Raw genomic sequence first — 227957 nt, 5'->3', positions numbered from 1 at the left:
GGCGTACACCGCCACCACCGGGTGCAGGCCGCCCATCGCCAGCCCGGCCGCCGAGGTCACGGCGTGCTGCTCGGCGATGCCCACGTCGAACACCCGGTCCGGGTACGCCTCGGCGAACGCGGCCAGGCCGACCGGGTGCAGCATGGCGGCGGTGATGCCGACCACGTCGGGGCGCTCGGCGCCGATCCGCACCATCTCGTCGCTGAACACGCTGGTCCAGGAGACCCCGCCGCTCTTGGCGACGGACTTGCCGGTGGCCGGGTCGAACGCCCCGCCGCCGTGCATGCAGTCCTCTTCGTTGTTCTCGGCGGGCGCGTAGCCGTAGCCCTTGCGGGTGATGCAGTGCACGATCACCGGGGCGCCGAAGCCGCGGGCGCGGCGCAGCGCGTGCTCGACCGCCTCGGTGTCGTGCCCGTCGATCGGGCCGACGTACTTGAGGCCGAGGTCCTCGAACATCGCCTGCGGCTGGAAGACGTCCTTGAGGCCCTTCTTGACGCCGTGCAGGGCCTCGTAGGCGACCGGGCCGACCACCGGGGCCCGCGGCACGGTCTTCTTGATCATGTCCAGGGCGCGCTCGTAGCCGCGGCTGACCCGCAGGTCGGCCAGGTGGCTGGCCAGCCCGCCGATGGTCGGCGAGTAGGACCGGCCGTTGTCGTTCACCACGATGATCACCGGGCGGTCCGGGCCGCCGGCGATGTTGTTCAGCGCCTCCCAGCACATCCCGCCGGTCAGCGCGCCGTCGCCGACCACCGCGACCACCGCGCGGTCGTGCTCGCCGCGCAGCGCGAACGCCTTGGCCAGCCCGTCGGCGTACGACAGGGCGGTGGAGGCGTGCGAGTTCTCAATGACGTCGTGCTCGGACTCGGCCTGGCTGGGGTAGCCCGACAGCCCGCCGCGCCGGCGCAGCCGGGAGAAGTCGTGCCGGCCGGTCAGCAGCTTGTGCACGTACGCCTGGTGGCCGGTGTCGAACAGGATCTTGTCGCGGGGCGAGTCGAACACCCGGTGCAGCGCGATGGTCAGCTCGACGGCGCCGAGGTTGGGGCCGAGGTGGCCGCCGGTCCGGGAGACCGCCTCGACCAGGAAGTCGCGGATCTCGACGGCCAGCCGGGGCAGCTCCGCGGAGTCCAGTCGTTTGAGGTCGTCGGGTCCGGTGATCGACTCAAGAACTCCCACGCCGTCATCCCCTTCACCAGGCGGTCGCCCACCGCCCCCGGATCTTGCCTACGAGCCACCGAGTTTAATCCCGGTTTGCGCGCCGCACGCCGGTCCGCGGTCTGAAACCATCGGCCGGGACAGGCGTAGCGCACTCACGGATGGGGGATCCCACGCTCATGGCCACCGAGGAGATCGTTCTGCTCAATCCGGCCGGAGAGGCGATCGGCACGGCGCCGAAGGCCGCCAGCCACCATCAGGACACCCCTTACCACCTGGCGTTCTCCTGCTACGTCACCGACGGCGCCGGGCGGGTGCTGATCACCCGGCGGGCGCTGGACAAGGCGACGTTCCCGGGCGTGTGGACCAACACCTGCTGCGGCCACCCGGCCCCCGGGGAGGGGCTGCGCGAGGCGGTGACGCGGCGGCTCGGCGACGAGCTGGGGCTGACGGTGACGGATCTGACGCTGGTGCTGCCGGAGTTCGACTACCGGGCGACCGCTCCCGACGGGGTGGTGGAGCACGAACGGTGCCCGGTCGTCCGGGCCCGCTGGGCCGGCGGGGAGCCGCGGCCGAACCCGGACGAGGTCGCCGACGCCCAGTGGCGGACCTGGGAGGAGTGCCTGAAGCTGGCCGACGATCCGGACGCCTCGCCGTGGTACCGGATGCAGATGGCGCAGCTGGCCCCGCTGGGCGCGCCGGAGCAGTGGCCGGCGGCCGACCCGTCCCGGCTGCCGCCCGCCCTGTCCTGGTAGGGGCCGGTACGCGGCGGTTCCCCGTGCGCGGTGCGGCGGACGTTACTAGACTCGCGGTTCACTAAGCCGCCATGATCGTGCCGTCTCGTCACACCGCACAGGATGGGGACCGATGCGCATCATCCGACTCGCCGCGACGGGCACCGCCTGCGGGGCCGCGGCGCTGACCCTGCTGGCCCCGACCGTGCCGGCCCGGGCGCAGGCCGCACCGGCCGCGCCGAAGGCCACCACCACGTTCCCCGAGGGCTTCCGGCCGGGCTACAACCTGGTGATCGAGGTGACCGGCTGCGAGCAGGCGCCGACCTCGCGCGGGCTGCGCAACGAGATCTTCGCCGAGGACCCCGGGTTCCAGAAGGCCGAGGACGGCGACGGCTGGACGGCGATCGGCGGCACCCGCAGGGACCTGCAGGCGGGCCGGACGTACCGGACGGAGTTCCGGTGCGGAGGGCTCGGCGGGGAGACGTTCCCGCTGCAGATCACCGTTCCCGGGTCGGCCGGCGGCGGACCGGGCGGCGGGGCCACCGGCTCCCCCTCGCCGGGGGGCGGCTTCGAGTTCGGGTTCGACAAGGTGAAGCTGTCGACGCGCAAGGTGGTCGCGGGCGGGACGATGGGCTTCACGGTGACCTGCCCGACCACCGTCACCGCGGAGTCGGCGGCGTTCGCCGAGGCGCCGGAGTTCACCAGGAAGGGGCAGGTCTCCAAGGGGACGGCGACGTTCGCCCAGACGCTGCCGTCCATCGTGAAGATCAAGGTCACCTGCGCCGGGCACGGGCATGTGGAGTACAGCACCGAGCCCGCCGAGGAGGCGCTGGGCGAGGGCGGCCCGAAGATCCCGGTCGGCGCGCCCAACACCGGCGGCGGCGTCGCGGAGCGGGGACCGGGCGCGGTGGCGTACGGCGGTGCGGCCGCGGTGCTGCTGGCCGCCGCCGGCACCGGAGTGCTGACGCTGCGGCGGCGGCGCGCCGCGGGTTCGGTGGAGAAGGACTGACGTGCGGCCCGGACGTCGCGCCGTCCACGGGGCGGCCGTCGCGCTGGCGGCGGCCCTGGCGACCGGATGCGGCGGCGCCGAGCCCGCCGCCGCCCCTCCCCCGCGGAGCGTGCCGACGTGGAACGGCTCGGCGGGCCCGGCGGCGCCACTGCCGGTGCGGCTGACGTACGCCGGGCCGATGCGCCGGTCGGTGCCGGTGTCGATCCGGATCCCCAAGCTCGGGGTGTCGGCGCCGGTCTCGCAACTGGGGCTGCGCCCGGACGGCAGGGTCGAGGAGCCGCCGCTGAGCCGGCCGAACCTGGCGGGCTGGTACAAGGAGGGCCCGTCCCCCGGGGAGGCCGGGCCGTCGGTGCTCCTGGGGCATGTGGACGCCAACCGGCGGCCCGCGGTGTTCCACCGGCTCACCGAGTTGTATCCGGGCGATCTGGTCGAGGTGACGCGGCGGGACGGAACGGTCGCCAGATTCGCCGTGGTGCAGATGGCGCGGGTGTCCAAGAGCCGCTTCCCCGGCGAGCTGATCTACGCCGAGGACATCGACTATCCGGCGTTGCGGCTGGTCACCTGCGGGGGCTCGTTCGACGCGCGGACCGGGCACTACACCGAGAACGTCATCGCCTTCACCCGGCTGGTGAAATGACCGGGCGTTCATGGTTGCCCCGTCCAGCCAAATGTGAGAAAGATTTCTTCTCCGGTCCTGACTGACTCGTTCACCGTGGTCAGGGCGGCGCTTCACATCGCCGGAGGGCCACGTTCGGCTACCGTCCGCCGGGCGGGCGTGGCGACGAGCCAGGTAATCGGCTACAAATCGGACGGTCGGCCGGTGTCGCCGGACCGGCCCCCTCAGCGATCCCCGGAGGTACCCCGCGTGCAGGCGATCAGCGTTCGGCAGCCCTGGGCCTTTGCCATCGCGCGAGGCGGCAAGACCGTCTACAACCATCCCCTGCCGACCGCCTACCGCGGCCCGCTGCTCATCCACGCCTCCATGCGGGTGGACCTGGGCTCCTGCGACTCCCCGCTGATCCGGTCGGCGGGCTGGGACCCCCGCGACCCGCTGGCCACCCTCGGCGCCGTGATCGCCCTGGCCGACCTGTCCGGCGTCTGCAGCCGGGCGGTCCAGGGCGGGGACTGCGACTGCGGCCCCTGGGCCGAGCCGTCCGCCCACCACTGGAGGCTGGCGAACGTGCGGGCGCTCCCCCGCCCCATCGTCGCCCTCGGCCGGATGGAGCCCTGGGAGCCCCGTCCGTCCCTGGTCGCCAAGGTGCACCAGATGCTGGCCACCACCGCCGCCGAACAGGGGCACTGAGCCCGCCGGAACGCCGACCGCGCCGCAGGGCCGGGCCATGCCCTCCTGATCTAATGGTTAGAAAGCTATTGACTCATTAGATCGTGTCTCGTTAGAACGGAGGTCGTCCCATCGACCTCCGGAGGCATGCGCCATGACGTTCCCGGTCATCGCCCGCACGGTCCACCGTCACCTCGACGTCGACGGCGTGCGGGTCTTCTACCGCGAGTCCGTGCCCGAACGGGACGACGCGCCGGTGGCGCTGCTGCTGCACGGGTTCCCCTCGGCCTCGCACCAGTTCCGCCGGCTCGTCGACGCGCTCGGCGCCCGGCACCGGCTGATCGCCCCGGACTATCCCGGGTTCGGGCACACCGAGGTCCCGGACGGCTTCGAGTACCGCTTCGACCGGCTGGCCGACGTGGTCGAGGGCTTCGTGGAACGGCTCGGCCTGACCCGGTTCGTGATGTACGTGTTCGACTTCGGCGCTCCGGTGGGCTTCCGGCTGGCCGAGCGGCGGCCCGAACGGATCGCCGGCCTGATCGTCCAGAACGGCAACGCCTACTCCGAGGGGCTGTCGGAGGGGGCCCGCGACTTCATCGCCCTGCGGCCCGAGGTCCCCGGCGCCGAGCGGACCGTCCGCGAGCTGATGACCCTGCAGGGCACCCGGAGCCAGTACGAGACCGGGGTGGGCGACCCGGAGCTGGTCGCGCCGGACGGATGGACGCTGGACCAGCACTTCCTGGACCTGCCGGGCCGCAAGGAGGCGCAGGTGGCGCTGGCCTTCGACTACCGCGCCAACGTCGAGCGGTACGAGCGGTGGCAGGCGTGGCTGCGCGAGCACCGGCCCCCGGCGCTGATCGTGTGGGGCCGGCACGACCCCTTCTTCCCCGAGCCCGGCGGCCGCGCCTACCTGCGGGACCTGCCGGACGCCGAGCTGCACCTGTTCGACACCGGCCACTTCGCGCTGGAGGAGAAGCTGCCGGAGATCGCCCCGCTCATCGACGGCTTCCTGGACCGCGTCTGGCGTTAGGCCCCGGCCGCCTCAGCCCTCGTCGGTGGCCGCCTCCCGGAGGCGGGCGAACTCCTCCGCGATGCGGCCCAGCGGCCAGCTCGCGTTCAGGCCGCTGGGGTTGGGCAGGACCCACACCCGCGCGGGGCCGATCGTCTCCGGCCGCGGTCCGATCTGCGCCTTCGGCATCCCGAACGCCGTCCGGTAGGCGGTCACCCCGGCCACCGCGAGGAACCGCGGCCGGTGCCGTTCCACCAGCTCGACCAGCCGCCGCCCGCCCTCGCGCAGCTCCTCGGCGGTCAGCTCGTCGGCCCGCGCGGTGGTCCGCGCCGCCAGGTTGGTGATGCCGAGCCCGTACGACGGCAGCAGCCATTCCTCCGCCGGCGTCAGCAGCCGGTCGGTGAACCCCGACCGGTACAGCGCGGGCCAGAACCGGTTGCCGGGCCGCGCGAAGTGGAAGCCCGTGGCCCCCGAGTACAGCCCCGGGTTGATCCCGCAGAACAGCACCCGCAACGGCGTCCCGTCCACCGGCAGCACGTCCTGGATCACCCGGTCCCGGGCCGCCTCCAGTTCCGCCTTCGTCGGCCTTTTCATCCCGTCCCGCCCTGTCCGCCCGTTCCTGTGCGACGGGCGGACAGGGTAGCGGAGTCAGCGGGACAGGGTGCGGTAGCGGTGCGCGGACAGCGGCAGGAAGACCGCGGTCAGCAGCAGCGGCCAGGCGAGGGCCAGGAGCAGGGCGTGGTCGGCGGGCCAGGAGCCGGCGACATGGCCCGGGCTGCCGAACAGGTCGCGGGTGGCGGTGACGGTGGCCGACAGGGGGTTCCACTCGGCCAGGGCGCCCAGCCAGCCGGGCATGGTGGCGGGGTCGACGAAGGCGCTGGACAGGAAGCCGATCGGCCACACCAGGATCTGCACGGCGACCAGCATCTCCGGCCCCTTGGCGACCAGGCCCAGGTAGATGCCGATCCACAGCAGGGCGAAGCGGAGCAGGAGCAGCAGGCCGACGGCGGCCAGGGCACCGGCCGCGCCCTCGTGCCAGCGCCAGCCGACCGCCAGGCCGGTGGCGATCATGACGACCAGCGCCAGGCACGAGTTCAGCATGTCGGCGGCGCCGCGGCCGAGCACCACGGCCGCCGACGACATCGGCAGCGAGCGGAAGCGGTCGGTGATGCCCCGGGAGGCGTCGGCGGCGATGGCGCTGAAGGTGGTCTCCACCCCGAACGTCATCGTCATGGCGAACATCCCGGGCATCAGGAACTCCCGGTAGCTCCCCCCGCCCGGCACCGCCATCTGGCCGCCGAACAGGTAGCCGAACATCAGCACCAGCAGCACCGGGAACGCCAGCGACATGACCAGCTGCTCGGGGCTGCGCGCCCAGTGCGCCAGGGCGCGGCGGGTGAGGATCCAGCCGTCGGTCAGCGCCCAGCGCAGCCGGGACAGCGGGCCGGTGGGCGGGGCCGGGATCGCGTACGTCATGCGGGCTCCTCGGTGCGGTCGGCGGTCAGGTGCAGGAAGACCTCGTCGAGGGTGGGGCGGCGGATCGCGATGTCCTCGACGGCGATGCCCGCGGCGTCCAGCGCGCGGACGGCCTCGGTGAGGACGGCGACCCGCTCGGCGGCCGGGACGCCGAGCCGGCGGGTGTCGGCATCGGCGGTGACCTGCGCGCCCGTCAGCCGGTGCAGCAGCCCGGCGGCGGCGGTCAGGTCGGCCGGGTCGCGCACGACGACGTCGAGGCGGTCGGCGCCGAGCCGTGACTTCAGCTCGTCGGGGGTTCCCTCGGCGACGACCCGGCCGTGGTCGATCACCGAGATCCGGTCGGCCAGCCGGTCGGCCTCCTCCAGGTACTGGGTGGTGAGCAGGACGGTGGTGCCGGTGTCGGCGAGCGCGCGGACCGCCGCCCAGACCTCGCTGCGGCCGCGCGGGTCCAGCCCGGTGGTGGGCTCGTCGAGGAACAGCACCGCGGGCTCCATGATCATCCCGGCGGCGAGGTCGAGCCGCCGCCGCATCCCGCCGGAGTAGGCGCCGGCCGGCTTGTCGCCGGTGTCCTGGAGGCCGAACCGTTCCAGCAGTTCGGCCGCCCGGCGCCGGGCCCGCCGGGCGGGCAGGTGGTACAGGCGGGCGAACATCTCCAGGTTCTGCCGCCCGCTGAGCAGTTCGTCCACGGCGGCGTGCTGGCCCACCAGCCCGATCCGGTGCCGGACCTGCGCGGCCCGGCGGGTCACGTCGTGCCCGGCGACCTCGGCCCGCCCGCCGTCGAGGGCCAGCAGGGTGGCCAGGATCCGCACGCAGGTGGTCTTGCCCGCGCCGTTGGGTCCGAGCAGCCCGTGCACGGTGCCGGCCGGCACGGCGAGGTCCAGCCCGTCCAGTGCGGTGGTCCCCCCGCCGTACCGCTTGCGCACGCCCTCGGCGCGCACCGCGAGATCGGCCATCGACCCTCCTTCTCTATACGCCGTACGGAGTTGGCCGATCGAATATATGTACGCCGTACGGAGTTGTCAATCCGTACGGCGTATGGAGTTTTCCGTCCCGGCGCGGCGGCACAATGGCGGGGTGACGACCGAGTACAGCGGCGGCGGCGATCCCGTCCGCAGCCTGGAACTGCTGTGGGACGTGCGGGAACGGCCCCGGCGCGGGCCCCGGCCCAGGCTGACCGCGCGGCGGGTGGCCGAGGCCGCGATCGAGCTGGCCGACGCCGAGGGCCTGGCCGCGCTGTCCATGCGCCGCGTCGCCGAGCACCTCGGCGTCTCCCCCATGTCGATCTACACGTACGTGCCGGGGAAGGCCGAGCTGCTGGACCTCATGCTCGACACCGTCCAGGCCGAGATCCCGCTGCTGGACCGGCTGCCCGGGGACTGGCGCGCCCGGATCGAGCACTGGGCGCGCGAGAGCCTGGCCTCCTACCACCGCCACCCGTGGGTGCTCCAGGTCGCCACCAGCCGCCCCCCCATGGGCCCGAACGAGATGACCTGGAGCGAGTCCGCGCTGCGCGCCCTGGCCGAGACCGGCCTGCCCGACCGCGAGCTGGTCGCGGTGGTCGCCGCCGTGGGCGACTACGTCCGGGGCGCCGCCCGCACCGCCGTCGACGCCGCACGGGCCGAGCAGCGCACCGGCCGCAGCGAGGCCGAGCACTACCGGGACCGCGAGCCCCTGCTGGAGAAGCTGATCACCGCCGACCGCTTCCCCACCATGACCCGGCTGCACTACTCCGGCGTGTTCGACGACCTCATCGACTCCTTCGAGTTCGGCCTCCAGCGCCTGCTGGACGGTCTGGCCGCCTACATCGAACGGCACGCCGGATAGCGGAACGGGCCGCCTCCCCGGTCGGGAGACGGCCCGTTCTGCGGGCGGTCGCGCCTACTTGCGCAGCAGGTTGCGCAGCACGTACTGCATGATGCCGCCGTTGCGGTAGTAGTCGGCCTCGCCCGGGGTGTCGATGCGGACGATCGCCTGGAACTCCCTGCCGTCGGCGCGGACGGTCACCTCACGCGGGGTGGAGCCCTCGTTGATCTTCTCGATGCCGATGATGTCGAAGGTCTCGGTGCCGGTCAGGCCCAGCGACTCGGCCGACTCGCCCTCCTTGAACTGCAGCGGCAGCACGCCCATGCCGATCAGGTTGGAGCGGTGGATCCGCTCGTAGGACTCGGCGAGGACGGCGCGGACGCCCAGCAGCGCGGTGCCCTTGGCGGCCCAGTCGCGGGAGGAGCCGGAGCCGTACTCCTTGCCCGCGATGACCACCAGCGGGATGTTCTGCGCGGCGTAGTTCTGCGCGGCGTCGTAGATGAACGCCTGCGGCGCGCCCTCCTGGGTGAAGTCGCGGGTGTAGCCGCCCTCGACCCCGTCCAGGAGCTGGTTGCGCAGCCGGATGTTGGCGAACGTGCCGCGGATCATCACCTCGTGGTTGCCGCGGCGGGAGCCGTAGGAGTTGAAGTCCTTCGGCTCGACGCCGTGCTCCTGCAGGTACTGCGCGGCCGGGGTGCCGACCTTGATGGCGCCGGCCGGGGAGATGTGGTCGGTGGTGACCGAGTCGCCCAGCTTGGCCAGCACCCGCGCGCCGTGGATGTCGCGCACCGGCTCCGGCTCCATGCCCATGCCGTCGAAGTACGGGGCCTTGCGGACGTAGGTGGACTCGGGGTCCCACTCGAAGGTGTCGCCGGTCGGGATCGGCAGCTCCTGCCAGCGCGGCCCGCCCTCGAAGACGTTGGCGTAGTCGCGCAGGAACATGTCCTGGCCGATGGAGCTCTCGACGATCTCGGCGACCTCCTCCTGCGACGGCCAGATGTCGCGCAGGTAGACCGGCCGCCCGTCGGAGCCCTCGCCGATCGGGTCGTTGAGGATGTCGATGTCCATGGTCCCGGCCAGCGCGTAGGCGACCACCAGCGGCGGCGAGGCCAGGTAGTTCATCTTGACGTCGGGGTTGATCCGGCCCTCGAAGTTGCGGTTGCCCGACAGCACCGACACCACGGTCAGGTCGTTGTCGTTGATCGCCTTGGAGATCTCCTCCGGCAGCGGGCCGGAGTTGCCGATGCAGGTGGTGCAGCCGTAGCCGACCAGGTTGTAGCCGAGCTTGTCCAGGTACGGGGTGAGGCCGGCGCGCTCGTAGTAGCCGGTGACGACCTGGGAGCCGGGGGCCATCGAGGTCTTCACCCAGGGCTTGCGGGACAGGCCCTTCTCCACCGCCTTCTTGGCCAGCAGCGCGGCGCCGACCATGACGTACGGGTTGGAGGTGTTGGTGCAGGAGGTGATCGCGGCGATCACCACGGCGCCGTGGTCCAGCTCGAAGGTGGTGCCGTCCTCGAGGGTGACCGGGACCTTCTTGTGCGGGCGGCCGCCGCCGTCGGTCCCGTGCTCGCGGGGCTTGTCGCCGTTGCCGTCGTGGGCGATGGCCGGGGAGTCCGAGGCCGGGAACGACTCGGCGGACGCCTCGTCGGCCGGGCCCTGGATGCTGGAGACGTAGTTGCGGACGTCGCGCCGCCAGGTCTGCTTGGCCTCCGACAGCGCGATGCGGTCCTGCGGGCGCTTGGGGCCGGCGATCGACGGGACGACCGTCGACAGGTCCAGCTCCAGGTGCTCGGAGAAGTCCGGCTCGGCGGCCGGGTCCAGCCACAGGCCCTGCTCCTTGGCGTACGCCTCGACCAGCGCGATCTGCTCCTCGGTGCGGCCGGTCAGCCGCAGGTAGGAGATGGTCTCGCCGTCGATCGGGAAGATCGCGCAGGTGGAGCCGAACTCGGGGCTCATGTTGCCGATGGTGGCCCGGTCGGCCAGCGGCAGCGCCGCCACGCCCTCGCCGTAGAACTCCACGAACTTGCCGACCACGCCGTGCTGCCGCAGCATCTCGGTGATGGTGAGCACCAGGTCGGTGGCGGTGGTGCCGGCGGGCAGCCGGCCGGTCAGCTTGAAGCCGACCACCCGCGGGATCAGCATCGAGATCGGCTGGCCGAGCATCGCGGCCTCGGCCTCGATGCCGCCGACGCCCCAGCCCAGGACGCCGATGCCGTTCTCCATGGTGGTGTGGGAGTCGGTGCCCACGCAGGTGTCGGGGTAGGCCACCCCGTCACGCGCGAAGACCACGCGGGCCAGGTGCTCGATGTTGACCTGGTGGACGATGCCGGTGCCCGGCGGGACGACCTTGAACTCGTCGAAGGCGGTCTGGCCCCAGCGCAGGAACTGGTAGCGCTCGCGGTTGCGCTCGTACTCGCGCTCCACGTTCCGCTCGAACGCGTCGGCGCGGCCGAAGTAGTCGACGATCACCGAGTGGTCGATGACCATCTCGGCGGGGGCCAGCGGGTTGATCCGGGACGGGTCGCCGCCCAGGTCGCGCACCGCCTCGCGCATGGTGGCCAGGTCCACCACGCAGGGCACGCCGGTGAAGTCCTGCATGATCACCCGGGCGGGGGTGAACTGGATCTCCCGGCTGGGCTGCGCGCTCGGGTCCCAGCCGGCCAGCGCGCGGATGTGGTCGGCGGTGACGTTGGCGCCGTCCTCGGTGCGCAGCAGGTTCTCCAGCAGCACCTTCAGGCTGTACGGGAGACGGGCCGAACCTTCGACGGCGTCCAGCCGGTAGATCTCGTACGACTTGTCGCCCACCCGCAACGTGTTGCGGGCGCCGAAGCTGTTCGCGGACACGACTCCTCCTCCATCACGCCCCGGGCCCGGTCGCGGGCCGCGCGCGGCGATCCATCCGATATTCGGCGCGTTGACGTCTACGCAGGCCGCTGCCGGCACAGTCCGGCGCGGTGGTGTTCCCCCCCAGAATCCTGCCCTAGCCGCGGCCGCCGCCGGGACTCAGGTGAGCCTAACTTCCGCAGCTTTTCTCTCGACGTCAAGCTAGTTCCCAATTTATCTCGACATCGAGGTATCCGCACCTTCGGGAACACCTCTTCCCAGCGATGCGTTACCGATATATCGTTGTTGTATCGCGACTGGTCTGAGAAAGATCGACAAGGAGAGTGAGACCATGCGTACCGGAAACTTCGATCCGCGCTGGGCGGCCGCCGCGGCGGCGCTCGGCGCCAAGGCCGCCCAGTTCGCGGGCGGACACCACGGCCACGGCAGGCGCATGCACGGCGGCGGCGGCTTCGGCTGGGGCCTCGGCTTCGGCCCCGAGCACTGGGGCGGCCCCGGCCCGTGGGGCCCGCGCGGTCCCCGCGGCAGGCGTGGCGGACGGCGCGGCGGACGGGCCCGCAAGGGCGACGTGCGGGCGGCGATCCTGGCGCTGCTGGCCGAGGAGCCGCGCAACGGCTACCAGATCATCCAGGAGATCGCCCAGCGCAGCGACGGGGCCTGGAAGCCCAGCCCCGGCGCGGTCTACCCGGCGCTGCAGCAGCTCGCCGACGAGGGCCTGGTGATCTCGGAGGAGAGCGGGGGCCGCAAGACGTTCTCCCTCACCGACGAGGGCCGCGCCTACGTGGAGGCCCACGCCGACGAGCTGTCCGAGCCCTGGGCGGCGATGGCCCCCGAGTTCGGCGAGGGCGTTCCCGACCTGTTCAGGCAGGCCGCCCAGACCGGCGCCGCCGTGATGCAGGTGGTGCACACCGGCTCCCCCGAACAGATCGCCCAGGCCCGGGAGATCCTCGCCGAGGCCCGCCGCAAGCTGTACCACCTCCTCGCCGACGACACCGCCGCCGAGGAGTGACCGGCGATGGACCTGCGGATCGGCGACGCCGAACGCGACGCGGTGACGGCGGCCCTCCACGAGCACTTCGCGGCGGGCCGCCTCACCCGTGACGAGCTCGACGAACGCCTGGAGGCCGCCCTGACCGCCAGGACCGAGGGGGACCTGCGGGAGATCGTCAGGGACCTCCCCGGCCCCAGCGGCCTCCCCCGGCCGGCCCCGGCGCCCGCGTGGCATCCCCACCACGGTCACCCGGCGTTCCGGCACGGCCGCCGCCCGCGGCACCGCCACGGCCCTCCGCCGGTGGTGCCGATCCTGTTCCTGCTGTTCCTCGTCGGGACGTTCACCGCCGGCCCGGCCACAGGCGCGGTGCTGGCCCTCAAGGCCGCCGCCGTCCTCTGGCTCTTCGGCGCCCTGTTCGCCTTCCTGCACCTCCGCCGCCACTGGCGGCGGGTCCGGCACTGATCCGGCCGGGCGGCCCGACCATCGGGAGCCCGGCCGCACCCGCAGCCGCCTGATCCGGCAGGCCCCGTCACCATGTGACCGGATGCGCCGCCCAGGGTGCCGGGCCCGGACCTTCAGGTCAGTCGGCGGCCAGAACGGTGAAGTCGTCCGCCCCCGTGTCCGGGAAACGGAACCCGCGCAGGAAGAGCCGGGCGTCTCCGGGACGCCAGAGGGCCACCGCGTCGCCGACCTCGTCGAAACGACCGGCCAGCACCAGCCGCCCGTCGGCGGTCCAGGCCATCCCCGAGCGCTTGAGCGAGGCGTGGACCGGCATGGACGGCGTCCGCCGCCACCGTTTGGCCGCCAGGTCGAGCGCCCAGACGTCCATCCGCTGCCGTGGGCCGGGCCAGGCCGGGTGGTCGAACGACACCGCCACGGAACGGCCGTCCGGCGCGACCAGTCCGTGGGAGGGGCCGCCGATCGAGGTGGGCCTCGGCACGGACGTGCGCTCTCCCGTACCGGTGTCGGTCAGGGTGAGCGTGGTGCGGTCGTCACTGAGCACCCGGTCGCCCACCACCGCGAGGATCCGGTGCGCGCGGAAGACCTCGCCTCCCCCGCCGGCCGGCTCGATGACCTCAGAGCCCTCTTCTTCCAGCGCACCCCAGTGCAGTCCCAGCGCAGTGTCCGCCACGAGCACGCGGTCGCAGGGGACGGGGCGGGCCGCGGCCCGGGTGCTCCCGTCCAGGCCCAGCCGCGCCAGCGTGCACCGTGAGCCCTGGTGGTCGTTCACCCAGACGCCGCGCCCGTCGAGGGCCGGAACGGCGTGGACGCCCGCGCCGATCCGCCGCACGCGTCCCGAGCCGCCGTCCATGACGAAGAGACCGGGGGCCGCACAGCCGGGACAGCCGGCCTGCAACAGCACGCCCCCGTCGACCCCCTGGACGGACACCGTCCCTCCCCGCGGCGCTCCGGGCAGCGGCCGAAGGTCACCGCGGTCCACGTCCACGATCACCGGCGGATCGGCCGCGACGAGAAGCCGCAGGCCGGTCGCTCCGGAGAGCGGCGCGCCCTGCAACCGGCGCGTCGGCTCCTGCGGCGTGTCCGCCGTTCCACGCGGCACGACCCCGGGCGTCGAGGCGGTCTCACGGGCCACCGGCGCCGTGCCGCCGCTGCATCCGGCGGCGAGCAGCAGCGCCGCCACCGCGGCGGTCCCGGCCCGTACGCGCATCCGCCGCACCTCCACACCGTCGTCGGCACCGGCCAGCATCGTCGGGCCGCGAAGCCCCGGCAAGTCCCCTGGCCGGGCGTGGCCATGGGGCGCCCCGCGCAAAGTCCTCGGCAAGTCCTCCGGCCGGGCGTGGTCGTGGGACGACCCGGGCGTGAGGGTGGTGGTATGGCCGCTGACAGCACCGAACAGTTCGAGTTAGGGCAGGATGCCGCCGAGGCCTACCAGCGGTATCTGGTGCCGGTGTTCTACGCGCCCTGTGCGGAACGGCTGTTCGGCCTGGTGCCGCCGCGGCGGGGACGCGTCCTGGACGTCGCCTGCGGCACGGGCGTGGTGGCGTTGGCGGTGGCGCGCCGGGGCGGAGCCGGCACACACGTCACCGGGGTGGACCCCGACGAGGCGATGCTGGCCGTGGCCCGGTTCCTCACCGGGCACGTGGGGGCGCCCGGGCCCATCGAATGGCTGCAGGCGCCCGCCGAGGAGCTGCCCTTGGAGGATCGGGCGTTCGACCTCGTGTACTGCCAGCAGGGCCTGCAGTTCTTCTCCGACAAGATCGCCGGGATCGCCCAGATGCGGCGCGTCCTGCGGCCGGGCGGGGCGGCCGGCGTCGCCGTGTGGCGCGGCCCCGAGCACCACACCCCGTTCCACGAGGTCGCGGCGGTCTGGGACGAGTACCTGCAGGACGGGCTCGGGGAGACGATGCGCGTCCCGTTCTCCGGCCCCCAGGGCTCGGAACTGCGCGCGCTGTTCCAGAACGCCGACTTCACCGACGTACATCTGCGCATCGCCATCATCCCCGTGCGGTTCGCCTCCCCCGAGGCGTTCCTGCACGAGACGTCCCTGGCCACCCCCGCCCGGCCCGCCTACATGGCCGCCGAACGCCCCACCGTCGAGGCCATGAGGGAGCGCATCCGGCAGCGCCTCACCTGGGCCACCGACGACGAGGGCGTCACCTTCCCCCTGCAGGCCTGGCTGCTGACGGCCACCGCCGCCTGACGCCGGACGGCCGTCCTCACCGCAGGGCCGCGGCGGCGCGCGCCAGGTCCTCGATCCGGGCCCAGTCCCCCGCGCGGACGGCGTCGTCGGGGGTGAGCCAGGTGCCGCCCACGCAGCCGACGTTGGGGAGGGACAGGTAGTCCCCGGCCGTGTCGAGGGTGATGCCGCCGGTGGGGCAGAAGCGGACCTGCGGGAGAGGCCCGGCCAGGGCCTTGAGATAGGCGGGGCCGCCGGCGGCCTTGGCGGGGAAGAACTTCATGGCGGTGACGCCGTGCTCCAGCAGGGCCATGGCCTCCGAGGCCGTGGCGACGCCCGCCAGGAACGGCAGGCCGGTGTCGGTCATGGCCGCGCGGAGGCGGTCGGTGCAGCCGGGGCTGACCAGGAAGCGGGCGCCCGCCCCGGCGGCCTCGGCGGCCTGCCGCGGCGTCACCACGGTGCCGGCGCCGACGACGGCGCCCTCGACCTCGGCGGCGATCCGCTTGATGGCGTCCAGGGCGGCGGGGGTGCGCAGGGTGACCTCGATGGCGGGCAGGCCGCCCGCCACCAGGGCGCGCGCCACGGGGACCGCGTCGGCGGCGTCGTGCAGGACGACGACGGGGACGACGGGGCACAGGTCGAGCAGGTCGGTCGCGTTCACACGAGCTCCAGGGAGGCCAGCCGGGCCGCGGCGCCGGCCAGGGCCGGGGTCGGGGCGACGATCAGGGCGGTCGGGATGGCCCGCAGGTAGGACTCCACCGGCGGCTTGTTCTCGAAGCGGCGGCGGAAGTCGCTGCGGCGCAGCACGTCCCAGATGCGCGGCAGGATCCCGCCGCCGATGTAGACGCCGGCGCGGGCGCCGAACGTCAGCGCGACGTTGCCGGCGAACGAGCCCAGCAGGGAGCAGAACGTCTCCAGCGTCTCGTAGCACAGCGGGTCGGTGCGGCGGGCGCAGATCTGCGCGGTCGACAGCGGCTCCACCGGGACGCCGTGCAGCCGGGCGACCAGCTCGTACAGCCGGGTCAGGCCCTCGCCGGACAGCAGGTGCTCGGCCTCGGCGGTGCCGCGTTCCTCGCGCAGCATCGTCACGATCCGGTGCTCGCGTTCGGTGGCCGCGGGCAGGTCCACATGGCCGCCCTCGCCGGGCACCGCCACCAGCCGGTCCCCCGCCCGGATCAGCCCGGCCACGCCCAGCCCGGTGCCCGGTCCGACCACCGCTGCGGGGGCGTCGCCGGAGGGCGCGGCGTCGCCCAGCGGGCGCAGGTCGCCGGGGCCCAGCGTGGGCAGCGCCAGCGCCAGCGCCTCGAAGTCGTTCATCAGCTCGATGTGGTCCAGTCCCAGGTCGGCGCGGACCTCGGCGGCGTTGCCCGCCCAGTGCGCGTTGGTGAGCCGGTAGTCGCCGTTCTCGGCGGTCGGCCCGGCGATGGCGACGCAGGCGGCGGCGGGCCGCACGTCCCCGGCGTGGCGGGCCAGATAGGTGGCGGCGGCCTCGGCGAGCCCGGCGTGGTCGCGGACGGCCAGCACGTGCACCCGGCCGGGCGCCGCGCCCGGCGAGGTGACCAGCCCGAACCGGGCGTTGGTGCCGCCGACGTCGGCGACCAGCCAGGGCCGCTGCGGCGACGGGGAGGCGGTCATGACGCGAACACCGCCGCTCCCCGCTCGGCCGGGCCGACCGCCCGGCGGAACGCCGCGAACAGCTCCCGGCCGGTGCCGTACTGCTCCTCGGCGGGCGGCGCGGCGGGCTCGCGGGCGGCGAACTCCTCGTCCGGCACCAGCACCCGCAGCTGCCCGGCGTCGGCGTCCAGCCGGATCACGTCGCCGTCGCGGACCCGGGCCAGCGGCCCGCCCGCGGCGGCCTCCGGGGACAGGTGGATGGCGGCCGGGACCGCCCCCGAGGCTCCGGACATCCGCCCGTCGGTGACCAGCGCGACCCTGTGCCCGCGGTCCTGCAGGACGGCCAGCGGCGGGGTGAGCTTGTGCAGCTCCGGCATCCCGTTGGCGCGCGGCCCCTGGAAGCGGACGACGGCGACGATGTCACGGTTCAGCTCGCCGGCCTCGAACGCGGCCTGCAGCGCCTGCTGGGAGTCGAAGACCCGGGCGGGGGCCTCGACGACGCGGTGCTCGGGGGCGACCGCCGAGACCTTCACCACCGCCCGGCCGAGGTTGCCGGTGACGGTGTGCAGGCCGCCGTGCGAGTCGAACGGGTCGGCGACCGGCCGCAGCACCTCGCGGTCGCCGGACTCGGCGGGCCCGGGACGCCAGGTCAGCCCGTCCGGCCCCAGCTCGGGAACGGCCCGGTAGTCGGCCAGGGTCTTGCCGCCGACCACCCGGGCGTCGGCGTGCAGCAGCCCGGCGTCCAGCAGCTCCCCGATGAGGAACGCGGTGCCGCCCGCGGCGTGGAAGTGGTTCACGTCGGCGGTGCCGTTGGGGTACAGCCGGGTCAGCAGCGGCGTCACCGTGGACAGCTCGTCGAAGTCGTCCCAGGTCAGCTCGATGCCCGCGGCGGCGGCCATGGCGACCAGGTGCAGGGTGTGGTTGGTGGAGCCGCCGGTGGCCAGCAGCGCGACCACGCCGTTGACGAACGCCCGTTCGTCCAGCAGCTCGCCGATCGGGGTGTGGCCGCCGCCGAGGGCGGTCAGCTCCAGCACCCGGCGGCCGGCCTCGGCGGTGAGGGCCTCGCGCAGCGCGGTGCCCGGCGGGACGAAGCTGGCGCCGGGCAGGTGCAGGCCCATCACCTCCATCAGCAGCTGGTTGGAGTTGGCGGTGCCGTAGAAGGTGCAGGTGCCCGGCGAGTGGTAGGAGGCGGCCTCGGCCTCCAGCAGCTCGGCGCGGCCCACCTTGCCCTCGGCGTAGAGCTTGCGGACCTTGGCCTTGCGCGCGTTGGGCAGCCCGGAGCCCATCGGCCCGGCGGGCACCAGGATCACCGGCAGGTGCCCGAACGACAGCGCGCCGATCACCAGCCCGGGGACGATCTTGTCGCAGACCCCCAGCAGCAGGGCCCCGTCGAACATGTCGTGGGACAGCGCGACGGCGGTGGCCATGGCGACCACGTCCCGGCTGAACAGCGACAGCTCCATGCCGGCGCGGCCCTGGGTGATGCCGTCGCACATGGCCGGGACGCCCCCGGCGAACTGGGCGGTGCCGCCCGCCTCGCCGATCGCCCTCTTGAGGATCGCCGGGTAGTCCTGCAGCGGCTGGTGCGCCGACAGCATGTCGTTGTAGGCCGACACGATCGCGATGTTGGGCGTGACGTCGCCGCGCAGCCGCAGCTTGTCGGCGGGGGCGCAGGCGGCGAAGCCGTGCGCGAGGTTGGCGCAGCCCAGCGCGGTCCGGGCGGGCCCGGCGCGCACCGCGTCCCGGACGCGTTCGAGGTAGGCGGCGCGGCGGTCCGCGCTGCGCCGGGCGATGCGGTCGGTGACCCGTGCGACGACGGGGTCGAGGCCTGGCGACATTCGGACTCCGGGGGGGAGGAGGGGCCGGAAAGACGACGAGACGGAAAACTACCGAGCCATAGGGAACTTCTACAAGCATCCTTATGAACGCCGGGTGACAAAAGTCGGCGACCATGCGCGGGTCGACACACGAAACCGCTCATGGTTCACTGTCCCAGTGCCCAGACGCCCCTCGACCAGCGGAGACCTGCTCCGCCTCATCCGCGAGGAGGGCGTCGCCACCCGCGCCGAGCTGGCCCGCCTGACCGGGCTGTCGCGGCCGGCGGTCACCCTGCGGGTCACCGAGCTGATCGCGCACGGGCTGGTCGTCGAGCGTCCCGGCGAGCTGTCGTCCGGCGGCCGTCCGCCGGCCCGGCTGGAGTTCAACGCGGCGGGCGGCGCCGTCCTGGTGGCCAACCTCGGCCGGCGCCGGGGCCAGCTCGCGGTGTGCGACCTGGGCGGCCGGATCCTGGTGCAGTCCGCCCCCGACCTGCCCACCGGCCGGGACACCGCGGTGCTGGCGGCCGGGCTGCTGGACCACTGGGACGAGCTGCTGGGCAAGGCGGGCCTGCCGCGCACCGCCGTGCGCGGGGTGGGCGTGGGCAGCCCGGACACCGCCGAGCCCGCCCCCGAGCACGCCCCCGGACCCGGCCGGCGGCCCTGGCTGGGCGGCGTGGACCTCGGGGCGATCGTGGCCGAGCGGTTCCCGGTCCCGGTGCACGTCGACAACGACGTGAACGTGGCGGCGCTCGGCGAGTACCAGGCCCGCTACCGGGACCGGATCGACGACATGCTGTTCGTGAAGGTGTCCACCGGCATCGGCGCGGGCCTGATCGCCGGCGGCCGGATCCAGCGCGGGGCGCTGGGGGCGGCCGGGGAGATCGGGCACATCCCGGTGCGCGACGGCGAGGGTGCGCCGTGCCGCTGCGGCAACACCGACTGCGTGGAGGCGGTCGCGGGCGGGGCCGCCCTGCTGGCCCGCACCGGCGCGGCCGACCTGGGCGAGCTGGCGATGCGCGCCGGAGCCGGGGACGCGGCGGTGGTGGCGCTGGTCCGGGAGGCCGGCCGGCGGATCGGCGAGGTGATCGCCGCCGCCGTCAACCTGCTCAACCCGGCCGTGGTGGTGCTGGGCGGCGACCTCACCGGCGGGGTCGAGCCGCTGATCGCCGGGGTCCGCGAGGTGGTCTACCAGCGGGCGACCGCGCTGGCCACCCGCCAGTTGCGGATCGAGCCCAGCATGCTGGGCGACGTCGCGGGCCTGATGGGCTGCGCCGCCATGGTCTGCGACCACATCCTGTCCCCCGCCGCCGTGGACGCCGCCCTGTCGGCCACCCCCTGACGGTCGGACGGACCGCTCCTCGTACACGGTGCGGATCCGCCCGTCCCGGACGGTGAAGACGAGCGCCGTCGCGGGAAGCCGCTCCCACGGCTCGCAGTGACACGCTGCGCGACGAGCCGCGGCCCGATCACGCCGGAGGCGACCCGGCGCCCGGACGACGCGCTGGAGCCGGCCGGGCACCAAGGGTGGCCGAGCGGCGGTCCCCAGGTCACGGATTGAACACTCCGTGAGCACAAACCCGACGTTTTGCTCAACAGCACACGAAAACAAAGCGTACGGTTACTCATCCCGGCGCGTAGTACCCCGCCCTTGTGACGGAGGACACTCGCCCGGCGATACATGTCCACCCCCTCGCGCTCACGAAAGGACACGAGCGCCCCATGACGATTGATCAGGCTCCGCGCACGGCCGGCAAGAGCCCTTCCGGCGGCGAGCCGCGGCCCCGGGGCCTTCTCGCACCGATCCTGCTCGGGCTGGGGGTCTTCCTGCTGACGCTGGCGCTCGCGCTGCGTTTCTTCGTGGCCGACCGGGTGCTGGTCGCCCCGGCGAACCTCTACCAGAAGGTCACCCTGCAGGCGACCGGCGCCTCCTACTTCGACCGGGCGGCCGTTCAGGATCGGACCGGCGCGACGCTGACGCTCACCAGCACGGTGCGCGGCGACGTCAAGGCCGCCGACGGGGACACCGTCGTGTGGGACGCCTTCCTGGTGCTGGAGGACATCCCCAACGGCAACGAGGTGAACATCACCCAGCAGCGGCTGGCGTTCGACCGCAAGAGCGGCGAGCTGAAGGCATGCTGCGGCACCCACGTGGCCAACGACACCTCGATCAAGCCGTCCGGGCTGGGCCTGTTCTGGCCGGTCGGCGCGGTGGAGCAGAAGACCTACCAGGTGTTCGACCCGTACACCAAGCGGGCCTGGCCGGCCAAGTACGAGGGCACCGAGACGATCCAGGGCGTCAAGGCGTACAAGTTCGTGCAGTCCATCCCGGACAGCGTCATCGGCACCGAGCCGGAGGTCCCGACCACCCTGCTCGGCATCGCGGGTCCCAACCGGACCGTGCCGGCCGACCGCTACCAGCGGGCCACCGTCACCTACTGGGTCGACCCGCGCAGCGGCGTCAGCGTCCACCGCGAGCAGCAGATCGTGCAGACGCTGCGCGGCAAGGACGGCAACGGCACCAAGGTCGTCGCCGACTTCACGCTGAAGATGACCCCGCAGAGCCAGAAGACCATGGTCGACAAGGCCAACGACACCGCCCCCAAGGTGTCGCTGTTCCGCGTGATCGGGCCGCTCGCGGCGCTGCTCCTGGGCCTGGTGCTGCTGGGCGCCGGGGCCGCGGTGATGATGCGCCGCCGGGGGACGCGTCACGCCGCATAGAAACCACCCTGCGCAAGGGCCGTCGCGGAATCCCGCGGCGGCCCTTGCGTATGCCCGGGGACCCGGCGGCGGGACGGGCGGGGACGTCCCCGCCGCCGGGCGCTCAGCGGGTCACCGGCCGACGTGGAAGGCGACCGCGCCCTTGGCGGGAACGGTCAGGGTCGCCCGCCCGCCGGTGACGGTGACCTTGGTGGCGCAGTCGTCGATCACGTTGCAGTACGCGCCGTCCGGCAGGCCGGTGGAGTACTGCGCGGTGTGCGCGCCGCCGGTGTTGTTGATGGCGACGAACGCCCTGTCGCCCCGGCCGAAGCCGATGACGTTGGAGGACGGGGACTGCCAGTGGGTCACCCCGGCGTTCCCGGCCGCGTGCCGCCAGCCGACCATGCCGACGACGGCCGGATCGCGGTCCAGGCAGTGCCAGCCGCGGAGGCAGTCGGTGTCGGTGACGAAGCCGCCGGAGTTGGGCGGGGCCTGCTCGGGGTCGCCGAACTCGAAGCCCGCGTACACCGTCGGGGTGGTGTGCTTCCAGGCGAGCTGGAACACGTTGGCGATCCGGGCGGTCGCCCCGTCCTTGTAGGACAGGTGACGGCCGTTGCGCTCGGTGTCGTGGTTGGTGACGAACGAGACCGAGTTGGCCGCCGGCAGCAGGCCCCAGCTCGGGCCGAACGACGACAGCCAGGCGATGTCGCCCTGGAAGGCGGTCTTGATCTTGTCGGCGTAGGTGAAGTCCAGCACGTCGCCGGTGCTGAAGTAGTCCTGCGGGCGGGGCGGCTCGCCGGGGAACACCTCGTGGAAGACGTACGGCCGCGCACCGGAGACGGTCTCGCGCAGCCGGCCGAAGATCGCCCGCAGGTCCTCGTTGGGGATGTGCTTGGCGGCGTCGATCCGGAAGCCGTCCACGCCCAGGGCGATCTGGGCGTTCAGATAGCCGGCGATCCGGTCGCGCACGCCGTCGCTCCCGGTCTTCAGGTCGGGCAGCGACAGCAGTTCGCAGTTCTGGACCTCCCACAGGTCGCTCCAGTTCGCGATGGCCCGGTCGCAGACGTCGACGTTGTAGTCGGCCCGGTCGTACATCGGCGGGTCGTACTTGTCGGTGAGGACGGTGCCCGCGTAGCCCGTCCCGGTCTGCGCCCCGGTGTGGTTGATCACCGCGTCGGTGTAGACCTTGATCCCGGCGCCGTGGCAGGCGCGCACCATGGCGGCGAACTCGGCCTCGGTGCCGAACCGCCCGGTGAGCCGGTAGCTGTAGGGCTGGTAGACGTCCCACCACACGCCGGTGGGGTGCCTGAGCGACTCGGCGGGCGGGGCGACCCACACCGCGCCGTATCCGGCGGGATCGAGGACGCCGGTGCACTCGGCCGCCACCGACCGCCAGTTCCACGACCACAGGTTGGCGATCACGTCGCCGTTCGGGATCCCGGTGTCGACGGCGCGGACGGGGGCGGGGGCGGTCGCCGCGGCGGCCGGGGGGACGGCCGGGGCGGCGGTGACGGCCGCGGCGGCCAGCAGCGCCGGGGGCGCGCAGGCGGCCAGGGCGCGGCGGAACCTTCCTGTCATGGGCGTTCTCCTTCGAGAGCGGGGTGCGGAGGAGATCCCGGGCCCGGGGTTGCCGCGACGGTACGTCTTGTCGCAAGTTTCTGCAAGGTTTCTGCAAGGGGGTTGCGACGCCCGCCGTACGCCCGGGCCGGGTCCGCCCGGCGACCCCCGGATCACCCTCCCGCTCCCCTCCGCCACCACCAGGGGTTGTGATCGAGGTAACAGTCCGGCCACAATCCTTCTGCAAGTTTCTGCAAGATCTTTACGGCCTTGCAGTCCCTTGTTAGCGTCCTCGCACCCACCCCGGACAAGCACCCGGACAAGGAGGACCCATGCGGCGCACCCCCCTGGTCGGCCTGTTCGCCGGCCTTGCGCTCGCGCTGACGGCGTGCGGCTCGGGCGACGGCGGCTCGACCACCGCCGCCGACGGCGAGCTGACCGGACGCGGCCCGATCACCCTGGTGTCGGGCAAGGACCGCTCCGGCAACATGCAGAAGATGGTCGCCGGCTGGAACGCCGCCCACCCCAAGGAGCCGGTCCGGATCATCGAGCTGCCCGACGAGCCCAACGACCAGCGTCAGCAGCTGATCCAGAACGCCACCACCAAGTCCGACGCCTACACCGTGCTCAGCCTGGACGTGGTGTGGACCGCCGAGTTCGCGGCCAACCGCTGGCTGACCGAGCTGCCCAAGGACAAGCTGGACACCAGCAAACTGCTGCCCGCCACGGTGAAGACCGGCGAGTACCGCGGCCGGCTGTTCGCCATGCCGGTCAACTCCGACGCCGGCCTGCTGTACTACCGCACCGACCTGCTCAAGAAGGCCGGGATCGACGAGCCGCCCACCACCTGGGCGCAGATGTGGGAGGCCTGCGACAAGGTCAGGGCGCTGCCGGAGGGCGAGGACGTCGACTGCTACCTCACCGAGGTCGGCAAGACCGAGGGCCTGACCGTCTCGGCCGCCGAGGCGGTCAACAGCGCGGGCGGTGTCTTCTTCGACGCCTCCGGCCAGCCCGCCGTCAACACCCCGCAGGCCAGGGCCGGGATGGACTTCCTGGTCAACGCCATCAAGGACGGCCGGATGCCCCGGGCGGCGCTGACGCTGGACGGCGAGGGCGGACGCCGCCACTTCCAGTCCGGCAAGCTGCTGTTCCACCGCCAGTGGCCGTACCAGTACGAGCTGGCCAACGCCGACGACGGGTCCTCCAAGGTGGCGGGCAAGTTCGCGGTGGCGCCGATCCCCGGCCCGAACGGGCCCGGCGCGGCCAACCTCGGCGGGCACAACTACGCGATCTCCGCGTTCGCCAAGAACAAGGCCACCGCGCTGGACTTCATCAAGTACATGACCGACCCCGCGCAGCAGAAGGCCGACTCGCTGGCGACCTCCAAGGCCCCCACCGTGGCCGCGCTGTACGACGACCCCGAGCTGATCGAGAAGTACCCGTACCTGCCGGCCCTCAAGGAGGCCATCCAGAAGGCCCAGTCCCGGCCCGTCGTGGTCCGCTACGGCGACGTCACCGCGGCGATCCAGTCCGCGTTCTACGACGCCCTCGGCGGCAAGACCCCGCCCGACCGGGCCCTGACCGACCTGCAGTCCAAGCTCGCCGGGCTCGCCACCCCCTGACCCGGCCCGGCGCGGCGCGCCGTGCCGCCGGGCACGGCGCGCCGCCTTGGAGGACTCATGGCCACCACTGTCGAGAACAGACCGGACGCCCGGACGCCGGCGGCCGCCGCGTCCCGGCGGCGCCGCTCGCCCGAGCGGCGCGACCGCCGGCTGGCCGCCCTGCTGCTGTCGCCGACGATGCTGGTGCTGGCGCTGGTCGTCGGCTACCCGGTGCTCGCCGGCTTCCGCGAGTCGCTGTTCACCCGCGGGCAGGAACTGGACGCCGACGGCTTCGTCATCGAGGGCGAGCGGTTCGTCGGCCTGGACAACTACACGGCGATCTTCACCGGCGACCGCGCCGACGCGTTCTGGAACGCCTTCTTCAACACCACCTTCTTCACCTTCACCACGGTGCTGCTGGAGACCGCGATCGGCGTGGCGATGGCGCTGATCATGCACCAGGCGTTCCGCGGCCGGGCGATCGTGCGGGCCGGCATCCTGGTGCCGTGGGCGATCCCCACCGCGATCTCCGGGCTGCTGTGGCGGTGGATCTTCCAGCACGACGGCGCGGCCAACGCGGTGCTGCGGCAGGAGATCCTGTGGACCGCCGACGGTTTCGCCGCCAAGGGCGCGGTCATCATCGCCGAGGTGTGGAAGACCTCCCCGTTCATCGGACTGCTGGTGCTGGCCGGGCTGCAGCTGATCCCGCGCGAGGTGCACGAGGCGGCGCGGGTGGACGGCGCCTCGGCCTGGCAGCGGTTCTGGCAGATCACGCTGCCGCTGGTCAAGCCGGCGCTGCTGGTCGCGGTGCTGTTCCGGATGCTGGACGTGCTGCGGATGTTCGACCTGCCGGCGGTGCTGATCGGCGTCAACAAGGACTCGGTGGAGACGCTGACGATGATCTCCTGGTTCGAGGCCAGCAACCTGCGGTACGGGTCGGCCGCGGCCTACGCCACGGTGCTGTTCGCCTACATCGCCGTGCTGGCGTACCTGTTCGTCAGGCTGCTGGGCGCCGACATCATCGGCGAGGCCCGGCAGGCCGTCGGGAAGCGCGGGAGGGCGCGGGCATGACCGTCCGGCTGCGCAGGGCCCTGCCCTATCTCGGGATCGCCCTGGTCACCGTGTACTGCCTGGCGCCGTTCTACTGGATGGTGGTCTCGGCGTTCCGGCGGCCGCAGGACCAGTTCGACACCACGATCGTCCCGGCGCGCTGGTCGGTGGACAACTTCACCGCCGTGTTCGGCGCCGACAACGGCTTCGGCCGGGCGCTGCTCAACAGCCTGATCGTGGCGGGCACGACCACCGTGCTGACGCTGGTCGTGGGGGTCTTCACCGCCTACGCGCTGGCCCGGCTGACGTTCCCGTTCAAGAACGCGGTGCTGGGGATCATCATCGCCACCACCATGTTCCCCGGAATCTCCCAGCTGGTTCCGCTGCTCAAGCTGTTCACCGACATAGGCTGGATCAACACCTACCAGGCGATGATCCTGCCCAGCCTGGGGTTCGCGCTGCCGCTGACGGTGTGGATGCTCACCGCGTTCTTCCGCCAGCTGCCGTTCGAGCTCGAGCAGGCGGCGATGGTGGACGGCTGTACCCGCGGCCAGGCGTTCCGCAAGATCATCGTGCCGCTGGCCGCGCCGGGAGTGTTCACTACCGCCATCATCACCTTCATCGCGGCGTGGAACGAGTTCATCATCGCCCTGTCGGTGGTCAACGCCAAGGAGATGGAGACCGCCACGGTCGCCATCGCCAAGTTCACCGGCATCAGCGGGCACGACCAGCCGTTCGGCACGCAGATGGCGGCCGGGGTGATCGTCACCGTGCCGCTGGTCGTGGTGGTGCTGATCTTCCAGCGGCGGATCGTCGCCGGCCTGACCGCCGGCGGCGTCAAGTGACCGTAGCGAACCCGAGCAAAGGACATCGATGACGCAGCACATGGTCGACGTCTCCGCTCCCGCGACCGGGCCGGGCGCCCGGTGGTGGCGGGACGCGGTGATCTACCAGGTCTACGTCCGCAGCTTCGCCGACAGCGACGGCGACGGGATCGGCGACCTGCCCGGAATCCGCAGCAGACTGCCCTACCTGGCCGAACTCGGCGTGGACGCGGTGTGGATCACGCCGTTCTACCCCTCGCCGATGGCCGACTTCGGCTACGACGTGGCCGACTACCGGGGCGTGGACCCGATCTTCGGATCGCTGGACGACGCCCGGGCGCTGCTGCGGGACGCGCACGACCTGGGCCTGCGGATCATCGTGGACCTGGTCCCCAACCACACCTCCGACCGGCATCCCTGGTTCGTCGAGGCGCTGGCGGCCGGGCCGGGCAGCCCGGCCCGCGACCGCTACATCTTCCGCGACGGCCGCGGCCCGGACGGGTCGCTGCCGCCCAACGACTGGGAGTCGGTGTTCGGCGGGCCGGCCTGGACGCGCGTTCCGGACGGGCAGTGGTACCTGCACCTGTTCGCCACCGAGCAGCCCGACCTGAACTGGGACAACCCCGAGGTCCGCGCCGAGTTCGAGGACATCCTGCGGTTCTGGCTGGACCTGGGGGTGGACGGGTTCCGCATCGACGTGGCGCACGGCATGGTCAAGGCCGAGGGCCTGCCCGACGTCGGCTGGCAGGGGCAGGTCACCATGCTGGGCCGCAACATCCTGCCGTACTTCGACCAGGACGGGGTGCACGAGATCCACCGGTCCTGGCGGCGGCTGCTGGACTCCTACCCGGGCGAGCGGATCGGGGTGGCCGAGGCGTGGGCGCCGACCCCCGAGCGGCTGGCCTGCTACGTACGGCCGGACGAGCTGCACCAGGCGTTCAACTTCCACTACCTGGTCGCCGACTGGGACCACCGCGCCAAGCGCGAGGTGATCGAGGAGTCGCTGCGCACCGCCGGGCTGGTCGGCGCGCCCACCACCTGGGTGCTGTCCAACCACGACGTCAAGCGGCACGTCACCCGGTACGGCGGCGGCGACCTGGGGCTGCGGCGGGCCCGCGCCGCCGCGCTGCTGATGCTGGCGCTGCCCGGCTCGGCCTACATCTACCAGGGCGAGGAGCTGGGCCTGGCCGAGGTGCTGGACCTGCCGGACGAGTACCGGCTGGACCCGCAGCGCGCCCGCGACCCCGAGGAGGGCCGCGACGGCTGCCGGGTGCCGATCCCCTGGTCGGGGGACGAGCCGCCGTTCGGGTTCGGCCCGGGCCGCACGAGCTGGCTGCCGATGCCCGAGCACTGGCGCGAGCTGACCGTGGAGCGCCAGTCGGCCGACCCGGACTCGATGCTGGCGCTGTACCGGCGGGCGCTGGCGATCCGGCGCGAGCACCCGGCGCTGGGCGACGGGCCGCTGCGCTGGCTGGCCGGGCCGCCCGGGACGCTGGTGTTCGCCCGCGAGGCCACCGCGCAGGACGGCGTGGAACGGTCGCTGGTGTGCGCGGTGAACATGGGCGACCGCACCGTCCGGGTGCCGGCGTTCGGGCCGGTGCTGCTGGCCAGCGGGCCGGTCCGGACTGAGGGGGAATGCCTCGTCCTGCCCCCCGATACCGCCGTATGGTGGAACGGTGCGGGAGCCGACTCCGCAGGGGGAGACTGATCTATGGCCGTGATGCGCCTGGCCGACATCGCCGCACACGCCGGGGTGAGCGAGGCGACCGTCAGCCGGGTGCTCAACGGCAAGCCGGGGGTCGCCCCGGCCACCCGCCAGGCCGTGCTCACCGCCCTGGACGTGCTCGGCTACGAGCGCCCGGCCCGGCTGCGCCAGCAGCGGGCCGGGCTGATCGGGCTGATCGTGCCGGAGCTGACCAACCCGATCTTCCCGGCGTTCGCCCAGGTCATCGAGAACGCGCTGGCGCTGGCCGGCTACACGGCGGTGCTGTGCACGCAGACCCCCGGCGGGATCACCGAGGACGACTACACCGAGCTGCTGCTGGAGCGCGGCGTGTCGGGGATCATCTTCGTCAGCGGGCTGCACGCCGACTCCCGCTCCGACCGCGCCCGCTACCTGCGGCTGGTCAACCGGGGCCTGCCGATCGTGCTGATCAACGGCTACCGGCCGGACATCAGCGCGCCGTTCATCTCCAACGACGACATCGCCTCGCTGCGGATGGCGGTGGGCCATCTGGCCTCGCTGGGGCACCGGCGGATCGGGCTGGCGGTCGGGCAGGAGCGGTTCGTGCCGTCCATCCGCAAGACCGAGGGCTTCCGCCGGGGCATGGCCGAGCACCTGGGCGTCACCGACGTCGACGATCTGATCGTCAACACGCTGTTCACCGTGGAGGGCGGGCAGGCCGCCGCGCAGGAGCTGATCGACCGGGGCTGCACGGCGATCTGCTGCGGCAGCGACATCATCGCCATCGGGGCGATCCGGGGGGTGCGGCAGCGCCATCTGCGGGTGCCCGAGGACGTGTCGGTGGTGGGGTTCGACGACTCCCCGATGACCGCCTACCTGGACCCGCCGCTGACCACGGTCCGCCAGCCGGTCCGGGAGATGGGGCTGGCCGCGGTGGGCAGCCTGCTGGAGGAGATCGGCGGCGCCAGGGCCCCGCGGACCGAGCTGCTCTACCGGCCCGAGCTGGTGGTCCGCGGGTCGACGGCGCCGGCGCCGGCCGAGCTGTCGGCCGTCGCCGACGTCTGACGCGCGACTCCCGCGGGCGCCTCGGAGCCCGCGGGAGCACTCTGTGCGCGGTTCAGCGCAGCGGCGGAACGGCCCGCTGCGCCAGGCCGAGCGCGTAGTCCGGCCACCACTGACCGGCGGGCGGATCGACGACCCCGTACTCGGGGTCCTCGGGCCCGGCGGTGCCGCGGGTGCACTGGCCGTCGGACTCGCCGGGCCGCTTCACCCACAGGAACGCGTCGACCAGCCGGTTGCCGGTGCGGGTGCCCGGGCGTACGCCGAGCCCCCGGCCGGGCGGGTTGCACCACTCCTGCGGATCGGTGTACTTGCCCGCCGGGGCCGTCCAGTGGCCCTGCCCGTTCCGGCTGGTGTCCAGGACGAACGGGGTCAGGCCGCGGGCGTCGTCGGGCACGGCGGCCAGGTCGGCGTCGGAGCACGCGGCGGCCCCGGTCCGCTTGCGCAGCCACAGGCACTTGGACACCCGGGTGCCGTACTCGACCAGCTCGGCGTCGGCGCGGTAGTTGGAGACGTTGAGCACGAACCCGTCGGCCTTGGCGACGCCGCCGCGCATCAGCCGGCTGACGATGCCGAGCTGGGCGCGCGGCTCGCCGTATCCGGCGTCGTAGTCGTTCAGCGCCTGCCACGCCGAGTGCCCGGCGTCCACGTACACGCCGGTGCGCGGCAGCCGGGAGAACGTGGTGATGGCGTGGTCGATCTCCCGGAACCGCTGCTCGACCAGGCTCATGTCCTCCGGCCGCCCGGTGCTGCCGCCGCCGCCCTCGTTGCACCAGGGCTCGCTGGACAGCAGCGCCAGGCCGTCCGGCTCGACGACGACCACGGCCCGCCCGCCGCCGATGCCGCGGGCGAACGCGTCGATCCATTCCTTGTAGGCCTGCTCGCTGGGCGCTCCCCCGGCCGAGTACTGCGAGCAGTCGCGGCCCGGGACGTAGTAGGCGACCAGGACGGGGACGGCGTTCTGCTTGCGGGCCTGCCGCATGGTGGCCCGGACCTCGCGTTCGACCTCCTCGGGGGTGCCCTTGGTGAACCAGACGGCCTGTGGGATCTTCGCCATGGCCCGCATGAGCGCGGCGTCCTCGGTGCGGCCCTCGGCGGCCCACTGGTCGGCCTGCCGTCCGGCGTTGGTGTCCGGCTCCACGTAGAACCGGACCCTGCCGTCGAGCGGGTTGCCGTCGCTGTGCGCGTGCGCGGCCGGGACCTGGCCCGTGACCGAGACCGTGACCGCCGTGCAGGCGGCCAGCACCGTGACACAGGCGCGCAGGCGTGTGCTCCTCACGTGGTGCTCCCTTCGCGGGGGTGGATGGGAGCGCTCCCACCTGGGAGCTTCCCGGCAAGGCGGAAAGGTTGTCAAGCCCCGGCAGGGTGGACAATCCACCGTCCACTGGATGTACTTGTGGTTCACATCACAGCTCGGGGGCCGGTCGACGAAGGAAACACCAGATGTCCGAAGTGGTGCTGGAGGCGGTCAGCAAGGTCTATCCGGGGGGTCAGCGGGCGGTCGCCGAACTGTCGCTGACCGTTCCCGACGGGGAGTTCCTGGTGCTGCTCGGCCCCTCCGGCTGCGGGAAGTCCACCACGCTGCGCATGGTGGCCGGCCTGGAGGAGGTCACCGGCGGGACGATCTGGCTGGACGGCCGCCCGGCCAACGAGCTGACCCCGCGCGAGCGCAACGTGGCCATGGTGTTCCAGAACGGCGCGCTGTACCCGCACCGCTCGGTGCGCGGCAACATCGGCTTCCCGCTGCAGATGGCCAAGGCCGATCCGGCCGAGTCCGCCGAGCGGGTCACCGAGATGGCCCGGGCGCTGGGCCTGGAGCAGATGCTGGACCGGCTGCCCGGCACGCTGTCGGGCGGGCAGCGCCAGCGGGTGGCCATGGGGCGGGCCATCATCCGCGAGCCCTCGCTGTTCCTGATGGACGAGCCGCTGTCCAACCTGGACGCCGCGCTGCGCAACGACCTGCGGCTGGAGATCGGCGGGCTGGTGCGCGGGCTGGGCGTGACCACCCTGTACGTCACCCACGACCAGGTCGAGGCGCTGACCCTGGCCGACCGGATCGCGGTGATGAACGAGGGGTTCCTGGAGGACGTGGGCACCCCCACCCAGATCTACGAGAACCCGGCCACCGCGTTCGTGGCGGCGTTCCTGGGCGCGCCCCCGATCAACCTGCTGTCGGCCACCGTGGAGGCGGTGGCCGGCGAGGGGGTGAAGCTGCATCTGGGCCGGCAGCGGCTGGTGCTCCCGTGGACCGACCCGCGGGCCCAGTACCTGGCCTCGCACCACGCCGACGAGGTCGTGGTGGGCATCCGGTCCGACGCGCTGCGGCCCACCGGCGACCCCCATCTGGGCGCGGTGCTGTCCGGGCATCTGCGCACGCTGGAGTTCCACGGGCACGAGTGGCTGGCGCACATCGACGCGGGCGTGACCGTGGTGGATCCGGCGACGGTGAGCCGGCGGCGCGAGCCGGAGCCGGTGGGGGCGGTCCCCCGGCCGGCCGGGATGGCGGGCCGGGCGCTGTCGCTGCTGCGCGGCGGGGCGGGACGGCGCGTTCCGGCCGAGCGGCCCGCCCCGCACGTGGGCGCGCACCGCCGGGCCGAGCTGCTGACCCGGCTGCACTCGCGGGACGGGTACACGCCGGGGATGGACGTCCACCTCGCCGTGGACCTGGACCGGGTGCTGGTCTTCGGCAAGGACGGCCGCCGGGTGGACCCGGTCTCCCGCTGAACCCGGCCACGACCCCTGTGACCTGGGGCGTTCACCGCAGCGGCGGAGGCGGCGCAGCGGATCCGCCCGGCCCGTTCAGGTAACGGTTGCATTTCGGGAGATTGACAGTGACCCAGCTCACCGTCTTTCCTGTGGGAGCGCTCCCACACCGGTTCGGCGGCCGACCCGCCGGCTTGACGAGGAAAGACCTGAGAGGGGTCCGCAATGGGTTCTCCGAGACGTTCGCGGAGAGGGCGCGGGCTCGCCGCGCTCGCCGCGGTGCTGACCGGCGTCATGGTCGCCGGCACCGCCTGCGGCGGTGACGACGACGGCGGCGCCGACGGCAAGATCACGCTGACCGTCGACACCTTCGGCGAGTTCGGATACGAGGAGCTGTTCAAGCAGTACGAGGCCCAGCACCCGAACATCAAGATCCGCTCGCGCAAGGTCTCCGACCTGGACACCTACAAGCCGCAGCTGCAGCGGTGGATCGGCACCGGCAGCGGCGCCGGCGACGTGGTGGCCATCGAGGAGGGCCTGCTGCCCACCTACATGCAGCAGGCGAACAAGTTCGTCAACCTCTTCGACCACGGGGGCGCGGCGCTCAAGGAGAACTTCCTGGACTGGAAGTGGCAGATGGGCCTGACGCCGGACGGCAAGCAGCTGATGGCGCTGGGCACCGACATCGGCCCGCTCGGCATGTGCTACCGCAAGGACCTGTTCGCCAAGGCCGGTCTGCCCACCGAGCGCGACGAGGTCACCAAGCTCTGGCCGACCTGGGACGACTTCCTCAAGCGCGGCCAGGAGTTCCAGGGCAAGGTCTCCGGCACCAAGTGGCTGGACGGCCCGCAGGCGCTGCTGCGGGTGACCGTGCTGCAGGAGGCCGGCAAGGGCCCCGGCTACAGCTACTTCGACAAGAGCAACAACTTCGTCGTCGACTCCAACCCGGCCGTCAAGACCGCGTTCGACACGGTGCTGAAGTTCCAGCAGGCGAAGCTGACCGCCAACATGCAGATCTTCACCCCGCCGTGGCAGACCGGCCTCAAGCGCGACGCGTTCGCCACCGTGCCGTGCCCGGCCTGGATGCTCGGCGGCATCGAGGAGTACTCCGGAGACTACGGCAAGGGCAAGTGGGACGTGGCCGGCATCCCCGGCGGCGCCGGATACTGGGGCGGCTCCTGGCTGGCGGTGCCCAAGCAGACCAAGCACCCCAAGGAGGCCGCCGAGCTGGCCAAGTTCCTGACCAGCCCGCAGGGCCAGCTGGGGGCGTTCAAGTCCGCCAACACCTTCCCGTCCTCGCCGAAGCTCTACTCCGACCCGGCGGTCGCGCAGGCGTCCAACCCGTACTTCAACAACGCGCCGGTCGGCAAGATCTTCGGTGACGCGGCCTCCCAGGTGAAGCCGGTCCACCTCGGGCCCAAGAACGAGGACGTCCGGCAGGAGCTGGAGAACGTCCTGGTCGCGGTCGGCGAGGGCAAGACCCAGCCCGGCCAGGCCTGGACCGAGGGCGTCGACAAGGCCCGCGGGGTCTCCGACTAGTCACGCCGCGCTCCCCCGCCCGGCCGCGCGACCGGGGGCCCGGGCGGGGGAGCCCTCCTCGACCCCTGAAAGGACATCCCATGGGTCTGGACGTACGCCCGGCGCCCACCCGGCGGCGGGCGAAGGCCGGCGCCTCCGCCCCGCCCCCCGACCGGGGCGTGCGGGCCCGGCTGTCCCGCCTGGACATCAAGATCTCGCCCTACCTGCTGATCTCGCCGTTCTACCTCGTGTTCGCGGTGTTCGGCGCGTTCCCGCTGCTGTTCACGCTGTGGATGTCGCTGCGCGACCGGGAGCTGGCCAGCGGCAAGGACGAGTTCATCGGGCTGCGCAACTACACCGAGCTGCTGGGCGACTCGGCGTTCCTGAACGCGGTGGTCAACACCCTCGGCATGTTCGTCATCGCCACCGTGCCGCAGTTGCTGCTGGCGCTGCTGCTGGCCAACGCGCTGAACCGGCGGCTGCGCGGCAGCACGCTGTTCCGGGTGGGCATGATGATGCCGCTGATCACCTCCACGGTGGCGGTGGCGGTGGTCTTCACCCAGCTGTTCGACACCGACTTCGGGCTGGTCAACTGGCTGCTGGGGCTGGTCGGGGTGGACCCGATCGCCTGGCAGTCCGACCGCTGGTGGTCGTGGGTGGCCATCTCGGTGATGGTCGACTGGCGGTGGACCGGCTACAACGCGCTGATCTACCTGGCCGCCATGCAGGCCATCCCCAAGGACCTGTACGAGGCCGCGGCCATCGACGGGGCGTCGCGGCGCCGCCAGTTCTGGCAGATCACCGTGCCGATGCTGCGGCCCACCATCCTGTTCACCGCGATCGTGTCCACCATCGGCGGGCTGCAGCTGTTCACCGAGCCGGTGCTGTTCGACAACGGCGACACCGACGGCGGCTCCACCGGCCAGTTCCAGACGGTGGCCATGTACATGTTCGACTCGGCGTTCTCCAACGACGACTACGGCTACGGCGCCGCGGTGGCCTGGATGATCTTCCTGCTGATCATCGTGTTCTCGCTGGTCAACTTCATGTTCATCCGCCGGATGGGAGGCGTGCGATGACGCTGGTGGCCGGTCCCGACCTGGCCGGATCCCGGGGCGCCGGGCCTTCGAGACCCGCCCGGCGGACCGGCCGGATGCGCGGGCTGTGGGAGGCCAGCCCGCTGACCTACATCACGCTGATCGTCGGGCTGGTGCTGTCGATCTTCCCGGTCTACTGGATGATCATCGTGGCCACCCGCGGCAACGACATCGTCGGCGACGTGCCGCCGCCGATGCTGCCCGGCGGCGAGCTGGGCTCGAACCTGTCGGAGGTGTTCGCCGCCGAGGAGGCCTACTTCGCCAAGGGCCTGGTCAACTCGGCGATCGTGGCGAGCGCGGTGACGGTCTCCACGGTGCTGTTCGCCACCATGGCCGGGTTCGCGTTCGCCAAGCTGCGGTTCCGCGGCAAGAACGCGCTGCTGCTCACGGTGATCGCGACGATGATGATCCCGGTCCAGATGGGGATCATCCCGCTCTACATCATGATGGGCTGGTTCGGCTGGCAGGGCGAGCTGCAGTCGGTGATCCTGCCGTTCCTGATCACCGGGTTCGGCGTGTTCATGATGCGCCAGTACACCCAGCAGGCGGTGCCCGACGAGCTGATCGAGGCGGCCCGGGTGGACGGCTGCTCCACGTTCCGCATCTACTGGAGCGTCGTGCTGCCCGCGCTGCGCCCGGCGGCCGGCGTGCTGGCGCTGCTGACCTTCATGCAGACCTGGAACGAGTTCATGTGGCCGCTGGCCGCGCTCACCCCGGAGAACCCCACCGTGCAGCTGTCCATCCGGCAGCTCAACGGGGCCTACTTCCAGGACTACACCCTGGTCTTCGCCGGGACCACGGTCGCCACCCTGCCCCTGCTCATCGTTTTCGTCATCTTCAGCCGCCAGATCATCGGCGGGATCATGGAAGGCGCGGTCAAGGCGTGACAGCACACGAGACGCAAGCGCAGATCCGGGAACCGGCCACGGCCCCTTTCCCGCAGGACTTCCGCTGGGGTGCGGCGACCTCCGCGTACCAGATCGAGGGGGCCGTCGCCGAGGACGGCCGGGGCCGCTCGATCTGGGACACGTTCTGCGACACCCCGGGCGCGGTGCTCGGCGGGGACACCGCCGCCGAGGCCGTCGACCACTACCACCGCTACCGCGAGGACGTGGCGCTGATGGCCGGGCTCGGCCTGAACGCCTACCGGTTCTCGCTGTCGTGGCCGCGGATCCAGCCGTCCGGGACGGGCCCGGCCGACCAGCGCGGCCTGGACTTCTACCGGCGGCTGGTCGACGAGCTGCTCGAGGCCGGGATCGAGCCGTGGATCACCCTCTACCACTGGGACCTGCCGCAGGCCCTGGAGGACAAGGGCGGCTGGCCGGAGCGCGACACCGCGTTGCGGTTCGCCGAGTTCGCGGCGCTGGCGCACGGGGCGCTCGGCGACCGGGTGTCGAACTGGATGACGATCAACGAGCCGTGGTGCGCCGCCTACCTGGGGTACGCCTCCGGCGAGCACGCGCCCGGCCGGCGCGAACCGGCCGCCGCGCTGGAGGCCGCGCACCATCTGCTGCTGGGGCACGGGCTGGCGGTCGAGGCCATGCGGGGGCAGCGCTCGGGCACCCGGATCGGCCCGGCGGTCAACCTGTACGCGGTCTCCCCCGCCGCCGACACCCCCGAGGACCTGGACGCGGCGCGCCGCATCGACGGCCTGCAGAACCGGTTCTTCCTGGACGCGCTGCTGCTCGGCCGCTACCCCGACGACCTGCTGGAGGACCTGGCGCCGTTCGGGTTCGCCGACTGCGTCCAGGACGGGGACATGCGGGTCGTCGGCGTCCGCAACGACCTGCTGGGGATCAACTACTACACCCGGCACACCGTGTCGGGGCGGCCCGGCGACGCCACCCAGGCGGTGTCGTCGCCGTTCTCGACGGTGTCGCCGTGGGTGGGGTCCGAGCACGTCCGGTTCGTCGGCCAGGGCAAGCCGGTGACCGGGATGGGCTGGGAGGTCGACCCCGACGGGCTGCTGGAGGTGCTGGCGCGGCTGCACCGCGAGTACCCGGCGGTGCCGCTCTACATCACCGAGAACGGCGCGGGCTACGACGACGTCCTCGACGCGGACGACGCGGTCCGCGACGACGAGCGGATCGCCTACCTGGACGCCCATCTGCGGGTCTGCGCCCGGGCCATCGACGCGGGCATACCGCTGCGGGGTTACTTCACCTGGTCCCTGATGGACAATTTCGAGTGGGCGTGGGGATACTCCAAACGCTTCGGGCTGGTCTACGTTGACTACGCCACGCAGCGGCGCATCCCCAAGGCGAGCGCCCGATGGTACGCACGGACGATCCGGCGGGGCGGACTGCCGGACTGACCGCGTCATGGTGAAGGGGCCGATAGACGGTGAGGGGTCGGAGCGGGTGAGGCGCGCCAAGGCGGAGGCGCGCCCCACCCTGGAGGAGGTGGCCGCGCTGGCCGGGGTGGGCCGCGGCACGGTGTCGCGGGTCATCAACGGCTCGCCGCGGGTGAGCGCGCAGGCCAGACAGGCGGTGCAGGCGGCGATCGAGGAACTGGGGTACGTGCCCAACCGGGCCGCCCGGACGCTGGTGACCCGGCGCACCGACACGGTGGCGCTGGTGCTGTCGGAGGACGAGGAGCGGCTGTTCGCCGAGCCGTACTTCGCCGACATCATCCGGGGCATCAGCTCGGCGCTCAACGACACCGGGCTGCAGCTGATGTTCACCCTGGCCCGGTCGGCCCGCGACCACGACCGGCTCAAGCAGTACCTGACCGGTCACCACGTCGACGGCGTGATGCTGATCAGCCTGCACGAGGCGGACCCCCTGCCGGTCCTGCTGGAACGGCACGGGGTCCCCACCGTGCTGGGCGGCCGGCCGGTCGGCCAGGACCCCGGCGAGGTCAGCTACGTGGACGCCGACAACGAGGGCGGCGCCTACCAGGCGGTGGCGTACCTGGTGGGCCGGGGCCGGCGGCGGATCGCCACCATCGCCGGGCCGCAGGACATGGGGGTGGGCATCGACCGGCTGGCCGGCTACCGCCGGGCGCTGGGCGACCTGCCCGAGCTGGTCGCCTACGCCGACTTCAGCGAGGAGGGCGGCCACCGCGCCATGCGGGAGCTGCTGGACCGCGATCCGGGGCTGGACGCGGTGTTCGTGGCGTCGGACAACATGGCGCTGGGGGCGCTGCGGGCGCTGCGGGCGGCCGGCCGGCACGTGCCCGACGACGTGGCGGTGGTCGGGTTCGAGGACTCGGCCGCCGGGCGCGCCGAGCCGCCGCTGACCACCGTCCACCAGCCCACCGAGCGGATGGGCCGGGAGATGGTGCAGTTGCTGGTGGCCCGGATGCGCGGCGAGCGGACCGGGCACGCCGCGGTCATCGTGGACACCCGGCTGGTGGTGCGCGAGTCCGCCTGACCCGTCCGCCCGGTGGACGACCCGGATCTCCGAGGGCGGGCCGGACGATCCTCGCCGCGGTCGTCCGACCCGCCTTAGGGGTCTCCTAGAAGAAGCTCAACGGAGCCTTAAGAGCCTCCGCCGTCCGGACCGATCGTCCCTAGGCTGATCATGTCGGACGGCGGATGCGCTCTGGTCCTCTGGTGTTTTGGGCGCACCGGCCGTCTGTGACGAGGGGTACGACCGGCCCGGCGGCTCCGGCTCATCCGCCGCGGGCCGGTCTCTTCGTCTCCCTCCGTCAGCCGCCCGCGCCCGGGGCGGGCACGGCCCGCACCTTCACCCCGCCTCGATGGACGGCGACCGGGGCCAGGCTCACCGGCCCGACCGTGGACTCCTCCTCGGCGACGACGGCCAGGGCCAGGGTGTTGCCGCCGTCGTGCCGCAGCACCCCGGCGGGCAGGGTGAAGTCGCGCTGCACTCCCCCGCCGACGTACTGGCCCATGTTCCAGCCGTTGACGAAGATCAGCGCCCGGTGGCGGCCGGTGCCCCCGCCGAACCGCAGGGTCAGCGCGGCGTCGTGGCCCTCCGGCAGGTCGAGTCGCAGCGACGTGCGGAACCAGGTCACACCTGGTCCGACCCGCCGGTCGGCCGGGGACCCCGCAGACCAGGAACGGTCGCCGCGGCCGGGCAGGTGCCAGCCGGACCGCTCGCCGTACAGGCCGCCGTTGTTGAGGGGGCCGCGGACCGTGTCGGGCAGGTCCTCGCCGCCCCGCGCGCCCTGGATCCGCCAGGTGATCGGCGCTCCCGACCCTTCGAGGGACGCGGCGACCAGGCCGCGCGGCTGCTTGTGCCGGACGTCGTCGGCGGTCCAGTCGTCGTTGCTGCTTGTGCCGGACGTCGTCGGCGGTCCAGTCGTCGTTGTGGCCCATGTTCCCGACCAGCACCGACAGCACGGCCTGCTCGCCCGCGCGCAGCAGCCCGGCCGGAACGGCGAAGCGGCCGGGTCCGGGGCGGGGGTTGACCGGCGCGTCGGCGTCGGCCTGGGTGCCGCCCGCGGCCGAGCCGAGGTACCGGCCGTTCAGCCACACCTGGTAGACGCCGCCGCGGCCGGTGATGGCGTTGAGGGACACCGCGGTCTCCTCGCCGGTGGCGGTGAACCTGCCCCGGTACCAGACGTGCCCGTGGTGGAAGCCGTAGTCGTCGGCGTACAGGACCGGCCCCGACGCGGGCTTGATGGGGCTGACCGTGGTGGTCCTGTCGGCCACCGCCCAGCCCGAGTCGTCGAAGTCCGGGCGCGCCTCCGGCGCCTCCGTGCGGACGCTCCAGCGGGCCGGCTGCGGGATCCGGACCCGCTCGGGACCGGCGGCCGCACCGGTGAGCGATCCGCTCGCGGTGACCGTGGCGGGGACGTGCCGGCCGTTGACGGTCAGCCGCCGCGCCGAGGGCGGGGCGAACACCTCGACGTTCTCCGTGCGGGCCAGGTCGGCGCGCAGGGCCAGCGCGCCGCCGGTCAGGGTCGCCGAGCGGACCAGGGAGGTGCCGCGCACCAGGACCGGCCCGGCCGCGGTCGAGGCCCGCCAGAACTTCGCGGCCTCGGCGTCGGTGCCCAGCATCAGCAGCAGCGGACGCCTGCCGCCGCCGGTGACCAGCACCCGGGTCAGGCCCTTGTGGGTGTAGTCCAGCCGCAGGTCGCCGTTGCCGTAGGCGGCGGTCGCCTCCCCGTCGAGGACCTTGACGGTGGGGCGGGAGGCGTACCGCAGCACGGTGGTGCCGGGGGTGCCCTCCGTGCCGTACAGCACCGCGACGTCCCGGCCGCCGATCGCGGCGTGCGTCATGATCTCCGAGGTCGACACCGCCAGCCGCTGCCCGCCCAGGTCGTACCCGGCGACGAGGATCTTGGCGTCGCGGCCCTTGAGCCGGACCGGCAGCGTGCGGTCGCCGTCGGGGGTCCGCCAGGCGAGGGTGGCGGTCTCGTCGGCGTCGGTGCGCCGGTCGGCGTGCCGGACCAGCACGAACTGGGTGCGGGTGCCGGGGTTGGCGCGCGCCTCGGTGTGCACGGCCGGGTTGCTGGAGGCGGGCGCGGTCACCGGGTCGGTACGGGTCAGCGGCGCGACCCCGGTGACGAAGTACCCCTGCCGCTTGAACTCGTCGTACTTGGCGGTGAGCTGCCGGTTCTCGGTGATGGCCGCGCCGTAGTCGTAGGAGGTGTAGACGTCGTTGGGCTGCCCGAGCCAGCCCCAGTTGGTGCCGCCGAACGACATGTAGTAGCCGAACATGGTCGCCCCGGCGGTGATCAGGTTCGACTTGTAGTAGACCTTCATGAACTCCGGGCCGGTCAGCTCGCGGCACTTGTCATAGCCGGCGTTGTTGAGGTCGATGGCCCCGGCCTGGTACTCGGCCGCGTAGACGGGGGCCTCGTCGCTGAGCCGTTCGGTGACGCCCTCGCCCCAGGCGCCCCACGTTCCGGGCCGCCGGCACTCGAACGACTGGGGATAGTCGTCCACGCCGGGGATCTGCACCGCGCCCTCGCCGGACGCCCAGGTGGGGGTCCATGAGGCGTCGCAGCACTGGTTGTGGGTGATCGGCACGTCGATGCCGTCGGCGCGGGCCCGCCGCTTGAGGTCCTCCATGTAGGCAGGGTCGGTGCCCGCGGCGTACTCGTTCTCGACGTTGTAGGCGATGACCGAGCCGCCCCGGGTGACCTGGTGCCGGGCGATGATCGGGTTGATGCGGTCCAGCCACTCCCGGTAGGCGGCGGTGTATCCGGGGTCGCTGGACCGCGCCCGGCCGGGCACGTTCTTCAGCCAGGCCGGGAAGCCGCCGCCGCTGGTCTCGGCGTTGATGTACGGGCCGGGCCGGGCCACCACGTACAGGCCGAGTTCCTCGGTCAGGCGCAGCAGCCGGTCCACGTCGCGGACGCCGGTGAAGTCGTACACGCCGCGCCTGGGCGAGTGGTAGCCCCAGTGGAAGTACAGCGAGACGCCGTTGAACCCGGCCGCCCGGATGCGTTCCAGCACGTCGCGCCACAGGTCGGGGCTGGGCAGCCGGAAGTAGTGGAACTCGCCGGACCACAGCAGCACGCGGCGGCCGGCGACCATGAGCGAGTGCCGGTCGTAGGTGATCTGGTGGGCGGGCGCCGCGGCGGCCGGCGCCGCCTGCACGGCGCCGGTGGTGGCGAGCACCGTCGCCAGGGCGGCCGCCGCCGCGCCCAGCGTGACCAGGGGACGGCGCGGGCCGCCCCTGCCGAAGGCTGTCATGGGTGGGTCCTCCTCGGGGGTCGGGGAGCGGCCGCCATCCTTGTCGAAGCGCTTCGATGAGGCCGATGCTAGGCTCCGGCGATCACGCGCACAATGGGCCGCCCGACGGGCATCGCCCGGCCGGTGCCGGGCCACGGCCCCTCACCTGCCGGTTCGCCCGCATGTCACGGCATTTCGGGACAGCGCGTCCACGGGCTGTTACTCTCGCGCCGTCAACGCGTGCGAAGGTGTCGGGGCGAAGGCGGTGGCGGTGGACGGATCGCCGAACCAGGACGCCCGGCAGGAGTTCCACCGTTTCTTCGAGCAGCACCACCGGGAGCTGGCCCGGCTGGCGTACCTGCTGATCGGCGACCCCGACGGCGCCGACGACCTGGCCGCCGACGCGCTGGTGGCGGCCTGGCGCAACTGGGACCGGGTGCGCGGGACCGACCGGCCGCTGGCGTACGTCCGGCGGATCGTGGTGAACTTGTCCAACAGCCGGCTGCGCGCCATCGTGCGCGAACGCGGCCGGCTGGCCGCGCTGGGCGCCGGTGCCGACGACGTCACCGACGGGCCCGACGTGGCGGCCATGGTCGACCTGCGGGCCGCGCTGCGGCGGCTGCCGCACCGCAAACGGGCCTGCCTGGTGCTGCGGTACGCGTTCGACCTCTCCGAGCAGGAGACCGCACGGGTGCTGGGGGTCTCGGTCGGCACCGTCAAGAGCCAGACCTCCCGGGCCGCCGCCGAGCTGGAACGGCAGTTGCGCGGCACCGGGGCCGCCGCCGACCTGCTGTCGGGCTACCGCACCGGGGCCCTGCATCCGCAGAGCCGGCCGGGAGGGGGGACGTGATGCGCGGGCGGCGCGAGCGCCACACCGAGGAGTCCCTGGCGCGCCTGCGCGACCGGCTGCACGCCGAGGCCGACCGGCACCGGCCCGACACCGCCCGCATCTGGGCGCGGGTCGAGGCCGCCATGAACGAGCAGACCGCCGCGCCGGACCCGATCCCCGCCTGGGAGCCGCGCCCGTGGCGGCGCCGGGGCGACCTCCGCGCGGCCGCCGCGGCCCTGGCCACGGCCGCGGTGATGGGCGTGACCTCGCTCGCCGTGGTCGTCCTGAACGGCGACGCCGGCCCCGGCCCGGTCGTCCCCCCGCCGCCCCGCACCGGCGCCCCCCTCCCCTCCTCCACGGCCACCGTCTCCCCGTCGCCGAGCGAGGACGGCGAGGCCGACAGCGACACGGTGGGAGGCGTCCGGCCGCCCGCACGGAACGAGCCGGGCCCCGGCGAGGGCGGGCAGGGCGGCGCGCCGGTGTCGGTGACCGCCGCACAGGACGGGGCCCTGCCGTACTGGGGGCGCAACACCCTCACGCTGACCGTCCACCGGCCGCTGACCGCCCTGAACGTCACCATCCGGGTCGCCCGCTCCCGGCGGACCTTCCCGGCCGGATCATGGAACTCGATGCCGGGCTCGCACGTGCGCTCCGACACCGACCTCACCGACGACGCGATCGTCCACCGCCTCACCCTGCTCCCCGGCCGGACGCTGCCCTCCGGGCGCTATCTCGTCGCGGTCCAGTACCAGCCCGGCGGCCCGCACGACCCGGCCCGGGACACCTTCGCCGTCACCGCCCACGCCGCCGGCGGGAGCGCGTCCCCCACGATCCGCGGACATTTCTGATCCGGACGGCAACCTTTCGCGGCCCCCGGTCGACTAGGGGTCGGGGTGTGAAAGCCGCACCGGGTCCCGACTCCGCCATCCCCCGGTGTCCCCCCGCCTGCCCGCCCGCGGCCCCTGGGCGGGCAGGCGCTCCCCTGACCCGCCGGTCGCCTTCCTGGCCCTTCGGGCGACCGGCGGGCGCAGGGGGATCGAGGGCGCCCGCCCGGAATCGAACCGAGGACCATCGGAACCACAATCCGATATGCAGACCACCACACCACGGACGCCGTGTCCCCGGCAGGATTCGAACCTGCGCTCTCCTGGTCCGCAACCAGGCGTGTTCTCCCCTCCACCACGAGGACCCGGATATTCTGTTGTCGAGTAGCGGGTGCAGGAATCGAACCTGCCCGCAGCGGCTCATCAGACCGCCGGACGCACCAGCGTCCCCACCCGCCGGAAATGACACGCGGAGGGTGTGAGAATCGAACTCACGCAGGTGACCCTGACGACGGCTTAGCAAGCCGCTGCCTTACCGCTCGGCCAACCCTCCAAAAGGAAAACCGCCCGGGATCCCGTTCCGGGCGGCGCACGACGAACGCGGAGATCACGTCCGAGGGCGGCTCCCGGGACCGGGCACGCTGCGGCCGACGCTGATCCGGCCGCTGATTCGGCGATGCCGTCCGCGCATCTTTCCCGTCCCTTCCGCTCGCGTTCCCGTCGCTTTCGACGACCACTGTGCCGCAGTCGCTCCCGGGAACGCAACGCAATTTACGGGACCTGCCGGCGCACGACGGAGGGCCTAGACTCGCGGCATGGACTCGATGCAGTTGGCCGCGTTCGCGGGGGTCGTCGCCCTGGCGGCGATGTCGCCGGGGCCGGACTTCGCGATCACCGTGCGGAACGCGGCGGTGTCCGGGCGGCGGATGGGCGTGATGACCGCGCTGGGCATCGCGGCCGGGGTGATGGTGTGGTCGCTGTGCGCGGCGCTGGGGATCGCGGCGCTGCTGGCGGCCTCGGCGACCGCGTACACGGTGGTCAAGCTGGTGGGCGCGGCCTATCTGCTGTACGTGGGGGCGCGGGCGGTGTGGGCGGCGCTGCGCGGCGAGTACGCGGCGGCGGCCGACCATGGCGACGGCGCGGACCCCGCCCCGCGGTCGTGGACGGGGTTCCGGCAGGGCCTGCTGACCAACGTGCTGAACCCCAAGGCGGCGGTGTTCTTCGTCGCGCTGATGCCGCAGTTCCTGCCCGGCTCTGCCGGGGTGGCGGACACGCTGCTGCTGTCGGTCGTCGCGGCGGCGATCAGCGCGGTGTGGTTCAGCGTGGTGTCCGCCGTGGTGGGGGCGCTGCGCCGGGTGTTCGCCCGCCCGGCGGTCCGCCGCCGGATGGACGCGGTCACCGGGACGGTGCTGGTGGGCCTGGGGCTCAGGCTGGCGGCCGAGCGCTGAGGCGGTCCGCAACCCCGGGTCGCGCAGGTCGTCGCGGGCACCGGAAGGTGCCGCTCACGTGGCGGAGAGCCCGGGGCACGGACGCCCGGCCGCGATGCGCTCGGGCACGCCCGGCGGGAGCGGCATATGGTTGATCATGTGAGACATCGCCCGGGTGCCGGGAACGGTCGCAAACCCATTCCGTGAGTGCTTGAATCTCCGGATATGTGGGCCGTGTCACATCAGACCCGCCCGTGGGTACGGGCGTATCCCGAGGGGGTGCCCGCGGACATCGACGTTCCCGACATCCCGGTGACCCGGCTGCTCGACGACGCCGCCGCCCGGCGCCCGCGCAACACCGCGTTCTGGTTCTTCGGCCGCCGGCTCACCTACCGGCAGGTGCTCCGGTCGGCCGACCGGTTCGCCGCCGGGCTGCGGTCGCTCGGGGTGGGGCCGGGCGACCGGGTGGCGCTGCTCCTGCCGAACTGCCCGCAGCAGGTGATCGCCTTCTTCGGGGCGCTGCGGCTGGGGGCGATCGTGGCGCAGCACAACCCGCTCTACACCGAGGAGGAGATGCGCCACCAGCTCGCCGACTGCGGCGCCCGGGTCGTGGTGGTGCTGGACCGCTCCTACCCGACGCTGCGGGCGGTGCGCCGCACGGTGCGGCTCGAGCACGTGGTGGTCACCTCGATCGTGGACTACCTGCCCTGGTACCGGCGGCTGGCGCTGCGGCTGCCGCTGGCGTCGGCGCGGCGCGAACGGGCCCGCGTCACCGCCGAGGTGCCGCCCGACACCGGCGTGGTGCGCTTCGCCGAGCTGCTGCGCCGCCCGGCGCGGCGGGTGCGGCAGGCGGAGGTCGACCCGGCCCGGCACCTGGCGGTGATCCAGTACACCGGCGGCACCGAGGGCCGGCCCAAGGGCGTGATGCTCACCCACCGCAACCTGATCGCCAACGCCTGCCAGCAGCACGCCTGGGACGTGGGGTGCCGGTACGGGGCGGAGGTCACCTTGGCGGTGCTGCCGCTGTTCCACTCGTTCGGACTGATGAGCTGCCTGATCAGCCCGGTGATGAAGGCGGGCGCGGTGGTGCTGCTGCCGCGGTTCAACGTGGCGCGGACGGTGCGGGTGCTGCGCCGCCACCGGCCGACGATCTTCCCGGGCGTGCCGACGCTCTACCAGGAGCTGATGGGCACGCCGGGGGTGACCCGCAGGGACCTGGCGTCGGTGCGGATCTTCCTGTCGGGCGCCAGCGGGATCGACGAGCGGACCATCGCCCGGTTCCGCGAGTGGGGGCTGCGGGGGCTGATCCAGGCGTACGGGCTGACCGAGGCGTCCCCGGCGGTGTCGGCCAACCCGTTGGACGGCAGCGCCCGCAACCGGACGGTGGGGCTGCCGCTGCCGGGCACCGAAGTGCTGGTGGTGGACTCCGAGGACCCCACGGTGGTGCTGCCGCCGGGCCGGCCGGGCGAGCTGGTGGTGCGCGGCCCGCAGGTGTTCGCCGGGTACTGGAACCGGCCGGAGGAGACCGCCCGGGTGCTGTCCCCCAACGGCTGGCTGCGCACCGGCGACATCGGGGTGATGGACCCCGACGGCTGGCTGACGATCATCGACCGCAAGCGGGACCTGGTCAAGGTGAACGGGTTCAGTGTGTACCCCTCGGAGGTCGAGGAGGTGCTGCGGCGGCATCCGGCGGTGCTGGACTGCGCGGTGCTGGGGCTGCCGGACGAGCGGCGCGGCGAGCGGGTGGTGGCGTGCGTGGTGGAGCATCCGGCCTACCCGTTCTCGGCCGAGGAGCTGCGCCGGCACTGCGAGAAGTACCTGTCGCACTACAAGGTCCCGGCCCGGTTCGTGCCGTTCACCGAGCTGCCGCGGTCGCCGGTCGGCAAGGTGCGGCGGCGGGTGCTGCGGGAGGAGTACCTGCGGGGCGGGCTGCCCTGCGGCTAGCCCAGGGCTTGGGCCGCCGATCGACGGCGGACCTCGTACAGCAGGTCGGCGACGCGGCGGCGGTCGGGTTCGGGCGGCAGCGGGCCGCGCTCGACGGCGGCGTCCATCCCGGCGGCCAGCTCGGCGCGCCAGCGTTCGATCTCCGGCCAGCCGACCTCGCCGCGGCGGACCGCCAGCAGCCGGTCGCGCAGGTCGCCGACGTGCACCAGCGGTTCGCCGTGCTCGGCCAGGTGCCGGCCGCTGGCCAGCAGCCGCAGCAGGTGCATCACGTGCTTCCAGCGGGGCTCGCCGCGGTTGCGCAGGTCGGCCTCCAGCTTGCGGAACTGGCTGTCGGCGTAGCGGGTGAACGTGCGGTGGGCGCGCCGGGACAGGAACGCGGTGCGGACGCCCACCAGCTCGCGGCCGACGTCGGTGATCTCCTCCACGATCGGCGACCACAGGCATTCCAGCACGGTCGGGTTGGCCTGCAGGGCCAGCCCGCAGAACCGTTCGAACTCCCAGGAGAACCGCTCGGGCTCCGGCCCGTCCAGATGCGTCGGCGGCTTGTCGAAGCTCCAGAACAGCGGGGTGGGGACCAGGAACACCCCGCGCCGGTCCACGTCGCTGTCCTCGGTGTCCAGCCCGTACGCCCGCGAGCCCACCACCACCGACAGCACCGTGTGCTCGCGCACCAGCCGCAGATCCGGCACATCCGCCTCGGTCACGGCATCCAGCCTGGCATATGCGTATGCTGCCGCGCGTGCCCGATACCTCCTCCCCCCTGGGCGCCGAGCTGGTCGCGATCGGCCGGGCGGCGCCCGGCGGCGACCCCCGCGCCGAGCCGGTCGTCCTGTACGACCGGCACGGGGTGCTGGTGATCCGGGTGGGCGGGGTGGTGGTGAAGGCGCACCAGGCCGACCGGGACAACGGGCCGCGGCTGGCCGCGCGGATGGCGGCGGCGGCCGCGCTGCCCGGCCTGCTGCTGCCGCCGGTGGGGCCGCCGCGGCAGGTGCGGGGCCGGGTGGTGACGGTGTGGCCGTACGGGGAGCCGGTCGGCCCGGAGGATCCGCCGTGGGAGGAGGGCGGCCGGCTGCTGGCCCGGCTGCACCTGGCCGACCACCGCCGGATCCCCCCGGTGCCGCGCTGGGACCGCCCGGTGCGCGCCGCCCAGGTGGTGGCCCGGCTGGACCCGGACGGCGCGGAGGAACGGGTGGTCCGGGAGGCGTTCGCGAGCCTGCCCGCCTGGGTGCGCGGACAGGCCCCGGCGCCGCCGCCCGCCCGCCGGACGCTGATCCACGGCGACTGGCATCTGGGCCAGCTCGTGGGGCTGCCGGACGGCACCTGGCGGATGATCGACATCGAGGACCTGGGGGTCGGCGATCCGGCCTGGGACCTGGCGCGGCCCGCGGCGCTGTTCTCGGCGGGGGTGCTGCCGCCGGAGGACTGGGCCCGTTTCCTGGCCGGTTACGCCTCCGCCGGAGGGCCCGCGGCGCCCCCCGGGGAGGACCTGTGGGACTCGCTGGACATACCGGCGCGAACTCTGGCGATCCAAATCGCGGCCACCTGCGTCATATCTGCGCGGACCGAAGGACGGCCGCTCGACGGGTTCGAAGGCGCGCTCGTCGACGCATGCAGCAGAATCTCGGCTACCAGGAGGTCCCCGGGGGAGTGATTTGGCCCTATGGTGGTCGGGTCCCGGGCTTCCGTGACGGAAGGATGTAAGGCGATGCAGTGCCCCAAGTGTCGTGGCACGATGCGGACGTACGACCGCAACGGTGTCCACATCGAGCAGTGTGAGATGTGCCGGGGGATCTTCCTGGACTACGGCGAGCTCGAGGCCCTCACCAGGATGCAGCAGCAGTACATGCAGGCACCGCCGCCCCCCGCGGCCCCGGCGGCTCCGGCGGCCCCGGCCTGGGGCGCGAGCCCGCAGGTGCATCACCACCACCACGGCCAGCCGCACCACTACCGGCAGAAGAGCGTCTTCCACATGCTCTTCTCCACCTGAGCGTCAGGCTTCGCGACGCCCGGTGGACCGCCGTCCGCCGGGCGTCGGCGTACCCGGGCCGGGTGACCGCGGATCACACGGTGCCGGTCGTCCCCGCCTTCAGCGGCTCTCGACGGCCATCCGCAGCCCGAGGGCGACCAGCACCGTCCCGCTGACGGCGTCCAGCTGGCGGCGGACGGCCGGCCGGCGGAACCACGTGCCGGCGCGCCCGACCACGGCGGCCAGCGCCAGGTACAGGACGGTCTCGACGGCCACCTGGAGCAGCGCCAGCAGCGCGGTCGTGGCGAGCAGCGGCCGGTCCGCGGGGACGAACTGCGGATAGAACGCGATCATGAACGCGGCGGCCTTCGGGTTGGCCAGCATCACCACGGCCCCCTCCCCGAAGGCCCTCCACCACGTCCGCGGCGAGGCGCCCGGCAGGTCCCGGTCGGCTTCGCCGGCCGGTCCCGCCTTGCGGCTGCGCCAGGCGGCCCGCCATGACCTCACCCCCAGATACAGCAGGAAGGCCGCGCCGACCACGCGGAGGACGAGGTAGGCGACCTCGGAGGCGGCCACCAGGGCGGCCAGGCCGGCGCCGGCGCACAACGCCCACACGTACAGTCCGGCCTCCAGCCCCAGAACGGTCGGCACGGCTCCGGACAGCCCCCGCAGCGCCGCACGACGCATGATCAACGCCATCGCGGGGCCGGGGGACGCCGAGATCAGCACCACGGCGACGACGAACGCGGGAAGAGCGGCGACGATGTCCATGACTGAAATGTGGTCCCTCTCCGTCTCGTGGCGCAATGCGATTCTTCCGGCTCAGCCGCATGCGCTCCTCGGCCCGAGGTCAGACTTCGGACCCGTGGCGTGCGCGGCCGCCGGCCAGGGACGCCGCCCGGCGGACCGAACTGGTGGCGGCGGCCAGCAACGGCATCCGGACGGCCGGGCTGGGAATGCGTCCCTGGGCGTGCAGCACTCCCTTGATGACCGTCGGGTTCGGCTCGGCGAAGAGCGCTGCGGACAACCGGGCCAGCTCGGCTCCGAGCCTGCGGGCGGGTGCGCCGCGGCCGCTGCGCCACAACGAGATCAGCTCGGCGTAGTCGGCGGTGCGGAGGTTGGCCGAGGCGAGGATTCCACCGTGGGCGCCCGCCGCGACGAGCGGTGATATGACGACGTCGTCGCCGCCGAGCACGGCGAAGCCGGGCGGCGGGCAGCCGAGCAGCTCGACCGTGGCCGCGTCGATCGCGCCGGTCGCGTACTTGACCCCGACGACCCCCGGCAGGCGGCCGAGTGCCGTGAGCGTGCCGACGCTGAGCGGCTGCCCGGTGCGGTAGGGGACGTCGTACACGATCAGCGGCATGCCGCCGTGGTCGGCCAGCGTGACGAAATGCGCCAGCGTCCCCGCCTCACCGGGCCGCAGGAAGGGCGGCGCGGGAACCAGCGCCGCGGCCACGTCGCCGGTGGCCGCCAGCTCGCGCAGCGACTCGACGGCGGCGGCGGTGTCGTACCGGGCAGGGGGCCGGGTTCGTACCGGAAATGGCCACTGCGCAACCCCCCGCAGGCGTGGTGCTGACCAGGTTGCCGTTGTTCCGCCGGTCGAAGGTCGCCTTCCGCGCGGGCGGCGGCGCACATCCGGCGATCGCCGCATTCGTGGCCGCGGCGAGAGCGGCGGTCGGCCGGATGAGCGATTCCGCCCGGCACCGAGCCGTGGAGTGACACGGCCCAGAGCGACGTGTCTCAGCCGCCCAGGGTGCGGCCCACCAGGGCACGGGCCTCCTCCTGGACCCGGGCCAGATGGTCGGGTCCGCGGAACGACTCGGCGTAGATCTTGTAGACGTCCTCGGTGCCGGACGGCCGGGCGGCGAACCAGGCGTGCTCGGTGCAGACCTTGACCCCGCCGATCGGGGCGCCGTTGCCGGGCGCCTCGGTGAGCACCGCGGTGATCGGGTCCCCGGCCAGCTCGGTCGCGGTGATCTGCTCGGCCGACAGCCTCTTCAGCACCGCCTTCTGCTCGCGGGTGGCGGGCGCGTCGACCCGGGCGTAGGCGGGGGCGCCGTGCCGCTCGGCGAGCGCGGCGTACCGGCGGCTGGGGGACTCGCCGGTGACGGCGGTGATCTCGGCGGCCAGCAGCGCCAGGATGATCCCGTCCTTGTCGGTGGTCCACGCCGACCCGTCGCGGCGCAGGAACGCCGCCCCGGCGCTCTCCTCGCCGCCGAACCCGATCGTGCCGTCCAGCAGCCCGCCGGTGAACCACTTGAACCCGACCGGCACCTCGACCAGCGGCCGGCCGAGCGCCGCCGCGACCTTGTCGATCATGCCGCTGCTGACCAGGGTCTTGCCGACCCCGGCGGCGGCGGGCCAGCCGTCGCGGTGCGTGTAGAGGTGGTCGATGGCGACGGCCAGGAAGTGGTTGGGGTTCATCAGCCCGGCGTCGGGGGTGACGATGCCGTGCCGGTCGGAGTCGGCGTCGTTGCCGGTGGCGACGTCGTAGGCGGCGCGGTTGTCGATCAGCGAGGCCATCGCGTACGCCGACGAGCAGTCCATCCGGATCTTCCCGTCCCAGTCCAGCGTCATGAACCGCCAGGTGGGGTCGGTGACCGGGTTGACCACGGTGAGGTCGAGGCGGTGCCGTTCGGCGATCTCGCCCCAGTAGGCGACGGAGGCGCCGCCGAGCGGGTCGGCGCCGATCCGCACCCCGGCGGACCGGATCGCGTCCAGGTCCAGCACGTTCGGCAGGTCGTCGACGTAGCCGCCGAGGAAGTCGTGGCGGCCGGTGGTGTCGGCGGTCAGCGCCCGCTCGTAGGGGATCCGCCGGACCTCCTTGAGCCCCCCGGCGATGAGGGCGTTGGCCCGGTCCTGGATCCAGGAGGTCGCGTCGGTGCCGGCCGGTCCCCCGTTCGGGGGGTTGTACTTGAAGCCGCCGTCGCCGGGCGGGTTGTGCGACGGGGTGACGACGACCCCGTCCGCGAGCCCCGAGGCGCGGCCCTTGTTGTACCGCAGGATGGCGTGGGAGACGGCCGGGGTGGGCGTGTAGCCGTCCCGGTCGTCGATGAGCACCCGCACGCCGTTGGCCGCGAACACCTCCAGCGCGGAGGCCTTGGCGGGCTCGGACAGGGCGTGGGTGTCGGCCCCCAGGAACAGCGGGCCGTCCACGCCCTGCGCGGCGCGGTACTCGCAGATGGCCTGGCTGGTGGCCAGGATGTGGTCCTCGTTGAACGAGGAGGAAAGGGCCGACCCGCGGTGCCCGGAGGTGCCGAACGACACCTGCTGGGCCGGGTCCCCCGGATCGGGATGCCGCGTGTAGTAGGCGGTCACCAGGCGGGCGATGTCGACCAGGTCCTCCGGCCGGGCCGGCTGTCCAGCGCGCTCATGCACCATGCACTCAATCTTCGCACCGCGGCCGGCGGTCAAACCGGGGCGTGCGTCACAGCCGGGGATCGACGGGCTCGGACTCCAGGGCCAGCACCGCGAACACCGCCTGGTGGATCCGCCACATGGGCTCCCCCGCGGTGAGCCGGTCCAGCGCCTCCATGCCGAGGGCGTGCTCCCGCATGGCCAGTGACCGTTTCCGGCCGAGCCTGCGGTCGCGGAGGCGTTCCAGGTTGTCCGGGTCGGTGTAGTCGGGGCCGTAGATGATCCGCAGGTACTCGCGGCCCCGGCACTTCAGGCCCGGCTGCACCTTCCGTCCGTCCGGCACGGGGCCGAGGGGCTTGACGACCATGCCCTCGCCGCCGCCCTCCGTGAGTCCCCGCCACCAGTCCGTGGCCGCGGCCGCCGACTCCTCCGAGGCCAGGTCGACGACCTGGAACGCGGTGGTGGCCAGCAGCCCGCTCGGGTCGGCGGCGGCCAGCCGGTCGGCGATCCCCAGGTGCCACAGGTGGTCGCGGGCGGCGGCATAGGCGATCCCCTCCCCCGCCAGGACCTGGAACGGGGCGAGCCGGACCCCCTCCAGCCCGTCGACGTTCCAGCAGTAGCGGGCGTAGGCGTCGCGGAACGCCGCCGCGTTGGCCGCCCGCCGCGCCGTGCGCTCCCGCAGCTCCGCCACGTCGAGGCCGCGGGCGGCGGCCCGTTCCAGGACGGCGGTGGCGGCGGGCAGCGCGGCGCGGGCGGCGGCTCCGGTCGCCGCGTACTGGGTGCGGATCAGGTCCATCGCCTTGGCCGACCACGGCATCAGCTCGCAGTCCAGCACCAGCCAGCCGGTGCCGAGCTCGTCCCACAGCCCGGCCGCGCCGATCGCGGCCCGCAGCCTGCCCAGCAGTTCCTCGGTGCGGGCGGGGTCGCGGAAGAACGCCCGGCCGGTGCGGGTGTACAGGGCCCCGGTGGTGCCGTCGTCCACGCCGAAGCGGGCGGCGGCCACGCCGGCGTCGCGGCAGATCACGGCGACGGCCCGGGAGCCCATGTGCTTCTCCTCGCACACCACCCGTTCCAGCCCGTCCCCGCGGTACGCCTCGAACGCCTCGGCCGGGTGCTCCAGGTGGCCGGGCAGGGCCGAGGTCGCGGTCGGGGCCATGGTCGGCGGCAGGTACACCAGCCAGCGCGGGTCGATCGCGAACCGGCTCATCACCTCCAGCGCGGCCAGCGCGTTCTCCTCGCGGACCGTGACCCGCCCCAGCAGGGAGGTCCGCACGCCGTTCAGGTCGAACACGTCGGAGATCTTGAGCACGTCGCTCTCGCGGCGGGCGCCCGCCTGCGCGGCGGTCCCGGCCTCGGCGCCCAGCGGGCGGACCGGCTCGTACCAGACCTTCTCGGCGGGGACGGCGACCAGCTCGCGTTCGGGGTAGCGGAGCGCGGTGAGCCTGCCGCCGAACACGCATCCGGTGTCGAGGCAGATGGTGTTGTTGACCCACTCCGGCTCCAGGACCGGGGTGTGGCCGTAGACGACCATCGCCTTGCCGCGGTAGTCGTCGGCCCACGGGTAGCGGACCGGCAGCCCGTACTCGTCGGTCTCCCCCGTCGTGTCGCCGTAGAGGGCGAACGAGCGGACCCGGCCCGAGGAGCGGCCGTGGTACTCCTCCTTGAGCCCGGCGTGCGCCACCACCAGCCGCCCGCCGTCCAGGACGTAGTGGCTGATCAGCCCGTCCATGAACGCCAGCGCCCGGTCGCGGAACTCCGCGGTCTCGGCCTCGAGCTGCCGCAGCGACTCGGCCAGCCCGTGGGCGACCTTGACCTTGCGGCCCCGCAGCGCGCGGACCAGCTTGTTCTCGTGGTTGCCGGACACGCACAGCGCCGTGCCCGCCGCGACCATCCCCATGACCAGCCGCAGCACGCCGGGGGTGTCGGGGCCGCGGTCCACCAGGTCCCCGACGAACACGGCGGTGCGGCCCCCGGGGTGGCGGGCGCCGCGGGGGCGGCCGTCGGCGTCGCGTTCGATCTCGTACCCCAGCTCGGCCAGCAGCGTCTCCAGCTCGGCGCGGCAGCCGTGGACGTCGCCGATGACGTCGAACGGGCCGGTCAGCTCGCGCTTGTCGTTCCAGGCCCGCTCGTAGGAGACGGTGGCGGCGTCGATCTCCTCGACCCCGTCGAGCACGTAGTGGCGGCGGAACTCCCGGCCCAGGCTCCGCAGCCCGCGCCGCAGCTCCCGGTGCTGGCGGGGCAGCACGTGGTCGGGCAGGTCGCGGTCGGGGCGGGCGGCGTTGCGTTCCCGCGCGACCTCCAGGGGCACGTCCAGCACGATCGCCACCGACAGCACGTCGTGGTCCTTGGCGATCCGCACGAGCTGCTGCCGGCTGTGCGGCTGCACGTTGGTGGCGTCCACGACGGTCAGCAGCCCGCGCCGCAGCCGCTTGGCGACGATGTAGTGCAGCAGGTCGAACGCGTCGCCGGTGGCGGACTGGTCGTTCTCGTCGTCGGCGACCATGGCGCGGCAGCGGTCCGACGAGACCACCTGCGAGGGCGCGAAGTGCCTGCGGGCGAAGTGGGACTTGCCGGATCCGGACACGCCGACGAGCACGACCAGCCCCATCTCGGGGACCTTGATCTCGGTCAACGGGTGAACACTCCCATCTGCGTCGGCGGGCCGACCTCGGGGTCGTCGTCGCCCACGGGCACGTGCCGCACGGCGTAGCCGTGGGTGCGCGCGACCCGGTCGGCCCAGGCGCGGAACTCGGCGCGGGTCCATTCGAAGCGGTGGTCGGGGTGGCGCATCGCGCCGGGGGCCAGGCCCTCGTAACGGACGTTGTGCTCGACGTTCGGGGTGGTCACCACGACGACGCGGGGCCTGGCGTCGCCGAAGACCACGCGTTCGACGGCGGGCAGGCGGGGCGGGTCGACGTGCTCGACCACCTCCATGAGCACGGCCGCGTCGTAGCCGCGGAAGCGTTCGTCGGCGTAGGTCAGCGCGCCCTGGAACACCGCCCATTCGGTGGCCCGGGTGCGGCTGCGCTCGAGGGTACGGCGGGCCATCGCCAGCGCCCGGTGCGAGACGTCGGTGCCGGCGATCCGGGTGAAGAACGGGTCGGCCAGCAGCCGGGCCAGCAGCTTCCCGGAGCCGCAGCCCAGGTCGATGACACTGGCGGCGCCCTCCTGGCGCAGCACCTCCAGCACGGTCGCGATGCGGCGTTCGGCCAGCGGAACGGGCGGCGCCGCGGCCTGCTCCCCCTCGACCTCCCCCTCGATCCGCCCCGCGGCCTCGTCGAGGGGATCGCCGGTGCCGGGCTCCTCGTCGATGGGGTCGCGGTCGAGGGCGTCCTCGGGGGCGTCCTCGGCCTCGGCGAGCCGACCGAGCGCACTGCGGACCAGGCCGCGCCGGTTGGCCAGGTAGCGGCGGACGATCCTGGTGCGGGCGGGGTGGCCGGCCAGCCAGCCCTCCCCGGCCCGGATCAGCTTGTCGACCTCCTCGGACGACATCCAGTAGTGCTTGGCGTGGTCCAGCACCGGCAGCAGCACGTAGATCTGGTTGAGGGCGTCGGCCAGCCGCAGCGTGCCGCGCAGGGTCAGCGTCACGTACCGCGAGTCGCCCCACTCGGGGAAGCCCGGGTCCAGCGGCACGGACTCCGCCTCGACCTGCCAGCCCAGCGGCGCGAACAGTTCCTCGGCCAGGTCGGGGCCGCCCCGGCAGGGCAGCGCGGGCAGCGTGATCTCCAGCGGGATCGCGACGGCGGCCAGTTCGGGCCGGGCGTCGCAGCGGCCCCGCAGCGCGCTGCGGAACACGTTCGCCATCGCCGAGGCCAGCAGCGAGGACGCCGCGTAGGGACGGTCGTTGACGTACTGGCCCAGGGAGAAGTCGGGGGTGCCCCGCCCGCGCGTGCGGACCAGCCTGACCGGGTCGATCTCCAGCAACAGCGCGGCCGTGCACCGATCCTCGCCCGCCTCGGGGTAGAGGACGTGCGCCGTTCCGAACGACTGGGGGAACGGCTGCACCTTGTCGGGATGCTTGTGCAGCAGGAATCCCAGATCGGTGGCCGGCTTCGCCGTCGTGGTGATCGTCAGTAGCACGGGGCCAGTCTCCCGGACCCGCACCGCCCCATCGCAACCGAATAGCCCGCACCGGACAAAAGGTGTGGCGTGCCGGCGCCGCGGCCCAGCAGAATCGTCGGCGACATGAGCCGACATCCGCGCCGGGCCGTCGCCGCCGAGACGGTCGCCATCCTCGACCGGGGCTTCTACACCGCGCCGTCCGGCCGTGCCGTCGCCATCGCCGACGACGTGGCCGAGGCCGTCCGCGGCACCCGGCTGTACCTGCCGGACGAGCTGGCGGGGCTGGTGGCCGCGCTCCCCCGGGGCGACCGGGACACGGTGATCGAGGTGACCGAGGAGACCACCCTGGCCGCCGCCCGCCGGCTCACCGCTCCCGGGCACGAGGTCGCCGCGCTGAACTTCGCGTCGGCCAAGAACCCCGGCGGCGGTTTCCTCAGGGGCGCGCACGCCCAGGAGGAGGGGCTGGCCCGCTCGTCGGCGCTGTACGCCTCGCTGCGGTCGGTGCCGGAGTTCTACGCGTTCCATCGCGAGCAGCGGAACCTGCTCTACAGCGACCGGGTGATCTACTCGCCGGGTGTCCCGGTGTTCCGGGACGACGCCGGGCGGCTGCTGGAGGAGCCGTACCGGGTGGCGTTCCTGACCTCGCCCGCGCCCAACCGGGGGGCGATGCGCGATCCGGAGCAGGCGGCGCGGGTCGGTGCGGCGCTGCGCGGGCGGGCCGCCAAGGTGCTGGCCGCGGCCCATCGTCACGGCCACGACCGGCTGGTGCTGGGCGCGTGGGGATGCGGGGTGTTCGGCAACGACCCGGCCGAGGTCGCCGACGCGTTCGCCGGGCTGCTGCTGGACGGCGGCCCGTTCGCCGGGCTGTTCGGGCACGTGGTGTTCGCGGTGTGGGACACCGCTCCGGGGGCGCCCCGCCACGCGGCGTTCGCCCGGCGGCTGGGCGGTCAGTCCTCCACGTAGGAGGCCAGGCCGCGGATCATCAGCTCGAGGCCGAACTCGAAGCGCTGCTCGTCGTCGGCGTCCATGAGGTCGTCCACCATCGAGACGATGTTCGGGAAGCGGTCGGCGGGCAGGCTCTGGAAGTAGCCGCGGAGCTGGCCGAAGTACTCCCCCGGGTCCCAGCCCTCGCGGACCTTGGCCGCGAAGACCGTCCCCTCCAGCACGTCGGCGGTGATGAACAGGGCGAGCCGGTCGACGAACCAGGCGGCGATCCGGTCGGGCACGCCCCCGGCCCGCACGATGGCCAGGTGGTTCTCGGCGATCCGCAGCTGGTTCTCCCCGGTGGGGACGCGGCCCAGGAAGACGCGGCAGATGTCGGCGTAGGACCGCCACACCCGCCGGGCCGCCCGGGCGGACTCGCGGATCTGCTCCCGCCAGCGGTCCGGGTCCGGCTCCAGCAGCGGGATCTGCCCGGCGATCCGGTCGGCCACCAGCTCCAGCAGCTCGTCCTTGTCGGAGACGTGGGCGTACAGCGAGGCCGGGCCGGTGCCCAGTTCCTGGGCCACCCGCCGCATGCTGACCCCGTCCAGCCCCTCGGCGCGCACGACGGCCTGCGCGGTCTCCACGATCAGGTCCCGGCTCAGCGGGCGGCGCGCCCGGCCGCCCTTGCGCGGCTTGCGCCACGGCGGGGTGGGCAGCTCGAAGGCGGCTGAGCTCATCGTCCGGGCCTTTCGGGTGGGCGACGTGACGCCCCGCGCGAACGGGGTCGACGAACATCGTATTTGACACGAACGATGTTCCTCGCTTAGAACAGCGTTCGTTGGACGAACAGTGTTCGTTAGCTTTGAGCCCCGGAGTCCCCATGACCCAGATCTCCGCCCGCCCCGCGGCGGGCACCCGTCCCGAGCGCCACCGATGGCGCTGGGTCGCGCTCGCCGTGATCCTGTGCGCCGAGGTGATGGACCTGCTGGACGCGACCGTCACCAACATCGCCGCCCCCGCGATCCAGGCCGACCTGGGCGGCTCGTACGCCTCGCTGCAGTGGCTGGGCGCCGCCTACACGCTGGCCATGGCGATCGGCCTGATCACCGGCGGACGGCTGGGCGACGTGCACGGCCGCCGGCGGATGTTCCTGATCGGCGTCGCCGGGTTCACCGCCGCCTCGCTGGCCTGCGCGCTGGCCCCCGGCCCCGGCGCCCTCATCGGCTTCCGCGCCGTGCAGGGCCTGTTCGGGGCGCTGCTGATCCCGCAGGGGCTCGGCCTGATCACCGAGATGTTCGACGAGTCCGAGCGGGCCGCCGCGTTCGGCCTGTTCGGGCCGGTGCTGGGGCTGTCGGCGGTGGGCGGCCCGGTGCTGGCCGGATGGCTGGTCGACGCCGACCTGTTCGGCACCGGCTGGCGGATGATCTTCCTGATCAACCTGCCGCTGGGACTGGCCGCGCTGGCCGCCGGGTCGCGCGTGCTGCCCGCCGCGCGCCCGGCCGGGACGACCCGGCTCGATCCGGTGGGCGCGCTGCTGGCCGCGCTGGGCTCGCTGCTGGTGATCTATCCGCTGGTACAGGGCCGCGAGCTGGGCTGGCCCGGCTGGTCGTTCGCCATGATGGCCGCCGCGGTCCCGGTGTTCGCGCTGTTCGCCCGGTACGAGCGGCGGGTGCTGCGGGCCGGCGGCGACCCGCTGGTGACCCCCGAGCTGTTCCGCAGCCGGGCGTTCACCGGCGGGCTGCTGTACGGCACCCTGTTCTTCGCCGCGATGATCGGTTTCAGCCTGGTGCTCGGCCTGTTCATGCAGCTCGGGCTGGGGTACTCGGCGCTGGGCGCGGGCCTGGCCGCCGCGCCGTGGGCGGTGGGCATGGTGCTCGGGTTCGCCGTCGCCCAGGGGCTGGCCCGCCGGCACGGCCGGCTGTCCATGCAGCTCGGCGCGCTGGTGATGGCCGCCGGGATCGCCGGGGCGTACGCGACGGTGCACTGGGCGGGCGCGGACGTCACCGCTTGGAGGCTGGTCCCGGCCCTGCTGGTGACCGGGCTGGGCACCAGCATGGTGATGGCGCCGTTCTTCGACATCGTGCTGGCCGGGGTGCGGCCGGAGCAGACCGGCTCGGCGTCCGGCTCGCTGACCGCGGTGCAGCAGCTCGGCGGTGCGCTGGGCATCGCGCTGCTGGGCACCCTGTTCTTCGACGCGCTCGGCGGACGGGCCGAGCGGACCGCCTTCGTCGGCGCGCTGGAACGCACCCTGCTGGTCGAGCTCGCCGTGCTGGTCCTCATCTGGGGCCTGACGTTCCTGCTGCCCCGGCGCGCCCGCCCGGACGGCCCCGCCGGGCACTGATCCGGGTGCCGCCGCCGTGACCGCGCCGGGCGGCCACGGCGGCGCCCGCACGTCACAGCTTGGCCATGACCTCACCGGCCAGCAGTTCCAGGTGGTCCAGGTCGGACAGGTCCAGCACCTGCAGGTAGACGCACTCGGTGCCGAACTCGGCGAACCGGCCGATCTTGTCCACGATCTCCTGCGGGGTGCCGGCCAGGCCGTTCTCCCGCAGTTCGGGGACCTCCCGGCCGATCGCCGCGGCGCGCCGGGCGATCTCGGCCTCGTTCCGGCCGCAGCACACCACCTGGGCGGCGGAGTACACCATCGGCTCGGTCCGGCCGGCCCGCTCGCAGGCGGCGCGCACCCGCTCGAAGGCGGCCCTGGTCTCGTCGGGCCGGTTGAACGGCACGTTGTACTCGTGCGCGAACCGGGCGGCCAGGCGGGGGGTGCGCTTGGCGCCGACCCCGCCGATCAGCACCGGCGGGCCGCCCGCCTGGGCGGGCTTGGGCAGCGCGGGCGAGTCGGCCAGCCGGTAGTGGGCGCCCTCGAAGGAGTAGGTCCGCCCGGCCGGGGTCCGCCACAGCCCGGTGATGATCTCCAGTTGCTCCTCCAGCCGCTCGAAGCGCTCCTTGAGGCTGGGGAACGGGATGCCGTAGGCGGTGTGCTCGGCGTCGAACCAGCCGGTGCCGATGCCGAACTCGACCCGCCCGCCGCTCATCTGGTCGACCTGGGCGACGGAGATCGCCAGCGGGCCGGGGTGCCGGAAGGTCGCGGCGGTCATCAGCGTGCCGAGCCGGATCCGCCCGGTCTCGCGGGCCAGCGCGGCCAGCGTGATCCAGGCGTCGGTCGGGCCGGGCTCCCCGGTGACGTCGCCCATCTTCAGATAGTGGTCGGAGCGGAAGAAGGCGTCGAAGCCCAGTTCCTCGGTCGCCCGGGCGACCCTCAGCAAAGTGTCGTACGAGGCCCCCTGCTGGGGCTCGGTGAAGATCCGCAGACGCATGGGCACATCTTCGTACACCCCGGGTCGTGCTTCGCACGTCACCGGGCCCCGGACAAGTCCGCGTAACAGCACGGCCACCGTGCGCGGGCGAGGCGGACGTACGCCTGGTCGAAGGACAGGTGGGACGGGCGGGCGCAGATCCAGCAGTACTCCAACGGGCACCGGCTCAACGGGGTGCCGGTCGACTACGACCGGGCCGTCGCCGAGGACTACGGCCAGTGGCGGATCGGCCAAGGATCTCCCGGGCGATGACCGTTCGTTTGCCCGGCCATGTGCGACCGCTGGCCCGGGCCGGTCTTTACTCGGCACATGACGTCATCGCGGAACAGGGCACGGCTGGCCTACAAGGTCCGTTACGCCGTCCGGCACCCCGACCTGATCCTCCCCTACACGCGGCGGCTGGCCCGCGACACCTGGCTGCGCCTGCGCACCCGCGACCACGTGGGCTACTACCGCGCGGTGATGCGCTCGGACACCGCCCGCAACCCCTACGGCGCGGTCGGCACCCCCACCCACGAACGGTGGATGGCGCTGGGCCAGATGCAGTTCGACTACCTGCTGGAGCACGGGCTGCGGCCGCAGGACCGGATGCTGGAGATCGGCTGCGGCAACCTGCGGGCGGGCCGGCTGTTCATCGAGCACCTGGACGCCGGCCACTACTACGGGATCGACATCTCCCCCGACATCCTGTTCTCCGCCCAGGAGACGCTGACCCGCTACAAACTGCAGGACAAACTGCCGCACCTGACGCCGGTGCGGAACCTGACGCTGGACTTCCTGCCGGACGCGCACTTCACGGTGATCCACGCGCACAGCGTGTTCTCGCACAGCCCGATCGAGGTCATCGACGAGTGCCTGGCCCATGTCGGCCGGGTGATGGCGCCGGACGGGTTCTTCGACTTCACCTACAACGAGACCGCGGGCGCCGAACACCACGTGCTGCGCGAGGACTTCTACTACCGGCCGCAGACGCTGATCGCCCGCGCCGAGGCGCACGGCCTGGCCGCGCGGACGATGGACGACTGGCGGCGCACCGGCCACAAGCAGTCCAAGATCCGCGTCACCCATCCCGGCCGCGGCTGATCACCGGGCCGCCGGCGGTCACCGGGAGTCGTCGACGACGTCGGCCGCCAGCCGGGCGGCGTGGTGCATCAGCCTGGCCTGGGTCTCCAGCTGGGCGATGATGATCCGCTGCTGCGCCCGGATGTCCTGCAGCGCCCACGCGATCCCCACCGCGAACGGGATCACCACCCCCGACAGCCCGGCGACCAGCACCACCACGACGGGGACCGGCCCGTTCAGCGCGCTCGCGCCCAGCCCGCCGGCCGCCGCGGCGACCGCGGACACGCCCGCCAGGCGGCTGCACCGCGGGAGCGATCCGGCTGAACGCATGGCCGCCACTTCCTCCAGGGATCTTACGAACTCCGAGACTAAGAGTGTTCCCTCTTGTCAAGGACTGTAACAACCAGTCATATCCCGCAATGTTTTGGGCAGCAGATTATTACCCGGAGGGTAGGACCGCGTGCCCTCCGGGGAGATCCGCCCCTGTCCCCCGGCGCACCCCTCACCCGCCGTCGCGAGGCGGCCGGCCACCGGTCTCGCCGAACAGGGCGCGCAGGAAGGTCAGCGCCATCCGGCGCCGCTCGCCGGGGTCGGCGCGCAGGTCCGCGAAGTAGGACTCCAGCTCCCGCAGCTCGTGCCGCACCGCGTCCATGTCCGGCTCGGCGGGCTCCACCGGGGTCGGCTCCTGGCCCTCGGCGATCCGGACCAGGTCGCCCGGCCGCCAGCGCAGGGCCCCCTCGATCGCACCGCGGGTCCGGGCCTGCGGCCAGCGCCCGCCCGACTCCAGGTTGTAGACCGTCTTGACGGTCACCCCGGCGCGTTCGGCGAGCTGCTCCTGGGTCAGTCCCAGCGCGCCGCGCCGTGCGACCACGAACTTGGCGACGCGCTCCCGATCCAGCTGCTCGGCCATGGATCACAGCATGCCGGAAAAATTCAGGAACATCCAGTAAAGAGACACGGTAATTTTCCTTCCCCGCCATGGCCGTCCACACGCGTCTCCAAGACCTCACGACCCTCTGGCGATCAAGACAGGATTTCTGATTATTTCCGGTCTAGACGGCAATACTTACCGGTAGATGACGATCAGCCTGTGTGGCCGCCGCAGCCCGCTGCGGAGGCGGACAGGGAGAGAGGGGGTCGAGGATGAGCGGACAGACCGCCGCGGTCGAGTTGGCGATCTCCGAGCTGCGCCGCGGGCTGGAGGTGGGCATGGCCAACGTCGAGGGGCAGATCGCCCTGCTGCACCAGGTGCAGGAGCACACCGAGCGCCGGATGGACGCCTGCACCCGGCTGCTGGACGAACTCGGCGACCGGCTCGCCGCCGCCGAGCGCGACCAGGTCACCCGCGCGCAACTGGAGACCCGGTTCCGGCACACCGTGGCGCTGCTCGGGGTCATCGCCACCATCGCGTCGGTGGTGGCGACCACCGTCCTGGCAGCGCTGTCCTGACGCCCGCCGGCCCGGGACCGGGAGCATCGGGAGCTCCCCACGGGGAGCATCGGGAACCTGTCGGATCTGGTCGCGCCGCAGTTCACCGGCCAGATCCGGCTTCCCGGCGCGGGGCAGGGAGCCGGTGCGGATCGGGACGGCCGGGCGCGTCCGCTACCCCTGGACCAGGGCGGCCACCAGCTCCACATGGTGGGTCATCGGGAACGCGTCGAAGGCCCGCAGGGACTGCAGCGTCCACCCGGCCTCGCCGAAGTAGGCCAGGTCACGGGCCAGCGTGGCGGCGTCGCACGACACGTACGCGATCTTCCGCCCGGCCAGCCCGGCGACCCGCTCCACCACCTGGCGGCCCAGCCCGGTCCGCGGCGGGTCCAGCACCACGAGGTCGGCCCGCAGCCGGTCGGCCGGCGCGCCGCCGCGCCGGGCCTGGCGCCCGCGTCCCGAGGCGGCGCGGCCGAACTCCAGCTCGGCGATGACGTCCTCGACCCGGCCCTGCTCGACCGAGACCTGCGGCAGGTCCCGCAGGTTGAACCTGGCGTCGCGGACCGCCTGCGGGTCGGACTCCACGCCGACCACCAGGCCGTCCCGCCCGACCCGCTCGCCCAGCACCCCGGCGAACAGGCCGACCCCGCAGTACAGGTCCAGGGCGATCTCGCCCGGCCTGGGCTCCAGCGCGGTCAGCACCGCGTCCGCCAGCGCCTCGGCCGCACCGGGATGCACCTGCCAGAAGCCGCTGCCGGTGACCTGCCACAGCCGGCCCGCCGCCGCCTCGCGGACGTAGGGCAGCGGCGCGCCGGGCGCGGGACGCCCGCGCAGCAGCCGCACCGGGACCGGCAGCCGCGGCACCTTCACCGACCGCCGCCCGCCGCGCGACCGGGAGGCCCGCTCGCGCAGCGCCACCAGCCGGTCCCCGGTCCCGGCCGACACGATGCCCTCGACCGTGGCCGCACCCGGCCAGCGGTGGCGTTCGATGCCCATCAGCTCCACGCCGGGGTGCGCGATCAGGCACTCGTCGATCGGCTCCACCTGGTGGGACCGGTGCCGGCGCAGCCCGACCACCCCGTCGTCGCGGACCGCGAACTGCACCCGGGTGCGCCAGCCCAGGCCCGGCCCGCGCACCGGATCGTCCTCGTCGTGGTGCGGGTCGGGGACCTCCTCGACCACGACGGTGCGCTCGATGCCGGCCAGCCTGGCCAGCTGCTCCTGCACGACGGCGGCCTTGAGCCGCCGCTGGGCGGGCAGCGAGGCGTGCTGCCAGTCGCAGCCGCCGCACCGGCCGGGCCCGGCGAACGGGCACGGCGGGCTCACCCGGTCCGGGGAGGCCCGCAGGATCTCCACCGCGTCGGCGCGCAGGAACGAGCGGGTGACCTCGGTCACCCTGGCGCGGACCCGCTCTCCCGGCAGGGTGTGCCGCACGAACACCACCCGGCCCTCGTGCCGGGCCACGCACCAGCCGCCGTTGGCGACCGCCCCGATATCGAGTTCGAGGACGTCCGGAACAGGGGGGTCTTGGCGGAGGTCAGTCACGTTCCGACACGATACCGCCGCCCGCGCGCGTTCGATCCTGCTCGGGCGACCCCCGGTAGTAGGGGCGGCGCACCGAGCCCGGGCCGGCCGCCTCGGGCCGCTGCTTGAGCCGGTCGGAGGACTTCAGCTGCCAGGGCACGCTGGTGACCATCACCCCGGGCACGAACAGCAGCCGGGCCTTCATCCGCAGCGCGCTCTGGTTGTGCAGCAGGTGCTCCCACCAGTGGCCGACCACGTACTCGGGGATGAACACCGTCACCACGTCGCGCGGGCTGCGCCGCCGCACCTTCTTGACGTAGTCCAGCACCGGCCGGGTGACCTCCCGGTACGGGGAGTCCAGGATCTTCAGCGTCACCGGCAGGTCCAGCGCCTCCCACTCCTCGCGCAGCCGGGCGACCTCCTCCGGGTCCACCGCGACGGTGACCGCCTCCAGCGTGGACGGGCGGGTGGCGCGGGCGTAGGCCAGCGCCCGCAGCGTCGGCTTGTGGATCTTGGAGACCAGCACCACGGCGTGGTTGCGGGCCGGCAGCACCACGTCCTCGCCGGTCGGCGCCAGCTCGCGGGCCACCGTGTCGTAGTGCCGCCGGATGCCCTTCATCAGCGCGAACAGCACCGGCATCGCGATGCACACGATCCACGCGCCGTGGGTGAACTTGGTGAGCAGCACGATGACCAGGACCGCGCCGGTGACCGTGCCGCCGACCGCGTTGATCGCCCGGCTGCGGTGCATCCTGGCGCGTTCCCGCGGGTCCCGCTCGGTGCGCAGATGCCGGTTCCAGTGCCGGACCATGCCGATCTGGCTGAGCGTGAACGACACGAACACGCCCACGATGTAGAGCTGGATCAGCTTGGTCACCTCGGCCTGGAAGGCGTACACCAGCAGGCCGGCCATCGCCGCCAGGATGATGATGCCGTTGCTGAACGCCAGCCGGTCGCCGCGGGTGTGCAGCTGGCGGGGCAGGAAGCCGTCGCGGGCCAGGATCGAGCCCAGCACCGGGAACCCGTTGTAGGCGGTGTTGGCCGCCAGGAACAGGATCAGCGCGGTGACCGCGGCGATGTACAGGAACGGCACCGACCCCTCGCCGAACACCGCCGCGGCGACCTGGGTCAGGATCGGCTCCTGGACGTACCCCTCCCCCACCGGCTGCCCGTTCCGCAGCAGTTCCTCGGCGGGCCGTTCGGCCACCCGCACGTCCGAGGCCAGCGCCAGCGCGATGACCCCGCAGAACATGGTGACCGCGATGACGCCCATCATCAGCAGCGTGGTGGCGGCGTTGCGGCTCTTGGGCTTGCGGAACGCCGGCACCCCGTTGCTGATCGCCTCCACGCCGGTGAGCGCGGCGCAGCCGGAGGAGAACGCCCGCAGCAGCAGGAACAGCAGGGCGAAGCTGGCCAGGTCGGTGTGCTCGGCCCTGATCTCCAGGTCGGCGGTGGGCGCGCGCAGCTCGTCGCCCGTCACCCCGAGCCGGAACAGCCCGAACGCGACCATCCCGAGCACGCCGATCACGAACGCGTAGGTGGGGATGGCGAACAGCGTCCCCGACTCGCGCACGCCGCGCAGGTTCATCACGGTGAGCAGCGCGATGATGCCGATCGCCGCGGCGACCTTGTGCTCGCCGATCAGGGGGATCGCCGAGCCGATGTTCTCCACCCCCGACGACACCGACACCGCCACCGTCAGCACGTAGTCCACCAGCAGCGCGCTGGCGACGGTGAGCCCGGCGCTCGGCCCGAGGTTGGTCATCGCCACCTCGTAGTCGCCGCCGCCGCTGGGGTAGGCGTGCACGTTCTGCCGGTAGGAGGCGACGACCACCGCCATCAGGGCGGCGATGGCCAGCGCGATCCACGGCCCGTAGGCGTAGAACGACGCGCCGGCGACCGCCAGCATCATCAGCAGCTCTTGGGGCGCGTACGCGACCGACGACAGCGGGTCGCTGGCGAAGACCGGCAGCGCGATCCGCTTGGGCAGCAGTTGCTCGTGCAGCTGCCCGCTGCGCAGGGCCCGGCCCACCAGGACCCGTTTTGTCAGGTCCGGAACCTTCGACACGACTGACGAGCGTAGCTCGCCCGGGGGACGGTTCGGCCGCCGGGCTCCGCCGGGGCCTTTGCCTGGCCCGGCCGCGGACGGGTATGACTGTGCGCGCCCGATGTGTAGGTTTCAACCCGTCATGGATCTTCCAGGGAGCACGCCCCTAGGGACGCCGGACAGGCCGGGGACGCAGGGGAAAGGACGGCCGTGCATATCGTGATCATGGGATGCGGGCGGGTCGGCTCGACGCTCGCCCACATCCTGGAGGACAAGGGTCATTCGGTGGCGATCATCGACCAGAGCCCCGAGGCCTTCCGGCGGCTGCGCGGGGGCTTCCGGGGCCGCCGGGTCACCGGGGTCGGGTTCGACCGGGCCGTGCTGGAGGAGGCCGGGATCGAGCAGGCCTCCGCGTTCGTGGCGGTCAGCAGCGGCGACAACTCCAACATCATCTCCGCCCGGGTGGCGCGGGAGACCTTCGGCGTCGAGAACGTGGTGGCGCGGATCTACGACCCCCGGCGCGCCGAGGTCTACCAGCGGCTGGGCATCCCCACGGTGGCGACCGTGCGGTGGACCGCCGACCAGATGCTGCGCCGGCTGCTGCCGGACGGGGCGCTGCCGCTGTGGCGCGACCCGACCGGCGAGGTGATGCTGGCCGAGCTGGGCGTCGACCCGTCGTGGGTGGGCACCAAGGTGACCGCGTTCGAGGAGGAGGTGCGCACCCGGGTGGCGTTCCTGTCCCGGATGGGCGAGGCGATCGTGCCGGATCCCGAGACGGTGATCCAGGACGGCGACGTGGTGCACGTGATGGCGCGCTCGGACGACATGGAACGGCTGAACGCCGCGGTGGCGCGCCGGCCGGAAGGAGAGCGGTGATGCGGGTCGCGATCGCCGGGGCCGGCGCGGTGGGCCGGTCCATCGCCCAGGAGCTGCTGGAGAACGGCCACGAGGTGCTGCTGATCGACAAGGACCCCAAGGCCATCAAGGTCGAGATGGTCCCGCGCGCCGAGTGGCTGCTGGCCGACGCCTGCGAGATCGCCTCGCTGGACGACGCGGCGCTGGAACGCTGCCAGGTGGTGGTCGCCTCCTCCGGCGACGACAAGGTCAACCTGGTGGTGTCGCTGCTGGCCAAGACCGAGTACGGGGTGCCGCGGGTGGTGGCCCGGATCAACCATCCCGGCAACGAGTGGCTGTTCAACGAGTCCTGGGGGGTGGACGTCGCGGTGTCCACCCCGCGGCTGCTGTCGGCGCTGGTGGAGGAGGCGGTCAGCGTCGGCGACCTGGTCCGGCTGATGACGTTCCGGCAGGGCGAGGCCAACCTGGTGGAGCTGACGCTGCCGGAGGACGCGCCGCTGGCCGGCTCCCGGGTCGGCGCGGTGACCTGGCCGACCGACACCGCGCTGGTGGCGATCCTGCGGGAGGGCCGGGTGCTGGTGCCCAGCCCCGACGACACCCTGGAGGCCGGCGACGAGCTGCTGTTCGTGGCCAACCAGGACATGGAGGACGAGCTCGCCGAGCTGCTGTCGGCGCGCTGAGCCCCGCGGGGCGCCCGTCGCCTCCGGGGGGCCCGAAGCCGTCACAGCAGCTCGGTGAAGCGCTCCACCTTGTCGGTCGCCCCGGCGATGATGATCAGGTCGCCGTACTGCAGCACCGTGTCGGGGGTGGCGTAGGTGAACTCCTCGCCCTCGCTCTTGACCGACACCACGGTCACGCCGTGCTTGCGGCGCAGCCCGGTGTCGCCGAGCGGGATCCCGACCAGCTCCTTGGGCGGGCGGGTCTTGGCCAGCGCGAAGTGCTCGTCGACCGCGATGTAGTCGAGCATCCGGCCGCTGACCAGATGGGCGACCCGCTCGCCCATGTCGTGCTCGGGCAGCACCACGTGGGTGGCGCCGATGCGCTCCAGGATCCGGCCGTGCTGGCGGCTGATCGCCTTGGCCCAGATGTCCTCGATCTCCAGCTCCACCAGCAGCGAGGTGGTCAGGATGCTGGCCTCGATGTCGCTGCCGATGGCCACCACGGCGCGGCGGAACTCCGGGACGCCGAGCTGCCGCAGCGCCTCGATGTCGGTGGAGTCGGCGGTGGCGATGTGGGTGAGCTGCCCGGCCATCGCCTGCACCACCTTGGGGCGGTGGTCGATCGCCAGGACCTCGGTGCCCTGGCGCACCAGTTCCAGGGCCAGCGAGCTGCCGAACCGGCCGAGCCCGATGACCACCACGGGGTCGTTCCGTCTCTCAGCCAACGATGGGTCGCTCCTCGGGGAGTTCGTAACGGCGGGTGCGCTCGCGCAGCGCGAGCGCGGAGAACACGGTCAGCGGGCCGACCCGGCCGATGAACATCAACACGATGATCAGCAGTTGCCCGGGCGGTGGCAACTGCGGGGTGATCCCGGTGCTCAGGCCCACCGTGGCGAACGCCGACACCACCTCGAACAGCACCCGGTCCAGGCTGTGCGGGACCATGGCCAGCAGGGTGAAGGTGCCCGCCGCGACGATTCCGACGCCCAGCAGCGCGATGGTCAGCGCCTGGCGCTGCACCGGGCCCGCCACCCGGCGGTGCCCCACGTTCACCCGGTCCTCCCCGCGCAGCTCGGCCCACATCACGAAGGCCAGCAGCCCGAAGGTGGTGACCTTGATGCCGCCCGCGGTGCCGGCGCTGCCGCCGCCGATGAACATCAGGATGTCGGTGGCCAGCCAGCTCTCGTGCCGCATGGCCGAGATGTCGATGACGTTCAGGCCGCCCGAACGCGGCATCACCGCGGTGAAGAAGCCCGCCATGAACTTCACGTGGTCGGGCAGCGGCCCCAGGGTCCGGGGGTTCTGCCACTCCACGACGGTGAACAGCAGGGTCCCGCCCACCAGCAGCGCCGCGCTGACCCCGACGGTGATGCGGGTCAGCACCGACCAGGTCCGCGGCCGCCGCCAGTTGCTCAGCAGCTCGAACACCACCGGAAAACCGAGCCCGCCCAGGATCACCGCGAACGCCACGGGCAGGACCACCCACGGATCCGCGACGAACCGGACCATGCCGTCGGTCCACAGGGTGAACCCGGCGTTGTTGAACGACGAGACGGAGTGGAACACGCCCAGCCAGATCGCCCGGCCCGGCGGCTCGGCGTAGCCCAGGGCGAACCGCAGCGACAGCACCACCGCCAGCACCGTCTCCGACACCAGGCTGAACACCACGATCCTGCGGATCACCCGGCGCAGGTCGGCGCCGTGCAGGGTCTTGGTCTCCGCCTGCGCCAGCAGCCGGGCCCGCAGTCCCAGCCGGCCGGACACCAGCAGCGCGAACAGGGTGGCCAGCGTCATGATCCCCAGCCCGCCGACCTGGATCAGCAGCAGGATCACCACCTCGCCGAACACCGACCAGTGCGGATCGGTGTCCACCGTGATCAGCCCGGTCACGCAGACCGCCGAGGTCGCCGTCAGCAGGGCGGGCAGCGTCCCCGCCGGCTCCCCCTCGGTGGTCGCGATCGGCAGCGCCAGCAGCGCGGTGCCGATCGCGATGACGGCGGCGAACCCCCCGACGATGACCTGCCCGGGACGCTGGAAGCGGGACAGCACCACCCCGCCGAACGAGCCCGGGCGCCGTGACAGCAGGGTCATGGGAACCGGCTCAGGCGGCGGTGGTGCCCTGCAGCGGGGTGCGGCCACGGGCCAGCAGCCAGGCCATGGCGGCCAGCGCGGCGACCTGCAGCGGCCAGCCGAGCGCGATCTTGGCGGCGCCCAGCCAGGCGACCTGACCGGCCAGCCACAGCGGGTACTGCACCACCACCCGCACCACACAGGGCAGCACCAGCAGCCAGGTCAGCCGGGAGCACAGCTTCACGATGCCGGGGTCGGACCGCCAGGCGGTGGGGTCTCCGGTGACCGAGCCGATGACGAAGCCGACCACCGGCCAGCGCACCAGGATCGAGAAGATCATCCCGGCGGCGTAGGCGGCGTTGTAGATGATGCCGGGCAGGAAGGCGTCCTCGGCCTCCCCCGAGCGCAGCGCGAAGAACGCCGCGACGCCGATCCCGACCAGGCTGTTGAGCACGAACTGCGGGGTGGAGCGCTGCAGCACCCGCACCGCCAGCAGCAGCACCGCGGCGATCGCGCCGACCAGCAGCGACAGCCGCAGCTCGCCGGTGATCACGTAGGTGCCGGTGAAGCCGATGGTCGGCACCGCCGCCTCGACCATCCCGCGCACCCCGCCGAGGGCCTTGGCGAGCTGGGCGCGCACCGCCGCCTCGACGGTGTCGTAGGTGACGGGGCGTTCCCCGGTCCCGCCGGCGGCCTGCTCCGCGGCCTGCCCGGCCGTCTGCCCGGTGCCCTCCGCCATCAGTCCCCCCGCAGTTCGTAGCGCGGGTTGAACATGGTCTTGCGGCCGTCCTGCAGGCTGACCAGCCCCTCGGCGGTCAGCTTGCGGCCGGGCTCGATCCCGGCGATCTTCCGCCGGCCCAGCCACACCAGGCTGATCACGTCGGTCCCGTCGTACAGCTCGGCCTCCAGCGCCGGAGCGCCGCCCCGCGGTCGCAAAGTCACGGTCCGTAGCGTACCGGCCACGCGGGTGCGGACGCGTTCGGCGCACGCCACGATCGGCGTCGCGCCCTCCGCCCCGGAGGTCCGCTGCAGCTCCTCGGCCTCCAGTTCCTCGCGACCGGCGGACAGGCGACGCCACAACCGTCGCAGCCCGCGTTCGCGCCCCTGGTCGGGTGCGCCGTCCGTGCCCACGGCCGACCCTGCCGGCACCTCGTCCATGGAACACAGGCTAAGGCACCACAGCCCCGGACCAACCGTCATGCTCCCGGCGATTCGCCCGAGATCCGCGGGGAGATCTACAGGTAGCGAAGCCACAGGTACGGCACGCACAGGGCCACGGTGATCAGGGTGACCACGACGCCGTACCTGGTGAAGTGCCAGAAGCTGATCGGGTGGCCGTTGCGCGCGGCGATGCCCAGCACCACGACGTTGGCGCTGGCGCCGATGGCGGTGGCGTTGCCGCCCAGGTCCGCGCCCAGCGCCAGCGACCACCACAGCACCTGCCCGTCCGGGCCGGCGGCGTGCACCAGGTCGGCGACGATCGGGCTCATGGTGGCCACGTACGGGATGTTGTCGACGATCGCCGACAGGCCCGCCGACGCCCACAGCAGCAGCATGGCGGCGAACCCGAGGCGCCCCTCGGTGGCCTCGGCGGCGCGTTCGGAGATCCCGCCGATCACCCCGGTCTCCACCAGCCCGCCGACCATGACGAACAGGCCCATGAAGAACACCAGGGTGGGCCACTCCACCTCCTCCAGCGCCTGCTCGGTGGTGACCTTGGTGGCCGCCACCAGCAGCCCGGCGCCCAGCAGCGCCACCACCGACGGCTCGTAGTGCAGCACCGGGTGCAGCACGAACGCGACGACCACCACGCCCAGCACCACAAGGCCCTGGACCAGCAGCCGCCGGTCGGTGATGGCCTCGCGTTCCTCCAGTTGCATCACCTCGGCGGCCCGCTCGGGGTCGTAGCGGAACGCCGAGCGGAACAGCACCCGGCACAGCAGGCAGAACACCGCGACCAGCACGACCACCAGCGGGGCCAGGTGGATCAGGAAGTCGTTGAACGACAGGTTCCCGCGGCTGGCGATGATGATGTTGGGCGGGTCGCCGACCAGGGTGGCGGTGCCGCCGATGTTGGAGGCCATCACCTCGGCGATCAGGTACGGGACCGGGTTGAGCGCCAGCCGCTCGCACACCAGGAAGGTGACGGGGGCGATCAGCAGCACGGTGGTGACGTTGTCCAGCAGCGCCGACGCCACCGCGGTGAGCAGCACCAGCATCACCATCAGCCGGTAGGGCCTGCCCCGGGCCCGTTTGGCCGCCCAGATCGCCACGTACTCGAACACGCCGGTCTGCCGCAGCACCGAGACGATCACCATCATGCCCAGCAGCAGGAACACCACGTTCCAGTCGACGCCGGTCTCCTCGGAGAAGAACGCGGCCTCGGCGTCGGTGATGTGCAGCAGCAGCATCAGCGCCGCCCCGCCGAGCGCGACGGTGGTGCGCGGGATCCGTTCGGCGGCGATGAGGACGTAGGCGACGGCGAAGATGACGATCGCGGCGGCGGCGCTCACCCGTGTCCTTTCGCTTGATGGGGGGACGACCCCCTACACCCCGTCCTGCGGACGGACCGTCCTCGCTCGCCGACCAGACTTCCCGGCACACCTTCGCGCCACCCTAACGGGACTGCCGATGATCGCGGCAAGGGGGTACCGTCGAGGCGTGCGCGCGCGTGAGCTGGCCCGGGAGTTCCCGGTCATCGGACTGGACAGCGACGCGATGGAGGCCGCCCGGCTGATGGTCGGGCGGCGGCTGCCCGGCCTGATCGTCGTGGACGACGCCATGCACCCGGTGGCGGTGCTGCCCGGCTCGCAGATCCTGCGGTTCGCCGTTCCGCAGTACGTGCAGGACGACCCGGCGCTCGCGCACGTGTACGCCGAGCGGCAGGCCGACCGGCTGTGCGAGCGGCTGCGCGGCCGGAAGGTCAGGGACCTGCTGCACCAGGACCTCAAGCGGGTCCCGGCGGTGGACGGCGACGCCACCGCGATGGAGATCGCCGCGCTGATGGCCGCCGCCCACAGCCCCCTGGTGGCGGTGGTGGAGTCCGGCGGCGGCTCCGACCCGCCGATGATCGGCGCGATCACCGTGGTCGACCTGCTGGAACGGATACTGCCCTCCGCGTGAGGCCCGGCACGGGTTAGCGTGGGGCCCATGCGACCCGTTCCGGAGGACTGGCAGCGTGCGCTGACCCTGGTGGCGCACCCCGACGACCTGGAGTACGGCGCGTCCACGGCCATCGCCAAGTGGACCGCGGAGGGCAGGACGGTGGTGCAGGTGCTGGCCACCCGCGGGGAGGCCGGGATCGACGGGATGGACCCCGCCGAGGCCGCCCGGATCCGCACCGACGAGCAGGTCGAGGCGGCGCGGGCGGTCGGCGTGGACACCGTGGAGTTCCTCGACCATCCCGACGGGATGCTGGAGTACGGGCTGCCGCTGCGCCGGGACATCGCCCGGGCGATCCGCCGGCACCGGCCCGAGGTGGTGATCACCGGGAACTTCCGGGAGACCTGGCCGGGCGGCGAGGGCTTCAACATGGCCGACCACCGGGTGTTCGGCCTGGCGGTGCTGGACGCGGTGCGCGACGCCGCCAACCGCTGGGTGTTCCGCGACCTGGGGCTGGAACCCTGGCAGGGGGTGCGGTTCGCGCTGGTGGCCAACTCGCCGCAGGCCGCGCACTACGTGGACGTGACCGGGCACCTGGCGGCGGGCATCGCCTCGCTGCGGGCGCACCGGGCCTACTTCGACGGGCTCGGGCAGGACTTCGACCCCGACGCGTTCCTCACCGGCATCTGCGAGCAGGCCGGACGGGACGCCGGGGTGCCGCACGCGATGCCGTTCGAGCTGATCGAGCTGTGACGCCGGGCCTCCCCGCCATGACCGCCGGCCGCCGGCCGCGGCCACGACGGGGACGGCGGCTCAGCGGACCTCGGTGATCTCCGGGCCGCGCTCGAACGGGTCGAAGGTCTCGCCGCCCTCGCCCTCGCCCTGCTGGGCCTGCTGGGCGGCCTCGGTGAACTCCTTGGGCAGGCTCAGCGGCAGCAGCTCGCGCGGCGGCATCGGCTGCTCCCCGCGGACCACCACGATGTTGCGGAACACGTCCTCCAGGACCTGCCACTGCTCCTCGTCCTCGACCGCGGCGCCCTGCACCACGCCCTGCAGGAACCAGCGCGGCCCGTCCACCCCGATGAACCGCACCGGCTGCCAGGCGTAGCCCTGGTCGATGACCTCCTGCGGGATCTGCTCGCGCACCTCGGGCGGCATCTCGTTCAGCATCTCCTGGGTGAGCTGGGCCGGCACCATGGCCAGCAGCTCGGTGCCGAACGGGCCCGGGCGGTCCTCGGCCTGGCCCTGCGCCTGCTCGGTGATCTCGGTGGCGGTCTCCCTGCGGATCTCGTCCCAGATCCCGCTGCGCTTGGGCGCGGCGAACGCCTGGATCTGCAGGACGCTCTCGGCGTGCTGCACCAGCACCGCGACCGGGCGGCCGTTGACCGGGTTGCCCTGCGCGTCCACCTCGGTGGCCTCGAAGTTCACCTGGAAGCCCAGGCCGGGGCCGACCGGGATCCGCAGCGAGCCGAAGTCGAGGCGGTCCAGCTCGGGGAAGGCGTCCGCCACGTCCCAGGGGCCGGTGGCGTCGCCCGCCCCGCCGGCGGGGGCGTCGTCCGTCTCGACGGCGTCCGCCTGCTCGCGGGCCACGTCGAGGTTGTTGTCCGGTTCCTCGTCGTGGCGACGACGTCGAATAGGCACGACTCACGCTCCTTCTTGATGTGCTCGATCTGACCGCTGCCGTAGCGCGCCCAGCCTAGTTGTGCCCGGCCCCCGATGCGGTCGCGGACAGGCCGCCGGTGGAGCCGAAGCCGTTCGCGCCGCGGGCCGATCCGGGCAGCGCGGCCACCTCGTGGAAGGCCGCCCGCTCCACCTTCTGGACGACGAGCTGGGCGATCCGGTCGCCGCGCCGCAGCCGCACGGTCTCGGAGGCGTCGGTGTTCAGCAGGGTCACCTTGATCTCACCGCGATATCCGGCATCGATGGTGCCGGGGGCATTGACGATCGTGACCCCAAACCTAGCGCCCAAACCCGACCGTGGATGAACAAAACCGGCATACCCGTCGGGCAGGGCGATGGCGATCCCGGTGGGCACCACCGCCCGCTGCCCCGGCGCCAGCTCCACGTCCACCCGGGCGAACAGATCCGCCCCGGCGTCGCCGGGATGCGCGTACGCGGGCAGCGGCAGATCCTCGTCGAGCCGCTGGATGAGCACGTCCACGGATGGCTTCACGGACGGCAACCTTATCCGGATCCGGCCGCCCCGCACCCCCGCGGGAACCGGCGCGCCCCCTCGCGCGTCGATGCCGGTGAACGGCGACGGGAGTGGAGATGCCGGTGCTCGCGATGCTGGGCGTGCTGGCCGACGTGCTGTCCGGGCAGGGCGGCGCGCTGCCGGCGCTGGCCGCGCTGGCGATCGCCGGGCTGCTGGCGGTCGCGGTGAGCGCCGCCGTGCGGGCGCCGGGCCCCTCGTCGCCCGCCGGGGTCCGCACCGCGCTGCGGGTGAGCGTCGCGGTCACCGGCTATCTGCGGCTGCGCGATCCCGCCGCCCCGGGACGGCCCTTGTCCAGAGCGCCCTCGGCGTGACCGGTCCCCGGTCATGTCCGTTCGTTCTGGAGAGGTTCCTCGATGCTCGATGTCCCCGTCATTCTCGCGTACGACCTCGTTCTGGCGCTGACGCGGGCGCTGGAGCCGGTGGCGGCCGGCGGCGCGGCCGTCCTGGCGATCGCGCTGTTCACGATGGCGGCCCGCACGCTGCTGCTGCCGCTCGGCGTCGCCGCCGCCCGCGGTGAACGCGCCCGCGCCCGGCTCGCTCCCCGGGTCGGGGAACTGCACCGCCGCCATGGCAAGGACCCGGAACGGCTGCGGCGCGAACTGGCCGCCCTGCATCAGGCGGAAGGCGTCTCCCCGGCCGCCGGGTGCCTGCCCGCGCTGGCGCAGGCGCCGTTCTTCTACGTGATGTACCGGCTGTTCACGTCGGCGGTCGTGGACGGGCACCAGAACGTGCTGCTGGCCCACACCGTGTTCGGCGCGCCGCTCGGCCAGAACTTCGCCGGTGTCCTGGCCGGCGGGTTGTTCACCGCGCCGTCGCTGGCGTTCGTGGGCCTGCTGGTGCTGCTGGCGGCGGTGGCCTGGCCGGCGTCCCGCCGCATGGACGCCGCCCTGGCCCCCGACCTGCCGGGACGCCGGGTGCTGCGGCTGATGCCGTTCGGCACGGTGGCGATGGCGCTGTTCCTCCCGCTGGCCGCGGGCGTCTACCTGCTGGTCACGACGACCTGGACGCTGACCGAACGCGCCGTCCTGCACCGCCCGGCCCCGTCCGCCTGACCGTCTCCAGGGGACGTCCGCAGGCCCCCGCGGACGCGCCCACCGACGCCCGCGTCACGGGTACGGATCGCGGGGAAGGGTTTTGGATCGCTCGGCACAAAACGTGTTACGGTGGCCGCATGGCACGGCCGCGAACCTTCGACGAGGACCGGGCGGTGGAGGCGGCGATGCGCACGTTCTGGTCCACCGGATACGAGGCCACCTCGACCGAGGACCTGTGCAGGGCCACCGGGCTCGGCCGCAGCAGCGTCTACAACGCCTTCGGCAGCAAGCACGAACTGTTCGAGAAGGCGCTGCTGCGCTACTTCGCCTACGTCAACGCGGGCCTGGCGGAGATCCTGGCCGAGCCCGCGCCGATCCGGGACCGGATCCGGGCGCTGCTGCGGCGGGCGGTCGACCCCCTCCCCGGCGACCCGATCGGCTGCCTGGTCATCAACACCATCGTCGAACTGGACCGGCACGACGAGGAGATCACCCGCCGCATCCGGCGGCACCGGGACGAACGGGTCGCGATGCTGGCGACGGCCATCGAGACCGCCATGCGGGCCGGCGAGATCGACCCGGCCAAGGACGCCCGCACGCTGGCCGAGTTCGTCATGGCCGCCCTCACCGGGATCCACATCGCGACCCGCGCGGGCGCCGACCGGGCCACCAGGGAGGGCATCGTCGCCACGGCGCTCGACGCCCTCTGAGACACACCGCGGGGCGGCTCCGGCCGCCCCTTTTTCCGGGCCAAATTTTGAACTGATCCATCCAAAACAGGAGGCGCAGCGATGCCACTGGCCGTCCACGTCCTGGGGCTGGCCATCTTCGCCCAGGGCACCTCGGAACTGATGATCGCGGGGCTGCTCCCGGAGATGGCCGCCGACCTCGGCGTGTCGGTGTCCGCCACCGGCCTGCTCATCTCCGCGTTCGCGCTGGGCATGCTCGCCGGCGCGCCGGCGCTGGCGGTGCTCACCCTGCGCTGGCCGCGCCGCACCGCCATGCTCACGTTCCTGGCCGTCTTCGTCGCGGCGCACGTCGCCGGGGCGCTGACCGACGACTACGCCGTGCTGTTCGGCACCCGTGTGGTGGCCGCCTTCGTCTACGCCGGGTTCTGGGCCGCCGCCAGCGTCACCGCGATCGGGCTGGCCGGACCCGACGCGCGCGGCCGGGCCATGGCGGTCGTGGCCGGCGGCCTGACCGTCGCGACCGTCGCCGGGCTCCCCGCCGGCACCGTGCTCGGCCAGCACTACGGCTGGCGGGCGGCCTTCTGGGCGGTGGCCGCGCTGTCCGCGCTGGCGATGATCGGCGTGTTCGCCACCATCCCCGGCGGCAGGCCCGGCGCCGCGGGCACGCCCCGGCTGCGGGACGAACTGCGCACGATGGCCATGCCGCGGCTGTGGGCCGCCTACGCCACGACCGCGCTGGCCACCAGCGGCCTGCTGGCCACCTTCGGCTACCTGGCCCCGCTGGTCACCGAGGTCACCGGCCTGTCCGAGGGGAGCGTCCCGCTGGTCATGGCCCTGTACGGGCTCGGCGCGACCATCGGGATCACCCTGGGCGGCCGGGTGGCCGACCGGCGCCCCTTCACCACCCTGCACGTCGGCCTGGCGGGCGGCGTCGTCGTCTCGGCGGGACTGGCCCTGCTGGCCGGGGCGCCGGCGCCGACCCTCGTGCTGGCGCTCCTGCTCGGCGGGGCCGGCTTCGGGATCAACCCGGCGCTGAACACCCGGGTGTTCGCCCTGGCCGAGGGCGCCCCGACGCTCGCCGCCGCGGTCAACATCTCGGCCTTCAACGTCGGGATCACCGTCGGCCCCTGGCTGGGCGGGCTGGCCATCGACGCCGGCCTGGGCTACCGGTCGGTGGCCTGGATCGGGGCGGCGCTGATCGCGGCGGCCCTCGTCACCGCCGCGTCGGCCGCCCTGTCGTCCCGCCGTTCCGCCGTCCGGGCGAACCCGGCGGCCGAACCCGCCGCGGCCCCGGTGCCGGTCACCGACGGCCGCTGACCGCGGCGGGCGCGGGGACCGGTCACAAGGTCCCCGCGCCCGGCCGGGCGTCACTCCCCGCCGACGAGGGTGACGGTGACGCGCAGGTCGGCGGAGCCCTCCGGCTCCAGGTGCAGGACCTCGATGTTGCCGGCGGCCCGCAGGTCCCCGGCGGCGGCGCGGACTTCGCCGGCCCGCGGGCCGCGGACGACCGCGGTGGAGACCTCGGCGCGCATCGAGACCTTGGCCTGGGACTTGGTCCTGCGGACCTGGCGGAGCGCCTCGGCGGTGACCGCCAGCAGCGCCGGGTCGCCGCCGGCGGGCAACTCGGCCGGGTCCGGCCAGGACGCCCGGTGGACCGAGCCGTCCCGCCACCACGACCAGACCTCCTCGGTGACGAACGGCAGGATCGGCGCGAACAGCCGCAGCAGCACCGACAGCGCCCCGGTCAGCGCCGCCCGCGCCGAGGCCGCCGCGGGCCCGTCGCCGTAGGCCCGCTGCTTGACCAGCTCCAGGTAGTCGTCGCAGAAGTCCCAGAAGAACCGTTCGGTCCGCTCCAGCGCCCGCGCGTGGTCGAACGCCTCGAACGCCTCGGTCGCCTCCCGGACCACCTCGGCCAGGGCGGCCAGCATCGACAGGTCCAGCGGCTCGGTGACCTCGGCCCCGTCCGGCACCGGCCCCAGCCCGAGCACGAACCGGGAGGCGTTCAGGATCTTGGTGGCCAGCCGCCGCCCCACCTTGATCTGCCTGACCTCGAACGCCGCGTCGGTGCCCGGCCGGGCGGCGGCCGCCCAGTAGCGGACCGCGTCGGTGCCGTGCTCGGTCAGCAGCCCCATCGGGGTGACGACGTTGCCCTTGGACTTGGACATCTTCTTGCGGTCCGGGTCCAGGATCCAGCCGGACAGCGCCACGTCGCTCCACGGCAGCGTGCCGTGCTCCAGATGGGAGCGCACCACCGTGGAGAACAGCCAGGTGCGGATGATGTCGTGGCCCTGCGGCCGCAGGTGGAACGGGAACACCTTGGCGAACAGCTCCGGGTCGCTCTCCCAGCCCCCGGCGATCTGCGGGGACAGCGACGAGGTGGCCCAGGTGTCCATGACGTCCGGGTCGCCGACGAACCCGTCCGGCTTGCCGCGCTGCTCCTCGGTGTAGCCGGGCGGCACGTCCGAGGACGGGTCGACCGGCAGCATGTCCTCCGGCGGGGTGATCGGCTCGTCGTAGACCGGCTCGCCCGCGGAGTCCAGCCGGTACCAGACCGGGATGGGGATGCCGAAGAACCGCTGCCGGGAGATCAGCCAGTCGCCGTTCAGGCCCTGCACCCAGTTCTCGTAGCGGGCCCGCATGAACGGCGGATGCCAGGTCAGCTCCCGTCCCCGGGAAAGCAGCTCCGAACGCAGCCCCTCGTCCCGGCCGCCGTTGCGGATGTACCACTGGCGGGTGGTGACGATCTCCAGCGGCCTGGTGCCCCGCTCGTAGTACTTGACCGGCCGGGTGACCGGGCGGGGCTCGCCGTCCAGGTCGCCGGACTCGCGCAGCAGCTCGACGATCCGCTCCTTGGCGGCGTGGACGGTCCGGCCCGCCAGCTCGTCGTACGGCCGGGCGGGGACGCCGGGCGGCGGGTCGGCGGCCAGCCGCCCGTCCCAGCCGATGACCGCGCGGGTCGGCAGGTCCAGCTCACGCCACCAGGTCACGTCGGTGACGTCGCCGAACGTGCAGATCATCGCGATGCCCGAGCCCTTGTCCGGCTCGGCCAGCCGGTGCGCCACGACCGGGACCTCGACCCCGAACAACGGGGTGCGGACGGTGCGCCCCAGCAGCTCCCGGTACCGCTCGTCGTCGGGATGGGCGACCAGCGCCACGCAGGCGGGCAGCAGCTCCGGGCGGGTGGTCTCGACGTACACCGGGCGCTCGTCGGCGTGGAAGCGCAGCCGGTAGAACGCGCCGGGGGTGTCGCGGTCCTCCAGCTCGGCCTGCGCGACCGCGGTGCGGAACGTGACGTCCCACAGGGTCGGCGCCTGCGACAGGTACGCCTCGCCGCGGGCCAGGTTGCGCAGGAACGCCCGCTGGGAGGCGGCCCGGGCCCGGTCGCCGATCGTGGTGTAGAGCAGGCTCCAGTCCACCGACAGGCCGACCCGCCGCCAGACCTCCTCGAACGCCCGCTCGTCGATCTCGGTGAGCCGTTCGCACAGCTCGATGAAGTTGCGGCGGCCGACCGGGACCTGCCGCTTGGGATCGGGCCGCTCGGGCGGGGTGAATTCCGGGTCGTACGGCAGCGAGGGGTCGCAGCGGACCCCGAAGTGGTTCTGCACCCGGCGTTCGGTGGGCAGGCCGTTGTCGTCCCAGCCCATCGGATAGAACACCGCCCGGCCGCGCATCCGCTGATAACGCGCCACCGTGTCGGTGTGGGTGTAGGAGAACACGTGGCCGACGTGCAGGGAGCCGCTGACCGTGGGCGGCGGGGTGTCGATCGCGAAGACCTCCTCGCGCGGCCGGTCGCGGTCGAAGCGGTAGATGCCCTCGGCCTCCCACACGCCTACCCACTTGTCCTCCAGGCCGGCGAGCGAGGGCCTTTCCGGGACACGTGGAGTACGCGGTGGTGGGTTCATGTGCCAATGCTATTGACGGACCGCCGCGACCCCCACCGGTTTAATCGCGCCTGCTCGGATAACCTCACTGGGTTCGGCTTCACAGGCGAAGGAGGGCACGATGGCGGACAAGGGCGACATCGGCTGGCGGGTCCTGGCGGGCGCCGCCGCGTTGGGGGCGGGGTTCGTGGCCCGCAGGGCGATCACGTACGCCTGGAAGAAGGGCACCGGCAAGGAGCCGCCGACCAACCCCGAGTCGCCCGACGTCGCCCTGGGCGAGGCGCTGGGCTGGGCCGTGGTGATGGGCGTCGGCATGGAGGTGGCGCGGCTGCTGGCCACCCGGGCGGCGGCGCGCCAGTACGCCAAGGCCAACGGCCGCCTGCCGGGGCACCTGGGCGACTGAGCCGTGTTCGTCCGGGGGACGCCCCCGGACTCCACTGGACGTGGTGTCCGATAGAGACCCCCGATTGCCGTATCGTGGTCGATCCCGACGAAAGGGATCGGCCACGATGCGTTTCCCCCTCGAGGACGAGCTGCGCGCCGAGCGTTTCCGGCTGATCGGGACGCTGCAGGGACTGTCGGACGAGGAGTTCGACGACGGCCCGACCCTGTGCGCCGGCTGGTCGCCCCGCGACGTGCTGGGGCACCTCATCGGCACCGACTACCTGCTGGGGTCGTACCTGCCGTACGGGGCGCGGATCCACGCCGCCAACCAGGCGCAGGCGGACCGGGCGCGGCGGATCCCGCGGGACCGGCTGATGGAGTGGGCCGCGCACTGGGCGGCCAACCCCAGCCTCACCTCGCGGCTGGGCGTGGCGGTCATGCTGGGCGATCTGGGGGTGCACCACCAGGACGTGCTGCGCGGGCTCGGGCGGGAGCGGGAGGTCCCCGACGCGGTGGCGAACGCGATCCTGCGGGAGGGGATGCAACTGAGCCTGTGGCTGAACCGGCGCGTCCTGCGACACCGGCTGGTGCCCACCGACGGCGGCCGCCCGGTGGGACGGGGCCCGCGGGTGCGCGGTACCCGCGAGGCGCTGGGGCTGTGGCTGGCCGGGCGGGACTCGGTCGCCGGGGAGCTGGTCTTCGAGGACTGAACGGGGGCGGACGGCCGCGGCGGGGATCGTCCGGCCCGCCTTCCGGGGGTTCGGGGTCGTCCCGGGCGGACGGGCTCAGCCGGGCAGCTCCCGGTACCACTGCGGCGCGCCCACCTGCCGGCGGAGGTCCTTGCGGACCTCCTCGGCGAGCCGCTTGGTGGCCGCCCGGTTCAGCGTCGCCCCGGCGGCGGCGCCGGTCAGGAACGGCCCCAGGGTGGTCATGCTGCGGCCCATGGTGCGCAGCAGCCGTTTGCGCAGCGCGGCCCGGGCCGCCGAGCCGAGCGCCCCGGTGAACGAGCCGGTCTGCAGCGGGTTGATGCCCCGCTGCCTGGCCCAGGCGGTCAGGAACGCCGCTCCCCTGGCCGAGGGGGTGCCGGGCACCTGGACCCCGTACACCGCGTGCAGCTCGGCGATCAGCTTGACCTCGATCGCCGCGATCACCACGGTCTCGGCCACCAGCTGCGCCGGAGCGGTGAGCAGCAGCGGGGGCGCGGCGAACTTCACCGCCGACAGGGCGCCGCCGGCCGCCCCCACCGCGGTGGTGGAGTTGGCGGCCACCCGCACCAGGCTGTCGGCCAGCCGTTCGCCGGTGAGCCCGTGGTGGTGGGCGCTGAGCGTCGCGGCGTCGCGCACCGGGATGTGCGGGGCGATCTCCGTCATCAGGTCGGCCAGCCAGCGGCCGCCGCGCAGCCCTCCGGCGCCGGCCCGCCGGGCGCTGTCGGCCAGCAGCCTGGCCAGCCGGCCCAGCAGCCGGCCCCGGGTGGCGTTGTCCATCTCCCGGTCGCCGGTGAGCCGGCCGACCAGCCTGGCGATCTCGGCGTTCCCGCCGTCACGGCCGGAGCCGTCCCGGGGCTCCGGGACGCCGAGATCGCCCTGCCGGTCCCGGGATCGGTCCTCGGGCCCTTCCTCGATGCGTTCCGCCTCGCCGGACACGGGGATCTCCGATCAGGCCGCGCACTCGCGGCAGACCGGCTGGCCCTTGCGCTCCTCGGCGAGCTGGCTACGGTGGTGCACCAGGAAGCAGCGCGAGCAGGTGAACTCGTCGGCCTGCCGCGGCACGACCCGGAAGGTGAGCTCCTCGTTGGACAGGTCGGCGCCGGGCAGCTCGGCGACCTCGCCGGCGTCGAGGTCCTCGTCGATGATGCTCGCCGCCTTGTCGGCCCGACGGGCCTGCAGCTCCTGCAGGCTGTCCTCGCTGAGGTCGTCGTCGGTCTTGCGCGGGCTGTCGTAGTCGGTTGCCATCTGGTGTCTCCATCCCCCTAGGTCTGCTGTGCGCCCCGTCGCGCGGGTGTAACGCTCGAGGGGCCGTTCTTGTGCCCGATCCGGGCGGGAAATTCTGTCACGGGTGGTGACCTGCGGCACGCAAGGCGCGACGAGTCACACGCGGTGACTGCGATCACCGGTGCGGCCCGTCCGGATGTGCCGTACATCACACTTCCGCGGGCGGCCGCGCGGGAGGCCGTCGGGTGGAGCGGAGCCCTCCGACCGCCCGCCGCCGATCGCCCGGGACCGCCCGCGCGCCAAGGGATCCGCGCGCCGGCGGACGACGGGCGCACGGCCGTGGACGTCCTGCGGCGGCCGGATCATATCGGTCCGGCGGCCCGGCCGCCCGGCACTCCCCCGGCCGGACCCGGCGGGCCGCCGGCCGGGTCACCGGCCGGTCGCCGACCGGAACGCCCGAGCGGGCGAACCGGACGGTTCGGTGAAACGTCAGACTCAACGCGATATCGTCCCGCTCTGACGCGGGTCAACGGGGTCACTGGAGGGTCACATGCCGGATGCCGCTCCCCTGGAGGCGGGGGATCCCCGCAGGCTGGGGAACTATGAGGTGGTCGGGCGGCTCGGCGCGGGCGGTCAGGGGGCCGTGTACCTGGGCAGGGCCGAGGACGGCACGTACGTCGCGGTCAAGCTGCTGCACGCGCAGATGGCGGCCGACCCCTCGGCGCGGGCGCGGTTCGCCCGCGAGGTCGCCGCGGCGCAGAAGGTCGCGCCGTTCTGCACCGCCCGGGTGCTGCAGGCGGACGTGGCCGGCGACACGCCGTTCATCGTCAGCGAGTTCATCGACGGCCCGTCGCTGCACGACGTGGTCGCCCACAACGGCCCGCTGGGCACCACCGAGCTGGAGCGGCTGGCGATCGGCACGGTCACCGCGCTGGCGGCCATCCACGAGGCCGGCATCGTGCACCGCGACTTCAAGCCCAACAACGTGCTGCTGGCCGCCGACGGCCCGCGGGTGGTCGACTTCGGCATCGCGCGCACCGTCAACAGCCAGGAGAGTGCGGTCACCGCGACCGGCATGGTGGTCGGCACCCCCGGCTACCTGGCGCCCGAGCAGCTGACCGGGGCGCCGCTGCAGCCCGCGGTGGACATCTTCGCCTGGGGCGCGACCATGGTGTTCGCCGCCACCGGGCAGTCGCCGTTCGAGGCCGAGACGCTGCCGGTGATCATCAACCGGATCCTGAACGAGGAGCCGGACCTGTCGGCCCTCCAGGAGCCGCTGCGCGGGCTGGTGGCCCGCTGCCTGTCCAAGGATCCGGCCGGCCGGCCGACCGCCGCCCAGCTGCTGCTGCAGCTGCTCGGCCATGTCGGCGCGGCCCCGGCGACCCCCACCCCGGTCAGCGAGGAGCTGCTGGGCGAGGGCACCCGGATCGCCTCCCGGATGGCGCCGCCGCCTCCGGTCCCGCCGGCCCCGGTGCACCACACGCCGCCGCCGCAGCCCATCACCCCGCCCCCGATGCCGATGCACGTGGGGCCGCAGCCGGGCCCGGCGACGCCGCCGCCGCAGCCGATCACCCCGCCGCCGATGCCGATGCACCAGGGCGGGTTCCAGCAGGGGCCGATGACGCCGCCGCCCCAGCCGATGCACCAGCCGCCGATGACGCCGCAGCCGCCGCCCTACCAGCCGGCCCGGCCCTCCTCCGGCGGCGGGGGCGGGAACGTGATCCTCGGCGTGGGCTGCGCCGTCGTGCTGGTGCTGGCCCTGCTGATCTTCGTGGTGGCGGTCGCGGTCAGCGGCGGTGACGACGGCGACGACGACGGCACGGACGTCACCCGGCCCACCGTGGACGCCAGCGTGCCGACCGCCCCCTCCAACGAGCGGCTGCCGCTGGAGTTCATCGGGGTCTGGGAGGGCCGCGGGTACCAGCCGAGCTCCACCTCGGACAAGTTCTGGGACGTGCGGTTCACCCTGCTCAGCTCCACCGGGCTGGTCACCTACGACGCCGACAGCTACGACTGCACCGGCACGCTGACCCTGCAGCCGGGCGTCACCGACACCAAGGCGGTCTACCGGATCAGCATCACCAGCGGCCCGTGCCTCGAGGGGTACGTGACGTTCTACTACATCAGCCAGAACCGGCTGCGGTTCGAGGAGCGGGAGACCCTCTCCGGCGAGGCGATCTCCAGCGGCACCCTGACCAAGTGACGCGAGGAGCGCCATGCCGCGGGCGGCAGCACTGGCACCGGGAGATCCGGAACGGGTGGGCGCCTACCGGCTCGCCGGGCGGCTCGGCGAGGGCGGCCAGGGCACGGTCTACCTCGCCGAGAACGCCGCGGGCGAGCCGGTCGCGGTCAAGGTGCTGCACGCCCGGCTGGCCGACGACCCCAGGGCGCGGGCGCGTTTCGCGGCCGAGCTGAAGGTCGCCCAGCGGGTCTCCGGGTTCTGCACGGCGCGGATCCTGGACGCCGACGTGGCGGGGCAGGTCCCCTACATCGTCAGCGAGTACATCGACGGTCCTTCGCTGCAGGCGGTGCTGGCCGCCGAGGGGCCGCGGTCGGGGCCCGCGCTGGTGCGGGTGGCGATCGGCACGATCACGGCGCTGGCCGCCATCCACGACGCCGGGATCGTGCACCGGGACGTCAAGCCCAGCAACGTGCTGCTGGCCGCCGACGGGCCCCGGCTGATCGACTTCGGCATCGCGCGGGCGCTGGACGCCACCGGGACGCTGTCCAGCACCGCGGTCGGCACGCCCGCCTACATGGCGCCGGAACAGATCTCCGGGCACCGGGTGGGCCCGGAGGCCGACGTGTTCGCCTGGGGCGCGACGATGGTCTACGCGGCCACCGGCCGTCCCCCGTTCGGGCAGGACTCGATCCCGGCGGTGATGCACCGGATCCTGACCCTGCCGCCGGAGCTGGGGGCGCTGTCGGGGCCGCTGCGGGACATCGTGGCGCTGTGCCTGGCCAAGGACCCGGCGCAGCGGCCCGCCGCCCACGCGGTGCTGCTGCAGTTGCTGCAGCTCGCCGGGGCGCTCCCGGCCGGCGCCGCCGACGCCGCGCAGCGGCCCGTCACCGCGCTGGAGCAGGGCGCGCAGGTGGCCGCGGACACCACGCCGCCCACCCTGCCGCCCGCCCCGCCGGGTCCCTGGACGCCCTCGTACAACGCCGGATGGGCCGCTCCCCCGCCCGGCCCGCCTCCCCCCGGTCCCGGCACGGATCCGGGCCTGCAGAAGGGCGCCGCGCCGCGCCGCCCGGGCGTCGGCGTGCTGGCCGGGTCGGCCGCCGCCGCGGTCGTGGCCCTGGTGCTGGTCGGGACGTTCGCCGTGATCCAGTTCCGCGACCGCCCGGGGAGCGAACCGACCGAGCCGGTCAAGACCGGCGGGCACCTGCGGGTGGCGATGACCCCGCCGACCGGCCTCAACCCCTCGACGGCGTACGGGACGACGGACCGCCTCATCGTCCGGCAGCTGTTCAGCGGGCTGGTGGAGTACGCCCCCGACGGCAGGCTCCGCAACCTGCTGGCCTCCCGGATCGGCCACGACGGGAGCTGCCGGCGGTGGATCATCACGCTGAGGTCCGGCGGCACGTTCACCAACGGGGAGGCGGTGGACGCCGAGGCGCTGCTGCGCGGCTGGACCAGGGCGGCCCAGTCGCCGGAGTCGCTGGCCGGGACGCTGATGCGGGACATCGAGGGCTACGGCGACGTCGCCGCGGGCCGCTCCACGTTCGCCGACCACGTCGTAAGCGACGGGAGGCTGACGGTGACGGTGCCGCTGAAGGAGCCCGACTGCGAATTCCCCAAGCGGCTGGCCGACCCGATGTTCTACCCGCTGCCCCAGGTCGCCGGGGAGCACGACAACGACGCCTACAACAAGCAGCCGATCGGCAACGGGCCGTTCCGGCTCACCTCCTACCAGGAGCGGAGCCAGGCGGTACTGGTCCGCAACGACCAGTGGATGTTCGGCCGGGCCGCCCTGGACCGGGTGACCGTCTCCTTCGTCGCCGATCCGCAGGCGGCCGTCCAGCGGGTGACCGCGGGTGAGGCCGACTGGGCCGAGGTGCCTTCCAACGCGCTGACCCGGCTGGCGGCCGCGGACCGGTCACCGCAGGTCGTGAAGCGGCCGGCGGGGGGCTCGCACATGCTCGTCCCGATCACCACGCGCGGTCCGATGCGCGATCCGCGGGCCCGGCAGGCGCTGTCCCTGGCGCTGGACCGGCGGCAGATCTCCCAGACCGTGTTCGGCGGCCACTATCCCCCGGCCACCGGGCTGGTCCCCACCGGCATCCCCGGTTTCACCCAGGGCGGCGGCTGCCCGCTGTGCCGGGGACCCGACATCGAGCGGGCCAAACAGCTCGCCGCCGAGGCGGGCCTGGGCTCCGGCACCCGGATCGACCTGCACGTGCGGGAGGGCAGCGTCTACCTGCAGTGGGCGGAGGCCGTCCAGGCGCAGGTCCGCTCGGCGCTCGGCTGGGACCTGCGGATCGTGCTGACGCCCACCGGCGAGTTCTTCGACCGGATCCGGGACGACGACCTGGAGGGGCTGATCGCGATGGGGTGGCTGGCGGACTACCCGTCGGCGTACTCCTTCCTGCAGCCGACGCTGGGCGGCGACCAGACCGACGAGTCGGGCGGCAACTACGGAGGCTGGCGCAACGCGGGCTTCGACCGGACCCTGCGGCTGGCCCGGGAGAGCACCGACGAGGCGACGGCCACCGGGTACCTGCGCCAGGCCGAGCAGATCGCCGCCCAGGACATGGCCCGGATCCCGATCGTGGACATGGCGAACGTCGCCCTGGCCGGCGACGGTTTCACCGGCCTGCGGATGGATCCGGACGGCGTGCCGCCGCTGGCCGAGGTGCGGCGGCGTTAGGGCCGGGCCGCCAGCGGCAGCCGGACCGTCACCACCAGCCCGCCGCCCTGGCGGGGCGTGGCGTACACGTAGCCGCGGTGGGCGCGGACCACCGAACGGACGATGGACAGGCCCAGCCCGGAGCCCTTGGCCGACTCCACCCGGTCCTGCTGGAGCCGCCGGAACGGCTCGAACAGCCGGTCCACCTCGTAGGCGGGCACCACCGGGCCGGTGTTCTCCACCTGCACGGTGGCGAAGCCGTCCAGCACCCCGGTGCGCACCCACACCTGGCCGCCGTCCCCGACGTTGTGCTTGACCGCGTTGTCCACCAGGTTCGACACCAGGTGCTCCAGCAGCACCGGGTCGCCCAGCGTGGTGCCGCCCGCCAGCTCGGTGTGCATCTTCACGCCGCCGTCCTCGGCGGACCTGCCCTGCGTCTCCAGCACGGTCATGGCGACCTCGGCCAGGTCGACGGGGGTGCGGGTGGTCAGCTCCCGTTCGCTGCGGGCCAGCAGCAGCAGTCCCTCGATCAGCCGTTCGTGCCGGGCGTTGTTGGCCAGCAGGGTGCGGCCGACCGACTTGAGGTCCTGGGAGGCGTCCGGGTCGGCCAGCGCCACCTCCAGCAGCGTCCGGTTGATCGTCAGCGGGGTGCGCAGCTCGTGGGAGGCGTTGGCGACGAACCGGCGCTGGGAGTCGAACGCCTGGCCGAGCCGTTCCAGCATCGCGTCGAAGGTGTCGGCCAGTTCCTTGATCTCGTCGTCCGGGCCGTCCAGCGCGATCCGCTCGTGCAGGGTGCTCTCCGACAGCCGGCGGGCGGTCGCGGTCACCCGGTGCAGCGGTGACAGCGCCCGGTCGGCGACGAAGTAGCCCAGCACCAGGGCCAGCACCCCCACCCCCGCCAGCACCAGCAGGGAACGGCCGATCAGGCCCTTGATGGCGCGGGCCTTGAGCTCCTCGGTCTCGATGGTCCAGCCGGTGGTGGTGAGGACCCGCACCCCCGGCGGGAACACCGAGTCCAGCACCTGCGCCATCAGCACGTAGGTGATGAACAGCAGCAGCAGCCCGGCCAGCAGGAACAGCATCCCGTACAGCAGGGTCAGCCGGAGCCGCACGCTCACCCGGCCGGGCAGTCCCCGCAGGTCCGCGCCGAACGGGCCGGGCGGGCCGGGTGGTCCGGACGGGCCGCCGGGCGGCACGGTCATCGGCTGGGTGACCGGCCGGCCGGCGGGGTCGGCGTCGTTCACAGGCGGTACCCCACGCCCGGCACCGTCTCGATCGGCTGCGGCTCGCCGAGCTTCTTGCGCAGCGTCATCATGGTCACCCGCACCACGTTGGTGAACGGGTCGATGTGCTCGTCCCATGCCTTCTCCAGCAGCCGCTCGGAGCTGACCACCGCGCCGTCGGCCCGCATCAGGACCTCCAGCACGGCGAACTCCTTGCGGGTCAGCTCGATCGGCCGGCCGTCGCGGCGCACCTCGCGGCGCGCCGGGTCGAGCCGGATCCCGGCCCGTTCCAGCACCGGGGGCAGCGGCGCGGCGGCGCGCCGGCCCAGCGCCCGCACCCGGGCCACCAGCTCGGCGAACGCGAACGGCTTGGCCAGGTAGTCGTCGGCGCCGATGGACAGGCCCTCGACCCGGTCGTCCAGCTCCCCGGCCGCGGTGAGCATGAGGATCCGCGCCGGGTACCGCTCCCCCACCAGTTGCCGGCACACGTCGTCGCCGTGCACCCGGGGCAGGTCCCGGTCCAGCACGACCACGTCGTACTCGTTGACGCTGGTCCGCTCCAGCGCACCGGCGCCGTCGTAGGCGATGTCCACCGCGTGCGCCTCACGGCGCAGGCCGGTGGCGATCGCGTCGGCGAGCACCCGCTCGTCCTCCACGATCAACACGCGCATCCCGACCCCCTCAGATCCGGTTCGACGGTTCCGCCGGTGCGCCGGACCGGCGTCTCCAGATATGCCACAGGGCCCGTAAGCCCTTCGTAAGCCCCGCCGTCCAGCATGCCCCGCCGGGCCGCGTGAGCATCCTCACACCGGGTCACGGACAACAGTGAAGATCACAGGTTTGCCACAGGAAGAGGTTTGGGTAAGGAACGGCGGGTCTAGAGAGGAATATCCCCATGGGTGAGCTGTCGCGCACGATCGAACAGCGGCTTGCCGACGCCTACGCGTCACTGCGCGCCGCACGGGCCGAAGGTGACGCCTACCTGGCCGACATCAGGCAGGCGGAGATCGAGGAGCTCAAGCGGATCGCCGCGAACCACGACCTCGGGGTGCCCGTTCCCAGCGGCGAGTGAGGTCAGTCCCGGGCGGGGTCGAGCGGGGCGAGCAGGGCGTGCAGCGCCTCGAACGTGCCCGGCCCCGCCGCCAGGGTGAACTCCGGACCGGCCGCCGCGCCGTGCAGACCGCCGACCCTCCCGCCGGCCTCCTCCACGATGAGGGCGCCGGCGGCGATGTCCCATGCCTGGACGCCACGTTCGTAGTAGGCGTCGATCCGGCCCGCCGCCAGCGTGCACAGGTCCACCGAGCAGGCCCCGCCGCGGCGGATGTCCCGCACGTGCGGCAGCACCCCGGTCAGCACCGCGGCCTGGTGGGCGCGGCGGCGTGACTCGTAGCCGAACCCGGTGGCCAGCAGCGCCCGGTGCAGCGGGACGTCGGCGTTGCAGCGCAGTTCCCGCTCGCCGGAGGGGGTGCGCAGCCGGGCGCCGCCACCGCGGACGGCGAAGCAGGTCTCCCCGCGCCGGGGCATCTCCACGACCCCGGCGACGGTGACCCCGTCGATCTCGGCGGCGATGCTGACGCCCCAGTCGGGCAGGTCGTACAGGTAGTTGACGGTGCCGTCGATGGGGTCGATCACCCAGCGGACGCCGCTGGCGCCGGCGCTGGAGCCGCCCTCCTCGCCGAGCAGCGCGTCGTCGGGGCGGGCGGCGCGGATCCGTTCGGCGATCAGCTGCTCGGAGGCCCGGTCCATCTGGGTGACGACGTCGGTGGGGCTGGACTTGGTCTGCACCACCGCGGGCCCCTCCACGGGCCGCTTGTCGACCAGCATCCGGCCGGCCTCGCGGGCCGTCTCCAGGGCGAGTTCCAGCAGTTCGTCCGGCAGGCTCATGGCGTTCCTCGCAGGTCGTCAGGCGTGCCCGCACTCGGCGGGGCAGACGTCGGGGCGCGCGCCCAGCGTGCCGAGCGCGGGCCGGGGGGCGTCCGGGCCCGCGGTGCGCTCGGCCAGCAGTTCACGGACCATCGACACGTAGCGGGGATGCGTGCCGGGGGTGGCGGCGCGCTCGTAGGCCAGTCCCAGCTTGGCGGCGAGTTCGGCGGCCTCCACGTCGAGGTCGTACTTGACCTCCATGTGGTCGGACACGAACCCGATGGGCACGACCACCACCGCCCGCGTCCCGGCGGCGTGCAGTTCCTCGAGGTGGTCGCCGATGTCGGGCTCCAGCCACGGCTGGCCGGGCGGGCCGCTGCGGCTCTGGTAGACGAGCCTCCAGTCGTGGCCGGGCGCGGCCTGCGCGGCCACGTGGGCGGAGATGTCGGCCAGTTCGGCGGCGTAGCGTTCCCGGCCGGGCTGCGCCATCGGGACGCTGTGCGCGCTGAACGCCACGTGGGCCCGCCCGCGCAGGTCCTCCGGGAGCCGGTCCAGCGCGGCGCGGGTGGCCTCGACGAACGGCTCCACGAACCCGGGGTGGTTGAAGTAGACGCGCAGCTTGTCGATCTCGGGGGCGCCGGGGACGGCCGCACGGGCGCGGGCGATGTCGCCCGCGTACTGGCCGCAACTGGAGAAGCCGCTGTAGGCCGAGGTGACGAACGCGGCGGCACGCCGGATCCCGTCGTCGGCCATCTGGCGGACCGTGTCGGTCAGGTAGGGGTCCCAGTTGCGGTTGCCCCAGTACACCGGCAGGTCGACGCCGTGGGCGGCGAAGTCGGCCTCGATGGCGGCCTTGAGGTCCCGGCAGTGCTGGTTGATGGGGCTGACCCCGCCGAACAGGTGGTAGTGCTCGGCGACCTTCTCCAGCCGTTCACGGGGGACGTTCCTGCCGCGGGTGACGTTCTCCAGGAACGGCATAACGTCCTGCGGCCCCTCCGGTCCCCCGAACGATACGAGCAGCAGCGCGTCATAGGACGTCATGTGTCCCATCCAACCAGTCGGACGGCAATGCTCCCGCCTGTTCGCCCTTGAGGCATCGGCCACATCGTCACCGGGTCGGGCGGTTCCGCGGAGCGGAGGGCTCCTGACCCCGCCCTGGGGGTCCGGGGGTCGTCCTCGGACGAAACAGGTCAGCTGTAGCGGGCGGCGTAGGCCCGGGCGAGGTCGAGGACCTTCTGCACGTACCAGTGGGCGTGGTTGTAGGCGTAGACGGCGTTGTAGAGGGACCGGCCGCCCCTGCCCGCACCGTGGTCGCACAGGTACCGGGCGGCGGCGGGGATGGCGTCGTAGGGGTTCATGATGTCGGCCTTGCCGTCCCGGTCGCCGTCCACGCCGTAGTGCCGCCATGTGGAGGGCAGGAACTGCATGGGGCCGAGGGCGCCCGCGCTGGAGCGCCCGGCGTTGCGCCCGTGGTCGCTCTCCACCTGCCCGATGGCGGCCAGCACCGTCCACGACAGGCCCGGGCAGCGCCTGGCGGCCTGCCGGTACAGGTCCAGGTAGCTGGCGGCCTGCCGGTACTGGGGGGCGTTGAGGTTGAGGACCTTGGCGGTGCCCCCGAAGATCGCCTCGACGGAACGGGTGAGCCGGGCCGGGTCGACCCGCGGCGCGTTGACCAGCAGGGCGATGTCGCGGACCAGGCCCATCTGCTCGCCGGTGCGCTTGCTGACCAGCATGTCGATGCCGGGGAGCCCCAGGTCGCCGGAGCCGCCCAGGGTGACGGTCGGGACGGTCCGGGCGACGATCGGGTACGGGAACCCGGGGTTGAGCCGCAGCTCGCGCCGTGCCTTCGGGGAGACCACGAACCGGTCGGCGGCCAGCGCCTCCCACAGCGCGTTGTCGCGGGCGGTGGCCGGCGGGGTCCAGGACCGGAACGCCGACGGGTCCACCGCGAACGTGTTGATCAGCCTGCTCCGCAGCTGCACCGCGCCGCCGTCGACCAGGCCCACGTCGCGCACGCCCTTGATCCGCCGCACCCGCTGGACCTGCTGCGGGGTGATCCCGGTGGTGCCGACGACCAGCACGTCGGGCGGGATCACCCGGCGCAGCGGGGCGACCTGACGGGTGTCGATCACGCTGGTCACCGGGCCGCCCGGCAGGCCGGTGGGCCCCCCGGCCGGCGCGCCGGTGCCGGCGGCGGCCCGGGTGGGCGGCTGCTCGAGGGTCACGGCGGCGACCACCCCGGCGATCAGGGTCGCCGCGCTGGCCAGCGCCAGCCCGGCCACGGCCAGCCGCCGGCCGCGTCCCGGCGGGGTGTGCGGGCGGGCGGTCGCCGCCCGGGCCTCGTCGTCAGCAGCCACGGCTCGTCCTGAGTGCGTCGCGTACAGGGTGGGGGCTCGCGCAGGGTCGTACCCGTGACGCCCGCGTGGTCACCGGATGGTACGACATCGCGGTCGCCGGCCCGGCGCGCAGGTCACGATTCCATCAAACCCGGCAAACGTGAATAGTTTTCGCATTATCCCCGTCGGTAGAGTGCGGCGCATGCCCTCCGTACGCTCCTCCCGCGTCTCGTCCCCCACCTGGCGGAACTGGGCCGGCAACCAGCGCGCCGTCCCCCGGCGGGTGCTCGCCCCGCGCGGCACCGAGGAGGTGGCCGCGGCCGTCCGCGACGCCGCCGCCCGGGGACTGACCGTGCGGATGACCGGGACCGGCCACTCGTTCACCGGCGCCGCCGTCGCCGAGGGCGTGCTGCTGCGCCCCGACCGGCTCACCGCGGTCCGGTCGGTCGACACCGCCAGCGGCCTGGTCACCGTGGAGGCGGGCCTGCCCCTGCACCGGCTCAACCGGCTCCTGGACGAGCACGGCCTGGCGCTGGCCAACATGGGCGACATCCAGGAGCAGACCGTCGCGGGCGCGCTGCAGACCGGCACCCACGGCACCGGCCGGGACGTCGCCGGGCTGGCCTCCCAGGTGGCCGCGCTGGAGCTGGTGCTGGCCGACGGGAGCACGGTCACCTGCTCGCGCACCGAGCGCCCGGAGCTGTTCGACGCGGCCCGGGTGGGGCTGGGCGCCCTCGGCGTGGTCACCGCCGTCACCTGGCAGACCGTTCCGGCGTTCCGGCTGCAGGCCCGCGAGGAGCCGATGCACTGGGAGGAGGTGCTGGCGCGGCTGGACGAGCTGGCCGACGCCAACGAGCACTTCGAGTTCTACTGGTTCCCGCACACCGAGGGCTGCCTGACCAAGCGCAACAACCGCACCGACCGGGCCGCGCCGCTGCCGGCGGTGCGGCACTGGCTGGACGACGAGTTCCTGTCCAACGCGGTGTTCGGGATGCTGCAGCGCCTCACCCGGCGCGTCCCGGCCGCGGTCGGACCGGTGAACGCGGTGTCGGCCAGGGCGCTGGGCGCGCGGACCTACAGCGACACCTCCTACAAGGTGTTCACCAGCCCGCGGCGGGTGCGCTTCAAGGAGCAGGAGTACGCCATCCCCCGCGAGCACCTGGTCGCGACCCTGCGCGAGCTGCGGACCCTGTTCGCGCGGCGGGACTGGCGGATCAGCTTCCCGATCGAGGTGCGGGTGCTGCCGCCGGAGGACGCCTGGCTGTCCATGGCGTACGGGCGGCGGACCGCGTTCATCGCCGTGCACGTCTACCACCGCAACCCGCACGAGGACTACTTCCGGGGCGTGGAGGAGCTGATGACCGCGGTGGGCGGGCGGCCGCACTGGGGCAAGCTGCACACCCGCGACGCCGCCTACCTGGAGAAGGTCTATCCCAGGTTCGCCGACTTCACGGCGTTGCGCGACGAGTTGGACCCCGAACGCCGGTTCGCCAACCGCTACATCGCGCAGGTTCTCGGCCGCTGAGCGCGCCGGGGGCAAAGGATCCACAAGGATCATGCAGGGAAGGCCCCGCGCACCCCTGGGAAACGGCAAGCTGGAGCGACGGTGGCGGGCCGCGGGTGCACCGGGCCCCACGTCCCGCGCCGTCCGCTCTCCGGCCGGCGGTCCTCCGGTCGTGCTCCGCGGAGGACTGAGAGCGGCGATGTTCGGACATGCCGGGTACGGTGCTGGCAGCAGGCGTGTCCGAAAGAGACACTCGAGAACCCGGGGGAAGGGCACGCATGCGCCCTTGGTCGGGCGTCGTACCATACCGGCGCCCCGTGAGCGCCGACGGCGCCCACGGCGGTACCGGGTCGTTCGGCGTCCTTCCAACGCCGTCGCCGGACTGGCAGGAAGGACACGCATGCAGGAACTGCGCCTCGTCGCGGTCAGCGAGGACGGTACGTACCTCGTGCTGGCCACCGCGGGCCGAGGCACTCGGTTCACCCTGCCCGTCGACGACCGGCTGCGCGCCGCGGTCCGTGGGCACTTCTCCCGACTCGGCCAGTTCGAGATCGAAGTGGAGAGTCCCTTGCGCCCCAAGGAGATCCAGGCTCGCATCCGGGCCGGCGAGACGGCGGAGGAGATCGCCGAATCCGCCGGCATCCCGGTCGAACGCGTCCGCTGGTTCGAGGGTCCCGTCCTGCAGGAACGCGAGTACATGGCGCAGCAGGCGCAGCGGGTCCCGGTGCGCAGGCCGGGCGAGTCCTCCCCCGGCCCGCCGCTGGGCGAGCTGGTCGAGGAGCGGCTGAACCGCGGGGGCGTGGACCTCGAGGACGTCGAGTGGGACTCCTGGAAGTGCGAGGACAGCACCTGGCGGGTGCGGCTGTCGTTCTTCGACGAGGGCCGTCCGCACGCCGCCGAGTGGCTGTTCGACCCCCGGCGCCGGCACCTGTCCCCGCTGGACGAGGTGGCGGCGCGGCTGTCGGGCCTGGAGTGGGAGGGCGGTGACGAGTCCGGCGACACGGTCACCCCGCTGCTGCCGCGCCGTCCGGCCATGAAGATCGTCTCCGACGCGCGGGAGGTCGCTCCCGCCCCGGTGCCGCCGCCCGGCCCGCGCCGGGACCACCTGGCCGAGTCCCGCCCGCAGCCGGAGGGCCTGCCGCCCGCCCGTCAGATGGCCGCTCCGGCCCCGCTGGCCCCCGCCCCGGCCCCGCCGCAGCCCCCGGCCGAACGGGAGCCCGCACCGGCCGCCGAGGCGCCCTCCGCCCCCGTCGTGGCCGCGCCCGTCGAGGGCGACCGCCCCGCGGGACCGCCGCAGCCGGCCGCCGCCGACGAGCCCGAGACCGGCTCCGGCGCGCCCGCGGAGCCCGCCGTGTCCGCGGAGCCCGAGCCCGCGGCGCAGGAACGGCCCGCCGAGCCCGCCGCCGAGGCCGCCCCGCCCGCCGAGCCGGACACGCCCGCTCAGCCGGCGGAGCCCGCCGACGCGGCCGAGCCCGTCGAGAAGCCCGCGGAGCCCGTGAAGCCCGCCGAGCCGGCCGAGCCGGCCGAGCCGGCCGAGCCGGTGGAGCCGGTCAAGGCCGCCGAACCGGCCGAGCCCGCGCCGGCCGCCGAGGCCCCGGCGCCACCGCAGCCCCCGGCCAGGCCCGCGCCGCCCAAGCAGCGGCCCCGCCAGGCCAAGCCCGCCGCCCGGCCGGCCGCCGAGACGCCGGTGGGCGAGCCGGCCGCCGCCGCGGCGTCCGCGCCGGTGCCGCCCGCCCAGCCGCGGCAGCCCGCCGCGCGCCGCCGCAAGTCCAAGGGCAAGCGCGCCTCGGTGCCGTCCTGGGACGAGATCATGTTCGGCGCCCGCCGACCCGACTGACCCGTCGCTCCGGACGCGGTCGTCCGCCCCTCAGGGCTCCTCGTCCGCCAGGAACGGGGCCACCCAGTCGGGGGTGATGCCGTGGGCGAACGCGACCGCGTCGTGTTCGCCCATGTCGACGGCGGAGTACGCGCCCCCGCCCGCGCCGACCCCCACGGTCAGCGTGGCCAGGCCCAGCCGCCGCTGGAACACCGTCTGCCGCAGCCGCCAGGCCACCACCGCCCGGTGCTCGATGACCACCCGGCGGCGGCGCAGCGATCCGGACCGCACGCTCAGCCGGGCGCCGTCGGTGGCGTGGCCGAGCTGCCGGTAGCGGTCCAGCCCGAGCGGGACCGCCAGCAGCGCCGCCGCCAGCGCCGGGTACAGCGCCCAGGTCCGCCCGGCGGCGGCCGCCGCCACGGCCAGCGCCAGCGGCGGCCCGACCGCCCGGACCAGCCGCCGGCGGCGGGCGGCGCGCGGATGCCGGACCAGCGGCCCCGGCAGCCGGCCGCCCATCACCTGGGCGGCGGCCCGGACCGCCGCGGTGCGCGGGGCGGCGGGCAGCAGGCTGCCCCGGTGCGCGGTGTCGTCCAGCCCGGTCACCAGGGCGTTCAGCCGGATCACCCCGGCGGCGCGCTCGAACGGGTGGTCGGCCAGCTCCACCCCGCGGATGCGGCGGCGCTCCAGGGTGACGCTGCGCCGGGTGATCAGGCCGCGCTCGGCGACCAGCGCCGTCCCGCCCTGCCCGTACCGCAGCGTGAAGTCCCAGTTGAACAGGGCGAACGCGATGATCGACACGACCGGCATGGCGACCGCGAAGGCCAGCGCGACCGCCAGGAACACCGCCCGCGGCAGGCCCGCCACGTCGTCGCCGAGCCGGGCGAGCTGCTCGTCGTCGATCAGGTCCAGCTCGTCGCCCAGGTTGTACAGCGCCCCCAGCAGGCTGCCCGCCAGCGCGAACGGGGTGAGCAGGTAGGCCCCGCTGAACGGGGCGAACAGGTACCAGCGGGGCCGGGCGCGGGCCAGGACCTGCGCGCCCTTGCCTCCGGTCGCCCCGGCCGCCGGCTCCGCCGCGGCGCCGTCGCCGCGCAGCAGCGTCCCGCGCAGCCGTTCGGCCTCGGCCCGCGACACCGCCCGCAGCTCGCCCTCGCCGCCCTCGGAGCCGGCGTCGATGTGCACGATGGCCAGGCCGAGCAGCCGGTGGGCGGGCGGCGCGCTGATGTCGACGCCGCGGATCCGTTCCCGGGGGATGGTGGTCACCGACCGGCCGACCAGGGCGCGGCGCAGCTCCACCCGGTCGGCGTGCACCCGGTAGGTGAACGTCGCCCACTTGGCCAGGTGGTAGCCGAACGCGAACACCAGCCCCGTCAGCGCGAAGTAGAACGCCGCGCCCGCCCCGCCGACCAGCAGCGCCGCCGTCCCCGCCACCAGCGCCGCCGCCAGTTCCCGCCCGGCCTCCACCAGGATCGTCAGCGGGTGCAGCCGCAGCGCGGGCGCGCCGGGCGCCGGCGGGGTCAGGCCCGCCTGTGCGTCCCCGGTGAGGTCGCCGGAGCTCATGTGGCGTCGTCGCGCAGGTCGTGGGCGCGCCGGGCCAGTTCGGCGGCCAGCCGGGTGGCCACGTCCACCGGCAGCCCGGCGACCTGGGAGGACCCGGCGTGCGAGGCGGTGTTGATCTGCAGGGTGGCCAGCCCCAGCAGCCGTTCGACCAGGCCCTGCTCGGTGTCGACGGTCTGGATCCGGCTGACCGGCACCAGCAGCCACTCACGGGCGAACCAGCCGGTGCGGGTGTAGACGACGTCGGCGCTGACCTCCCAGCGGTGCACCCGGTACCGCCAGGCGGGGGCCACCAGCACGGTCGCCAGCCCGGCCGCGCCGACCAGCGCGGGCAGCCACCAGAGCCGGCCCTGCGCCCAGTCCGGCAGGCCGTCCCAGCGGGCGCCCTCCAGCCATGCCGCCGCACCCAGGGCCAGCGCGAACGCCAGCCCCCAGGCCAGCAGGTAGTCGATCGCCCAGTGCACCACGGCGCGCGGCGCGACCCGGTGCGCGGGCGGACGCAGCCGTGGCGGGGCGCCGTCCCGCCCTCGGGTCTCGCTCGCGGCCGTCACATCCGAAGTGTATTTCCGCGCCGGGTATGCACCCTGTGTCCGCGGTCTCAGGGTTTTGTCAGACCTTCGTGCGAGGCTGGTGCCGACCGTCAGCTCCCTGTCAGCGGCACCGAAAAACCGGATGCGTTCCCCCGTGGACGACACATAGCTTGACATGCCGCTACGTCAGGGCCGTGGGATCTACGCGTACCGGCACCACCGAGGGAGAGTTTCATGACGTACGCCATCCAGGCCGAGGGCCTGGTGAAACGCTTCGGCGACACCCAGGCGCTGGCCGGTGTGGACCTGGTCGCCCGGACCGGCTCGGTGCTGGGCGTGCTGGGGCCGAACGGGGCGGGCAAGACCACCACCGTCCGGGTGCTGGCCACGCTGATCCGGCCGGACTCCGGCCGCGCCCTGGTCGGCGGGCACGACGTGGTCGCCGACGCGCACCGGGTGCGCGGGCTGATCGGGCTGACCGGGCAGTACGCCGGGGTCGACGAGATGCTCACCGGCACCGAGAACCTGGTGATGATCGGCCGGCTGCTGGGGCTGTCCCGGCGGGACGCCAAGGGGCGGGCCGCCGAGCTGCTGGAGCGGTTCGACCTGACCGACGCCCGGGACCGCGCCGCCAAGACCTACTCCGGCGGCATGCGCCGCCGGCTGGACCTGGCCGCCAGCCTGGTCGGCCGGCCGCAGATCCTGTTCCTGGACGAGCCCACCACCGGGCTGGACCCGCGCAGCCGGGGCGCCCTGTGGGACATCGTGCGGGGGCTCACCGACGACGGCGTGACGGTGCTGCTGACCACCCAGTACCTGGAGGAGGCCGACCAGCTCGCCGACGACATCGTGGTGATCGACCACGGCCGGGTGATCGCCCGGGGCACCCCCGACGAGCTGAAGGCGCAGGCCGGCGGGCAGGTGCTGGAGGTCCGCCCGATCACCGAGGCCGACCACGTGACGGTCGCCCGGATCGTCGCCGAGCTCACCGGCGCCTCGCCGGAGGTGCGCGACGGGCTGGTCAGCGCGCCGCTGGCGGACCCGGCGGTGATGCCCGCGGTGGTGCGCCGCCTGGACGACGCCGGGGTGCTGGTGGGCGAGCTGTCGCTGCGCAGGTCCAGCCTCGACGAGGTGTTCTTCGCCCTCACCGGCCACCACACCGACTCCGCTCCCGCCGCCGAGCCCGAGGCCGCCCCGGCCGGGGCCGGGGTGTGAGCCGTACCCGCCTTCCGAACGGAGCCATGCCATGACCACCGCGACCCACGCGGCCCCGGCCCCCCTCGCGGGGGGCAGACGGGTCTCCCCCGGCACCGCCGCCCGCAACGTGGCCACCCTGGCCTGGCGGAACCTGGTGCAGATCAAGCACAACCCGATGGAGCTGATCGACCTCAGCATCCAGCCGATCATGTTCGTGCTGCTGTTCGCCTACGTCTTCGGGCCGGCGATCGGCGGCACGGTGGAGGGCTACCTGCCGGTGGTGATCCCCGGGATCATCGCGCAGAACGCGCTGTTCGCCACCATGACCACCGGGTTCGGCCTGAACGTGGACATCACCAAGGGCGTGTTCGACCGGCTGCGCAGCCTGCCGATCGCCCGGATCGCCCCGCTCACCGGCCGGATGCTGGCCGACACCGTCAAGCAGGTCTGGTCGATGGCGGTGCTGCTGGCGGTCGGGTTCGCGATCGGGTTCCGGATCGAGACCTCCCCGCTGCACCTGCTGGCGGCGCTGGCGGTGCTGCTGGCGTTCACCACGCTGTTCGCCTGGGCGGCGGTGTTCATCGGCCTGGCGGTCGGCGAGCCGGAGAAGGTGCAGATCTTCGGGTTCACCATCATCTTCCCGATCACCTTCCTCAGCTCGGCGTTCGTGCCGATCTCGCCGCAGGCGCCCGAGGTGCTGCAGTTCGTCATGCGCAACAACCCGATGACCCATCTGGTCGAGGCGGTGCGCGGGCTGATGGTCGGCGGCCAGGGCGGCGGCCCGGTCCTGGAGCACACCGTGATCGCGCTGGGCTGGGGCGTGCTGATCGCGGCGATCTTCATCCCGCTGGCGATGCGGGCGTTCCGGCGCCGGGTCTGACCGGCGCCCTCGGCGCCCGTCCCCGCCACACGATCCGCGGGGCCGGGCGCCGAGCCCAAGAGGGCCAGGACCCAGGACTCAGGACTCCGTCCACATCCAGCGCCCTCCCGGCCGAGCAGGCGGCCTCGAAGACCTCCGCACCGATTTCGGCGCGCAGCGTCTCCTCCGGGACAACGATGTCGGCCCGCGACCTGCCTCGACCGCCAACGGCGGTCCAGAAACCCCGGAGCCAGAAGCCTTGGAGCCGGTCGAACGCTCCTCACCCCAGCAAACGCAAAAGCCATCGGGCCTCCGGAACAACTCCGGAGACCCGATGACCACCGATACGAAGATCGGGACGGGGGTCTGGGGGCAGAGCCCCCAGAACTTCCACCTCAGCTGAACGACCACCCGACCCTCAGTCGGCCGGAGCGGAGCCCCCAGGCGGAGCTCCGGCCGACTGAGGGCGGTCGGACCACCGCAGCCGCCCCGTCCGGAGCGAGCCGCCAGGCGAGCGCAGGACGGGGCGGCGAGGATGGTCCGATCCGCGTGCGGGGGGCGTGGGGGGTCGCCCCCCACACGAAACAAGAGTCACGCCGCCTTGATCTGGTCCTTGCTGGCCAGTTCGAACTCGGCGCGGGGCTGCTCGATGCTGCCGAGGGAGACGGTCTCCCGCTTGAAGATCAGCGCCAGGGTCCAGTCGGCCAGCACCTTGACCTTGCGGTTGAAGGTGGGGACGCGGGACACGTGGTAGCTGCGGTGCAGGAACCAGGCGGCCAGGCCCTTGACCTTGATGCCGTAGACGTGGGCGACGCCCTTGTAGAGGCCGAGGCCGGCGACGGAGCCGGCGTAGCTGTGCACGTACGGCTTGAGGGTCTTGCCGCGCAGGGAGCGGACGATGTTGTCGGCGAGGACCTTGGCCTGGCGGACGGCGTGCTGCGCGTTGGGGGCGCAGAACTCGCCCTCCTTGGTCAGGTCGGGCACGGCGGCGTTGTCACCGGCGGTGAAGGCCCGCACGACGCCCTCGATGGTGAGGTACTCGGTGGCCTTGACCCGGCCGCGCTCGTCGACGGGGAGGCCGGACTTGCGGGCGATGGGGGCGGACTTGACGCCGGCGGTCCACACCAGGGTGCCGGCGGGGAAGCGGCTGCCGTCCGACAGTTCGACGATCTGGTTCTCGGCGGACTGCAGGAAGGTGTTCATCTTGACGTCGATGCCGCGGCCGCGCAGCTGCTCGGCGGTCCACTTGCCCATGTCGGGGCCGACCTCGGGGAGGATCCGGTCGGCGGCCTCGACCAGCACCCAGCGCATGTCCTCGACGCTGACGTTGCGGTAGTACTTGGCGGCGCTGCGGGCCATGTCCTCCAGCTCGGCCAGGGCCTCCACGCCGGCGAACCCGCCGCCGACGAAGACGAAGGTCAGCGCCTTGCGCCGGATCTCCTCGTCCTTGGTGGACTCGGCGATGTCGAGCTGGGCCAGCACGTGGTTGCGCAGGTGGATGGCCTCGCCGATGGTCTTGAACCCGATGCCGTGCTCGGCCAGGCCGGGGATGGGCAGGGTCCGGGAGACCGAGCCGGCGGCCATGACCAGGTAGTCGTAGGAGATCCGCTCCGGAGGCCCGGCGACCGGCTGCACGATGGCCCAGCGCTCCTCGTGGTTCAGCTCGGTGACCCGGGCGTTCAGCACCGTGCAGCGCGGCAGGACCCGGCGCAGCGGCGCCACCACGTGGCGGGGGGACAGGTTGCCGGCGGCGGCCTCGGGGAGGAACGGCTGGTAGGTCATGTAGGACTGCGGGTCGACGACGGTGATCGTGACCTCGCCCCGCTTGAGCTCACGGCGCAGCTTCTTCTCCAGCCGCAGCGCGGTGTACATGCCCACGTAGCCGCCGCCCACGATGAGGATGTGGGGAGCGCCAGGGGTCTGGGCACGCCTGGCCATGACGGCCTCCTAAGGACGTAGACATCTTGTGAAGACATTCACAAGCTATCTGACCGTTCCAACCGAACGCCAATCGGTGGGGCGTTAAGAACGTCACAAGTTTCCAAGAGAGCAAACCAGAGCGGCGCTTACCGAGTGAAGTATGCCACTCCTTCACGAGAAACCGCCCAGAAGACTACAGACCAGGCATGACCAAGCTCACACCGTTCCGTTCCGGGACAGACCGGGAGGTCGTGGGCGGTTCCACAGAGCCGCGGCCGGTTTCCGCACGGCGCGGCCCCGCCGAGGCTCTAGGGTGGTGCCGCGAGGAAGGCGCCTCCCCGGATCCGCGCCACGAGACGGCAGGGGCGGCACCGCGATCATCGCCCGGGAGCGTTGCAGGAGATGAACACCATGAACCGGCGCCGCGCCCCCTTCATGCGGGGGGACGCCCCCCCGCACCCCCCGCGCGCGGCCCGCGCCCTGGCGGCCGCCGCGACCGCGGTGGCGCTGGCGGGGACGGCGTCCGGCTGCGGGATGGCCGGGCCCGCGATGAACGCGGGTGTCGAGATCACCGAGTTCACGGTGACCAGCCCGGCCTTCCACGACGGCAAGGAGCTGCCCGCGCGGTTCGCCTGCCCCAAGTACCCTGGGGGCCAGGGCCGGACGCCGCCGCTGCGGTGGTCGGGCGCGCCGAGCCAGACGACCCGGGCGTTCGCCATCGTGATGGACGACCCGGACGGCTCGGACGGCGCCCACGTCGGCTGGGTGATCGTGAACATCGACGGCACGACCACCGAGCTGGTCGAGGGAGCCCGGCCGGACAGGGCGGTGGAGGCGCTGAACACCAGCAAGAAGACGGCGTACGTGCCGCCGTGCCCGCCCAGGGGCGAGCGGCACCGCTACCGCTTCACGGTCTACGCGCTCAGCGAGCGGCTCGCACTCGGCCAGGGTGCGCCGCTCAAGGAGGCGCTGAGCACGATCGCCAAGTACACGGTGGGCCGCGGACGGATCACCGGGAACTTCGGCGACGCGTAGGCGCGTTCGCGGAGCGGTCCACGAGCCTGGGGGGTGACAGATGTCGGTCAATGGTGTGACAACGGTCATAGCGGTCGGCCACAATCGGCACAGGTCCCCCAGGACTCAAGCGCCACCGTCAAGCAGCAGGGGCTTTCGGGCCTCACCCCGACAGGCCACGCCGGCGGTTCTCGCTGAGCCATGGCATTGGATGGTCACACAATGATTACGTTCATCGTCGTCCCCGGCCTCATCGTGGTCGTCATCGTGGTGGTGGTCCTGGTTGTCCTGGGCATGCGGGCGAACCGGGCCGGCGCCGACGACGACTGGATCGACGAGGAGCAGCCGCAGCGGCCCAGGGGCCGGGGCAGGAGGGCGGCCCCCCCGCCCCCGGAGGCCGTCGACGACGGTTACGACGGCTACGAGGGCTATGACGAGCAGCCCGGCCCCGCCCCCGGCCACGACCGCCGGGTCGCCGGCGGCCCGCTGGCCGCCCCGGCCGCCCCGGTCGGCCCGCCGGTCCCCCCGCCCGCCGCGCACGCCGACTCCGGCGAGGAGATCAGCGACGACGACTACTGGGCGACCATCACCTTCGACAAGCCCAAGTTCCCCTGGCAGCACGACCGCGACGACGCGCGCTCGGACGCCGAGCTGGCCGGGGACCCGCTGGCCGCCCCGGTGAACGACCATCCCGCGGAACCGGCCGAGCCCGCCGGGCCGCCCCCCTCGATGACCCAGCCGGTGTCGGTGGGCGGTGACGCCGGCGGCTACGACGGCCAGTACGACCAGGGCCAGTACGACCAGTACGACCAGTACGACCAGGGCCAGTATGAGCAGGGGCAGTACGACCAGTACGGCCCCGACGCCGGATACGGTCCCGACGGCGGCCAGTACGGCGGCGAGCAGTCCCCGTACGGGGGCGAGCCCGCCCCCTACGGCACCGGGCCCCAGTCCTACCCCCCGGCGCCCTCGGCCCCCGAGCCCCACGACCTCCCGATGTCGTCGCACCTGCGCGGCGACTCCCCGGCGTCCCCGGTCTCCCCGTCCCCCTCGGACCTGCTGAACGGCCCGCAGGGCGGCAACCCCGCCGGGCCCACCCGGCAGGACCCGCCGATGGACTTCCCTCCGCCGTCGCCCGCCGCCGACCCGCTGGGCATGCCGGCGGCCCGCGCCGACGACCGTTCGCCCGGCAGTCCCTACGGGGGTGCGGGCGACTCCTACGCCAACCCCACCGAGAAGACCGTCTCCTACGGCGGCCCGTCCTCGGAGACCCCCTCGTACGGCTCCGAGCTCCCCTCCGGTCCCCTGACGGGCGGCTACGGCAGTAGCCGTGACCTCTCCCGCACCGACTCCGGCATCCCGGGGCTGGGCTCGACCCCGGCCGCGCCCGCGGCGTCCACCGGGTCGACGGGGTCCACGGGGTCCACCGGGTCCACCGGCTCGTCGGGGCGTTCGGGCGACAGCGACTCGCACCGCCTGCCCACCGTGGACGAGCTGCTGCAGCGCATCCAGTCCGACCGGGCGCGCTCGGCCGGGACCACCGGCACGGGCTCCAAGGGGTACGGGGAGTCCTCCTCCTCCGGGGGCTCGCTCACCGACCCGCTGAACGACCCGCTGAGCACCACCCACGACCCGTCGTACGGCTCCGGCTCGCCGTGGTCGTCCGGCGGCTCGGCCCCGAGCCAGGGACACACCGACGACCTGTCCGGCGGGCAGCTGTCGGGCAGCGGACTGTCGGGGCTGTCCGGCCTCGGCGGCTCGGGCACCGGCGGCTACGGCTCCGGCGGCACCGGTCAGGGCTACTCCACCGACGGTTACCCGTCCGCCCCGGCGTACGGGGAGCCGCCGCGGTACGACGACCCGCTGGGCGGCTCGTCCGGGCGCGACTCCTACGGCACGTTCGGCGGCGAGCAAGGCGGCGGCACCCTGTCCGGCTCGGCCGGGTCGAGCGGCGCCGGCGGCTACGACTTCGGTGGCGGTGGCGGTTACGGCACGCCCGGCGACCCCAACTCCACCCAGGCCTACGGCGGCTACCCGCCCTCCTCCTACGGGCAGCCCGGCGACAACCGCTCCGACCAGAACCCGTACGGCCAGCAGGACCAGGCCGGCGACGACTGGGAGAGCCACCGCGACTACCGCCGCTGACCCGGCCGATGCGCCCGGCGCCCGCCCGCACACCGCGGGGGCGCCGGGCGCTGCGCTTTCCGCCCGTCCGCCGTTCCGCGCCGCGCGAGGGCGCCCGACCGCCGGTTCGGTCACGGACGGCGGCGTGGCGAACACGACATGGAGGAACTTCAGAAAAACTGGTACGAAAGAGCAATGACTGGCGAGATGTCCTCCGCGCGCAAATCGCCCCCGCATGGCCGCTGGTGGGCACCGTGGGCGAATCGTTGGCGGCGCGGCAACCGGCCGCCCGAGCTGGACTCGCCGGACGTGTCGCCCAGCGCGCTGCTGCTGGCGGGGGTCCGCGAGTACCACGGGCAGATGGCTCCCCTGGTCCGCCCGATCATGTCGGAGCTGGCGTTCCAGCAGGCGCCCGAGCACCTGTTCATCACCTGCGTGGACTCCCGGGTGGTGCCCAACATCATCACCGCGAGCGGTCCCGGCGACCTGTTCATCGTCCGCAACGTGGGCAACCTGGTCCCCCGGCACGGCTCCCCGCTGCCCGACGACTCGGTGATGGCGGCGGTCGAGTACGCCACCAACGTGCTGGACGTGCGGACCATCACGGTGTGCGGCCACTCCAACTGCGGCGCCATGGCCGGCGTCCTGGGCGGCGGCAAGGAGGTCGAGCACCTGGAGTCGCTGTCGCGCTGGCTCAAGCACGCCAACCAGAGCCTGGCCCGCTTCCTGGAGACCGAGCCCGACGACCAGGCCCCGCTCACCCGCCTCTGCCAGGTCAACGTCCGCCAGCAACTGGACAACCTGCTGTCCTACCCCTGGCTGCGCGAACGCGTCGAGGCCGGCAGGCTCGAACTGGTCGGCCTCTACCTGGACCTGGAGACCGCCAAGGTGCGCATCCTGGACCGCCAGGCCGACGTCTTCGTCGAGGTCCCCGACGAGGCCCCGGACAACGTCCAGGACCTCCCCGCCGCCACCTGACCCCACACGACCGAACGGGCCGTCCTTTCTCAGGACGGCCCGTTGTGTGTCGGTAGGCCCTTTGGCGGCGGCGTTGCTCGTTCCCGCTGCCCGGCCCGGCGGGGGCGCCGGGCCGGGTGGGGGTGTGGGCCCGTTGGGCGAGGTCAGTGCGTCAGCTGCTCCTCGCGGCCTCGGACGTACATTCCCGAGACCCGGCGGGCCCGGCGGACGCCCCTGCGGTCCGCCGGGGCGCGGAGCGAGTCGTGGCGGCTGGCCCATGCGAAGTCGATCAGGTAGGCGAGGGACGACATCAGTGCGATGAGCGCGACCGCTGCGATGATCAGGAACATGGCCGCTCCCTTTCCTGCGGGCCGGGTGCCCGGTCCGCTTCGTCGCCGGCCCCCGTTCAGCCGGCTCGTATCTCGACGGTACGAACTGCGTACGGAACGGTTTGTGTCGCCTGACTTGAATGTCAGATGAAATGGGCCGTTCTGACGAAAAATCCTTCGCCGGCGGGGCCGTGGGGGCGGCAGAGGCATAGGGGAGGGACGAGGTCAGGGCCGCGGGGCGGAGCGGTGGCGGCGCTCCGGGTCGCCGGGGAACGCCTCGGCGAGCAGGGCGTCCTCGACCAGCCGGACCGCCTCGGCCAGCGCCGCCAGCCGGGCGCCCTCGGTGCGGTAGGTCTCCAGCAGCGCCTCGATGCCGTGCGGCGGGACCTTCCCGGCCAGGTCGGCGCGGGCGGTGCGGAACCCCTCGCGGGCCGCCTGCACGTTCGCCTCGACGTGCTGGCGGGCCAGCCGGGCCAGGGTGAGCGGGTAGCGGCGCAGCACGCCGTACCGGCGGTACTCCGGGGGCACCAGTTCCAGCAGCCAGGCCAGCGCGGTGTCGGCGAACCGCTCACCGCCCGGCGGATGCACCTGCTCGGGCCAGCCCGGCGGGATGTGACCGCTCACGCGCCCACCCTACCCCGATGTTCGAAACCATGTTCGGTCCGGCGGTGTCACTGCTGCTGCGCGGGCCCCGGCTCGGCCCCGGGCGCGGGCCGCCGGATGCGGATCTTGCCCGAGTCCAGGTCGTCGCGGGTGGCGGCGTCGCCCTCCACATGGTGGTCGTCGCCCCGGCGCAGCCGCTGCGCCTCCTGCTCCTGGAGCTGGATCTTCTTGGCGCCGGAGAACGCCGCGTGCAGATCCTCGAACATGCCCGCGCCGAACCCGGCGCCGGTCTCCCCGTCGCCCCGGATGGCGCCCATCATCGAGGTGCGGCCGGTGCCCTCGGTCGGCCAGTCCACGATCTCGGGCTGGGTGTTCCGGGGCTTGGCCACAGGGCCCTTCTTGGGCCGCCTGCGACGGCGGCGGAAAGGTGACTTCACGCTAGACTCCAACGTTCCGGGTCGCCGGTTTGATCCCGGGGGACCGCCCGCGGGCTCCTGGCGACCGACACGTTGATACCAGGGCCGTGGGGCACCCCACCATAGCCCGCCGCCGAACACGCTCCGCACCGGCCGGGGGACGGTAACCTGCCGAACGTGCGTCTGTCCCAGGTGATCGCCGTCCTCGAGAAGCTGTACCCGCCGCAGTGGGCGGAGTCATGGGATGCCGTGGGCCTGGTCTGCGGCGACCCGGACGCCGAGGTCGGCCGCGTGCTGCTGGCCGTCGATCCGGTCGCCGCCGTCGTCGACGAGGCGCTGCGGCGCGGCGCGGACCTGATCGTCACCCACCATCCGCTGCTGCTGCGGCCGGTCAACAGCGTCGCCGCCACCACGTTCAAGGGCCGGATCGTGCACCGGCTGATCTCCTCGGGCGTGGCGCTCTACACCGCGCACACCAACGCCGACGTCGCCGATCCCGGGGTCTCCGACGCGCTGGCCCGGGCGGTGGGGGTGACCGGCCCGCTGCGCCCGCTGGCCCCCTCCCCCGACGACCCCGCCCGCGGGCTCGGCCGGGTCGGGGAACTGCCCGTCACGATGCCGCTGCGGGAGTTCGCCGCGCGGGCCGCCGCGGGCCTGCCCGCCACCGCCTGGGGGATCCGGGTGGCCGGCGACCCCGACCGGCCGGTCCGCACCGTCGCGGTGTGCGGCGGCTCGGGCGACTCGCTGCTGGACGCCGCCCGCCGGTCCGGGGCCGACGTCTACCTCACCGCCGACCTGCGCCACCATCCGGCGTCGGAGTTCAGCGAGGCCGGGGGGCCCGCGCTGGTCGACGCCGCGCACTGGGCCACCGAGTGGCCCTGGCTGGCCGACGCCCGCCGCCGGCTGGCCGACGAGCTGGGCCTGGACGCCCACGTCTCGACGCTCCGGACCGACGCCTGGACGCTGCACTTCGAAGGAGAACAGTGAAAGCCGCACCGCAAGCCCAGCAGCGCCTGCTCGACCTGCAGGAACTCGACACCGCGCTGGACCGGCTGAACCACCGTCGCCGCACCCTGCCGGAGGCGGCCGAGATCGAGCGGATCCAGGCCAGGCTCACCGAGCTGCGCGACGCCATCGTCGCCGCCGAGACCGAGGTGGCCGACCTGGACCGCGAGCAGAAGAAGGCCGAGCAGGACGTCGACCAGGTCCGCGCCCGCGCCGAACGCGACCAGCAGCGGCTGGACTCGGGCATGGTCACCTCCGCCAAGGACCTGTCCGGTCTGCAGTCGGAGATCGCCTCGCTGCACCGCCGCCAGTCCGACCTGGAGGAGGTCGTGCTGGAGATCATGGAACGCCGGGAGGAGGCCGAGGCCAAGGCGGCCGGCCTGCGTTCCGAGCGCGAGGCGGCCGAACGGGAGCTGGCCGAGGTCACCAGGGCCCGCGACGCCGCGCTGGCCGGGATCGACGAGGAGTCCGGCGCCACCAGCGCCGCCCGCACCGCGGTCGCCAAGGACGTCCCCGACGACCTGCTGGCCCTGTACGAGAAGCTGCGCGGCCAGTTCGGCGGGATCGGCGCCGCGGCGCTGCACCGCGGCCAGTGCCAGGGCTGCCACCTGGCGCTCAACACCGTCGACCTGAACCGGATCCGCGCCGCCGCCGAGGACGAGGTGGTCCGCTGCGAGGAGTGCCGCCGGATCCTGGTCCGCACCCCCGAGTCGGGCCTGTGAGCCGCAGGCTGGTCGTCGAGGCCGACGGCGGCTCGCGCGGCAACCCCGGCCCGGCCGGGTACGGGGCGGTGGTCAAGGACGCGTTCACCGGCGAGGTGCTGGCGGAGGTGGCCGAGGCGATCGGCCACGCCACCAACAACGTCGCCGAGTACCGCGGCCTGATCGCCGGGCTGCGCGCCGCCGCCGGGATCGACCCCACGGCCCGCGTGGAGGTCCGGATGGACTCCAAGCTCGTCGTGGAGCAGATGTCGGGCCGCTGGAAGATCAAGCACCCCGACATGATCCCGCTGGCGCTCCAGGCCCGGGAGGCGGCGTCGGGCCTGGGCTCGGTGTCGTACGGCTGGGTGCCCCGCGACCGCAACGCGCACGCCGACCGGCTGGCCAACGAGGCGATGGACGCCGCCGCCCGCGGCGAGACCTGGACCCGCAGGGCCGAGCCGGAGGAGTCCGAGCCGGACCCCGAACCGGCCGCCCCCGCCGGTCCCGCGGTGGGGGCGACGCGCACGCCCACGGTGACGCTGCTGCTGCGGCACGGCGAGACCCCGCTGTCGATCGAGAAGCGGTTCGCGGGCGCGTCGGACGTTCCGCTGACCGACACCGGCGTGGAGCAGGCCCGCGCCGCCGCGCAGGCGCTCAAGGGCCGCGGGGTCGACGCCGTGGTCACCTCGCCGCTGGCCCGCTGCCAGGCGACGGCGGCCGAGGTGGCGGCGGCGACCGGCGCGCCGGTACGGGTCGAGGAGGGCTTCCGGGAGGCCGACTTCGGCGAGTGGGAGGGCCTGACGTTCGCCGAGGTCCGCGAACGCTGGCCCGAGCAGATGAACGCCTGGCTGGCCGACCCCTCGGTGGCCCCGCCCGGCGGCGAGAGCTTCGAGCAGGTCGCCCGCCGGGTCCGGATCGCGCTGGACAAGCTGAAGGTCCGCCACCGCCACCGGACGGTCCTGGTGGTCTCCCACGTCACGCCGATCAAGCTGCTGCTGCGCGACGCCCTCCAGGCCCCGATGTCCTCGCTGTACCGGATGCACCTGGACACCTCGTCGCTGTCGCGGATCGACTGGTACGACGACGGCCCGGCGGTCGTCCGTTCCCTCAACGACACCCATCACCTGCCGCCCGCCTGACATCCGCGGCGAACCGTCGCAAAGACCCGCGCGGGCGTGGATACTCGGGCGATGATCGGTCATCTGGTCGCCTTCATCGGCGTCTCCCTCGTCGTGATCTGCACCCCCGGCCCCGACACCGTCCTGACCGTGCGCAACGCGATCTCCGGCGGCCGTCGCAGCGGTGTCTGGACGGCCGCCGGGGTCGCCGCCGGACAGGCGGTGTGGACGGTCGCCGCGAGCCTGGGCATCGCCGGCCTGATCCACGCCTCCGAACCGGCGTTCCTGACGCTCAAGTACGCGGGCGCGGCCTACCTGGTCTACCTCGGCGCCCAGTCCCTGCGGGCCGCCTGGCGCGGCGGCGAGGGGCGCACCGCCGAGACGGCCGCGGGACTGCGGCTCACGCCGGCGCGCTCACTGGGACAGGGCCTGATCAACGATCTGGCCAACCCCAAGATGGCGGCGTTCTTCATGAGCCTGCTGCCGCAGTTCGCCCCCGCGGGGGACGGCGCGTTCACCGCCATGCTGGCGCTCGGCCTGGTGTTCTGCCTGCTGACGTTCGCCTGGCTGGCCTTCTACAGCCTCGCGATCGACAGGGCCCGCACGCTGCTGGCCCGCTCGCGCGTCCGCCGCGCCCTGGACGCGCTCACCGGCGGCGTGCTGATCGCCTTCGGCGCCCGCCTGGCCCTGACCCAGCGCTGACCCCTGCCGGTTCGGGTGAACACCGGTCGGCCCGCCGGTCATCGTGATACGCGGAGGCCGGCGAGGTCGGCATCAGTCCCCACTACCGCACCACCCTCGCCGCCACCGACACGGCGGCCCGGCGCCGGTCCTTGCGCGAAGTCGCCATCGTTCCTCGCCGCCCACAGGCATCGGCCCACAGGCATCGGCCCACGGACATCGATCCAAAGACACCGGTCCACCAACGCCGGTCCACCAACGCCGGTCCGCAGACGCCGGTCCGCGGACATCGGTCCGCGGACATCGGTCCGTGAATATGGCGGAACGGGAAGTGTCCGGCCGACGGGGAGCGTGGCGGGGGCGCGGGTGTCTAGGGTCGCGGAGAGGACCGTTCGCGACGAAGTGGAGGGGCGCATGGCCGACGACCCGGGCCGGACCAAGATCCTGCTGGACGAGTCGCGGATTCCGCGGCGCTGGTACAACGTGCTGGCGGATCTGCCCGCGCCGCCTCCGCCGCCGCTGCACCCGGGCACCCGGGAGCCGGTGGGGCCGGACGATCTGGCGCCGCTGTTCCCGATGGACTTCATCGAGCAGGAGGTCAGCGCCGAGCGGTACCTGGAGATCCCCGAGGAGGTCCGCGAGGTCTACCGGCTGTGGCAGCCGACCCCGCTGATCCGGGCGCGGCGGCTGGAGCGGGCGCTGGGCACGCCGGCGCGGATCTACTTCAAGTACGAGGGCGTCTCCCCCGTCGGGTCGCACAAGCCCAACACGGCCGTTCCGCAGGCGTTCTACAACGCGCGGCAGGGGGTGCGGCGGCTGACCACCGAGACCGGGGCCGGGCAGTGGGGCAGCGCGCTGGCGTTCGCCTGCTCGGTGTACGGGCTGGAGTGCGAGGTCTGGATGGTCCGCGCCTCCTACGACCAGAAGCCGTACCGGCGGCTGATGATGCGGACGTACGGGGCGCGGGTGCACGCCAGCCCCTCGCCGGTGACGACGGCGGGCGCCAAGATCCTCGCCGACGACCCGGACTCCCCCGGCTCGCTGGGGATCGCCATCAGCGAGGCCGTGGAGGTGGCCGGGGGCGCCGACGACACCCGGTACGCGCTCGGCAGCGTGCTCAACCACGTGCTGACCCACCAGACCGTCATCGGCGAGGAGGCGCTGGAGCAGCTCGCCTCGGTGGGCGAGACCCCCGACCTGATCGTCGGCTGCACCGGCGGCGGGTCGAACTTCGCGGGCCTGTCGTTCCCGTTCCTGCGGGAGAAGCTGGCGGGCCGCATGTCCCCGGTGATCCGGGCGGTGGAGCCCGCCGCCTGCCCGTCGTTCACCCGGGGGCGGTACGCGTACGACTTCGGTGACGCGGCCGGGTTCACGCCGCTGCTGAAGATGCACACGCTGGGGCACGACTTCGTGCCCGACCCCATCCACGCGGGCGGCCTGCGCTACCACGGGATGGCCCCGCTGCTGTCGCACATGTACGAGCTGGGCCTGTTCGAGGCGGTCGCCAAGCCGCAGCGGGAGTGCTTCGAGGCCGGGGTGCTGTTCGCCCGCACCGAGGGCATCGTCCCGGCGCCCGAACCCACCCACGCCCTGGCCGGCGCGATCGAGGAGGCCCGCCGCTGCGCCGAGACCGGCGAGCCGAAGGTGATCCTCACCGCCCTGTGCGGCCACGGCCACTTCGACATGGCCGCCTACGACCGCTACCTGTCCGGCGAGATGGAGGACTTCGACCTCCCCCAGGAACGCATCGAGCGCTCCCTCGGCCGGCTCCCGTGATCTGACCGCCGCGGAATACGGGCAGGCGACCTCCGGTTGCCACGTGCGTCACAAGATCGACCGCACACGACAGGAGGTCGCCATGTCCGAGATCCCCGCCGACATCGTCGAACTGCTCAAGAAGCCCAACCCCGCCGTGATGGCGACGGTGAAGCCCGACGGCACGCCGGTGTCCGTGGCGACCTGGTACCTGTGGGACGACGGCCGGATCCTGCTCAACCTGGACGAGGGCCGCAAGCGCCTGGAGTACATGAAGGCCAACCCCAACATCTCCCTGACGGTGCTGGACGACGACTCCTGGTACCGGCACGTGAGCCTGCAGGGCACGGTGACGTTCGAACCCGACCCCGACCTGTCGGGCATCGACCGCCTGGCCCGGCACTACACCGGGAAGCCGTACCCGCAGCGCGACCGCCCCCGCGTCAACGCCTGGATGACGATCAACCGCCACCACGTGTGGGGCAGGTGATCGCCGAGATGCACCGCCCCGCCTGACCCCATAGGCTGGGTGTCACGGCGGACGAGCCGGCCGGGCGGCCGCGTCGGGGACCACGGTCCCCGCCGAGGAAGGTCCGGGCTCCACAGGGCAGGGTGGTCGGTAACGCCGACCCGGGGCGACCCGCGGGAAAGTGCCACAGAGAACAGACCGCCACCGACCCGTTCGGTGGTAAGGGTGAAACGGTGAGGTAAGAGCTCACCAGCGCCCAGGGTGACCTGGGCGGCTCGGTAAACCCCACCCGGAGCAAGGTCAAGAAGGAGGGCCACGGCTCTCCGCGCAGGCGTCTGAGGGCGGCCCGCCCGAGCCTGCGGGTAGACCGCTGGAGGCTGTCGGCAACGGCAGCCCGAGATGGATGGCCGCCACCCGCGCACGCGGGCACAGAACCCGGCCTACAGGCCGACTCGTCCGCCCCTGCCCCCTCTGACCTGCCGCGTACTCCAGCGCAAGATCACCCAGGGCACATCGAGCGCCGGTTTGAACGCCCCGTCCAGGCGGTCGGGTGGCCGAGCGCCTGGGGCTGAGCGTGGGTGCCGCTGACCGATTCCCGTCCTGCGGGGCCCCGCCCAGGGCCCCGTGACGGGCCGATGCGGGCAGGCGGCAGCGCCAGCCCGTTCGCCGCACCAGGCCACGAGGCTCGCCCCCACGCAAGGCCGGAGCCGTCCGGCTTTACCAGTCCGCCTCACCGAACGGACGGTGCTCAAGCGGCAGCGGCGCGTCCGTCCTGGCTTGGGCAAAGAGGTTGCCGTTATCGTCTGCCAACGTGTTCACCGTAAATGAGCTGGTACGTTGCATCAACGATCCTGACGATGACAGCACCAGAGCGTACGAGATCGTCGACGAGATGGTGGCGAGCGGCGACAAGGCGCTGGTGCCGCACCTCGCGACGGAGCTGCAGAAATTTCTGAATGAGGGGGATTTCTATGGCCGCGATGTCATCGCTGACGCACTGGCCGGACTTGCGGGCATCGAGGCCCTGCCTCTTCTGATCGCGGCATCGGCGCGAGATCTGGGCGATGACCAGGATACGCTGCAGTCGACGATTCTCGAATTGATATCGGTGGACGAGGCCCGCGCTCGCGCCCTCCTGGAGAACCTGAGCGCTGATGACTCGCCGTCAGTCCGTGAGACCGCCGCCTGGGCCCTGGAGTTCCTGGAACCGGATCTGGACTGATGGACATGCCATCGCCACACCAATCGAGGCGACCTCTTATTGGTTTGCCGCCGGCCGGTCCGGTCGGATAGGAAGCCTGCATGCTCAGGGGCGGCAAGGTCGGGCTCAGGGCTCGGCACGAGGACGACATCCCGATCCTGCGGGCCGAACTCTACGACGACGTGGTCAACTACTCGCGGTCCCAAAGCCGGCCGTGGCGGCCGATCACGCCCGGCTCGAAGGACTCGCAGCTCGTGGTGGACGACAAGGAGGAAGGGCACGTCCCGTTCTCCGTGGTGGAGCTGGACGGCGGCACGCTGGTCGGCACCGCGGTGCTGTGGGGCATCGACAACCACAACCGGTCCGCGCACATCGGGCTGGGACTGCTGCCGTCCTGCCGCGGCAAGGGCTACGGCACCGATGTGGTCGCGGTGCTGTGCCACTACGGTTTCGTCGTGCGCGGCCTGCAACGGCTGCAGATCGAGACGCTGGCGGACAACTACGCGATGCTGCGCGCCGCCGAGCGCAACGGCTTCGTCCGCGAGGGCGTGCTGCGCTCCTCGGCCTGGGTGCTGGGCGAGTTCCTGGACGAGGTGCTGCTCGGGCTCCTCGCCCAGGACTGGAAGCCGAACACGCAGGGCTAGGCCGCCGCCCGCCGGTCAAGGGCGGGCGGCAGAGCCGGCATAAAAGGCTCGCCGCCGTCATCCCTGCTCATTATGCTCGCGACCATGGCGGACCCCGACTACATCACGGTCAACAAAGCGCTCTGGGACGAACGCGTCCCGATTCACCTCGCCAGTGACTTCTATGATGTGGCCGGGTTCAAGGCTGGCGGCCAGGCCCTGCGGGAGTTCGAGTTGGCCGAAGTCGGGGAGGTCGCCGGTCGGCGGCTGGTCCACCTGCAGTGCCATTTCGGGCTCGACACCCTGTCATGGGCTCGCCGAGGCGCGCAGGTGACCGGACTGGATTTCTCCGAGAAGGCGGTCGAAGCCGCCCGCGCGCTGGCGGACGAGGTGGGGCTGCCGGCCCGTTTCGTCACGGCCGACGTATACGACGCGCCGACGGTTCTCGGTGAGACCTACGACATCGTCTACACGGGGCTGGGGGCGCTGTGCTGGCTGCCCGACATCGACCGCTGGGCAAGGGTCGTCGCGTCACTGCTGCATCCGGGCGGATTCGCGTACCTCGCGGAGTTCCACCCCTTCGCCGACACCCTTGATGACGCGGAAGGCCGTACGGTCGCCTTCGACTACTTCGCCGAGGGGCCCCAGGTCTGGGACGAGCCGGGCATGGGGAGTTACGCCGATCCGCAGGCACCGGTCCGGCACACCCGGTCGATCGAGTTCGCCCACGGGCTGGGCGAGGTGGTCACGGCCCTGGCCACCGCCGGCCTGCGCATCGACTTCCTGCACGAGCACGACCACACGCTGTGGCAACGGTTCTCCACCCTGGAACGGCACGGCATCGCCTACCGGATCCCCGAAGGCCGCCCGCGGATACCGCTGATGTACTCGCTCCGCGCCACCAAGCCTTTCGCGTGACCCGGAAAAGCCCTTCGAGCACCCTGACCGAAGGCGGATCAGGCGGTGGGTCAGGTCGGGGCCGTGAGGGCCCAGCGTTCGTGGTCTTTCCAGGTGCCGTCGACCAGGGCGAAGGAGGGGGAGTAGCCCTCCTTGCGGAAGCCGTGACGGTGGACGAAGGTCTTGGAGGACTCGTTGGCGGGCTGGATGTCGGCTTCCAGGCGGTGCAGGCCGAGGGTGGTGAAGCAGTAGTCGATGACCAGGCGCAGGCCCTCGGAGAGGTGGCCTTTCCCGGCGTGGGGGAGGAAGGCGCCGTAGCCCAGGGTGGCCCGCTGGTAGGGGCCGCGGATGATGTTGCTCACGTTGATGAAACCGGCGAGGGCATGGGTGTCGAGGGTGCAGACCAGGAAGCCCTCGGCGGTGGTGCCGTCGAAGCGGGAACGGTAGGCGGCGAAGCGTTCCGGCGTGGTGGGCAGGAAGACCCAGGGGTCGTGGAATTCGCGGCTCTCGGCGGCACGGCGGATGAACTCGTCCCGGTCGTCGTCGGTGAGCCGGCGGATGAAGACCTGGCGGCCTGTGCGCAGGCGTTCTCCGGCGGACACGGTCATGGACTATAGGCGGGCGCCGGAGGCGGCGCCAGGCCCGGCGCCGGGCCCGGCGTTGGGATGCGGCCCGGCCGGGCCTTGGCGGCATGCCGGCCGGGCCGCAGGTCCGTGCGAGCGGCGTCAGACGAAGTTGACGTCGCTGCAGATGTAGTAGGCCTGGTCCATGTGCGAGGCCTGCCAGATCGTGAAGACGACGTGGCGGCCGGTGCGCCCGGGGGCGCTGACGTCGATGGAGGTGTACTCGGCGGGGGCGTACCGGCCGGTCACCTTGACCAGCTCCAGGTTGCTCCAGCGCAGCGGCTGGGTGGTGGCGTCGTAGCCCTGGCGGGTGACGTAGACGCGGAAGTAGTCGGCGCCGTGCCGGGCCTGGTCGTACAGGCGGAGGGTGAAGTTGCTGCGGACGTCGGTGGTCTTCCACGGGCCGGGGGTGTCGAGGGAACGGTAGCGGCCGCCCTCGGTCAGGCCGCCGCTGCACAGCTGGCCGTCGGGGACGGCGGCCTGGTGGTTGCCGCCGACGTTGTTGCGGTAGAGGCCGTTCCAGTTCCACATGGCGTTGGGGTTGTCCTGCCAGGCCTGCCAGCACATCGGGTCCTGCTGGGCCATGGCGGGGTTCAGGTGGTCGCTGCCCCAGCGCAGCCAGCAGCCGTAGTTGCGGGAGGCCGGGTCGACGATGGAGCCGTGCGCGGCGGCGGGGCCCGCCCACGGGACGACCATGAGCGGCGCGACGGCCAGCGGCAGCAGCAGATGGCGGATCCTGGTTCGAACGTGACGAAGCATGGCGGGGTCGTCTCCAGAGTCGGGAGTCCGGAATGGGAGCGCTCCCAGTCACGGAGGCTAACCGGGCGGACACCCACCGGCACACCCGTCTTTCACGACTTTCACGCCTCCTCAGCGACCGCCCAGGTGGGCGAGTTTCAGGCCGATGTGGAGGGAGAGACGGTCCTCGCCGTTGGCGAGGTCGGCGCCGGTGAGGCGTTCTATGCGGCGCAGGCGGTGGTAGAGGGTGCTGCGGTGCAGGCCCAGGCGGGCGGCGGCGTCCTGGGCGTTGCCCGCCAGGTCCAGGTAGGTCTCCAGGGTGTGGGCGAGGCCGGGGTCGTCGTCCAGCAGGCGCGCCAGGCCCGGGTGGGCGTCCGGCGGCGCGGCCGGCAGGCGCGACAGCCAGCGGTAGATCCCCAGGTCGGGCCACTCGGCGGCAGGCCCCTTGCCCGGCATCCGGGAGGCGATCTCGGCCGCGTGCAGGGCCTCGCCGTGGGACTCGCGCGCCTGTGCCAGCACGCCGCGCGGAGCCCCCGCCCCGACCGCCACCGGAACGTCGAAGAACGGCAGCAGGTCCGCCGCCCGCACCCCGGTCCCCGCGGCCAGCAGCACACCGGCTCCGGAACGCGGCAGATGCAGCGGCAGCCGCCCGCCCAGCCGGCGGCGCGCCAGCAGCAGCCCCTGCTCCAGGGCGTCCGCCGGCGCCTCCCCCACGGGCAGGACGGCGTACGCGACGACCGGCGCGGACCGCGGGAACGACCCGGCGTCCAGCAGCAGGTCCGCCGCCGCGGCCGACCCGTCCAGCAGCAGCGTGACGGCCTCGCGTTCGCGCCGCGCCGACAGCCCCGCCGCCAGGCTCTCGTGGAACAGCGCCAGCGCGATCTGCCCCGCCGCCGCGGCCGCCACCGCGATCTCCGCCTCCCCCATCGGCGGATCGGCGTCGATGAACCACAGGTAGCCCAGCAGGCTGTCCCCCGACCGCGCCGGCACGCACACCCGCGGCAGCAGCCCCGCCGCCGGCTCCCCCGGCGTGCGCACGGGCCCGCGGGCGGCCGGGACGCCGAGGGCGCGGAGCCGGTCGCGGATCTCGGGGGCGATGCGGCGGCGCAGGATGCTGGCGCGGCGCACCTCGTCCAGCGGGCCGTCCTGCTCGCTGTAGGCGACCACCCGCCAGGCCGCGTCCTCGACCAGCACCGGCCGGCCCAGCCGGGCCGCGAGACGGTCGGCCACCTGCTGGACTCCGCCCATGGGACCGCCTCCTCAGCTGCGATCTTCGTCGTTTGTACGACGGCCGCCCGCCCGCGCACAACGGTTGACCGATGATCGGAGACCCGCCCGTTATCTAGCGTCGGAGGCATGTTTCTCACGAGGAAGCCGGTATGGGCGATGGTGCCCGTCGTGGCGGTGGCCCTGCTGCCGGCCGTGCCCGCGATGGCGGCGACCCCGCCCGAGCCGACGTCGAACCCCTGGCAGATGCGGCACTGGCCACGGACCCAGCCGTGGCAGGAGGACCAGCCGGTGCGCACCTTCGCCGCCGGGGCGCCGCGCCCGGTCGACCCGCAGGACTACGAACTCCCCGACACGATGACCTGGGAGGACTACCGTCCGGTCCCGGGCGCCCGGTGGAACGACCCCGCCCGGAAGGGCTCGGTGAAGAACTTCCGGGGCGCGCTGGTGCTCGTCGACTACGGCAACCAGCCGTTCGTGGTCACCCAGCCGAGGAACTCCACCATCTACGGCAACCCGGCCCTGGTGGGCGGCATTCCCCGTGACCAGGTCCCGCAGTTCTACGAGGATTTCCTCAACAAGCCCGGTGAGCTCAACCGGGGCCACACCATCCACGAATACTGGATGGAGGACTCCGGCGGCCGGTACGGCATCGACCTGGAGGCGTTCGGTGTTTACCGGATGCCGCACAAGAGCCACGAATACGGGATCGAGACCCGCTGGCAGGGCGACGGGGCCTGCCCCGGGGGCGATGCGTGCAACCGCAATTTCCGCGCCGACGCGCAGGCCGCGTGGCTCGCCGACGTGGGCGAGGAGGTCGCCGGCCGGTTCGACTTCGTGTTCTTCCTGTCCGCCGGGCAGGACGAGTCGTCCACCTGGCAGGAGTTCGGCGAGATGAAGTTCCCGGGCCCCGGGCAGGTCACCGACGAGTGGGGTCCGCCGGATCCCGCGCTGCCCAACGCGGCCGACACCCGATACGTCGACTGGACCTCCTGGCAGGCGGCCTCCAACATCTGGCCGAACGCCACCGCCGGCAGTTCCGTCCAGGCCGAGAGCTCGGGCCAGGCCGTGTACGCGCACGAGTTCAGCCACATTCTCGGCATCGGCGACAACTACAACAACCCCTATTCCAATCCGCCGCGCCGGGCGTACTCGGGGCCGTGGGACATGCTGAGCCGGGGCACGTTCAACGGACCGGGCGGCCCGCACAGCCGCTGGCTGATCCCCGGCACCGCGGGCTCGTCCATGGGCGCCCAGCACATGCTCCGCAACAAGCTGCGCCTGGGCATCGTGAACGAGGCGAACGTGCTGACCCTGACCCGCGACGGCCTGGCCGGCTCCGGGGTCGTGGTCGCCAGGGTCAAGGCGCGCGCCGTCCAGCCGGGTCACGGCGAGCTCGCCGGCGTCAACCTCCGGCTCGACGGCGGCGACCGCTCCCCCGCCTGCAACGTGAACGCCGACCCGCTGTGCGACGGCGGCGGCTACGACAACTACACCCTCGAGGTCGTGGACCGGATGGGCTTCGACTCGTTCACCCCCGACTCCGGCGTGCTGCTGGCCAAGACCAAGGACCGGGACGACGCCCCGTTCATCTGGGTGGTGGACGCCAACCCGCAGGACATCTCCAAGGTCGACTTCGTCAGGCCGGACGGCACCCCGCAGATGATGAGCATCGGCGACTACCGGCAGTTGTCGGACGCGCTGCTGCACGCGGGCACCGGCTCCGGCAGCGAGTACGAGTACGTCGACCGCGCCAACGGCCTGCACTTCTACGTGCTGGACCTGCGGCGCGACCGCCAGGGGGTCCTGTCGTACACGGTGGCGGTCCGGTCGCTGGACGGCTCGGGCGCCCAAAGGCGCGGGGTCCGCCTGTCGCCCGCCAGGGCCGTCCGCGCCCCGGAGCCCGGCTGGGTGAAGTGCACGATGCGGCTCCGCAACACCGGCGCACCAGGTCAGGCCCCGTACGCGAACGCGGACGTCTACCGCCTGTCGGCGAACGCCCCCGCGGGCTGGACGACCTGGCTGCCGCACACCGTCGCCACCGCTCCGGCGGGCGGCGTCGCCACCGTCGAGGTCTACGCCAGGCGCGACACCGGCCGGCCCGGGGTGGTCGAGCTGACCGCCGCGTCGGAGAGCGACCCGCGCCGCAGTTCCACCGCCGTCTGTAGCACAAAGTAACCAAACACGGTACGTACGGATGTGGCCACGGAGAGATTCGTTGCTTAGGGTCCGGATACATGCCTGCATTACCGGCCCTGCTCGTCGTGGCCATGTCCGTCGCCGCGCTCCTGACGGTGCCCGGCGCGGGCGCGGACCCCGACCCGCAGAGCCTGGCCGAGTTACCGCACCGGTACGTGATCGCCCATCGCGGGGCGGGCGCCTACCTGGCCCCGGAGAACACCGCGGCGGCCTTCGAGCGCGGCATCGCCGACCCGGCCGTTCACCTGCTGGAGTTCGACGTCCGCACGCTCAAGGACGGGACCGGCGGGGTCTGGCATGACGCGACCGTGGACCGGATCTCCACCTCCACCGGGCCGGTCTCCTCGTTCACCAGGGCGGCGTTCAGGCGGCTGACCATCGACGCGGGCGCCTGGTTCGGCGGCGGGGCGGCCGACGCGCGTCCGCTGCTGCTGACCGAGGTGCTGGACCGGTACGCGCACCGCAAGCTGCTGCTGGCCGACCCCAAGGACGCCAGGGCCGCCGAGACCGTGATCGCCGCCGTCCAGGCGCGCGGGCTGGCCCACCGGGTGCAGATGCAGAGCCACAGCTTCGCGGACCTGGCCAAGGCCCGCAGGGCGGGCATGGTCACCCAGTTGCTCATCGGCACGACGGAGCAGGCCGCCGCCGCCCCGCCCGACCGGCTCAAGGAGGCCGGCGTCCCCCGGGTGTCGCTGTCGTCGTCGCTGCCCGACGCGGTGATCGCCCGGTACGTGCGGGCGGGCCTGGCGGTGTCGTGTTACAAGGTCAACCGCCACCACCGGCGTGACGAGCTGTACGCGCTGGGGGTGCGCGGCATCGACACCGACGACCCCGGCTACATCGCCGGCCGCGGCTTCACCCGGGCCACCGACCCGTTCGGGATGCGGACCTGGTGGTACGGCCACATGGGCAACGGCCAGACCGCCGCCGCGCTCGGCCCGCAGCGGCGCGGCACGTTCACCGGCCCGCACTGGTGGACCGTCCCGGCGGGCGGCGACCCGCTGTTCGCCCGGCAGGGCTGGGCGTTCCCGCTGGGCGGGGCGTACACGCTGACGGCCTCGGTGCGGTTCGAGCGGCTCGCCTCCGACCGGACCCGGTGGGCGGGCCTGTACTTCTCGGCCCGGCACGACCACGCGTTCACCGACGCCCGCGACCGGCTGAACGGCGGATACACCCTGATCCTGCGGCAGAACGGCGCCCTGCAGCTCTACCGCAAGGACCCGGCCGGGACGACGCTGCTCAAGACGGTGCAGACGGCGCCGGTCCGGGCCGGGACCGTCGCCCGGCTGGCGGTCACGGTGTCGGCGGACGCGATCGAGTTCCGCCGCACGGACGGCAGGGACGCCGGGGCCGAGGTCGAGGACGCCGCCCACCGGGGGCCGTACCTGTTCCTGGGGCGGCCGGGGTCGGGGCCGCAGGTGTCGTTCTCCGGCGTGACGGTCAGCCGACCCGGCGGGCGGGCTCTGCCGACGCCGCGGTGAGGATCCGCGGCGGGCGCGGTACGACGCCCGCCAGCCGCGCGGCGACCGCGGCGCGGATCGCGGGCACGGCCTCCAGCGGGGCCAGCGCGACGGCGCACCGGCCGATCGTCCGCCCGCCCAGCGCGCCCGCCTCAGCGGCGGCGTCCAGCGCCAGGTCGGCGGCGCTGCCGCAGGGTCGCCGGGCGGCCGACAGCAGCACCCCCACCTTCTCGGGGTCGCCGCCGCGCAGGGCCTTGGCCGCGGCGACCGCGTCCCCGGGCGGCTGCGGCGCCACCGCCGCCACCCCGACCTCCATGATCACCAGCCGCAGCCCGAGCCCCGCCAGCGGGAACGGCACGACGTCCGAGGCCGGGCCGGTCAGCACCGCGTGCCCCGGCGCGTAGCGCAGCGCCGGATCCTGCGGGGAGGGCGGGACCCCGCGCAGGTCCCGCAGCGCCAGCGCGAAGGCGGTCGCGGTCTCCGCCCCCGACAGCAGCCCCGTCTGGGCGGGCAGCAGCCGGCTGACCACCGCCCGCAGCCCCGTCCCGGCCTCCGCCAGGACCTCCCGGAAGGGGTCGGCCCAGGCGGGCGCGACCGACACCGGGATCGGGCCGTGGTCGTCGTTCAGCGAGTACAGCTCCGCCGGGCCCTCTCCCCGCAGGTCCGCCGCCACGACCGCACCCCAGGGCACGCCGACCATCAGCGCGGCGTCGGGACCGCCCAGCAGCCTGAGCATCCCCGGCGCGAACCACGCCCCCTGCGGCGCCGCCGCGTACATCTCGTCGAACACGTACGCGGCCCACCGCACGTCGGGATCGACGTACAGCCGGTCGGCGATGCGCGTCACAGCAGCTTCTCCAGCCGGTCGGCGGCCTCGGCGGCTCCCCCGGCGGCCTCGAACGACGCCCGCACGGCCTGCGCGGCGCGCCGGTGGGAGGGGTCCTGCAGCACGGCCGTGATCGCCTCGCCCAGCGCGGCGGCGTCCATCGAGGCGGCGACGCCCGCGCCCGCGCCGGTCACCTGCCGGACGACCGCCCGCTGGTCGTCGCGGACGGGCGCCACCACCAGCGGCAGGCCGTGGGCGAGGGTCTCGCAGACGATGCCGTGGTCGCCGTGGCACACCACCGCCGACAGCCTCGGCAGCAGCGCGGCCTGCGGCACGTGCCGGCGGACCAGCGCGTTCGGCGGCGGATCGGGGAGCGTGCCGGGCGGGGCGGCGAGCACGGCCTGCACGTCCAGGTCCGCGACGGCCTCGGCGGCCACCCGGCAGAGCCGTTCCCCGGCGTCGGCGGTGCCCGGTGACACCAGGATCGCCGGGCGGGCGCCGTCCAGCCATTCCCAGGGGAACGCGCCGCCCGACGGCCGCTCCCGCACCGGCCCGACGAACGCGAAGTGCCCGGGGCACGCCGGACCGCCCGCCAGTTCGGGCGTGGAGAACACCAGCACCAGATGGTCGGAGAACCGCAGGTCCACCGGGTCCGTCTCGCCGCATGCCCGCTGGAAGCCCATGATCGGTTCCAGCGCCCGCCGCTCGTCCTCGGGCGGCGTCATCAGCGCCGACGTGGCCCACGGGATGCCCCGGCGGCGCGCCGCCACGGGGGCGGCGAGCACCTGCTGGTCGGCGACCACGACGTGCGGGCGGAAGTCTTCGATCGCCGCCTCGACGGCGGGCAGCGTGGCGTGCGCGAACGGGACCAGCACGTCCGCCCACAGGGACCGCGGCGCCTGCGTGCCGTGGCCGCCGGCGGGTTCCTCGTCCCCGGCGGGATACAGCGTCGCCCCCCGTTCCAGCAGCGGCCGTACCACGTCGGGCGGGCCGACCCAGGCGACCTTGTGCCCGCGCCGGGTCAGTTCCGCGCCCACCGCGACGGTCGGGGTGACGTGCCCCGCCTCCGGCGGCACCGCGAACAGGAACCGGGATCCGCCGCCGTCCAGCCCGAACGCCGCCCCCGCCGACCCCAGGTCCAGGGACGGGACCGCCCTGCGACGGCTCACGCGACCGCCTCCGCCCGTACTCCGGCGTGCCGGGCCAGCCACGGCAGGACCGCCCGCAGCAGGTCGGCGGCGCCGTCCACGAGGATCGTGTGGGCCTGGCCGGGCATCAGGTGCAGGGTGCAGTCCCGCACGTGCCGGTGCAGCAGCCGCCCGGTGTCGGCCAGCGCGGACTGCTCCCCGTACACGGCCAGGACCGGGCAGCCCAGCCGTTCCAGGTCGGCGGGCGGCACCGGGCGGGCGGCGGCCAGGTCGGCGAGCAGGGAGGTGCCGTCCAGCAGGGCCGACGCGGCCGCCTGCTGCTTGACCAGGCCCCGCCGCCCCAGCCGGGTGAACACGCCGGCGACGTCGTCGTACTCCAGCGACAGCGCGCTCCGGGAGATCGTGGTGAGCAGGTCCTCCCGCCACGGCAGCGGGTCGGCGGCGGTGCCGTGCACCTCGACCAGCACCAGCCCGGCGACCCGGTCGGGGCGGGCCAGCGCCGCGTGCAGCGCGATCACCCCGCCGAAGCCGTTGGCCACCAGGAACGCCGGACCGTGCAGGCCCAGGCCGTCCAGCACCCCGAACAGGTCGGCCACCCCGTCCTCGATCGTGTAGCCGGTGTCGGGGCGCTGCGACATGCCGTGCCCGCGCAGGTCGTACATGACGCAGTGGCCGCCGGCCAGCGCCACGGGACCGGCCAGGGTGCAGTACCAGCTCGACAGGTTGTCGACGAGCAGGCCGTGCAGGAACACCAAGGGCGGTGCGTCGGGCACCGGTTCGGGGGGCGGGACCGTCTCCACGTGGAAGCGGACGCCGCGGAAGGTGATCTCAGGCATGCGCGGCGACCGCCTCGGCGTGCGCGTCAGGGGTGGGTGGCATGTGCTCGGCTCCTCACGATGGTGTGTCGGGTGTGTCGGGTACGGGGGGACGGCCCTCCCCGGGCGGCTGTCCCGCGACGGTCCAGGCGACCGTGTGCCCGTCGACGACGCAGGTCCGCACGGCCGCCGCGAAGCTCCCGGCGACGACCAGCAGCCGGTCGCCGTCCGCGGCGCCCACCACGACGTCGTGCGGCCCGGTCCCCGCGGCCTTGGCGGCGGCCTCCTTGGCGGCCCGCAGCCGGGCGGCCTCCGCGGCGCGGTCGGCCTCCGGGCGGGCGGCCAGCCGTTCCAGCAGGACCCGTTCCTCCTCGGTCAGCTCCAGCTCCGCCACCGCCGACTCGTCGGCGGGCACCGGCGTCAGCTCGATGCCGGCCGGACCGGGGGCCGGGCGGACCAGCGCGGCGGCCAGGTCGGCGGAGCGGGCGACCGACACCAGGAGGCGATCGGTGAACGGGCCGGTCACCTCGATCCCGCCCGCGGTGCCCGTCGTGTCGGCGCGGACGGTCAGCTCGGCCGGGAACAGCGGGCCGTGGCCCTGCTCCCACAGCCAGTGCCGGACGGCGTCCTTGGCGGCGATCCGGCCCAGCAGCCACGGTCCCTGGGCGTGCGGCGGCAGCGCCTCGTACTCGGCGCGTTCGGCGGCGCACAGGTAGTGCCGCATCAGCAGGTCGCGGGAGGAGGCGTCGCCCCAGCGGCGGCGGGCCAGGCACCAGCCGCCGGGCTGCGGCTCGCCGACCCCCGACAGCTCGGGGGTGAACCGCATCCGCCACAGCAGCTCGTCGGTGTGGAAGCGGCGGGCGGTCCAGCCGTCGATGCGGGCCCACACGGCGCCGTCGGAGCCGACCAGCTCGGCGTCGCAGCGGATGGTGTCGTCGGAGACGGTCCGGTTCCAGACGGTGATGCCGAGGTGCTCCCCTTCGGCCGGGTGCGGCCCGTACCAGGTGACCCGTTCGATGCCGGTGGGGAACACCACCTGGTCGCGATCCCCGTACACCTGGATCCAGTGGCCGCACAGCTGCCCGGCGCTGTCCATCAGGGCGCCGGGCGTGGGCAGCGCGACCAGCCCGCCGCGCAGCCCGTCCCCCGCCAGCGCGTCGATCTCCCGTACGCCCTGGAAGCGGGGGCCGTGGAACATCCACCGTTCGCTGTAGAACCGTTCGGCCGTGACGGGAGGCGGCCCCTCGCCGGTCAGCGGGGTCCGGTCGGGCGCGGGCGGCGGCGGGTAGCGGTCGGCCAGCAGCACCGTCCCCTCGGCGTAGCCGTCGATGGTCACCTCGACGCGGCCGGGCGCGGTGAGGCGGGCGTGCACGGCGGCCCCGGTGGGCGGCGCGGCCACCACCCGGCGCGGCGCCCGCACGTCCGCCATCCCGGTGACGACCTGGCCGGGCAGCAGTTCGCGGGCGGCGTCGGCCATCACCTCCAGCAGGGTCGCCAGCGGGACGACGGGGAACCGGTCGGCGGGGTCGGCCCAGCCCGCCCGCTGCGCCACGACGCAGTGGTCGATCAGGTACGGCATGGTCTCCAGGGAGAACACCCGCCGCCTGGTCAGCTCCTCGGCGACGGGCCGGGCGGGCGGCGCGGACCGGCGGCCGAACGCCTCCAGCACGGCGGTCGCCCCGGCCGCCGCCTCCCGGATCAGCGCCTGGTACTCGGCCATCACCGGGTCTTCGGCCTGCTCGGCGGGCGGCGTGGCCTCGGCGCGCCCGGCGGTCTCCGTCACCGTCAGGGGCGGCACCGCCCCCGCCAGCCGGACCAGCGGGGTGCCGAGGTCCAGCCGCACCCCGGGCGGCGGCGGGACGGGGGCGGCGGCGACCGGTTCGGCGCGGTCGGGGCCGTACCCGTCGACCCACAGCGCGGCGGCCACGCAGGCGAGCTGGGCGAGGCCGTCGCGGGCCGGCACGTTGGCGGCGATGGCCAGGTGCTCGCGCGAGCCGAGCCGGTCGGCCGCGAACCCGGCCAGGCTGCCCGGCCCGACCTGCACGAACGCCCGCATCCCGGCGTCGGTGTGGAGGCGTTCGATCAGCTCGCCGAACCGCACCGGCTCCAGCAGGTGCCGCACGGCCAGGGCGCGGGCCTCCCCCGGGTCCTGCGGGAACGGCGCGGCCGTGGTCGCCGACCACAGCGGCACCGACGGCCGCCGCAGCCCGTCGAACGACACCCGGTCCAGGTAGGCCGCCGCGGCGGGGCTGTGGAACCCGGACCGGAACGGCAGCTCCTGCCCCAGCACCCCTTCGGCGCCGAGCCGGTGCAGCACCTCGCGGACGGCGCGGGGCACCCCGCAGATGACCGACTGGTGGGGGCAGTTGTCGTGGCTGACGGTGACCCCGTCGACGCCGGCGATGGCCTCGGCGGCCCGTTCGGCGCCGCAGCCGAGCGCGGCGTAGACGACGTCGGGGACCTCCGGCGGGTCGGCCTCCAGCCCGGCCCAGAACCGTTCGGCGGCCTCGGCCGGGTACATGCCGGTGACGATCATGGCGGTCCACTCGCCGATGCCGTGCCCGGCGACCGCGTCCGGCTCGATGCCCATCGCGTGCAGCGCGGCGGCCAGCAGCCGGCCCACCGCCAGCACGTCGGCGGCGCGCCCGGCCAGGTCGTCGCGGCCGGTCAGCTCGGGTCCGGGCAGCCCGAACCGGGCGGCGATCCCGTCGATCCGGGGGCGGAAGACCGGCTCGAACCCCGGGAACAGGAACGCCACCCCGCCCCGCTCGGCCAGCATCGGCTCGGGCGTGAACCAGATGTCGCCGCGGCCCCGCCAGGGCCTGCCGTGCGCGACGACGGCGCGGGCCGTCGCCAGGCTCTTGGGCGTGGGGGCGGCGACGGCCAGCCGGCACGGGCCGCGGCCGGTGACCGTGCCCGCCTTGGCGATCAGGACGTCGTCGGGCTCGTCCAGCAGCGCGGCCAGCGCGGCGGGGCTCTCGGCGGCCAGCCGCAGCACTCCCCCGCCGTCGTTCCCGGCCACCGTGACGCGGTGCGCGGACCGCCGCACCCGCACCGAGGCGGGCGCCTCCTCCAGCACGACGTGGGCGTTGACGCCGCCGAACCCGAACGCGTTGACCGCCGCGCGGCGCGGCACGCCCGGCGCGGCCTCCCACTCGACGGACTCGGCGGGCAGCCGGAACCGGGTGCCGGCCAGCCCGGGATGCGGGTCCTCGACGTGCAGGGTCGCCGGGAGGATCCCCTCGTGCAGGGCGAACGCCGCCTTGATCAGCCCGGCGATGCCGCCGGCGGCCATGGCGTGCCCGATCATCGACTTGACCGTGCCGAGCGCCAGCGGCGGTCCGCCGGTGCCGAACGCGCGGCGCAGCGTCTGCACCTCCGCGCCGTCCCCGTCCGGGGCGGCGGTCCCGTGCGCCTCGATCAGCCCGACCGCGTCGCGGTCGCGCGGGTCCAGCCCGGCGTCCCGCCAGGCCCGCCGCACCGCCGGCAGCTGCCCGTCGGGCAGCGGGCTCAGCAGGTCCGCGGCGCGCCCGCCGCTGGCGCAGGCGATCCCGCGGATCACCGCGTAGATCCGGTCGCCGTCGCGTTCGGCGTCGGCCAGCCGCTTGAGCAGCACCATCCCGGTGCCCTCCGACAGCAGCGTCCCGTCGGCGGACCGGTCGAACGGGCGGATCCGTTCGCTCGGGCTCAGCGCGCGCAGCCGGCTGAACAGCCCCCACACGGTGGCGTGGTGGGCGTGGTGGACGGCCCCGGCCAGCACGGCGTCGCACTGGCCCCAGCGCAGCGCCCGCACCGCGTGCTCGACCGCCACCAGCGCCGACGCGCAGGCGGCGTCCACGGTGTAGGCGGGGCCGCGCAGGTCGAAGCGGTTGGCGATGCGGGAGGCGGCGAGGCTGGGCACGAGCCCGGCCGGGACGTCGGGCCGGTCGGGGCCGAGCCTGGCGCAGAACGCCCGCCGGATCCGTTCCAGCCGTTCGGCGTCCAGGTCCGGCACCAGGTCGGCGAGCACGGCGACGAGCTGGTGGGAGGTGTGCACCCGCTGGTCGTAGCGGGCCAGGCCGGGGGTGAGGTGGCCGCCGCGGCCGATGACGACGCCGACGCGGGAGCGGTCCGGGAGGCGTTCCTCCCCGCCGGCGTCGGCGATGGCCTCGGCGGCGGTGCGCAGCGCCAGCAGCTGGTCGGGTTCGATGGCGTCCACGGCGGCGGGCGTGATCCCGAACCGGGCCGGGTCGAACGTGGCCAGGTCGTCCACGAACCCGCCGCGCCGGCAGTAGAACCGGTCGCCGTCCGGCGGCCCGGCGTAGGACCCGGGGTCGTAGTAGACCTCCGGGTCCCAGCGGTGCGGCGGAACGTCGGTGATGGCGTCGACGCCCGCCCGGATGTTGCTCCAGAACGCGCGGGCCGTCCCTGCCTTGGGGAAGACCGCGCCGATGCCGACGATCGCGATCGGGGTCACAGCGCGCCTCCGGTGAGGACGACCTGCGGCTCGGTGCCGGAGGCGATCTCGCGGAGCAGCGCGGCGACGGCGGCGTCCGGGTCCAGCGGGGGCATGTCGTGCCCGGTGTCCTCGCGGTCCGGCTCGCCGGCCGCCCACGGGCCCCAGTCGGCGACCAGCACCCGGCCGTGCATGCGCCGCCGCCACAACCGGGCCAGGGTGCCGCAGGCGTCGGCCGCGGCGGCGTGACCGGCCCTCCCCCGGCCGCCGAGCAGCCCGGCGGCGTCGCCGAGCACCACGAAGAACCCGATGTCGGGGCGGACCGCGTCGGCCAGCGCGCGGGCGCCGCCGGCCTTGGCGTTCCACACCCGGGCGAACGAGGCCGGGTCCTTGTCGACCACCAGGGCGTCCTCGGCGATCCCGGCGCCGTGGATCACGCCGTCGAGCCGCCCGTGCCGGGCGTAGACGTCCTGCACGGCCGTCCGCACCGCCTGCGGGTCTGCGACGTCGACCCGGTGGTAGCGCACCGACGCGGCCACCCCGTCCAGCTCGGCGAACGTGGCGCGCAGCTCACGGGCGGCCAGGATGCGCCGGACCGCGGTCTCGGTCCGGGCGGGCCCGCGGTCGTCGTCACCGGCCAGCAGGTGCCGCAGCGCGGTCTCGTCGGCGGCCGCCGCGGTCGCCGGGTCCTCCGGCCCGCGCGGCACCGGGGTACGGCCGACCAGCTCCAGATGGCAGCCGGTGGCGGTGGCGAGGGCGCGGGCGACGCGGGCGGTGATGCCGCGCGCCCCGCCGGTCAGCAGCACCACCGAGTCGCCGTCGAGCGGCAGCGGGTCGTCGGCGGCGAGTTCCCGCGGCACCAGTTCGAGGGTGCGGCGGACGTCGCCGTCGTAGCCGACGACGACGGGACCGGCGCCGTCCGTCAGCTCGGCGAGCAGCCGGGCCGCCAGCGCCCGCGGGTCGTCGTCGGGGTGCAGGTCGACGGCGCGGACCGGGACGTCGGGGAACTCCAGCGCCAGGGTGCGCGCCAGCCCCGGCAGGCCCGCCCCGGTGACCGGGTCGGATCCGCCGTCCAGGCGGTGGCCGAACGTCCCGCCCGCGCCGGTCGCCAGCAGCAGCCGCCCGGTGCCGGCCAGCAGCGTGTCGCGGATCCCGGTGTACGCGCCGGGCAGGGAGGGCGGGCAGCCGGGGCGCAGGGCGGCGAGGTGGATCACCGCGTCGGCCCGGCCGTCGGTGTCGGAGACGATCCGGGCGTGCGCGCCGTGCCGGTCCAGCAGGGCCGCCAGTTCGGGGGCGATGCCGCGGCCGTCGTTGACGATCACGCAGCGCAGGCTCGCCAGCGCGGCGGGGTCGCCGGCGGCGGGCGGCGGCTCGGCCGTCCGCACGACATGGCGGACCGGCGGCACGGCCCGCGGGCCCGGAACGTCGGACCGCGCGTCGGCCCTCGTGTCGGGTCGTGCGTCGGGTCGTGCGTCGGACCGCGTACCGGGCCGCGCATCGGGCCTCATGTCGAGCTGGGCATCGGGCCCCGCGTCGAGCTGGATATCGGACCGCGCATCAGGCCGCGCATCGGGTCGCGTGCCGGGCCTCATGTCGGGCTGGGTATCGAGCCGGGTATCGGGCCTCGCGTCGGGCTGGGCGTCGGGCCGCGCATCGAACCGTGCGCCGGACCGTGCGCCGGGTCGCGTGCCGGACCGTGCATCGGGCCTCATGTCGGGCTGGGTGGCAGACCGCGTGTCGGACGGGGTGTCGGGTTGGGTGTCGGGCCGGTCGCCCAAGTGCCCGTCCAGCCAGGTCACCATCTCGTCGATGGTGCGGATGCGGGCCAGCCGTTCGGCGACCGGCCCGTCGACGCCGCCGCCGGGGCGGGTCAGCCCCATCCGGTCGGCCAGGTACCCGATGATCTCGGTGCGCTGGACCGAGTCGATGGCCAGGTCGGCCTCCAGGTCCAGGCCGGGGCCCAGCATCTCCTCCGGGTAGCCGGTCCGGGCGCTGATCACGGCGAGGACCTCGGCGCGCAGGCCCGGTCCGGTCCGGGCGGCGGGAACGGCGGTCTCCGCGGCACCGCGGGTCTCGGACCGGTCGGGCTCGGGCTCCTGCCGGGGCTGCGGGACGTCGGGCGCGGTGACCGGGGTGGGGTCCCGGCGCGGGTCCGGCACCCGCCCGTTCAGGTAGCCGAGGATCACCTCGCGCTGCGCCGCCAGCGTCTCCCGGGTGGCGCGCAGGAACTCCAGCACGGCGGCGTCCCGGTCGGGCGGACCGGCGGGCGCGGGCGGGCTCGGCGGGGCGACCCGTTCCACCGGGCGCGGCCCGCCCGGCGGGCGGTCGCCGTCGACGGTGCGGACCAGGTGCCCGTTGACGATCCAGCCGGGCCGGGCGGGCGGCCGGTCGGGCGACAGGGCGACCGCGTCGCGTCCGGTGAACAGCGGCAGCGCGTCCACCTCCACCCCGGCGGCGGCCAGCTCGGCCAGCGCCAGCAGCAGCCCGTGCAGTCCCGGCATGCCGCCGCGCACGGCGGGGTCGGCGGACCGGTCGAACGCGACGGCGGTGTGCGGCCGGTCGCCGAGGATCCGGCCGACCAGCCGGGTCAGCGCCCGTCCCGGCCCGGTCTCCACGAACACCCGGGCCCCGGCGGCGTACATGGCCTCGACCTGCTCGACGAACCGGACCGGGGCGGCGGCCTGCTCGGCGAGGGCGGCCGCCAGCCGGTCGGGGTCGCTGTCGTAGGGGGCGGCGGTGGCGTTCGACCACACCGGGAACGCCGGCGAGCACAGCGCCCGCCCGGCCAGCTCCACGCTCAGCGACATCACCGCCCCGGCGGCCAGCGGGCTGTGGAACGCGCACGCCGCCGGGATCGGTTCGGCCGCCAGCCCGCGCGCGGCCAGTGCCCGCACCGCCTCCCGCACGGCCGGGGTCGGGCCCGCGATGACCACCTGGCGGGGCGCGTCGTGGCCGGCGACGACCACGCCGGGGACCTCGTCGAGGGCGGCGGCGACCTCCTCGGGCGTTCCGGCGACGGCGGCCATCGCCCCGGGGTCGCCCGCCCCGGCGTCGCGGACGGACCGCAGGATCGCCTCGGCGCGGGCGGCGCTCAGCTCGAGCATGTCGCGTTCCCCGTACACCCCGGCGGCGCACAGCGCGACCAGCTCGCCGTAGCCGTGCCCGGCCGCCATGTCGGGCCGCACCCCGAGTTCGGTGAGCAGCCGGTACGCGGCTATCCCGGCGATGCCGAGGGCGGGCTGGGCGATGCGGGTGTCGGTGAGGGCGGCGCGGCGGCGCTCGCGGTCCTCGTCGGTGAACGAGGCGGGCGGGTACATCGCCTCGGCGTACCGCCGGTCGCCGCGCCGCAGCAGCCGCTGCAGCCGGGGGAACGCCACGAACAGGTCGGCGAGCATCCCGGGCCGCCGGCCGCCCTGCCCGGGGAACAGGAACGCCACCTGCCCGCGCCCGGCCCCGGCGGCGGGGAACACGCCGGGCGCGGACTCGAACCGGCGGGCGTGCCCGATCTTGTCGGCCAGGTCCCGCGGGCCGGTGGCGACCAGGGCGACCTGCACCGGGTCGCCGGTGCGTTCGGCGACGGTGCGGGCCAGGTCGCGGAGCCGGACGGCGGGGCCGTGCGCGGCGAGCAGGGCGTCGAGGCGGTCGAGTTCGGCGCGGGCGGCGTCCCGGTCGGCGCCGCGGACCAGGAACAGCTCGGCGGGCCATGCGGCGACCCCGGACACCGGTTCGGGCGCGCCGTCGTACCCGGCCAGCACGGTGTGGAAGTGCGCGCCGCCGAACCCGGACGCGCTGACCCCGGCGTACCGGTCGGCGGGGGCGGCCGCCCACGGCCGGGCGGTCCGGCCGCCGAAGGAGAACGGGCTGGTCCGCGGATCCCAGTCGGGGATCGGCTCGCGCAGGTCGCCGGATCCGGGAAGGACCCCGGTGTGCAGTGCACAGACGGCCTTGATCAGCCCGGCCAGCCCGGCGGCGCACCGCGTGTGCCCGATCCGGGACTTGACCGAGCCGAGCACCACCTGCCCGGGTTCGGCTCCGGCGAACGTCTCGGTGAGGGCGGCCAGCTCGGCGCGGTCGTCGTCCGGGACGCCGGTGCCGTGCGCCTCGACCAGCCCGACCCGGGCCGGGTCGACGCCGGCGGCCCCGTAGGCCCGGTCCAGCGCCGGCCGCCGCCCCGTCGCGCAGGCGCCGACCGACTTGACGACGGCGTAGATCCGGTCGCCGTCGCGTTCGGCGTCGGCCAGCCGCTTGAGGACCACGCAGGCGACGCCCTCGCCGAGCACGGTCCCGTCGGCGGAGGCGTCGAACGGGGCGCACCGGCCGGTCGGCGACAGTGCCCCCGCCGACGCGTACAGCAGGTAGTCGGTGATGCCGTTGTGCAGGTCGGCGCCGCCGCACAGCACCATGTCGGCGGTCCCGGCGGTCAGCTCCCGGCAGGCGGCGCCGAGGGCGGCCAGGGAGGCGGCCCCGGCGGCGTCGACGGTGTAGGCGGCGCCGCCGAGACCGAGCCGGCCGGCGACGCGCGCGGCGATCATGCTCGGCAGCACGCCGGGGAGGGAGTCCTCGGTGAGCCTGGGCAGCCGCTCGTCCAGCCCGTCGGGGATCCGGCCGTAGTGCTGCGGGAGCAGCGCACGGGTGCCGTAGGCGGTGGCGAGGTCCGCGCCCGCGTCCGCGCCGAAGATCACGGCGGTGCGGGACCGGTCGAACGGGCGGTCGGCGTATCCGGCGTCGGCCAGGGCGCGGGCGGCGACCTCCAGCGCCAGCAACTGCACCGGCTCGACGCCGCCCAGCGAAGTCGGCGGGACGCCGTGCCCGGCCGCGTCGAACGGCACGTCCGGCAGGAACCCGCCCCACTTGGACGGCGTCCGGTCCCCGCCCCGGCTCTCGGGATCCCAGCAGACCTCCGGATCCCACCGCCCGGCGGGGACCTCGGTGATCGCGTCGGAGCCGGTGATGACGCCGGTCCAGTACTCGTGGGCGTTGCGGGCGCCGGGGAGGACGCAGTCGATCCCGACGATCGCGATGTCCAGCGGCTCGGCGGCGGGGGCGGGCCCGGCGTCCAGGCCGAGCGTGCGGGCGCGTTCGGCCACCAGCCGGGTGGCGCCGTCGCTGACCTGCTCGTGCAGGGCGGCGATGGTGGTGACCTGGGAGCGCAGCACGGCGGCCTGGCCGATCATGTAGAGGCCCTCGCGGCGCTGCTCCTCCTCGCCGGCCTCCACCAGTTCCCCGTCGCGGCGGCGCAGGCCCCGGCCGGCCAGGCGGAGCCGCCCGAGGTTGAGGCGTTCCAGCCGGGCCCACATGTCCTCGGGGGACATCCCGGCGGCGGTCAGGTCCAGCCGCGCCTGCTCGAACGCGGCCGCGTACGGGGTGGCGGCGCAGCGGACGGCGTGGCCCGGGGAGGTCTCCAGCAGCACGGTGCGGTCGCATTCCAGGGCGGTCCGCTGGAAGCCGGGGACGATCGCCCCGGCCGCGACCGCCTCACGGGTGAACAGGTAGGCGGTGCCCATGAGCACGCGGACGTCGGCGCCGCGTTCGGCCAGCGGGGCGGCCAGCGCGGCGATCATCGCGGCCGACCGTTCGTCGTGGACGCCGCCGGCGAACGCCACGCAGAGGTCGCCGGCGGCGCCGGGGTGCTCGTCGGCGAACGCCAGCAGCCGTTCCACCTGGGTCTCCCACAGCGGGAAGGCCGCCAGGGAGCCGACATGACCACCGCCTTCCATGCCCTCGAACACGAACCGGCGGGCGCCCTCGGCCAGCAGCCGTTCCAGCGACCCCGGCGACGACACCTGCAGGTAGGCGGCGATCCCGGCTTCTTCGAGCCGCGCGGCCCGGGCGGGGTCGGCGTCGGCGATCAGCGCGTACGGAGGCCGGGCGTCGCGGACGGCCGCCAGTTGCCCGGCGCGGACGTGCTCGGGCGCGGACCCGGACAGCCCGACGCCCCACGGCCGTCCCGCCAGCCGTTCGGCGGTGTCGGCCAGCAGCCGCCGCACCTCGTCGCCGGGCATCGACGCCGGCTCCAGGAACGGGACGCCGCCCTCCTGGGCGACGGCGGCGGCGAACTCGGCGCCGTCGCTGATCCAGGCCATCGGGGCCTGCAGCACCGGGTGGACGCCGTCGCGGGAGGCCAGCGGCTCGGTGCGGACGGCGGCGGACAGATGCGCGGTGATCTGCTCGCGGACCGCCTGCACGACGCCGCCCGCGGTCTTGTGCCGATCGGCCAGCGGCCCGGCGAACGCGCCCTCCTGGCCGATCGGCAGCAGCCGGCCCCGCAGGTCGCCGGCCCCGAGCCGGGCGTGCATCCGGGCGGGGTCGTCGGTGTCGGGCGCCGGCGGGCCGGAGCGGGCGTGGACGCGGTGCCCGGCGACGACGCGGGTCTCGGTGCCGTCCATGGCGGCGATCGCCGCGGCCACCTCGCGCAGCAGGTCCATCTCGCGGACCAGGGCGAGCTGCCCGTCGAGCACCACCCCGGCCGCGCCGCCCGCGACCGCCGCCGCGGCGGTGTGCGGGCCGATCCCCCCGGCCGCCCACACCGGCCGGGCCGACTCCGGGTCCCCCAGCAGCCGCTGCAGCAGCACGAACGTGGTCAGCTCGCCGACCCGGCCGCCGGCCTCGCAGCCGCGCGCGACCAGCCCGTCGGCGCCCATCCGCACCGCGGCCCGCGCCTCGGCGGCGTCGACGACCTCCACCAGCAGCCGGCGGCCGGGCATGTAGGGCTGGGCGGCGGTCAGCGCGGGCGCGTCGACCAGCATGGTGGCGGCCTGCTCGGGCAGCTCCTCGGGCCGGACCGGGCAGCCGGCGGGGATACGGACCGCGAACGGCCCGTTCCACCAGCGGCACACCTGCTCCAGCGCGGTCAGCGCCGTCTCCCGGTCGTGCCCGAGGTCCAGCGCGCCCAGGCCGCCGGCCCGCGCGACGGCGACGGCCAGCCGGGCCGAGGGCGGCCCGAACGGGGCCACCCCGATGATCAGATCGCGCTCGGCGGTCCTGTCCGCGGCCATCAACGCCCCCCGACGTCACGCTGTGTCCCACCGTCGCAGGCAAGGCCCGCGACGCTGCGCAAGATTACTGTCGGTGAATATCCGATCACCCCGGCGACACGCCCTGCGGGCGTCCCGGGGGGTCACTTGACCCGCCGCCCACCGGTCGGTTACAGGACACCGCCCGGTTGGCGTGATGTTGCCCGAATGTCTCCCAACCGCCGAAAGGTTCGCTGTACGGTCGCTGCCGATCACGCGGCGTGCCCCATGCCGCGAACAGGACATGCGGAGGTGTTCGTGCGCGGAGTGGGCGTGCTGCTGCTGGCGGTGCTCGCGCTGGTCTGGCCGGTCGCGTTCCCGGCGGCGGCGGAGGCGGCCGAGGGGGCGCGGCAGGGGGACGCTCCGCAGGGCCGGGTGCTGCTGGTCGGCGTTCCCTCGCTGCACTGGGACGACCTCGGCGAGCGCACCACCCCGCACCTGTGGCGGCTGGCCCGCGCCGGGTCGGCCGGGGCCCAGTCGGTCCGCGCGCTGGGCACCGTCGCCTGCCCGATCGACGGCTGGCTGACCGTGTCGGCGGGGGCCCGCGCATCCCGCCCCTCCGGTCCGTGCGACGCCCTGCCCCCGGCGCCCCGGGTCTCCGGACAGGGCGCGGTGGTCACCGGGTTCGCGCAGGCGCGGCACAGCAACGCCGAATCCCACTTCCGCGCCCCTGTCGGCCTGCTCGGCGACACGGTACGGCGTTCCGGCGGCTGCACGACGGCGGTGGGGCCGGGCGCGGCGCTCGCGCTGGCCGACTCCCGCGGGAAGGTCGACGTGTACGCGCCGTCCGCCGACCGGATGCCGGCCGGGACGCCGGGGCGGTGCGCGGTCACCGTCGTGGACGTCGACGACCTGCTGCGGGCGGGCCGGGACGCCGACGCGCGGGCGGCGGCGGCGCGCCGGGCCGACGCCGCGCTGGGGCGGGTGCTGGCCCAGACGCCCCCCGGGACGACGGTGCTGGTGTCGGGGATCTCCGACGGCCCCGCCGCGGCCGGGCCGCACCTGCGGGTGGCCATCGCCGCCGGGCCTGGCGTCCCCGCCGGGGGCTACCTGATCTCCGACTCGACCCGCCGCCGGGGCATCGTGATCACCCCGGACGTGACGGCGACGATGCTGCGGGCGGCGGGCCTGGCGGCGCCCGCCGAGCTGATCGGCACCCCCGTGCGCGGCGAGGGGCGGCGGCCCGAGGGGACGGCGGGGGTGACCGCGCTGGCCCGGCACGACGTGGCGGCGCAGACCTACAAGTCGGTGCTGCCCCGGTTCTTCCTGGGGCTGGTGATCTCGCAGGTCGCGTTCTACGTGCTGGCGATGCTGCTGCTGCGGCGCGCCCACGACGGGGGCGGGCGGCGGCGGGTGCTGGCGGTCACCCGGGTGGTGGCGCTGGCCTGCGCGGCGGTGCCGGTGTCGACGTACCTGGTGAACCTGCTGCCGTGGTGGCAGGGCGGGCCGCCGCGGCTGACGCTGCTGGGCGGGATCGCCGCGTTCGACGCGCTGATCGTGGCGCTGGCGCTGGCCGGGCCGTGGCGGCGCAGCCTGCTGGGGCCGGGCACGGTGGTGGCGGCGGTGACCGCCGCGACGGTGGGGCTGGACCTGCTGACCGGCACCGAACTGCAGCTCTACAGCCTGATGGGGTACTCGCCGCTGGTCGGCGGGCGCTACTACGGGCTGGGCAACATCGCGTTCTCGGTGTTCGCCACCTCGGTGCTGCTGACCGGGGCGGGGCTGGCGCAGTGGCTGGTCGACCAGGGCGCCGAACGCGGTGACGGGGAACGGGCCCGCCGGTGGGCGGTGACGGCCGTGGTGACGCTGGGACTGCTGGCGATGGCGCTGGACGGGCTGCCGCTGTGGGGCGCGGACTTCGGCGGGGTGATCGCCATCGTGCCGGGCCTGGCGGTGGCGGCGATGATGGTGGCGGGCAGGCGGATCTCGGTGCTGCGGCTGGGGGCCTTCTGCGGCGTCGGCGGCGTGCTGGTGCTGGCCATCGCCTACCTGGACCATCGGCGCGGCAGCAGCACCCATCTGGGCCGGTTCTTCGGCGAGCTGCTGGCGGGCGAGGCGGTGCCCACCGTGGAGCGCAAGTTCAACGCGATGATGGGCACGATGCTCAACCCCACCCTGACCCCGATCGCGGTGGCCGCCCTGGTGCTGCTGTTCATGATGCTGCGGCGGCCCGGCCGGATGCGGGCGCCCGCCCTGGAGCAGGTGTACGCGCACGCCCCGCTGCTGCGGGCGGGCCTGATGGGCGCGCTGGCCACCGCCGTGGTCGGCACGCTGGTCAACGACTCGGGCATGGCGGTGCTGGCGCTGGCCCTGGTCGTGGCGGTGCCGCTGGCGCTGGCGGCCGGCGCGCAGGCCCTGCAGCCGGCCGGGACCGCGGAGGCCGCCGCCGGACGGGGTTAGCGGCCGGCGCCCGCGGCGGCCTGGCGGCGGTGCGGCCGGATGCCGTGCCGCAGGATGCCCTCGTCGAGCCAGCGGTCCAGGTGCGACCAGGTGGTCCGGCGCGCCGCCCGGCCGGTGAGCACGCCCAGGTGGTCGCCGTGGGCGATCTCGAACCGGACCTGCGGGGCGGACCGCAGCGCGCGCGTCAGGTCGTGGACCGCGCGGGGCGGGGCCATCCGGTCGCCGCTCCCGGCGACGGCCAGCACCGGCACCTTGACCTCCGCCAGGTCGAGGCGGCGGCCGCCGAGGGTGATCCCCTCCCCGGCGAGGTCGGCCTCGGCGAGCAGCGCGGCGCAGGCGTCGGTGAGGTCGCGGCCCGGGTGGGCCTCCAGGGCTTCCAGGAAGCGGTCCACCGCCTCCCGCTGGGCGAGGTAGTCGCGGTCGTCGATCCGGGTGACGGTGTTGTACGAGCGCCGCACCGTCCGTTCGAGGCCGGCGAGCCGGTCGGCGGAGCGGGCCCGGCGGGGCGCGGTGGTCGGGGCGATCGCCGCTATCGAGGAGATCGGCAGGGCGGTGTCGGTGGCGGCCAGCAGCGCCAGCACGCCGCCCAGCCCCCAGCCGACGAGCTGGACGGGCTGGCCGCCGGCGTCCCGGCTCACCTCCCGGACGGCCGCGGGCAGCACCGACAGCGCCCAGTCGGCCAGCAGGTCCGCCGGGCCGGCGGCCGCCGCGGGCCGGTGGTCCAGCAGGTAGGCCAGCCGTCCCGTGCCGACCACGTGCTCGGCGAGGCTGCCGCCGCGGCGCAGGTCGAAGCAGCGGGCGGGCGCGCCCGGGGACGGGACGAACAGGACCGGCGGCCCGGCGGGCACCAGCCACTCCGGGGACCGGTAGCCCAGGAGGGGGTGCCCGGCGGCCTTCCCGATCGGGTCCGCCGGTGTGCGGCGCAGGTCGGCGACCTGGCCGCGCAGTGCTTTCGCGGTGACGTTGGCCACCGCCGAACGCAGGCTCCGGGGAGAAGTGATCATGAGTGGTGTTCAACTCCCCTCACGACGGGTCAGGTGCGTTGCCTCATTGATACCGCCGGTCGTGGAGGCGCCCATCACGGCGGGGTGACGGGCATGTAAACGCACCGGCTCCCGTAAAACATCCGTGAGCCCTGGATATGGGCGTACGCTCCGCGCATGATGGCTACGGAAGGTAGTCACACTGCCACGGATGACCTGATGACGTCGCCGGTACCGAGCAGGCCCGCGCGCCGGGCGGCGGCCCGCCGCGGCCGGGCCGTGCTGCCGTGGGGAGGTCCCGACCCCCAGGCCGCCCGGCGCGCCGCCGTGCGGTCCGCCCTGGCGCCGCTGCTGGCCGCGCACCGGGCCGCGTTCCCCGCCGGCGATCCGCGGGAGCTGTGCCGCGCCTACGACGTGGCCGAGCGCATGCACCGCGGGCAGCTCCGCAAGTCCGGCGCCCCGTACGTCACCCATCCGCTGGCGGTGGCGATGATCCTGGCCGGGCTGGGCATGGACACCACCACCCTGGTCGCGGCGCTGCTGCACGACACCGTGGAGGACACCCCGTACACGCTGGGCGAGGTCCGCGCCGACTTCGGCGAGGAGGTCGCGGTGCTGGTGGACGGGGTGACCAAGCTGGACGGCGAGCGGTGGGGGGAGCGCCGCGAGGCCGAGACGTTCCGCAAGATCGTGCTGGCCGCGGCGGCCGACCTGCGGGTGCTGGTGATCAAGCTGGCGGACCGGCTGCACAACCTGCGCACGCTGGACCACGTCCCGGAGCACAAGCGCCGGCGGTACGCCACCGCGTCGCTGGAACTGCTGGTGCCGTTCGCCGAACGGCTGGGCATCCACGCGCTGAAGCGGGAGATGGACGACCTGGCGTTCGCCCACCGCGACCCGGCCGCGCACGCGGCGACGGCGGCCGCGATGCGGCAGGCGCTGCTGGGCGCGGACGCGGTGTTCGGCCCGGCGCTGCGGCTGCTGCGCGGCTCCCTGGCCGAGCACCGGCTGGACGCCGAGGTGTCGGTGCGGCCCCGCCATCTGTACGCCGTCCACCAGGACTACGCCGGTGACGTGGCGGGGCTGCGGCCGTGCCAGGCGGCCCGGGTGCTGATCGTGGTGGACGGCGGCGAGCAGGACTGCTACGTGGCGCTGGGGGCGGTGCACGCGGCGCTGCACCCGTGCCCGGGCCGGGTCAGGGACTACATCGCGCTGCCCAAGTTCAACCTGTACCAGGCGCTGCACACCCGGGTGATCAGCCCGGACGGCGACCCGCTGGACGTGATCATCCAGAGCCGGGCGATGCGTCCGGTCGCCGAGCACGGCATCGTCGCGCACATCCGCGCCGCCGGGGCCGACACCGCCGGCACCGTCGCCGGCCGCCGCGACCTGGTGTGGCTGAGCAGGCTGCTGGCCTGGCAGTCCGACGCGACCTCGGCGGCGTTCCTGGACGGCCTGCGCATCGACCTGGCGGGCGGCAACATCGCGGTCTTCACCCCCGCCGGCGACGTGGTGGCGCTCCCGCACGGCGCGACCGCGCTGGACTTCGCGTACGCGCTCGGCACCGAGACCGGCGCGCACAGCATCGGCGCCCTCATCAACGGCCGCCTGGCCCCGCTGTCGGCCGAGCTGCGCAGCGGCTACGTGGTGGAGATCCTCACCGACCCCGAGGGCTCCCCCACCCCCGACTGGCTCCAGGTCGCCACCACCGCCCCCGCCCGCGTCCACATCCAGTCCTGGCTGTCGGGCCGCCAGACCGAGGAGGCCGCCGCCCTGGGCCGTCACCGCCTGGCCCGCCTCCTGGCCGACCACGACCTGGACCTGCTCACCGCCGAGGCGCACGGCACGTCCCTGTCCATAGCCCGCGACCTGGGCTTCACCGAGATAGACGACATGTACGCCGCCATAGCCACCGGCTCCCTCCCCCTGGACGCCCTCCTCCCCCGCTTCATCTCCCCCTGACCCGGCCGGGTCGAAGACCACGAGCACGGCACGGAAACACCGGCGACCGGCCCTCGGGAAGGAGCGGCGTCCGCGAACGCGGGGCGCCGTCCGGGCCGGAGATGCACGGGCGATGCGGCAAAACAGGGAGCGCCGTGACCGATCCGGCCGCCCGGTTGGGGCGCCGGGATGGTGGGTCAGGCGAACTGGAGGACCCGGGTGACGGAGTCGCGGGTGAGGGTGCGGATGTGGTGGGGGTCGTCGAGGTGGCCGCCGACGACCAGGCCGTCGCGGAGGGCCAGCAGGATCGCGGCGGTGCGGGCCGGGTCGGGATGGCCGGCGGCTTCCAGGAGCCGGGTCAGGAGGGTGCGGAACCAGCGGCGGTAGTCCTCGACCGCACGGCGCACGGGGTGGTCGGGGTCGGGGTACTCGGCGGCGGCGTTCAGGAAGACGCAGCCGCGGAAGCCGGGGCCGCAGGCGATCTCGCCGATGGCGTCGAAGACGGCCAGGATCGTCTCGACGGGCTCGGCCCGGGGCAGCCGCTCGACCGCCTCGCGCTGCAGGCGGCTCTGCTCCTGCACGTACGCGACGACGAGGTCGTCCTTGGCCGGGAAGTGGTGGTAGAAGGTCGCCTTCGCCACTCCGGCCTCGGCGATGATCCGGTCGACGCCGACGGCGCGGATGCCCTCGCCGTAGAACAGGGCGGTGGCGGTGTCCAGGATGCGGCGGCGGGCGGGGCTTCGCCGTAGGGCCGGTGCTGCGGTCACGGAATTGACGTTACCAGACAGATCTGTCTAGTCTGCCCTCAGTAAGACAGACAGGTCTGTCTGGTCTGCCGTCGAAGGGACCCCCATGAGCACCCTGTACACCGCCATCGCCACCGCCTCCGGCCGGGACGGCCGCGCCGTCAGCTCGGACGGCAGGCTGGACGTCGCGCTGGCCCGGCCCGCCGAGCTGGGTGGGGACGGCGCGGGCACCAACCCCGAGCAGCTGTTCGCCGCCGGGTACGCCGCCTGCTTCACCAGTGCCATGCAACTGGTGGCGGCCCGGATGAACCTGGACGTCGCCGACGCCTCCGTCACCGCCGAGGTCGGGCTGCGGCCCAACGGCAAGGGCGGGTTCGGGCTCACCGTGACGCTCCGCGCCGAGCTGCCCGACCACCTGTCCCCCGAGGAGGGCCGCAAGCTGCTGGACGCCACCCACGAGGTCTGCCCGTACTCCAACGCCACCCGCGGCAACATCCCCGTCGACGTCGTCGTCGAGTGACGCGCGACGGCGCCGTCCATGCGCGGGCGGCGCCGTTCGCCATGACCGCGAGAACCGAACGGCCCCGGTCCGCCTGTGGACCGGGGCCGCATCGCGCACGGGGCGGCTATCGCCCGTAGTCGGGCGGGCCCGGCCAGTTGGACGCCAGGGCGGCGGTGGCGGACAGCAGGGAGATCACCACGGCACCGGCGACCAGGTTGATCGCCGCGGTGGCCACGGCGGCGTCCAGCGGGGCCCGCACCACCAGCGGGACGACCGTGGCGATCACCGTGACCGGGCCGCAGATCCAGGCCAGTGCGCTCGCCGGGCGGGGCGCGAGGGCCATCAGCACGTGCAGCAGGGCGGTGGCCTGGAGCGTCAGCGCCGCCGCGCACAGGGCGTAGGCGACGGCCATGGCCACCGGTTCGCTGCGCGGGCTCACCGGAACGGGGACCGGCAGGCCCAGCAGCCCGCGGGCGACGAGGCTCCCGATCACCGTGACCAGCGCCGCGCACAGGGCGGTCACCGCACCGCCCGCCCACAGCCGGCCGACCCGGATCTCCGGCCCGGCCGACAGCGCGCCGTGCAGGGCGACGAATCCCCGGTACCGTTCCAGCGACGCCTCCTCGCGGCCGCGGCGCCGCCGTGCCGTGGCGGCACAGCGGTACGCGCCCCGCAGGGGCTGCCGGGCCCGTCCGTGGGGGTGCGCACGGGGTCCCGGACCACTGTCCGGATCCGACCCGAAAGGCACCTTGACCATGCTTTCTCCCAAAAAGCCACCTAATGCACCATTCGGCACATTCCACTCCTGGACTCGTTGCCGGGCGGGGAGAGGTCAAGACCAGCGACACGCCACACGTCCGCAATAAGCCCGCCAACCGCACCGTCCGGTCCCGCCCGGGGAGAATGCCGCGCATGAGGCTGGAACCCGGAGACCTGGTCGCCGTCGTCGCGCCCAGCGGACCCGTCGACGACGCCGCGCTCCGCCGCGGAACGGCCGTCCTGGAAGGCTGGGGGCTGCGGGTCCGGGTGGCCCCGCACGTGGGCTCGGCCACCGGCTATCTCGCCGGGCCCGACGCCGCCCGCGCCGCCGACTTCACCGAGGCGTGGGCCGATCCCGAGGTGCGCGGCGTGCTGTGCGCCCGCGGCGGCTACGGGGCGCAGCGCATCGTGGACCTGATCGACTGGGAGCGGGTGAGGCGGGCCGGGCCCAAGGTGTTCGTCGGCTCCAGCGACATCACCGCCCTGCACTCCGCGCTGGCCCATCGGCTCGGGCAGGTCACCTACTTCGGGCCGATGCCCGCCGGGACCGCGCTGGGCCGGGACGCCGTCACCACCGAGGCCCTGCGCCAGGCGCTGTTCACCGGCGTGGACGCCCTGACGGCCCCGGACGGCGAGGCCCTTGTCCCCGGCACCGCCCGGGGCCTGCTGCACGGGGGGACGATCACCCTGCTGGCCACCAGCCTCGGGGCCGGCGAGGGCGCTCCCCCGCCGGGCGAGCGGATCGTGTTCCTGGAGGACGTCACCGAGGCCCCGTACCGGCTGGACCGTTCCCTCACCCAGTTGCTGCGGGCGGGCTGGTTCGAGGGGGTGACGGGGATCGTGCTGGGCTCGTTCATCGGCTGCGGGGCCGAGACGGAGCTGCGCGCGATGCTGCTCGACCGTCTCGGCCCGCTGGGAGTGCCGATCCTGTGGGGCTTCCCGGCCGGTCACGGCCGCCCCCAGCTCACCCTCCCGTTCGGGCGGCGGGCCGAGCTGTCGGCCGGACGGCGGGGCCGGTTGCGCTTCTACGGCTGACGCAGCTCCGCGCCCACCTCGTGCATGTGCCCGAGCGCCTGCCGGTACGACTCCAGCAGACCGGTCTCGGCGTACGGCAGGCCCACCCGGGCGCAGTGCTCACGGACCAGCGGCTGGAGCCTGCGCAGGTTGCAGCGCGGAACGCTCGGGAACAGGTGGTGCTCGATCTGGTAGTTCAGCCCGCCCAGCAGCCAGTCGTTCACCCGGCCGCTCCGGATGTTGCGCGAGGTCAGCACCTGGCTGCGCAGGTGGTCCCAGCGCTCCCCCGGCGCGGGCATCGCCATGCCCTTGTGGTTGGGCGCGAACGCGCACCCCAGGTGCAGCCCGAACACCGCCTGGTGCAGCAGGACGAACGCCACCGCCTGCGCCGGGTCCATCAGCGTGAACGCCAGCGCGAAGTAGGCGGCGGTGTGCACGGCGAGCAGCCCGCCTTCGAGGATCCGCTCCCGCACCGGCCGGTTCCGCAGGTCGAGCACGCCGGCCACCCGCAGCGCCCACCCCTCGAACGTCAGCAGCGGGAAGAACAGCCGCGCCTGGTGCCGGGTCATCCACGCCGCGAACCCGTTGCGCCCGGCGGCCTGCTCGGCGGTCCACACCAGCACCCCCGCCGCCACGTCCGGGTCCTTGTCGACGTGGTTGGGGTTGGCGTGGTGGCGGTTGTGCTTGTCGTTCCACCACCCGTAGCTCATCCCGGTCATCAGGTTCCCGAACAGCAGCCCCAGCCACCGGTTGGCCCGCGGCGTCCGCGCGATCTGCCGGTGCCCGGCGTCGTGCCCGAGGAACCCGGTCCGCGCCGACACCACCGCCGCCGGCACCGCCAGCGCCACCGCCCACCAGGCCCCGCCGGCCAGCGCCACCGCCAGCCAGATCGCCGCCGTGGCCAGCACGTTCATCGCGATGACGGCGGCGTAGTAACCACGCCGCCGCTCCAGCAGCCCGCTTTCACGGACCTGCCGGGCCAGCGGCGCGAAGTCGCTTCCGGCCGCGCGGCGCGGACGGGCCGGACGGGGCGGGACAAGCGTCTGGGGCATGAATGCGTTCCCTGTCGTCGTCGAACGGTCGTCTGACTGCACGCTATGGATCCAGCTCCCGGCCCCACGCCCCGCTCAAGAGCCAGATCCCATCTCCCCCGCAGGTCCCAGTCCGCCCTCATACCCGTACGAACCCGGAACCACGTCCGGAGCGGGCACCCGGCCGGAAGTGGCTTTTCGCCGCGGCCGGAGCATGACAGCATCCGTTCATGCACGCGACACGAAAGGGCCATGCCGCGTAGACGGCCCGCCCGGCTCCGCGCCGAACGACTCCCCCGCCACCGCCCGAAGGGGCCGGGCGTCACACCACGCGTCTCGACGATCCCCGGCCTTTCTCCCCGTGGCCGTGTCCTGCTCGCCCGGCTGGAGCATTCACGGCTGTGGCCGGGCGCCGCCGAGGAGGCGCTGGCCGCCTGGGCCCGGTTCCTGCGCGATCCGTACCACCGGCTGTTCGATCCGCGATGGGGATGCGGAATCATGGCCTGCTGCCCGGATCCACTGGAGCTCCGCCGGATCCTGGAGATCATCGCGCACGCCCTCCCGCCGCGTGATGCGCGAACATGGAGACGCCGCCTCGCCGCCCTCGACGACCTGTGGTGAGACACCGCCGCTCTGGCCCGTCGTCTGCTCCTCCCGAGCCGAAGTCGTTGCCCTTCACCACGCGCGGAGGGGATGATCGTCGGATCGGCGGCCGGTGGAGGTGTCCCATGAACGGCGGATTGATCGGCATGCTGGTCGGCGGATCGACGGGACTGCTGTGGGGCGCCGTCAGCGGCGACAGGGCCGGCGCGGCCGGAACCGGCCTGTTCGGTGCCCTCGCGGGCTCGTGGATCGGCCTGGTCGTGCTGTCCCGACGCAGCCGCCGCGACCGACGCTGACATGTTCGCCGTCCGACCCGGTGGCGGGTGAGAGGAAGCCACCGCGCACGGGCTTCGATGACGGCGAAATCTTCGGGCGACGAGGAACGCGGCGGCAGACCGGCCGAAACCGGATCTGCTCAGTGAGTGGAGGCCGAACACGACTCCGGCGCCGTCATCGGAGAGCCGAGGAGACCGGAATCCGCCCCCGGCCGGGGAGTACGAGCGCCGCGCCACGCGTCTCGACGATACAATTCACGAACATCGATCATGCTCCAGGTACTCCACCGACACCGAAATCCACGAGCAGACGACGCCACCCCTCACCGGCATGGCCGAACATCCGGCCCCTATGCTCAGAGACATGACGATTCAGCGAATGGACCACGTCGGCATCGTTGTAGATGACCTCAAGGCCGCCATTGCGTTCTTTACCGAACTCGGTATGGAACTGGAGGGCGAGATGCCGGTCGAGGGACAGTGGGTGGACCGTGTCGTCGGACTCGACGGCGTCCGAGTCGACATCGCAATGATGCGGACCCCGGACGGCCACGGCCGGCTCGAGCTGACGAAGTTCCACACGCCGGCGGCGGTCAGGGCCGAGCCGGAAAACGCACCGGCGAACATACTGGGCATACGTCGCATCATGTTCGCCGTCGAAGACATCGAGGACGTCATTGCCCGCCTGCGCACCCACGGCGCCGAACTCGTCGGCGAGGTGGCGCAGTACGAGGACAGCTATCGGCTCTGTTACGTCCGCGGCCCCGAGGGCATCATCATCGCCCTGGCCGAGCAGCTCAACTGAACGCCGCCGAAGGAGCCGTTCCCCAAGGAATCACCCGGACACGGCAACAGCAAGATCCACGGCAAGCCCGCCACCCGTCAACCGGCCCGGCCCCTCGAAGACCTCAAGACCTGCCCCTTCTCGAACACGCCCCAAGTGGCCGCGGGCGCCGATGTAAGGCGCGATGCGATGTTGACGCATGACATCGGCCGTGCTTGTGTAGGCCATGTGAAGCATCTGGGCATTCTTGCGCACAGCGTAGAAGGGGCCTCGCTGTGCTTCCGCGCTTTCTGCCAGGAGGGATTCCGGGAACTGGGTCCCCATGAGCATCCGGACGTGACGCTGGACTGTATCGCCATGGGGCGCAGCATGCCGGCGTGGGACGCGGGGGATTACGCCTCGATTCGGGCCACGCTCGGTGTGAGCGTGCAACGGCTTACCCTCGCCGGGGCGGATTTCTTCGTGTGCCCGGACAACACGGCGCACATGGCACTGGAACATCCGGGAGAAGAACTCGCGATTCCTGGCCTGCACATCGCCGAGGTGGTCGCCGACCAGGCCGCTCGGAACGGCTACGGCCGTGTTGGCGTGCTCGGCACCAAGTACCTCATGGACGGCCCGGTGTACCGCCGCGCGTTCGCCTCACGGGGCATCGCCGCCGAAGTCCCGGACGAGCAGGATCGTCACCTCATCAACAAGGTCATCTTCGATGAGCTGGTGAACGGTGAGTTCTCCCTAAGCTCGCGCGAAGAGTACGTTCGCATCATCGAGAAGCTGGCGGCTCGAGGCTGTGACGCCGTCGCTCTCGTGTGCACCGAGATACCCCTCCTGGTGACGCCCGACGTCTCTCCGCTGCCCACACTGGACTCGACCCGCCTGCTGGCCCGTGCCGCCTTCGACGTCGCCATCGGACGCCGACCGTTCCCGACGTGGCGGGGCGGGCCGATCGCAGACTGATCCGAGGTACGTGGACCGGCCTGGCCGACCCCGAACGGCGGACTGAGAGACGTACGGCCGCAGGCGCTCAGCGCCGCTCGAGCTGTCTGGTCGGCCACCGCGGGACGGCCGACGCCGAACAACCCTACCGGTCACAGATCAGGCCGATGATCAAGGAAGGCGCTACGGCCATGGACCGCATCTTCCCGGCCGAACCTGATGGCACGTAATGACGCGCGGTCACCCGGCGAGCACAGAGGCCGGTTTCCTTACCCAGAACCGGCCTCTGCCCTGTAGCCGCAGCAAGAATCGAACTTGCGCCCCTCGCTTGTAAGGAGACGTGATCATCAGCTCCCCTTCGTGACCTGCGCCCACCGTCGCCCGGCACCCCCGGCCGGCGGCGCTCGCCTCGGCTCTAATGGCACGCTAATGGCACGACGATCATGCTCGTCCTCGTACGTCACCAGGGATCTCCGAGGTCGTCTCCCGGCCGCGCTCCTCCCGACATCTGGCACGCGAATGGCACAGCGATCATGCTCGACCGGACTGGCGCGTCCCGCGCACCACTCCCCCGCCTGGTCTTCCCGTCTGCCGTCGTCCCACTCTCCGGGGAGCGGGCCAGGGCCAGGGCGTGAAGGTGGAGCGCCCCACTGGACGAACGGCCTTCGCGCCCTGACCCTGGTCTGCTCGGCTCTGCCTGGGACGGCGGTGGGCGGGAAGGCCAGGCCCTCACCGTCACCACAGACCACCGGTACGGGTGCGGGCTGGGCTTCCCGGAGCCGGAGTGCCCCCGCCGGAGGCGCCGTTCAAGGTCCGGCCATCGTGGGAGCCGCATATGACCGGCACCCCACGCCGCACGTGCTTGGCTGCGGTGGTGGTGCGAACTACTCCTGGCTCTCGCGCTCTTGCGGGGCTGTACGTACCTGCCTGAGGCTTCCCAGGGCTCTGCTGACCACGAACCCCCAGAGCACAGAGACTCCCAGCAGCGGCAGGAAGAAGAAGTACGCACCGGCGAGAAGGGCGCCGAGGGTGGCCGCGATCAGGCAGAGGAAGCCGACCACGTAGCCGGAGAACATGGCCCATCCGGCCCATGCGTGGTCCCGGAGGTAGAGCCGGTGCAAGACGAGCATGCCGATTACGGCTACCGGTTGAACGATCCACTGCAACGCATGGCCCATGAGGGTGATCGTCCCACTGGCCGCAGGATGAGAGAAGGCCTGCGGTGCATGCCCGTGACGGCTGGTGCGGTGTGACGCATACGGCGGTGTCCCGATGCACGGCCCGGCGGTCCGCCGCCCGAGGACCGGCGCCCACGCCGCACGCGTCGGGCGGCGCGGCCGGCGGGCCGCAGCGCCGCCGCTCTTGATCCCAAACAGCCCAATTCGGCAACTACACGAAGTAGTGCTCTCTGTGTAGCCATGTCGCGACAGAAGACTGAAATCGGTGGATCGTGAGGCGCTAGCAAACTATCCTGCCAGGATGGCGAACATCAACGACGGTGACAATATTCCTGCAAATATCCCGCAGGACATCCCTCCTCACGGGAAGCTGGAAGAGGGAATAACAGAGGACCTACTCTTTGACGCTATACGTAAGTCTGGATATCCATTTCAGGCGGAAGTTTCGAATAAAATAGCGTCAGAGCTCAATAAGATGAGCCTATCCTTCAACATTCAAGAAGAGTGGGTCTACGTCGACGGCGATTCAAACTCCCCTCGCTCGCTAGACATTTTTGCCGAGATTGCCTTGCCTTCCGGTGAGGATGACCTCAACGAGAAAGGTTCAAGGCCTACAAGAATCCGGCCGTTTATCAATCTCCTCATTGAGTGCAAGCAAAGTTCACTCCCTTATGTATTCTTCCTGCGAGATAGCGCGACAACATCCAAAGTCAGATATCCTGAGATGGTGGGCCTCCCTCACAAGAACCTACGCATCTTCGGGGCCCCTGAAGAATATAGCGAAGGATTCTCTTTTTGCATGCCCATTCATGATCTGCTGGGCTCATATGAGCTAATATCCTGCAATATCCCCGCCCCCTTTGCTGTATCCTTCGCAAAGGCCGTCCGCAAGGGGGCGAAACTGGAACTTACTGGCGAAGAAACATATCGCTCCATAACCTTGCCCCCAATGAAGGCAGCTGACTATCTTAAGGGTCAATACTCTCTCAATCCCAAGCATAAATTCTTCTCTCTCAGGTTTCTTGTATGTATAGCTGTTGTCCGCGCTCCAATGATTGGGACTTATCTACATGAGGGGCGTAGCATACTTGTAAGCATGCCGTGGGTGCGTACGGGAAGGATGGGTCCAGCAGCACCAGAAGACAACTTTGGCGCCAACACTTTGCGATACTTTGACATCGTCCATGATTACCTGTCCACCTATCTGGATGTAATCCTAAAGGACCTAAGGGAACTGGCACGTCGCGCAGTTTCCATCTCAGATCCACTGGCGGATGGACATGCCATTACAGTTGGAAGGGGCGATCCCCCTATCTCACTATTCAAGAACTACCCGAGGATAGGAAAAAATATCTGAAGGAGGACTTTCCTGACATCACCATCGCGCATCAGGGTGGCATAATGGTAGGCTTCCAAGCTTCAAGCGATATTCCAGAGGGGCACATAGTGCATCTTGATTTTCCCAGGGAAATGTATGAGCAAGACCGGTCTGCCGAAGAGGATGAATCCAGGAATTCTCCCGACGTGTAAGAAGCGACCTGGATAGCCGCCCCTGATGTCAGACATGGTCTCGGGCTAGGGCTAGGGCTTCTTCGTAGTTGGCGACCCATTCGGCTTCGCGGTGCTCTTGGGGCATGGCGTCGAGGCCGGCTGCGATCATGTCGGCGGCTTGGCGGTACTGGTGGGCGTCGAGGTGGGCCAGGCCGATTTGGACGTGGAAGAACGGTTCGTTGTACCAGTAGACGGACGGGGGCGGCTCGTCGGCGCGGGCTGCCAGGGCGGCGGCCTGGTCGAGGTAGTGGTTCATCTGTGTGAGGTCGCCTAGTGTCGTGAGTCAATAATTCGTTGTCACCCGTTAGGCTAGGGCGATGCCGAGCCCGAAGCTTGCTCCCGTGGTGTTGTCCGATGAGGAACGGTCGGTGCTGACCGGGTGGGCGCGTCGCCGGAAGACCTCGCAGGCGTTGGCGTTGCGGTCGCGGATCGTGCTGGCCTGTGCGGAGGGCGGCACGATCGGTGAGGTCGCACGGCAGGTCGGGGTCTCGCGGAACACGGTGTCGAAGTGGCGTTCACGGTTTGTGGCCGACCGGCTGGAGGGCCTGTCGGACGAGCCGCGTCCGGGCCGGCCGCGCTCGATCACCGATGAGCGGGTCGAGCAGGTCATCACCAAGACGCTGGAGGAGACGCCCGGGCGCGACACCCACTGGTCGACCCGGTCGATGGCGTCGGCGACCGGGATGTCGCAGTCGGCCATTTCCCGGATCTGGCGGGCTTTCGGGCTCAAGCCGCATGCGATCGAGACCTGGAAGCTGTCGGCCGATCCGCAGTTCATCGACAAGGTCCGCGACGTCGTGGGCCTGTACCTGAATCCGCCCGAGAACGCCCTGGTCCTGGCCGTCGACGAGAAGAGCCAGATCCAGGCGATCGACCGCACCGCCCCCATCCTGCCGATCATGCCCACCACGCCGGCCAGGATGACGCACGACTACGTCCGGCACGGCACCACCAGCCTGTTCGCCGCCCTGGACATCGCCGGCGGTTCGGTCATCGCCCAGCATTACCGCAGGCACCGCCATCAGGAGTTCCTGCGCTTTTTGAAGCTGATCGACGCCGCGGTCCCCAAGGAGCTGGACCTGCACCTGGTGCTGGACAACTACGCCACCCACAAGACCCCCAAGGTGAAGGAATGGCTCTTGCGCCACCCGCGGTTCCACCTGCACTTCACCCCCACCGGCAGTTCATGGCTGAACCTGGTGGAACGCTGGTTCGCCGAACTGACCAACCGCAAACTCCGCCGCTCCGCCCACCGCAGCGTCACCGAACTCGAAGCCGACGTCCGCCGGTGGATCAACGAGTGGAACACCGACCCCAAGCCGTTCGTGTGGACCAAGACCGCCGACGAGATCCTCGACACCCTCGGCGCCTACTGCCAACGAATTAACGACTCACGACACTAGGGCGGTGTTGACGAACGGTAGGACTACTACCGGGATGCCTAGGTTGGGGGCTTCGGCGAGGATGCCCAAAGCGTAGGTGTCGGCTATGCCGTTGGCCCATTTGTTGATGGTGTTGTACGTGGCGGGGGCCACGATGATGGCGTCTGCCTTGGGGGAACGGGGCTCGCCTGGTTTGCGGTAGTCGCTGCGTACGGGGTGGCCGGTTTGGGCTTCCAGGGCAGCGGTGTCGATGAAGTCCAGGGCGGCGGGGGTGGCGATGATCTGGACGTCCCAGCCTCGTTGGTGGGCGAGGGTGACGAGCTTCCCGACGTCGCCGGCCGGGCCTGCCGCGCACACGATGACGTAGAGGACTCGGCGGCGGTCGGGCTCGGTCATAGGCAAGTCAGCGGGAGTTGGATGAGGCCGCGAAGAGTGCCAGCACGGGCGCGAAGCTTTGCACGAGTGAGTCGAGGACGGCTTTGCCCTTCTCGGCGGTTCCCAGTGAGGGGCGGCCGATGATGCCGCTTCGGGTGTAGTGCTGCATGCCTGTGGTGTGCAGGTGGCGGCGGTCGTCGGCCAGGTGGTCGGCGTTTTGGTAGCCGTCGCGTACGAGGTCGGGGGCTACGTGCAGCAGTAGTGAGGTTTCGATCTCACCGGCGTGCATGTCCTCTGAGGCCGTGGTGGTGAGTCCGCCTGCGGTTCGGGCCTCGTTCCAGTCGGCGTTCTGGGGGAACAGGGCCATGGGGCGGCCTGTGGCGTTGGCCTCCTGGACCATGTTGCCCAGAACGTAGTTTCCGCCGTGGCCGTTCACGACTACCAGGGCGGTGATGCCGTTGCGGGTGATGGAGTCGAAGACATCGGTGACCACCGAATACAGGGTGCGGGCGGAGATGCTCGCCGTTCCCGGCCATGCGCTGTGTTCGTGGGAGCAGGAGATGGTCACCGGCGGCAGCAGGAGCAGCGGGTAGGCGGCGGCGAGTTCGCGGGCTATCGCGGTGGCGACGATGGTGTCTGTGATGAGCGGCAGGTGGTCGCCGTGCTGCTCGAAGCTTCCCACGGGGAGGAGGGCGATGGATGCTTGCCGTTCTCGCTCGTCCGTGGTCGTCGCGGTGGGGAGCAGGTGGTTCACGGCTCGCCTTCCTAGACCGGTGGCTGTGATGCGCTCGTCAGCAGGTCCAGCTCTCTCGACAAGTCTGACACGGCGGGATCATGAGACCACCTGGTGATGCGGCGGCGCAGGCGTTCAAGCTGGGTGATCACGCGGGCCGACCCGAGTGAGCGGGTGAGGGTCAGGGCTTGCTGCGCCACGGTCAGGGCCTCGCTCGGCTTGTCTGCGGCGGCATAGGCGTTCGCCAGTCTGGCCAGGCAGAGGGCTTGGTCTCGCAACTGGGTGGAGCCGTTCATCCTGGCTCGGCTCTCCTCGAACGCCGGGAGGGCTGCGACGGGATGGCCGAGGTGGGTCCAGGCCGCGCCGATCTCCATCTCAACGTAGGCCGGTGAGCAGTAGGAGGCCCGGTCGTGCTCTTCCTGGGCGATGCCGGCGGCGGCCTGGACAAGAGCCTCCTCGGCGTCCGCCTCGAACTCTCTCCTCTGGCGGAGCATGGCGTGTGCGTTCGCGCGCTGCCGCAGGATGACCGCGCGCAGTCGGGGTGTGAGGGCGTCGGCGTTCTTCAGGGCGGTGTTCGCCAGTGCCAGAGCGCGGGCGGGATCGCCGTCGTCGGTGGCGATGTTGCTCTTGCGCATGAGGATGTAGGAGATGACGCGCTGGTCATCCAGCTCCATGGCGTATTCAAGGGCTCGATCGGTCCAGTACATCGCGCCCTTGAAATCGCCTGCGTCCTGATGAAGCCATCCGCAGAACTCGATGAACTCGCTTCCGAAGCTGAGCGCTTCGATCCGATCGGCCCCACGGGTCGTCTGGCAGGCACGTTCGATCAGTGATGTCTGGTTCCGGACGGCGGGCAGGATGAACAGCGGTCCCATGAGGGCATCGGCCTGAATGTGCGCCTTGAGGACTTCGCGCAGTCCCGTGATGACAGGCGGGGTGGTCACGGTCGGCAGGTTGCCCAGTTTCGCAACCGGTTCGGCTGGGTTGTTGCTGACCTTGCGGGGTGCGAGTCCGAGCTCCATGCGGGCGGGGTCGGGCATGTCGAGGCCGTCTGCGATGCGTTCGAAGACCTCGAGGGTGAGGACCTGGCGGCCTCGGGGCTTCATGGTCTCGCTGACCTTGCCCTGGGTCATGCCGCAGGCGATGGCGATTTGGGTTTGGCTGGCTCCGGCGTACTGGCGCAACAGGCGAAAAAGTCAGCCTATGTCGCGGTTGCGCAGAGCATCGAGAGTTTCGGGACGCTGCCACAGGTCGGCCGGAACCTCGAGGGGGTCTTGGGCGCGTCCCGGCATGGCATCTCCCTGGTGACTGCCGTGCGATGACCGTTCCTGGACTGAGCATAGATCCCGCCAAGGGATATCGCCTGGTAATGGGCTGACCAGAGGCGGTCGGCGAATCTTTGACACATGCCACGAGGTGAGGCGAGCGGCGGCACGCGGTGTCCGTCATTAGTCGACGCGGCTGGAAGCGGATTTCGGCCGGCCGCGGCTTGGCGGTGGGGCGGAGTCGGAGGGTCGGCGGATCCCTGGCACTGGTGTTCGCCGTCGTCGGGGGTTGTGGCGGCGTGATGGCTGCGGGACCGGTGGCGTGAGCAGTGGTCGTGGTGCGGCTGTGTCCTCCGGGCCGGGCGTGCCCGGAGGGGCCCTCTGGCGCGTCGCCGGTCCCGCTCTCCGGGTGATCAAGGGGAGTGGGTGTCATGGGTTTTGATCGGGAGCGGTTTGCGGCGGCGAACGTGGCGGGGGCGTTCGGGCCTCGCAGGCTGTATCTGGCGGCGCTGGATGCGGTGTTCATCGCGCGGCAGGGCGTGGGATGCGGGGTGGTGGTCCGGGAGGGCGGGCCGGTGCTGCGAGTGGTCGCAGAGGGTGCGGCCGGGCGGGCGGTGGAGGTCGGGTGCGACTTTCTGGACGGCCGCTGGTGGTTCACCTGGGCCGACAGTGGCCGGACGATCGGGGTGGTGGAGGATCCGCGGGCGGTGGCCGATGAGGTCGTCCGCGTCCTCCGCGTCGAGGCGGCGCGGTGAGCGTTCGGGCGTCTGATCCCGGTGACGGTGCGTCAGAGATCGAGGAGTGGTTTCTGCGGGCGGTGATCCGGGTGTACGGGCCGTGGGTGACCTCCGATGTGGTCAACGCCGAGGAACGTCGGCTCGCCGCGCGGCGGGTGACTCATGCGCGCCGGACACTGGCGGAACTGGACTCGGGCGCGGACTCGGTGCGGGCAGCGCTGCCGCGTGGGCGGTCGGGGGCGTGGGGCGCTGGGCGGTGACGCAGCGAAGCGGTCGGCCTGGATGTATCGGGTGAGGCCGGAGCCGTGTGCGGTGGATCAGCACGGTGCTGGTCGCGGCGGCCTGGGGCGCGACCGACCCGGGACGTGCTCCCCAGATCGGCCGATGACGCGAACGCCCCGGTTCCGTGATCGGAGGCGGGGCGTTGTGGCTGGTGGGCGCAGCAAGGATCGAACTTGCGACCCCTCGCTTGTAAGGCGAGTGCTCTACCACTGAGCTATGCGCCCGGAACGGGGGTCGGGCGGACCCCGCGACCGGGAAAGCGTACCCGGTCCGAGGGGGCGATCGCGAAACGGTTATGGGGCGTTGGGGCGGGATGCGGCGGGTGCGGTGAACCGGGTGCGGGCGGAGATCATCTCAGTGGGGTGATGAGCGGACAGGCGGGTGAGCCGGGCGCGGTGCGGAGCTTCGGCGTCGATCTGCGCGGGATCGTGGACCTGCTCAGCCGGCATCTGTACAGCGGTCCCCGGGTCTACGTGCGCGAGCTGCTGCAGAACGCGGTGGACGCGATCACCGCGCGCGGCGGGGGCCGGGGCACCGCGATCCGCATCGAGGCGCGGGGGGACGGGGAGCTGCGGATCCACGACACGGGGATCGGGTTGACCGAGCCGCAGGTGCACGAGCTTCTGGCGACGATCGGCAACTCCTCCAAGCGGGATCCGCTGGGGTTCGCGCGGCACGACTTCCTCGGGCAGTTCGGGATCGGGTTGCTGTCGTGCTTCCTGGTCGCGGACGAGATCGAGGTCGTGACCAGGAGCGCCGTCGAGGACGCGCCCGCCGTCGTGTGGCGCGGACATGCCGATGGGCACTACACGGTGCGGCAGGGGCGGCGTGAGGAGGCCGGCACCACCGTCGCCCTGCGCGCTCGCCGGGACTTCGAGCACTGGCTGGAGCCGTCCACGGTCATGGAGCTGGCGCGGCACTACGGGGCGCTGCTCCCCTACGACGTCCGGGTGAACGGGGAGCCGGTCACCGAAGGGACGCCGCCCTGGGAGCGCGCCTGGCCGACGGAGCGGGAACGCCGGGAGGCTCTTCTCCAGTACGGCACGCGGGTCGTGGGCACGACGCCGTTCGACGTGATCGACCTGGCGGTGCCCGAGGCGGGGCTGCGCGGCGTGGCGTACGTGCTGCCGTACCAGACGAGCCCGGGCGAGCCGGCGGCGCACCGGGTCTACCTCAAGCGCATGCTCATGGGCGACCGGGTCGAGCGGATCCTGCCGGAGTGGGCGTTCTTCGTCCGCTGCGTGCTCAACAGCGACGAGCTGCGGCCCACCGCGAGCCGGGAGCAGTTGTACGACGACGAACTGCTCGACGGCACGCGCAAGGCGCTGGGCGGGCAGTTGCGCGGCTGGCTGCTGCGGCTGGCGGCGGCCGAGCCCGAACGGCTGCGCGCCTTCCTGGAGGTGCACAGTCTCGGCGTGAAGGCCATGGCGGCGCGCGACGTGGAGATGCTGCGCGTCGTGGACGAGTGGGTCGCGTTCCAGACCAGCGAGGGCGCGGTCGCGCTCGCCGAGTTCCGGGCCCGGCACCGCGCGATCCGCTACACCGCGCGGGTCGAGGAGTTCCAGCAGTTCGCGAGCATCGCCGCCGCGCAGGGCATCGCCCTGGTGAACGGCGGCTACGCCTACGACCCCGAGATCCTGGAGCGGCTGCGGCTGATCGATCCGGACCTTGACGTGCGGAGGCTGGATCCGGCCGAGCTGGCCACCCGGCTCGATCCGGTCGGCCCGGCCGTCGCGTTCGCCGCCCGCGACTTCCTCCGCGTCGCCGAACGCACCCTCGCGGGCCACGGCTGCGAGCCGACCCTGCGCGAGTTCTCCCCGGCCACGCTGCCGGTGCTGTACCTGGAGGGAACGCGCCCCGTCGCCGACGCGCGGGAGGCGGGAGGGGTGTGGGCGGAGTTCGCCGACGACGCCGAGGAGCAGGCGCGGCCCTCGCTCGTGTTCAACCACCGCAACCCGCTGGTCGCCCGCCTGACCAGCACCGTGAACGCCGAGGTGGTCGCGCTCGCGGTCGAGGCGCTGTACGGGTACGCGCTGCTGGCCGGGCGCCGCCCCATGCGCCCGGACGACGTGGCGGGGGTGAACCGGGCGTTCCTCGGCCTCGTCGAGCACGCCGTCCGCCGGGACGCGCCGTGACCGCCGGCAGGCAGGAGCTGCGGGCGCGACTCGACGCGGCGTACGAGCTCGACGGCGGATCAGAGGGCTACCGCGCGGCGACGAAGGCGATCCTCCCCCACGCCGAGGCCCTCGGCGACTTTGAGCTGCTGTTCGAGGCCCGCCTCGCCTACACGTTCGGGCTGCGCAGCAAGCCGTGGAAGAACAACCCCCGGGAGGTCACCGGGGAGTGGCTCGCCGTGCTGCGCCAGTGCCTGCTGATGTGGCACGCCGAGCCGCACCGCTACCCCGAGGGCAACGTCTCGGCGATGTGGGCGCAGCTCTGCCAGGTCCTCGACGCGTTCGTCCGGTTGTTCCCCGAGCCCGCCGACCGGATACGGCGGCTGATCGACGAGCTGGAACGACACTGTCCGCCCGGGCATGGCGCGCGTTACGTGCTGGACCACGAGCGCCTGCAGCTCGCGGCGCGGTGCGGGAACCTCGACGAGGTCGAGCGGCTGTGGCGGCGGCTGCGCGCGCAGGATCCGCCGGAGGGGATCCTGGTGCCCGCCGGCGTGGCCGCGCAGAACGCCATCATGTGGGCGCGGCTCGGCAGGGACGACCGTGCCGTCGAGGCGCTGGCCCCGGTGCTCGCCGGGCAGGTCCCCACAGGTGAGGGCGTGGACCTCGAGGATCGGCTGCTCATGCCGTACCTGCGCCTGGGGCGCCTGGACGAGGCGGTCGCGGCGCACCAGCGCACGTACACGCGTCCCGGCATGAAGCTCGAGGAGCTCGCCGCGCACCTGGAGTTCTGCGCCCGCACCGGCAACGAGGAACGCGGCCTCGACGTGCTCCACCGCAACCTCGGGCGCATCGACTACGGCTTCGCGTCCCACGTGACCGCGAGATTCGACGCGATGTGGACGGCGGCAGCGGCGGCGCTGCTGTGCCGGCGCGCCGCCGAGAAGGGCCTCGACCGGGAGTGGGTCTGGGAGTGCGACTGCGAGGGCCCCGACTGCGGGTCGATGGCCGTCTACACCTACACCGAACTGGGCGCGAACCTCCGCTGGAGCGCGATGGACTTCGCCGAGCGCATGGACGAGCTGAACGGCACGTCGCACCTGAGCGAGCGGATCGACGCGCTGCTGCACGCCGAGCCGATCGTCGACCGGCTCGACCTGCCGCCCGACGCCGCGCCGCCCCGCCACCGCGCCGTTCCCCGGCTGTCGCCGCACCTGGACGCCACCGACGCCGACGGCCTGCGCCGGACCCTGGACCGGGCGCGCGCGATGGAGCCCGGCGTGCCGCGGATCCGCCTGATCCAGCGGGTGATGCAGAACGCGATGGCGGGCGGCGAGGCGGCGGTTCTGCTGGACGCCCGGTTCGCGCTGCTGGAGGATCTGCTGCGGCCCGGCCGGGAGGACTGGCGCACCGACCTGTTCGCCTGCCTGGTCGAGCTGTTCCGCGCGCACGACGCCCGGCCGGCCCTGCTCGGCGCGGACCGGCCGGCGGTGATGTGGCGGGCCGTGCCGATCCTGCTGCCCCGCGTGCTGACGCGTTTCGGCGCGCATCTGCGGCAGATCCGCGCGTTCCTCGACCTCCTGGAGCGGCACTGCCGTCCCGGTGCCGACGACCTGCACCACGTGCGGTGGTTCCGGACATGGGTCGAGGCGCGCGCCGGTGACCGGGACGCGGCGCGGGCGGCCTGGGCGCGTTTCCAGGCGTTGCCGCGCGTCGGCCGCTTCACCGCCCGGGAGTACGTACTGCGCAGTGTCCGGTGGTGGCTCGATCTCGGCTGCGACCCTGAGGCGTTCGAGGCGATGGAACCGCTCCTGGACACGGGCGACACCGGACGCGAGGACTATCTGCTCCCCGCCTACCTGCGCGCCGGACGCCTGGACAAGGCCGCCGAGGTGCACGAACGCACCCACCGGACGGCGCGGGAGGCACCCGAGGTGGCGGCGCACCTGGAGTTCTGCGCGCGGACGGGCGCGCTGGACCGCGGGCGTGAGATCCTCCGGCGTTCACTCGGCCTGTTCCACGTCCCGCCCGGCGACAGGGGGTTCGAGTTCGACCGGTTGCGGGCGTTCGCCGCGGCGATCCTGCTGAGCGAACGCGTGGTGGCGGCCGGTCGCGACGAGACCTGGACCTGGCCCGCCGACGAGTGCTGCCCTCCCGAGGACGGCTGGAGTCACGCCAGGATGGCCGGGGCGTGCCGCGATCTCCTCACCGTCTACTCCCGGCGCTGGGAGGAGATCCTCGGCACCGACTTCCACACCCGCGCCGCCCTCGCCCTGGCCGACGGCGGCTGAACGGAGCGTCGGCGGGGGCTACAGGGAGGGGTCGGGGCCGTCGGGGCGGCGTTCGGCCAGGAAGCGCTCGAACTCGGCGCCGAGTTCCTCGGCGGTGGGCATCTCCTGCTCGGTGGCCAGCAGGCTCTCGCGTTCGGCGGCACCGGCGAAGGCGTCGTACTGGGCCTCCAGGGCGCGGACGACCTTGAGGACCTCCTCGTTGCCGGCGACCTGCTCGGCGATCTCGGCCTCGGTGCGGACGGCGGCCTCGCGGAGGGCGTCCGACGGCAGGACCAGGCCGGTGGAGGCGATCACGGCGTCGAGGGCGGCGACCGCGGCGGTGGGATAGGCGGCCTGGGCCAGGTAGTGGGGGACGTGGACGGCGTAGCCGATGGCGTCGTGGCCGGCCTCGCCCAGGCGGTACTCCAGGAGGGCGGCGGCGCTGCCGGGAACCTGGACGCGGTCGAACATCGAACTGCGGGTGATCAGCTCGGGGCGGGTGGCGTGCGGGGTGATGCCGATGGGGCGGGTGTGCGGGACGCCCATCGGGATGCCGTGGAAGGTGACCGAGAGGCTGACGCCGAGCCGTTCGATCAGGGAGCGGACGGAGGCGACGAAGCCCTCCCACAGGCGGTCGGGCTCGGGGCCGGTGAGGTAGAAGAACGGGCTGCCGGCCTCGTCGCGGACCAGGTGGACGACCAGCTCGGGGGCGTCGTACTCGGCCCAGTGGTCGCGGTCGTAGACCATCGGCGGGCGGCGGGCCCGGTAGTCGATCAGGGAGTCGACGTCGAAGCGGGCGATCACCCGGTGCTCCAGCGAGTCCAGCAGGTGCTCGCGCACCAGCTGGGCCACCGAGCCCGCGTCCACGAAGCCGTCCAGGTTGTAGAGCAGGACGGGGCCCGACATCTGCGGCAGGTCGCCGGACAGCTCGTACAGGTCCTCAGGGTTGCGCACGTCTCCCCCAGCTCGTCCCGTCTTCACCGAACCTTTCCGGCCTCGCCCGTGTCCCGCCTCGGTGTCCGTGAAGGTGAGCCGGGGCGCTGCCCGCCGTCCCGGGCCGGGCCCGGTGGGCTCGTCGAAAGGTTCGCTTTACCCAAACATAGGACATCGCGGGGTTCGTCCCACCACGCGCGGACGCCGCCGAGCCCGCCGCCGGGTGTTTCAGCCGGTCACCGGCTCGGTGAAGACCCGGCTGGCGAGGAAGTCCGCGGGCCGCAGCACGGTGAGGTCGGCCAGGTCCACCCGGCCGCCCTCGGCGATGAGGCGGTTGGCGTGCCGGAGCCGGGCGCGCTCGATGGCGTTGCGGACCGACCGGGCGTTGGCGAACCGGGGGCGGGTGCGGCGCCGTTCCAGATAGTCGCGGAACACCGGCTCGGTCTCGGGGGCCAGCGCGTAGCCCTCGCGTTCGACCATCAGCCGCCCGATGGCCTCCAGCTCGTCCACCGTGTAGTCGGGGAAGTCGATGTGGTGGGCGATCCGGGAGCTCATCCCGGGGTTGGAGGCGAAGAACGAGTCCATCCGGTCCTTGTAGCCGGCCAGCACCACCACCAGGTCGTCGCGCTGGTTCTCCATGACCTGGAGCAGGATCTCGATGGCCTCCTGCCCGTAGTCGCGCTCGTTCTCGGCCCGGTACAGGTAGTACGCCTCGTCGATGAACAGCACCCCGCCCATGGCCCGCTTGAGGACCTCCTTGGTCTTGGGCGCGGTGTGCCCCACGTACTGGCCGACCAGGTCGTCGCGGGTCACCGACACCAGGTGCCCCTTGCGGATGTAGCCGAGCCGGTGCAGCAGCTCCGCCAGCCGCACCGCGACGGTGGTCTTGCCGGTCCCGGGACTGCCGGTGAAGCACATGTGCAGGTTGGGCCGCCCCGAGTCGATCCCGAAGCGGGACCGCGCCCGGTCCACCAGCAGCAGCGCCGCGATCTCCCGGATCCGCGTCTTGACCGGCGCCAGCCCCACCAGCTCGGCGTCCAGCGCGTCCAGCACCTCGTCGACCTGCGTCCCGGAACGTTCCGCCGCCAGATCGATCGACGCGTCCGGCGGCAGCGCCTCCGGCGCGCTCTCCGCCTCCTCGGCCGAGCCGTTCACCCCGGCCCGCATCCCGAATCCCATCCGTCCGGTCACTGCCCGAATTCCTTCCACTGTGAACGTCAAGAAGCCCTCGCTCCCCGGGTCCCTGCACCCGAGGGCACCGAAGGCCACCGCGAGCGGGCCCGCGTGGTCGTGAGGAGGAGCGGGTCAAGATCGCGAGGAACGAGCGATCTTGACCCGCGACGACGAACGGCCGCGCGTTCCAAGGCCCGCGAGCCGCGCGAGCGGAGCGAGCGCCATGAGCACGAGCCGCCGCGCCGGAGGCGCGGCAATCAAGCACGCCCGTAGCGTTCGCCTTCGGGGCGGTCGGTGGCGTAGGGGTGCAGGGAGACGCGGACGCGGCGGTCGCTGGTCTCCTGGCGGTCGATGCGGAAGCCGGGCTCGGACGGCGGGCGCTGGACGATGAACGACAGCGCCGTGGTCTGCCGCCCGTAGCCGGCGTCGTAGGCGTTCAGCCGGATGTAGTGGCGGGGGTACGCCTTGCGGCACTCGTTGATCTCGTACAGGACGCCGGCCGGGTCCTTGAGGTCGAACATCGGCAGGCCCCACATCTCCCAGTAGGAGTTGCGCGGGTGCGGGTCGTCGGTGAACTCCACCGAGCAGGGCCAGCCGCGGTCCAGGGCGTAGGAGATCTGCGCCGCGATCTCCTCGTCGGTCAGGTCGGGCAGGTACGAGAAGGTGCCTTGTGTGATCCGCATCAGATGCTCACCGGGGTCTCGACGACGTCGGGGGTGTCGGTGGATTCGTAGGTGAAGGTGATGTCGCCCCAGGTGGACAGGGCGACGTCGAGTTCGCGGCTGTGCTTGGCGGCGGCCCGCAGGATGTCCGGCCCCTCCTTGAGGAAGTCCCGGCCCTCGTTGCGGGCCTTGATCATGGCCTCCAGCGCGACCCGGTTGGCGGTGGCTCCGGCGGCGATGCCCATGGGGTGGCCGATGGTGCCGCCGCCGAACTGCAGCACCACGTCCTCGCCCAGGTAGTGCAGGAGCTGGTGCATCTGCCCGGCGTGGATGCCGCCGGAGGCGACCGGCATGACGGCGGGCAGCGAGGCCCACTCCTGGTCGAAGTACAGGCCCTTGACGGGGTCGGCGGCGACCTTGTCCAGCCGCAGGGTGTCGTAGAAGCCGGCGACCGAGTTGGGGTCGCCCTCGAGCTTGCCGACGACCGTTCCGGCGTGGATGTGGTCGACGCCCGCCAGCCGCATCCACTTGGCGATGACCCGGAACGAGACGCCGTGGGTCTTCTGCCGGGTGTAGGTGGAGTGCCCGGCGCGGTGCAGGTGGAGGATGACGCCGTTGCGCCGCGCCCACTTGGCCATCGACTGGATGGCGGTGTAGCCGACGGTCAGGTCGATCATGATGATGACGCTGCCGAGATCCCTGGCGAACTCGGCGCGTTCGTACATGTCCTCCATCGTCGCGGCGGTGACGTTGAGATAGTGGCCCTTGACCTCGCCGGTGGCGGCCTGGGCCTTGTTGACGCCCTCCATGCAGTACAGGAAGCGGTCGCGCCAGCGCATGAACGGCTGGGAGTTGATGTTCTCGTCGTCCTTGGTGAAGTCGAGGCCGCCGCGCAGCGCCTCGTAGACGACGCGCCCGTAGTTGCGGGCGCTCAGCCCCAGCTTGGGCTTGACGGTGGCGCCGAGCAGGGGCCGCCCGTACTTGTTGAGGTACTCGCGCTCCATGACGACGCCGTGCGCGGGTCCCTGGAACGTCTTGACGTAGTGCGGCGGGATCCGCATGTCCTCCAGCCGCAGCGCCCGCAGCGCCTTGAAGCCGAAGACGTTCCCGATGATCGAGGAGGTCAGGTTGGCGATCGAGCCCTCCTCGAACAGGTCCAGGTCGTAGGCGATGTAGGCGATGAACTCGCCCTCCTTGCCCGGCACCGGCTCGACCCGGTAGCACTTGCCCTGGTAGGTCTCGTAGCTGGTGAGCCGGTCGGTCCACACCACGGTCCAGGTGGCGGTGGAGGACTCCCCGGCGACCGCCGCGCCGGCCTCCTCCGGCGGCACCCCCGGCTGCGGGGTGATCCGGAACGCCGCCAGGATGTCGCTGTCCTTGGGCTGGTAGTCGGGCCGCCAGTAGCCCATCTCCGCGTACGGGATCACCCCCGCCGACCAGCGCCCGCCTGATTTGCCGTTGTCCGTCATCGCGTGCTCCCGTGCGCCGTTCCCGAGGGAACGGGTCAGGCGGTCCGCGCTTCGCGGAACTCCGCCGCGGCGGCCTGACCCGTAGTGGACGGCTCAAGAGTGCGGGAGCGATACTTGCCATGTCCATCAAGTGTTTCGGGCTGACCATCAAGCAAAGGTTCAAGTGACCGAGGGGCGACTGCGCACGTTCGTGGCGCTGGCCGACACCGGCTCGGTGCGGGCGGCGGCCGAACGGCTGTACGTGACCGAGTCGGCGGTGTCGGCGGCGGTGGCCGCGCTGTCCCGCGAGCTGGGCGTCCCGGTGATCGAGCGGCACGGGCGCGGGGTGCGGCTGACCCCGGCGGGCCGGGTGTACGCCGCCTACGCCCGGCAGGTGCTCGGGCTGCTGGAACGGGGCCGGGCGGCGGCGCGCGGCGAGGCCGACCCGGGCCGGGGCTCGCTGCGGCTGGCGGCGGTGACCACGGCGGCCGACCAGATCCTGCCCGCGCTGCTGGCCGGGTTCCGGCGGCGGTGGCCGGAGGTGGAGCTGACCCTGGAGGTCGGGCCGAGCCGGCAGGTGTGGCGGCGGCTGGCCGACCACGAGGCCGACCTGGTGCTGGGCGGGCGGCCCCCGGCGGGGGTGCCCGCGACGGTGCTGGCGACCCGCCCGAACGACCTGGTGGTGGTGACCGCGCCCGGGGTGGGGTTCGACCTGCGCACCACGCCGTGGGTGATGCGGGAGCCGGGGTCGGGCACCCGTTCCACCGCGGAGGCGTACCTGGCCGAGCGGGACGCCGACCCGCCGCAGCTCGTGCTGGGCTCCAACGGCGCGGTGATCGCGGGGGCGGCGGCGGGGCTGGGCGCGGCGCTGGTGTCGCGGGACGCGGTGCGGGCGGAGCTGGCCGACGGGCGGCTGGTGGTGATCGACGCGCCGGGGACGCCGCTGCACCGGCCCTGGCACGCGGTGGCGGGCGCGACGCCGACCGCGACGACGCGGCTGTTCGTCGACCACCTGCTGCAGGCCCCCGGCTGGAGGCCGCCCGGACCCTGATCCGGCACCGGTTGTAGCATCGCGATCACACCTTCAGCGGAGGAGGACAGGGGCTCCATGGCCGGTGACCGCGGTTACGACTTCGTCCTGTTCGGCGCGACCGGCTTCACCGGCGGGCTGACCGCCGAGTACCTGGCCGAGCACGCCCCGCCCGGCGCCCGCTGGGCGCTGGCGGGCCGCAGCCGGGCCAAACTGGAGGCCGTCCGGGAACGGCTCGCCGCGATCAACGCGGCGTGCGCGGACCTGCCGCTGCTCTGGGCCGACGCCACCGACCCGGGTTCGCTGCGCGAGGTCGCAGAGTCCGCCGGGGTCGTCATCACCACGGTCGGGCCGTACCTGAAGTACGGGGAGCCGCTGGTGGCGGCGTGCGCGCGGGCGGGGACCGACTACGTGGACCTGACCGGCGAGCCGCCGTTCGTGGACCTGATGTACCTGCGGTACCACGACGAGGCGGTGCGGACCGGGGCGCGGCTGGTGCACGCGTGCGGGTTCGACTCGATCCCGTACGACCTGGGCGTGTACTTCACCGTCAAGCAGCTTCCTGAAGGTTCTCCGATGCGGGTGGAGGGCTTCGTGCGCGCCCACGGCGATCTGTCCGGCGGCACCCTGCACTCGGCCATCGGCGTGATGGCGGACATGCGCTCGATGGGGCGCGCGGAAAAGGAACGCCGCCGCGTGGAGCCGCGCCCGGCGGGCCGCCGCATCCGGGTCTCCCGCCGCCCGGTGCCGCACACCCGGATCGGCGGCGGGTACACGCTGCCGATGCCGACGATCGACCCGCTGATCGTGACCCGTTCGGCCGCCGCCCTGGACCGGTACGGCCCCGACTTCTCCTACGGCCACTACGTGGCGGTCCGGCGGCTGGCCACGGCCGCGGGCATGGTCGCCGGATCGGCCGCGACCATCGCGCTGGCCCAGCTCCCGCAGACCCGCGATCTGCTGCTCAGGTTCCGCTCCCCGGGCGAGGGGCCCGGCCCGGAGCAGCGCGCCCGGCACTGGTTCAAGGTCACGTTCGTCGGCGAGGTCACCGAGGGCGTGAACGCCGGGCAGCGGGTGGTCACCGAGGTCTCCGGGGGCGATCCCGGCTACGGGGAGACCGCCAAGATGCTGGCGGAGTCGGCGATGTGCCTGGCCTACGACGACCTGCCGGAGACCGCCGGCCAGGTGACGACCGCGGTGGCGATGGGCGACGCGCTGACCGACCGGCTGGTGAAGGCGGGCATCTCCTTCCGGGTGCTGTGACCTCCGGGCGTTCCCGGAATTCCGATCATGGAACCCGGTGCGCGCCGGCGCGGTCATACCTTCCGCCCGGGGCGGTGCGCGGTCGCCTGCCGCCGCCCGCCCGAACGCGTGTGGAAGGGGTTCTCCGAAGTGCAGGTGCCCGGTGAGTGATCTGTTCAGTTCGCCGTTGCTGTGGGTCGAGCAACCGACCCGAGTGCCCGTGGCCAGGTCCCGCTACAAGGTACTGAACGGTGCCGGGGCCGTGGTCGCCAAGGCCTCCGAACAGGGGGTGTCGCTGAAGCGCGCGGCGGCGCGGGCCGTGTTCGGCGACGCCGACCGGCGGCTGGTCGAGGTGCGGGGGCCGAACGGCGAGGCGCTGCTGGTGATCGAGGCCTACAGCGAGCGCAACGCGTTCGTGTCGTGGCCGAACGGCGCCCGGATCGGCTCGTTCGAGGCCGCGAAGCGCAAGCGCTACCGCAGCCGCGCGATCCTCGACCATGCCGGAAACCAGGTGGGCCTGATCGACGACAACAACGGGCTGGGCCGCCGCTACGACGTGCTGGACGCACACGGGACCGTGGCCGCCTACATCGACAAGAAGTGGACCGGCGTCCTCAAGGAGATGGCGACCACTGCGGATCGTTACCGCGTGGAGATCCACCGGCCCCTGCCGGACCCGCTGCGGGTGCTGGTGCCCGTCGCGGCGATCGTCCTGGACATGCTCTTCTTCGAGAGCAAGGACTGGCCGATTTCCTGACGGCGCGGCCGGACCAGGGCCGCGCCGGTGCTGAGCCCGGACGGCGGATCGGCCTGCTCGACAGCGACATCCTGGCCCGCCGCGTCGATGTGCCGGACGCCTGCGGAACGCCGCTCGCCCACAACGACAAGAAATGGACCGGCGTCCTCAAGGACAGGACATGGCCCGACCTCCTGGGCTAACGGCGCAGCGGGACCAGGGCCTCGACGGTGGTGCCGCCGCCGGGGCGGCTGGAGACGTGCACCCGGCCGCCCAGCAGTTCGGCGCGTTCGGCCATGCCGCGCAGCCCGTAGGAGTCGGGGCGGCGGCCGGGCGCGAACACGTCCTGGATCGAGAAGCCGGCCCCGTCGTCGGACACCCGCAGCCGCACCCGGTCGGCGTCGTGCTCCAGCAGCAGGTGGACGCCGGTGGCCCTGGCGTGCCGCAGGCAGTTGGCGACGGCCTCCTGGGCGATCCGGTACAGCGCGGTCTGCACGTGGTCGGGCAGGGCGTCCTCCAGCTCCCCGGACACGGTGACGGTGACGTCCAGCTCGGGCCGCCGCGACCCGGCCTCGCGGGCGAGGGTGGCCAGCGCGGCGGTCAGCCCCAGGTCGTCCAGGACGGGCGGGCGCAGGCCGCCGATCGCCGCGCGGGTCTCGGCCGCCGCCAGCTCGCACAGCTCCCGGGCCAGCACGAGCTGGTCGTGCGCCTCGTCCACGGCGCCGCAGGCCAGCGCCTGGTCGCAGGCCGACAGGTGGAACCCCAGGCTGGCCAGGCGCTGGGCGATGCCGTCGTGGATGTCGCGGACCAGCCGGGCGCGTTCGGCCTCCTGCACCTCGACGGCGCGTTCGGCGAACCGTTCGGCCGAGTGCTCGCGTTCCTGGGCGTTGCGCAGCCGCCGGCACGAGTGCAGCACCGGCGCGAACAGGTCGGCCAGCGCCGTCACCAGCTCCAGGTCGTCGTCGCGGCAGGGACCGGCGGACCGGATGTCCACGACCGCGATCACCGAGCGCCCGGCCCGGACCGGCAGCGCCGCGCCGCGCCCGTCGGCGTGCGGACGGGCCGTCCCGCGCGCCGCCGCCCAGCCGACGTCGCCCTCGCCCAGCGGAACGGGCCGCCGCCCGGGGCACTCCAGCGCCCGTTCCTCCTCGTCCAGCACGTACACGTCGCAGAACGGCACGTCCGTCGCCGACCGCACCACCAGCCCGGCCAGCTCGGCCGCCATGTCCGGCAGCACCCGGTCCGAGCAGGCCACGGTGACGATCCGCACCAGCAGGTCGGCCCCGCGCCCGGCCAGCAGTTCCAGCGCGTTCACCGGAACAGGCCCTCGCGCAGGGCGACCGCGATGGCGGCCGACCGGTCGGTGACCTCCAGCTTGCGGTACAGCGCGCGCAGATGGCTCTTGACGGTCTCCTCGCTGAGCACCAGCCGGGCCGCCATCGCCTTGTTGGACAGGCCGGCGACCAGCAGCGACAGCACCTCGCTCTCGCGCTGGGTGAGGCCGCGGTCGGCGCCGGGCCAGAACTCGCCCCGGTTGAGCCGGGCCGCGCTGGCCGCCATCCGCCCGGCCAGCGTCGGGTCCACCACCGTCTCGCCCTGGGCGACCTCCTCCAGCCGCCGCACCAGCTCCAGCCCGTCGACCCGTTTGAGCAGGTAGCCGCCCGCGCCCGCGCGCAACGCCTCGAAGACGTACTGCTCGTCGTCGTACACCGACAGGAACACCACCTTGGTGCCGGACGCCCGCCGGGTCAGGTCGCGGCACAGGTCCAGGCCGCTCTCGGGGCCGAGCCGCACGTCCACCAGCACCACGTCCGGGTGCAGCGCGGTGACCAGCCGGATCGCCTCACGGGCGTTCTGGGCCTGGCCGACGACGCGCACCCGTCCCGCGAACCCGGCCAGCATCGCCTGGAGGCCGGCGAGGATCATCTCGTGGTCGTCGACGAGGACCACGCGCACAGGGGGAGCCATCCGAGCAACATAACAATCGGGGTTTACCGCCCAGTAGCCCCGTTTGCGGACGGTCCGGATTGCGGATCCATGACGATTCACCCCCGCTTCACCCGCAGGCTCACCTAGAAGGGTGAGGATCGACGGGGCCGTTCCGCCTAGCGTGCCGTTCCGGCAGGCAAACGGCTCGGACGGAGGACATCAGGTGCCCCATCGGATCGTCCACATGCTCAGGGCGCGCGGCCGCGGCCGCCGTCCCGTCATGCTCGCCATCGCCGGGGACAGCGCGGCGGGCAAGACGACGTTGACCAGGGGGCTCGTCGAATGCCTGGGGGCCGACCGGATGACCGCGGTGTGCGTGGACGACTACCACCGCTACGACCGCGCGGAACGCCGGGACAAGCCGTTCACCGCGCTGCACCCGGACTGCAACCACATCGACATCATGGAGCAGCACCTGCAGCTGCTGTCGCTGGGCGAGCCGATCCTCAAGCCGGTCTACGACCACTCCACCGGCGAGCTGGTCCGCCCCGAGCTGGTGAAGCCGCGCGACTTCGTCATCGTGGAGGGGCTGCTGCCGCTGCACACCCGGCTGGCCCGCGCCTGCTTCGACATCACCGTCTACCTGGACCCGCCCGAGCCGCTGCGGCACCAGTGGAAGATCCAGCGGGACTGCGCCAAGCGCGGCTACACCCCCGAGCAGGTGCGCGCCGAACTGGACCGCCGCGAGCCCGAGAGCGCCGCCTACATCCGGCCGCAGCGCCGCTGGGCCGACATCGTGGTGCGGTTCGCGCCGGTCGCCGGGCGCGCCGACCCGCCGGACACGCCGCTGTCGGCGGAGCTGCTGCTGCGGCCCACCATCGACCATCCCGAGCTGAGCGGGGTCCTCGACGACGCCGAGCACCGGGCGATGCACCTGAGGCTGCACCGCGACACCGACGGCCGCCCCGTCGACGCGCTGCACGTCCACGGGTACGTCCCGCCCGAGGAGTGCCAGGTCGTCAAGAAGGCCATCTGGGAACGGCTGGGCACCGGCACCACCATCCCGTCCTCGCTGGGCCGGCTGGCCGACGGCGGCACCAGCGACCCGCTGGCGATCACCCAGTTGCTGCTGCTGTACCACCTGCTGGACGCCGACCGCCGGCAGGCCGCCTAGGCTCCTGATCGACCGCGGGCCGACTGCGGGGAGGCCCGGAACACGTGTTCCGGCCGCACGGCACCGCGGTAGCCGGAGGGCGCCGACCCCGCTGGACCGGTCGGCGCCCTCCGCCCTCACCTCCGCGGGGCCGTCAGCTCCTCCCAGGGCGGCTCGGGGCGTTCCCGGGCGACGACGGCCAGCGACTGGCCGCCCCGCACCGTCTCCCCCGGCTCGCCCAGCAGCCGGAAACGGGCGTTGGGGCGGTGCGAGTCGCCCACCGCCAGCAGCGTGCAGCCCCTGCGCAGCAGGAACACCGCCAGGTCCAGCCGCGGCCACTCGCCGGCGCCCTCGGGGATGTCGACCCGGAACAGCGAGCCGTCGGAGTCCAGGGTGCTGGCCATGTTGGAGTACACGGCCGCCACGCCGGGGTTGCGGATCACGTCGGCGACCACCGTGTAGTCGTCCAGGTCCACCGTCTCGACGTCCGGGTCGATCAGCGCCAGCGCGTCCCGCAGGTCCGGCCGGTGGCTGTCGCGCAGCCCCGCCACGAAGTGGGTGGCCCGCGGGTCCGCGGCGCGGGCGTGGACGGTCAGCATCACCCGGATGGTCTCGTCGTCGGTGCGGCCCGCCACGAACACCGTCCGCGCCCGCTCCACGCGCGCCCGCTCCAGCCCGGTCTCGTCGAAGCGGACGACGTCGTACTCGTCGGGGTCGGGGTTCTCCCCGGTGAGCTGCCCCTCCCAGAACAGCGCCACGATCGGCACCCTGCGGTACTTGGGGTCGGGGCGGAGCTGGGCGACGATGTGCCGGACCATCTCCCGTTCGTAGCCGACGACCACGACATGGTCCTCGTGGTGCAGCCGGGCCATGCCGTTGGCCTTCAATTCCCTGCCCCTCGCCATCCAGACGGTCAGTTCCGCGAACAGCATCAGCCCCGCGGTCAGCCCGGCGCCGACGACCAGCGCCCCGCCGATCCGGCCGCCGGCGCTGACCGGGAACAGGTCCCCGTACCCGGTGGTGGTCCCGCTGACGAAGAAGTACCACAGGTAGTTCAGCGGGTCCCTGATCTCGGCGTCGCGCGGCTCGAACGCCCAGATCAGCGTCCAGCCGGCGACCAGCGCGGCGGCCATCACCAGCGCCGGCACCCGCCACGCCCTGGCCCGCAGGGAGTGCAGGACCCTCATCATCAGTACGGGCACGCGGCCGACCTCCCCTTCCGGGCTGTCCGGTCCGCGGAAATCTGCCCGACCAAGACCCGGCTGTCAACCCTCGCTCTGGGAGCGATCCCGCAGGTAGCGGGTCTGATCGCGCATCCTGCGGGCCTCGTCCTCCAGCAGCCGCCCGGCCAGTCCGGTCAGATGGTCGGCGATCAGGTCGAGCTGGGCGCACAGCTCGTCGGCGGCGGTCCGGCGGACGGCGCCACGGCGGCCGCCGGCGAACCAGCCGGGCAGGTTCAGGTACGTCTCGAACCCCTCCGGCAGATCCGTGCGGACGGCGCGGGCCAGCTCGTACCGGGCGTCGGGGTCGGCGGCCAGCAGGTCCCGGCGGGCCAGCAGGTCGGTGAGGATCTCCCGGATCTCCCGGAACCGCACCATCGCCGCGGGCGGCATCCGCCCGGCGTGCGCGGCGACCCGCTCGGTCAGCCGGTCCAGGTCGGCGCGCAGCCGTTCGGCCTCCGCCGCGGCGTCGTCGGCCACCGTCAGCGTCACCTTCTCCGGCGGGGCGGCCAGCGCCCCCGCCGCGTACAGCCCGGCGACGACGAACGGCCAGTACGAGCCGACCGCCCCGGCCAGGTACAGCCCGAGCCCGGCCAGGCCGCACACCGACCCGATCAGGTTCTTGGTCGACCCCAGATAGCGGACGAACCGGTCACTGGTAGCCACGGATCTCCCGGAACACCACGTCGAGGGACTGCGAGCGGGCGTCGAACACCCGCCCCCCGGTCAGCCCGGCCAGCCGCTCCATCTCCCCGGCCGCGGCCTCGCCGAACAGCACCGGGAACACCGGCACGCCCCGCAGCCGCTCGGGCAGCCCCGCGAACCGGGCGTGGAAGTCCGCCGAGTCCGCGCCCTCGGTGTTCTCCCCGTCCGACATCAGCACGATCGAGGTGAACCGGTCGGGGTCGCGGGCGATCTGCCGGTCGGCCACCTCGTAGGCCCGCAGGAGGCTGTCGTAGATCGCGGTGCCGCCCTCGGCCTTCAGTCCCTCGGCGGTGTCGCGGATCCGCGCCAGCACCGGCGCGGGGTTCTCGGCCGGAACGGTGTAGGAGAGCGGGGTCTGCGGGGCGCCGTTGAACGGGATGAGGGTGACCTCCTCCCGGTTGTAGAACCGTTCGAACCGCCCGGCCGCCCCGCCGGTCAGCGCCACCAGCGCGGTCCGCAGCTGCTCGATCCGCTCCCCCTGCATCGACCCGGAGGTGTCCAGCACGTACAGGGTGCGGGAGGGGCGGCGGATCCTGTCGTAGTAGGCCCCCAGCAGCGCCTGCACCGCGTCCAGCCGCGCCGGGAACGGCAGCTCCGCCGGCACCGGCGCGAACCCGGCCGCGGAGACCTCCGGGTTCACCGGGCGGCGGTGGAGCTGTGTCATGATCCGCCGCTGCACGTCCGGCCGGCGCAGGTAGGCGGCCAGCCGCCGGTGGGCGTCGCGGGCGTGGCCGGGCGCGGACGCCAGCAGGGTGAGCGGGTAGTCGGCGGTGACCACCCCGTCGCGCGGGTGGACGATGACCAGCGGCTCCGGCAGCCGGCCGGCGGCGTTCAGCGACCGCAGCACCGACTCGTAGTTGATCAGCCCGTCCACCCCGGAGCCCTGGCGGCGCAGGTAGGCGTCCGACAGCCAGCCCGACGACCCGGCGGTGAGCCGCTGCCCCTCGAAGAACTCCCGCAGCCTGGGCGCCACGGCGTCGATGCCGGCCGCGTCCAGCGCGCTGCCCCGGCCCGACAGCGCCGCCGTCACCCCCACCAGCGCCGAGAACCCCGAGTTGGACGCCGCCGGGCTGGTCATCCCGAACGTGAACCGCCCCTGCCCCGCGGCCTCGGCGACCTGCGCCCAGGTGGGGGCCTGCCGGTCCCAGCCGAGCCGGGCCGCCGCCGACCGGCGCACGCCCAGCACCACCGGGGACATCATCGTGGTGGTCGCGGTGCCCAGCCTGGCCTGCGCGCCCGGGTGCAGCGACAGGTACCGGTTGGAGGAGAACCAGATCGCGTCGTGGCGGCCGTCGGCCTTGCCGCTCACGACCTGCTGCGCGCCGTCCAGCGTGCCGATCTCGGTGATCGCGACCTCGACGCCGGTCTCGCGTTCGGCCTGCTCCAGGATCGGCTCCATGTCGGCCAGCTCGCTGCCCGCCAGCACCCGCAGCAGGCCCTCGCGCGGCTCGGTGTCCGGCGGGTCCCCGGTGCAGCCGGACAGGACCAGCGTCAGCGCGGCGGCCAGGGCGGCGGTACGGCGGATCACGAGTCCCCGCCGACCCGCTCGTGCGCCCGCTCCAGGTAGGCGCTCGCCCGTCCCAGCTCGGCCCCCAGCGCCTCCACGGTGGCCTTCATGTTGTCGGTCGCCTGCACCTTGAACGAGTCGACCGCGTCGATGGTCCGGTAGATCTGCTCGAACGAGCGGCGCAGCGTCTCGGCCCCCACCGCGGGCTCGGCGGCGATCCGCTGGATGTCGGTGCTCTGGGAGGCCAGCATGTCGGCGTTGGCGGCGATGATGTCCTCGGTGGTGCCGCGCAGCGCCTGCACCTGGTCGATGACCTTCTTCTGGTTGGACAACGCGGCGGCGATGGTGACGGCGATCCGCAGCGCCGACACGGTGGTGGACGACGCCCGGTCCACGCCCTTGATCAGCTCGTCGTTGTTGCGGCGCACCGCGTCCAGCGCCAGGTAGCCCTGGGCGCACACGGCGAGCTGGGTGAGCAGGTCCTGGTGCTTCTGCCGGACCGGGAACAGCACGTCGGCGCGCAGCGCGTCGGCCTTGGCGGGGTCGGCGACCTGCCCGATGCGGCGTTCCAGTGCCTCGTCGAGGGCCTGGGTGAGCAGGGCGTACTCCTGCAGCCGGCCCATCGTCTCCCACAGCGCGGTGCGCTCGCCCTGGATCGCGGCGTTGTCGCGGCGCAGCTCGTCCTGCCCGGACCGCAGCGCCATCACGATCTTGTTGAGGTTGGCGTCGGCGCTCTGGTAGCGGGCCACGAAGTCGCGCAGCGCGTTCCCGAACGGCAGCCGCGACAGCAGCCGGCGGCCGGTCACCCGCCCGATGTCCTTGGGGTCCAGGTCCTCCACCGTGCGGCGCAGCTCCACCAGCCCCCGGGCCACCCGTTCCTGGCCGCCCCCGTCGCGGCCGGAGATCGAGGCGACGGTCCGCTGCAGCATCCGGTTCGCCGACCGCGCCGACGCGCGGATCTCCCCGTCGCCCAGCGCGGCGATCTCGCCGGCCTTGGCCAGGAACTCCGGCGACCGCGGGTCCACGGTCACCAGTTCCTCGACGTAGGCGGCGGCCCGCCGGTCCAGCTCGGCGCGGGTGGCCTCGTCGACCGGGATGATCGTGGCCGCTCGTTCCGGCGCGATCGGCGCCACCGGCTCGGGCGGGGTGAGGACCAGGTCGTCCCCGTGCCCGGCGGTCCCGTTCACGTGCGTTCCCCCGTTCCTTGGAAGGTCAGCGGCCGTAGCCCTGTTCCACGCGCCGCAGCATGCTCTCCAGCACGTCGTAGGAGGGCGGGTCCACGACGTTGATCAGATCGGTGACGACCGGCACCCGGTGCCGGGCGGCCAGCTGGGCGAACCGGGCCGGGTCGGTGGTGCGGAACCCGTGCCGGGCGGCCAGCCGCTGCAGTTCCGGGTCGGTGGTCAGCAGCCGCCCGACCCGGTCGCCGTCCGGGCTCAGCGGCACCAGCGAGTGCCGCGAGATCACCGTCGGCACCGGGTACATCAGCGTCATGCCGGGCCGGATCTGCCCCCGCACGGCGCGGTCCACGAACTGCGCCTCGTAGATCCACGCCATCGGCACCTGGCCCATGCCGCCCACCAGGTACCGCTCGAACGGGCCCTCGCTGGTGCTGTCGGTGTAGCCCTGGTCCTGGAAGAGCCGCTCCACCAGCGGCATCACCTCGTCCTGCGCGCCCTGGTCGCGGACCACCGCGTGCCCGTTGGCGACGAAGCTGGTGACCGCCAGGTACATCGCCGCCGAGTTGGACTGGCGGGGGTCGGTGGTGGAGACCAGCACGTTCTTGCGCACCGGATACCGCGAGCCGTTCTTCAGCCCGTCCCACCGCGCCCCGCGGCGGACCAGGGCCAGGTAGCGCTCGACGTTGAAGGTCCACGTCCCCTGCGGGGTCCGCGCGGCCACCCCCTCGGCCCGCAGGATCTCGGCGATCGGCTCGAACGTGGCGATCGCCATCGGGGTGGAGAACGGCGCGTGCCGGGCGGTGATCCCCCGCGAGGACTGGATCTTGTCGGCGGCCGGGGAGCTGCCGGGGAACGCGAAGTCGTAACCGCCCAGATCCACCGAGGTCGCGATCTGCCGGGACCCGGCCGGATCGACCTGCACCCGCAGCCCGTGACGCTCGAACGCCGCCCGCACCGCGGGATCGTCGAAGAACCCCTGTTTCTCCGACCCGATGACCCCGCGCACGACCCGCGGCCGCGGATCGCCCGTACGGTCGAGCACGATGACCACGGCGACGGCGAGCACCAGCCCGGCCGCCAGCACTATCGACAGCACCCTTTTCATGAGTGCTGCACAGCCTGTGCGGGCCGGCGGGCGGGCGTTCGTCGCCCAGGCGTACGGGAGATGAACGCCCGATGACCGGTCGGACGGACGGGTCAGCCGAGCAGGCCGCGTCCCAGCACCCGGCTCAGCGCGGCGGCGACCTCCTCCGACAGCCCGGGCGCGCCCGAGGTGACCAGGTCGCCGGACCGGTCCGGCGGGCGGGCCTGGCGCACGTGCCCGCAGGCCCGGCACTCCACCTCGCCGAGCCGGCAGATCAGCGCGGTCGAGCCGCAGGCCACACAGCGGTCCAGGGCGGCGGTCCAGTCCTCCGAACGCTGGCACGCCGGGCAGACCAGCACCTGCCGGTCCGCCCGCACCCCGCGCTTCCAGGGGCTGGCCCCGCGGACCGGATCACTCTGCCGCGCCCCGCAGCGGAAGCAGGGCATGACGCCTCCAACAGCCTGGGCCGGGTCCCCTCCCGGCCGCGATGGTCACAGCGTGGCGAGCGCCTTGCGGTACTCGTCGATGTCGCGCGCCTCGCCGATCGCGTTCACGACCTTCCAGCGCACGACGCCCTCGCGGTCGACGACGAACGAGCCGCGCACGGCCACGCCCCGTTCGTCGTCGAACACCCCGTACGACCGGGCCACCGCGCCGTGCGGCCAGAAGTCCGACAGCAGCCCGAAGGCGTAGTCCCGCGCGTCGGCCCAGGCGCGCAGCGCGAACATCGAGTCCACCGAGACCGCCAGCACCCGCGTGTCCGCGCCGAGGGCGGGCAGCAGCTCGTCGCGGATCACGTCCAGCTCGCCGGTGCACACCCCGCTGAACGCCAGCGGGTAGAACACCAGCAGCACGTTGTGCTCACCGCGCAGGGACGACAGCCGCACCGGGGTGCCGTGCTGGTCCCTCAGTTCGAAGTCCGGGGCGACGTCCCCCACCCCGGGGCCCGCCCCGACGCCCGTCCCGACCGCCATGACGCTCCTGCCGCGCGGCGGCTACTTGCGGACCTTGGGGGCGACCAGCCGGGTGCCCGACCAGTCGCGGGCCGCGCTCATGCTGCTGGTCTGGGACAGGCCCGCGGTGGGCGCCGACTCGCCGATGTCGCTGGGCTCCACGTGCCCCTCCCGGCCCGCCTTGGGGGTCAGCAGCCAGATGTGGCCGCCATCGGCCAGCGACGTGCGGGCGTCCACCAGCCCGTCCACCAGGTCCCCGTCCTCGTCGCGCCACCAGAGCACCACGACATCGACGACATCTTCGTAGTCCTCGTCGACCAGCTCGTTGCCGGTGACCGCCTCGATGGAGCGGCGCAGCTCCTCGTCGCAGTCATCGTCGTAGCCGATCTCCTGCACCACCTGGCTGGGCTTGAAGCCCAGCCGCTCGGCCAGGCTGCGCTCAGACTGCGCCTGACCCGCGGTCGCGCTCACGAACGTCCTCCCAATGTCGGTTGGCCACCCGGTGTGGCGTTGCGGGACAGTTCACACAAGTGACGGCCTCCAGCGCAAGTGCCTTGGGCGCTTTGCCGGCCCGCTCGGTCCGCACCGCGACGCTTTCCGGTAGCGACATCACCGAGCGTAACAAAGCGTGGGATTCAGCCCGCCAGGAACGACAGCCGGACCTGGCGGTCGGGGTTGTCCACGTTCAGGTCCACCAGCGCCACCGACTGCCAGGTGCCCAGCACCATCCGGCCGCCCAGCACCGGGATCGTCGCGTACGGGGGGACCAGCGCCGGCAGCACGTGCGAGCGCCCGTGCCCGGCGGAGCCGTGCCGGTGCCGCCAGCGGTCGTCGGCCGGCAGCAGGTCGCCCAGCGCCGCCAGCAGGTCGTCGTCGCTGCCGGCGCCCAGCTCGATCAGCGCGATCCCGGCGGTGGCGTGCGGCACGAACACGTGCAGCAGCCCGTCCCCGCCGGCCTCGGCGACGAACGAGGCGCACTCGGCGGTGATGTCGTGCACCGTCTCGGTGCCGCCGGTGCGCACCCGGATCACCGTGCTCTTCATGGTCATCTATGTATCCGGGCCGGCGCGCCCCGGCAAACCGGCGGCCGGGGCGCGCCGGCGGCCGTCCGGTGCGTCAGCGCTGCGGCACACGCCGTCCGGTGCCCTTGGGCTCCACCACGGCGTCCGGTCCGGGGAACACCAGCCCGGTGTGCCCGTCGTCGAACCGCACCACGTAGGGCGGCGCCCCGTCCTGGCCGCGCACCTCGATGATCTCGCCACTGCGGTCCGGCTGCCCGACGATGTTGCCGTGCACGTGCAGCCGGTCGCCCACTGTTGCCTGCATCGTTCACCTTCCCGCGGTCGGTGCGTTCTTCCACCGTTCTTCCACCGTGTCAGCCACGATGTCTCCACGATGCTGCGGCTGGCCGCCGCAGTCGAGACCCTTCCCAGGCCCGGCCCGTCCGTCACCGCGCTGACCGGCGCAAATAGTTACCGCAGAGTAGAGATGCGTTAGCCGTCATAACAGACGACGATGGGATGGGGACGGACGACCGACGACCGTCGGGGCCCGCCCCCGGACCAGAACGGTAAGCAAGAGGGGACCCCGTGGCTTCCGGACGCCAACGCTTTTCGATCATCAGCGACGGGCTGCCGAGCCAGCTCCCGGACGTCAATCCTGACGAGACCCGGGAGTGGCTGGAATCGCTCGACACGGTTCTCAAGACCGAAGGCCGCACCCGTGCGCGTTACATCATGCTCCGGCTGCTGGAGCGGGCCCGTGAGCAGCAGGTGGGCGTGCCCGGCCTGCGCAGCACCGACTACATCAACACCATCCCGCCGGAGCGGGAGCCGTGGTTCCCCGGCGACGAGCACATCGAACGCCGGATCCGGGCCTACATCCGCTGGAACGCCGCCGTCATGGTGTCCCGCGGCAACCGGCCGCAGCTGGGCGTCGGCGGGCACATCGCCACCTACGCCTCGGCCGCCTCGCTGTACGAGGTCGGGTTCAACCACTTCTTCCGCGGCAAGGACCACGGCGAGTCCGGCGACCAGGTGTTCATCCAGGGGCACGCCGCGCCGGGCATCTACGCGCGCGCGTTCCTGGAGGGCCGGCTCACCGAGCAGCACCTGGACGGGTTCCGGCAGGAGATCTCCCATCCGGGCGGGGGCCTGAGCTCCTACCCGCACCCGCGGCTGATGCCGGACTTCTGGGAGTTCCCCACGGTGTCCATGGGCCTGACCGCGATCAACTCCATCTACCAGGCCCGGTTCAACCGCTACCTGTACAACCGCAAGATCAAGGACACCTCGCGGTCGCACGTGTGGGCGTTCCTGGGCGACGGCGAGATGGGCGAGCCGGAGTCGCTGGGCGCCATCGGGCTGGCCGCCCGCGAGGAGCTGGACAACCTGACCTTCGTGGTCAACTGCAACCTGCAGCAGCTCGACGGCCCGGTGCGCGGCAACGGCAAGATCATCCAGGAGCTGGAGGCGTTCTTCCGCGGCGCCGGCTGGAACGTGATCAAGGTCATCTGGGGCCGGGACTGGGACCCGCTGCTGGCCAAGGACGTCGACGGCGTGCTGGTCAACAAGATGAACACCACGCCGGACGGGCAGTTCCAGACCTACACCGTGGAGTCGGGCGCCTACATCCGCGAGCACTTCTTCGGCGACGACCCGCGGCTGCGCAAGATGGTCGAGCACCTGTCCGACGACGACATCCGCAGGCTCTCGCGCGGCGGGCACGACTACCGCAAGCTGTACGCGGCGTTCAAGGCGGCCCGCGAGCACGTCGGCCAGCCGACGGTGATCCTCACCCACACCATCAAGGGCTGGACGCTGGGGCCGGACTTCGAGGCCCGCAACGCCACCCACCAGATGAAGAAGCTCACCAAGGCCGAGCTGAAGGAGTTCCGGGACCGGCTGTACCTGGACATCCCCGACTCGGCGCTGGAGGGCGAGCTGCCGCCGTACTACCACCCCGGAGAGGACTCCGAGGAGATCGAGTACATGCGGGAGCGGCGCGCCGCGCTCGGCGGCTACCTGCCCAAGCGGGTGGTGCGGGCCAAGCCGCTCAAGCTGCCCGGCGACGCGGTCTACAGCGAGCTGAAGAAGGGCTCCGGCAAGCAGAACGTGGCCACCACCATGGCCTTCGTCCGGCTGCTGAAGGACCTGATCAAGGACGACGACATCGGGGCCCGGTTCGTGCCGATCGCGCCGGACGAGTTCCGCACGTTCGGCATGGACTCGCTGTTCCCCACCGCCAAGATCTACTCGCCGCACGGGCAGACCTACGAGGCGGTGGACCGCAAGCTGCTGCTGAGCTACAAGGAGTCCACCGAGGGCCAGCTGCTGCACGAGGGCATCAGCGAGGCCGGTGCGATGGGCTCGACGATCGCGGCGGGCACCGCGTACGCCACGCACGGCGTGCACATGATCCCGGTCTACATCTTCTACTCGATGTTCGGGTTCCAGCGGACCGGCGACTCCATCTGGGCGATGGCCGACCAGATGGGCCGCGGGTTCCTGCTGGGCGCCACCGCCGGGCGGACCACGCTGACCGGTGAGGGGCTGCAGCACGCCGACGGGCACTCGCCGCTGCTGGCCGCCACCAACCCGGCCTGCGTGTACTACGACCCGGCCTGGGCGTACGAACTCGCGGTGATCATGCAGGACGCGCTGCGCCGGATGTACGGCTCCACGCCCGAGCACCCGGGCGGCGAGGACATCTTCTACTACCTCACCGTCTACAACGAGCCGTACCAGCAGCCGCCCGCGCCGGCGGACCTGGACACCGAGGGCCTGCTCAAGGGCCTGTACAAGTACGCCGACGCGCCCGCGATCGAGGGCCGCAACGGCGACGTGCCGCGCGCGCAGATCCTGGCCTCCGGGGTCGCCATGCGGTGGGCGCTGCAGGCGCAGAAGCAGCTCGCCGAGGACTGGGGGGTGGCCGCGGACGTGTGGTCGGCCACCTCGTGGACCGAGCTGCGCCGCGAGGCGCTGGCCTGCGACGAGTGGAACCTGCTGCACCCCGACGCCGAGCAGCGGGTGCCGTACGTCACCCGGCGGCTGGAGGGGCAGCCCGGCCCGGTGGTCGGGGTGTCGGACTTCATGCGGGCGGTGCCGGACCAGATCGCCGGCTGGGTCCCGCAGGGGTTCACCTCGCTGGGCACCGACGGGTTCGGGTTCTCCGACACCCGGGCGGCGGCCCGCCGGCACTTCCACGTGGACGCCGCCTCGATCACCCTGGCGGTGCTGCACCGGCTGGCCCGGCAGGGCGACGTCAAGCCCGACGTGCTGCGCCAGGCCATCGACAGGTACCGGCTGGACCGGCCGATCGACGAGGTCTTCGCCGGCACCGGGCAGACCGCCGAGTCCAGCACCGGCGGGGAGGCCTGACCGGCTCCGGCTCCCGGCGCCCGTCCAGCGGCCGCCGCCCCGGCATCGGGGCGGCGGCCGCGGCCGTTCTGTGGACACCGCGCGCGGTGGAATCAAACGCGGCGTGACGGGCAGGTAGTGGCGGGGCCCCCGGTGACGCGGGCCCGTACCGCATGACCACCGCAGGGCCACCGCATGGCGAGATCGGGGAGATGAGATGACCACCGCGCAGCAGAGCAAGGCCGCACGCAAGGACGCCGCCGAGGAGCGGGAGCGGGGCGGCGGCGTGCCGATCCCGGTCGTCACCCCGCACGTGAAGGTCCTCCGCGTCCCCACGCCGCCCGGGGTGGGCGCGGTGGCCGGGGCGGGCCGGTCGGCCGCCTCGCACCTGCCGCCGCCGGACCGGCTGGCGTTCTACGGCGGGCTGGGGGCGATGGCCGCGTTCAACGTGATCTCCTGGCCGGTCGCCGCCGCGATCGGGGTGGGCACGGCGATCGCCCGGCGCGGGCGCGGGACCGAGGAGCGCGCAAAGCCCGAGGAGCCGGGAAGGACCGCGGAGCCCGCGAGGTCCCGATGATCACGGCCCGTCAGGCGGACATGACCGAATATTAACGAAACGGACATTTCACCCTCACCTCCGTGCCAGTCCGGTCAGGCAGAAAGGACGGGTCACGACCTCGACGGACCGTCACGGAGGGGGGACCGCAATGACCGACATCGTCGCCGCCATCCTGGCCAAGGCCGCCGTCATGGCCCTGGAGGCGCTGCTGGCCCGGCTGTTCGTGCAGTTGCTCCAGCTGACCCGTTACCGCCTCGTCCCGGCCACCGCCTGACCGGCTCGCCCGGAGACGGCCCCCGGACCCGCGAAAGGGCGGGTCGGACGACCTCCGCCCCGGTCGCCCGATCCGCGGGCCCTCACAGGCTCCGCAGGAACGCGATCAGCTCCCGGTTGACCTCGTCGGGGCGCTCCTGCTGGGTCCAGTGCCCGCAGCCGGGCAGCAGCACGATGTCCCTCAGGTCGGTGACGTAGTCGTGCATGCGGTGCAGCCGGTCCTTGGCCCCGGCCAGCACCATGTCCCGCTCCCCGGCGACGTAGAGGGCGGGCGGGGTGATCGGGGCGCGGTGCCAGGCGGCGGTCAGCTCCCAGTTGCGGTCCAGGTTCCGGTACCAGTTGACCGGGCCGCGGAAGCCGCTGTGGGCGTACTCGGCCGCGTAGACGGCGATGTCCTCCTCGGTGAGCCAGCCGGGCAGCTCGTCCGGCGCGGGGCACACGTCCAGGAAGCCGCCGCCGTCCGGCAGGATCGGCACCAGCATGGGGGCGTCGCCGGAGGCCGCGTACAGCATCCGGCGGAACGTGTCCGGCAGGTCCCGTTCCAGCCCGGCCTCGGGCAGGTCGGGCCGCTGGAACGCCACCATGTAGAAGCCCTCGCCCAGCTGCTCGCGCATCACCTGCACCGGCGGGCGCGAGGACCGCGGCCGGTGCGGCACCGACAGGGCGACCACGCCGCGCACGACGTCCGGGCGGAACAGGGCCGTGTGCCAGGCCACCGGGGCGCCCCAGTCATGGCCGACGACGACCGCCTGCTCCTCCCCCAGCGCGGCGATCAGGGCGACCGCGTCCCCCACGAGATGGTGGATCGTGTACTCCTCCACCGCCTCGGGCCCGCCGGTACGGGCGTACCCGCGCTGGTCGGGGGCGACGGCGTGGAAGCCGGCCTCGGCGAGCGCCACCAGCTGGCGCCGCCAGGAGTACCAGCACTCGGGGAAGCCGTGCAGCAGCAGCACCAGCGGGCCGCTGCCCGCCTCGGCGATGTGCATGTCGAGTCCGTTGACGGGAATGCGGCGATGCGCGATCTCGGTCACGCCTCCGGACGCTACCGGGTCCCCGCGACGCCGGGCCGAGCAGGTCGTGTCAACGCGCGGACGCCCAGACGGCGGCGGGCCAGAAGCTCCTGGCGTAGGTCACCCGCGCCAGCACCGCCTGCCCGTTGCCGTTGGGGTGGAAGTAGTCCCACTTGCTGACCTGCGCCAGCGTGAACCGGTAGTCGAACACCGCGTCGTCGTCGAACCGGCAGCGGGCGTCCTGCGCGCACAGCCGCCGCAGCACCGCGTTGTAGTCGATGACCCGCTGACGCACGCGCTCACGGCGCGCGATGTCGGCCGCCGAGGCCGAGAGCGGGCGGGCCAGCATCGACTGGCAGATCCCGAACCTGGCCCAGGCGGTACGGGCCACCGCGTTGCCCCTGCCGACCTGCCAGAGCCGCCGCAGGTCGGGAATGCTGGCGACGAACACCTCGGCCCCCGGCAGACCCTCCCGCAGCGTCCGCAGGCCGACGCGGAACCGGGTCTCGAAGTCGGCGACCGGGGTCATCCGCTCCTCGGTGGGGGCGCAGGCGTCGTTGGCGCCGATCAGGATCGTCACGTACTGCGCCCGCCGGTCGACGGCGATCTGCGCCTGCCGCGCCAGGTCGGCGACCCTCGCCCCGGTGGCGGCGGCGTTGTAGGGGGTCAGCGACGGCTCGCGGGCGGCCAGCCGCAGGTAGTGGCTGCGCACGGCGGTGTCGTGGCCGGTGCTCCAGGACCGGCCGATGCAGTCGACGTACCAGCCGCAGGCGTTGAACCCGCGGGTGATGGAGTCGCCCAGCGCGACCATCCGGGTCGGAACGGGCGCCTCGGCGGCCTCGGCGGCGGCGCCGGGGGCGGCGAGCACGGCACCGGTCAGCCCGGCCAGCCCGGTCAGCGCGGTCGCCAGGGTCAGGGGAACGACGGGACGGAGCATGCGGCACCTCCGGACGGTGACGACACGGGAACGTAACGCGATCAGCACAGCACAGAGTGTGACGACCCCTGGTCGTGATGGCAATGGCCTCCGGGCGAGAGCACCCGCTCCCCGCCGGTCAGCCCGGCGGGGACGGCCAGGGCCGCAGCCGTTCCAGGTCGGCGGCCAGGCGCAGCAGCAGATCCTCCCGGCCGGGACGGGCGACCGCCTGCAGCCCCACCGGCGTGCCGTCGGCGGCCAGACCCGCGGGGACGCTGATCGCCGGATGCCCGCTGATGTTGAACCCCCAGGTGAGGCCGACCGTCATCGCCGTGCCGGGGCCGTCGTGCCCGTGCGGCGGCGTCGGCGTCGTGGGGGTGAGCAACAGGTCCGCCTCGGCGAACAGCTCGCGCAGCCGCTCGTCGTTGGTCCGGCGGGCGGCCTCGGCGGCGGACGGATCGGCGGGCAGGCCCCGCAGGGCGCGCCAGGCGGGTGCGGGGTCGCACAGCCGGACGGGCCGCTCACGCCAGGTCAGGCGGAGGGCCCCGGCCGCCGCCCGCGCGACCCCGGCCTGCTCCGGGCCGACCTCGGCGAAGCCCAGCGTGCTCGACCAGACCGCCACCGGCCGGTCCGGCCCGCCCGGCCCGACGTCCTCGCCGAGCAGGACCGACAGGTGCAGGGCGGCGTCCCGCGCGGTGCGGACCACGGCGCCGGGCACGTTCAGCCCGGCGGCGTCGCGGGCGGGCAGGCGCCCGCCGGTGGCCTTGAGGCCGATCACCCCGCACCAGGCGGCCGGGATCCGCGTCGAGCCCGCCCCGTCGCTGGCGGTCGCCAGCGGCACGACGCCCGCCGCCACCGCCGCCGCCGACCCGGCCGAGGAGCCGCCCGGAGAGCGGTCGGCGCGCCAGGGGTTGACGGTGGGGCCGCGGTCGGTGTGCCCCCAGGTCTGCCATTCGGTGGTGGGACGGGGCACCGAGGTCAGCCCGATGACGACGCAGCCCGCCGCGCGCAGCCGCCTGGTCTGCGGGGCGTCCACCCCCTCCCACGCCTTGACGCCGATCGGCACCCCGGCCAGCGGCGGGCACCGCCCGCCCGCCACGGCGCGGTCGACCTCGCGGGCGTCCGCCAGCGCCTGCTCGGCGGTGACGGTGCGGAACGCCCGCAGCCGCGGGTCGGCCTCGGCCAGGCGGGCCAGCGCCGCCCTCGCCACCTCCACGGCGGACGTCTCCCGCCGGGTGACCAGGGCCGCGACGGCGGTCGCGTCCAGCCGCCGGTACTCCTCCGGGAGCATCTAGGCGATCTTGGCCCGGGTCCAGGCGAGCAGGTCGCCGGCGGGCAGGGTGTTGACGATCCGGTCGGCCGGCACCCCGCAGCGGGCGGCCCGCTCGCACCCGTACGGCTGCCAGGCGAGCTGGCCCGGGGCGTGCGCGTCGGAGTCGACGGCGAACCGGCAGCCCGCCTCGACCGCCAGCCGCAGCAGCCGCTTGGGCGGGTCCAGCCGCTCCGGCCGCGAGTTGATCTCCACCGCGACGTCGTAGGCGGCGCACGCGTCGAACACCAACTCGGCGTCGAACTCCGACTCCGGCCGCCTGCCGCCGCGCCGCCCGCCGCCCACCACGATCCGGCCGGTGCAGTGGCCCAGCACGTTCACCCGGGGATTGCCGATGGCGGCGACCATGCGGCGGGTCATCGCGACCCGGTCCATCCGCAGCTTGGAGTGGACGCTGGCCACCACCACGTCCAGGCGGTCGAGCAGCTCGGGGTCCTGGTCGAGGGAGCCGTCGTCGAGGATGTCCACCTCGATGCCGGTGAGGATCCGGAACGGCGCCAGCTCCTCGTTCAGCTCCGCGACCACGTCGAGCTGCCTGCGCAGCCGGTCGGCCGACAGCCCGTTGGCCACCCTGAGCCGGGGCGAGTGGTCGGTCAGCGCGATGTACTCGTGCCCCAGCTCGCGGGCGGTCTCGGCCATCTCCCTGATCGGCGATCCGCCGTCGGACCAGTCGCTGTGGGTGTGCAGGTCGCCCCTGAGGGCGGCGCGGAGCGCGGCGGCGGCCTCGTCGACCGGCTGGTCCTCGGTCGCCTCCAGGCGCCGCAGGTACACCGGGGTCTCGCCGCGCAGCGCCTCGGTGATGACCAGGGCGGTGACCTTGCCGATCCCCGGCAGCGCGGTCAGCGTCCCGGCCTCGGCGCGTTCGGCCAGCTCCTCGGGGGAGGTCTGGGCCACCAGGTCGGCGGCCTTGCGGAACGCGCGCACCCGGTAGGTCGGCTCGTGCGCGCGTTCGAGGAGGAAGGCGATCCGCCGCAGCGCCTCAACGGGTTCCACGCCCCGACCGTACCCAGGTACTACGACGGAATGGCACCACGGTCGCATGCGTGACGCGCCGCCGCGCCCCTACGCTGCCGGCGTGACAGGCGACGACGGCAAGGGCCCGGTCATGATCGGGGTCATCCCGCTGGCCCTGGAGGCCGCGCTGACCGGGACGGCCGACCCCCCGCGTCCCGATCCCGGGTGGCCGTCCTGGCTGCGGTGGACCCGCCTGATCGGCATCGGCCGGCTCCCGTACCGCACCGTCACCGTCGTCGTGGACGTGCTCATCGCCCTGATCCTCTTCGGCGGCACCTACAACCTGCTGTTCACCGAGGTCCGTGCGCGGTTTCCCGGCTACCCCGGGTTCTGGCTGCTGGTGGTGTCGGCCTTCCTGGCGGCCCCGGTCGTGCTGCGCACCTGGCATCCGGTCGCCGCATGGCGGATCCTCGTGGTGGCGATGATCTACGTGTCCGCCCAGAACTGGCTGGACGTGCCGTTCGTCCCGGGCGGGGCGATCGCCACCCTGTTCTGCCTGTACTCGCTGGCGGTCCGGTCGCCGCGCCAGGTCACCGTCGGCGTCGGCCTGATCACCGCGGCGGGCGCGGCCCTGCTGAGCGGCTCGGTCGCGTTCGGGGCCATCGCCGCGGTCGCGGTCCCCCTGCTGGTGGGCTCGTTCGTGCGGGAGCGCCGCGCCGCCCGCGCGAAGCTGGCCGAGCAGGAACGCCGCCACAAGGAGGCCGAGGCCGTCCTCAAGGAACGCCAGCGGATCGCCCGCGAACTGCACGACGTGGTCGCCCACCACATGTCGATGATCGCGATCCAGGCCGAAGCGGCTCCTTACGCCGAGCCCTCGATGCCCGACCGCACCAAGGCCGACCTGGCCCAGATCCGTTCCACCGCCCTGGAGGCGCTGACCGAACTGCGGCGGGTGCTGGGCGTGCTGCGCACCGAGAACGGCGCCGAGACCGACCCGCAGCCCGCCCTGGACAGGCTCGACGACCTGATCGCCAACGCCCGCGCCGCCGGGCTCGACGTGACCTCCAGGACCCTCGGCGCACCCCGTTCCCTGCCGCCGGGCCACGGCCTGACCGCCTACCGGATCGTGCAGGAGGCGCTGAGCAACGCCATGCGGCACGCCCCCGGCGCGCACGTCGACGTGGAGATCCAGCACGGCTCCGACGCGCTGCGGATCAAGGTGGTCAACGGCCCGCCCGCGCAGCGGGCCGAGCCGTCCGCGGCCGGAGGCGGGCACGGCCTGATCGGCATGCGGGAACGGGCTGCCATGCTGGGCGGCGAGATCACCGCCGGCCCCGCCCCCGAGGGCGGCTTCGCCGTCGAGGCCGTACTGCCGTGGAGGGACGAGTGACCGCAGCGGGCCGGGACCCGATCAGGGTCGTCATCGCCGACGACCAGGGGATGGTGCGGGCCGGGTTCGGGGTGCTGCTGAACGCCCAGCCCGACATCGAGGTGACCGGCGAGGCCCGCGACGGCGAGGAGGCCCTGCGGGTGATCGCCGACGTGCGGCCCCACGTGGTGCTGATGGACATCCGGATGCCCCGGCTCAACGGGCTGGAGGCCACCCGGCGGCTGATGGCCGAGCACCCCGAGCCGCCCAGGGTGCTGATCCTGACCACGTTCGACCTGGACGACTACGTGTACGAGGCGCTGCGCGCGGGCGCGTCCGGGTTCCTGCTCAAGGACGCCTCGGCGGGCGAGCTGGCCGAGGCGGTGCGGGTGGTGGCGGCCGGGGACGCGCTGCTGTCGCCGTCGGTGACGCGGCGGCTGATCGCCGAGTTCGCCCGGCTGGGCGCCCCGCGCGCCCCGCGCCGGGAGCGGCTGGAGGAGCTGACCGAACGGGAGACCGAGGTGCTGACCCTGGTCGCCCGCGGCCTGTCCAACCAGGAGATCGCCGCCGAACTGGTGGTCGCCGAGCAGACGGTCAAGACCCACTTCGGCCGGATCCTGATGAAGCTGGGGCTGCGCGACCGCCCCCAGGCGATCGTCTACGCCTACGAGACCGGCCTGGTCCGCCCCGGCGACTGACCCGTTCCCTCTGGGGGCCGACCCCCAGACCCCCGAACAGGCGGGTCAGACGATCCTCGCTTCGCTGCGGCCGTCTGACCCGCGTCACCCCCCGGTATGACGATCAAGGACGGCACCTGGAGGCGATGCCCGCGACGGCGGCGGATTCCTACCTTCCCAGCAGTGGACGAACCACCGCTGACCTGGGAGGACATCGCCGATGCGCAACCTTGTGCCCCGGCCGGGCGGGCCGGCCGCCGTAGCGGCGATGGCCGTGCTGCTGCCGGTCGCCGCCACGACGCAGGAGACCGCGGAGTACCCCGGCCCGAGCCCGCTGCCGGGGCTGTCCGCCGGGACGCTCGACGCCCGGTACGACGCCGTGCGCCGGGACGTCGCCCGGGGGCTGGAGGCGGCGCGGCGGGCCGGTGACGAAGACCGGGTGCGGGCGCTGTCGGCGTTCCTGCGGCCGGACCGGCGGTTCCTGGCGTTCGACGCCCGGGGCCGGGGGCGGGCCGTGGAGGTGCTGGGCGACCTGGCCGCCGCCGACCGGGTGGCGGTCGTGGTGCCGGGCGCGGACGGCTCACTGAACGGCTTCGACGGCGCCAAGTTCGCCGGCGGCGGGTCGCTGGCCCTGTACCGGGAGGCGCTGCGACTGTCGCCGGGCACGCGGCTCGCGGTGGTCGCCTGGCTCGGCTACGACTCGCCCGCCACGTTGAGCACCCGCGTCCTCACCGCCGGGCGGGCCACCGGCGCCGCCCGCGAGTTGCGGCGGTTCCTGGCCGGTGTGCGGCGGGTCAACGGCACGGCCGGGGTGTCGCTGCTGTGCCACAGCTACGGGTCGGTGGTGTGCGCGAAGGCGGCCCCACATGTGAGCGCCGACGACATCGCCCTGTACGGAAGCCCCGGCACCGGCGTGGACCGGGCCTCCGACCTGCGCACCACCGCACGGGTCTGGGCGGCGCGCAGCGACGGGGACTGGATGGAACTGGTGCCTCACGTCAGGTTCCTCGGCGTCGGGTTCGGCACCGATCCGGTGTCGCCCGCGTTCGGCGCCCGCGTGTTCGACGCCGGTGACGGACCCCACAGCGGCTACCTCCAGCCGGGCTCGACCGCACTGCGGCACCTGACCCTCATCGCCCTCGGACGCCACCAGGAGATCCCCCATGTCTGACTCCGTTCGCCTGGGGGACGCCCCCGAGACCTCCGGAAGAGGAGATCGGCAGCGCTCGTCCGCCCCCCGCTCGCTGGTGGCCAAGATCGTCGCGGCGACCCCGCCGGGCCGTGACCGCGCCGTCGACGCCCTGCGGGCCATCGCGATCCTGGGGGTGGTCCTGGGCCACTGGCTGGTGACCGCGCTGGTGGCCCCGCCCGGCGACGACCCGGCCCTGCGGGTGACCAGCCCGCTGAAGGAGATGCCGTGGCTGGCCCCGGTGTCGTGGGCGTTGCAGACCCTGGCAGTGTTCTTCTTCGTCGGCGGCTATGTGGGCGCGCGGGCGTACAAGCCGGGGACCGCGTACGGGAGCTGGGTCCGCGGCCGGATGGTCCGGCTGCTGCGGCCCGTGCCGGTGCTGCTGGTCGTCTGGGTGCCGGTGTCGGCGGGGCTGCTCGCGGCCGGGTACGACGGGCAGACCCTGCGCTCGGTGATCAAGCTGGTGCTCAGCCCGCTGTGGTTCCTCCTCGTGTACGCCGCGCTCACCGCCCTCACCCCGCTGGTCATCGCGCTGTGGCGGCGGCTCGGCTGGACCGCCGTGGCCCTGGCCGCCGCCGCCGTCGCGGCCACCGACCTGGTCCGGTTCGCGTTCGACGGCCCCGGCTGGCCGGGCTGGGCGAACGTGCTGACCGGCTGGCTGGTGCCGTACCTGCTCGGCGTCGCCTGGGCCGGCGGCGCGCTGGACCGCCGGATCGCCGCCGGGCTGCTGGCCGGGGGCGCGGCGGCCGCCGCCGGGCTGATCCTCGTGGCGGGCTACCCGGCGAGCATGGTCGGGGTGCCGGGCGCGGCCGTGTCCAACCTGAACCCTCCGACGCTGGCCGCGGTCGCGTTCGGCACGGCGCAGGTCGGGGCGGCGGTGCTGCTGCGCGACCGGCTCGCCCGGCTGATGGACCGGTCCCGGTGGTGGGCGGTTGTGGTGGTGACCAATCTGGCGGCGATGACGATATTCCTCTACCACCAGACCGCGATGCTCGCGGTGACCCTGGCGGGGCGCGCGTTCGGGGTGCTGCCCGGCCTGCACACCCGTCCCGACGAGCCGTTCTGGGCGGTGGAACGGGTGCCGTGGCTGCCGGTCTTCGCCGTCGCGCTGGCGGTCGCGGTGGCGGCGGCGCATCGGTTCGAACACCCCCGCCACGCCAAGGCTGTGAAGGGTCACAGCAGGTGAGGCGTCCGGTGATGGCACCCTTGTCACGTGGACGGCACAGACGACGACGCGATCCGGGCGGCGACCGGCAGACGACTCGAACAGGCCATGGGCACCTTCGGCACCCTCGCCCTGGCCAGCATGGAGGAACGGCTCCCCTGGTTCCGGCGGATGCCCGCCGACCAGCGGTCGTGGATCGGGCTGGTGGCCCAGGCGGGCATCGCCGCGTTCGTGGAGTGGTTCAAGAACGCCGAGGCCACCCAGCCGGCCATCGCCGGCGAGGTGTTCGGCACCGCCCCCCGCGAACTGCTGCGCTCGATCAAGCTCAAGCACACCATCGACATCATCCGCGTGATCATCGACGTGGTGGAGGACCGGCTGGACGAGCTGGCCGCCCCCGGCGGCGAGCACCAGCTCCGTGAGGCGATCCTGCGCTACACCCGGGACGTGGCGTTCGGCGCCGCCCAGGTGTACGCGCAGGCCGCCGAGACCCGCGCCGCCTGGGACGCCCGGCTGGAGGCGCTGGTGGTCAACGCGGTGCTGCGCGGCGAGGTGGACGACGGCATGCACTCGTGGGCGGCGGCGCTGGGCTGGACCGCCAAGCCGGTCAGCGTGGTCGCCGGGTACACCTCGCTGGAGGAGGAGCCCGAGGTCACCATCGACCAGATGCAGCTGGCCGCCCGCCGCGCCCGGGTCGACGTGCTCGCCGGGGTGCAGGGCCGCCGGGTCATCGTGATCATCGGCGGGGCCGAGGACCCGATGGAGGCGGCCCGGCCGATCGCCGCCAAGTGCGGGCCCGGCCCGGTGGTCGTCGGCCCGGTGGTCCCCGACCTGTACGGCTCGTCGATCTCGGCGCAGGCGGCGCTGGCCGGGCTGCGCGCCGCCGCCGGCTGGCCGGACGCACCCCGCCCGGTGTCGGCCGCCGACCTGCTGCCCGAACGGGCCCTGGACGGCGACGAGTCGGCCCGCCGGCACCTGGTGGAGCAGGTCTACGAGCCGATGTGCAACGCCGGGGCGCCGCTGCTGGACACCCTCACCACCTATCTGGAGCAGGGCTCGTCGCTGGAGGCGACGGCCCGGCTGATGTTCGTCCACCCGAACACGGTGCGTTACCGGCTGCGCCGGGTGACCGAGCTGACCGGCCTGTCCCCCACCGACGGGCGGCACGCGTTCACCCTGCGTCTGGCGCTGGTCCTGGGCAGATTCGCCGAGCGCCGCGCCGGAACGTGACCGGACGGTCCTTGTAGGCACCCTCCAAAGCCCCACCCGCAAACTTCGTGGCGATCGGCATCGGCGGGGCGCCGGACCACCCGGCAGGGTGAATTACGTGATTGTCATAGCATCGCCCGGCCAGGGCGCCCAGACCCCAGGCTTCCTGCAGCCATGGCTCGACCTGCCCGAGGTCGCCGACCGGCTCGCCCGCTGGTCGGAGGTGACCGGGCTGGACCTGGTGCGCTATGGCACCACCGCCGACGCCGAGGAGATCCGCGACACCGCCGTCGCCCAGCCGCTGCTGGTCAGTGCGGCGCTGGCGGCCGCGGCGGCGCTGGGGGCCACCGCGGACGTGGTGGCCGGGCACAGCGTCGGCGAGCTGGCCGCCGCCGCCATCGCCGGGGTGCTCTCCCCCGAGGACGCGCTGCGGTTCGCCCGGGAGCGCGGGCGGGCCATGGCCGAGGCCTCGGCGGTGACCGAGACCGGGATGACCGCGGTGCTCGGCGGCGACCCCGACGAGGTGCTGGCCGCCATCGACAAGCACGGCCTGACCCCCGCCAACATCAACGGCGCCGGCCAGGTGGTCGCCGCCGGGACGATGGAACGGCTGGCGCGGTTCGCCGACGAGCCGCCCGCCAGGGCCCGGCTGCGGCCGCTGTCGGTGGCCGGGGCGTTCCACACCGAGCACATGGCGCCCGCCGTGGACCGGCTGGCCGCGCTCGCCGCCGAGCTGCCCGCCGCCGACCCGCAGGTCCGGCTGCTGTCCAACCGGGACGGCACGGTGGTGACCTCCGGCCGCGAGTACGTCGACCGGCTGGTCGCGCAGGTCAGCTCGCCGGTCCGGTGGGACGCCTGCATGGCGACCATGCGGGAGCTGGGCGTCACCGCGATCATCGAGCTGCCGCCGGCCGGCACCCTGGTGGGCCTGGCCCGGCGCGAGCTCAAGGGCGTCGCCACGCTGGCCCTCAAGACCCCCGACGACCTGGCCGCGGCCCGCGAGCTGATCGAGGCGAACGCCCGATGACCGCATCCGAACCCGCCGCCCGGCTCCGCCTGCCCGACACCGTGCCCGGCACCCGGATCCTGGCGTTCGGCGACTACCGGCCCGCCAAGGTCGTCACCAACGACGACCTGGCGGCGACCATGGACACCAGCGACGAGTGGATCCGCAGCCGGGTCGGCATCGCCGAGCGCCGGGTCGCCGCCGAGGACGAGACCGTCGTCGACATGGCGGTGCACGCCGGCGGCAAGGCGCTGGCCGCCGCGGGGCTGTCGCCCGAGGAGATCGACCTGGTCATCGTGGCAACCTGCTCGGCCGAGACGATGATCCCCAGCAACGCCGCCACCGTCGCGCACCGGCTCGGGATCCGCGCGCCCGGGGCGTTCGACCTCAACGCCGCCTGCGCCGGGTTCTGCTACGCGCTGGCCGCCGCCGACTCGGCGATCCGCACCGGCGCCGCCCGCAACGCGCTGGTGATCGGCGCCGAGAAGATGTCGCAGTGGGTGGACTGGACCGACCGGTCGACCGCGATCATCTTCGCCGACGGGGCCGGCGCCGCGGTGGTCACCGGCGCGCCGGACCCCGGCATCGGCCCGGTGGTGTGGGGCAGCGCCGGCGACCAGGCCGACAAGATCCACGTCAGGGACCGGCACTCGTTCATCGTCCAGGAGGGCCAGTCGGTGTTCCGCTGGGCGACCACCGCGATCGCCCCGGTCGCCGCCGAGGCCTGCGAACGCGCCGGGATCTCCCCCCAGGACCTGGCCGCGTTCGTGCCGCACCAGGCCAACCTGCGGATCGTGGAGTCCATCGCCCGGCGGCTGAAGGCCGCCAACGCGGTGGTGGCCGACGACATCGTGTACTCGGGCAACACGTCGGCGGCGTCCATCCCGCTGGCACTGGCCCGGATGATCGAACGGGGGCAGGTTCCCTCCGGTGCTCCGGCGCTGCTCATCGGGTTCGGCGCCGGGCTGACCTACGCTGCCCAAGTCATCCAGATCCCGTAGGCCCGCGCCGCCCGGCGACGAGCCTGCGTTCCCCAACAACAAGGAGAGTTCCGCACATGCCCGCAGCCACCGAGCAGGAGATCCTGGCCGGCCTCGGCGAGATCGTCGAGGAGACCGTCGGCATCCCGGCGGCCGAGGTCACCCCTGAGAAGAGCTTCATCGACGACCTCGACATCGACTCGCTGTCGATGGTCGAGATCGCGGTGGCCGCCCAGGACAAGTTCGGGGTGGACATCCCCGACGACGAGCTCCGCAACCTCAAGACCGTCCAGGACGTGATCAACTTCGTCCAGGGTCTGACCGGCGTCAGCAAGGCGTGAGCACGCGCGGCGCGCCGCCCGGGGACGTTCCCGGGCGGCGCGCCCGCCCGACTCCCCCCAGGAATTCAGGAGCACTGACACATGAGCGACAACCAGACCACCGTCGTCGTCACCGGGCTCGGTGCCACGACGCCGCTCGGCGGCGACGTCCCGTCGACCTGGTCGGCGCTGCTGGCCGGCAGGTCCGGGGTGCGCCCGCTGGACTGGGAGGGGATCGAGGAGCTGCCGGTCCGCTTCGCCGCCCAGCTCGCGGTCGAGCCGTCGGAGGTCATGCCCAAGCACAAGCTGCGCAGGCTGGACCGCAACGAGGCGATCGCGCTGATCGCCGCGCACGAGGCCTGGCAGAGCGCCGGGTACGCCTTCGGCGACCACGCGGGCCAGACCGTGGACGGCGACCGGCTGGGCGTGGTGATCTCCAGCGGCATCGGCGGTCTGCACACCGCGCTGAACAGCTACGACGTCTACCGGGAGAAGGGCTGGCAGCGGGTCTCCCCGTTCACCGTGCCGATGCTCATGCCCAACGGCGCCTCCGGCCTGGTGGGGATCGAGTTCGGGGCGATGGCCGGCTCGCACGCGCTGGTCAGCGCCTGCGCCTCCAGCGCGGAGGCGATCGGGTACGCCATCGACATGATCCGGTCCGGCCGGGCCGACGTGGTCATCGCCGGCGGCACCGAGGCGTGCATCCACCCGCTGCAGATGGCGTCGTTCGGGTCGATGCGGGCGCTGTCCACCCGCAACGAGGAGCCGGCCCGCGCCTCCCGGCCGTACGACAAGAACCGCGACGGGTTCGTGCTCGGCGAGGGCGCCGCGGTGCTGATCCTGGAGTCCGAGGAGCACGCCCGGGCGCGCGGCGCGCAGATCCACGCGATCGCCGCCGGCTGCGGCTACTCCGGTGACGCCCACGACATCGTGCAGCCCGACCCGACCGGCAGCGGCGCCGCCAAGGCGATGCGCCGGGCGCTGGCCGACGCCGGGCTGCGTCCCGAGGACATCAAGCACATCAACGCGCACGGCACCTCCACCCCCCAGGGCGACGTCGCCGAGCTGGCCGCCATCAAGGCCGCGCTCGGCGAGGACGTGGCCCGCGGGCTGTGCATCACCGCGACCAAGTCGATGACCGGTCACCTGCTCGGCGGGGCCGGCGCGCTGGAGTCGCTGATCACGGTACTGACGCTGCGCGAGGGCGTGGTGCCGGCCACCATCAACGTCGACGACCTCGATGACGCCGTCGACCTGGACATCGTCCGCGGCGAACCGCGCAAGCTGCCCGACGGGCCGCTCGCCGCGCTGAACAACTCGTTCGGCTTCGGCGGCCACAACGTCGCCGTGGCCTTCCGGCGCGCCTGACGGCGCACCCCGCGATAAGGAGCCAGCCAGCATGACCGTGCTCGAGAACCGGGTCGCCGGCCCGGCACCGGCCCCGCAGGAAGAGATCGACCCGCGGCATCCGCGGCTGCGGCTGGAGACGCTGTTCGACGACGGGTCGTTCCGGCCGCTGACCGACGAGGACGACCGCAGCGGCGTGCTGGCCGGGGTCGGCCGGATCGAGGGGCTGCCGGTGGTGGCGTTCGCCTCCGACCCGCGGGTGCAGGGCGGCGCGATGGGGATGGCCGGCTGCCAGCACATCGTGTCCGCCTACGACCACGCGGTCCGCGAGCGGCTGCCGATCGTCGGGGTGTGGCACTCCGGCGGGGCGCGGCTGGCCGAGGGCGTGGAGTCGCTGCACGCGGTCGGCATGGTGTTCGCGGCGATGACCCGGGCGTCCGGGATCGTCCCGCAGATCTCCGTGGTGCTGGGCGCGGCGGCCGGCGGCGCCGCCTACGGCCCGGCGCTGACCGACATCGTGATCCTGTCCCAGAACGGCAAGATCTTCGTGACCGGCCCCGACGTGGTCAAGTCGGTGACCGGCGAGGAGATCGACATGGCCGGGCTGGGCGGGCCCGAGCCGCACTCCAAGAAGTCCGGCGTGGTGCACGTGGTCGCCAAGGACGACACCGAGGCGCTGGCCCGCGCCCGCACCCTGGCGGTGCTGCTGGGCCACCAGGGCCGGATCCGCCCCGACGACGTGGCGGAACGGGACTTCTCCGGGCTGCTGCCGGACAGCCCCCGCCGTGCCTACAGTGTGATGCCGCTGGTCAAGGGCATGGTGGACAACGCGGACGACGCCTCCTACGTCGAACTGCACCCCAAGTGGGCGCCCAACATCGTCACCGCGCTGGGCCGGCTCGGCGGCCGCACGGTCGGGATCATCGCCAACAACCCGCTGCGGCTGGGCGGCTGCCTGGACGCCACGTCGGCGGAGAAGGCGGCCCGCTTCGTGCGGATGTGCGACGCGTTCGGGGTGCCGCTGGTGGTGCTGGTGGACGTGCCCGGCTACCTGCCGGGCGTCGGCCAGGAGCACGAGGGCGTGGTGCGCCGCGGCGCCAAGCTGCTGCACGCCTTCGCCGAGGCCACCGTCCCGCGGGTGACGCTGGTGACCCGCAAGGCGTACGGCGGGGCCTACATCGCGATGAACTCCCGTTCGCTGGGCGCGACCAAGGTGTTCGCCTGGCCGACCGCCGAGCTCGCGGTGATGGGCGCGGTCGCCGCCGTCCGCATCCTGCACCGCCGCACGCTGGCGGCCGCGCCGGAGGAGGAGCGTCCCGCCCTGGAGGCCAGGCTCGCCGCCGAGCACGAGAAGATCGCCGGCGGCCTGGACCGGGCCCGCGCCCTGGGCGTGGTCGACGAGGTCATCACCCCGGACGCCACCCGTACCGCGATCGCCCGGGCCATCGCCGAGGCCACCCCGGCCCGCGGCACCCACGGCAACATCCCGCTCTGACCCCTGTTCTCCGGGCGGCCCCGCGCGCATCCCGGCGCGCGGGGCCGCCGCATGTCCGACGGAGAAAAGGGGAGGACCGGCGCGTCCTTCGCGGGCTAGGCTCTGCGGTCAGCCGAGTGAAGGAAGATTCGTCATAATCCTGCACGGACTCGATGAGATCGACTGGTCCGCCCTGAACCATCACTACGGTGCGGCCGACGACGTCCCCGGCCTGCTGCGGGCGGCGGCCCGGGGCGATGTGAACGCGCTGGACGATCTGGACGTCAAGGTCTACCACCAGGGCGGCGTCGTGCTCTCCGCCGCCACCGCCTGCCTGCCGTTCCTGGTCGCGCTGGCCGAGTCGGGGGACACGGCGGTACGGACGTACGCGCTGGAGGTCGCGGGACGGCTGGCCGCGGAGGCGGCCCGGGTGCCCGCACGCGCCGTCGACGATGCCTGGCCCGCCGCCTGGGAGGCCGCGCTGCCCCGCCTGCTGGGGCTGGCCGGTGACCCCTGTGTCGAGGTGCGGCGGGAACTGCCCTCGGCGCTGGCGGGATCGGGAGCCGGGCAGGACCGGATCATCGAGGTGCTCCGGGGGCGGTGGCGCGACGAGGAGGATCGTGCGACGCGGCTCGCCATCGTCCAGGCCGTCGGTGAGCTGGCGGGCGGCTGCGGCATCGAGATCCTGCCCGAGACGCTGCTCTGGTTGCGGGAGCTGCGCCGCCATCCCGACCGCCAGATCCGGCTGACGGCGGTGAAGGCCCTGGCCGACGCCCCCGGCTCCCACCGGCCGGGCACCGACCTGGACGTGCTGGTCGAGGCGGTGAACGACGACGTCGACGTCTGGAACGACCTGTGGGGACGCCCCTCGCCGGAGACGGCCGACGAATACGGCGGGCGGGCGGCCTCGCTCCTCGGGTGGATCGACCGCACCCTGGGCGAGGACGTGACGGCGCGCACGGACCTGTGCCTGACGTTCCTGCGGCATGACGACGAGGACCGCCGGATCGGGGCGGCCCAGAACGCCGCCACGGTGGTCGGCGAGTGGCGGTCGGCGGAGGAGCGGCTGCTGCCCGCGCTGGCCGAACGCACGACCGACCCGGTCGGCGCGGTCCGGGCGTACGCCGTGCACGTGCTCGCAGCCGTCCCCGAGTACGGCGGCGACCCGGCGGCCGACCTGCTGGCCGAGCGGCTGGACGACGACCGGCGGATCTCCCGATACGGCGACGCCCGGGTCGCGGACATCGCCGTGTGGGGACTGGCGTGGCGGAAGGACCCCCGCTGCCTGCCGCGGCTGGTGGAACATCTCACCTCTGCGCGGCCGGCGTTCGACTCCACCGAGGTGCACGGTCCCGGCGGCGTGTACACCCTCGACCTGCCGTCCATCCACAAGGTCCTGTCCCCGCTGCGCGACCACGCCGAGGCGCTGCTGCCGGTGATCCGCGACCGCCTGCGGACCGGCGGCCCGCTGTGCCGGGGACTGACCCGCGTCATGGCGGACTGGGGAGCCGTCGCGGCCCCGGCCGTTCCGGAGCTGGTCGACGGCCTCGGCGGCGAAACGCATGTGGAGGTGCTCGAGGCGCTCGGCGCCATCGGCCCCGCCGCCACGGACGCCGTGCCCGCACTGGAGAGGCTGTTGCACCGTCCGCGCGGCCTGCCCGAATGGGCCGCCCGCCGCAACAAGGTGCTCCTGCCGTGGGCTTATTGGAAGATCACCGGCACCCCCGCCCCCGCCGTGGCCGTCGCCGCCGATGCGGCGCCCGCCGATCTCCCTGTCCACGACCTGCCGCGCCTGGCGGAGCTGGGGCATCATGTGGCGTTCCTGGCCGACCGCCTCCGTCCACTGCTGCGGGACCGCGACGACTGGACCCGGACCAGGGCGGCCGCCGCCCTCCACCGCCTGACCGGCGACCCCGCCGAGGCGGCGCCCGTGCTGCGTTCCGCGGCCTGCGAACTCGCTCGTGAACGCCCGCTCCCGGTGCACCGCGCGGCTCTCCGCCATCTGCGGGACATGCCGCCCGAGGCCGCCGAAGCCTGCCACTGGGCGTTGCGCGAAGTACTGGCCTCGGGTCGCCGCCACCGCGTCAACGGCGGCTGGCGAGGCATCGCCGAGGACCGCGAAACCCGCTTCCTGGCCCACACCCTCCTGACCGCCGCCTACTGAACGTCCGTAGGCACGGCCCGCCGCCGGACGTCCTCCGACAGGGCCGAAATGCTCTCGCGGTCCCCATGAGGGGCGGGCGTCATCAGGGTGGGGGTTCTGCATCCGGTCGGCACCGCTCTGACCGTCGTCTTCTGGAACGTCCGCGGGCACGGCCGCCGCTGAGCTTCTGGTGGATTTCCGGCCGGTGCCGAGGCTTGCGGGCGGCCGTTCCGGCGGTGCCGCTGCTCCATGCGATCTACGGGACCGGGGTTCTGCGCGGGCCTGTTGGTCGGGTGTTCTGGGCGCGGGTGCGTTCCTCGGGTGGGTGGGCGTACGGAAGCCGGCCGCACGACGGAACGCCCCCGGGGCTCCGATGATGAGAGCGCTCCAGGGCGGGTGCCTCCGGGGTCAGACGGCGGCGTGGAGCCAGCGGACGGGGGCGCCGTCGCCGGCGCGGCGGAACGGCTCCAGCTCGTTGTCCCAGGGCGTGCCGAGGAGGCGGTCCATCTCCTGTTCGAGGGTGGACTTGCCGGCGGCGACGTTGGCCAGGGCGGCGCGCAGCCGGTCCTCGGGGATCATGACGTCGCCGTTGGCGCCGATGACGCCGGAGAAGACGCCGAGGGACGGGGTGACGCTGAAGCGCACGCCGTCGCAGCCGGGAGTGGCGTCCTCGGTGGCCTCGAAGCGCAGCAGCTTCCAGTTCCGCAGCGCGGACGTGATGCCGGCCGCGGTGCCCGGGCGTCCCTCCCAGTGCAGTTCGGCACGCATGCTCCCGGGAGCAGCGGGCTGATCGGCCCACGTCAGGGACGTGGGCACGCCGAGTACACCTGCGACCGCCCACTCGACGTGCGGGCACAGCGCAGGTGGCGCGGAGTGGACGTAGAAAACGCCACGTGCGGTCACCGGACCTCCTGGATGCGTACCGAGGCTCGTCTTCCCCTACGGCCTCAGAGATCCCAGGACGGCGCCCGCGTGCAACATTGTGCATCATCGGCACGAGTCACACCAGCGCACATCCATTTCTTTGGCCTGACTCCCGCCGGCCCCCGCCGCACCGCGGTCCCGCCCGCCGCCGGTGATCCCCTGTCATCCGGCGGCGGGCGGTGTCCGGTCACCGTCGCGGGAAAGACGCTAGGCCGCGGGCGTCCCGGTCGTTAAGGGGCGTGAGTCCCGACCGGGCCGGGCGCTTCGGCGGCCCCGCACGGCGGCGCCGGCCAGATGCCCGGCCGTCACCGCGAACGCAATGAAGATCACATAGTCGCCGTACCTGGTGAACGGGGTGCGGGCGGTCGCGGGCGGCAGCCGCAGGGCGACCGTGACGGCGCCGCGCCGGTCGGTGTCCAGCCAGGCGAGCCGGCGGCCCCGGGCGTCGAAGGCGGCCGACACCCCGGTGAGCGCCGCCTGCACCACCGGCCGCCCGGTCTCGGCGGCGCGGACCGCCGCCAGGCTCGCGTGCTGCGGCGGGGCCCAGCTCTCCTGGAACGTGGACGTGGAGGACTGGAGCACCAGCGCCTGCGCCCCCTCGCGGGCCAGCGCGCGCCCCAGGTCGGGGAACGCCGACTCGAAGCACACCATCGGCCCGAGCATCGCACCGCCCCCGGCCAGCGTCCCGGCCCCGGTGCCGGGCACCCGGTCCTCGGCGGCGGCCTCGCTGACCCCGGCCAGCCAGCCCAGCGCCGGGCGGAACGGGATGTACTCGCCGAACGGCACCAGCCGGGTCTTGACGTACCGCCCGCGCCGCCCGTCCGGCCCGAGGATGATGGTGCTCTTGGAGATGCGTCCGCGGGCGTCGCGGGCGTCCTCGTTCACCATCAGCTCCCGGCCGTCCGCCAGCGCGGTGAGCCGCCGCATCAGGTCGGGGCGGCGGGCCAGGTCGAACCCGACGCTGCTCTCCCCCCACACCACCAGGTCGGCCCGGGGGAGCCCGGCGGTGATCCGCTCCCCCGCCGCGAAGCGGGTCACGGGGTCGTGGACCACGCCGGGCTGGACCAGCGCCACGACGAGGATCCGCTCGGTGCGCGGCCGGTCCAGGACGGCGTACGCGACCGGCCCGGCGAGGAGGAGCGCCCCGGCCGCGGCCAGCGCACGCCATCGCAGGTTCCCGGCGGTGAGCGCGATGGCCAGGGCGGTGTTGACCGCCACGATCGCGAACCCGATCAGCCAGACGCCGCCGACCGCCGCCAGGGACAGCATCACCGGATGCCGCCACTGGCTCGCCCCCAGCAGCCCCCACGGCCCGCCCAGCATGTGCCAGGAACGGGCGTACTCGATGAGCACCCAGATCGAGGGCAGCACGAGCAGGGCGGCCACGGGACGGGCGGGCAGCAGCGCGTGCGCGGTCCATCCCCACAGCGCCCACGGGATCCCGAACACGACCGCGACCAGCAGCAGCCCCGGCCCGATGTTGGGGACCGTCCAGTACAGCGCCGCGATCAGGTAGCCGGCTCCGAACCACCAGCCCCGCACCGCGGCCTCCCGCCCGCCGCCCGCGGCGCGCAGGACCAGCAGTCCGGGGACCAGGAGCGCCCAGGCCAGCCAGCCGAGCCCGGGGCGGGGGAAGGCCAGCAGCGGCAGCCCTCCGGCGACGAACGCGGCCGCCCGCCGTGCGTAGACCTCCCGCCTGCCCTGGGAGCCGGTCATGACCTCAGTTAACCCCCGCCTGGGCGGGTTGTCGCCGCACCAGGTGAATTCCTGGCCTGACCGGGCACGCTCCACCACTATGAGTAATCAAACAACTACTGAAAGTGAGATCGAGACCATGTTCGATCAGGAGGCACGGCTGGAGCGGATGCTGGCCCGGCACGGCGACGCCGCCGTCGTGGAGCCGCTGGCCGGGCGGCCGACCGTGGTCCGCCGGGACCAGATCCTGGTGGCGGCCGACGACGCCGCCGTCGTCGAGGACCGCATCCGCCGCTGGTACGACTCCAGCCAGGACGAGGGCGGGGTGTGCCTGATGCGGCTGCGGCCCCGGGCGCGGGTGGACGTGTGCGAGCTGGCCAGCCGACTCGGCGGGGACGGCCGGCACCGCAAGCTGGCGGTGGCGCCCAACCACCTGATGTACGGGCAGCCGATGTGGTGGTCGGGGCCCGCCGACCGGCCCCGGCCCTGCGACCCGGTGCCCGCCCCGTCGGCCGCGGTGCCGCCGCGCCGGGACGTCACCGTCGCCGTCCTGGACACCGGCATGTCCCCGCACCCCTGGTACGAGCACGCCGACTGGTACGCCGAGCAGCGCGCCGAGGTCGCCGAGGTCCTCGACGCCGACCTGGACTTCGAGCTGGACGCGCAGGCCGGGCACGGCACGTTCATCGCGGGCGTGGTGCTGCGGCACGCGCCGTCCGCCCGGATCCGCGCCCGCCGGGTGATCGGCGGCGACGGCGTGGGCGACGAGCTGGACGTGGTGCGGGCGCTGCAGTGGGTGGCCGCCTGGGGGCGGGCCGACGTGGTCAACCTGTCGCTGGGCTGCCACACGTTCGACGACCGGCCCTCGCCGGTGCTGGCCCGGGTGATCGCCTCGCTGGGGCGCGGCACCGTGGTGGTGGCCGCCGCGGGCAACGCCGCCGGGGACCGGCCGTTCTGGCCCGCCGCGCTCAAGCCGGTGATCGCGGTGGCCGCGCTGGACGGGGAGGACCGGGCCTGGTTCTCCAACTACGGCTGGTGGGTGGACGCCTGCGCGCCGGGCGTGGACGTGGCGAGCTGCTATCTGGACCTCTCCCGGGAACGGCCGCCGATGCGGGGGCTGGAGGCCGGGGCGTTCACCGGGTACGCGACCTGGAGCGGCACGTCGTTCGCCGCCCCGGCGGTGGCCGGGATGATCGCCGGGCTGGCGGCGGCCGAGGACCTGGACGCGGTCGCCGCCGCCGACCGCGTCCTCGATCCGGTCAAGGCGCGGACCCTGCCGGACCTCGGCGTCGTGGTCTGACGCCGGTTACCCCGAAGCGCCCAAGATCACACATCAGAACTCGGCATCAACCCCGTAGCGAAGAGGTAACTGTGCGCATTCACCCCGGCATCCGCGCTCTAACGTTCCGGTCAGCGGGGGACCCTGCGGGAGGCGAAGGCTTCGGTGGGTGTCCCGATGGGGATGAGGACGGCTCCGCCCGGCGAGCTGGTGGTCCGGGCACGCGACGGCGACGAGCAGGCATGGGCCGCGCTGACGGAGCGGTACACCGAGATGCTGTGGGCGATCGGGCGGGCGTACGGGCTGGACCGGGCCGACGCCGCCGACGTCGTGCAGCTGACGTGGCTGCGGCTGGTCGAGCACATCGACGCGCTGCGGCAGCCGGGCCGGGTCGGCGCCTGGCTGGCGGTGACCGCGCGACGGGAGGCCGGACGGGTGCTGCGCGCCTCCTGGCGAAGTCCCTGCCCGCCCGATGACCTGGTGCCGGAACGGCTGCCCGGTCCGCCGTCCCCCGACCGGGTGGTCGACGACCGGGAACGCCTGACCGCCGTCGTCGACGCCATCGGCATGCTGCCCGACCTGTGCCGGCAGATGCTGCGGCTGTTCGCTGCCTCCCCCACGTATGCGGAGGTCGCGGCGGCGCTGGACATCCCCGTGGGCAGCGTCGGGCCGACCCGCGCCCGCTGCCTGGCCTCGCTCCGCAAACGACTGGAGGGACCCGCGTGACCGACGCCGAACTGCTCGAGCTGGTGAGCGCCGCGTTCCGGGCCGCCGAGCCCGTGCCGGACGCGGTGTCGGCCGCCGCCCGCACGGCGTTGGGCCGCCGGGTCCCCGGGGCCGTGCGGGCACGGCTGGTCTCCGACGACGACCTGCGGCCCGCCCCGGCGCTGCGCGGCCCGGCGCCGCGGCTGCTGACGTTCGACGGCGGGGGCCGGACGGTGGAGGTCGAGCTCACCCCGACCGGGCAGGTGTACGAGATCGCCGGGCGGCTGCTGCCGCGGACGGCCGCGCAGGTGCGGGTCCGGCACACCGACGGGGAGATCGCCGGGCAGGCGGGGCCGGGCGGGCGGTTCGTGGTGGACGGGGTGCCGCCGGGACTGGTCAGCCTGCTGTTCCGGCTGCCGGACGGGACGTCGGTGGTCACCGGCTGGGTCCGGCTTTGACCGCGACGCCGCTGGACCTGGCCTGCTCCGATCCGCGCCGCGCGCACGCCGCCGCGCTCGCCGGGCTGCGGGCCGCCCGCGACGTCGAGGCGCGGATCGTCGCGCTGCGGGCCGCCGCGCTGGCCGCCAAGGAGCTGGGGCGGCTGGACGAGGGGCTGGAGTTCCTCACCGAGGCGCTGGCCGCGGCCGAGACCGCCGGGCTGGCGTACGCGGCGGCGCAGGTGCGGATGAACCTGGTGGGCCTGCTGGCCGCGCGCGGCGACCTGACCGGGGCGCTGGCGGCGGCCGACGCCGCGGCCGGGGTGCTGCGGGACGGCGATGCCGACCGGCTGGCCGCCAACCGGGCCTGCGCGCTGGCCCGGGCGGGCCGGCCGGACGACGCGCTGGCCGCCGTCGCCGGGGCGCTGCCGAGGCTGCGGCGCGGCGGCGACCCGGCCACGCTGGCCGGGCTGCTGATCAATCTGGGGCTGGCGCAGGCGCTGCGCGGCGCGCTCGCCGAGGCGGAGGCGTCGCTGGCGGAGGCGGTGGCCGTCGCCGACCGGGCCGGGCTGCGCGCCCCGGCCGCGATGGCGCGCGGCAACCTGGCGTTCGCGGTGTCGCGGCGCGGCGACCTGCCGCGGGCGCTGCGCCTGTACGCGGCGGCCGAGCCGGAACTGACCGGCGAACGGCTGGTGCAGTGCCGGCTGGACCAGGCCGAAACGCTGATCGCCGCCGGGCTCCCCGGCGAGGCCCGCCCGCTGCTGGCCGCCGCGCTGGACGAGGCCGCCGCCCGCGGTTACGGCTGCGACGTGGCCGACGGCCTGCTGCTGCTGGCCCATGCCGAGCTGGCGGACGGCAACCCCGAGCGCGCCACCGCGACCGCCGAACGGGCCCGGGCCGCGTTCGCCGCCCAGGAGCGGACCGGGTGGATGCTGGTCGCCGAGCACCTGCTGCTGCGCGCCCGCTGGGCGGCCGGGGACCGTTCCGCGGTGTTCTGGCACACCGCCGTGGCCACCGCCGAACGCCTGCGCCGCGGCGGATGGGCCGAACCCGCCGCCGACACCCGCATCCTCGCCGCCCGCCTGGCGCTGCACCTGGGCCGCTCCGCCGGGGAGCCGCCGCCGCCCCGGCACGGGTCGGCCGCCGTGCGGGTGGCCGCCTGGCATGTGATCGCCCTGCACCGGTCGGCGGTGGGCGACCGCCGGGGCGCGCTGGCCGCGGTACGGGCGGGGCTGCGGGTCGCCGACGAGCACGCGGCGGTGTTCGGTGCGGGCGAGCTGCGCGCCCGGGCCGCGGACATGTCGGCGGACCTGGCGGAGCTGGGGCTGCGGCTGGCCCGCACGGGGCGGGCGCTGCTGGCGGCCGAGGAGCGCCGCCGCGCCATCGCCCGCAGGGTCACGGCCGTCCGGCCTCCGGCGGACCCGGAACGGGCCGCGGCGCTGACCCGGCTGCGGACGGCCGCGGCCGAGCACGCCGCCGCGACCGCGCGGGGCGAGGACACCGTCCGTCTCGGGCGGCGGCTCGCCCGGCTGGAGGCGCAGGTGAGCGCGCTGGTCCGGCGTTCGCCGTCCGGTGGGGCGCCGGCGCGGGCCGCCGGCGCGGCGGACGTGATCGAGGCCCTGGGGTCGCGGGCGCTGATCGAGCTGATCCGGGTCGGCGACGAGCTGCACGCGGTCACCGTCGCGGGCGGGCGGTGCCGCCGCTGGGCGCTCGGCCCGTACCGGGCGGTGGTGCGGGACGCGGCGCTGGTGCGGTACGCGGTGCGGCGGCTGGCCCGGCTCGGCGAGGACGACGCCGACCTGCGGGACGCCGCCGGCCGGACGGCGGCCTGGCTGCCCGCGGGGTTGTGGCGGACCGTCGAGGGGCGGGAGCTGGTCATCGCTCCGACGGGGGCGTTGCACGGCCTGCCGTGGGCGGTCCTGCCGGGGCTCGCGGGGCGGGCGTTCACGGTCGTCCCCTCGGCGACGGCGTGGGTCCGCGCCGCCACCGCCGCGCCCCCGGACGGTCATGTGGTGCTGGCCGCCGGTCCCGGGCTGCCGCACGCCCAGGCGGAGATCTCCGGGCTGGCGGACGTGTACCCGGAAGCGCTCGTGCTGCGCGGGTCCGGGGCCGGGGCGAACGCGGTCCGGCACGCGCTGGAGGGCGCGTCGCTGGCCCATGTGGCGGCCCACGGCGAGTTCCGGGAGGACAACGCGCTGTTCTCGCACCTGCGGCTGGCCGACGGCCCGCTGCTGGCCCACGACCTGGAGGAGCTGTCGGCGCCCCCGCACACGGTGGTGCTGTCGGCCTGCGACACCGGACGGACCGGCGGCGGCGACGGAACGCTCGGCATGGTCGGGGTGCTGCTGGGACTGGGCACCGCCACGGTGATCGCGAGCGTCACCCCGGTGCGGGACGACGGCGCCCGTGTGTTCATGACGGGACTCCACGCGGGGCTCCGCGCCGGTCTGACCCCCGCACAGGCGATGGCTCGTCTCCCCCGCTCCGCCGGAACCCTCGGCTTCCTGTGCTTCGGAGCAGGCTGACCCCCGACCCCCACCAGACCGACCGTCCGGGCAAGCCTGCTTCTCCGGACGTGCCGGGGTTCCTGTTGTGAGCGAGAACGGTCAGTTCTCGCCGGTCGCCACGGGGTTGGCCGGGTCGGACACCCAGTTGGACCAGGAGCCGACGTACAGGGCGGCGGGGAACCCGGCGAGTTCCAGCGCCAGCACCTCGTGGGCGGCGGTCACCCCGGAGCCGCAGTACGCGCCGACCTCGGCGGCCGGCGCGACGCCCAGGCGGGTGAAGCGTTCCCGCAGCTCTTCGGGCGCCAGGAAACGGCCGTCAGGGCCGACGTTGGCCGTGGTCGGGGCGGAGACCGCGCCGGGGATGTGGCCGGCGACCGGGTCGATGGGCTCGACCTCGCCCCGGTAGCGTTCGGCGGCCCGGGCGTCCAGCAGCACGCCGCGCTCGGCGACGGCGGCGGCGCCCCGGGCGTCGAGCATGGGCAGCCCACCCGGGCGTGCGGTGAAGTCTCCCGGCTCGGGGGTCGGCGTCCGGTCGGTGACGGGGCGGCCCGCCTCGGTCCAGGCGCGGTAGCCGCCGTTCAGGACCCGTACCTGCTCGTGACCGAAGTACCGCAGCACCCACCAGGCCCGTGCGGCGGCGGTGGAGTCGGCGTCGTCGTAGACCACGACCGGCCTGCCCGCCGACACCCCGGCGGCGCGCATCGCCCGCTGGAACGCCTCCGCGTCGGGCAGCGGGTGACGGCCCGCCGGGCCGGGCGGGGCGGCCAGGTCGCGGTCGAGGTCCACGAAGACCGCGCCCGGCAGGTGCCCCTTGCGGTAGTCCTCGATCCCGGGCGGACCGGCCAGCCGCCATCGGACGTCCAGCAGCACGGGCGGCTCGGGCGTCTCCAGCAGCGCGGCCAGTTCGTCGACCTCGATGAGCGTCGTCATACCGGCCGAGCGTAGCCAGGTCGGACGACCGCGGCGAAGCGAGGATCGTCCGACCTGGATCCCCGGGGGTTGGAGGTCGTCCCTCGGCGGGACAGGTCAGGCGCGGTGGTCGGTGAGCAGCGGGATGAGCATCTCGGCGGAGACCAGGGAGCCGTGCATGCCGACCATCTGGGTCACCAGCGGCTCCCGTTCGGACGCCACGATCGCCAGGTCGCCGTGCGCGACGGCCACCACGTCGCCGATGCGCGGCAGCAGCTCCGGCGACACCGTTCCGAACCAGCCGGCGGCCACCGCCTCGTCCCGGGTGCACACCCAGGCGCGGTCGCCCAGCGTCTCGCGCCAGGCCGCCAGCACGTCGGCCTCGGCCCCCGGCACCGCGTAGACGTACCGCGACCGGGCGTCCCCGCCGAGATGCGCGACGCCCTCCTGCAGCGCCTTCACCTCGTCGGCGTCCACGCGGTCGGAGGGGTTGGTCATGCCGTGGTCGGCGGTGATGTAGAGGGCGGTGCCGGGCGGGAGGATCCCCGCGACGCGTTCGGCGAGCTGGTCGACGAAGGCGAGCTGGTACCGCCAGGCGGGCGAGCCGACGCCGTGCCGGTGGCCGGTCGCGTCCAGGTCGGGGTGGTAGACGGTCACGAACGACCGGTCGCCCTTGCGGAGCTCCTGCTCGGCCTGCGCGATGAGCTGCCCCAGGCTGTCGGCGGGCGCGTACTCGGCGCCGCGCGCGGTCGCCGTGGTGAACCCGCTGCCCCGGTACGCGCCGGAGGCCACGTACGCCACGTGCACCCCCGCCGCCGCGGCCTGCTCGTAGGCGGTGGGCGCGGCCTGGAACGACGCCGGGTCCACCGAGTCGTCCCACTTCAGGCAGTTGATCAGTTTCCCGGTCTCGGGGACCGCCACCCGGATGTGCACCAGCCCGTGCCCGCCCGGCGGCAGTCCCGTGCCGAGGGAGGCCAGGCTGGTGACGGTGGTCGCCGGGAACCCGGCGGTCAGCTTCCGGCCGGGCAGGGAGCTGAGGAACGGGGCGTACTCGGCGTGCTCGTGCAGCTGTTCCCAGCCGAGCCCGTCGATGAGCAGCACGCACACCCGGCGGGCCTGCGGAAGGTCCAGCACGTTGCGGCCGTCCGGAACGCCGAGCGCCGCCAGCACCGAGGGCGTCAGGTCGGCCAGCGCGCCGGCCCCGTACCGCGGTACTTCCGCACCATCCAGGTCGAACCCCATGTGACCTCCCGTTCGCCAGGCGCAACCGGCACCACGGTACCTCCGGACGGCCGCGAACCGGCCTTCTCTTTCCGGCGGCCGTTCCATGACCGCCCCGGCGGCCTCGGCCGACGCGCGGTCTCCACCGCCGGAACGTCGCAGCCGCACGGGCGGGCCGCCGATCCGTGCCCTCGCCCGGCCCGTGTGCGGCACCCCGTCACCGGAACGTCGCCCCTGGCCAGGGAGACCACGGCCGCCTTCGCCCGCCGCCGGTCAGGGCGGTGAGGTCAGCCGGTGGCCTCGGACAGGGCCTGCGCGAAGGCGAGCACCTGGACGACCGCGTCGGCGCCGTCGGCGGCCTCGCTCACCCGCAGCGACATGTCGTCGGCGGTCACGTTGCCGGTGTAGCCGTGGTCGGCCTCGCAGGACTCGTCCCCGCAGGTGGCGGGCTCCAGGTCGATGTGGGCGATGGCCCCCCATCCGATGGTCAGCACCACCTCGGAGGGCGGCACCCCCGGCACGTACGAGGCGGGGTCGGGCACCACCCGCGTCACCGCGACCGACTGGATCCGGTCCAGCCGGACCGCCTCGGTGGTGGTGGACGCGTGCGCCTGCGGCACTCCCTCGCCGGGCGGGTGCTCGTCGGTGTGGCACACCAGCAGCCGGGTCGGCGACAGGACCAGCACGGTCACATGCCGCCGCACCTCCATGGCCGGGTCGAACGTGGCCTCGTGATGCACCACGTAGGCCAGCACCGGCTCGTTGCCCAGTGCCGATTCCACCGCATCCGCAACGAGTGCCGGATAGTAGCCGCTGCGCTCGATGGCGGTGCGCAACCCGTGAGCCGTCGCTCGGGTGTCCCTCATGGGGTCCATCCTGCCCTGTTCCCGAAGCCCACGCACACGCCGCGCCCGGTATCGCGGTCATCCCGTTCCCGGCGGGTACGACCACACCATGAACGCCACCGACCCGATGCCGAACCCGCCCCCCGTACCGCCGCCACCGCCGCCCGAGCCCCCGGGCCCTCGTCCGCCCATCCCCCAGCCGGAGCCACCGGTCCCTCCGCCACAGCCGCCTCCAGGCCCGCCCGGCCCTCCTCCCGAGCCTTCACCGGACCCCATCCCGCCCATCCCTCCGGAGCCCCCGCCCCCGCCTCCCGACCGCCCGCCGCCCCCACCCGGGTGACACCCCGCTCTCGTCCGCGTGACCAGCGCGGACGAGAGCCGCCCAAAGCATCGCGGCCACCGAAGCGAAATCGCCTGCAAGCACACCGGTCGCCGTGCGGACCGGCATCCGCCGGTCCGCACGGGCCGACGGCCGGCGGATGCCGTCAAGGGACCGCGGGGCGGGCAGTGGGTGCGGCCGGGTCGCCGGAGGCGTTCCCGCGCACCACCAGCGTCAGCGGGTCGTGGGCGGGGTGGGGAGGCGGCGGGGGCCCAGTTCGGGGCGGGGGCCGACCGGGCGGGCCAGGCGCAGGGAGACGGTGCCCACGGTGGCGCCGGTGCGGTCGGCGTGGATGTGGTCGAGTTCCAGGCGGGAGACCTCGGGCAGGTCGTCGGCCAGGCGGGAGACGCGCAGCAGGAGGTGTTCCAGGGCGGCGACGTCCACCGGCTCGGTGCCGTGGTGGCCGAACAGCAGGGGGGCGGTGCGGATGGCGCGTACCAGGTCGGCGGCCTCCACGTCGGTGAGGGGGGCCAGCCGGTAGGCGCGGTCGTCCAGCAGCGCGGCGGTCACGTCCGACAGGCCGAACGACACCACCGCGCCGAACGACGGGTCCTCCATCGTGACGATGCGGGTGGCCACGCCCCTGCCGTCGGCGCCGCCGACCGTGATGCCGTAGCAGGCCAGCAGGTCGGCGGCCTGGTCCGCGGTCGCGGTGATCGGGCCCTCGGCGTCGTCGAGGAGGCGTTCGACCAGCGTGCGGGCGCGGTCGCGGTCCACGCCCTCGACCTCGGGGAGGCGGCCCTGGGGGCGCTGCCGCCACAGGGCGTACCGGGTGACGTACGCCAGCGCGCGGACGGCGTCCTCGGGGGCGGGGTAGGACGGCACGGACCCGGCGGCGGGCATGCCGTCGGGGGCGGGAACCCGCAGTTCGGTGGGCATGCCCTTGGCGCCCAGGTAGGTCGCCAGGACCGGCTTGCCGGACTGCCGGGCCAGCCGGGAGATCACCGCCGGCACGTCCGGGTCGATCTCTCCGATGGTGGGCGGCGCAAACAGGGCGAACACCGCGTCGACCGAGTCATCGGCCAGGGCGTCCGACAGCGCCTTCTCATAGTCGGCGGCGCGGGCGCGGGGCCCCAGGTCGACCGGGTCGCGCGGGGCCAGGCCGAGCGCCACGGCGGCGTCCTGCGCGAGCAGCCCCAGCGAGTCGGAGTTGTCGATGATCGCCAGCCGGTCCCCCGCCGGCAGCGGCTGGTAGGCCAGCAGCTGGGCGACGTCGAACAGCTCGTCCAGGTCGTCCACCCGGATCACGCCGGCCTGCGCGAACAGCGCGCTGACCGCGTGGTCGGGCAGGCTGAGCGCCCGTGCGGCGTGCCCCAGCGGAACGCCCTGGGTGCTGCGGCCGGACTTGACCGCGACGATCGGCTTGGCCCGGCAGATCCGCCGCGCCAGCCGGGTGAACTTGCGGGGGTTGCCGATCGACTCCAGGTAGAGCAGGATCCCGCCGGTCGCCGGGTCCTCCTCCCAGTACTGCATGAGGTCGTTGCCGGACACGTCGGCCCGGTTGCCCGCGGACACGAACGTGGACAGGCCCAGCCCGCGTTCGGCCGCCGACTGCAGGATCGCGATGCCCAGCGCGCCCGACTGGGAGAAGAAGCCCAGCGGCCCGCGCCCCGGCATGGTCGGCGCGAGGGTGGCGTTCAGCCGGACGGACGGGTCGGTGTTGGCGATGCCCAGGCAGTTGGGGCCGACGACGCGCATCCCGTGGGCGCGGGCCAGGCGCACGAGCTCCTGCTGGCGGGCGCGCCCCTCGGCGCCGGTCTCCCCGAAGCCGGACGACACCACCACGAGCCCGTGCACGCCCTTGCCCGCGCACTGCTCCACCACCTCGTGCACGGCCTCGGCGCGGACCGCCACCACCGCCAGGTCCACCTCGTCGGGGACGTCCAGCACCGTCGTGTACGCGCGGACCCCGGCGACGGCGTTCGCGGTCGGGTGCACCGGGTAGACGGGGCCGGTGAAGTCGCCGGTCAGCAGGTTGCGCAGCACCGTCTGCCCGACGCTGTGCGCCTCCCGGCTGGCCCCGACCACCGCCACCGAACGGGGGAACAGCAGCCGCTGGATGGAACGGGACTCGGCCCGGTGCTCGCGCGCGGCCATCACCTCCAGGGAGGTCTCGGTGGGCTCCAGGTCCAGCACGAGCTGGATGATGCCGTCCTCGAAGCGCTGCCTGGCCCGGTAGCCGGCGTCCCGGAACACCTTGGTCATCCGCCGGTTGTCCGGCAGCACGTGCGCGACGAACCGGCGCACCTTGCGTTCCCGGGCGGCCGCCGCGACGTGCTCCAGCAGCACCGAGCCCAGCCCGCGGCCCTGGTGGGCGTCCTCCACCAGGAACGCCACCTCGGCGGTGCCGGGCTCGTCGGCGATCTTGTCGTACCGGACCACCGCCACCATGGCGTCGCCGATCGTGACGATCAGCGCCACCCGGTCGTCGTGGTCGACGTTGGTGAAGTGCTCGACCTCCCGGTCGCTCAGCCGGGGGCGCGGCGAGAAGAACCGGTAGTAGATCGACTCGGGGGACAGCCGTGCGTAGAAGGCCCGCAGCAGGTCGGCGTCACTCCCGCGGATGGGCCTGATGTGCGCCGTCCCGCCGTCGGCGAGCACGACGTCGGCTTCCCAGTGGTCCGGGTACGCGTCGCTCACCTACCCGAGAGTAGTCCGCGGCGGATCGCCCGTCGTTCGCCGTTTCGGTGCGCGTTCGAGACCTCCTGACACCCCGGGAGCTGTTACGGTCGAGCACACGCGCCGGATAATGCTGCTGCCGGGGCGCTGGTGGTGTTGATCGAGGTGATGACTCATGGCACGCGTGGTCGTGGTCGGCGATCTCATGACCGATACCGTTGCACGAGCCGCCTATCCGCTGGCCAAGGGCAGTGACACCCCGGCCGCGGTGACCATGCACGGCGGCGGCTCGGCGGCCAACGTCGCGTCATGGCTCGCCGTCGAGGGCACGGAGACCGCCTTCGTGGGGCGCCGCGGTTCGGACATCGCGGGCCGCAACCGGGACATGGAGCTCATGGGCATGGGCGTGGACGCCCGCCTGGTGATGGATCCGGACCGCCCCACCGGCAGTTGCGTGGTGCTGGTCACCCACAAGGGCGACCGCACGATGCTGTCCGACCCGGGCGCCAACGCCGCGCTGCTGCCCGAGGACATCCCGCAGGACCTGTTCACCCAGGGCGCCCACCTGCACCTGTCGGGCTACTCGCTGCTGAACGAGGGCTCCCGGAAGGCCGGCCGGCACGCCCTCAAGCTGGCCCGTGGCGCCGGCATGTCGATCTCGGTGGACGCCGGGTCCTCCTCCCCGCTCAAGCGGGTCGGCGCCGAGCCGTTCCTGGAGTGGACCCAGGGCGCCCGGCTGCTGATCGTCAACACCGCCGAGGCCGAGGTGCTGACCGGCCGGGACGAGGCGCAGGCCGCCGCCAAGGTGCTCACCGCCTGGTATCCGCAGGTGGTCATCAAGATGGGCGCCGAGGGCGCGCTGTACTTCAACAACACCCGCGCCGAGCCGATCGTGGCCCCCGCCGAGCCACTGGAGAAGATCGTCGACGGCACCGGCGCCGGCGACGCCTTCATCGCCGGTTTCCTCCCGCCCTGGCTGGACGGCAAGCCCGCCGCCGAGGCCCTGGCCGCCGGCAACCGCCTGGCCGCCCGCGCCATGTCCCACATCGGTGCCCGCCCCCGCCTCGACATCGTCGACAACGAGATCCGCTGACCCGTCCGCCCCCGTCGGCCGGCCCACCCCCGCCGGCCCTTGTGGCGTGCCCGCGGCAATGCCGACCGGCACACCGGATTGCGATGACCGGGTAGACGACCGGTAGGCCAGGCGCACGGAGTGCACGGCCGACACACCAGAAGCACGATCCGCGCACCGGGCTCAATGGCCTGATTCACGCAGCGTCATCCGAGGCGCGCTCGGCCGTCACGGTTCCCGGGCGTCAGGAGGTCTCGGACGCGCGCCGAACCGGCGAACGACGGGCGGATCCGCCGCGGGCCTTTTCTCGGGTGGGCACGGACGTCCATGCGTCTTCCCAAAGCCCGGTCGGCGCGGAAGGCGGGCCGATCAGCCCGGGATCGCTCCGAGACGTGTCATCAGCCCGAACACGTCGGACACCACCCAGTACTCGGCGAAGAGCCCACCCTCCGCTCGGACCATGTCCATTCCGGTGAACGACACCCGCGTCCCCGGGGCGGCGGTCGCCCCCGGAATCCCTCCGCGGTAGGTCCCGGTGAACGTCCAATGCGCGGCGACCAGCGTCCCGTCGACGACGGGTCCCGCCTTCATCTCGGTCGTCACGTCCTCGAACAACTGGAACGTCTGCCCGATCCGCTCGGCGACCGCCTCGACCCCCCGCACGTCCCGGTCGGGCCAGTGCCCCACGAAGTCCGGCGTGCACAATTCCCGCAGCGCCTCGAGATCTCCCCGCCAGACCTCGCCCAGCCACCGCCTGTAGGCATCCGCAAGCTCGCTCATGCCCGGTCGATCCCCGCTCCCGATCCTTGCAAACGATCCCCTGAACCGAGATTTCATAACCTCTCCCTGTACCTCCGATCCAATCCTATGCCCTCTCGAAAAGGCGCACTCCCAGGGCTTCGACGAAGCAATTCCACTAACGGAGCACGCCCACCGGAGAACGACCAACGCCCACACTGATCACGACGTTCACCAGCGGTGACAAATCACGCCAGGCGACCGATCGGGCAAGAGGCCGGAATGGCAGGGTGGAGGCCGGAACGCACACGGTGACCACCACTGGAATCCGGTCCGCACCGATGCTCTTGCTCTGCGATGGAGATGCCCGGGCGGGCGGCAGGGCCAGGAGGCGTCCAAGGCGAATCCGACGCCACAGAGGCGAAGAGGATCCCGGACGGACGGCGAGCGCAGAGAAGTCCCCAGCGAACCCGAGGTCGCTGGGGGCGCGGGGACCCGGCAAAGCCGACGCCGCCCCGCCGGTATGACGACGGGGCGGCGCCTGCCGGTCACCGCTGGGTCACCAGTTCTTGTACCGAACGACGCCCAGGTTGCAGAAGGTGCAGGTGCGGCTCAGGAAGTCCTCCGTGCGGCGGAACTCCTCGTCGGCCAGGTGCCACCGCAGCCAGGCGGTGATGATGTGCTGGCCGTTGCGGGTGGCCATGATGTGGTCGGTGTTGTTGAGGATGTTGAACCACACCGGCACGCGGGTGTTGGTGTAGTCGCGCTCCACGTTCGAGGTGGCGAAGTCGTCGTCACCGCCGATGTAGAGGGCCGGGTTGCGAAGATTGTCGGGGCCGTTGCCGTCGAAGGAGCCGCCGGCCACGTGGATGGTGGTCTCCAGCCGCGGCTCGTCGGCCACGTCGAACGTTCCGATCGACCCGCGGGAATGGCCGCCGAAGGCCACCTCGGAGATGTCGAGGTCCTGGTACAGCGGGCTGCTCGGGCTGGCGTTCTGGTCCTCCAGCCAGTCGAGCGCGTCGACCATGTAGTCACCGCTGCTGGAGGAGACCTCGCTGTAGACGACGAACCCGTGCGAGGCCCACTGGCGCAGCATGTCCTCGTAGTCGGCGGGGTCGGACCCGGCGCCCGGGCCCCAGACGAAGAGCGGGTGGTCCACACCGTTCTGGCCGGCGTTCGTCGGATACACCAGCCACCCGTCGTTGCCGGGGCCGGCGGTCCTGTCGATGGTCACCGCGTACGGCCCGGGCCTGGTGACGTCGTCCACCGGGGGCAGCGACCCGGTCGGGGGGTCGGGGTCCTGGCCGCCCGTGGCCTCGACGCGCACGTCGTCGACGGTCAGCGTCTCCAGGGCGCTGCTGGCGTCCAGCGAGAAGCGCAGCCGCAGGTCGCGGCCGTCGACCGAGGCCGGCAGGCGGAACGACGCCGCGCCCGTGGCGGTGCGCGCCGATTCCAGCGTGGTGAACGAGCCGCCGTCGACCGAGTAGGCCACGGTGAAGGTCTCGCCGAGGTCCAGGCCGGACGCCGCCCGGGTGTACGAGACCGTCACGCCGCTGTACCCGGCCAGGTCGATGGACGCGGACGTCATGGACGGGTCGGAGAACAGCGACCCGCTCAACCGGGCGCCGTACGTGCCGGTCGTGACGGAACCGGAGGCGGTGAAAGTGCCGAGCCCGTTGGAGAAGTCCTCGCTGTAGACCGTGGCGGCGGAGGCGGGGTTCATGATGGCGCCGGTGGCGCCCACGGCCATGACGCTGATGGCCACTGCGCCGAATTTTCGCAGGCGCCCGCTGATACGAGACATGTCCCAGATCCCTTCTGGCCACGCCGATCGGCTGCGTCGACGCGCCGTTGTGCCGGTTGCGCCAGTTGTGCCTGCTCCCGAAGATCGTTTTCAGAATCGGCCCATGCCGATTCAAGCCGGAATCCCGGAAGCGGGAATCAGGGAAATCACCGGTGTGGACACCGGCCGGACTGCCCCCACCGGACCTGGCGGTGGGGCCGTCACGACCCTGGCGCGGGTGCCGGATCCACGCGCCCGTCGCGATGCCCCCACCGGTCGACGGCGGCGCCGACCGCGGTGGTCTGCGCGGTCGTGGCCGGTTGGTGGGGCATGGGGAGTTGTCAGTTGGGGACGGCCAGGGCCAGGGGCAGGACGGCGGGGGCGCCCAGGAGCCGCAGGTGACGGGCTGCGACGGTCATGGTCCAGCCTGTTTCGATGCGGTCGTCCACCAGGAGGACGGGGCCCGGGGTGGAGGGGACGGCGGCGGTCAGGGACGGGGTGGGGGCCAGGGAGTTCCAGACGGTGCGCAGGCGCTGGGCGCTGTTGTGGCGGCGCGGGGCGGGAGGTGCGATCGCGGCGATCTCGCCCAGGTACGGCAGGCGTCCCACCTGGGCTATGCGGTGGCCGAGGCTGGTGACCAGGCGGGGACGGGAACGGGAGGCGATCGTGACGACCGCGGCCGGGCGTTCCCGCCATTCCCAGGCGGACAGGACCTTCACGACGGCCTCGAAGACGTCGTCGGGGACCTCGGTGTCGGGGGCGTTCTCGGCGAAGAGGGCGCGCAGGCGGTCGCCCCAGCCGATGTCGGTCAGCCGGCCCAGGGCCCGGCCGGGCTCGGCGAGCTCGGCCGGCGGGATGCGGCCGGAGACGCCGAGGTCGTCCTTGACCCCGGTGGGCCACATGCGGCGCGGGGCGACGTCGACGCCCGGGCGGCGCAGGCGCTGCCGGGCCTGCCGGGCGGCGGCGCCGGCGACCTCGGTGGGCCAGTGGCGGCCGGTGCAGTTGTCGCAGCGGCCGCACGGGCGGGCGGCGGGATCGTCCAGCCGCCGGCGCAGGAACTCCTCGCGACAGCCGGTGGTGGCGATGTAGTCCAGCATCGCCTGCTGCTCACGGCGGCGTTCGGCGGCCACCCGCTCGTAGCGTTCGCGGTCGTAGGACCAGGGAAGGCCGGTGGCGGTCCAGCCTCCCTTGACGCGGCGGACCGCGCCGTCCACGTCCAGGACCTTGAGCATCATCTCCAGCCGGCTGCGGCTCAGGTCGACCAGCGGCTCCAGCGCGCTCGTGGACAGCGGGCGGCCCGCGGCGGCCAGCGCGTCCAGGGTCGCGCGCACCACCGGCTCGGGCGGGAAGGCCAGGCCGGCGAAGTACGCCCAGATCTCCCGGTCCTCGGCGCCGGGCAGCAGGATGACCTCGGCGCGCTCCACTCCGCGCCCGGCCCGCCCGATCTGCTGGTAGTAGGCCACCGGCGACTGCGGCGCGCCCATGTGCACGATGAACCCCAGGTCCGGTTTGTCGAAGCCCATGCCCAGCGCGCTGGTGGCCACCAGCGCCTTGAGCTTGTTGTCCAGCAGGTCCTGCTCGGCCTGCAGGCGTTCGTCCGGATCGGTCTGCCCGGAGTACGCCGCCACCTGGTGCCCGCGTTCGGCCAGGAACGCGGCGATCTCCTGGGCCGCGGCCACGGTCAGCGTGTAGACGATCCCCGACCCCGGCAGCTCGTCCAGGTGCTCAGCCAGCCACGCCAGCCGCTGCTCGGCCCCGCCCGCCCGTACGACCGCCAGCCGCAGCGACTCCCGCTCCAGCGAACCCCGCAGCACCAGAACGTCCTTGCGCGTCCCGTGTGGGGGGACGACCCCCCACGCCCCCCGCACGCGGATCCGGGCATCCTCGCCGCCGCCGCTTCCGCTCGCCTGGGGGCTCGCTCCAGCGGCGCCGGCTGCGGTGCCCGGACCGCTCAGGTGAACCGGAGCTCCGCTGGCGCTCCGCTCCGGTTCACCTGCTGGAGAGCTGCCGGGGGAGGGCTTTCCCTGGGAGGTTTCGGCGGTGGCGGTGTGGCCGAGTTGTTCGGCCACGTCGCGGGTGACGCGGGCGTTGGCGGTCGCCGTGGTGGCCAGGACGGGGACGTCGTCGGGGAGCCGGGCCAGCAGGGTGCGCAGGCGGCGGTAGTCGGGGCGGAAGTCGTGTCCCCAGTCGGAGATGCAGTGCGCCTCGTCCACCACGACCAGGCCGGCGTCGTCGCTGAGGCGGGGCAGCACGTTGTCGCGGAAGTCGGGGTTGTTCAGCCGTTCGGGACTGACCAGCAGGACGTCGACGGCGCCCGCCTCGACCTCGGCGAACACCTCGTTCCACTGGTCGATGTTGGCGGAGTTGACGGTGCGGGCGCGGATGCCGGCGCGTTCGGCGGCGTCGATCTGGTTGCGCATCAGCGCCAGCAGCGGCGAGACGATGACGGTGGGGCCGGCGCCCCGGTCGCGCAGCAGCCGGGTGGCGACGAAGTAGACGGCGGACTTGCCCCAGCCGGTGCGCTGGACGACCAGTGCCCGGCGTCGTTCCACCACCAGGGCGCGGATCGCGGTCCACTGGTCCTCGCGCAGCCGGGCGTGGTCGCCCGCCAGCGCCCGCAGGCACGCCTCGGCCCGGTCACGCAGCCCGTCGTGTGTCTCGCTCATGCGTTCTTGACTATCAGCCGGCGCCGACCGTTCGTACCTGAAGCGCATTCTGTGGACAACCGTTCGTCCTCGGCCCGGCGCGTCGTCCCGGCCGCGCCGATAATGACCTCATGACCGAGCGGGAGGATCCCGCGGCATCGCCGTTCGCGCAGGTGGACCGGATACCGCCGGAGATACGGGCCAAGCTGATCGGCGCACTGGACCAGATGGCGGCCGATCCCCGGATCCGGCGCGTTCGCGAGGTGGCGCGGCGGGACCTGGCGCCCCGTCCCGGAGACCGGCTGCTGGACGTCGGGTGCGGGGCCGGGGAGGAGGCGCGGCGGCTGGCCGGGATGGTGGCGCCCGCCGGCGAGGTCACCGCCGTGGACCTGTCGGCCGAGGCCATCGCGGTCGCCGCACAACGTCACGACGGCAGTGCCGTGCGGTACGCGGTCGCCGACGTGGGCGCGCTGCCGTTCCCCGACGGCTCCTTCGACGGCGTACGGACCGAACGCGTCCTGCAGCACGTCTCCGACCCCGACCGGGCGGTCGCCGAACTGGCCCGTGTGGCCCGGCCGGGCGGGCGGTTGTGCCTGGTGGACACCGACTGGGAGTCCGTGGCGGTGGACGGGCTGCCCGACGACCTGGTCGCCGACGTGAAGGCGGCCCTCGCGGCCGACGAACGGATGCGTCACGCGTCGATGGGACGCACGCTGCGCCGCAGGCTGCTGCGCGCCGGCATGACGGAGGTGACCTGCGAGCCCGTCGCCTTCTCGTTCACGGGCGCCGCCGACGCCGCGACGATCGTCCCCCTGTTCAACCCCGACATCCCGCCCGAGGCGGGCATGCTCCGCGGCGAACTCCACGACCGCTGGCTCACCGCGGTCGCCGAGGCCGACGCCCGCGGGGAGCTCCTCGCCGTTCTCACCATGTGGGTCGCCGCGGGCCGCAAACCTGGCTGACCCCCGTCCGCGCACGCGCCGCCAAGGGTCGACGGCGCCACGCCCCAGGCGGGGGATGTCAGCCGCCGCGCCCCGCGTACAGCTCCCCCAGCATCGCCACGCTCTCCTCGGCCGTGAGCGCGGCGGCGCACAGCCGGTCCATCAGGGTCAGGTACGCCTCGACGTCGTCGCCCTTGTCCAGGTACAGGGCGCCGGTGAGCTGCTCCAGATAAACCACGTCGGGCAGGTCGAAGTCGGGGAACCTGAGGATGCGGAACGGGATGCCGCCGAAAACCCCTCGTGATGACGTGGAGGGGAGGATCTGCAGCGTCACGTGGGGCACGTTGTGCGCCGTGTCCAGCAGATGCTCCAACTGGGCGCGCATGAGCCCGTCGTCCCCGACGGTACGGCGGAGCACCGCCTCGTCCACCACCGCCCACAGGTGGGGCGGATCGGGCTGCTCCAGCAGTTTCCGGCGCCGCATCCGCATGTCGACCCGGCCGTCGACCTCGTCCTCGGAGGCGTTGGGACGGCGGAGCCTGGTGACGGCCCGCGCATAGTCCTCGGTCTGCAGCAGGTCGGGAACGCCCTGGGTCTCGTACGCGCGGATGACCGAGGCCGACTCCTCTAATGCCAGGTACGGCTCGCGCCACCCGGGGAGGATGTCGCCGTACCGGTGCCACCATGCCGGTGTGTTCGCGTGGCGCACCAGCTCCAGGACGGCGTTGCGCTCCTCCTCGTCCAGCACGCCGTACAGGGTGAGCAGATCCGCCACGTCGCGGGGCTTGAAGCTGACGCGGCCGGACTCCATCCGGCTGATCTTCGACTGGCTGGCCCGGATCGCGTAACCCGCGTCCTCGGCGGAGATGCCGCTCCGTTCCCGCAGCCGGCGCAGCCGTGCGCCCACCATGATGCGCAGCACGATCGGCCCTCCCCGGCGGGGCATGACGGGGATGCCGAGGGGCGTCTCCGGCTCGTCCGCCCGGCCCCGGATCCCCGCGCGCTCCATTCCCCCGGCGCCGCCGAACGACAACGATCTCCGCGTCCGCATACTTCTCAGTCTGGCAGCGCCGGCCGTTCCCATCCCGCGGATCCGGATACTCGCGCCGGATACATCAGGTCATATGCCAATGCATATGCATCTCGATATTTCTTTTCCGGTTCATCCCCTGTGGGCGATCCCGTTTCGAGTCATGATCACCCACTCGCCACGATGTGACGTGGATCACGTTGGGTGGCTCCGGGAGCCCCGGTGACGGCCGCCGGATTTTGTCGGTGGCGGTCGATAGCGTGCGCGGCATGTACCGACAGGGAGATGTGCTGATCCTTCCCGTGCCCGAGGACGAGGTGCCTGCGGCGGTCAAGGAGTCGCCGCCGGCGCCGCGCGACGGGCGCTCACGCATCGTGCTGGCCCTCGGGGAGGCGACCGGGCACGCACACGCCATCGTCGCGCCCGGCGAGCTGTTCCGCGGCAGGTCCCCGATGGAGCCCGACCATCTGCACCTGCCCTCCGGCGGCCGGCTCGTCCATGAGGAACACGCCCCGATCACGCTGCCCTCCGGGTGGTACCGCGTGATCCGCCAACGCGAGTACGTCCCCGGCGCGGTCCGGCCGGTCGCCGACTGAGCCCGGCCACCGCGTCCGCACACCGGCTTCGCGGGGGCGAGCCGGCTCGCGGACGCCGTCACCCGGCCGCACGGGTCGGACGAGACGGGCATGCGCGTCGTCTCCGCCGAACCGCCGCCGCCCGGCCGTACGGGGTCAGGCCGGGCGGTGGCGAGAGCACTCCGTTGCCCGATCGCGAAGGCGTACGGGCTGCGGCACGGGCGCCGAGGCGGCCGGGATCGTCGAGATCGTAATGAAGGAGTTCTGTTGAGCACGGTGATGGTCGAGGACTGGCGTGCGGTGGCGTTCGCCACCGGGGCGGCGGAGCGGGAACGGGCCGAGGCGGGCGTCCGGGCCGCGTACGAGGCGGCGGGGCTGAGAGGTCCGCAGCGGGTCGTCTGGGCGCCGTCGCCCGCGGCCGGGGCGATCGCCGCCGTGCTGCTCGGGGGCGACGGGCAGGACGTGCAGGCGTTGCGGGACGCGGGGCTCGGCGACGCCGTGGCCGAGGTCGCGAGCCTGGTCGCCGACGTCGACGCGGGGCGGAGCGTGCGGGACGAGGTCCGGACCCGGCCGTGGGAGGCCGTGCGGGCCGCCGCCCACGCCGAGCTGGGGCCGCAGGAGTGGGCGCGGGTCTGGGCCCGCACGACCGGCAGCTCCTGGGACGCGGTGAACGGGCTGGTCACGCGGATCCGGCAGGGCATCGGGGAGATGGCGGGCGCGCAGGGCGAGGAGCGCGGTGCGCAGGCCGAGAGGCTGCTGCGCGGGGCCACGCTGGACGCGGTGCTCGGCCAGCACGACGCTCCCTGGCTGTGGCTGTTCGAAGAGCTGGGGCGGCTCGGCGAGCTCGCCGGGCCGGCCGAGGTCGCCCGTGCCGCCGGATGGTGGTGGCCGTACGAGAACGCCGTGATCATCTGTGAGCGTCCCTCCGAGCTGCACCGCGACGAGCCCGGCAGGCTGCACCGCGGCGACGGGCCGGCGCTCGCCTTCCCGGACGGCTTCGCGCTGCACGCCTGGCGCGGGATGCCGATCCCTCCCGGCTTCATCGACACGCTCGGCACCCTGACGGCGGCCGACATCCGCGCGGAGGACAACGCGGAACTGCGCCGCGTGATGCTCGAGTACTACGGCTACGACCGGTACCTGAACGAGATCGGCGCCAAGCCGGTCCACCGCGACGAGACCGGCGTGCTGTGGCGCATCGACCTCCCGGACGACGAGCCGGTGGTCATGGTCGAGGTGGTCAACTCCACCCCCGAGCCCGACGGCACCTACCGCACCTACCACCTGCGCGTCCCCCCGCACACGCGCACCGCCCGGGAGGGCGTCGCCTGGACGTTCGGCCTCACCGAGGACGAGTACCGCCCCCAGAAGGAGACCTGACCCCAGCGGCCGGGGAACGACGTCACCGGGCCTGGGGAGCGGTGGGACGTGCGCTGCCCGCTATGCGGTGGGCGGCTGGGGCCAGTGGGCGGGGATGCGTTCGAGGATGCCGCCGGTGAAGACGTCGTAGAGGCCCACGGGTTCCAGGTGGACATAGCCGATGTGGCAGTCGCAGGCGGGGGCCGGGCAGGGGCGGGGGCGTAGGGCGGCCTCGAAGGTTCCGTCGTAGAGGTTGCCCAGGCGCTGGGGGATGAAGTGGCAGCGGCGGACGTCTCCCTCGCCGTCCACCGAGATGACGGTGTGGCCGGTCCGGCACGGCAGCCCCTGGCTGCGGTGCGGGTGGCGGCTGTAGGAGAAGAGCGGGTCGATGGCGGTCCAGTCGGCGGCCTCGGCGTCGGTGTAGGTGCGGCCTTCGGCGGCGTTGACCCACAGGTAGACGTGCGGGGGCAGGTCGGCGCGGAGACGGCGGGCGACCGGGAGGTGTTCGGGGAGGCCGACGACGCCGACGCTGTGGCGGACGCCCCGGGCGGCCAGGTCGCGTGACTTGGCGAGGAAGCGTTCGTAGGGGACCTGGCCCGGGTGGAAGGTGGTCCACAGGGCCAGGCTGGTCAGGTCGGCGTCGCTCGTCCAGTCCGTGCGGTGACTCAGGTTGGTCTGGATGGCGACGCGTTCCACGTGCGGGAGGTGGCTCAGCCGGACCAGCGCGCGCCGGTACCAGGAACGCACCAGGCCCTCGCCCCACGGCGTGAAGAGCACGGAGACGGGAGCGGACCGTTCCTTGACCCAGGACACGAAACGTTCCAGGGCGGCGCGGTCGGCGCGGAGCTGCTCGGGGGTGTCGCGGCGCTTGGCGAACGGGCAGTACGGGCAGTCGTAGTCGCAGCTCGCCAGCGGTCCGCGATACAGGATCGTGAGATGTTCCGCCCGCATCAGCGGGCCTCGTAGGCGTCCATGAGCGAGCGCACCCGCGAGGAGAACAACGCCGGGCCGATCGCGTCGGAGTACGCCAGGCCCTCCGGGGTCAGCCGCAGCACATGCGGCGACTCCTCCAGCCATCCCCGTTCGGCGAAGGCCCCCAGCTCCGGGAAGTCGGCCGGCGCGTCGGTGCCGAAACGGGCCATGTACTGGACGCGCGACAGCCCCGACGCCTGAAGCAGGGACTGGATCAGGTGGCGGCGCCGGCGTTCCTCGTCGTCCAGGGCGAACCCGACGTGCGCCACGTCGAACCGGGGCTCCCGCAGGTAGGAGTCGATGATCCCGCGGACGTGCTGCACCCCGACCGCGTACTCGAACGAGTAGTGCAGGTCCGTCGTGTAGGAACGGGCCCCCGCCCCCAGCCCCACCATGCCGTCGGTCTGGCAGCAGTAGGCCGTCCCCGCGTCCGGGTGGCCGCGCCGCCGGAACATCCGCATCGACACCTGCTCGTACCCGTTCGCCAGCAGGTGGTCGCGTCCCACCCGGTAGAGGAGCATCCGCTGGTCGTCCCAGTCGGCCGCCCGCCGTCCCAGCCCGGTGAGCGGCCGCACGTACAGCGGGTAGAGGTACAGCTCCTCCGGCTCCCAGCGCAGCGCGGCGTTCAGCGAGGTCAGCCAGCTCTCGGGGGTCTGCCCGTCGATGCCGTAGATCAGGTCGATGTTGAGCGTGGGGAAGCCGACGGCGCGGATCCGGTCGAGCGCCGCCTCCACCTCGGCCCGTTTCTGCGGGCGGACGGCCGCGCGGGCCTCGGCGTCGACGAAGCTCTGCACCCCGATGGAGATGCGGGTGGTGCCCCGTTCGGCGAGCACGGTCAGCCGGTCGAGGGTGGCGGTGGCCGGGGAGGTCTCCACCGCCAGCGGGACGGCGCGCAGGTCGGCGAAGCGTTCGGCGATGTCGCACAGCCGCGACAGTTCGGCGGCCGTCAGGTAGGTGGGGGTGCCGCCGCCGAACGCGGCGGTGGCGAACGACGCCTCCCCCAGGGCCTCCCGCACCGCGTCGGCCTGCCGCGCCAGCGCGTCCAGGTAGGCCGAGGTCAGCGACTGCGACGCGCCCGTACGGGTGAACAGGTTGCAGAAGCCGCAGCGCATCTCGCAGAACGGCACGTGCAGGTACAGGAACAGGGAGCCGCGGTCCTCCCCCGCCCACACGTCGCGCAGCGCGGGCCGGGGCGACAGGTGCCGGTACGCGGTCTTGTGCGGGTAGGCGTAGACGTAGCCCTGGTACGGGCCGGTGGCGGTCAGCACAGCACGAACTCCCCGTAAGGAACGGTCCAGACGACCTCGTGGCCGATCCGGTGCCCGGTATGGCCGTCCTCCCCGTAGGCGGTGCCATGGTCCGAGCAGACGACGACGAAGCACGGCCGCCGCATCAGGTCCAGCAGCCGGCCGATGTGCCGGTCCACGTACTCCAGCGCCGCCGCGTGGGACTCCGGCGTGTCCCCGTGCTCGCGGGTGGCGCCCGGCAGGTGGAACCAGTTGGGCTGGTGCAGCGCCGACACGTTCACCAGCAGGAACAGCCTCCGGTCGGGCGGCTGCCGCGCCACCACCTCGGCCGCCCGGTCGATCTGGTGCTCCAGCGACGCCGGATCGGTGACCCCGAACGCCGGCTCCCAGTGGCTCTCGGCGAACAGCCCCGGCAGCACCGACCCCAGCGGCGTGAGCTTGTTGAAGAACCCGACCCCGCCGATGCACACCGTGTGGTAGCCGGCGCGCGCCAGCCCCGTCGGCAGGTCCGGGGCGTCGAACACCCACGTCCCCTCCGCCGTGGTCTCGCTCCCGGGGAACGTCGCCGCGAACGGCCGAGGGTGCGGCCCCGGCGAGACGGGCGTGGGCCAGAACCCGGCGAGCATCGCCGCATGCGAGGCGTAGGTGAAGCTCCCGGGCGCATGCCGCCGCTCCCACCGTCCGCCCGGCAGCACCGCCGCCAGGTTCGGCGTCCGCCCCTCCTCGAGGAGCCGCTCGGCCACGTCGTACCGCAGGGTGTCCAGCGTGACCAGCAGCAGATCATGGCTGCCGACCACGGCGTTCATGTCCCTCATCCGGCACCTCCCTCGATGCGCCCGGCTCGCCGTGCGGCGCCGCACGGCACGGCCGGCCCGGGGTGCGGGTGGGCGCGAAGCGCACCGGCGGCGGAGTCCGGGACCCCGCGGCCGTACGACACCGGAACGCGCGGACGGTTCATGAAGCCGATCCCGTCAGGGACAGGGCGGCGATGATCTGGGCGGTGTAGGTGTCGTGCCCCTCGGCGAAGGTACCGGGGAGGCCGGGCAGGCCGGGCAGCAGGTCGCCGAAGGCGTTGACCTCGGCGACCGCCATGTGCCGCCATTGGACGCCCACGAGCAGGTCGACGCCGACCATGTGGCTGCCGGGGAAGCAGGCGGCGGCCTGGGCGCACACGTCCAGGGCGCGCCGCCAGCCGGGTTCGCCGAGGGCCGCGCGGACCGCGGTCAGGTCGCCGCGGCGGCCTCCCATGTGGAGGTTGGTCATGGGGGAACGGCTGGTGCGGACGACGGCGTGGGCGGGGGTCCCGGCGATCACCACGACCCGCAGGTCGAGCACCCGGCCGTCCAGAGCGGCCTTGGGGAACCAGCGTTCGACGTGCAGGCCGTCGGGGGCCAGCGCGTCGATCAGGGCGGCGACCTCGCGTTCGGTCTCCAGCGAACGGACCCGCAGCGAGTTGCGCAGGACGCCGTCGGGGTCCGGGACGGCCGAGGTGACGGCCTTGATCCGGTCGCGGTGGACCTGGAGCGCGATGACCCCGGAACCCGACGAGCCGTGCGCGGGCTTGACGAAGACACGGGACATGCCGGCCCTGGCCATCTGCTCCCGCAGACAGGCGTAGCCGGTGACGGGCCCCTCCAGCGCGGGCGGGACCGGCACCCCGGCCGCCGCCAGCCGGGCGTGGCAGCGCCGCTTGTCGAACATCACGGCGATCTCGGCGGGGTCGTTCAGGGACCGCGCCCCGGCCCGCGCGGCCGCGGCGGCGATCCGGTCGAGCGCGGCGGTGAACACGGCGTACCAGCGGGCTCCGCCGCCCACGCGTGCGGGGTCGCCGGGGCCGCGCAGCAGCGCGTCGCACTCGGCGGACTCGCCGGGCGAGTCGACGCGCAGGACCGTGCCCGGCCGGATCCGCATCGCCTCGCCGCCCAGCACGTCCCGCCAGGCGACCACCTCGGGCGGTTCCAGCCCGAGACGGGCGCAGGCGTCGGCGAACAGCGTCACCCGCCGGTCGCCGGGGGTTCCGACCACGGTGAACGCCATGCTCATCCCGTGCCGGCGATGCGGGGGCGGCCGTCGCCCGGGCCGGGGTCCGTCGTCCATGGCTCCTCTGTCACTCCGAGACCGCCACCCAGGCGTCCCCGGGGTCGCCCGCCTCGCTGACGTCGACCTTGACCCCGGGCAGGGCCGCCAGGACGCGTTCGGTCATCGCGTCGGACATGAAGTGGTGGTGCAGGTCCAGCGAACGCAGGTGGGTGAGCGGCTGCCCCGACAGCAGCGCCTCGGCCCCGGCGTCGGTCATGGTCCCCATGGACAGGGCCAGCGACTCCAGCCGCGCCACGACCGGTGCCGACGCCACCGCCGCGCAGATCTCGTCCTGGATGTCGGAGTTCTGCAGTCCCAGGTGCCGCAGCGCGGGCAGCCGTTCCCCCGACAGGATCGGCGCCAGGTCGGCGACCGTGGCGTCACCGCCGTAGTGGCGCGTCCCGAGCCACATCTCCAGCCGTTCCAGGGCGGGCAGGTCGGCGGCGGCCACCGCGCGGACCACCCGGGCGGGCAGCCCGCCCGACTCGAACCGCAGTTCGCGCAGGTGCTCGGCGCGGAACGGCCGCAGCTCCCGGCGCGGCTCGCCGAGGATCTCGCCGCTGCGCATCCAGAACCGCTCCAGCCTCGGGTA

198 protein-coding genes, 5 tRNA genes, 1 other RNA gene and 2 pseudogenes (2 of these 206 cut by a window edge) are annotated in these 227957 nt (G+C 73.5%); 103 read left to right on the top strand and 103 right to left on the bottom strand.

The window, feature by feature from the left end; all coding sequences use genetic code 11:
* Positions 1-1173, bottom strand: the 5' portion of a protein-coding gene (gene dxs, locus HNR21_RS17365) for a 1-deoxy-D-xylulose-5-phosphate synthase (protein WP_182706016.1). 753 nt of this gene lie to the left of the window's left edge; 1173 of the gene's 1926 nt are visible here — the first part of the coding sequence; it begins with the start codon at positions 1171-1173; its stop codon lies beyond the left edge, outside the window.
* 158 nt (positions 1174-1331) lie between these two features.
* Here dxs and idi point away from each other — a divergent pair, with 158 nt between their 5' ends.
* The 5 genes from idi to HNR21_RS17340 all read left to right on the top strand — a co-directional run bounded on the left by idi (position 1332) and on the right by HNR21_RS17340 (position 5207).
* Entirely contained in the window at positions 1332-1907 is a 576-nt protein-coding gene (idi, locus tag HNR21_RS17360) for an isopentenyl-diphosphate Delta-isomerase (protein ID WP_182708689.1), read from the top strand.
* Between the two features lie 112 nt (positions 1908-2019).
* Positions 2020-2895, top strand: a complete 876-nt coding sequence (locus tag HNR21_RS17355; protein ID WP_182706015.1) for a hypothetical protein — start codon at positions 2020-2022, stop codon at positions 2893-2895.
* A 1-nt stretch (position 2896) separates the two neighbouring features.
* Positions 2897-3532 carry a class F sortase gene (locus HNR21_RS17350; protein WP_119731185.1) on the top strand — a complete coding sequence of 212 codons (636 nt, stop codon included), beginning with the start codon at positions 2897-2899 and terminating at the stop codon, positions 3530-3532.
* 228 nt (positions 3533-3760) lie between these two features.
* Entirely contained in the window at positions 3761-4198 is a 438-nt protein-coding gene (locus HNR21_RS17345) for an ASCH domain-containing protein (RefSeq protein WP_119731186.1), read from the top strand.
* Positions 4199-4331: 133 nt separating this feature from the next.
* A complete protein-coding gene (locus HNR21_RS17340) occupies positions 4332-5207 on the top strand; it encodes an alpha/beta fold hydrolase (RefSeq protein WP_119731187.1) in 876 nt (291 codons plus the stop codon).
* A gap of 12 nt (positions 5208-5219) precedes the next feature.
* Here HNR21_RS17340 and mug read toward each other — a convergent pair whose 3' ends face one another.
* The 3 genes from mug to HNR21_RS17325 are packed head-to-tail and all read right to left on the bottom strand — an operon-like array spanning position 5220 to position 7615.
* The gene (gene mug / locus HNR21_RS17335) at positions 5220-5780 is read right to left on the bottom strand and encodes a G/U mismatch-specific DNA glycosylase (RefSeq protein WP_182706014.1); all 561 of its coding nucleotides are present in this window, start codon (positions 5778-5780) and stop codon (positions 5220-5222) included.
* Positions 5781-5834: 54 nt separating this feature from the next.
* Positions 5835-6662 carry an ABC transporter permease gene (locus HNR21_RS17330; protein ID WP_182706013.1) on the bottom strand — a complete coding sequence of 276 codons (828 nt, stop codon included), beginning with the start codon at positions 6660-6662 and terminating at the stop codon, positions 5835-5837.
* Positions 6659-7615, bottom strand: a complete 957-nt coding sequence (locus tag HNR21_RS17325; protein WP_182706012.1) for an ATP-binding cassette domain-containing protein — start codon at positions 7613-7615, stop codon at positions 6659-6661. Before HNR21_RS17325 ends, HNR21_RS17330 begins: the two co-directional genes overlap by 4 nt.
* Before the next feature lie 121 nt (positions 7616-7736).
* Between HNR21_RS17325 and HNR21_RS17320 the strand changes: the two genes are divergently transcribed.
* Positions 7737-8486: a TetR/AcrR family transcriptional regulator gene (locus HNR21_RS17320; RefSeq protein WP_119731191.1), complete on the top strand. Its 750-nt coding sequence runs from the start codon at positions 7737-7739 to the stop codon at positions 8484-8486.
* A gap of 54 nt (positions 8487-8540) precedes the next feature.
* Here the strand turns inward: HNR21_RS17320 and HNR21_RS17315 are convergent, their stop codons facing one another.
* The gene (locus HNR21_RS17315) at positions 8541-11309 is read right to left on the bottom strand and encodes an aconitate hydratase (protein ID WP_182706010.1); all 2769 of its coding nucleotides are present in this window, start codon (positions 11307-11309) and stop codon (positions 8541-8543) included.
* A gap of 331 nt (positions 11310-11640) precedes the next feature.
* Between HNR21_RS17315 and HNR21_RS17310 the strand changes: the two genes are divergently transcribed.
* Both HNR21_RS17310 and HNR21_RS17305 read left to right on the top strand, forming a co-directional pair.
* Positions 11641-12318 (top strand): PadR family transcriptional regulator, encoded by a 678-nt coding sequence (locus HNR21_RS17310; RefSeq protein WP_182706009.1) that lies wholly within the window; start codon positions 11641-11643, stop codon positions 12316-12318.
* A gap of 6 nt (positions 12319-12324) precedes the next feature.
* Positions 12325-12762 (top strand): DUF1707 SHOCT-like domain-containing protein, encoded by a 438-nt coding sequence (locus HNR21_RS17305; protein WP_182706008.1) that lies wholly within the window; start codon positions 12325-12327, stop codon positions 12760-12762.
* 118 nt (positions 12763-12880) lie between these two features.
* Here HNR21_RS17305 and HNR21_RS17300 read toward each other — a convergent pair whose 3' ends face one another.
* The gene (locus tag HNR21_RS17300; protein ID WP_182706007.1) at positions 12881-13969 is read right to left on the bottom strand and encodes a hypothetical protein; all 1089 of its coding nucleotides are present in this window, start codon (positions 13967-13969) and stop codon (positions 12881-12883) included.
* A 165-nt stretch (positions 13970-14134) separates the two neighbouring features.
* On the opposite strand from HNR21_RS17300, the gene HNR21_RS17295 reads away from it, so the two are divergent.
* A complete protein-coding gene (locus HNR21_RS17295) occupies positions 14135-14962 on the top strand; it encodes a methyltransferase domain-containing protein (RefSeq protein ID WP_157996089.1) in 828 nt (275 codons plus the stop codon).
* A gap of 16 nt (positions 14963-14978) precedes the next feature.
* On the opposite strand, the gene eda is transcribed toward HNR21_RS17295, so the two are convergent.
* From eda to edd, 3 genes are read right to left on the bottom strand one after another with little or no spacing between them, the layout of a single operon-like run.
* Positions 14979-15599 (bottom strand): bifunctional 4-hydroxy-2-oxoglutarate aldolase/2-dehydro-3-deoxy-phosphogluconate aldolase, encoded by a 621-nt coding sequence (gene eda, locus HNR21_RS17290; protein WP_182706006.1) that lies wholly within the window; start codon positions 15597-15599, stop codon positions 14979-14981.
* Positions 15596-16573: a glucokinase gene (glk, locus tag HNR21_RS17285; RefSeq protein WP_182706005.1), complete on the bottom strand. Its 978-nt coding sequence runs from the start codon at positions 16571-16573 to the stop codon at positions 15596-15598. Before glk ends, eda begins: the two co-directional genes overlap by 4 nt.
* Entirely contained in the window at positions 16570-18390 is a 1821-nt protein-coding gene (edd, locus tag HNR21_RS17280; protein WP_182706004.1) for a phosphogluconate dehydratase, read from the bottom strand. Before edd ends, glk begins: the two co-directional genes overlap by 4 nt.
* Positions 18391-18547: 157 nt before the next feature.
* Between edd and HNR21_RS17275 the strand changes: the two genes are divergently transcribed.
* Positions 18548-19708, top strand: coding sequence for an ROK family transcriptional regulator (locus tag HNR21_RS17275; RefSeq protein WP_119731200.1), 1161 nt, complete (start codon positions 18548-18550; stop codon positions 19706-19708).
* Positions 19709-20088: 380 nt separating this feature from the next.
* The gene (gene pgfA, locus HNR21_RS17270) at positions 20089-21087 is read left to right on the top strand and encodes a cell envelope lipid trafficking protein PgfA (RefSeq protein WP_182706002.1); all 999 of its coding nucleotides are present in this window, start codon (positions 20089-20091) and stop codon (positions 21085-21087) included.
* 111 nt (positions 21088-21198) lie between these two features.
* Here pgfA and HNR21_RS17265 read toward each other — a convergent pair whose 3' ends face one another.
* Positions 21199-22644, bottom strand: a complete 1446-nt coding sequence (locus HNR21_RS17265; protein WP_182706001.1) for an alpha-amylase — start codon at positions 22642-22644, stop codon at positions 21199-21201.
* 311 nt (positions 22645-22955) lie between these two features.
* Here HNR21_RS17265 and HNR21_RS17260 point away from each other — a divergent pair, with 311 nt between their 5' ends.
* From HNR21_RS17260 to HNR21_RS17240, 5 genes are read left to right on the top strand one after another with little or no spacing between them, the layout of a single operon-like run.
* On the top strand, positions 22956-24245 hold the full coding sequence (locus HNR21_RS17260) for an ABC transporter substrate-binding protein (RefSeq protein ID WP_182706000.1): 1290 nt from the start codon (positions 22956-22958) through the stop codon (positions 24243-24245).
* Positions 24246-24302: 57 nt separating this feature from the next.
* Complete coding sequence (locus HNR21_RS17255) at positions 24303-25295, top strand: carbohydrate ABC transporter permease (RefSeq protein ID WP_182705999.1); 993 nt, start codon at positions 24303-24305, stop codon at positions 25293-25295.
* Positions 25292-26119, top strand: a complete 828-nt coding sequence (locus HNR21_RS17250; protein WP_119731205.1) for a carbohydrate ABC transporter permease — start codon at positions 25292-25294, stop codon at positions 26117-26119. Before HNR21_RS17255 ends, HNR21_RS17250 begins: the two co-directional genes overlap by 4 nt.
* Before the next feature lie 28 nt (positions 26120-26147).
* Complete coding sequence (locus HNR21_RS17245) at positions 26148-27806, top strand: glycoside hydrolase family 13 protein (protein WP_182705998.1); 1659 nt, start codon at positions 26148-26150, stop codon at positions 27804-27806.
* Positions 27807-27809: 3 nt separating this feature from the next.
* Entirely contained in the window at positions 27810-28847 is a 1038-nt protein-coding gene (locus HNR21_RS17240; protein WP_182705997.1) for a LacI family DNA-binding transcriptional regulator, read from the top strand.
* Between the two features lie 52 nt (positions 28848-28899).
* Here HNR21_RS17240 and HNR21_RS17235 read toward each other — a convergent pair whose 3' ends face one another.
* Entirely contained in the window at positions 28900-30120 is a 1221-nt protein-coding gene (locus tag HNR21_RS17235) for a glycoside hydrolase family 6 protein (protein ID WP_220500195.1), read from the bottom strand.
* A 164-nt stretch (positions 30121-30284) separates the two neighbouring features.
* On the opposite strand from HNR21_RS17235, the gene HNR21_RS17230 reads away from it, so the two are divergent.
* The 6 genes from HNR21_RS17230 (at position 30285) to HNR21_RS17205 (ending at position 37533) form a co-directional block, all read left to right on the top strand.
* Positions 30285-31565 carry an ABC transporter ATP-binding protein gene (locus HNR21_RS17230; protein WP_182705995.1) on the top strand — a complete coding sequence of 427 codons (1281 nt, stop codon included), beginning with the start codon at positions 30285-30287 and terminating at the stop codon, positions 31563-31565.
* A 204-nt stretch (positions 31566-31769) separates the two neighbouring features.
* Positions 31770-33083: an ABC transporter substrate-binding protein gene (locus tag HNR21_RS17225; protein WP_182705994.1), complete on the top strand. Its 1314-nt coding sequence runs from the start codon at positions 31770-31772 to the stop codon at positions 33081-33083.
* 80 nt (positions 33084-33163) lie between these two features.
* Positions 33164-34141, top strand: coding sequence for a carbohydrate ABC transporter permease (locus HNR21_RS17220; protein ID WP_182705993.1), 978 nt, complete (start codon positions 33164-33166; stop codon positions 34139-34141).
* Complete coding sequence (locus HNR21_RS17215) at positions 34138-35046, top strand: carbohydrate ABC transporter permease (protein WP_198679276.1); 909 nt, start codon at positions 34138-34140, stop codon at positions 35044-35046. The genes HNR21_RS17220 and HNR21_RS17215 overlap by 4 nt, the downstream gene beginning before the upstream one ends.
* A complete protein-coding gene (locus tag HNR21_RS17210; protein ID WP_312881072.1) occupies positions 35043-36473 on the top strand; it encodes a GH1 family beta-glucosidase in 1431 nt (476 codons plus the stop codon). The genes HNR21_RS17215 and HNR21_RS17210 overlap by 4 nt, the downstream gene beginning before the upstream one ends.
* Before the next feature lie 46 nt (positions 36474-36519).
* A complete protein-coding gene (locus HNR21_RS17205; protein WP_312881071.1) occupies positions 36520-37533 on the top strand; it encodes a LacI family DNA-binding transcriptional regulator in 1014 nt (337 codons plus the stop codon).
* Positions 37534-37810: 277 nt separating this feature from the next.
* Here HNR21_RS17205 and HNR21_RS36635 read toward each other — a convergent pair whose 3' ends face one another.
* Both HNR21_RS36635 and HNR21_RS17200 read right to left on the bottom strand, forming a co-directional pair.
* A complete protein-coding gene (locus tag HNR21_RS36635) occupies positions 37811-38203 on the bottom strand; it encodes a beta galactosidase jelly roll domain-containing protein (RefSeq protein ID WP_376766627.1) in 393 nt (130 codons plus the stop codon).
* A 238-nt stretch (positions 38204-38441) separates the two neighbouring features.
* A pseudogene (locus HNR21_RS17200) lies at positions 38442-40610 on the bottom strand (glycoside hydrolase family 35 protein); the annotation flags it as partial.
* Positions 40611-41019: 409 nt separating this feature from the next.
* Here HNR21_RS17200 and HNR21_RS17195 point away from each other — a divergent pair.
* Together HNR21_RS17195 and HNR21_RS17190 are read left to right on the top strand one after the other, a co-directional pair.
* A complete protein-coding gene (locus tag HNR21_RS17195) occupies positions 41020-41598 on the top strand; it encodes a SigE family RNA polymerase sigma factor (RefSeq protein WP_233358800.1) in 579 nt (192 codons plus the stop codon).
* Positions 41598-42425: a hypothetical protein gene (locus HNR21_RS17190; protein WP_119731214.1), complete on the top strand. Its 828-nt coding sequence runs from the start codon at positions 41598-41600 to the stop codon at positions 42423-42425. The genes HNR21_RS17195 and HNR21_RS17190 overlap by 1 nt, the downstream gene beginning before the upstream one ends.
* A 193-nt stretch (positions 42426-42618) precedes the next feature.
* Here HNR21_RS17190 and HNR21_RS17185 read toward each other — a convergent pair.
* The 4 genes from HNR21_RS17185 to HNR21_RS17170 form a co-directional block, all read right to left on the bottom strand.
* Positions 42619-42691 (bottom strand) — tRNA-His (locus HNR21_RS17185).
* 2 nt (positions 42692-42693) lie between these two features.
* Positions 42694-42766: transfer RNA gene (locus HNR21_RS17180), tRNA-Arg, on the bottom strand.
* 20 nt (positions 42767-42786) lie between these two features.
* Positions 42787-42859: transfer RNA gene (locus tag HNR21_RS17175), tRNA-Ile, on the bottom strand.
* A gap of 12 nt (positions 42860-42871) precedes the next feature.
* A tRNA-Ser gene (locus tag HNR21_RS17170) sits at positions 42872-42954 on the bottom strand.
* Between the two features lie 262 nt (positions 42955-43216).
* Between HNR21_RS17170 and HNR21_RS17165 the strand changes: the two genes are divergently transcribed.
* Both HNR21_RS17165 and HNR21_RS17160 read left to right on the top strand, forming a co-directional pair.
* Positions 43217-43849: a LysE family translocator gene (locus HNR21_RS17165; protein ID WP_119731215.1), complete on the top strand. Its 633-nt coding sequence runs from the start codon at positions 43217-43219 to the stop codon at positions 43847-43849.
* 258 nt (positions 43850-44107) lie between these two features.
* The gene (locus tag HNR21_RS17160) at positions 44108-45772 is read left to right on the top strand and encodes an AMP-binding protein (protein WP_119732184.1); all 1665 of its coding nucleotides are present in this window, start codon (positions 44108-44110) and stop codon (positions 45770-45772) included.
* On the opposite strand, the gene HNR21_RS17155 is transcribed toward HNR21_RS17160, so the two are convergent.
* The gene (locus HNR21_RS17155; protein ID WP_233358801.1) at positions 45769-46476 is read right to left on the bottom strand and encodes a nucleotidyltransferase domain-containing protein; all 708 of its coding nucleotides are present in this window, start codon (positions 46474-46476) and stop codon (positions 45769-45771) included. The genes HNR21_RS17160 and HNR21_RS17155 overlap by 4 nt on opposite strands.
* Before the next feature lie 35 nt (positions 46477-46511).
* On the opposite strand from HNR21_RS17155, the gene HNR21_RS17150 reads away from it, so the two are divergent.
* Together HNR21_RS17150 and HNR21_RS17145 are read left to right on the top strand one after the other, a co-directional pair.
* Positions 46512-47423, top strand: coding sequence for a phosphotransferase enzyme family protein (locus HNR21_RS17150; RefSeq protein WP_312881070.1), 912 nt, complete (start codon positions 46512-46514; stop codon positions 47421-47423).
* A gap of 54 nt (positions 47424-47477) precedes the next feature.
* Positions 47478-47759: a TFIIB-type zinc ribbon-containing protein gene (locus HNR21_RS17145; RefSeq protein WP_119731217.1), complete on the top strand. Its 282-nt coding sequence runs from the start codon at positions 47478-47480 to the stop codon at positions 47757-47759.
* Between the two features lie 99 nt (positions 47760-47858).
* Here HNR21_RS17145 and HNR21_RS17140 read toward each other — a convergent pair whose 3' ends face one another.
* The 5 genes from HNR21_RS17140 to HNR21_RS17120 form a co-directional block, all read right to left on the bottom strand.
* Positions 47859-48509, bottom strand: coding sequence for a LysE family translocator (locus HNR21_RS17140; protein ID WP_182705989.1), 651 nt, complete (start codon positions 48507-48509; stop codon positions 47859-47861).
* Positions 48510-48588: 79 nt separating this feature from the next.
* Positions 48589-49389 (bottom strand): dihydrodipicolinate synthase family protein, encoded by an 801-nt coding sequence (locus HNR21_RS17135; protein WP_246442209.1) that lies wholly within the window; start codon positions 49387-49389, stop codon positions 48589-48591.
* 89 nt (positions 49390-49478) lie between these two features.
* The gene (gene pgm, locus HNR21_RS17130; protein ID WP_182705988.1) at positions 49479-51119 is read right to left on the bottom strand and encodes a phosphoglucomutase (alpha-D-glucose-1,6-bisphosphate-dependent); all 1641 of its coding nucleotides are present in this window, start codon (positions 51117-51119) and stop codon (positions 49479-49481) included.
* 46 nt (positions 51120-51165) lie between these two features.
* Positions 51166-53727 (bottom strand): polynucleotide kinase-phosphatase, encoded by a 2562-nt coding sequence (locus tag HNR21_RS17125; protein WP_182705987.1) that lies wholly within the window; start codon positions 53725-53727, stop codon positions 51166-51168.
* On the bottom strand, positions 53724-55175 hold the full coding sequence (locus tag HNR21_RS17120; RefSeq protein ID WP_182705986.1) for a 3' terminal RNA ribose 2'-O-methyltransferase Hen1: 1452 nt from the start codon (positions 55173-55175) through the stop codon (positions 53724-53726). The genes HNR21_RS17125 and HNR21_RS17120 overlap by 4 nt, the downstream gene beginning before the upstream one ends.
* A gap of 105 nt (positions 55176-55280) precedes the next feature.
* Here HNR21_RS17120 and HNR21_RS17115 point away from each other — a divergent pair, with 105 nt between their 5' ends.
* Positions 55281-56120, top strand: coding sequence for a TIGR02452 family protein (locus HNR21_RS17115; protein ID WP_182705985.1), 840 nt, complete (start codon positions 55281-55283; stop codon positions 56118-56120).
* Here the strand turns inward: HNR21_RS17115 and HNR21_RS17110 are convergent.
* The gene (locus HNR21_RS17110) at positions 56105-56818 is read right to left on the bottom strand and encodes a TetR/AcrR family transcriptional regulator (protein WP_182705984.1); all 714 of its coding nucleotides are present in this window, start codon (positions 56816-56818) and stop codon (positions 56105-56107) included. The two genes, HNR21_RS17115 and HNR21_RS17110, sit on opposite strands and share 16 nt — an antisense overlap.
* A gap of 143 nt (positions 56819-56961) precedes the next feature.
* Between HNR21_RS17110 and HNR21_RS17105 the strand changes: the two genes are divergently transcribed.
* Positions 56962-58422, top strand: coding sequence for an MFS transporter (locus tag HNR21_RS17105; RefSeq protein ID WP_182705983.1), 1461 nt, complete (start codon positions 56962-56964; stop codon positions 58420-58422).
* A gap of 52 nt (positions 58423-58474) precedes the next feature.
* Here HNR21_RS17105 and HNR21_RS17100 read toward each other — a convergent pair whose 3' ends face one another.
* Entirely contained in the window at positions 58475-59401 is a 927-nt protein-coding gene (locus HNR21_RS17100) for an LLM class F420-dependent oxidoreductase (protein WP_182705982.1), read from the bottom strand.
* A 309-nt stretch (positions 59402-59710) separates the two neighbouring features.
* Here HNR21_RS17100 and HNR21_RS17095 point away from each other — a divergent pair, with 309 nt between their 5' ends.
* Positions 59711-60484 carry a class I SAM-dependent methyltransferase gene (locus HNR21_RS17095; RefSeq protein WP_182705981.1) on the top strand — a complete coding sequence of 258 codons (774 nt, stop codon included), beginning with the start codon at positions 59711-59713 and terminating at the stop codon, positions 60482-60484.
* A gap of 18 nt (positions 60485-60502) precedes the next feature.
* On the opposite strand, the gene HNR21_RS17090 is transcribed toward HNR21_RS17095, so the two are convergent.
* Together HNR21_RS17090 and HNR21_RS17085 are read right to left on the bottom strand one after the other, a co-directional pair.
* The gene (locus tag HNR21_RS17090) at positions 60503-60748 is read right to left on the bottom strand and encodes a hypothetical protein (RefSeq protein WP_182705980.1); all 246 of its coding nucleotides are present in this window, start codon (positions 60746-60748) and stop codon (positions 60503-60505) included.
* Between the two features lie 217 nt (positions 60749-60965).
* Positions 60966-61373, bottom strand: coding sequence for a helix-turn-helix domain-containing protein (locus HNR21_RS17085; RefSeq protein ID WP_182705979.1), 408 nt, complete (start codon positions 61371-61373; stop codon positions 60966-60968).
* 233 nt (positions 61374-61606) lie between these two features.
* Here HNR21_RS17085 and HNR21_RS17080 point away from each other — a divergent pair, with 233 nt between their 5' ends.
* Positions 61607-61912 (top strand): hypothetical protein, encoded by a 306-nt coding sequence (locus HNR21_RS17080; protein WP_119731230.1) that lies wholly within the window; start codon positions 61607-61609, stop codon positions 61910-61912.
* Between the two features lie 153 nt (positions 61913-62065).
* Here the strand turns inward: HNR21_RS17080 and HNR21_RS17075 are convergent, their stop codons facing one another.
* The gene (locus HNR21_RS17075; protein WP_182705978.1) at positions 62066-63436 is read right to left on the bottom strand and encodes a class I SAM-dependent RNA methyltransferase; all 1371 of its coding nucleotides are present in this window, start codon (positions 63434-63436) and stop codon (positions 62066-62068) included.
* Positions 63429-65483, bottom strand: a complete 2055-nt coding sequence (locus HNR21_RS17070) for an APC family permease (protein ID WP_182705977.1) — start codon at positions 65481-65483, stop codon at positions 63429-63431. Before HNR21_RS17070 ends, HNR21_RS17075 begins: the two co-directional genes overlap by 8 nt.
* 189 nt (positions 65484-65672) lie before the next feature.
* Here HNR21_RS17070 and HNR21_RS17065 point away from each other — a divergent pair, with 189 nt between their 5' ends.
* Both HNR21_RS17065 and HNR21_RS17060 read left to right on the top strand, forming a co-directional pair.
* Positions 65673-66338 carry a potassium channel family protein gene (locus HNR21_RS17065; RefSeq protein ID WP_119731233.1) on the top strand — a complete coding sequence of 222 codons (666 nt, stop codon included), beginning with the start codon at positions 65673-65675 and terminating at the stop codon, positions 66336-66338.
* On the top strand, positions 66338-66997 hold the full coding sequence (locus tag HNR21_RS17060) for a potassium channel family protein (RefSeq protein WP_119731234.1): 660 nt from the start codon (positions 66338-66340) through the stop codon (positions 66995-66997). Before HNR21_RS17065 ends, HNR21_RS17060 begins: the two co-directional genes overlap by 1 nt.
* A gap of 41 nt (positions 66998-67038) precedes the next feature.
* Here HNR21_RS17060 and HNR21_RS17055 read toward each other — a convergent pair whose 3' ends face one another.
* The 5 genes from HNR21_RS17055 to HNR21_RS17035 all read right to left on the bottom strand — a co-directional run bounded on the left by HNR21_RS17055 (position 67039) and on the right by HNR21_RS17035 (position 71559).
* Positions 67039-67701, bottom strand: a complete 663-nt coding sequence (locus tag HNR21_RS17055; protein WP_182705976.1) for a potassium channel family protein — start codon at positions 67699-67701, stop codon at positions 67039-67041.
* On the bottom strand, positions 67694-69067 hold the full coding sequence (locus tag HNR21_RS17050) for a TrkH family potassium uptake protein (protein WP_182705975.1): 1374 nt from the start codon (positions 69065-69067) through the stop codon (positions 67694-67696). The genes HNR21_RS17055 and HNR21_RS17050 overlap by 8 nt, the downstream gene beginning before the upstream one ends.
* A 10-nt stretch (positions 69068-69077) precedes the next feature.
* Positions 69078-69785, bottom strand: coding sequence for a DUF3159 domain-containing protein (locus tag HNR21_RS17045; protein WP_182705974.1), 708 nt, complete (start codon positions 69783-69785; stop codon positions 69078-69080).
* Complete coding sequence (locus tag HNR21_RS17040) at positions 69785-70204, bottom strand: OB-fold nucleic acid binding domain-containing protein (protein WP_119731236.1); 420 nt, start codon at positions 70202-70204, stop codon at positions 69785-69787. The genes HNR21_RS17045 and HNR21_RS17040 overlap by 1 nt, the downstream gene beginning before the upstream one ends.
* 77 nt (positions 70205-70281) lie before the next feature.
* Complete coding sequence (locus HNR21_RS17035; RefSeq protein WP_182705973.1) at positions 70282-71559, bottom strand: ArsB/NhaD family transporter; 1278 nt, start codon at positions 71557-71559, stop codon at positions 70282-70284.
* A gap of 148 nt (positions 71560-71707) precedes the next feature.
* Between HNR21_RS17035 and HNR21_RS17030 the strand changes: the two genes are divergently transcribed.
* Both HNR21_RS17030 and HNR21_RS17025 read left to right on the top strand, forming a co-directional pair.
* A complete protein-coding gene (locus HNR21_RS17030; protein WP_182705972.1) occupies positions 71708-72169 on the top strand; it encodes a CBS domain-containing protein in 462 nt (153 codons plus the stop codon).
* A gap of 27 nt (positions 72170-72196) precedes the next feature.
* Positions 72197-72901 carry a PIG-L deacetylase family protein gene (locus HNR21_RS17025; protein ID WP_182705971.1) on the top strand — a complete coding sequence of 235 codons (705 nt, stop codon included), beginning with the start codon at positions 72197-72199 and terminating at the stop codon, positions 72899-72901.
* A gap of 60 nt (positions 72902-72961) precedes the next feature.
* Here the strand turns inward: HNR21_RS17025 and HNR21_RS17020 are convergent, their stop codons facing one another.
* Entirely contained in the window at positions 72962-73789 is an 828-nt protein-coding gene (locus HNR21_RS17020) for a DUF3710 domain-containing protein (RefSeq protein WP_182705970.1), read from the bottom strand.
* 55 nt (positions 73790-73844) lie between these two features.
* Complete coding sequence (gene dut / locus HNR21_RS17015; RefSeq protein WP_119731241.1) at positions 73845-74321, bottom strand: dUTP diphosphatase; 477 nt, start codon at positions 74319-74321, stop codon at positions 73845-73847.
* 98 nt (positions 74322-74419) lie between these two features.
* Here dut and HNR21_RS17010 point away from each other — a divergent pair, with 98 nt between their 5' ends.
* From HNR21_RS17010 to HNR21_RS16995, 4 genes are all read left to right on the top strand, one after another.
* A complete protein-coding gene (locus HNR21_RS17010; RefSeq protein ID WP_157996092.1) occupies positions 74420-74674 on the top strand; it encodes a DUF6412 domain-containing protein in 255 nt (84 codons plus the stop codon).
* 42 nt (positions 74675-74716) lie between these two features.
* Positions 74717-75415 carry a YidC/Oxa1 family membrane protein insertase gene (locus tag HNR21_RS17005; RefSeq protein ID WP_182705969.1) on the top strand — a complete coding sequence of 233 codons (699 nt, stop codon included), beginning with the start codon at positions 74717-74719 and terminating at the stop codon, positions 75413-75415.
* Between the two features lie 119 nt (positions 75416-75534).
* A complete protein-coding gene (locus HNR21_RS17000) occupies positions 75535-76107 on the top strand; it encodes a TetR/AcrR family transcriptional regulator (RefSeq protein ID WP_182705968.1) in 573 nt (190 codons plus the stop codon).
* Positions 76108-76188: 81 nt separating this feature from the next.
* Entirely contained in the window at positions 76189-77403 is a 1215-nt protein-coding gene (locus HNR21_RS16995; protein WP_182705967.1) for a Cmx/CmrA family chloramphenicol efflux MFS transporter, read from the top strand.
* 50 nt (positions 77404-77453) lie between these two features.
* Here the strand turns inward: HNR21_RS16995 and valS are convergent, their stop codons facing one another.
* Positions 77454-79988, bottom strand: coding sequence for a valine--tRNA ligase (gene valS, locus HNR21_RS16990; protein ID WP_182705966.1), 2535 nt, complete (start codon positions 79986-79988; stop codon positions 77454-77456).
* Positions 79989-80088: 100 nt separating this feature from the next.
* Here valS and HNR21_RS16985 point away from each other — a divergent pair, with 100 nt between their 5' ends.
* Both HNR21_RS16985 and HNR21_RS16980 read left to right on the top strand, forming a co-directional pair.
* Complete coding sequence (locus HNR21_RS16985; protein WP_119731247.1) at positions 80089-80370, top strand: DUF4235 domain-containing protein; 282 nt, start codon at positions 80089-80091, stop codon at positions 80368-80370.
* A gap of 106 nt (positions 80371-80476) precedes the next feature.
* Complete coding sequence (locus tag HNR21_RS16980) at positions 80477-81061, top strand: maleylpyruvate isomerase family mycothiol-dependent enzyme (protein ID WP_182705965.1); 585 nt, start codon at positions 80477-80479, stop codon at positions 81059-81061.
* Positions 81062-81136: 75 nt separating this feature from the next.
* Here the strand turns inward: HNR21_RS16980 and HNR21_RS16975 are convergent, their stop codons facing one another.
* Positions 81137-81994, bottom strand: coding sequence for a hypothetical protein (locus tag HNR21_RS16975; protein ID WP_312881069.1), 858 nt, complete (start codon positions 81992-81994; stop codon positions 81137-81139).
* A 12-nt stretch (positions 81995-82006) separates the two neighbouring features.
* Entirely contained in the window at positions 82007-82303 is a 297-nt protein-coding gene (locus HNR21_RS16970; RefSeq protein ID WP_119731249.1) for a DUF4193 domain-containing protein, read from the bottom strand.
* A gap of 529 nt (positions 82304-82832) precedes the next feature.
* On the opposite strand from HNR21_RS16970, the gene HNR21_RS16965 reads away from it, so the two are divergent.
* On the top strand, positions 82833-84485 hold the full coding sequence (locus tag HNR21_RS16965) for a serine/threonine-protein kinase (protein ID WP_182705964.1): 1653 nt from the start codon (positions 82833-82835) through the stop codon (positions 84483-84485).
* Positions 84486-84498: 13 nt separating this feature from the next.
* A complete protein-coding gene (locus HNR21_RS16960) occupies positions 84499-87150 on the top strand; it encodes an ABC transporter substrate-binding protein (RefSeq protein WP_182705963.1) in 2652 nt (883 codons plus the stop codon).
* On the opposite strand, the gene HNR21_RS16955 is transcribed toward HNR21_RS16960, so the two are convergent.
* Both HNR21_RS16955 and HNR21_RS16950 read right to left on the bottom strand, forming a co-directional pair.
* Positions 87147-88373 carry a sensor histidine kinase gene (locus HNR21_RS16955; protein ID WP_312881068.1) on the bottom strand — a complete coding sequence of 409 codons (1227 nt, stop codon included), beginning with the start codon at positions 88371-88373 and terminating at the stop codon, positions 87147-87149. The genes HNR21_RS16960 and HNR21_RS16955 overlap by 4 nt on opposite strands.
* On the bottom strand, positions 88370-89023 hold the full coding sequence (locus HNR21_RS16950) for a response regulator transcription factor (protein ID WP_182705962.1): 654 nt from the start codon (positions 89021-89023) through the stop codon (positions 88370-88372). The genes HNR21_RS16955 and HNR21_RS16950 overlap by 4 nt, the downstream gene beginning before the upstream one ends.
* Positions 89024-89247: 224 nt before the next feature.
* On the opposite strand from HNR21_RS16950, the gene HNR21_RS16945 reads away from it, so the two are divergent.
* Positions 89248-89424, top strand: coding sequence for a hypothetical protein (locus tag HNR21_RS16945; RefSeq protein ID WP_182705961.1), 177 nt, complete (start codon positions 89248-89250; stop codon positions 89422-89424).
* Between the two features lie 2 nt (positions 89425-89426).
* Here HNR21_RS16945 and HNR21_RS16940 read toward each other — a convergent pair whose 3' ends face one another.
* The 3 genes from HNR21_RS16940 to HNR21_RS16930 form a co-directional block, all read right to left on the bottom strand.
* Positions 89427-90236, bottom strand: coding sequence for an inositol monophosphatase family protein (locus tag HNR21_RS16940; RefSeq protein WP_182705960.1), 810 nt, complete (start codon positions 90234-90236; stop codon positions 89427-89429).
* 18 nt (positions 90237-90254) lie between these two features.
* Entirely contained in the window at positions 90255-91256 is a 1002-nt protein-coding gene (locus HNR21_RS16935) for a ferrochelatase (protein WP_182705959.1), read from the bottom strand.
* A 149-nt stretch (positions 91257-91405) separates the two neighbouring features.
* Positions 91406-92572: a lytic transglycosylase domain-containing protein gene (locus HNR21_RS16930; RefSeq protein WP_312881067.1), complete on the bottom strand. Its 1167-nt coding sequence runs from the start codon at positions 92570-92572 to the stop codon at positions 91406-91408.
* 181 nt (positions 92573-92753) lie between these two features.
* Here HNR21_RS16930 and HNR21_RS16925 point away from each other — a divergent pair, with 181 nt between their 5' ends.
* Positions 92754-94076, top strand: coding sequence for a D-arabinono-1,4-lactone oxidase (locus tag HNR21_RS16925; RefSeq protein WP_182705958.1), 1323 nt, complete (start codon positions 92754-92756; stop codon positions 94074-94076).
* A gap of 379 nt (positions 94077-94455) precedes the next feature.
* Complete coding sequence (sepH, locus tag HNR21_RS16920; protein ID WP_182705957.1) at positions 94456-95892, top strand: septation protein SepH; 1437 nt, start codon at positions 94456-94458, stop codon at positions 95890-95892.
* Between the two features lie 30 nt (positions 95893-95922).
* Here sepH and HNR21_RS16915 read toward each other — a convergent pair whose 3' ends face one another.
* A complete protein-coding gene (locus HNR21_RS16915) occupies positions 95923-97428 on the bottom strand; it encodes a PH domain-containing protein (protein ID WP_182705956.1) in 1506 nt (501 codons plus the stop codon).
* Entirely contained in the window at positions 97425-97976 is a 552-nt protein-coding gene (locus tag HNR21_RS16910) for a PH domain-containing protein (RefSeq protein ID WP_312881066.1), read from the bottom strand. The genes HNR21_RS16915 and HNR21_RS16910 overlap by 4 nt, the downstream gene beginning before the upstream one ends.
* Before the next feature lie 213 nt (positions 97977-98189).
* Here HNR21_RS16910 and HNR21_RS16905 point away from each other — a divergent pair, with 213 nt between their 5' ends.
* Both HNR21_RS16905 and HNR21_RS16900 read left to right on the top strand, forming a co-directional pair.
* Complete coding sequence (locus HNR21_RS16905) at positions 98190-99170, top strand: ATP-binding cassette domain-containing protein (RefSeq protein WP_119731259.1); 981 nt, start codon at positions 98190-98192, stop codon at positions 99168-99170.
* A 31-nt stretch (positions 99171-99201) separates the two neighbouring features.
* Complete coding sequence (locus HNR21_RS16900) at positions 99202-100032, top strand: ABC transporter permease (RefSeq protein WP_182705955.1); 831 nt, start codon at positions 99202-99204, stop codon at positions 100030-100032.
* 570 nt (positions 100033-100602) lie between these two features.
* On the opposite strand, the gene HNR21_RS16895 is transcribed toward HNR21_RS16900, so the two are convergent.
* Positions 100603-101949, bottom strand: a complete 1347-nt coding sequence (locus HNR21_RS16895) for an NAD(P)/FAD-dependent oxidoreductase (protein WP_119731261.1) — start codon at positions 101947-101949, stop codon at positions 100603-100605.
* Between the two features lie 384 nt (positions 101950-102333).
* On the opposite strand from HNR21_RS16895, the gene HNR21_RS16890 reads away from it, so the two are divergent.
* The 3 genes from HNR21_RS16890 (at position 102334) to HNR21_RS16880 (ending at position 106047) form a co-directional block, all read left to right on the top strand.
* Positions 102334-102966, top strand: coding sequence for a YbhB/YbcL family Raf kinase inhibitor-like protein (locus HNR21_RS16890; protein ID WP_246442207.1), 633 nt, complete (start codon positions 102334-102336; stop codon positions 102964-102966).
* Between the two features lie 201 nt (positions 102967-103167).
* On the top strand, positions 103168-105090 hold the full coding sequence (locus HNR21_RS16885) for a hypothetical protein (RefSeq protein WP_182705954.1): 1923 nt from the start codon (positions 103168-103170) through the stop codon (positions 105088-105090).
* 174 nt (positions 105091-105264) lie between these two features.
* Positions 105265-106047 carry a carbonic anhydrase gene (locus HNR21_RS16880; protein ID WP_246442204.1) on the top strand — a complete coding sequence of 261 codons (783 nt, stop codon included), beginning with the start codon at positions 105265-105267 and terminating at the stop codon, positions 106045-106047.
* 143 nt (positions 106048-106190) lie between these two features.
* On the opposite strand, the gene HNR21_RS16875 is transcribed toward HNR21_RS16880, so the two are convergent.
* From HNR21_RS16875 to HNR21_RS16865, 3 genes are all read right to left on the bottom strand, one after another.
* Positions 106191-106376, bottom strand: coding sequence for a hypothetical protein (locus tag HNR21_RS16875; protein ID WP_119731264.1), 186 nt, complete (start codon positions 106374-106376; stop codon positions 106191-106193).
* 204 nt (positions 106377-106580) lie between these two features.
* Positions 106581-106979 carry a hypothetical protein gene (locus HNR21_RS16870; RefSeq protein WP_312881065.1) on the bottom strand — a complete coding sequence of 133 codons (399 nt, stop codon included), beginning with the start codon at positions 106977-106979 and terminating at the stop codon, positions 106581-106583.
* A gap of 47 nt (positions 106980-107026) precedes the next feature.
* Positions 107027-107347, bottom strand: coding sequence for a DUF6191 domain-containing protein (locus HNR21_RS16865; RefSeq protein WP_233358811.1), 321 nt, complete (start codon positions 107345-107347; stop codon positions 107027-107029).
* A gap of 204 nt (positions 107348-107551) precedes the next feature.
* Here HNR21_RS16865 and HNR21_RS16860 point away from each other — a divergent pair, with 204 nt between their 5' ends.
* From HNR21_RS16860 to HNR21_RS16815, 10 genes are all read left to right on the top strand, one after another.
* On the top strand, positions 107552-108361 hold the full coding sequence (locus HNR21_RS16860; RefSeq protein WP_119731266.1) for a Nif3-like dinuclear metal center hexameric protein: 810 nt from the start codon (positions 107552-107554) through the stop codon (positions 108359-108361).
* Positions 108358-109101, top strand: a complete 744-nt coding sequence (locus HNR21_RS16855) for a zinc ribbon domain-containing protein (RefSeq protein WP_119731267.1) — start codon at positions 108358-108360, stop codon at positions 109099-109101. The genes HNR21_RS16860 and HNR21_RS16855 overlap by 4 nt, the downstream gene beginning before the upstream one ends.
* Positions 109098-110219, top strand: a complete 1122-nt coding sequence (locus HNR21_RS16850; protein ID WP_182705952.1) for a bifunctional RNase H/acid phosphatase — start codon at positions 109098-109100, stop codon at positions 110217-110219. Before HNR21_RS16855 ends, HNR21_RS16850 begins: the two co-directional genes overlap by 4 nt.
* Before the next feature lie 51 nt (positions 110220-110270).
* On the top strand, positions 110271-110900 hold the full coding sequence (locus tag HNR21_RS16845) for a LysE family translocator (RefSeq protein WP_220500191.1): 630 nt from the start codon (positions 110271-110273) through the stop codon (positions 110898-110900).
* 393 nt (positions 110901-111293) lie between these two features.
* Positions 111294-112655, top strand: coding sequence for a TrpB-like pyridoxal phosphate-dependent enzyme (locus HNR21_RS16840; RefSeq protein ID WP_182705951.1), 1362 nt, complete (start codon positions 111294-111296; stop codon positions 112653-112655).
* Positions 112656-112737: 82 nt separating this feature from the next.
* Positions 112738-113124 (top strand): PPOX class F420-dependent oxidoreductase, encoded by a 387-nt coding sequence (locus HNR21_RS16835; protein ID WP_182705950.1) that lies wholly within the window; start codon positions 112738-112740, stop codon positions 113122-113124.
* A 52-nt stretch (positions 113125-113176) separates the two neighbouring features.
* Positions 113177-113562, top strand: an RNA gene (rnpB, locus tag HNR21_RS16830) — RNase P RNA component class A.
* A gap of 352 nt (positions 113563-113914) precedes the next feature.
* Positions 113915-114325 carry a HEAT repeat domain-containing protein gene (locus HNR21_RS16825; protein WP_182705949.1) on the top strand — a complete coding sequence of 137 codons (411 nt, stop codon included), beginning with the start codon at positions 113915-113917 and terminating at the stop codon, positions 114323-114325.
* Positions 114326-114405: 80 nt separating this feature from the next.
* Positions 114406-114948: a GNAT family N-acetyltransferase gene (locus HNR21_RS16820; protein WP_182705948.1), complete on the top strand. Its 543-nt coding sequence runs from the start codon at positions 114406-114408 to the stop codon at positions 114946-114948.
* Between the two features lie 84 nt (positions 114949-115032).
* Positions 115033-115845 (top strand): class I SAM-dependent methyltransferase, encoded by an 813-nt coding sequence (locus HNR21_RS16815; RefSeq protein WP_182705947.1) that lies wholly within the window; start codon positions 115033-115035, stop codon positions 115843-115845.
* Positions 115846-115895: 50 nt separating this feature from the next.
* Here HNR21_RS16815 and HNR21_RS16810 read toward each other — a convergent pair whose 3' ends face one another.
* The 3 genes from HNR21_RS16810 to HNR21_RS16800 form a co-directional block, all read right to left on the bottom strand.
* Complete coding sequence (locus HNR21_RS16810; RefSeq protein ID WP_312881064.1) at positions 115896-116426, bottom strand: GNAT family N-acetyltransferase; 531 nt, start codon at positions 116424-116426, stop codon at positions 115896-115898.
* Between the two features lie 123 nt (positions 116427-116549).
* Complete coding sequence (locus HNR21_RS16805) at positions 116550-117206, bottom strand: lytic polysaccharide monooxygenase auxiliary activity family 9 protein (RefSeq protein WP_182705945.1); 657 nt, start codon at positions 117204-117206, stop codon at positions 116550-116552.
* A gap of 111 nt (positions 117207-117317) precedes the next feature.
* Positions 117318-118433, bottom strand: a complete 1116-nt coding sequence (locus tag HNR21_RS16800; RefSeq protein ID WP_182705944.1) for a PucR family transcriptional regulator — start codon at positions 118431-118433, stop codon at positions 117318-117320.
* A 108-nt stretch (positions 118434-118541) separates the two neighbouring features.
* Between HNR21_RS16800 and HNR21_RS16795 the strand changes: the two genes are divergently transcribed.
* Positions 118542-120590 carry a M6 family metalloprotease domain-containing protein gene (locus HNR21_RS16795; RefSeq protein WP_182705943.1) on the top strand — a complete coding sequence of 683 codons (2049 nt, stop codon included), beginning with the start codon at positions 118542-118544 and terminating at the stop codon, positions 120588-120590.
* A gap of 59 nt (positions 120591-120649) precedes the next feature.
* The gene (locus HNR21_RS16790; protein WP_182705942.1) at positions 120650-122092 is read left to right on the top strand and encodes a glycerophosphodiester phosphodiesterase; all 1443 of its coding nucleotides are present in this window, start codon (positions 120650-120652) and stop codon (positions 122090-122092) included.
* On the opposite strand, the gene HNR21_RS16785 is transcribed toward HNR21_RS16790, so the two are convergent.
* The 5 genes from HNR21_RS16785 to HNR21_RS16765 are packed head-to-tail and all read right to left on the bottom strand — an operon-like array spanning position 122052 to position 136290.
* Complete coding sequence (locus HNR21_RS16785; protein WP_182705941.1) at positions 122052-122918, bottom strand: hypothetical protein; 867 nt, start codon at positions 122916-122918, stop codon at positions 122052-122054. The two genes, HNR21_RS16790 and HNR21_RS16785, sit on opposite strands and share 41 nt — an antisense overlap.
* A complete protein-coding gene (locus HNR21_RS36390; protein ID WP_312881063.1) occupies positions 122915-124066 on the bottom strand; it encodes a glycosyltransferase in 1152 nt (383 codons plus the stop codon). Before HNR21_RS36390 ends, HNR21_RS16785 begins: the two co-directional genes overlap by 4 nt.
* Positions 124063-124881 (bottom strand): alpha/beta fold hydrolase, encoded by an 819-nt coding sequence (locus HNR21_RS16775; RefSeq protein ID WP_119731278.1) that lies wholly within the window; start codon positions 124879-124881, stop codon positions 124063-124065. The genes HNR21_RS36390 and HNR21_RS16775 overlap by 4 nt, the downstream gene beginning before the upstream one ends.
* A 55-nt stretch (positions 124882-124936) precedes the next feature.
* On the bottom strand, positions 124937-129316 hold the full coding sequence (locus tag HNR21_RS36385; RefSeq protein WP_182705940.1) for a beta-ketoacyl synthase N-terminal-like domain-containing protein: 4380 nt from the start codon (positions 129314-129316) through the stop codon (positions 124937-124939).
* A complete protein-coding gene (locus tag HNR21_RS16765; protein WP_182705939.1) occupies positions 129313-136290 on the bottom strand; it encodes a type I polyketide synthase in 6978 nt (2325 codons plus the stop codon). Before HNR21_RS16765 ends, HNR21_RS36385 begins: the two co-directional genes overlap by 4 nt.
* 276 nt (positions 136291-136566) lie before the next feature.
* On the opposite strand from HNR21_RS16765, the gene HNR21_RS16760 reads away from it, so the two are divergent.
* The gene (locus HNR21_RS16760) at positions 136567-138708 is read left to right on the top strand and encodes a hypothetical protein (protein ID WP_182705938.1); all 2142 of its coding nucleotides are present in this window, start codon (positions 136567-136569) and stop codon (positions 138706-138708) included.
* Here the strand turns inward: HNR21_RS16760 and HNR21_RS16755 are convergent.
* Entirely contained in the window at positions 138705-139712 is a 1008-nt protein-coding gene (locus HNR21_RS16755; RefSeq protein WP_182705937.1) for a serine aminopeptidase domain-containing protein, read from the bottom strand. The genes HNR21_RS16760 and HNR21_RS16755 overlap by 4 nt on opposite strands.
* 198 nt (positions 139713-139910) lie before the next feature.
* Here HNR21_RS16755 and HNR21_RS16750 point away from each other — a divergent pair, with 198 nt between their 5' ends.
* On the top strand, positions 139911-141653 hold the full coding sequence (locus HNR21_RS16750; RefSeq protein WP_182705936.1) for a RelA/SpoT family protein: 1743 nt from the start codon (positions 139911-139913) through the stop codon (positions 141651-141653).
* Positions 141654-141829: 176 nt separating this feature from the next.
* On the opposite strand, the gene HNR21_RS16745 is transcribed toward HNR21_RS16750, so the two are convergent.
* Positions 141830-142399 (bottom strand): TetR/AcrR family transcriptional regulator, encoded by a 570-nt coding sequence (locus tag HNR21_RS16745; protein WP_220500189.1) that lies wholly within the window; start codon positions 142397-142399, stop codon positions 141830-141832.
* Positions 142400-142484: 85 nt separating this feature from the next.
* On the opposite strand from HNR21_RS16745, the gene HNR21_RS16740 reads away from it, so the two are divergent.
* A complete protein-coding gene (locus tag HNR21_RS16740; RefSeq protein ID WP_119731282.1) occupies positions 142485-142898 on the top strand; it encodes an organic hydroperoxide resistance protein in 414 nt (137 codons plus the stop codon).
* A gap of 106 nt (positions 142899-143004) precedes the next feature.
* On the opposite strand, the gene HNR21_RS16735 is transcribed toward HNR21_RS16740, so the two are convergent.
* Entirely contained in the window at positions 143005-143637 is a 633-nt protein-coding gene (locus HNR21_RS16735) for a DUF6069 family protein (protein ID WP_182705935.1), read from the bottom strand.
* A gap of 155 nt (positions 143638-143792) precedes the next feature.
* On the opposite strand from HNR21_RS16735, the gene HNR21_RS16730 reads away from it, so the two are divergent.
* Positions 143793-144674, top strand: coding sequence for a S66 peptidase family protein (locus HNR21_RS16730; protein ID WP_182705934.1), 882 nt, complete (start codon positions 143793-143795; stop codon positions 144672-144674).
* Here the strand turns inward: HNR21_RS16730 and HNR21_RS16725 are convergent.
* Complete coding sequence (locus HNR21_RS16725; protein WP_182705933.1) at positions 144665-145705, bottom strand: fatty acid desaturase family protein; 1041 nt, start codon at positions 145703-145705, stop codon at positions 144665-144667. The genes HNR21_RS16730 and HNR21_RS16725 overlap by 10 nt on opposite strands.
* A gap of 231 nt (positions 145706-145936) precedes the next feature.
* Here HNR21_RS16725 and HNR21_RS16720 point away from each other — a divergent pair, with 231 nt between their 5' ends.
* From HNR21_RS16720 to HNR21_RS16705, 4 genes are all read left to right on the top strand, one after another.
* Entirely contained in the window at positions 145937-146305 is a 369-nt protein-coding gene (locus HNR21_RS16720) for a hypothetical protein (protein ID WP_182705932.1), read from the top strand.
* 107 nt (positions 146306-146412) lie between these two features.
* Positions 146413-146583 (top strand): hypothetical protein, encoded by a 171-nt coding sequence (locus tag HNR21_RS16715; protein ID WP_182705931.1) that lies wholly within the window; start codon positions 146413-146415, stop codon positions 146581-146583.
* Positions 146584-146941: 358 nt separating this feature from the next.
* Complete coding sequence (locus HNR21_RS16710; RefSeq protein ID WP_182708678.1) at positions 146942-147367, top strand: VOC family protein; 426 nt, start codon at positions 146942-146944, stop codon at positions 147365-147367.
* A 168-nt stretch (positions 147368-147535) separates the two neighbouring features.
* Positions 147536-148303, top strand: a complete 768-nt coding sequence (locus HNR21_RS16705; RefSeq protein WP_220500188.1) for an aspartate/glutamate racemase family protein — start codon at positions 147536-147538, stop codon at positions 148301-148303.
* 863 nt (positions 148304-149166) lie between these two features.
* Here the strand turns inward: HNR21_RS16705 and HNR21_RS16700 are convergent.
* On the bottom strand, positions 149167-149460 hold the full coding sequence (locus tag HNR21_RS16700) for a hypothetical protein (protein WP_182705930.1): 294 nt from the start codon (positions 149458-149460) through the stop codon (positions 149167-149169).
* Between the two features lie 301 nt (positions 149461-149761).
* Between HNR21_RS16700 and HNR21_RS16695 the strand changes: the two genes are divergently transcribed.
* Complete coding sequence (locus HNR21_RS16695) at positions 149762-150817, top strand: hypothetical protein (RefSeq protein ID WP_182705929.1); 1056 nt, start codon at positions 149762-149764, stop codon at positions 150815-150817.
* 201 nt (positions 150818-151018) lie between these two features.
* Here HNR21_RS16695 and HNR21_RS16690 read toward each other — a convergent pair whose 3' ends face one another.
* Positions 151019-151267: a hypothetical protein gene (locus HNR21_RS16690; RefSeq protein ID WP_182705928.1), complete on the bottom strand. Its 249-nt coding sequence runs from the start codon at positions 151265-151267 to the stop codon at positions 151019-151021.
* Positions 151268-151328: 61 nt separating this feature from the next.
* On the opposite strand from HNR21_RS16690, the gene HNR21_RS16685 reads away from it, so the two are divergent.
* A complete protein-coding gene (locus tag HNR21_RS16685) occupies positions 151329-152414 on the top strand; it encodes an IS630 family transposase (protein ID WP_182705927.1) in 1086 nt (361 codons plus the stop codon).
* Here HNR21_RS16685 and HNR21_RS16680 read toward each other — a convergent pair.
* The 3 genes and pseudogenes from HNR21_RS16680 to HNR21_RS16670 form a co-directional block, all read right to left on the bottom strand.
* A pseudogene (locus tag HNR21_RS16680) lies at positions 152406-152789 on the bottom strand (flavoprotein); the annotation flags it as partial. The gene HNR21_RS16685 and the pseudogene HNR21_RS16680 overlap by 9 nt on opposite strands.
* A 7-nt stretch (positions 152790-152796) precedes the next feature.
* Positions 152797-153522 carry a creatininase family protein gene (locus tag HNR21_RS16675; protein WP_182705925.1) on the bottom strand — a complete coding sequence of 242 codons (726 nt, stop codon included), beginning with the start codon at positions 153520-153522 and terminating at the stop codon, positions 152797-152799.
* A gap of 11 nt (positions 153523-153533) precedes the next feature.
* Complete coding sequence (locus HNR21_RS16670) at positions 153534-154685, bottom strand: NsdA family TPR-like regulatory protein (RefSeq protein WP_182705924.1); 1152 nt, start codon at positions 154683-154685, stop codon at positions 153534-153536.
* A 512-nt stretch (positions 154686-155197) separates the two neighbouring features.
* On the opposite strand from HNR21_RS16670, the gene HNR21_RS16665 reads away from it, so the two are divergent.
* The gene (locus HNR21_RS16665) at positions 155198-155521 is read left to right on the top strand and encodes a hypothetical protein (protein ID WP_182705923.1); all 324 of its coding nucleotides are present in this window, start codon (positions 155198-155200) and stop codon (positions 155519-155521) included.
* Between the two features lie 413 nt (positions 155522-155934).
* Here the strand turns inward: HNR21_RS16665 and HNR21_RS16660 are convergent.
* Positions 155935-156009 (bottom strand) — tRNA-Val (locus tag HNR21_RS16660).
* Between the two features lie 141 nt (positions 156010-156150).
* Here HNR21_RS16660 and HNR21_RS16655 point away from each other — a divergent pair.
* Together HNR21_RS16655 and HNR21_RS16650 are read left to right on the top strand one after the other, a co-directional pair.
* Positions 156151-157920, top strand: a complete 1770-nt coding sequence (locus HNR21_RS16655) for an HSP90 family protein (protein WP_182705922.1) — start codon at positions 156151-156153, stop codon at positions 157918-157920.
* Positions 157917-160190 carry a pentatricopeptide repeat-containing protein gene (locus HNR21_RS16650; RefSeq protein ID WP_182705921.1) on the top strand — a complete coding sequence of 758 codons (2274 nt, stop codon included), beginning with the start codon at positions 157917-157919 and terminating at the stop codon, positions 160188-160190. The genes HNR21_RS16655 and HNR21_RS16650 overlap by 4 nt, the downstream gene beginning before the upstream one ends.
* A gap of 18 nt (positions 160191-160208) precedes the next feature.
* On the opposite strand, the gene HNR21_RS16645 is transcribed toward HNR21_RS16650, so the two are convergent.
* From HNR21_RS16645 to HNR21_RS16630, 4 genes are all read right to left on the bottom strand, one after another.
* On the bottom strand, positions 160209-161123 hold the full coding sequence (locus HNR21_RS16645; protein WP_198679284.1) for a PAC2 family protein: 915 nt from the start codon (positions 161121-161123) through the stop codon (positions 160209-160211).
* Positions 161124-161330: 207 nt separating this feature from the next.
* Positions 161331-162293: a CbbX protein gene (gene cbbX, locus HNR21_RS16640; RefSeq protein ID WP_312881062.1), complete on the bottom strand. Its 963-nt coding sequence runs from the start codon at positions 162291-162293 to the stop codon at positions 161331-161333.
* Positions 162294-162532: 239 nt separating this feature from the next.
* Entirely contained in the window at positions 162533-162958 is a 426-nt protein-coding gene (locus HNR21_RS16635; protein WP_182705920.1) for a ribulose bisphosphate carboxylase small subunit, read from the bottom strand.
* Positions 162958-164406, bottom strand: coding sequence for a form I ribulose bisphosphate carboxylase large subunit (locus HNR21_RS16630; RefSeq protein WP_182705919.1), 1449 nt, complete (start codon positions 164404-164406; stop codon positions 162958-162960). The genes HNR21_RS16635 and HNR21_RS16630 overlap by 1 nt, the downstream gene beginning before the upstream one ends.
* A gap of 163 nt (positions 164407-164569) precedes the next feature.
* Between HNR21_RS16630 and HNR21_RS16625 the strand changes: the two genes are divergently transcribed.
* The 3 genes from HNR21_RS16625 (at position 164570) to HNR21_RS16615 (ending at position 167414) form a co-directional block, all read left to right on the top strand.
* The gene (locus HNR21_RS16625; RefSeq protein ID WP_119731304.1) at positions 164570-165436 is read left to right on the top strand and encodes a LysR family transcriptional regulator; all 867 of its coding nucleotides are present in this window, start codon (positions 164570-164572) and stop codon (positions 165434-165436) included.
* A 57-nt stretch (positions 165437-165493) separates the two neighbouring features.
* The gene (locus HNR21_RS16620; protein WP_182705918.1) at positions 165494-166678 is read left to right on the top strand and encodes a saccharopine dehydrogenase family protein; all 1185 of its coding nucleotides are present in this window, start codon (positions 165494-165496) and stop codon (positions 166676-166678) included.
* Between the two features lie 142 nt (positions 166679-166820).
* Positions 166821-167414, top strand: coding sequence for a phospholipid scramblase-related protein (locus HNR21_RS16615; RefSeq protein ID WP_182705917.1), 594 nt, complete (start codon positions 166821-166823; stop codon positions 167412-167414).
* A 178-nt stretch (positions 167415-167592) separates the two neighbouring features.
* Here the strand turns inward: HNR21_RS16615 and HNR21_RS16610 are convergent, their stop codons facing one another.
* Complete coding sequence (locus HNR21_RS16610) at positions 167593-168708, bottom strand: GAF domain-containing sensor histidine kinase (RefSeq protein ID WP_182705916.1); 1116 nt, start codon at positions 168706-168708, stop codon at positions 167593-167595.
* The gene (locus HNR21_RS16605) at positions 168705-169361 is read right to left on the bottom strand and encodes a response regulator (RefSeq protein WP_182705915.1); all 657 of its coding nucleotides are present in this window, start codon (positions 169359-169361) and stop codon (positions 168705-168707) included. The genes HNR21_RS16610 and HNR21_RS16605 overlap by 4 nt, the downstream gene beginning before the upstream one ends.
* A 184-nt stretch (positions 169362-169545) precedes the next feature.
* On the opposite strand from HNR21_RS16605, the gene HNR21_RS16600 reads away from it, so the two are divergent.
* Positions 169546-170496 (top strand): phosphoribulokinase, encoded by a 951-nt coding sequence (locus HNR21_RS16600; protein WP_312881061.1) that lies wholly within the window; start codon positions 169546-169548, stop codon positions 170494-170496.
* Positions 170497-170612: 116 nt separating this feature from the next.
* Here HNR21_RS16600 and HNR21_RS16595 read toward each other — a convergent pair whose 3' ends face one another.
* The 10 genes from HNR21_RS16595 to HNR21_RS16550 form a co-directional block, all read right to left on the bottom strand.
* Positions 170613-171677 (bottom strand): ion channel, encoded by a 1065-nt coding sequence (locus HNR21_RS16595; protein WP_182705914.1) that lies wholly within the window; start codon positions 171675-171677, stop codon positions 170613-170615.
* Between the two features lie 63 nt (positions 171678-171740).
* Positions 171741-172361: a hypothetical protein gene (locus tag HNR21_RS16590; RefSeq protein WP_182705913.1), complete on the bottom strand. Its 621-nt coding sequence runs from the start codon at positions 172359-172361 to the stop codon at positions 171741-171743.
* Positions 172348-173928, bottom strand: a complete 1581-nt coding sequence (locus HNR21_RS16585; protein ID WP_312881060.1) for a substrate-binding domain-containing protein — start codon at positions 173926-173928, stop codon at positions 172348-172350. The genes HNR21_RS16590 and HNR21_RS16585 overlap by 14 nt, the downstream gene beginning before the upstream one ends.
* Positions 173925-175094, bottom strand: a complete 1170-nt coding sequence (locus HNR21_RS16580) for a toxic anion resistance protein (RefSeq protein ID WP_119731311.1) — start codon at positions 175092-175094, stop codon at positions 173925-173927. The genes HNR21_RS16585 and HNR21_RS16580 overlap by 4 nt, the downstream gene beginning before the upstream one ends.
* Before the next feature lie 25 nt (positions 175095-175119).
* A complete protein-coding gene (locus HNR21_RS16575) occupies positions 175120-176193 on the bottom strand; it encodes a hypothetical protein (protein ID WP_182705912.1) in 1074 nt (357 codons plus the stop codon).
* A 92-nt stretch (positions 176194-176285) separates the two neighbouring features.
* A complete protein-coding gene (locus HNR21_RS16570) occupies positions 176286-176618 on the bottom strand; it encodes a hypothetical protein (RefSeq protein WP_182705911.1) in 333 nt (110 codons plus the stop codon).
* Positions 176619-176663: 45 nt separating this feature from the next.
* The gene (locus tag HNR21_RS16565) at positions 176664-177146 is read right to left on the bottom strand and encodes a peroxiredoxin (RefSeq protein WP_119731314.1); all 483 of its coding nucleotides are present in this window, start codon (positions 177144-177146) and stop codon (positions 176664-176666) included.
* Positions 177147-177167: 21 nt separating this feature from the next.
* Positions 177168-177596, bottom strand: a complete 429-nt coding sequence (locus tag HNR21_RS16560) for a DUF3052 domain-containing protein (RefSeq protein ID WP_119731315.1) — start codon at positions 177594-177596, stop codon at positions 177168-177170.
* A gap of 164 nt (positions 177597-177760) precedes the next feature.
* Positions 177761-178168 (bottom strand): secondary thiamine-phosphate synthase enzyme YjbQ, encoded by a 408-nt coding sequence (locus HNR21_RS16555; RefSeq protein WP_182705910.1) that lies wholly within the window; start codon positions 178166-178168, stop codon positions 177761-177763.
* A gap of 73 nt (positions 178169-178241) precedes the next feature.
* Entirely contained in the window at positions 178242-178451 is a 210-nt protein-coding gene (locus tag HNR21_RS16550; RefSeq protein WP_119731316.1) for a DUF1918 domain-containing protein, read from the bottom strand.
* Between the two features lie 263 nt (positions 178452-178714).
* Here HNR21_RS16550 and aceE point away from each other — a divergent pair, with 263 nt between their 5' ends.
* The 3 genes from aceE (at position 178715) to HNR21_RS36025 (ending at position 182316) form a co-directional block, all read left to right on the top strand.
* Positions 178715-181504, top strand: a complete 2790-nt coding sequence (aceE, locus tag HNR21_RS16545) for a pyruvate dehydrogenase (acetyl-transferring), homodimeric type (RefSeq protein ID WP_182705909.1) — start codon at positions 178715-178717, stop codon at positions 181502-181504.
* 196 nt (positions 181505-181700) lie between these two features.
* Positions 181701-182060: a hypothetical protein gene (locus HNR21_RS16540; protein WP_182705908.1), complete on the top strand. Its 360-nt coding sequence runs from the start codon at positions 181701-181703 to the stop codon at positions 182058-182060.
* Between the two features lie 130 nt (positions 182061-182190).
* On the top strand, positions 182191-182316 hold the full coding sequence (locus tag HNR21_RS36025) for a hypothetical protein (RefSeq protein ID WP_267898963.1): 126 nt from the start codon (positions 182191-182193) through the stop codon (positions 182314-182316).
* Positions 182317-182398: 82 nt separating this feature from the next.
* Here HNR21_RS36025 and HNR21_RS16535 read toward each other — a convergent pair whose 3' ends face one another.
* The 4 genes from HNR21_RS16535 to HNR21_RS16520 form a co-directional block, all read right to left on the bottom strand.
* Positions 182399-183346, bottom strand: a complete 948-nt coding sequence (locus tag HNR21_RS16535) for an alpha/beta fold hydrolase (RefSeq protein WP_312881059.1) — start codon at positions 183344-183346, stop codon at positions 182399-182401.
* A 49-nt stretch (positions 183347-183395) separates the two neighbouring features.
* Complete coding sequence (locus tag HNR21_RS16530; RefSeq protein WP_182705907.1) at positions 183396-184262, bottom strand: SGNH/GDSL hydrolase family protein; 867 nt, start codon at positions 184260-184262, stop codon at positions 183396-183398.
* Between the two features lie 118 nt (positions 184263-184380).
* Positions 184381-185532, bottom strand: coding sequence for an amidase family protein (locus HNR21_RS16525; protein ID WP_182705906.1), 1152 nt, complete (start codon positions 185530-185532; stop codon positions 184381-184383).
* Positions 185533-186564, bottom strand: a complete 1032-nt coding sequence (locus HNR21_RS16520; RefSeq protein ID WP_182705905.1) for a PHP domain-containing protein — start codon at positions 186562-186564, stop codon at positions 185533-185535.
* Positions 186565-186646: 82 nt separating this feature from the next.
* On the opposite strand from HNR21_RS16520, the gene HNR21_RS36020 reads away from it, so the two are divergent.
* The 11 genes from HNR21_RS36020 (at position 186647) to HNR21_RS16465 (ending at position 199425) form a co-directional block, all read left to right on the top strand.
* Positions 186647-187915 carry a sensor histidine kinase gene (locus HNR21_RS36020; RefSeq protein ID WP_182705904.1) on the top strand — a complete coding sequence of 423 codons (1269 nt, stop codon included), beginning with the start codon at positions 186647-186649 and terminating at the stop codon, positions 187913-187915.
* A complete protein-coding gene (locus HNR21_RS16510; protein ID WP_312881058.1) occupies positions 187912-188592 on the top strand; it encodes a response regulator transcription factor in 681 nt (226 codons plus the stop codon). Before HNR21_RS36020 ends, HNR21_RS16510 begins: the two co-directional genes overlap by 4 nt.
* Positions 188593-188791: 199 nt before the next feature.
* The gene (locus HNR21_RS16505; protein ID WP_182705903.1) at positions 188792-189742 is read left to right on the top strand and encodes an alpha/beta hydrolase; all 951 of its coding nucleotides are present in this window, start codon (positions 188792-188794) and stop codon (positions 189740-189742) included.
* On the top strand, positions 189735-190946 hold the full coding sequence (locus HNR21_RS16500; RefSeq protein ID WP_182705902.1) for an acyltransferase family protein: 1212 nt from the start codon (positions 189735-189737) through the stop codon (positions 190944-190946). Before HNR21_RS16505 ends, HNR21_RS16500 begins: the two co-directional genes overlap by 8 nt.
* Before the next feature lie 87 nt (positions 190947-191033).
* Positions 191034-192155 carry a PucR family transcriptional regulator gene (locus HNR21_RS16495; protein ID WP_157996136.1) on the top strand — a complete coding sequence of 374 codons (1122 nt, stop codon included), beginning with the start codon at positions 191034-191036 and terminating at the stop codon, positions 192153-192155.
* Between the two features lie 97 nt (positions 192156-192252).
* Positions 192253-193161 carry an ACP S-malonyltransferase gene (locus HNR21_RS16490; RefSeq protein ID WP_182705901.1) on the top strand — a complete coding sequence of 303 codons (909 nt, stop codon included), beginning with the start codon at positions 192253-192255 and terminating at the stop codon, positions 193159-193161.
* Positions 193158-194141, top strand: a complete 984-nt coding sequence (locus HNR21_RS16485; RefSeq protein ID WP_119731327.1) for a beta-ketoacyl-ACP synthase III — start codon at positions 193158-193160, stop codon at positions 194139-194141. The genes HNR21_RS16490 and HNR21_RS16485 overlap by 4 nt, the downstream gene beginning before the upstream one ends.
* A 56-nt stretch (positions 194142-194197) precedes the next feature.
* Positions 194198-194461 (top strand): acyl carrier protein, encoded by a 264-nt coding sequence (locus tag HNR21_RS16480; RefSeq protein ID WP_119731328.1) that lies wholly within the window; start codon positions 194198-194200, stop codon positions 194459-194461.
* A gap of 81 nt (positions 194462-194542) precedes the next feature.
* Positions 194543-195808 carry a beta-ketoacyl-ACP synthase II gene (gene fabF, locus HNR21_RS16475; RefSeq protein ID WP_182705900.1) on the top strand — a complete coding sequence of 422 codons (1266 nt, stop codon included), beginning with the start codon at positions 194543-194545 and terminating at the stop codon, positions 195806-195808.
* Between the two features lie 31 nt (positions 195809-195839).
* The gene (locus HNR21_RS16470; protein WP_182705899.1) at positions 195840-197282 is read left to right on the top strand and encodes an acyl-CoA carboxylase subunit beta; all 1443 of its coding nucleotides are present in this window, start codon (positions 195840-195842) and stop codon (positions 197280-197282) included.
* Between the two features lie 238 nt (positions 197283-197520).
* Positions 197521-199425: a HEAT repeat domain-containing protein gene (locus HNR21_RS16465; protein WP_182705898.1), complete on the top strand. Its 1905-nt coding sequence runs from the start codon at positions 197521-197523 to the stop codon at positions 199423-199425.
* Between the two features lie 387 nt (positions 199426-199812).
* On the opposite strand, the gene HNR21_RS16460 is transcribed toward HNR21_RS16465, so the two are convergent.
* Positions 199813-200307: a DUF3145 domain-containing protein gene (locus tag HNR21_RS16460; RefSeq protein ID WP_119731331.1), complete on the bottom strand. Its 495-nt coding sequence runs from the start codon at positions 200305-200307 to the stop codon at positions 199813-199815.
* 228 nt (positions 200308-200535) lie between these two features.
* Positions 200536-202044 carry an apolipoprotein N-acyltransferase gene (lnt, locus tag HNR21_RS16455; RefSeq protein WP_182705897.1) on the bottom strand — a complete coding sequence of 503 codons (1509 nt, stop codon included), beginning with the start codon at positions 202042-202044 and terminating at the stop codon, positions 200536-200538.
* 118 nt (positions 202045-202162) lie between these two features.
* Here lnt and HNR21_RS16450 point away from each other — a divergent pair, with 118 nt between their 5' ends.
* The 4 genes from HNR21_RS16450 (at position 202163) to HNR21_RS16435 (ending at position 206969) form a co-directional block, all read left to right on the top strand.
* Entirely contained in the window at positions 202163-203323 is a 1161-nt protein-coding gene (locus HNR21_RS16450) for a S8 family peptidase (RefSeq protein WP_246442200.1), read from the top strand.
* 156 nt (positions 203324-203479) lie between these two features.
* Positions 203480-204028, top strand: coding sequence for an RNA polymerase sigma factor (locus tag HNR21_RS16445; RefSeq protein ID WP_182705896.1), 549 nt, complete (start codon positions 203480-203482; stop codon positions 204026-204028).
* Positions 204025-204465, top strand: a complete 441-nt coding sequence (locus tag HNR21_RS16440) for a hypothetical protein (protein WP_182705895.1) — start codon at positions 204025-204027, stop codon at positions 204463-204465. The genes HNR21_RS16445 and HNR21_RS16440 overlap by 4 nt, the downstream gene beginning before the upstream one ends.
* Positions 204462-206969, top strand: coding sequence for a CHAT domain-containing protein (locus HNR21_RS16435; RefSeq protein WP_246442197.1), 2508 nt, complete (start codon positions 204462-204464; stop codon positions 206967-206969). Before HNR21_RS16440 ends, HNR21_RS16435 begins: the two co-directional genes overlap by 4 nt.
* 81 nt (positions 206970-207050) lie before the next feature.
* Here the strand turns inward: HNR21_RS16435 and HNR21_RS16430 are convergent, their stop codons facing one another.
* The 4 genes from HNR21_RS16430 to HNR21_RS16415 form a co-directional block, all read right to left on the bottom strand.
* Positions 207051-207881, bottom strand: a complete 831-nt coding sequence (locus HNR21_RS16430) for a sulfurtransferase (RefSeq protein ID WP_182705894.1) — start codon at positions 207879-207881, stop codon at positions 207051-207053.
* A 96-nt stretch (positions 207882-207977) separates the two neighbouring features.
* Positions 207978-209102 carry an alkaline phosphatase family protein gene (locus HNR21_RS16425; protein ID WP_182705893.1) on the bottom strand — a complete coding sequence of 375 codons (1125 nt, stop codon included), beginning with the start codon at positions 209100-209102 and terminating at the stop codon, positions 207978-207980.
* 266 nt (positions 209103-209368) lie between these two features.
* Complete coding sequence (locus HNR21_RS16420) at positions 209369-209947, bottom strand: DUF5998 family protein (protein WP_119731337.1); 579 nt, start codon at positions 209945-209947, stop codon at positions 209369-209371.
* Between the two features lie 532 nt (positions 209948-210479).
* Positions 210480-212945 (bottom strand): bifunctional acetate--CoA ligase family protein/GNAT family N-acetyltransferase, encoded by a 2466-nt coding sequence (locus tag HNR21_RS16415; protein WP_182705892.1) that lies wholly within the window; start codon positions 212943-212945, stop codon positions 210480-210482.
* A 154-nt stretch (positions 212946-213099) separates the two neighbouring features.
* Here HNR21_RS16415 and HNR21_RS16410 point away from each other — a divergent pair, with 154 nt between their 5' ends.
* Complete coding sequence (locus tag HNR21_RS16410) at positions 213100-214017, top strand: carbohydrate kinase family protein (RefSeq protein ID WP_182705891.1); 918 nt, start codon at positions 213100-213102, stop codon at positions 214015-214017.
* 348 nt (positions 214018-214365) lie between these two features.
* On the opposite strand, the gene HNR21_RS16405 is transcribed toward HNR21_RS16410, so the two are convergent.
* The 3 genes from HNR21_RS16405 to HNR21_RS35325 form a co-directional block, all read right to left on the bottom strand.
* Positions 214366-214776: an ester cyclase gene (locus HNR21_RS16405; RefSeq protein WP_182705890.1), complete on the bottom strand. Its 411-nt coding sequence runs from the start codon at positions 214774-214776 to the stop codon at positions 214366-214368.
* A 517-nt stretch (positions 214777-215293) separates the two neighbouring features.
* A complete protein-coding gene (locus HNR21_RS16400; RefSeq protein WP_182705889.1) occupies positions 215294-216499 on the bottom strand; it encodes a poly(ethylene terephthalate) hydrolase family protein in 1206 nt (401 codons plus the stop codon).
* 359 nt (positions 216500-216858) lie between these two features.
* Positions 216859-219183: a RecQ family ATP-dependent DNA helicase gene (locus HNR21_RS35325; protein WP_182705888.1), complete on the bottom strand. Its 2325-nt coding sequence runs from the start codon at positions 219181-219183 to the stop codon at positions 216859-216861.
* A gap of 110 nt (positions 219184-219293) precedes the next feature.
* On the opposite strand from HNR21_RS35325, the gene HNR21_RS16390 reads away from it, so the two are divergent.
* On the top strand, positions 219294-220124 hold the full coding sequence (locus tag HNR21_RS16390) for a methyltransferase domain-containing protein (RefSeq protein ID WP_119727873.1): 831 nt from the start codon (positions 219294-219296) through the stop codon (positions 220122-220124).
* Positions 220125-220182: 58 nt separating this feature from the next.
* On the opposite strand, the gene HNR21_RS16385 is transcribed toward HNR21_RS16390, so the two are convergent.
* A complete protein-coding gene (locus tag HNR21_RS16385; RefSeq protein WP_233359008.1) occupies positions 220183-221154 on the bottom strand; it encodes a Sco1979 family transcriptional regulator in 972 nt (323 codons plus the stop codon).
* Positions 221155-221402: 248 nt separating this feature from the next.
* On the opposite strand from HNR21_RS16385, the gene HNR21_RS16380 reads away from it, so the two are divergent.
* Both HNR21_RS16380 and HNR21_RS16375 read left to right on the top strand, forming a co-directional pair.
* A complete protein-coding gene (locus tag HNR21_RS16380; protein ID WP_119727872.1) occupies positions 221403-221729 on the top strand; it encodes a DUF8820 family protein in 327 nt (108 codons plus the stop codon).
* Positions 221730-221984: 255 nt separating this feature from the next.
* A complete protein-coding gene (locus tag HNR21_RS16375) occupies positions 221985-223088 on the top strand; it encodes a DUF6745 domain-containing protein (RefSeq protein WP_233359141.1) in 1104 nt (367 codons plus the stop codon).
* Positions 223089-223148: 60 nt separating this feature from the next.
* Here the strand turns inward: HNR21_RS16375 and HNR21_RS16370 are convergent, their stop codons facing one another.
* The 5 genes from HNR21_RS16370 to HNR21_RS16350 form a co-directional block, all read right to left on the bottom strand.
* Positions 223149-224018, bottom strand: coding sequence for an STM4011 family radical SAM protein (locus HNR21_RS16370; RefSeq protein ID WP_119727871.1), 870 nt, complete (start codon positions 224016-224018; stop codon positions 223149-223151).
* The gene (locus HNR21_RS16365) at positions 224018-225307 is read right to left on the bottom strand and encodes an STM4012 family radical SAM protein (RefSeq protein ID WP_119727870.1); all 1290 of its coding nucleotides are present in this window, start codon (positions 225305-225307) and stop codon (positions 224018-224020) included. Before HNR21_RS16365 ends, HNR21_RS16370 begins: the two co-directional genes overlap by 1 nt.
* On the bottom strand, positions 225301-226101 hold the full coding sequence (locus HNR21_RS16360) for an STM4013/SEN3800 family hydrolase (RefSeq protein ID WP_119727869.1): 801 nt from the start codon (positions 226099-226101) through the stop codon (positions 225301-225303). Before HNR21_RS16360 ends, HNR21_RS16365 begins: the two co-directional genes overlap by 7 nt.
* Positions 226102-226240: 139 nt before the next feature.
* A complete protein-coding gene (locus tag HNR21_RS16355) occupies positions 226241-227383 on the bottom strand; it encodes an STM4014 family protein (protein WP_233359007.1) in 1143 nt (380 codons plus the stop codon).
* Between the two features lie 10 nt (positions 227384-227393).
* Positions 227394-227957, bottom strand: the 3' portion of a protein-coding gene (locus HNR21_RS16350; protein WP_119727867.1) for an STM4015 family protein. The gene runs 390 nt beyond the window's last position; only the last 564 of its 954 coding nucleotides appear in the window; the start codon falls outside the window, past its right edge; the stop codon is at positions 227394-227396.

The organism is Thermomonospora cellulosilytica, from assembly GCF_014138835.1.
Classification (GTDB): domain Bacteria; phylum Actinomycetota; class Actinomycetes; order Streptosporangiales; family Streptosporangiaceae; genus Thermomonospora; species Thermomonospora amylolytica.
This window is presented reverse-complemented; position numbering and strand designations above follow the sequence as displayed.

What these genes read in the sequence shown, in the direction of transcription:
- idi (WP_182708689.1), top strand. Translation starts at nt 1,332, where the DNA reads ATGGCCACCGAGGAGATCGTTCTGCTCAATCCGGCCGGAGAGGCGATC.
- HNR21_RS17355 (WP_182706015.1), top strand. Translation starts at nt 2,020, where the DNA reads ATGCGCATCATCCGACTCGCCGCGACGGGCACCGCCTGCGGGGCCGCG.
- HNR21_RS17340 (WP_119731187.1), top strand. Translation starts at nt 4,332, where the DNA reads ATGACGTTCCCGGTCATCGCCCGCACGGTCCACCGTCACCTCGACGTC.
- mug (WP_182706014.1), bottom strand. Translation starts at nt 5,780, where the DNA reads ATGAAAAGGCCGACGAAGGCGGAACTGGAGGCGGCCCGGGACCGGGTG.
- HNR21_RS17330 (WP_182706013.1), bottom strand. Translation starts at nt 6,662, where the DNA reads ATGACGTACGCGATCCCGGCCCCGCCCACCGGCCCGCTGTCCCGGCTG.
- HNR21_RS17325 (WP_182706012.1), bottom strand. Translation starts at nt 7,615, where the DNA reads ATGGCCGATCTCGCGGTGCGCGCCGAGGGCGTGCGCAAGCGGTACGGC.
- HNR21_RS17310 (WP_182706009.1), top strand. Translation starts at nt 11,641, where the DNA reads ATGCGTACCGGAAACTTCGATCCGCGCTGGGCGGCCGCCGCGGCGGCG.
- HNR21_RS17305 (WP_182706008.1), top strand. Translation starts at nt 12,325, where the DNA reads ATGGACCTGCGGATCGGCGACGCCGAACGCGACGCGGTGACGGCGGCC.
- HNR21_RS17300 (WP_182706007.1), bottom strand. Translation starts at nt 13,969, where the DNA reads ATGCGCGTACGGGCCGGGACCGCCGCGGTGGCGGCGCTGCTGCTCGCC.
- HNR21_RS17295 (WP_157996089.1), top strand. Translation starts at nt 14,135, where the DNA reads ATGGCCGCTGACAGCACCGAACAGTTCGAGTTAGGGCAGGATGCCGCC.
- glk (WP_182706005.1), bottom strand. Translation starts at nt 16,573, where the DNA reads ATGACCGCCTCCCCGTCGCCGCAGCGGCCCTGGCTGGTCGCCGACGTC.
- edd (WP_182706004.1), bottom strand. Translation starts at nt 18,390, where the DNA reads ATGTCGCCAGGCCTCGACCCCGTCGTCGCACGGGTCACCGACCGCATC.
- pgfA (WP_182706002.1), top strand. Translation starts at nt 20,089, where the DNA reads ATGACGATTGATCAGGCTCCGCGCACGGCCGGCAAGAGCCCTTCCGGC.
- HNR21_RS17265 (WP_182706001.1), bottom strand. Translation starts at nt 22,644, where the DNA reads ATGACAGGAAGGTTCCGCCGCGCCCTGGCCGCCTGCGCGCCCCCGGCG.
- HNR21_RS17260 (WP_182706000.1), top strand. Translation starts at nt 22,956, where the DNA reads ATGCGGCGCACCCCCCTGGTCGGCCTGTTCGCCGGCCTTGCGCTCGCG.
- HNR21_RS17255 (WP_182705999.1), top strand. Translation starts at nt 24,303, where the DNA reads ATGGCCACCACTGTCGAGAACAGACCGGACGCCCGGACGCCGGCGGCC.
- HNR21_RS17250 (WP_119731205.1), top strand. Translation starts at nt 25,292, where the DNA reads ATGACCGTCCGGCTGCGCAGGGCCCTGCCCTATCTCGGGATCGCCCTG.
- HNR21_RS17245 (WP_182705998.1), top strand. Translation starts at nt 26,148, where the DNA reads ATGACGCAGCACATGGTCGACGTCTCCGCTCCCGCGACCGGGCCGGGC.
- HNR21_RS17240 (WP_182705997.1), top strand. Translation starts at nt 27,810, where the DNA reads ATGGCCGTGATGCGCCTGGCCGACATCGCCGCACACGCCGGGGTGAGC.
- HNR21_RS17230 (WP_182705995.1), top strand. Translation starts at nt 30,285, where the DNA reads ATGTCCGAAGTGGTGCTGGAGGCGGTCAGCAAGGTCTATCCGGGGGGT.
- HNR21_RS17225 (WP_182705994.1), top strand. Translation starts at nt 31,770, where the DNA reads ATGGGTTCTCCGAGACGTTCGCGGAGAGGGCGCGGGCTCGCCGCGCTC.
- HNR21_RS17220 (WP_182705993.1), top strand. Translation starts at nt 33,164, where the DNA reads ATGGGTCTGGACGTACGCCCGGCGCCCACCCGGCGGCGGGCGAAGGCC.
- HNR21_RS17215 (WP_198679276.1), top strand. Translation starts at nt 34,138, where the DNA reads ATGACGCTGGTGGCCGGTCCCGACCTGGCCGGATCCCGGGGCGCCGGG.
- HNR21_RS17190 (WP_119731214.1), top strand. Translation starts at nt 41,598, where the DNA reads ATGCGCGGGCGGCGCGAGCGCCACACCGAGGAGTCCCTGGCGCGCCTG.
- HNR21_RS17165 (WP_119731215.1), top strand. Translation starts at nt 43,217, where the DNA reads ATGGACTCGATGCAGTTGGCCGCGTTCGCGGGGGTCGTCGCCCTGGCG.
- HNR21_RS17145 (WP_119731217.1), top strand. Translation starts at nt 47,478, where the DNA reads ATGCAGTGCCCCAAGTGTCGTGGCACGATGCGGACGTACGACCGCAAC.
- HNR21_RS17140 (WP_182705989.1), bottom strand. Translation starts at nt 48,509, where the DNA reads ATGGACATCGTCGCCGCTCTTCCCGCGTTCGTCGTCGCCGTGGTGCTG.
- HNR21_RS17135 (WP_246442209.1), bottom strand. Translation starts at nt 49,389, where the DNA reads ATGCGGCGATCGCCGGATGTGCGCCGCCGCCCGCGCGGAAGGCGACCT.
- pgm (WP_182705988.1), bottom strand. Translation starts at nt 51,119, where the DNA reads ATGGTGCATGAGCGCGCTGGACAGCCGGCCCGGCCGGAGGACCTGGTC.
- HNR21_RS17115 (WP_182705985.1), top strand. Translation starts at nt 55,281, where the DNA reads ATGAGCCGACATCCGCGCCGGGCCGTCGCCGCCGAGACGGTCGCCATC.
- HNR21_RS17110 (WP_182705984.1), bottom strand. Translation starts at nt 56,818, where the DNA reads ATGAGCTCAGCCGCCTTCGAGCTGCCCACCCCGCCGTGGCGCAAGCCG.
- HNR21_RS17105 (WP_182705983.1), top strand. Translation starts at nt 56,962, where the DNA reads ATGACCCAGATCTCCGCCCGCCCCGCGGCGGGCACCCGTCCCGAGCGC.
- HNR21_RS17100 (WP_182705982.1), bottom strand. Translation starts at nt 59,401, where the DNA reads ATGCGTCTGCGGATCTTCACCGAGCCCCAGCAGGGGGCCTCGTACGAC.
- HNR21_RS17095 (WP_182705981.1), top strand. Translation starts at nt 59,711, where the DNA reads ATGACGTCATCGCGGAACAGGGCACGGCTGGCCTACAAGGTCCGTTAC.
- HNR21_RS17085 (WP_182705979.1), bottom strand. Translation starts at nt 61,373, where the DNA reads ATGGCCGAGCAGCTGGATCGGGAGCGCGTCGCCAAGTTCGTGGTCGCA.
- HNR21_RS17080 (WP_119731230.1), top strand. Translation starts at nt 61,607, where the DNA reads ATGAGCGGACAGACCGCCGCGGTCGAGTTGGCGATCTCCGAGCTGCGC.
- HNR21_RS17060 (WP_119731234.1), top strand. Translation starts at nt 66,338, where the DNA reads ATGCGGGTCGCGATCGCCGGGGCCGGCGCGGTGGGCCGGTCCATCGCC.
- HNR21_RS17050 (WP_182705975.1), bottom strand. Translation starts at nt 69,067, where the DNA reads ATGACCCTGCTGTCACGGCGCCCGGGCTCGTTCGGCGGGGTGGTGCTG.
- HNR21_RS17045 (WP_182705974.1), bottom strand. Translation starts at nt 69,785, where the DNA reads ATGGCGGAGGGCACCGGGCAGACGGCCGGGCAGGCCGCGGAGCAGGCC.
- HNR21_RS17040 (WP_119731236.1), bottom strand. Translation starts at nt 70,204, where the DNA reads ATGGACGAGGTGCCGGCAGGGTCGGCCGTGGGCACGGACGGCGCACCC.
- HNR21_RS17025 (WP_182705971.1), top strand. Translation starts at nt 72,197, where the DNA reads ATGCGACCCGTTCCGGAGGACTGGCAGCGTGCGCTGACCCTGGTGGCG.
- HNR21_RS17010 (WP_157996092.1), top strand. Translation starts at nt 74,420, where the DNA reads ATGCCGGTGCTCGCGATGCTGGGCGTGCTGGCCGACGTGCTGTCCGGG.
- HNR21_RS17005 (WP_182705969.1), top strand. Translation starts at nt 74,717, where the DNA reads ATGCTCGATGTCCCCGTCATTCTCGCGTACGACCTCGTTCTGGCGCTG.
- HNR21_RS17000 (WP_182705968.1), top strand. Translation starts at nt 75,535, where the DNA reads ATGGCACGGCCGCGAACCTTCGACGAGGACCGGGCGGTGGAGGCGGCG.
- HNR21_RS16995 (WP_182705967.1), top strand. Translation starts at nt 76,189, where the DNA reads ATGCCACTGGCCGTCCACGTCCTGGGGCTGGCCATCTTCGCCCAGGGC.
- valS (WP_182705966.1), bottom strand. Translation starts at nt 79,988, where the DNA reads ATGAACCCACCACCGCGTACTCCACGTGTCCCGGAAAGGCCCTCGCTC.
- HNR21_RS16985 (WP_119731247.1), top strand. Translation starts at nt 80,089, where the DNA reads ATGGCGGACAAGGGCGACATCGGCTGGCGGGTCCTGGCGGGCGCCGCC.
- HNR21_RS16980 (WP_182705965.1), top strand. Translation starts at nt 80,477, where the DNA reads ATGCGTTTCCCCCTCGAGGACGAGCTGCGCGCCGAGCGTTTCCGGCTG.
- HNR21_RS16970 (WP_119731249.1), bottom strand. Translation starts at nt 82,303, where the DNA reads ATGGCAACCGACTACGACAGCCCGCGCAAGACCGACGACGACCTCAGC.
- HNR21_RS16965 (WP_182705964.1), top strand. Translation starts at nt 82,833, where the DNA reads ATGCCGGATGCCGCTCCCCTGGAGGCGGGGGATCCCCGCAGGCTGGGG.
- HNR21_RS16960 (WP_182705963.1), top strand. Translation starts at nt 84,499, where the DNA reads ATGCCGCGGGCGGCAGCACTGGCACCGGGAGATCCGGAACGGGTGGGC.
- HNR21_RS16950 (WP_182705962.1), bottom strand. Translation starts at nt 89,023, where the DNA reads ATGCGCGTGTTGATCGTGGAGGACGAGCGGGTGCTCGCCGACGCGATC.
- HNR21_RS16945 (WP_182705961.1), top strand. Translation starts at nt 89,248, where the DNA reads ATGGGTGAGCTGTCGCGCACGATCGAACAGCGGCTTGCCGACGCCTAC.
- HNR21_RS16940 (WP_182705960.1), bottom strand. Translation starts at nt 90,236, where the DNA reads ATGAGCCTGCCGGACGAACTGCTGGAACTCGCCCTGGAGACGGCCCGC.
- HNR21_RS16935 (WP_182705959.1), bottom strand. Translation starts at nt 91,256, where the DNA reads ATGACGTCCTATGACGCGCTGCTGCTCGTATCGTTCGGGGGACCGGAG.
- HNR21_RS16925 (WP_182705958.1), top strand. Translation starts at nt 92,754, where the DNA reads ATGCCCTCCGTACGCTCCTCCCGCGTCTCGTCCCCCACCTGGCGGAAC.
- sepH (WP_182705957.1), top strand. Translation starts at nt 94,456, where the DNA reads ATGCAGGAACTGCGCCTCGTCGCGGTCAGCGAGGACGGTACGTACCTC.
- HNR21_RS16915 (WP_182705956.1), bottom strand. Translation starts at nt 97,428, where the DNA reads ATGAGCTCCGGCGACCTCACCGGGGACGCACAGGCGGGCCTGACCCCG.
- HNR21_RS16905 (WP_119731259.1), top strand. Translation starts at nt 98,190, where the DNA reads ATGACGTACGCCATCCAGGCCGAGGGCCTGGTGAAACGCTTCGGCGAC.
- HNR21_RS16900 (WP_182705955.1), top strand. Translation starts at nt 99,202, where the DNA reads ATGACCACCGCGACCCACGCGGCCCCGGCCCCCCTCGCGGGGGGCAGA.
- HNR21_RS16895 (WP_119731261.1), bottom strand. Translation starts at nt 101,949, where the DNA reads ATGGCCAGGCGTGCCCAGACCCCTGGCGCTCCCCACATCCTCATCGTG.
- HNR21_RS16890 (WP_246442207.1), top strand. Translation starts at nt 102,334, where the DNA reads ATGAACACCATGAACCGGCGCCGCGCCCCCTTCATGCGGGGGGACGCC.
- HNR21_RS16885 (WP_182705954.1), top strand. Translation starts at nt 103,168, where the DNA reads ATGATTACGTTCATCGTCGTCCCCGGCCTCATCGTGGTCGTCATCGTG.
- HNR21_RS16880 (WP_246442204.1), top strand. Translation starts at nt 105,265, where the DNA reads ATGACTGGCGAGATGTCCTCCGCGCGCAAATCGCCCCCGCATGGCCGC.
- HNR21_RS16875 (WP_119731264.1), bottom strand. Translation starts at nt 106,376, where the DNA reads ATGTTCCTGATCATCGCAGCGGTCGCGCTCATCGCACTGATGTCGTCC.
- HNR21_RS16845 (WP_220500191.1), top strand. Translation starts at nt 110,271, where the DNA reads ATGATCGGTCATCTGGTCGCCTTCATCGGCGTCTCCCTCGTCGTGATC.
- HNR21_RS16840 (WP_182705951.1), top strand. Translation starts at nt 111,294, where the DNA reads ATGGCCGACGACCCGGGCCGGACCAAGATCCTGCTGGACGAGTCGCGG.
- HNR21_RS16835 (WP_182705950.1), top strand. Translation starts at nt 112,738, where the DNA reads ATGTCCGAGATCCCCGCCGACATCGTCGAACTGCTCAAGAAGCCCAAC.
- HNR21_RS16820 (WP_182705948.1), top strand. Translation starts at nt 114,406, where the DNA reads ATGCTCAGGGGCGGCAAGGTCGGGCTCAGGGCTCGGCACGAGGACGAC.
- HNR21_RS16815 (WP_182705947.1), top strand. Translation starts at nt 115,033, where the DNA reads ATGGCGGACCCCGACTACATCACGGTCAACAAAGCGCTCTGGGACGAA.
- HNR21_RS16805 (WP_182705945.1), bottom strand. Translation starts at nt 117,206, where the DNA reads ATGCTTCGTCACGTTCGAACCAGGATCCGCCATCTGCTGCTGCCGCTG.
- HNR21_RS16800 (WP_182705944.1), bottom strand. Translation starts at nt 118,433, where the DNA reads ATGGGCGGAGTCCAGCAGGTGGCCGACCGTCTCGCGGCCCGGCTGGGC.
- HNR21_RS16795 (WP_182705943.1), top strand. Translation starts at nt 118,542, where the DNA reads ATGTTTCTCACGAGGAAGCCGGTATGGGCGATGGTGCCCGTCGTGGCG.
- HNR21_RS16790 (WP_182705942.1), top strand. Translation starts at nt 120,650, where the DNA reads ATGCCTGCATTACCGGCCCTGCTCGTCGTGGCCATGTCCGTCGCCGCG.
- HNR21_RS16775 (WP_119731278.1), bottom strand. Translation starts at nt 124,881, where the DNA reads ATGCCTGAGATCACCTTCCGCGGCGTCCGCTTCCACGTGGAGACGGTC.
- HNR21_RS16765 (WP_182705939.1), bottom strand. Translation starts at nt 136,290, where the DNA reads ATGGCCGCGGACAGGACCGCCGAGCGCGATCTGATCATCGGGGTGGCC.
- HNR21_RS16755 (WP_182705937.1), bottom strand. Translation starts at nt 139,712, where the DNA reads ATGATCACTTCTCCCCGGAGCCTGCGTTCGGCGGTGGCCAACGTCACC.
- HNR21_RS16750 (WP_182705936.1), top strand. Translation starts at nt 139,911, where the DNA reads ATGACGTCGCCGGTACCGAGCAGGCCCGCGCGCCGGGCGGCGGCCCGC.
- HNR21_RS16740 (WP_119731282.1), top strand. Translation starts at nt 142,485, where the DNA reads ATGAGCACCCTGTACACCGCCATCGCCACCGCCTCCGGCCGGGACGGC.
- HNR21_RS16735 (WP_182705935.1), bottom strand. Translation starts at nt 143,637, where the DNA reads ATGGTCAAGGTGCCTTTCGGGTCGGATCCGGACAGTGGTCCGGGACCC.
- HNR21_RS16730 (WP_182705934.1), top strand. Translation starts at nt 143,793, where the DNA reads ATGAGGCTGGAACCCGGAGACCTGGTCGCCGTCGTCGCGCCCAGCGGA.
- HNR21_RS16725 (WP_182705933.1), bottom strand. Translation starts at nt 145,705, where the DNA reads ATGCCCCAGACGCTTGTCCCGCCCCGTCCGGCCCGTCCGCGCCGCGCG.
- HNR21_RS16720 (WP_182705932.1), top strand. Translation starts at nt 145,937, where the DNA reads ATGCCGCGTAGACGGCCCGCCCGGCTCCGCGCCGAACGACTCCCCCGC.
- HNR21_RS16715 (WP_182705931.1), top strand. Translation starts at nt 146,413, where the DNA reads ATGAACGGCGGATTGATCGGCATGCTGGTCGGCGGATCGACGGGACTG.
- HNR21_RS16710 (WP_182708678.1), top strand. Translation starts at nt 146,942, where the DNA reads ATGGACCACGTCGGCATCGTTGTAGATGACCTCAAGGCCGCCATTGCG.
- HNR21_RS16705 (WP_220500188.1), top strand. Translation starts at nt 147,536, where the DNA reads ATGTTGACGCATGACATCGGCCGTGCTTGTGTAGGCCATGTGAAGCAT.
- HNR21_RS16700 (WP_182705930.1), bottom strand. Translation starts at nt 149,460, where the DNA reads ATGGGCCATGCGTTGCAGTGGATCGTTCAACCGGTAGCCGTAATCGGC.
- HNR21_RS16695 (WP_182705929.1), top strand. Translation starts at nt 149,762, where the DNA reads ATGGCGAACATCAACGACGGTGACAATATTCCTGCAAATATCCCGCAG.
- HNR21_RS16690 (WP_182705928.1), bottom strand. Translation starts at nt 151,267, where the DNA reads ATGAACCACTACCTCGACCAGGCCGCCGCCCTGGCAGCCCGCGCCGAC.
- HNR21_RS16685 (WP_182705927.1), top strand. Translation starts at nt 151,329, where the DNA reads ATGCCGAGCCCGAAGCTTGCTCCCGTGGTGTTGTCCGATGAGGAACGG.
- HNR21_RS16665 (WP_182705923.1), top strand. Translation starts at nt 155,198, where the DNA reads ATGGGTTTTGATCGGGAGCGGTTTGCGGCGGCGAACGTGGCGGGGGCG.
- HNR21_RS16655 (WP_182705922.1), top strand. Translation starts at nt 156,151, where the DNA reads ATGAGCGGACAGGCGGGTGAGCCGGGCGCGGTGCGGAGCTTCGGCGTC.
- HNR21_RS16635 (WP_182705920.1), bottom strand. Translation starts at nt 162,958, where the DNA reads ATGCGGATCACACAAGGCACCTTCTCGTACCTGCCCGACCTGACCGAC.
- HNR21_RS16630 (WP_182705919.1), bottom strand. Translation starts at nt 164,406, where the DNA reads ATGACGGACAACGGCAAATCAGGCGGGCGCTGGTCGGCGGGGGTGATC.
- HNR21_RS16620 (WP_182705918.1), top strand. Translation starts at nt 165,494, where the DNA reads ATGGCCGGTGACCGCGGTTACGACTTCGTCCTGTTCGGCGCGACCGGC.
- HNR21_RS16605 (WP_182705915.1), bottom strand. Translation starts at nt 169,361, where the DNA reads ATGGCTCCCCCTGTGCGCGTGGTCCTCGTCGACGACCACGAGATGATC.
- HNR21_RS16575 (WP_182705912.1), bottom strand. Translation starts at nt 176,193, where the DNA reads ATGAAAAGGGTGCTGTCGATAGTGCTGGCGGCCGGGCTGGTGCTCGCC.
- HNR21_RS16570 (WP_182705911.1), bottom strand. Translation starts at nt 176,618, where the DNA reads ATGCCCTGCTTCCGCTGCGGGGCGCGGCAGAGTGATCCGGTCCGCGGG.
- HNR21_RS16565 (WP_119731314.1), bottom strand. Translation starts at nt 177,146, where the DNA reads ATGGCGGTCGGGACGGGCGTCGGGGCGGGCCCCGGGGTGGGGGACGTC.
- HNR21_RS16555 (WP_182705910.1), bottom strand. Translation starts at nt 178,168, where the DNA reads ATGAAGAGCACGGTGATCCGGGTGCGCACCGGCGGCACCGAGACGGTG.
- HNR21_RS16550 (WP_119731316.1), bottom strand. Translation starts at nt 178,451, where the DNA reads ATGCAGGCAACAGTGGGCGACCGGCTGCACGTGCACGGCAACATCGTC.
- HNR21_RS16540 (WP_182705908.1), top strand. Translation starts at nt 181,701, where the DNA reads ATGACCACCGCGCAGCAGAGCAAGGCCGCACGCAAGGACGCCGCCGAG.
- HNR21_RS36025 (WP_267898963.1), top strand. Translation starts at nt 182,191, where the DNA reads ATGACCGACATCGTCGCCGCCATCCTGGCCAAGGCCGCCGTCATGGCC.
- HNR21_RS16530 (WP_182705907.1), bottom strand. Translation starts at nt 184,262, where the DNA reads ATGCTCCGTCCCGTCGTTCCCCTGACCCTGGCGACCGCGCTGACCGGG.
- HNR21_RS16525 (WP_182705906.1), bottom strand. Translation starts at nt 185,532, where the DNA reads ATGCTCCCGGAGGAGTACCGGCGGCTGGACGCGACCGCCGTCGCGGCC.
- HNR21_RS16505 (WP_182705903.1), top strand. Translation starts at nt 188,792, where the DNA reads ATGCGCAACCTTGTGCCCCGGCCGGGCGGGCCGGCCGCCGTAGCGGCG.
- HNR21_RS16500 (WP_182705902.1), top strand. Translation starts at nt 189,735, where the DNA reads ATGTCTGACTCCGTTCGCCTGGGGGACGCCCCCGAGACCTCCGGAAGA.
- HNR21_RS16495 (WP_157996136.1), top strand. Translation starts at nt 191,034, where the DNA reads ATGGGCACCTTCGGCACCCTCGCCCTGGCCAGCATGGAGGAACGGCTC.
- HNR21_RS16485 (WP_119731327.1), top strand. Translation starts at nt 193,158, where the DNA reads ATGACCGCATCCGAACCCGCCGCCCGGCTCCGCCTGCCCGACACCGTG.
- HNR21_RS16480 (WP_119731328.1), top strand. Translation starts at nt 194,198, where the DNA reads ATGCCCGCAGCCACCGAGCAGGAGATCCTGGCCGGCCTCGGCGAGATC.
- fabF (WP_182705900.1), top strand. Translation starts at nt 194,543, where the DNA reads ATGAGCGACAACCAGACCACCGTCGTCGTCACCGGGCTCGGTGCCACG.
- HNR21_RS16470 (WP_182705899.1), top strand. Translation starts at nt 195,840, where the DNA reads ATGACCGTGCTCGAGAACCGGGTCGCCGGCCCGGCACCGGCCCCGCAG.
- lnt (WP_182705897.1), bottom strand. Translation starts at nt 202,044, where the DNA reads ATGACCGGCTCCCAGGGCAGGCGGGAGGTCTACGCACGGCGGGCGGCC.
- HNR21_RS16450 (WP_246442200.1), top strand. Translation starts at nt 202,163, where the DNA reads ATGTTCGATCAGGAGGCACGGCTGGAGCGGATGCTGGCCCGGCACGGC.
- HNR21_RS16445 (WP_182705896.1), top strand. Translation starts at nt 203,480, where the DNA reads ATGGGGATGAGGACGGCTCCGCCCGGCGAGCTGGTGGTCCGGGCACGC.
- HNR21_RS16430 (WP_182705894.1), bottom strand. Translation starts at nt 207,881, where the DNA reads ATGACGACGCTCATCGAGGTCGACGAACTGGCCGCGCTGCTGGAGACG.
- HNR21_RS16425 (WP_182705893.1), bottom strand. Translation starts at nt 209,102, where the DNA reads ATGGGGTTCGACCTGGATGGTGCGGAAGTACCGCGGTACGGGGCCGGC.
- HNR21_RS16420 (WP_119731337.1), bottom strand. Translation starts at nt 209,947, where the DNA reads ATGAGGGACACCCGAGCGACGGCTCACGGGTTGCGCACCGCCATCGAG.
- HNR21_RS16410 (WP_182705891.1), top strand. Translation starts at nt 213,100, where the DNA reads ATGGCACGCGTGGTCGTGGTCGGCGATCTCATGACCGATACCGTTGCA.
- HNR21_RS16405 (WP_182705890.1), bottom strand. Translation starts at nt 214,776, where the DNA reads ATGAGCGAGCTTGCGGATGCCTACAGGCGGTGGCTGGGCGAGGTCTGG.
- HNR21_RS35325 (WP_182705888.1), bottom strand. Translation starts at nt 219,183, where the DNA reads ATGAGCGAGACACACGACGGGCTGCGTGACCGGGCCGAGGCGTGCCTG.
- HNR21_RS16390 (WP_119727873.1), top strand. Translation starts at nt 219,294, where the DNA reads ATGACCGAGCGGGAGGATCCCGCGGCATCGCCGTTCGCGCAGGTGGAC.
- HNR21_RS16385 (WP_233359008.1), bottom strand. Translation starts at nt 221,154, where the DNA reads ATGCGGACGCGGAGATCGTTGTCGTTCGGCGGCGCCGGGGGAATGGAG.
- HNR21_RS16380 (WP_119727872.1), top strand. Translation starts at nt 221,403, where the DNA reads ATGTACCGACAGGGAGATGTGCTGATCCTTCCCGTGCCCGAGGACGAG.
- HNR21_RS16370 (WP_119727871.1), bottom strand. Translation starts at nt 224,018, where the DNA reads ATGCGGGCGGAACATCTCACGATCCTGTATCGCGGACCGCTGGCGAGC.
- HNR21_RS16360 (WP_119727869.1), bottom strand. Translation starts at nt 226,101, where the DNA reads ATGAGGGACATGAACGCCGTGGTCGGCAGCCATGATCTGCTGCTGGTC.
- HNR21_RS16355 (WP_233359007.1), bottom strand. Translation starts at nt 227,383, where the DNA reads ATGGACGACGGACCCCGGCCCGGGCGACGGCCGCCCCCGCATCGCCGG.